This window comes from Janthinobacterium sp. LM6 (assembly GCF_002002885.1).
In the GTDB taxonomy this organism is placed as follows: domain Bacteria; phylum Pseudomonadota; class Gammaproteobacteria; order Burkholderiales; family Burkholderiaceae_D; genus Janthinobacterium; species Janthinobacterium kumbetense.
The window spans coordinates 5719865-5950550 of sequence record NZ_CP019510.1 but is presented as its reverse complement, the minus strand read 5'-3'; the positions used below and the strand labels follow the sequence as shown (position 1 = coordinate 5950550).

The 230686-nt window shown below is 63.7% G+C and carries 202 protein-coding genes, 1 tRNA gene and 2 pseudogenes (1 of these 205 only partly in view); 112 read left to right on the top strand and 93 right to left on the bottom strand.

The genetic code is table 11. From position 1 onward, the window contains the following. The 3 genes from BZG29_RS26115 to BZG29_RS26105 form a co-directional block, all read right to left on the bottom strand. Positions 1-2053, bottom strand: the 5' portion of a protein-coding gene (locus BZG29_RS26115; RefSeq protein WP_077408659.1) for a pitrilysin family protein. The gene continues 767 nt to the left of window position 1, outside the view; the window shows 2053 of its 2820 coding nt (coding positions 1-2053); its start codon is at positions 2051-2053; the stop codon falls past the left edge of the window. Positions 2054-2130: 77 nt separating this feature from the next. After that, complete coding sequence (locus tag BZG29_RS26110; protein WP_216350332.1) at positions 2131-2487, bottom strand: hypothetical protein; 357 nt, start codon at positions 2485-2487, stop codon at positions 2131-2133. After that, the gene (locus tag BZG29_RS26105) at positions 2488-3216 is read right to left on the bottom strand and encodes a hypothetical protein (protein WP_077408658.1); all 729 of its coding nucleotides are present in this window, start codon (positions 3214-3216) and stop codon (positions 2488-2490) included. A 212-nt stretch (positions 3217-3428) separates the two neighbouring features. Here BZG29_RS26105 and BZG29_RS26100 point away from each other — a divergent pair, with 212 nt between their 5' ends. Continuing rightward, positions 3429-5201 carry a diguanylate cyclase gene (locus tag BZG29_RS26100; RefSeq protein WP_253192707.1) on the top strand — a complete coding sequence of 591 codons (1773 nt, stop codon included), beginning with the start codon at positions 3429-3431 and terminating at the stop codon, positions 5199-5201. Here BZG29_RS26100 and BZG29_RS26095 read toward each other — a convergent pair. After that, complete coding sequence (locus BZG29_RS26095) at positions 5191-5673, bottom strand: CinA family protein (protein ID WP_077408657.1); 483 nt, start codon at positions 5671-5673, stop codon at positions 5191-5193. The genes BZG29_RS26100 and BZG29_RS26095 overlap by 11 nt on opposite strands. 223 nt (positions 5674-5896) lie before the next feature. Between BZG29_RS26095 and BZG29_RS26090 the strand changes: the two genes are divergently transcribed. The 3 genes from BZG29_RS26090 to BZG29_RS26080 are packed head-to-tail and all read left to right on the top strand — an operon-like array spanning position 5897 to position 11130. Next, entirely contained in the window at positions 5897-6514 is a 618-nt protein-coding gene (locus BZG29_RS26090; RefSeq protein ID WP_171985109.1) for a YfiR family protein, read from the top strand. Next, on the top strand, positions 6515-8545 hold the full coding sequence (locus BZG29_RS26085) for an ATP-binding protein (RefSeq protein ID WP_077408655.1): 2031 nt from the start codon (positions 6515-6517) through the stop codon (positions 8543-8545). Further along, on the top strand, positions 8542-11130 hold the full coding sequence (locus tag BZG29_RS26080; RefSeq protein ID WP_077408654.1) for an EAL domain-containing protein: 2589 nt from the start codon (positions 8542-8544) through the stop codon (positions 11128-11130). The genes BZG29_RS26085 and BZG29_RS26080 overlap by 4 nt, the downstream gene beginning before the upstream one ends. 3 nt (positions 11131-11133) lie before the next feature. Here the strand turns inward: BZG29_RS26080 and thiL are convergent, their stop codons facing one another. Beyond that, positions 11134-12114: a thiamine-phosphate kinase gene (gene thiL / locus BZG29_RS26075; protein WP_077408653.1), complete on the bottom strand. Its 981-nt coding sequence runs from the start codon at positions 12112-12114 to the stop codon at positions 11134-11136. Positions 12115-12203: 89 nt separating this feature from the next. On the opposite strand from thiL, the gene BZG29_RS26070 reads away from it, so the two are divergent. Continuing rightward, positions 12204-12809 (top strand): hypothetical protein, encoded by a 606-nt coding sequence (locus tag BZG29_RS26070; protein WP_077408652.1) that lies wholly within the window; start codon positions 12204-12206, stop codon positions 12807-12809. A 6-nt stretch (positions 12810-12815) separates the two neighbouring features. Here the strand turns inward: BZG29_RS26070 and BZG29_RS26065 are convergent, their stop codons facing one another. Further along, positions 12816-13337: a MarR family transcriptional regulator gene (locus tag BZG29_RS26065; protein ID WP_077408651.1), complete on the bottom strand. Its 522-nt coding sequence runs from the start codon at positions 13335-13337 to the stop codon at positions 12816-12818. A gap of 121 nt (positions 13338-13458) precedes the next feature. On the opposite strand from BZG29_RS26065, the gene BZG29_RS26060 reads away from it, so the two are divergent. From BZG29_RS26060 to BZG29_RS26045, 4 genes are all read left to right on the top strand, one after another. After that, entirely contained in the window at positions 13459-14652 is a 1194-nt protein-coding gene (locus tag BZG29_RS26060; protein WP_077408650.1) for an MFS transporter, read from the top strand. 40 nt (positions 14653-14692) lie between these two features. Beyond that, positions 14693-15286, top strand: coding sequence for an SMI1/KNR4 family protein (locus BZG29_RS26055; RefSeq protein WP_077408649.1), 594 nt, complete (start codon positions 14693-14695; stop codon positions 15284-15286). Then, positions 15279-15638 carry a hypothetical protein gene (locus BZG29_RS26050; RefSeq protein ID WP_216350331.1) on the top strand — a complete coding sequence of 120 codons (360 nt, stop codon included), beginning with the start codon at positions 15279-15281 and terminating at the stop codon, positions 15636-15638. Before BZG29_RS26055 ends, BZG29_RS26050 begins: the two co-directional genes overlap by 8 nt. Before the next feature lie 192 nt (positions 15639-15830). Next, positions 15831-18149, top strand: a complete 2319-nt coding sequence (locus BZG29_RS26045; protein ID WP_077408648.1) for an NADP-dependent malic enzyme — start codon at positions 15831-15833, stop codon at positions 18147-18149. A gap of 53 nt (positions 18150-18202) precedes the next feature. Here the strand turns inward: BZG29_RS26045 and BZG29_RS26040 are convergent, their stop codons facing one another. The 4 genes from BZG29_RS26040 to BZG29_RS26025 all read right to left on the bottom strand — a co-directional run bounded on the left by BZG29_RS26040 (position 18203) and on the right by BZG29_RS26025 (position 24663). Next, positions 18203-19072: a hypothetical protein gene (locus tag BZG29_RS26040; RefSeq protein ID WP_150131065.1), complete on the bottom strand. Its 870-nt coding sequence runs from the start codon at positions 19070-19072 to the stop codon at positions 18203-18205. 69 nt (positions 19073-19141) lie between these two features. Next, on the bottom strand, positions 19142-19978 hold the full coding sequence (locus BZG29_RS26035) for a universal stress protein (RefSeq protein WP_077408646.1): 837 nt from the start codon (positions 19976-19978) through the stop codon (positions 19142-19144). Positions 19979-20290: 312 nt separating this feature from the next. Continuing rightward, positions 20291-21304, bottom strand: a complete 1014-nt coding sequence (locus BZG29_RS26030) for an HD domain-containing phosphohydrolase (RefSeq protein ID WP_077408645.1) — start codon at positions 21302-21304, stop codon at positions 20291-20293. After that, positions 21301-24663 carry an MHYT domain-containing protein gene (locus tag BZG29_RS26025; protein ID WP_077408644.1) on the bottom strand — a complete coding sequence of 1121 codons (3363 nt, stop codon included), beginning with the start codon at positions 24661-24663 and terminating at the stop codon, positions 21301-21303. Before BZG29_RS26025 ends, BZG29_RS26030 begins: the two co-directional genes overlap by 4 nt. Before the next feature lie 295 nt (positions 24664-24958). On the opposite strand from BZG29_RS26025, the gene BZG29_RS26020 reads away from it, so the two are divergent. After that, positions 24959-25765 carry a class I SAM-dependent methyltransferase gene (locus tag BZG29_RS26020; protein WP_216350330.1) on the top strand — a complete coding sequence of 269 codons (807 nt, stop codon included), beginning with the start codon at positions 24959-24961 and terminating at the stop codon, positions 25763-25765. Between the two features lie 3 nt (positions 25766-25768). On the opposite strand, the gene BZG29_RS26015 is transcribed toward BZG29_RS26020, so the two are convergent. The 3 genes from BZG29_RS26015 to BZG29_RS26005 form a co-directional block, all read right to left on the bottom strand. Further along, positions 25769-26269 (bottom strand): hypothetical protein, encoded by a 501-nt coding sequence (locus tag BZG29_RS26015; protein ID WP_077408643.1) that lies wholly within the window; start codon positions 26267-26269, stop codon positions 25769-25771. A gap of 64 nt (positions 26270-26333) precedes the next feature. Beyond that, the gene (locus BZG29_RS26010; RefSeq protein ID WP_077408642.1) at positions 26334-27080 is read right to left on the bottom strand and encodes a M56 family metallopeptidase; all 747 of its coding nucleotides are present in this window, start codon (positions 27078-27080) and stop codon (positions 26334-26336) included. Between the two features lie 7 nt (positions 27081-27087). Then, on the bottom strand, positions 27088-27504 hold the full coding sequence (locus BZG29_RS26005) for a GNAT family N-acetyltransferase (protein ID WP_253192706.1): 417 nt from the start codon (positions 27502-27504) through the stop codon (positions 27088-27090). A 147-nt stretch (positions 27505-27651) separates the two neighbouring features. On the opposite strand from BZG29_RS26005, the gene BZG29_RS26000 reads away from it, so the two are divergent. The 3 genes and pseudogenes from BZG29_RS26000 to BZG29_RS28620 all read left to right on the top strand — a co-directional run. After that, positions 27652-28044, top strand: a complete 393-nt coding sequence (locus BZG29_RS26000; RefSeq protein ID WP_077408640.1) for an Imm10 family immunity protein — start codon at positions 27652-27654, stop codon at positions 28042-28044. Between the two features lie 68 nt (positions 28045-28112). Next, positions 28113-28691: an NnrU family protein gene (locus BZG29_RS25995; RefSeq protein WP_077408639.1), complete on the top strand. Its 579-nt coding sequence runs from the start codon at positions 28113-28115 to the stop codon at positions 28689-28691. 3 nt (positions 28692-28694) lie between these two features. Next, positions 28695-28787: pseudogene (locus BZG29_RS28620) on the top strand (GNAT family N-acetyltransferase); the annotation flags it as partial. On the opposite strand, the gene BZG29_RS25990 reads toward BZG29_RS28620, so the two are convergent. From BZG29_RS25990 to BZG29_RS25965, 6 genes are all read right to left on the bottom strand, one after another. Further along, the gene (locus tag BZG29_RS25990; protein WP_077408638.1) at positions 28784-29839 is read right to left on the bottom strand and encodes a hypothetical protein; all 1056 of its coding nucleotides are present in this window, start codon (positions 29837-29839) and stop codon (positions 28784-28786) included. The pseudogene BZG29_RS28620 and the gene BZG29_RS25990 overlap by 4 nt on opposite strands. Beyond that, the gene (locus BZG29_RS25985; RefSeq protein ID WP_077408637.1) at positions 29826-31253 is read right to left on the bottom strand and encodes an MBOAT family O-acyltransferase; all 1428 of its coding nucleotides are present in this window, start codon (positions 31251-31253) and stop codon (positions 29826-29828) included. The genes BZG29_RS25990 and BZG29_RS25985 overlap by 14 nt, the downstream gene beginning before the upstream one ends. A 4-nt stretch (positions 31254-31257) precedes the next feature. After that, positions 31258-32319, bottom strand: coding sequence for a radical SAM protein (locus tag BZG29_RS25980; protein ID WP_077408636.1), 1062 nt, complete (start codon positions 32317-32319; stop codon positions 31258-31260). 401 nt (positions 32320-32720) lie between these two features. Beyond that, positions 32721-32807, bottom strand: a tRNA-Leu gene (locus tag BZG29_RS25975). 154 nt (positions 32808-32961) lie between these two features. Then, a complete protein-coding gene (locus BZG29_RS25970) occupies positions 32962-34278 on the bottom strand; it encodes a hypothetical protein (RefSeq protein ID WP_077408635.1) in 1317 nt (438 codons plus the stop codon). A gap of 273 nt (positions 34279-34551) precedes the next feature. Continuing rightward, positions 34552-36915, bottom strand: a complete 2364-nt coding sequence (locus tag BZG29_RS25965; RefSeq protein ID WP_077408634.1) for a DNA polymerase II — start codon at positions 36913-36915, stop codon at positions 34552-34554. Positions 36916-37047: 132 nt separating this feature from the next. On the opposite strand from BZG29_RS25965, the gene BZG29_RS25960 reads away from it, so the two are divergent. After that, complete coding sequence (locus tag BZG29_RS25960) at positions 37048-38727, top strand: AMP-binding protein (protein ID WP_077408633.1); 1680 nt, start codon at positions 37048-37050, stop codon at positions 38725-38727. A 74-nt stretch (positions 38728-38801) separates the two neighbouring features. Here BZG29_RS25960 and BZG29_RS25955 read toward each other — a convergent pair whose 3' ends face one another. From BZG29_RS25955 to hutC, 8 genes are all read right to left on the bottom strand, one after another. Then, the gene (locus BZG29_RS25955) at positions 38802-39782 is read right to left on the bottom strand and encodes a choice-of-anchor A family protein (protein WP_253192705.1); all 981 of its coding nucleotides are present in this window, start codon (positions 39780-39782) and stop codon (positions 38802-38804) included. Positions 39783-39981: 199 nt separating this feature from the next. Next, the gene (locus tag BZG29_RS25950; protein ID WP_077408632.1) at positions 39982-41706 is read right to left on the bottom strand and encodes a glycosyltransferase family 39 protein; all 1725 of its coding nucleotides are present in this window, start codon (positions 41704-41706) and stop codon (positions 39982-39984) included. A gap of 152 nt (positions 41707-41858) precedes the next feature. Then, positions 41859-42128: a type B 50S ribosomal protein L31 gene (locus BZG29_RS25945; RefSeq protein WP_034746247.1), complete on the bottom strand. Its 270-nt coding sequence runs from the start codon at positions 42126-42128 to the stop codon at positions 41859-41861. A gap of 282 nt (positions 42129-42410) precedes the next feature. Further along, complete coding sequence (gene rho, locus BZG29_RS25940; RefSeq protein WP_034746249.1) at positions 42411-43673, bottom strand: transcription termination factor Rho; 1263 nt, start codon at positions 43671-43673, stop codon at positions 42411-42413. A 155-nt stretch (positions 43674-43828) separates the two neighbouring features. Beyond that, positions 43829-44155, bottom strand: coding sequence for a thioredoxin TrxA (gene trxA / locus BZG29_RS25935; RefSeq protein ID WP_077408631.1), 327 nt, complete (start codon positions 44153-44155; stop codon positions 43829-43831). Between the two features lie 302 nt (positions 44156-44457). Then, positions 44458-44916, bottom strand: coding sequence for a response regulator (locus BZG29_RS25930; RefSeq protein WP_077409296.1), 459 nt, complete (start codon positions 44914-44916; stop codon positions 44458-44460). A gap of 70 nt (positions 44917-44986) precedes the next feature. Then, entirely contained in the window at positions 44987-48310 is a 3324-nt protein-coding gene (locus BZG29_RS25925; protein WP_077409295.1) for a PAS domain-containing hybrid sensor histidine kinase/response regulator, read from the bottom strand. A 330-nt stretch (positions 48311-48640) separates the two neighbouring features. Continuing rightward, on the bottom strand, positions 48641-49360 hold the full coding sequence (hutC, locus tag BZG29_RS25920) for a histidine utilization repressor (RefSeq protein WP_077408630.1): 720 nt from the start codon (positions 49358-49360) through the stop codon (positions 48641-48643). 182 nt (positions 49361-49542) lie between these two features. Between hutC and ada the strand changes: the two genes are divergently transcribed. From ada to BZG29_RS25905, 3 genes are all read left to right on the top strand, one after another. Further along, a complete protein-coding gene (gene ada / locus BZG29_RS25915; RefSeq protein WP_077408629.1) occupies positions 49543-50598 on the top strand; it encodes a bifunctional DNA-binding transcriptional regulator/O6-methylguanine-DNA methyltransferase Ada in 1056 nt (351 codons plus the stop codon). Continuing rightward, entirely contained in the window at positions 50595-51284 is a 690-nt protein-coding gene (locus BZG29_RS25910; RefSeq protein WP_077408628.1) for a 2OG-Fe(II) oxygenase, read from the top strand. Before ada ends, BZG29_RS25910 begins: the two co-directional genes overlap by 4 nt. Before the next feature lie 75 nt (positions 51285-51359). After that, complete coding sequence (locus BZG29_RS25905; RefSeq protein ID WP_077408627.1) at positions 51360-53009, top strand: mechanosensitive ion channel domain-containing protein; 1650 nt, start codon at positions 51360-51362, stop codon at positions 53007-53009. Positions 53010-53024: 15 nt separating this feature from the next. Here BZG29_RS25905 and BZG29_RS25900 read toward each other — a convergent pair whose 3' ends face one another. The 7 genes from BZG29_RS25900 to BZG29_RS27995 form a co-directional block, all read right to left on the bottom strand. Then, positions 53025-53450 carry an STY0301 family protein gene (locus BZG29_RS25900; protein WP_077408626.1) on the bottom strand — a complete coding sequence of 142 codons (426 nt, stop codon included), beginning with the start codon at positions 53448-53450 and terminating at the stop codon, positions 53025-53027. A gap of 1 nt (position 53451) precedes the next feature. Then, complete coding sequence (locus tag BZG29_RS25895) at positions 53452-53838, bottom strand: BPSL0067 family protein (RefSeq protein ID WP_171985108.1); 387 nt, start codon at positions 53836-53838, stop codon at positions 53452-53454. Positions 53839-54004: 166 nt separating this feature from the next. Further along, positions 54005-54616 carry a hypothetical protein gene (locus BZG29_RS28005; RefSeq protein ID WP_150131064.1) on the bottom strand — a complete coding sequence of 204 codons (612 nt, stop codon included), beginning with the start codon at positions 54614-54616 and terminating at the stop codon, positions 54005-54007. A gap of 47 nt (positions 54617-54663) precedes the next feature. Further along, positions 54664-55179 (bottom strand): hypothetical protein, encoded by a 516-nt coding sequence (locus BZG29_RS25890; RefSeq protein WP_150131063.1) that lies wholly within the window; start codon positions 55177-55179, stop codon positions 54664-54666. A gap of 13 nt (positions 55180-55192) precedes the next feature. Further along, the gene (locus BZG29_RS25885) at positions 55193-55717 is read right to left on the bottom strand and encodes a hypothetical protein (RefSeq protein WP_150131062.1); all 525 of its coding nucleotides are present in this window, start codon (positions 55715-55717) and stop codon (positions 55193-55195) included. Next, entirely contained in the window at positions 55692-56189 is a 498-nt protein-coding gene (locus BZG29_RS28000; protein ID WP_150131061.1) for a hypothetical protein, read from the bottom strand. The genes BZG29_RS25885 and BZG29_RS28000 overlap by 26 nt, the downstream gene beginning before the upstream one ends. Positions 56190-56656: 467 nt before the next feature. Continuing rightward, a complete protein-coding gene (locus BZG29_RS27995) occupies positions 56657-57724 on the bottom strand; it encodes a hypothetical protein (protein ID WP_150131060.1) in 1068 nt (355 codons plus the stop codon). A 128-nt stretch (positions 57725-57852) separates the two neighbouring features. Here BZG29_RS27995 and BZG29_RS25875 point away from each other — a divergent pair, with 128 nt between their 5' ends. The 9 genes from BZG29_RS25875 to BZG29_RS25835 all read left to right on the top strand — a co-directional run bounded on the left by BZG29_RS25875 (position 57853) and on the right by BZG29_RS25835 (position 69139). After that, positions 57853-58467: a GNAT family N-acetyltransferase gene (locus tag BZG29_RS25875; protein ID WP_077408622.1), complete on the top strand. Its 615-nt coding sequence runs from the start codon at positions 57853-57855 to the stop codon at positions 58465-58467. A 73-nt stretch (positions 58468-58540) separates the two neighbouring features. Further along, positions 58541-60214 (top strand): amidohydrolase, encoded by a 1674-nt coding sequence (locus BZG29_RS25870; protein ID WP_077408621.1) that lies wholly within the window; start codon positions 58541-58543, stop codon positions 60212-60214. A gap of 118 nt (positions 60215-60332) precedes the next feature. Next, complete coding sequence (gene hutU, locus BZG29_RS25865; protein WP_077408620.1) at positions 60333-62036, top strand: urocanate hydratase; 1704 nt, start codon at positions 60333-60335, stop codon at positions 62034-62036. A 19-nt stretch (positions 62037-62055) separates the two neighbouring features. Further along, positions 62056-63615, top strand: coding sequence for a histidine ammonia-lyase (gene hutH, locus BZG29_RS25860; RefSeq protein ID WP_077408619.1), 1560 nt, complete (start codon positions 62056-62058; stop codon positions 63613-63615). Positions 63616-63635: 20 nt separating this feature from the next. Continuing rightward, a complete protein-coding gene (gene hutG, locus BZG29_RS25855) occupies positions 63636-64424 on the top strand; it encodes an N-formylglutamate deformylase (RefSeq protein ID WP_077408618.1) in 789 nt (262 codons plus the stop codon). Continuing rightward, positions 64409-65797 (top strand): formimidoylglutamate deiminase, encoded by a 1389-nt coding sequence (locus tag BZG29_RS25850; protein ID WP_077408617.1) that lies wholly within the window; start codon positions 64409-64411, stop codon positions 65795-65797. The genes hutG and BZG29_RS25850 overlap by 16 nt, the downstream gene beginning before the upstream one ends. After that, positions 65797-66372, top strand: coding sequence for a HutD family protein (locus tag BZG29_RS25845; RefSeq protein WP_077408616.1), 576 nt, complete (start codon positions 65797-65799; stop codon positions 66370-66372). Before BZG29_RS25850 ends, BZG29_RS25845 begins: the two co-directional genes overlap by 1 nt. Positions 66373-66385: 13 nt before the next feature. Next, positions 66386-67612 carry an imidazolonepropionase gene (hutI, locus tag BZG29_RS25840; protein WP_077408615.1) on the top strand — a complete coding sequence of 409 codons (1227 nt, stop codon included), beginning with the start codon at positions 66386-66388 and terminating at the stop codon, positions 67610-67612. Between the two features lie 81 nt (positions 67613-67693). Continuing rightward, positions 67694-69139, top strand: coding sequence for a glycine betaine ABC transporter substrate-binding protein (locus BZG29_RS25835; protein WP_077409293.1), 1446 nt, complete (start codon positions 67694-67696; stop codon positions 69137-69139). Between the two features lie 11 nt (positions 69140-69150). Here BZG29_RS25835 and BZG29_RS25830 read toward each other — a convergent pair whose 3' ends face one another. Beyond that, a complete protein-coding gene (locus tag BZG29_RS25830; protein WP_034746290.1) occupies positions 69151-69330 on the bottom strand; it encodes a hypothetical protein in 180 nt (59 codons plus the stop codon). A 218-nt stretch (positions 69331-69548) separates the two neighbouring features. On the opposite strand from BZG29_RS25830, the gene BZG29_RS28285 reads away from it, so the two are divergent. Beyond that, positions 69549-69686, top strand: coding sequence for a hypothetical protein (locus BZG29_RS28285; protein WP_171985107.1), 138 nt, complete (start codon positions 69549-69551; stop codon positions 69684-69686). Between the two features lie 223 nt (positions 69687-69909). Here the strand turns inward: BZG29_RS28285 and BZG29_RS25825 are convergent, their stop codons facing one another. Together BZG29_RS25825 and BZG29_RS25820 are read right to left on the bottom strand one after the other, a co-directional pair. Further along, the gene (locus tag BZG29_RS25825; protein WP_077408614.1) at positions 69910-70416 is read right to left on the bottom strand and encodes a GNAT family N-acetyltransferase; all 507 of its coding nucleotides are present in this window, start codon (positions 70414-70416) and stop codon (positions 69910-69912) included. After that, positions 70413-71357, bottom strand: coding sequence for an EamA family transporter (locus tag BZG29_RS25820; RefSeq protein ID WP_077408613.1), 945 nt, complete (start codon positions 71355-71357; stop codon positions 70413-70415). Before BZG29_RS25820 ends, BZG29_RS25825 begins: the two co-directional genes overlap by 4 nt. Positions 71358-71540: 183 nt before the next feature. Between BZG29_RS25820 and BZG29_RS28705 the strand changes: the two genes are divergently transcribed. After that, positions 71541-71672, top strand: a complete 132-nt coding sequence (locus BZG29_RS28705; RefSeq protein WP_290440883.1) for a hypothetical protein — start codon at positions 71541-71543, stop codon at positions 71670-71672. 21 nt (positions 71673-71693) lie between these two features. Here the strand turns inward: BZG29_RS28705 and BZG29_RS25815 are convergent, their stop codons facing one another. Beyond that, a complete protein-coding gene (locus BZG29_RS25815; protein ID WP_034780449.1) occupies positions 71694-72143 on the bottom strand; it encodes a glycine zipper 2TM domain-containing protein in 450 nt (149 codons plus the stop codon). A 145-nt stretch (positions 72144-72288) separates the two neighbouring features. Beyond that, complete coding sequence (locus BZG29_RS25810; RefSeq protein ID WP_077408612.1) at positions 72289-72717, bottom strand: Mpo1-like protein; 429 nt, start codon at positions 72715-72717, stop codon at positions 72289-72291. A 95-nt stretch (positions 72718-72812) separates the two neighbouring features. Between BZG29_RS25810 and BZG29_RS25805 the strand changes: the two genes are divergently transcribed. From BZG29_RS25805 to BZG29_RS27985, 3 genes are all read left to right on the top strand, one after another. Then, complete coding sequence (locus BZG29_RS25805) at positions 72813-73334, top strand: DNA-deoxyinosine glycosylase (protein ID WP_150131059.1); 522 nt, start codon at positions 72813-72815, stop codon at positions 73332-73334. Positions 73335-73431: 97 nt separating this feature from the next. Further along, on the top strand, positions 73432-73722 hold the full coding sequence (locus BZG29_RS27990; RefSeq protein WP_150131058.1) for a hypothetical protein: 291 nt from the start codon (positions 73432-73434) through the stop codon (positions 73720-73722). Then, complete coding sequence (locus BZG29_RS27985) at positions 73722-74195, top strand: hypothetical protein (protein WP_150131057.1); 474 nt, start codon at positions 73722-73724, stop codon at positions 74193-74195. Before BZG29_RS27990 ends, BZG29_RS27985 begins: the two co-directional genes overlap by 1 nt. A 163-nt stretch (positions 74196-74358) precedes the next feature. Here the strand turns inward: BZG29_RS27985 and BZG29_RS25800 are convergent, their stop codons facing one another. Together BZG29_RS25800 and BZG29_RS25795 are read right to left on the bottom strand one after the other, a co-directional pair. Next, complete coding sequence (locus BZG29_RS25800) at positions 74359-75567, bottom strand: hypothetical protein (protein ID WP_077409292.1); 1209 nt, start codon at positions 75565-75567, stop codon at positions 74359-74361. Positions 75568-75674: 107 nt separating this feature from the next. After that, on the bottom strand, positions 75675-76541 hold the full coding sequence (locus tag BZG29_RS25795) for an HDOD domain-containing protein (RefSeq protein ID WP_077408610.1): 867 nt from the start codon (positions 76539-76541) through the stop codon (positions 75675-75677). Positions 76542-76829: 288 nt separating this feature from the next. Between BZG29_RS25795 and BZG29_RS25790 the strand changes: the two genes are divergently transcribed. Next, a complete protein-coding gene (locus BZG29_RS25790; protein WP_077408609.1) occupies positions 76830-77408 on the top strand; it encodes a DNA-3-methyladenine glycosylase in 579 nt (192 codons plus the stop codon). On the opposite strand, the gene BZG29_RS25785 is transcribed toward BZG29_RS25790, so the two are convergent. After that, the gene (locus tag BZG29_RS25785; protein WP_077408608.1) at positions 77405-79111 is read right to left on the bottom strand and encodes a methyl-accepting chemotaxis protein; all 1707 of its coding nucleotides are present in this window, start codon (positions 79109-79111) and stop codon (positions 77405-77407) included. The genes BZG29_RS25790 and BZG29_RS25785 overlap by 4 nt on opposite strands. Before the next feature lie 68 nt (positions 79112-79179). Further along, positions 79180-79638: a cache domain-containing protein gene (locus BZG29_RS25780; RefSeq protein ID WP_077408607.1), complete on the bottom strand. Its 459-nt coding sequence runs from the start codon at positions 79636-79638 to the stop codon at positions 79180-79182. Positions 79639-79919: 281 nt separating this feature from the next. On the opposite strand from BZG29_RS25780, the gene BZG29_RS25775 reads away from it, so the two are divergent. The 5 genes from BZG29_RS25775 to BZG29_RS25755 all read left to right on the top strand — a co-directional run bounded on the left by BZG29_RS25775 (position 79920) and on the right by BZG29_RS25755 (position 85646). Continuing rightward, positions 79920-81284 (top strand): KamA family radical SAM protein, encoded by a 1365-nt coding sequence (locus tag BZG29_RS25775; protein WP_077408606.1) that lies wholly within the window; start codon positions 79920-79922, stop codon positions 81282-81284. 2 nt (positions 81285-81286) lie between these two features. Continuing rightward, on the top strand, positions 81287-82636 hold the full coding sequence (locus BZG29_RS25770) for an MFS transporter (RefSeq protein WP_171985106.1): 1350 nt from the start codon (positions 81287-81289) through the stop codon (positions 82634-82636). Continuing rightward, positions 82581-83429: a fumarylacetoacetate hydrolase family protein gene (locus tag BZG29_RS25765; RefSeq protein WP_077408604.1), complete on the top strand. Its 849-nt coding sequence runs from the start codon at positions 82581-82583 to the stop codon at positions 83427-83429. The genes BZG29_RS25770 and BZG29_RS25765 overlap by 56 nt, the downstream gene beginning before the upstream one ends. Further along, entirely contained in the window at positions 83429-83995 is a 567-nt protein-coding gene (locus BZG29_RS25760) for a carboxymuconolactone decarboxylase family protein (RefSeq protein WP_077408603.1), read from the top strand. Before BZG29_RS25765 ends, BZG29_RS25760 begins: the two co-directional genes overlap by 1 nt. 91 nt (positions 83996-84086) lie before the next feature. Next, positions 84087-85646: a S1C family serine protease gene (locus BZG29_RS25755; protein ID WP_253192704.1), complete on the top strand. Its 1560-nt coding sequence runs from the start codon at positions 84087-84089 to the stop codon at positions 85644-85646. A 56-nt stretch (positions 85647-85702) separates the two neighbouring features. On the opposite strand, the gene BZG29_RS25750 is transcribed toward BZG29_RS25755, so the two are convergent. The 3 genes from BZG29_RS25750 to yjgA all read right to left on the bottom strand — a co-directional run bounded on the left by BZG29_RS25750 (position 85703) and on the right by yjgA (position 87705). Continuing rightward, positions 85703-86371, bottom strand: coding sequence for an alpha/beta hydrolase (locus BZG29_RS25750; protein ID WP_077408601.1), 669 nt, complete (start codon positions 86369-86371; stop codon positions 85703-85705). Then, positions 86368-86997, bottom strand: coding sequence for a molybdopterin adenylyltransferase (mog, locus tag BZG29_RS25745; RefSeq protein ID WP_077408600.1), 630 nt, complete (start codon positions 86995-86997; stop codon positions 86368-86370). Before mog ends, BZG29_RS25750 begins: the two co-directional genes overlap by 4 nt. Before the next feature lie 111 nt (positions 86998-87108). Next, positions 87109-87705 carry a ribosome biogenesis factor YjgA gene (gene yjgA, locus BZG29_RS25740; RefSeq protein ID WP_077408599.1) on the bottom strand — a complete coding sequence of 199 codons (597 nt, stop codon included), beginning with the start codon at positions 87703-87705 and terminating at the stop codon, positions 87109-87111. Positions 87706-87797: 92 nt separating this feature from the next. Here yjgA and pmbA point away from each other — a divergent pair, with 92 nt between their 5' ends. Then, a complete protein-coding gene (gene pmbA / locus BZG29_RS25735) occupies positions 87798-89150 on the top strand; it encodes a metalloprotease PmbA (RefSeq protein ID WP_077408598.1) in 1353 nt (450 codons plus the stop codon). Positions 89151-89196: 46 nt separating this feature from the next. Here the strand turns inward: pmbA and BZG29_RS25730 are convergent, their stop codons facing one another. Both BZG29_RS25730 and BZG29_RS25725 read right to left on the bottom strand, forming a co-directional pair. Further along, positions 89197-90306, bottom strand: a complete 1110-nt coding sequence (locus BZG29_RS25730) for a cytochrome c peroxidase (RefSeq protein WP_253192703.1) — start codon at positions 90304-90306, stop codon at positions 89197-89199. A gap of 279 nt (positions 90307-90585) precedes the next feature. After that, on the bottom strand, positions 90586-91710 hold the full coding sequence (locus BZG29_RS25725; RefSeq protein WP_034746346.1) for a M14-type cytosolic carboxypeptidase: 1125 nt from the start codon (positions 91708-91710) through the stop codon (positions 90586-90588). A 141-nt stretch (positions 91711-91851) separates the two neighbouring features. On the opposite strand from BZG29_RS25725, the gene BZG29_RS25720 reads away from it, so the two are divergent. After that, positions 91852-92106: a hypothetical protein gene (locus tag BZG29_RS25720; protein ID WP_077408596.1), complete on the top strand. Its 255-nt coding sequence runs from the start codon at positions 91852-91854 to the stop codon at positions 92104-92106. A gap of 77 nt (positions 92107-92183) precedes the next feature. On the opposite strand, the gene paaX is transcribed toward BZG29_RS25720, so the two are convergent. Beyond that, positions 92184-93113 carry a phenylacetic acid degradation operon negative regulatory protein PaaX gene (paaX, locus tag BZG29_RS25715; RefSeq protein WP_077408595.1) on the bottom strand — a complete coding sequence of 310 codons (930 nt, stop codon included), beginning with the start codon at positions 93111-93113 and terminating at the stop codon, positions 92184-92186. Between the two features lie 267 nt (positions 93114-93380). Here paaX and paaA point away from each other — a divergent pair, with 267 nt between their 5' ends. The 20 genes from paaA (at position 93381) to BZG29_RS25615 (ending at position 113875) form a co-directional block, all read left to right on the top strand. Further along, complete coding sequence (paaA, locus tag BZG29_RS25710) at positions 93381-94370, top strand: 1,2-phenylacetyl-CoA epoxidase subunit PaaA (RefSeq protein ID WP_077408594.1); 990 nt, start codon at positions 93381-93383, stop codon at positions 94368-94370. Between the two features lie 26 nt (positions 94371-94396). Beyond that, entirely contained in the window at positions 94397-94681 is a 285-nt protein-coding gene (paaB, locus tag BZG29_RS25705) for a 1,2-phenylacetyl-CoA epoxidase subunit PaaB (protein ID WP_034746356.1), read from the top strand. A gap of 14 nt (positions 94682-94695) precedes the next feature. Beyond that, positions 94696-95463 carry a 1,2-phenylacetyl-CoA epoxidase subunit PaaC gene (gene paaC / locus BZG29_RS25700; protein WP_077408593.1) on the top strand — a complete coding sequence of 256 codons (768 nt, stop codon included), beginning with the start codon at positions 94696-94698 and terminating at the stop codon, positions 95461-95463. Next, positions 95463-95996 carry a 1,2-phenylacetyl-CoA epoxidase subunit PaaD gene (paaD, locus tag BZG29_RS25695; protein ID WP_077408592.1) on the top strand — a complete coding sequence of 178 codons (534 nt, stop codon included), beginning with the start codon at positions 95463-95465 and terminating at the stop codon, positions 95994-95996. The genes paaC and paaD overlap by 1 nt, the downstream gene beginning before the upstream one ends. Positions 95997-96036: 40 nt before the next feature. Further along, a complete protein-coding gene (paaE, locus tag BZG29_RS25690) occupies positions 96037-97116 on the top strand; it encodes a 1,2-phenylacetyl-CoA epoxidase subunit PaaE (RefSeq protein ID WP_077408591.1) in 1080 nt (359 codons plus the stop codon). A gap of 84 nt (positions 97117-97200) precedes the next feature. Next, positions 97201-97992, top strand: a complete 792-nt coding sequence (paaG, locus tag BZG29_RS25685) for a 2-(1,2-epoxy-1,2-dihydrophenyl)acetyl-CoA isomerase PaaG (RefSeq protein WP_077408590.1) — start codon at positions 97201-97203, stop codon at positions 97990-97992. Between the two features lies 1 nt (position 97993). After that, positions 97994-99562 carry a 3-hydroxyacyl-CoA dehydrogenase PaaH gene (gene paaH / locus BZG29_RS25680; protein WP_077408589.1) on the top strand — a complete coding sequence of 523 codons (1569 nt, stop codon included), beginning with the start codon at positions 97994-97996 and terminating at the stop codon, positions 99560-99562. Then, positions 99552-99998 (top strand): hydroxyphenylacetyl-CoA thioesterase PaaI, encoded by a 447-nt coding sequence (gene paaI, locus BZG29_RS25675; protein ID WP_077408588.1) that lies wholly within the window; start codon positions 99552-99554, stop codon positions 99996-99998. Before paaH ends, paaI begins: the two co-directional genes overlap by 11 nt. A gap of 68 nt (positions 99999-100066) precedes the next feature. Continuing rightward, a complete protein-coding gene (paaK, locus tag BZG29_RS25670; protein ID WP_077408587.1) occupies positions 100067-101395 on the top strand; it encodes a phenylacetate--CoA ligase PaaK in 1329 nt (442 codons plus the stop codon). Positions 101396-101417: 22 nt separating this feature from the next. Beyond that, complete coding sequence (pcaF, locus tag BZG29_RS25665; RefSeq protein WP_077408586.1) at positions 101418-102623, top strand: 3-oxoadipyl-CoA thiolase; 1206 nt, start codon at positions 101418-101420, stop codon at positions 102621-102623. Between the two features lie 81 nt (positions 102624-102704). Continuing rightward, complete coding sequence (locus BZG29_RS25660; RefSeq protein ID WP_077408585.1) at positions 102705-103856, top strand: ABC transporter substrate-binding protein; 1152 nt, start codon at positions 102705-102707, stop codon at positions 103854-103856. 81 nt (positions 103857-103937) lie between these two features. Further along, the gene (locus BZG29_RS25655; RefSeq protein ID WP_046684305.1) at positions 103938-104816 is read left to right on the top strand and encodes a branched-chain amino acid ABC transporter permease; all 879 of its coding nucleotides are present in this window, start codon (positions 103938-103940) and stop codon (positions 104814-104816) included. After that, positions 104813-105796 (top strand): branched-chain amino acid ABC transporter permease, encoded by a 984-nt coding sequence (locus tag BZG29_RS25650; protein WP_077408584.1) that lies wholly within the window; start codon positions 104813-104815, stop codon positions 105794-105796. Before BZG29_RS25655 ends, BZG29_RS25650 begins: the two co-directional genes overlap by 4 nt. Position 105797: 1 nt before the next feature. Continuing rightward, entirely contained in the window at positions 105798-106553 is a 756-nt protein-coding gene (locus BZG29_RS25645; RefSeq protein ID WP_077408583.1) for an ABC transporter ATP-binding protein, read from the top strand. Continuing rightward, on the top strand, positions 106553-107284 hold the full coding sequence (locus tag BZG29_RS25640; protein WP_077408582.1) for an ABC transporter ATP-binding protein: 732 nt from the start codon (positions 106553-106555) through the stop codon (positions 107282-107284). Before BZG29_RS25645 ends, BZG29_RS25640 begins: the two co-directional genes overlap by 1 nt. A 136-nt stretch (positions 107285-107420) precedes the next feature. Beyond that, entirely contained in the window at positions 107421-108035 is a 615-nt protein-coding gene (gene paaY / locus BZG29_RS25635; protein WP_077408581.1) for a phenylacetic acid degradation protein PaaY, read from the top strand. Between the two features lie 61 nt (positions 108036-108096). Next, the gene (gene paaZ / locus BZG29_RS25630; protein ID WP_077408580.1) at positions 108097-110148 is read left to right on the top strand and encodes a phenylacetic acid degradation bifunctional protein PaaZ; all 2052 of its coding nucleotides are present in this window, start codon (positions 108097-108099) and stop codon (positions 110146-110148) included. Positions 110149-110552: 404 nt separating this feature from the next. After that, positions 110553-111815 (top strand): hypothetical protein, encoded by a 1263-nt coding sequence (locus BZG29_RS25625; protein ID WP_077408579.1) that lies wholly within the window; start codon positions 110553-110555, stop codon positions 111813-111815. A 10-nt stretch (positions 111816-111825) separates the two neighbouring features. Further along, the gene (locus BZG29_RS25620) at positions 111826-112233 is read left to right on the top strand and encodes a hypothetical protein (protein WP_077408578.1); all 408 of its coding nucleotides are present in this window, start codon (positions 111826-111828) and stop codon (positions 112231-112233) included. A gap of 61 nt (positions 112234-112294) precedes the next feature. Next, on the top strand, positions 112295-113875 hold the full coding sequence (locus tag BZG29_RS25615) for a methyl-accepting chemotaxis protein (protein WP_077408577.1): 1581 nt from the start codon (positions 112295-112297) through the stop codon (positions 113873-113875). Here BZG29_RS25615 and BZG29_RS25610 read toward each other — a convergent pair. From BZG29_RS25610 to BZG29_RS25555, 12 genes are all read right to left on the bottom strand, one after another. After that, positions 113872-115095 carry a Xaa-Pro peptidase family protein gene (locus tag BZG29_RS25610; RefSeq protein ID WP_077408576.1) on the bottom strand — a complete coding sequence of 408 codons (1224 nt, stop codon included), beginning with the start codon at positions 115093-115095 and terminating at the stop codon, positions 113872-113874. The two genes, BZG29_RS25615 and BZG29_RS25610, sit on opposite strands and share 4 nt — an antisense overlap. 45 nt (positions 115096-115140) lie before the next feature. Beyond that, positions 115141-115677 (bottom strand): type II secretion system protein, encoded by a 537-nt coding sequence (locus tag BZG29_RS25605; RefSeq protein ID WP_253192702.1) that lies wholly within the window; start codon positions 115675-115677, stop codon positions 115141-115143. Continuing rightward, the gene (locus BZG29_RS25600; protein WP_253192701.1) at positions 115664-116047 is read right to left on the bottom strand and encodes a type II secretion system protein; all 384 of its coding nucleotides are present in this window, start codon (positions 116045-116047) and stop codon (positions 115664-115666) included. The genes BZG29_RS25605 and BZG29_RS25600 overlap by 14 nt, the downstream gene beginning before the upstream one ends. A 5-nt stretch (positions 116048-116052) precedes the next feature. Further along, positions 116053-116523 (bottom strand): type II secretion system protein, encoded by a 471-nt coding sequence (locus tag BZG29_RS25595; RefSeq protein ID WP_077408574.1) that lies wholly within the window; start codon positions 116521-116523, stop codon positions 116053-116055. Continuing rightward, positions 116520-118400, bottom strand: a complete 1881-nt coding sequence (locus tag BZG29_RS25590) for a secretin and TonB N-terminal domain-containing protein (RefSeq protein ID WP_077408573.1) — start codon at positions 118398-118400, stop codon at positions 116520-116522. Before BZG29_RS25590 ends, BZG29_RS25595 begins: the two co-directional genes overlap by 4 nt. A gap of 17 nt (positions 118401-118417) precedes the next feature. Further along, positions 118418-118957 (bottom strand): hypothetical protein, encoded by a 540-nt coding sequence (locus tag BZG29_RS25585; protein WP_077408572.1) that lies wholly within the window; start codon positions 118955-118957, stop codon positions 118418-118420. Next, positions 118954-119574: a type 4a pilus biogenesis protein PilO gene (pilO, locus tag BZG29_RS25580; RefSeq protein WP_077408571.1), complete on the bottom strand. Its 621-nt coding sequence runs from the start codon at positions 119572-119574 to the stop codon at positions 118954-118956. The genes BZG29_RS25585 and pilO overlap by 4 nt, the downstream gene beginning before the upstream one ends. Next, complete coding sequence (locus tag BZG29_RS25575; protein WP_077408570.1) at positions 119562-120104, bottom strand: hypothetical protein; 543 nt, start codon at positions 120102-120104, stop codon at positions 119562-119564. Before BZG29_RS25575 ends, pilO begins: the two co-directional genes overlap by 13 nt. After that, positions 120095-120883 carry a hypothetical protein gene (locus BZG29_RS25570; protein WP_077408569.1) on the bottom strand — a complete coding sequence of 263 codons (789 nt, stop codon included), beginning with the start codon at positions 120881-120883 and terminating at the stop codon, positions 120095-120097. The genes BZG29_RS25575 and BZG29_RS25570 overlap by 10 nt, the downstream gene beginning before the upstream one ends. Then, positions 120870-122567, bottom strand: a complete 1698-nt coding sequence (locus BZG29_RS25565; RefSeq protein ID WP_077408568.1) for a GspE/PulE family protein — start codon at positions 122565-122567, stop codon at positions 120870-120872. The genes BZG29_RS25570 and BZG29_RS25565 overlap by 14 nt, the downstream gene beginning before the upstream one ends. A gap of 22 nt (positions 122568-122589) precedes the next feature. Further along, a complete protein-coding gene (locus BZG29_RS25560; protein WP_077408567.1) occupies positions 122590-123783 on the bottom strand; it encodes a type II secretion system F family protein in 1194 nt (397 codons plus the stop codon). A gap of 243 nt (positions 123784-124026) precedes the next feature. Next, entirely contained in the window at positions 124027-126558 is a 2532-nt protein-coding gene (locus BZG29_RS25555; RefSeq protein ID WP_077408566.1) for a M4 family metallopeptidase, read from the bottom strand. A gap of 672 nt (positions 126559-127230) precedes the next feature. Here BZG29_RS25555 and BZG29_RS25550 point away from each other — a divergent pair. After that, positions 127231-127887, top strand: a complete 657-nt coding sequence (locus BZG29_RS25550) for a hypothetical protein (RefSeq protein ID WP_077408565.1) — start codon at positions 127231-127233, stop codon at positions 127885-127887. Positions 127888-127938: 51 nt separating this feature from the next. Here the strand turns inward: BZG29_RS25550 and argH are convergent, their stop codons facing one another. Next, positions 127939-129336, bottom strand: coding sequence for an argininosuccinate lyase (gene argH / locus BZG29_RS25545; protein WP_077408564.1), 1398 nt, complete (start codon positions 129334-129336; stop codon positions 127939-127941). A 265-nt stretch (positions 129337-129601) separates the two neighbouring features. On the opposite strand from argH, the gene BZG29_RS25540 reads away from it, so the two are divergent. Then, positions 129602-129799, top strand: a complete 198-nt coding sequence (locus BZG29_RS25540; RefSeq protein WP_077408563.1) for a hypothetical protein — start codon at positions 129602-129604, stop codon at positions 129797-129799. Between the two features lie 224 nt (positions 129800-130023). Here the strand turns inward: BZG29_RS25540 and BZG29_RS25535 are convergent, their stop codons facing one another. The 3 genes from BZG29_RS25535 to BZG29_RS25525 are packed head-to-tail and all read right to left on the bottom strand — an operon-like array spanning position 130024 to position 133153. Continuing rightward, on the bottom strand, positions 130024-131571 hold the full coding sequence (locus tag BZG29_RS25535) for a HEAT repeat domain-containing protein (protein ID WP_077408562.1): 1548 nt from the start codon (positions 131569-131571) through the stop codon (positions 130024-130026). Continuing rightward, complete coding sequence (locus BZG29_RS25530; RefSeq protein WP_077408561.1) at positions 131571-131987, bottom strand: BlaI/MecI/CopY family transcriptional regulator; 417 nt, start codon at positions 131985-131987, stop codon at positions 131571-131573. The genes BZG29_RS25535 and BZG29_RS25530 overlap by 1 nt, the downstream gene beginning before the upstream one ends. After that, positions 131984-133153 carry an alpha/beta fold hydrolase gene (locus tag BZG29_RS25525; protein WP_077408560.1) on the bottom strand — a complete coding sequence of 390 codons (1170 nt, stop codon included), beginning with the start codon at positions 133151-133153 and terminating at the stop codon, positions 131984-131986. Before BZG29_RS25525 ends, BZG29_RS25530 begins: the two co-directional genes overlap by 4 nt. Positions 133154-133481: 328 nt before the next feature. Here BZG29_RS25525 and BZG29_RS25520 point away from each other — a divergent pair, with 328 nt between their 5' ends. Together BZG29_RS25520 and BZG29_RS25515 are read left to right on the top strand one after the other, a co-directional pair. After that, entirely contained in the window at positions 133482-133679 is a 198-nt protein-coding gene (locus tag BZG29_RS25520) for a hypothetical protein (RefSeq protein ID WP_077408559.1), read from the top strand. A gap of 103 nt (positions 133680-133782) precedes the next feature. Then, entirely contained in the window at positions 133783-134988 is a 1206-nt protein-coding gene (locus tag BZG29_RS25515) for an alpha/beta hydrolase (RefSeq protein WP_171985105.1), read from the top strand. 27 nt (positions 134989-135015) lie between these two features. Here BZG29_RS25515 and BZG29_RS25510 read toward each other — a convergent pair whose 3' ends face one another. Together BZG29_RS25510 and BZG29_RS25505 are read right to left on the bottom strand one after the other, a co-directional pair. After that, positions 135016-136404: a YfcC family protein gene (locus tag BZG29_RS25510; RefSeq protein ID WP_077409290.1), complete on the bottom strand. Its 1389-nt coding sequence runs from the start codon at positions 136402-136404 to the stop codon at positions 135016-135018. Positions 136405-136422: 18 nt separating this feature from the next. Continuing rightward, positions 136423-137559 (bottom strand): succinylglutamate desuccinylase/aspartoacylase family protein, encoded by a 1137-nt coding sequence (locus BZG29_RS25505; protein WP_077409289.1) that lies wholly within the window; start codon positions 137557-137559, stop codon positions 136423-136425. A 201-nt stretch (positions 137560-137760) separates the two neighbouring features. Here BZG29_RS25505 and BZG29_RS25500 point away from each other — a divergent pair, with 201 nt between their 5' ends. The 3 genes from BZG29_RS25500 (at position 137761) to BZG29_RS25490 (ending at position 142967) form a co-directional block, all read left to right on the top strand. Further along, positions 137761-138759: a MurR/RpiR family transcriptional regulator gene (locus BZG29_RS25500; protein ID WP_077408557.1), complete on the top strand. Its 999-nt coding sequence runs from the start codon at positions 137761-137763 to the stop codon at positions 138757-138759. Positions 138760-138794: 35 nt separating this feature from the next. After that, a complete protein-coding gene (locus BZG29_RS25495; RefSeq protein ID WP_077408556.1) occupies positions 138795-141551 on the top strand; it encodes a TonB-dependent receptor in 2757 nt (918 codons plus the stop codon). Between the two features lie 162 nt (positions 141552-141713). Beyond that, positions 141714-142967, top strand: coding sequence for a cyanophycinase (locus tag BZG29_RS25490; protein WP_077409288.1), 1254 nt, complete (start codon positions 141714-141716; stop codon positions 142965-142967). Positions 142968-142975: 8 nt separating this feature from the next. Here BZG29_RS25490 and BZG29_RS25485 read toward each other — a convergent pair whose 3' ends face one another. Continuing rightward, positions 142976-144160, bottom strand: a complete 1185-nt coding sequence (locus BZG29_RS25485) for a DUF418 domain-containing protein (protein ID WP_077409287.1) — start codon at positions 144158-144160, stop codon at positions 142976-142978. Between the two features lie 8 nt (positions 144161-144168). Then, entirely contained in the window at positions 144169-144771 is a 603-nt protein-coding gene (locus BZG29_RS25480; RefSeq protein WP_077408555.1) for a TetR/AcrR family transcriptional regulator, read from the bottom strand. Positions 144772-144972: 201 nt separating this feature from the next. Between BZG29_RS25480 and BZG29_RS25475 the strand changes: the two genes are divergently transcribed. From BZG29_RS25475 to BZG29_RS25415, 13 genes are all read left to right on the top strand, one after another. After that, positions 144973-146415: an IgA Peptidase M64 gene (locus BZG29_RS25475; RefSeq protein WP_077408554.1), complete on the top strand. Its 1443-nt coding sequence runs from the start codon at positions 144973-144975 to the stop codon at positions 146413-146415. Positions 146416-146842: 427 nt separating this feature from the next. Further along, a complete protein-coding gene (locus tag BZG29_RS27980; RefSeq protein WP_150131055.1) occupies positions 146843-147028 on the top strand; it encodes a hypothetical protein in 186 nt (61 codons plus the stop codon). Continuing rightward, a complete protein-coding gene (gene fabI / locus BZG29_RS25470) occupies positions 147025-147807 on the top strand; it encodes an enoyl-ACP reductase FabI (RefSeq protein WP_077408553.1) in 783 nt (260 codons plus the stop codon). The genes BZG29_RS27980 and fabI overlap by 4 nt, the downstream gene beginning before the upstream one ends. A gap of 16 nt (positions 147808-147823) precedes the next feature. After that, positions 147824-149269, top strand: a complete 1446-nt coding sequence (locus BZG29_RS25465; protein WP_077408552.1) for an efflux transporter outer membrane subunit — start codon at positions 147824-147826, stop codon at positions 149267-149269. Between the two features lie 18 nt (positions 149270-149287). Beyond that, positions 149288-150361 (top strand): HlyD family efflux transporter periplasmic adaptor subunit, encoded by a 1074-nt coding sequence (locus tag BZG29_RS25460; protein ID WP_150131053.1) that lies wholly within the window; start codon positions 149288-149290, stop codon positions 150359-150361. Positions 150362-150363: 2 nt separating this feature from the next. Continuing rightward, complete coding sequence (gene rbbA / locus BZG29_RS25455; RefSeq protein ID WP_077408551.1) at positions 150364-153105, top strand: ribosome-associated ATPase/putative transporter RbbA; 2742 nt, start codon at positions 150364-150366, stop codon at positions 153103-153105. Between the two features lie 4 nt (positions 153106-153109). Continuing rightward, positions 153110-154234, top strand: a complete 1125-nt coding sequence (locus BZG29_RS25450; protein ID WP_077408550.1) for an ABC transporter permease — start codon at positions 153110-153112, stop codon at positions 154232-154234. 47 nt (positions 154235-154281) lie between these two features. Continuing rightward, positions 154282-156546 (top strand): DUF3141 domain-containing protein, encoded by a 2265-nt coding sequence (locus tag BZG29_RS25445; RefSeq protein WP_077408549.1) that lies wholly within the window; start codon positions 154282-154284, stop codon positions 156544-156546. Positions 156547-156555: 9 nt separating this feature from the next. Further along, complete coding sequence (locus BZG29_RS25440) at positions 156556-157971, top strand: bifunctional enoyl-CoA hydratase/phosphate acetyltransferase (RefSeq protein ID WP_077408548.1); 1416 nt, start codon at positions 156556-156558, stop codon at positions 157969-157971. After that, positions 157968-159185 (top strand): acetate/propionate family kinase, encoded by a 1218-nt coding sequence (locus tag BZG29_RS25435; RefSeq protein ID WP_077408547.1) that lies wholly within the window; start codon positions 157968-157970, stop codon positions 159183-159185. Before BZG29_RS25440 ends, BZG29_RS25435 begins: the two co-directional genes overlap by 4 nt. Positions 159186-159399: 214 nt before the next feature. Then, positions 159400-159876, top strand: a complete 477-nt coding sequence (locus BZG29_RS25430) for a hypothetical protein (RefSeq protein WP_077408546.1) — start codon at positions 159400-159402, stop codon at positions 159874-159876. A 165-nt stretch (positions 159877-160041) separates the two neighbouring features. Next, the gene (locus BZG29_RS27970) at positions 160042-162351 is read left to right on the top strand and encodes a M43 family zinc metalloprotease (RefSeq protein ID WP_216350329.1); all 2310 of its coding nucleotides are present in this window, start codon (positions 160042-160044) and stop codon (positions 162349-162351) included. 26 nt (positions 162352-162377) lie between these two features. Further along, a complete protein-coding gene (locus BZG29_RS25415; RefSeq protein WP_077408544.1) occupies positions 162378-162725 on the top strand; it encodes a hypothetical protein in 348 nt (115 codons plus the stop codon). Here BZG29_RS25415 and BZG29_RS25410 read toward each other — a convergent pair. From BZG29_RS25410 to BZG29_RS25390, 5 genes are all read right to left on the bottom strand, one after another. Further along, the gene (locus BZG29_RS25410; RefSeq protein WP_171985104.1) at positions 162722-162910 is read right to left on the bottom strand and encodes a LuxR C-terminal-related transcriptional regulator; all 189 of its coding nucleotides are present in this window, start codon (positions 162908-162910) and stop codon (positions 162722-162724) included. The two genes, BZG29_RS25415 and BZG29_RS25410, sit on opposite strands and share 4 nt — an antisense overlap. Before the next feature lie 199 nt (positions 162911-163109). Then, entirely contained in the window at positions 163110-165464 is a 2355-nt protein-coding gene (gene parC, locus BZG29_RS25405) for a DNA topoisomerase IV subunit A (protein WP_077408542.1), read from the bottom strand. 48 nt (positions 165465-165512) lie between these two features. Then, positions 165513-167324 (bottom strand): J domain-containing protein, encoded by a 1812-nt coding sequence (locus tag BZG29_RS25400; RefSeq protein WP_150131052.1) that lies wholly within the window; start codon positions 167322-167324, stop codon positions 165513-165515. A 12-nt stretch (positions 167325-167336) separates the two neighbouring features. Beyond that, the gene (locus tag BZG29_RS25395) at positions 167337-169046 is read right to left on the bottom strand and encodes a molecular chaperone HscC (protein WP_077408540.1); all 1710 of its coding nucleotides are present in this window, start codon (positions 169044-169046) and stop codon (positions 167337-167339) included. Beyond that, positions 169046-171043, bottom strand: a complete 1998-nt coding sequence (locus tag BZG29_RS25390; RefSeq protein ID WP_077408539.1) for a DNA topoisomerase IV subunit B — start codon at positions 171041-171043, stop codon at positions 169046-169048. Before BZG29_RS25390 ends, BZG29_RS25395 begins: the two co-directional genes overlap by 1 nt. A gap of 463 nt (positions 171044-171506) precedes the next feature. Between BZG29_RS25390 and kdpF the strand changes: the two genes are divergently transcribed. From kdpF to BZG29_RS25355, 7 genes are all read left to right on the top strand, one after another. Further along, a complete protein-coding gene (kdpF, locus tag BZG29_RS25385) occupies positions 171507-171596 on the top strand; it encodes a K(+)-transporting ATPase subunit F (protein WP_034746483.1) in 90 nt (29 codons plus the stop codon). Then, positions 171596-173401 (top strand): potassium-transporting ATPase subunit KdpA, encoded by a 1806-nt coding sequence (gene kdpA / locus BZG29_RS25380; protein WP_077408538.1) that lies wholly within the window; start codon positions 171596-171598, stop codon positions 173399-173401. Before kdpF ends, kdpA begins: the two co-directional genes overlap by 1 nt. 9 nt (positions 173402-173410) lie before the next feature. Next, the gene (gene kdpB, locus BZG29_RS25375) at positions 173411-175489 is read left to right on the top strand and encodes a potassium-transporting ATPase subunit KdpB (protein WP_077408537.1); all 2079 of its coding nucleotides are present in this window, start codon (positions 173411-173413) and stop codon (positions 175487-175489) included. Positions 175490-175499: 10 nt separating this feature from the next. Continuing rightward, entirely contained in the window at positions 175500-176075 is a 576-nt protein-coding gene (gene kdpC / locus BZG29_RS25370; protein WP_077408536.1) for a potassium-transporting ATPase subunit KdpC, read from the top strand. A 58-nt stretch (positions 176076-176133) separates the two neighbouring features. After that, complete coding sequence (locus BZG29_RS25365) at positions 176134-178875, top strand: DUF4118 domain-containing protein (protein ID WP_077408535.1); 2742 nt, start codon at positions 176134-176136, stop codon at positions 178873-178875. Continuing rightward, a complete protein-coding gene (kdpE, locus tag BZG29_RS25360) occupies positions 178872-179570 on the top strand; it encodes a two-component system response regulator KdpE (RefSeq protein WP_034746496.1) in 699 nt (232 codons plus the stop codon). Before BZG29_RS25365 ends, kdpE begins: the two co-directional genes overlap by 4 nt. A 131-nt stretch (positions 179571-179701) precedes the next feature. After that, the gene (locus tag BZG29_RS25355) at positions 179702-180451 is read left to right on the top strand and encodes a TorF family putative porin (protein WP_077409285.1); all 750 of its coding nucleotides are present in this window, start codon (positions 179702-179704) and stop codon (positions 180449-180451) included. 55 nt (positions 180452-180506) lie between these two features. On the opposite strand, the gene BZG29_RS25350 is transcribed toward BZG29_RS25355, so the two are convergent. The 3 genes from BZG29_RS25350 to BZG29_RS25340 are packed head-to-tail and all read right to left on the bottom strand — an operon-like array spanning position 180507 to position 182360. Beyond that, on the bottom strand, positions 180507-181016 hold the full coding sequence (locus BZG29_RS25350; protein WP_253192700.1) for a cobyrinic acid ac-diamide synthase: 510 nt from the start codon (positions 181014-181016) through the stop codon (positions 180507-180509). A 10-nt stretch (positions 181017-181026) separates the two neighbouring features. After that, positions 181027-182064, bottom strand: coding sequence for a 4-hydroxy-tetrahydrodipicolinate synthase (dapA, locus tag BZG29_RS25345; RefSeq protein WP_077408533.1), 1038 nt, complete (start codon positions 182062-182064; stop codon positions 181027-181029). Next, on the bottom strand, positions 182061-182360 hold the full coding sequence (locus tag BZG29_RS25340; protein ID WP_253192699.1) for a hypothetical protein: 300 nt from the start codon (positions 182358-182360) through the stop codon (positions 182061-182063). The genes dapA and BZG29_RS25340 overlap by 4 nt, the downstream gene beginning before the upstream one ends. 218 nt (positions 182361-182578) lie before the next feature. Here BZG29_RS25340 and BZG29_RS25335 point away from each other — a divergent pair, with 218 nt between their 5' ends. Beyond that, the gene (locus BZG29_RS25335) at positions 182579-183580 is read left to right on the top strand and encodes a gamma-glutamyl-gamma-aminobutyrate hydrolase family protein (protein ID WP_077408532.1); all 1002 of its coding nucleotides are present in this window, start codon (positions 182579-182581) and stop codon (positions 183578-183580) included. After that, on the top strand, positions 183577-184656 hold the full coding sequence (locus tag BZG29_RS25330) for an alginate lyase family protein (RefSeq protein ID WP_150131051.1): 1080 nt from the start codon (positions 183577-183579) through the stop codon (positions 184654-184656). Before BZG29_RS25335 ends, BZG29_RS25330 begins: the two co-directional genes overlap by 4 nt. A gap of 13 nt (positions 184657-184669) precedes the next feature. Here BZG29_RS25330 and BZG29_RS25325 read toward each other — a convergent pair whose 3' ends face one another. The 8 genes and pseudogenes from BZG29_RS25325 to BZG29_RS25295 form a co-directional block, all read right to left on the bottom strand. Further along, positions 184670-187138, bottom strand: coding sequence for a TonB-dependent receptor (locus BZG29_RS25325; RefSeq protein ID WP_077409284.1), 2469 nt, complete (start codon positions 187136-187138; stop codon positions 184670-184672). 95 nt (positions 187139-187233) lie between these two features. Further along, the gene (locus BZG29_RS28615; protein WP_253192916.1) at positions 187234-188040 is read right to left on the bottom strand and encodes a FecR family protein; all 807 of its coding nucleotides are present in this window, start codon (positions 188038-188040) and stop codon (positions 187234-187236) included. 27 nt (positions 188041-188067) lie between these two features. Next, positions 188068-188550, bottom strand: a pseudogene (locus BZG29_RS28610) (sigma-70 family RNA polymerase sigma factor); the annotation flags it as partial. Positions 188551-188747: 197 nt separating this feature from the next. After that, positions 188748-189878 (bottom strand): YbdK family carboxylate-amine ligase, encoded by a 1131-nt coding sequence (locus BZG29_RS25315; RefSeq protein WP_034780287.1) that lies wholly within the window; start codon positions 189876-189878, stop codon positions 188748-188750. Then, a complete protein-coding gene (locus tag BZG29_RS25310; protein WP_034780723.1) occupies positions 189879-191066 on the bottom strand; it encodes a cation:proton antiporter in 1188 nt (395 codons plus the stop codon). It lies immediately after the preceding gene. Between the two features lie 313 nt (positions 191067-191379). Continuing rightward, positions 191380-192549: a VWA domain-containing protein gene (locus BZG29_RS25305; RefSeq protein ID WP_077408529.1), complete on the bottom strand. Its 1170-nt coding sequence runs from the start codon at positions 192547-192549 to the stop codon at positions 191380-191382. Continuing rightward, the gene (locus BZG29_RS25300) at positions 192543-193193 is read right to left on the bottom strand and encodes a GNAT family protein (protein WP_077408528.1); all 651 of its coding nucleotides are present in this window, start codon (positions 193191-193193) and stop codon (positions 192543-192545) included. Before BZG29_RS25300 ends, BZG29_RS25305 begins: the two co-directional genes overlap by 7 nt. Positions 193194-193202: 9 nt before the next feature. Further along, on the bottom strand, positions 193203-194072 hold the full coding sequence (locus BZG29_RS25295; protein WP_253192698.1) for a MoxR family ATPase: 870 nt from the start codon (positions 194070-194072) through the stop codon (positions 193203-193205). A gap of 233 nt (positions 194073-194305) precedes the next feature. Between BZG29_RS25295 and BZG29_RS25290 the strand changes: the two genes are divergently transcribed. Then, positions 194306-194635 carry a cytochrome c gene (locus tag BZG29_RS25290; RefSeq protein ID WP_077408527.1) on the top strand — a complete coding sequence of 110 codons (330 nt, stop codon included), beginning with the start codon at positions 194306-194308 and terminating at the stop codon, positions 194633-194635. An 11-nt stretch (positions 194636-194646) separates the two neighbouring features. Further along, complete coding sequence (locus BZG29_RS25285; protein ID WP_077408526.1) at positions 194647-194988, top strand: cytochrome c; 342 nt, start codon at positions 194647-194649, stop codon at positions 194986-194988. Positions 194989-195124: 136 nt separating this feature from the next. Here BZG29_RS25285 and norR read toward each other — a convergent pair whose 3' ends face one another. Continuing rightward, a complete protein-coding gene (gene norR, locus BZG29_RS25280) occupies positions 195125-196684 on the bottom strand; it encodes a nitric oxide reductase transcriptional regulator NorR (protein WP_077408525.1) in 1560 nt (519 codons plus the stop codon). A 150-nt stretch (positions 196685-196834) separates the two neighbouring features. Between norR and nirK the strand changes: the two genes are divergently transcribed. From nirK to BZG29_RS25265, 3 genes are read left to right on the top strand one after another with little or no spacing between them, the layout of a single operon-like run. After that, positions 196835-198331, top strand: coding sequence for a copper-containing nitrite reductase (gene nirK, locus BZG29_RS25275; RefSeq protein WP_077408524.1), 1497 nt, complete (start codon positions 196835-196837; stop codon positions 198329-198331). A gap of 29 nt (positions 198332-198360) precedes the next feature. After that, the gene (gene ytfE, locus BZG29_RS25270) at positions 198361-199038 is read left to right on the top strand and encodes an iron-sulfur cluster repair protein YtfE (protein ID WP_077408523.1); all 678 of its coding nucleotides are present in this window, start codon (positions 198361-198363) and stop codon (positions 199036-199038) included. Between the two features lie 14 nt (positions 199039-199052). Then, entirely contained in the window at positions 199053-201323 is a 2271-nt protein-coding gene (locus BZG29_RS25265) for a nitric-oxide reductase large subunit (protein WP_077408522.1), read from the top strand. Positions 201324-201328: 5 nt separating this feature from the next. Here BZG29_RS25265 and BZG29_RS25260 read toward each other — a convergent pair whose 3' ends face one another. Beyond that, positions 201329-201751 carry a DUF1841 family protein gene (locus BZG29_RS25260; protein ID WP_077408521.1) on the bottom strand — a complete coding sequence of 141 codons (423 nt, stop codon included), beginning with the start codon at positions 201749-201751 and terminating at the stop codon, positions 201329-201331. 214 nt (positions 201752-201965) lie between these two features. Between BZG29_RS25260 and BZG29_RS27965 the strand changes: the two genes are divergently transcribed. Both BZG29_RS27965 and mqo read left to right on the top strand, forming a co-directional pair. After that, on the top strand, positions 201966-202223 hold the full coding sequence (locus tag BZG29_RS27965) for a hypothetical protein (protein ID WP_150131050.1): 258 nt from the start codon (positions 201966-201968) through the stop codon (positions 202221-202223). Next, positions 202216-203814 carry a malate dehydrogenase (quinone) gene (gene mqo, locus BZG29_RS25255; protein ID WP_077408520.1) on the top strand — a complete coding sequence of 533 codons (1599 nt, stop codon included), beginning with the start codon at positions 202216-202218 and terminating at the stop codon, positions 203812-203814. Before BZG29_RS27965 ends, mqo begins: the two co-directional genes overlap by 8 nt. 100 nt (positions 203815-203914) lie before the next feature. Here the strand turns inward: mqo and BZG29_RS25250 are convergent, their stop codons facing one another. Then, complete coding sequence (locus tag BZG29_RS25250; RefSeq protein ID WP_076566319.1) at positions 203915-204547, bottom strand: RNA pyrophosphohydrolase; 633 nt, start codon at positions 204545-204547, stop codon at positions 203915-203917. A gap of 204 nt (positions 204548-204751) precedes the next feature. Here BZG29_RS25250 and BZG29_RS25245 point away from each other — a divergent pair, with 204 nt between their 5' ends. Both BZG29_RS25245 and BZG29_RS25240 read left to right on the top strand, forming a co-directional pair. Beyond that, complete coding sequence (locus BZG29_RS25245) at positions 204752-206491, top strand: proline--tRNA ligase (RefSeq protein ID WP_077408519.1); 1740 nt, start codon at positions 204752-204754, stop codon at positions 206489-206491. Then, positions 206488-207105, top strand: a complete 618-nt coding sequence (locus tag BZG29_RS25240) for a lytic transglycosylase domain-containing protein (RefSeq protein WP_077408518.1) — start codon at positions 206488-206490, stop codon at positions 207103-207105. The genes BZG29_RS25245 and BZG29_RS25240 overlap by 4 nt, the downstream gene beginning before the upstream one ends. Positions 207106-207282: 177 nt before the next feature. Here BZG29_RS25240 and BZG29_RS25235 read toward each other — a convergent pair whose 3' ends face one another. Together BZG29_RS25235 and ffh are read right to left on the bottom strand one after the other, a co-directional pair. After that, entirely contained in the window at positions 207283-207678 is a 396-nt protein-coding gene (locus tag BZG29_RS25235) for an SWIB/MDM2 domain-containing protein (protein WP_071650146.1), read from the bottom strand. A 436-nt stretch (positions 207679-208114) separates the two neighbouring features. Further along, positions 208115-209482, bottom strand: a complete 1368-nt coding sequence (gene ffh / locus BZG29_RS25230; protein WP_034746567.1) for a signal recognition particle protein — start codon at positions 209480-209482, stop codon at positions 208115-208117. A gap of 239 nt (positions 209483-209721) precedes the next feature. Here ffh and BZG29_RS25225 point away from each other — a divergent pair, with 239 nt between their 5' ends. From BZG29_RS25225 to BZG29_RS25185, 9 genes are all read left to right on the top strand, one after another. Next, positions 209722-210231, top strand: a complete 510-nt coding sequence (locus BZG29_RS25225) for a sigma-70 family RNA polymerase sigma factor (protein WP_077408517.1) — start codon at positions 209722-209724, stop codon at positions 210229-210231. Beyond that, on the top strand, positions 210228-211220 hold the full coding sequence (locus BZG29_RS25220) for a FecR domain-containing protein (protein ID WP_077408516.1): 993 nt from the start codon (positions 210228-210230) through the stop codon (positions 211218-211220). The genes BZG29_RS25225 and BZG29_RS25220 overlap by 4 nt, the downstream gene beginning before the upstream one ends. A 111-nt stretch (positions 211221-211331) precedes the next feature. Continuing rightward, positions 211332-213530: a TonB-dependent siderophore receptor gene (locus BZG29_RS25215; RefSeq protein ID WP_171985103.1), complete on the top strand. Its 2199-nt coding sequence runs from the start codon at positions 211332-211334 to the stop codon at positions 213528-213530. Positions 213531-213640: 110 nt separating this feature from the next. Next, positions 213641-213922 (top strand): hypothetical protein, encoded by a 282-nt coding sequence (locus tag BZG29_RS25210; protein ID WP_077408514.1) that lies wholly within the window; start codon positions 213641-213643, stop codon positions 213920-213922. Beyond that, positions 213919-215622: a PepSY domain-containing protein gene (locus BZG29_RS25205; RefSeq protein WP_253192697.1), complete on the top strand. Its 1704-nt coding sequence runs from the start codon at positions 213919-213921 to the stop codon at positions 215620-215622. Before BZG29_RS25210 ends, BZG29_RS25205 begins: the two co-directional genes overlap by 4 nt. Continuing rightward, positions 215619-215960: a DUF3325 domain-containing protein gene (locus tag BZG29_RS25200; RefSeq protein ID WP_077408513.1), complete on the top strand. Its 342-nt coding sequence runs from the start codon at positions 215619-215621 to the stop codon at positions 215958-215960. The genes BZG29_RS25205 and BZG29_RS25200 overlap by 4 nt, the downstream gene beginning before the upstream one ends. 91 nt (positions 215961-216051) lie before the next feature. Then, on the top strand, positions 216052-217239 hold the full coding sequence (locus BZG29_RS25195) for an efflux RND transporter periplasmic adaptor subunit (protein WP_077408512.1): 1188 nt from the start codon (positions 216052-216054) through the stop codon (positions 217237-217239). Positions 217240-217244: 5 nt separating this feature from the next. Then, positions 217245-219239 (top strand): MacB family efflux pump subunit, encoded by a 1995-nt coding sequence (locus BZG29_RS25190; protein WP_077408511.1) that lies wholly within the window; start codon positions 217245-217247, stop codon positions 219237-219239. A gap of 179 nt (positions 219240-219418) precedes the next feature. Then, the gene (locus tag BZG29_RS25185) at positions 219419-220363 is read left to right on the top strand and encodes an ABC transporter substrate-binding protein (protein WP_253192915.1); all 945 of its coding nucleotides are present in this window, start codon (positions 219419-219421) and stop codon (positions 220361-220363) included. Between the two features lie 67 nt (positions 220364-220430). Here BZG29_RS25185 and BZG29_RS25180 read toward each other — a convergent pair whose 3' ends face one another. Then, positions 220431-220970, bottom strand: a complete 540-nt coding sequence (locus tag BZG29_RS25180) for a hypothetical protein (protein WP_077408509.1) — start codon at positions 220968-220970, stop codon at positions 220431-220433. A gap of 326 nt (positions 220971-221296) precedes the next feature. Here BZG29_RS25180 and ccsA point away from each other — a divergent pair, with 326 nt between their 5' ends. From ccsA to BZG29_RS25150, 6 genes are all read left to right on the top strand, one after another. Beyond that, complete coding sequence (gene ccsA / locus BZG29_RS25175) at positions 221297-222100, top strand: cytochrome c biogenesis protein CcsA (protein ID WP_077408508.1); 804 nt, start codon at positions 221297-221299, stop codon at positions 222098-222100. After that, on the top strand, positions 222097-222357 hold the full coding sequence (locus tag BZG29_RS25170) for a PP0621 family protein (protein WP_077408507.1): 261 nt from the start codon (positions 222097-222099) through the stop codon (positions 222355-222357). The genes ccsA and BZG29_RS25170 overlap by 4 nt, the downstream gene beginning before the upstream one ends. A gap of 120 nt (positions 222358-222477) precedes the next feature. Next, positions 222478-223557, top strand: coding sequence for a sigma-54 dependent transcriptional regulator (locus BZG29_RS25165; protein ID WP_077408506.1), 1080 nt, complete (start codon positions 222478-222480; stop codon positions 223555-223557). Then, on the top strand, positions 223535-224146 hold the full coding sequence (gene ampD / locus BZG29_RS25160) for a 1,6-anhydro-N-acetylmuramyl-L-alanine amidase AmpD (RefSeq protein WP_077408505.1): 612 nt from the start codon (positions 223535-223537) through the stop codon (positions 224144-224146). The genes BZG29_RS25165 and ampD overlap by 23 nt, the downstream gene beginning before the upstream one ends. Positions 224147-224537: 391 nt before the next feature. Continuing rightward, positions 224538-227489: a ribonucleoside-diphosphate reductase subunit alpha gene (locus BZG29_RS25155; RefSeq protein ID WP_077408504.1), complete on the top strand. Its 2952-nt coding sequence runs from the start codon at positions 224538-224540 to the stop codon at positions 227487-227489. Positions 227490-227607: 118 nt separating this feature from the next. Continuing rightward, positions 227608-228759 carry a ribonucleotide-diphosphate reductase subunit beta gene (locus BZG29_RS25150; RefSeq protein WP_077408503.1) on the top strand — a complete coding sequence of 384 codons (1152 nt, stop codon included), beginning with the start codon at positions 227608-227610 and terminating at the stop codon, positions 228757-228759. A 720-nt stretch (positions 228760-229479) separates the two neighbouring features. On the opposite strand, the gene BZG29_RS28280 is transcribed toward BZG29_RS25150, so the two are convergent. Together BZG29_RS28280 and BZG29_RS28275 are read right to left on the bottom strand one after the other, a co-directional pair. Then, entirely contained in the window at positions 229480-230154 is a 675-nt protein-coding gene (locus BZG29_RS28280; protein WP_171985102.1) for a hypothetical protein, read from the bottom strand. Further along, a complete protein-coding gene (locus BZG29_RS28275) occupies positions 230151-230603 on the bottom strand; it encodes a hypothetical protein (protein WP_171985101.1) in 453 nt (150 codons plus the stop codon). Before BZG29_RS28275 ends, BZG29_RS28280 begins: the two co-directional genes overlap by 4 nt. Between the last annotated feature and the right edge of the window lie 83 nt (positions 230604-230686).

Below are 230686 nucleotides of genomic sequence, written 5' to 3'. Positions count from 1 at the left end.
GGTAATGCTGCTGCCAGAATGCCTGCAGGTCGGCGCGGCTGGCCGCCTTCAGCGCCGCTTCCGTGCCCAGCTGGATGTAGCCATACGGATGTTGCGGGCCATACAGGGCCGCCGCTTCCACGCGGGCGGCCACGGCACCCGCGTTTTCGCGCTGCTGCGCCAGCTGTCCGATGCGGCTGGCGCGTTGGCGTTCCACTTCTTCTTGAGGGAATTGCGGGTGCAGCACCACGTCGGCCAGCACGTCCAGCGCTTGCGGGAACGTGGCCTTGAGCGATGTCAACTGGGCAAACGAGGCATCCGTGTTGGAACCGGTGCTCAGCAGGGCGCCCAGTTGCGCCACATCGTCGGCGATCTGCGGCGCGCTGCGCGTGGCAGTGCCTTCCTGCAGCAATTGCGCCGTAAAGCTCGACAAGCCCGGCTGCGCCAGCGGATTGGCGCCCGAGCCGCTCTTGATCACCAGCTGGCTGGAAACGAGCGGCACGGCCGGATTGTAGTGGTGGATCACCGTCAGGCCGTTCGCCAGGGTGAACGATTTTCCTTGAGGTAAAACAATCTTCGGTGCGGGACCGGCCTTCGGCACGGCATTGCGCCATGGCTCGTCCGCATTGATGGCCGTGCCTGGCGCAGGCTTGACCTTGCCCGGCGCCGGCGTCGGCACTTCCGCGCCCAGGTCCGGCTTGCCCGGCACGCCGTAGACGACGACGCGCGACTGGTTTTTCAGGTACGTGTCCACCGCGCGCTGCACGCCGGCCGCCGTCACCTGGCGGTAGCGTTCGATATCCTTGGCCAGGTAGCCGGGGTCGCCCAGGTACTGGTTGTATTCGTTGAGCAAGTTGGCCACGCCGCGCCCGCCCATTTTTTCCACCTGGCTCAGCATGGTGGTTTCGATGCTGTTGCGCGCCCGTTCCAGCTCCTTCGCGGTGGGGCCCTTGGCGCGCAATTGCTCCAGCTCTACTTGCAGCGCTTGCTCGATTTCCTCGGGCTGGTGGCCGGGGCGCGCCGTTGCGTCGATGGTGAAGATGGAGGTGAGGGCGTTCGAGCCCTGGCTGGCGCCCACGTCCTGGGCGATCTGCTTGTCGTACACGAGCGATTTGTATAAACGGCTGGACTTGCCGCCGGCCAGGATGTGCGCGGCCATCGACAGTTCCGCGTCATCCCTGGTGTAGGCGGACGGCGTCAGCCAGGCCATGAAGACGCGCGGCAATTCGACCCGGTCCTGCACCACGATGCGGCGTTCCTGCGTGATGGGCGGGGTCACCACATTCGGTTTCGGCACGGCCGGGCCGCTCTTGAAGCTGCCGAAGTATTTGTTGACCAGTTCCTTGGTCTTCGCCTTGTCGATATCGCCGGCGATCACCAGGCTGGCGTTGTTGGGGCCATAGTATTTGCTGAAGAAATCCTTGATGTCGGCCAGTTTCGCGTTCTGGATGTCCGCGTGCGAACCGATGACGCTGGCGTAATACGGATGGGTCTTGGGAAACAGCTGGTGGTACAGGGCTTCCTGCACGATGCCGTAGGGCGCATTTTCCACGCTCTGGCGGCGCTCGTTGCGCACCACGTCCTGCTGGTTCGTCAGCGCCGTCTGGTCGAGCACGTCCAGCAGGTAGCCCATGCGGTCGGAATGCGTCCACAGGGCCAGTTCCAGCTGGTTCGACGGCACCGTGTCGAAATAATTGGTGCGGTCGAAATCCGTGCTGCCGTTCGAATCGGTGGCGCCCGCGCCTTCGAGCAGCTGGTCGGCCATGCCGCGCGGCACGTGCTTGGTGGCGGCAAACATCATGTGCTCGAACAAATGCGCAAAGCCCGTCAAGCCCGGCGCTTCATTGGCCGGTCCCACGTGGTACCAGATATTGACGGCCGTGACGGGCAATTTATGGTCTTCCACGAGAATCACGTCGAGGCCGTTCGGCAAGGTGTATTTTTCGTAGGCAATATTCGGCACGGACGTCGCACCCGTCGCGACGGCCGCATCGGCGGCGTGGCTGAGAGAGAGCGGGGCGCCGTACAGCGACAGCAGCAGGGCGGGGAGGGCCAGCAATTTGATCGGTTTCATGCATGCTTCCAGGGTAGGTGGAGAAGACGCTGCGGCTCGCTCGTGGCTGGCGCAGCGCGACGGTGCTACGGTCGGTGCTACAGTTTATACAGCAGGGCCGCGCCGCCCAGCACCAGCAGCGCGCTGGCGATGGAGACGATGGCCGCGGCGCCCAGCAAGCGCCATTCGCGCGGCGTGAAGCCGGTCGGCGCTGGCGCGGGTACTGCCGGCACGGGCTGGGGCATGGCTGCCGCCGGCAAGGGCGGCAAGCCGCCCGCCGCGCGCGCCTGGGCCGCCAGCGCCTGCGTGGCGGCGTCCAGCAGGGCCAGCTGGCGCTCGACGGTTTCCGCCAGCACGGCTTCGTTCAGCGCCACCAGGGCGAATATCGGGTCATCGACGTCGATCTTGATGCCCGTCTTGTCGAATACGTGGCTGCGCAGTTTTTGCTGGTCCATCTACCACTGCACCTTGTCGAGCTGTTCGAAGATGTCGCGGTAGACGACCTTGATGCGCTGCTTTTCCATGATGTTGAACTTGTCGTTCTGCAACACTTCCTGCATCGTCAGGCGCGCCGTGTTCATTTTCTTGACGTCCGCGCCAAAGGTGTCGGGATTGCGCTGGCTCAAGGTGATGCTGCCTTTGACGCGCGCGCGGTTGTCGCTGTACGACTGCGATTCGACGAATTGCTTGCCGGACGCCGATTGCAGCAGGCCGAAGTGTTCGTTTTGCCACAGCACCAGCGGCACGGTCGTCGCTTGGGCCGTCGCGACAAAACCCGTGGCCGTGTCGTGCAGGGTGTCGCCGCCGCCGACGATGGTGTGGATGTACACCTTGCGGCCCGATTCCTGCAGCAGCGAAAAACAGTCGTTTTCCAGCAGGTAGCCCATCAGCGGCGAAAACGTGTTCGCGCCATTGTCGACCACGCAGTTGCCGTCTTCTTCGAGGATATCGATCATCAGCGCGTCGAAGCGTTTCGGGTCGATGTTGCGCGCATCCGTCATCACGGGCACATGCTTGACGTTCATCGCCTTGTAGCGCGAGAACGTGGCGTTTTCCTGATCGGTGTCATAGCAGCGCAAAGGCGTGCCGTCCTTGCCGCCTATCCACTGGGCCAGCAGGGTCGAGACGAGGGTCTTGCCGATGCCGCCCTTGCCCTGCAGGATGAAATGTACCGTGTTTTGCATTGCGACTACTCCAAGTTGTTGCGTCAGTGACAATCAAAGATCCGTGACAGCGGCGCAGGCGCCCGGCCAGGCCACGACTGGCATTTTTACCACAATCCTTTGCAAATATGCCATGCGGAACAGCGAATCTGGTTATGATGTTAATCAGGATACCATTGATACAGAGCAAGTTTTGTGTGAAAAATCCACCCCAGAGTGTGAACGAGGACGCAGTGCCGATCTCCAGTCTCGATAAAGCCGACATTGACCGTCTGAATCAGCAAGCCCTGTCTTGCCTGGTCGGCAACCGCCGCCAGGCGCGCCGGCTGGCGCAGATGGCGCTGGCGGCGGCGCAACGGCAACAGTATGCGCGCGGCGGCGCGTATGCGGAACTCAATCATTGCTGGCTGGCGTATTACGCGGGCGAGGCGGAACCGTCGTGCGAACGCCTGGACGCGTATTTCCAGCACAGCGGCGACCTGGAAGGGGGCATGGAAGTGGCCGCCCTGCAGGGCGCGTATGCGAGCCGGCGCGGCGATTTTGCCGATGCAGAGCAGCATTTCCTGCAGGCGCGCAGCCAGGCCGCGCAGATACCCGACTCGCTGCACAAATTCATGCTGTACGCGCGCCTGGGCGTCGATGCCCTGAACCGTGGCGATACGCAGGACGGTCCGCGCAATTTCCTGCTGGCACTGGACATCGCCGAGCGTTTCGGCAGCCCCGCGCACCGGGTCAACAGCCTGTCGAACCTGGCGTCGTCGCAGCATGACCTGGGCAACGACGAAGACGCCATTCCCCTGCTGGTCGAGGCGCTCGAGATCATCGGCGCGCAAAAGCTCAAATACCAGCAAACCATCGTCTCGGCCAACCTGGCCATGTGTTTATTAGCCACGGGCAAGCCGGCCGAGGCGCTGGCGCTGGTGGAACCGTTTTACGAGTGGCCGGAAGAAGACCTGGCCGTGCGCGCCTTTCTGTTTTGCATCGCCGCCCACGCCGCCATCCTGCTGCAACAGCCGGCCAGTGCCCTGCAATTGCTGTTGCGGGCGGAAGAATATGCGCGCCGCGGCCAGGACCTGGAAGAGCAGATGCATGCGTGGCTGGTGCGCGGCAAGCTGGACCTGCACGCGGGCCAGACGGCGCAGGCGCTGGCGTCGCTGACGCAGGCGCACAGCCTGCTGAGCTGGACGCGCAATCCGTTTCACCAGCAGCAGATTTTGCGCGGCTTGTCCGATATCAATGCCCAGCTGGGCGAATGGCAAGCCGCGTATGGTTTCCTGCAGCAATACCAGGCCGCCTACGAGGCCAGCAGCAAGTCGGCGCGCGCCTCGCGCAGCCTGATGCGCAACCTGGAAAAGGAAATGCACAGCCTGAAAGCCGAGCGCGACAAGGCGCTGGAGCTGCAGGCGGCGCGCGAGACGGAAAACGCCAAGCTCGAGCACCTGAACCGCGAACTGGCGCACCAGATCCTGCACGTCAACTCCCTGCAGGACAGCCTGAAGGAGCAGGCCATGCGCGACCACCTGACGGGCCTGTACAACCGCCGCCATTTTGAAACTTGCCTCAATGCCATCCTGCACGAAGCCGATGCGGATGCGCCCGTGGCCATCGCCATCATCGACCTGGATTTCTTCAAGCGCGTCAACGACACCTACGGGCATAACTTTGGCGATGAAGTGCTGATCCAGTTCGCGCGCCTGGTGGAAGGCCAGTTGCGCGGCAGCGACATGCTGTGCCGCTATGGCGGCGAGGAATTCTGCCTGCTGTTGCGCGAAGCCGACAGCCTCATCGCGGCGCACAAGATCGACGATATCGCCGCGCGCTACCGCCAGCTGCTGATCCAGCAGGCGCCGCACAGCTTGTCCGGCTGCACCTTTTCGGCCGGCATCGCCGAGTATCCGCGCCACGGCGCCGGCCGCCACGAATTGCTGATGCGCGCCGACAGCGCGCTGTACGCGGCCAAGCAGGCGGGCCGCGACCGCGCCTGCATCGCCGATGCTACTGGATAAAGCGCAGCAGTTCCCGCAGGGCATGCGCCACGGCCTGCTCGCGCACGGCCTGGCGGTCGCCCGCAAACACCAGCCGCTGCGTCTGCACGCGCCCGGCCATGGCCCAGCCGAAGCAGACGGTGCCGACGGGCTTGCCCGGTACGCCGCCCGTGGGGCCGGCGATGCCCGTGGTCGAGACGGCCACCTGGGCTTCGCTGTGGAGCAGGGTGCCTTGCGCCATGGCGGCGGCCACTTCCTCGCTGACGGCGCCGTGGGCGGCGATCAGCGCGGCGGGCACGCCCAGCATGCCGGTCTTGGCCCCGTTCGAATAGGTGACGAAACCCCGTTCGAACCAGGCGCTCGAGCCCGAGATATCGGTGACGGCTTGCGCCACGCCGCCGCCCGTGCACGATTCGGCCGTGGCCAGCAGCAAGCCCTTCGCTTGCAAGGCCAGGCCGAGCGCGGTGGAAAGGGGGGCGAGTTCGTTGCTCATGGATGACTCCTGCAGGCGGTGAAAATGGTGGCAAGACTGTAGCATGGCCCACGGTAAAAGAAACTTTCCCCGGTCACAGCGAAAATGCGTACACTCTTTTATACATTTGCTACCACTTCGGTCCGGCAGGCGCTCTGTCGCTGCGCCACCCTGGTGCGCATCGCTCGAACAGGCCAGCGGCATGGTGCCGCGCCTTCGTATGCATTATCTTTACTCGGTTGTCATGGCAATTCTGAACTGGACCTGGTGGCGTCATCCTGGCCCCCTGCGCCGCCCCGCGCGCGGCGTCGGCCGCCGCGCTCACCGCTGGGGCTGGCTATTGCTGCTTTTGGGCGTGCTGTGCGCCGAGACGCGGGCACAGGTGCCGGGGGAGCTGGAGCGCCAGGTCAAGGCCGCGTATCTGTACAAGTTTGCCGGCTTTGTCGAATGGCCCGACGGCAGCTTTGCCCGGCCCGACGCGCCGCTGGTGATCGGCGTGGCGGGCGCCGATGCGCTGGCCGAGCAGCTCGAACAGAGCGTGGCCGGGCATAGCGTCAACGGCCGTGCCGTGCAGGTGAAAAAAGTGCGCCGCGGCGAAGCGCTGGCCGGGCTGCACGTGCTGTACCTGGGCGCGCTGGAGAAGGCGGCGCTGCAGGAGATGCTGGCCGCCAGCCGTGGCCTGGCGTTGTTGACGGTGTCCGATTCGGATGAGGTCTACGCGATGGGCAGCATGATCAATTTTGTGATGGCCGAGGACAAGGTGCGCTTCGACGTGGCCCTGAAACCCGTGGCGCAGGCGCATATCCGCATCAGCGCGCGCATGCTGCTGGCCGCCTACCGCGTGCAGACGGGAGGCGCCTAGATGATACGACTGCGCTCCATCCGCCACAAGCTGATGTCGGTGGTCTTGCTGACCACCCTGGTGGCCCTCGTCATTTCGCTGGGCACCATCGTCGTCTACGACTTGCGCGCCTACCACCGCAACCTGGTGGCCGATATCAGTACCCAGGCCGAGCTGCTGGGGCACATGAGCTCGGCTGCGCTGGCCTTCGACGACGAACGCCTGGCGCTGGAAAACCTCAACCTGATGCGCATCCGCCCGCGCGTGACGGCCGGCGCCCTGTACAAGGCCGACGGCAGCCTGTTCGCCAGCTATCGCGCGAACCAGAATGTGGGCGAGCTGCCGGCGAAGGTGGGCAAGGAAGGCGAAAGCATCCAGGGCACCTCGGTGGAGCTGTTCAAGCCCATCGTCGACAATGGTGAGCTGCTGGGCACCGTGTATTTGCGCGCCGACTATGAGCTGGCCGGCCGCACGGCCGATTACCTGGCCATCGCGCTGGGCGTGACGGTGCTGGCGCTGCTGGTGGCCTTGCTGCTGCTGCGCCGCCTCGATTTCGTCATCACGCAACCGATCCTCGATATCGCCGACGTGGCGCGCGAAGTGATCGAGACGGGCGACTACTCGCGCCGCGCGCGCAAGCTCAGCGTCGACGAAGTGGCGCAGCTGGTCGATTCCTTCAACAAGATGCTGGCCGAGATCGAGCTGCGCACGCAGGCGCTGGAGCGCTCGAACGGCGAGCTGGCGCGCGAAGGCGAGCAGCGCACCGAGGCGCAGCAGGAAGTCATGCGCCTGAACCAGGAGCTCGAAGTGCGCGTGCATGAACGCACGGTGCAGCTGGAAATGACGAATGGCGAACTGGCCATGGCGATGGAAGAGGCGCGCAGCGCCAACTATGCCAAGTCGGCCTTTTTGTCGTCGATGAGCCATGAATTGCGCACGCCGCTCAACGCCATCCTGGGCTTCGCGCAAATCCTCAGTTCCGACCGCCTGCCGTCGACCCTGGAGCAAAAGAAGGAGTTCGCCGGCCATATCCTGAAATCGGGGCGCCACCTGTTGACCTTGATCAATGAAATCCTCGACCTGGCGAAGGTGGAATCGGGTACGGTCAGCCTGTCGCTCGAACCGGTGGGCCTGGACGCCATCTTGCAGGAATGCCGCGACATGATCGCGCCGCTGGCCAGCCAGCGCGGCATCGGCATGGCCTTCCCCGACGCCTGCCCCCTGAACGTGCTGGCCGACCGCACGCGTCTCAAGCAGATTCTGTTGAACCTGCTGTCGAATGCGCTCAAGTACAACCGCGAGCATGGCGAAGTGAGCATCGCTTGCGCGCCGCAGGCGGGCGGGCGGGTGCGCATCAGCGTGCGCGACACGGGCGTGGGCCTCGACGGCGAACAGGTGGCGCTGCTGTTCCAGCCCTTCAACCGGCTGGGGCAGGAGGGCGGCACGGAAGAAGGCAGCGGCATCGGCCTGGTGGTCACCAAGCGCCTGGTGGAGCTGATGGATGGCAGCATCGGCGTCTCCAGCGCGCCCGGCGAGGGCAGCACGTTCTGGATCGAGCTGCGCGTGGTCGATGCCTTGCCCGCGCCCGCCACGCTGGCCTTGCCGCGACCGGACCTGGCCGGCGCGCTGCTCGAGCACAGCGCCCCCGTGACCTTGCTGTACGTGGAAGACAATCCCGCCAACCTGACCCTGGTCGAGGAAATCGTGCGCTATTGCCCGCAATTGCAGCTGCTGACGGCCACGGATGGCCGCCTGGGCGTGGAAATGGCGCGCACGCACCTGCCGCAGCTGATCTTGATGGATATCAACCTGCCGCACGTGAACGGCACGGATGCGCTGAAACTGCTGCGCGCCGATCCCCGCACGGCGCACATTCCCGTCATCGCCCTGACGGCCAACGCCATGCCGGGCGACGTGGAGCGCAGCCTGGCGCTGGGCTTTTACCGCTATCTGACGAAGCCGATCAACCTCGATGAATTTACCGAGGCGATCAACAGCACCCTGGCTTACGTGGCGCAGCAGCGCCGGCAGAAGGGAACAGGCGCGCCATGATCAGCCAGGCCGATATCTACGCGGCGAAAATTCTCATCGTCGACGACCAGGAAGTCAATTTGCGCCTGCTCGAGCATTTGCTGCAAAGCGGCGGCTACACGGCCGTCACCAGCACCCTCGACGCGCGCGCCGTGGCCGGCCTGCACCAGCGCCAGCAGTTCGACCTGATCATCCTCGACCTGGCGATGCCCGGCATGAGCGGCTACGAGGTGATGGATGCCTTGCGCCCGCTGGAACTGGAAGGCTATCTGCCCGTGCTGGTGATCGCCGCCGACCCGGACGCCAAGCTGGCGGCGCTGGAAGCGGGGGCGCGCGACTTCATCAGCAAGCCGTTCGACGCGCTCGAGGTGCTCACGCGCATCCGCAACATGCTCGAAGTGCGGCTGCTGCACCGTGCCGCGCGCCACTACAACACCTTGCTCGAACGCACGGTGGGCCAGCGCACGGCCGAACTGCAGCGCTTTCGCGGCGCCATGGACGCCACCACCGATGCCATCTTCCTCGTCGACGTGCTGGGCATGACCCTGGTCGACGTCAATGACGGCGCGTGCCGCCTGCTCGGCTATGCGCGCGCCGAACTGCTGGCGCTGGCGCCCGGCACCCTGCTGCCGTCGCCGCCGGCCCCGCCCCTGGCCGCGCTGCCGGGCGGCCCGGCGCACCTGGCCACGGAAGTGACGGAATGCGAACTGGTGCGGCGCGACCTGAGCCTGATACCCGTGGAACTGGGCTGGCACTGGTATGCGCAGGCGCCCGTGGCGGGCGGCCATCCCGGTACCCCTGGCGCGGGCGGCCTGCTGCTGATCGCCGTGGCGCGCGACATCAGCGAACGGCGCCAGGCGCAGGAGCGTCTGAAGCACCTGGCCCATTACGATGGCTTGACGGGGCTGCCGAACCGCAGCCTGTTCTACCAGACGCTGGCCCAGGCCGTCGAACTGGCGCAGGAAAAAAGCTGGCGCATCGTGGTGCTGTTCATCGCGCTCGACCGCTTCAAAAGCATCAACGACACGCTGGGCGCGGCGCTGGGCGACGAATTGCTGCGCCAGTTCAGCAACCGCCTGGTCGAATGCGTGCGCCTGCGCGATACGGTGGGACGCCTGGGCAACGACGAATTCGCGCTCATACTGACCATGAGCCGCAACCAGCAGGAAGCCGTGGCCGTGGCGAACCAGGTGCGCGAAGCCTTGCGCGCGCCATTCGACTTGCGCGGCCATGCGGCCACCCTGACGGCCAGCATCGGCATCGCCATGTATCCGGACGACGCCACCGACCCGGAAACCCTGATCAAATACGCGAATACGGCCATGGGCGGGGCCAAGCAGGCGGGCCGCGACGGCTACCGCTTTTTCACGGCCGGCATGAACGTGCAGGTGCTGGCGCGCCTGGACCTGGAACTGGCGCTGCGCCATGCGCTCGAACACGAGCAGTTCATCCTGTACTACCAGCCCAAGGTGGATTTGCGCACGGGCCGCATCAGCGGCGTGGAAGCGCTGCTGCGCTGGCGCCGTCCCGGCTACGGCCTGGTGGCGCCGGCCGAATTCGTGCCGGTGCTGGAAGACACGGGCCTGATCGTGCGGGTGGGCGCCTGGGTGATCCAGGCCGCCTGCCGCCAGATCGCCGAGTGGCGCGACAGCGAGGTGGGGCCGGTGCACGTGGCCGTGAACGTGTCGAGCCGCCAGTTTGCCGAAGGCGACCTGGAAGGCGAGGTGACGCGCGCGCTGGCGCTGCACGAGGTGGCGCCCGAACTGCTGGAGCTGGAATTGACGGAAACGGCGCTGATGTCGAACGCCGAGCGCACCATCGTCGTGCTGGGCAAATTGAAGAAAATCGGCGTGAAGGTGGCCATCGACGATTTCGGCACAGGTTACTCGAGCCTGGCCTACCTGCAGCGCTTCCCCATCGACAAGCTGAAAATCGACATCGCCTTCGTGCGCAACATCACCAGCAACCCGAACGACGCGGCCATCGCGCTGGCCATCGTCAGCATGGCGCACAGCCTGAAATTGAGCGTGGTGGCCGAGGGCGTGGAATCGCGCCCGCAGCTGGAATACCTGCGGCGCAACCGCTGCGACGAAATCCAGGGTTTCTATTTCAGCCGCGCCCTGCCGGCGCTGGAACTGGGGCAGATGATCGTCGCCGGCGCAGGCCTGCCGCCCGGCCACGACCCGGCCGCCCAGCCGGCGCAAACCCTGCTCATCGTCGACGACGACGTCAACGTGCTGTCGTCGCTGCACCGCCTGTTCCGTCCCGAAGGCTACCAGATCCTCACGGCCAGCACGCCGGCCGAAGGGTTTGAAATGCTGGCCCTGCACCGCGTGCACGTCATCGTCTGCGACCAGCGCATGCCCAGCATGAGCGGCACCGAGTTCTTGAGCAAGGTCAAGGAGCTGTACCCGGAAACCATCCGCATCATCCTGTCCGGCTACACGGGCCTGGAAGCCGTGCTCGATTCGATCAACCGCGGCGCCATCTACCGCTTTTATACGAAGCCGTGGGATGACACCCAGCTGCGCGACAACATCCGCCTGGCCTTCCAGCACTACTGGATGGTGAACCAGCCGGGGCTGGCGCGGGTGGCGGTGCGGTAGAACTTATTCGCTGAAGTGGTCGAAAGAAGATAAGCGCAGGTCGAGCGGCTGCCCCGTTGCATCCACCAGCCGCAAGCCCGCCTGCGCCTCGATGCGGCCCACGCGCGTGACGGGCGTGCCGCAGCTGGCCGCCAGGGCGGCGATGGCGTCGCGCGAGGCCGCGGGGGCCGTGAAGCACAGTTCATAGTCGTCGCCGCCGGCGGCCGTGTAGCGGCGGCGCAGGGCGGTGGCTTGCCGCGCCAGCACGGGGCCGGCCGGCAGGGCGTCGACGTCGAGGGTGGCGCCCACTTGCGACGCTTTCAAGATGTGTCCCAGGTCGCCCGCCAGGCCATCCGAGATGTCGATGGCCGCATGCGCCAGGCCCGCTTCGGCCAGGGCGCAGCCCAGCGCCACGCGCGGCGTCGGCGTGTGCATGCGCGCGGCGGCAGTGGCCAGGTCGGCGGGTGCCAGCTCCTGCTCCATGCGGTAGCCGGCCAGCGCCAGGCGCGCATCGCCCACGGTGCCGCTGACCCAGATATCGTCGCCCGCCACGGCCGCGCTGCGGCGCAAGGCCTGGCCCGGCACCAGTTCGCCAAACACGGTGATGCAGATATTTAAAGGCCCCTTGGTGGTATCGCCGCCGATCAATTCGCAATCAAAGGCGTCGGCCAGCGCGAACAGGCCTTCGGCAAAGCCGGCCAGCCAGGCGCGTTCCGCCTGCGGCAGCGCCAGCGCCAGGGTAAAGGCCACGGGGCGCGCGCCCATCGCCGCCAGGTCGGACAAATTCACGGCCAGGCTTTTGTGGCCGAGCATGCGGGCGTCGGCGCCGGCAAAGAAGTGCCGGTCCTCGACCAGCATGTCCGAGGAGATGGCGATCTGCCTGCCTGCACTTGGCGTAATCAGCGCGCAATCGTCGCCGATGCCCAGGGTGGCGCGGCCGGGGCGCTGGCGCACGAAATATTGTTTGATCAGGTCGAATTCGGAAAGCGCGTCGTGTGGGGCCATGGCGTAGTCTGTGCGTTGAGTGATGGTGTGGCCCGGCTATTATAGGCTGGCCTACAATACGGGTCTTTTCCACTGCCGAGCAACTTGCCATGCCCATTCTCGATATTCACGTCTTACTGCAATCCTGGCTGGACCATGGCTGGCTGCGCGACCCGCAAGCCGTCGGCTTGAACACCTTCGAGGCGCAGGAACTGGTGGCGCACGGCTTCGACGCCATCAGCGACGGCGGCCAGCTGTGCCTGTACGAGGACGAGCGCCTGTTCCGCAGGGGCCAGCGGCCCGTAGAGGGATCGTTCAAGGCGTATCTGCAGCGCGGCCAGCTGGGCGCGAATGGACTGGACCTCGGTTACCAGGTGCACCTGGCCGGTTTCCTGCGCGCGGCGCGGCAGCCCTTGCCGGCGTTTCGCGTGCTGCTGGAACAGGGCGGCCGCAGCGGCGCCCTGCTGTTCGACAGCGGCCTGGTGCTGCAGTTTGCCGCCAATTTGCGCGGCAAGCCCCGCCATTATTATCTGACCCTGGTCGAGGGCCACGTGGCCGACGCCGAGCTTGCGGACCGCGACAGCGATATCGACTTGCGCGCCGCCAGCGTGGGCCATGTCCAGGCCCTGTACGACAGCCGCGATCCTGCCGACCTGCAGCGCCTGGCCCGGCGCGGCAATGCGGCGCTGCGCGAGCTGGCAAACCTGCTTTCCTAAGCTTTCCTAACTTTTCTTCGCCTGCGCCATGCCGTGCAGCAGCTTGGCCAGCAACTGGTCGAGCTGGCGCTGCTCGTCCGCGCTGAGCACCGACAGCATCGCGCGCTCGTTGTCCACGTGCAACAGCACCAGCTTTTCAATCAATTCCAGTCCCCTTTGCGTCAGGGCCACCAGCACGCCGCGCCGGTCCGTCGGGTGTTTCTGGCGTTCGATCAGGCCGGCCGCTTCCAGGCGGTCGATGCGGTTGGTCATGCCGCCCGAGGACAGCATGGCCGCTTCGTACAGGGCCGTCGGCGTCAGGCTGTAGGGCGCGCCCGAGCGGCGCAATGTCGCCAGCACGTCGAACTCGCCCGGCTGCAAGCCGTGTTCGGCGAACAGCGGGTTGAGCCAGTCGCGCGCCATCAGCTGCGCTACCGTGCCCAGCTGGCCCACCAGCTGCATGGCGGCGGTATCCATCTGCGGCAGTTCGCGCTGCCATTGTGCGGCGGCAAATTGCGCGCGCGTGTGTTCTTGCGGGGTATCCGTCATGGCGTATGTATTTATCTCGACATCAAGATAGATTTCTATCTTTATGTTAAGATACTTTTCATCGAGTTATTTTATATGACGCATTAAACCATGTGCCTCCCAGCGAGGCAAGGACTATCCCATGCCATCCGCACGACCTGCCGCTTTCTCCGCTTCCTCATCATCTTCGGCCCTGCTGGTGGCCGCCATCATCCTGCTGGGCCTGAACCTGCGGCCCATCCTGGCCGCCATCGGCCCCTTGCTCGACAGCATCCAGGCCGGCACGGGCCTCAGCAATGCCGACGCGGGCTTGCTGACCACCGTGCCCGTGTTCGCCATGGGCGTGTGCGCCTTGCTGGGCGCGCAGCTGCAGCGCCGCCTGGGCGTGGCGCGCGGCATCGGCATCGGCATCGCCATCATCGCCGCCGCCTGCGCGCTGCGCTGGCCCCTGCACGGCAGCGGCGGCCTGATCGCCACGGCGGCCCTGGGCGGCCTGGGCATTGCGCTGGTGCAAGCACTGCTGCCCGCCTTCATCAAGCGCCATTTCCCCGCGCGGGCAGGGCAGCTGATGGGGTTTTATACGACGGGCATCATGGGCGGCGCGGCCATTGCCGCCGCGTCCGCTTCGCCCCTGGCGCAGTCGCTGGGTTGGCAGGCGTTGCTGGCCCTGTGGGCGCTGCCCGCCGTGGCGGCCGCGCTGCTGTGGCGCCGCGCCTCGGCTTCGCGCGTGGACGTGGCCGGCGGCGCCGGCGCCAGCCTGCCCGTGGGCAGTGGCCGCGCCTGGATGCTGATGGTGTTTTTCGGCATCGGCACGGGCGCCTACACGCTGGTGCTGGCCTGGCTGCCGCCGTTTTACACGGAACTGGGCTGGAGCGCGGCCGACAGCGGCTTGCTGCTGGGCGGCCTGACTCTGGTGGAAGTGCTGGCGGGACTGGTCATTTCCAGCGTCATCCACCGCTTTCCCGACCGTCGCATCCTGTTATTGTCGGTATTGCTGGCCGTGCTGGCCGGCCTGGCTTGCCTGATCGTGGCGCCCGCGCAACTGGCGCTGCCCGCCGTGATATTGCTCGGCTGCGGCATCGGCGCCCTGTTTCCCCTGTCGCTGATCGTCAGCATGGACCACGTGCGCGACCCGGCCGGCGCCGGCGCCCTGCTCGGTTTCGTGCAGGGCGGCGGCTACATCATCGCCAGCAGCATGCCCTTCATCGCCGGCCTGATCCGCCAGCATTCGTCCAGCCTGGCCCAGGCGTGGATGGTGATGGCCGCCGGCGTCGTGCTGTTGCTGCTGATCGCCGTGCGCTTCGCGCCCGGCGCGCGTCTGGTCCCATTGGATTAGCGTGCGCCTGCCGGGTGCCGGCAGCTGATATATTTCGCCTATGAACATCGTCGACCATTATTTGGCAGGATTGCGCCAGGCCATGCCCCCGGAGCCGCTGGCGGAGCTGGCGCTGGCCAGCGGCGCCAGCGCGGAGCAACTGGACAGCTTGCGCCAGGCGTATCCGCTGTGCCCGGACAGCCTGCTGCGCCTGCTGGGCCACTACAACGGCACCTATTACCAGGAATATGCGGGCGGCATGGTGCTGGTGTACATGCTGGGCTCGGACGTATTCGAGTACCCGTATTACCTGAGTTCCGTCGAACAGATCCTGGAAGACCGGCAAGCGAACCAGCGCAGCATCGCCGATATCTACGGCCATTACCTGGAAGACGACCCCGGCATCATCGACGCCCGCATCGACGCGGGCATCAAGCAGGGCCAGCGCCTGTGTTTTTCGCATTGCATGAACAACGGCGGCTCCTCGCGGCTGTATGTCGATTTCACGCCCACGGCATCGGGCAAGGTGGGACAGGTCGTGCGCTTCCTGCACGATCCCGACAATTACCAGGTCATCGCCGACAGTTTCGATGCCTATCTGCAAATGCTGATCGATGAGGACTACGGCTTCCTGATCGAGGACAATTTTGAATAGTCCGGCCGCGCCGCCGTCCCTGCTGCCCGCCAACCGCCGCATCGTGCTGTCCGGCGAGGATGCGCTGCGCATCCTGCGCGAGATCGAATTTTTGTTGATATCGCTCAATAACATCGGCCGCCATTATTATCCCGACGGCGACGATGACGGCGCCGATGCCCAGCGCCGCGCGCAGTATTGCGCCGAGACGACGCGCTTCATCGACGAAGAGCAAGCCACGGCGCGTTTGGCCCTGATGCGCCGCATCCTGTCCGCGCCATTCGACACCAGCCTGGGCGCGGATGACATGGACGATCTCGAGCGCGCCGTCGCCGCGCTGCCGCTGTGGCGCGCCGCCGATATTCCATCATAAAAACTAATTGAAATCTAAAATTTGATAGTTTTTCCTGTTCAGGACGTTTGTGCCGCCGGACGGCCTTACAATGCTAGGTTATGCGTTTTCGTGATATCAGACTGTGGCTAGCGGAAAATACCTAGCTAATTGAAAGAATCGGTCTGATAAAATCCGGAACACCCGATCGACCAAACAGGAAGGCAGCACAGCATGGATTCGTCATCTGATAAAAAAGAAGAATTGCGTCAACAATTGCGCTTGGCCGCACTCGAGTATCACGAGTGCCCGCGCCCCGGCAAAATCAGCGTGACGCCGACCAAACAACTGACCAACCAGCGCGACCTGGCGCTGGCCTACTCGCCAGGCGTGGCGGCACCGTGCGAAGAAATCGTCATCGATCCGGCAAATGCCTATAAATATACGGCGCGCGGCAACCTGGTGGCCGTCATCACCAACGGCACGGCCGTGCTGGGACTGGGCAATATCGGCCCGCTGGCCGCCAAGCCGGTGATGGAAGGCAAGGGCGTGCTGTTCAAGAAATTCGCCGGCATCGACGTCTTCGACATCGAAATCAACGAGATGGACCCGGACAAGCTGGTCGACATCATCGCTTCGCTGGAACCGACCTTCGGCGGCGTGAACCTGGAAGACATTAAGGCGCCCGAGTGCTTCTACATCGAGCGCCAGTTGCGCGACCGCATGAAGATTCCCGTCTTCCATGACGACCAGCACGGCACCGCCATCATCGTCGGCGCGGCCATCCTGAACGGCCTGAAAGCCGTCGGCAAGAAAATCGAGGATTGCAAGCTGGTCGTGTCGGGCGCTGGCGCCGCGGCGCTGGCCTGCCTGGACCTGATCGTCGACCTGGGCTTCCCGCTGAAAAACATCTACGTCACCGACCTGGCCGGCGTCGTCTACAAGGGCCGCACGGAACTGATGGACCCGGACAAGGAACGCTTCGCGCAAGACACGCCGCTGCGCACCCTGGCCGAGATCATCCCGGACGCCGACATCTTCCTCGGCGTGTCCGCCGGCGGCGTGCTGAAACAGGACATGGTGCGCAAGATGGCGCCCAATCCATTGATTTTGGCGCTGGCCAACCCGAATCCGGAAATCCTGCCGGAAGAAGTCAAGGCCGTGCGCAGCGACGCCATCATCGCCACGGGCCGTTCGGACTATCCGAACCAGGTCAACAACGTGCTGTGCTTCCCGTACATCTTCCGCGGCGCCCTCGATTGCGGCGCCACCACCATCACGCGCGAGATGGAAATCGCCGTCGTGCACGCGATCGCCGACCTGGCGCATGCCGAGCAGTCGGACATCGTGGCCACCACCTACGGCATCAGCAACCTGTCGTTCGGCCCTGAATACCTGATCCCGATGCCGTTCGATCCGCGCCTCCTGATCAAGATCGCACCGGCGGTCGCCAAGGCGGCCGAGGATTCGGGCGTCGCCACGCGTCCGATCAAGGACTTGCAAGCGTACGCGGACAGCCTGCAGCAATTCGTCTACCGCAGCGGCACCTTCATGAAGCCGCTGTTCCTGATGGCCAAATCCACGCCGGCCGAACTCAAACGCATCGTCTACGCCGAAGGCGAAGAAGAGCGCGTGCTGCGCGCCGTGCAAGTGGTGGTCGATGAAAAACTGGCGCGTCCCATCCTGGTGGGCCGTCCACCGGTGCTCGAAGCGCGCATCCAGAAGTTCGGCCTGCGCCTCAAGCAAGGCGTCGACTTCGACGTCATCAACCCGGACTTCGACGAGCGCTATCGCGATTACTGGAATACGTACTACGCCATGACGAGCCGCAAAGGCGTCACCGAGGAATACGCTAAACTGGAAATGCGCCGCCGCCACACCCTGATCGGTTCGATGATGATCCACAAGGGCGACGCGGACGGCATGATCTGCGGCACTTTCGGCACCACCCAGCTGCACCTGAAGTATATCGACCAGGTGCTGGGCAAGCGCGCCGGCAGCAATGTCTACGCCGCCATGAACGTGCTGATCATGCCGGAACGCCAACTGGTGATGGTCGACACGCACGTCAACGAAAACCCGGACGCCGACCAATTGGCCGAGATCACCATCATGGCGGCCGAAGAGATGACCCGTTTCGGCCTGTCGCCGCGCGCGGCCCTGCTGTCGCACTCGAACTTCGGCTCCAGCGACAGCGCCTCGGCGCAAAAGATGCGCGCCGCGCTGGCCATCATCAAGGAACGCGCGCCGGACCTGGAAATCGACGGCGAAATGCACGGCGATACGGCCCTCGACAGCAAGCTGCGTCAAAAACTCATGCCGAATTCGGCACTGAAGAACGACGCCAACCTGCTCGTCATGCCGAACATCGAATCGGCCAACATCGCCTACAACCTGGTCAAAACGGCCGCCGGCAACGGCATCGCCGTCGGTCCGATCCTGCTCGGCTGCGCCAAGCCCGTGCACATCCTGACGCCATCGGCCACCGTGCGCCGCATTGTCAACATGACGGCGCTGTGCGTCGTCGACGCCGTGGCGCAGCGCAAAGCCTAAGCTTTTAGCTGCCGCCTGAAAGCCGCGCCATCCGCAAGGAGGCGCGGCTTTTTTTACATGGGCGGCACGGGCAGGGCCGCGGCGGGCGGCTGGCGGCGCAGGTAGTAATGGCGGTACAGCAAGATCTCGCCCCATACCAGCAGCAGCGCCGCCAGCGCGAACAGGCCCAGCGTGATCTTGAGCGAATTGAAATACGCGCCGGCCTGGCGCTTGATGGCGTCGATGAAGATCATCGGCACGGATTTATCGAGTTTGCTGAAGTCGGCATGGCGCGCCACGTCGGTGGTCAGGCGCACGGCCAGATCGGTGCCCAGCGCGGCCAGTTCGCCCGTCGCCTGGCCACGGAAGTTGGCGCCCTTGAGCGCTTCGCCGAGCAGGCCGACCCTGGCGATCAGCTGTTCCTGCAGCACCTGCGTCAGCAGCACGCTGCCGCGGCGCAGGATGAATTCATTGATCCAGCGCGCCTTGCTGCGTTCCCAGTAGCTGCTGGACGTGGGCTGGTAATACATGCCTTGCACGAACGGTTCGAGCAGGCTGCGCACGCTGATGGGCTGGCCCGGGGCGATCAGCTTGACCTGCTGTTCCAGGTAGACGCGCAGCGCCGGCATCTGCGCCTCGACCACGGGCTGCAAGTCGCGCTCGAGGGCCTGGTTGACCACGCGGTGCACGCTGTGCACGGCGCCCAACCCGGCACCGAGGAGCGGCAGCGCGAGCAGGATCAGTACATAGCTGAGTTTGGCGGCCACATGCCAGGCGGGCGGACGGCGCACCAGCAGGCATTTTCTGGCCAACTGGTAGCATATGCCGAGCGCCAGCACGAAGCCGGCCGCGCTGCACAGCAGCATCCACGGCAGGGCGGTCCACAGCAGTTCGCCGCCGAACGGCGCCAGGCTATTGCCCCAATTGACGAGTTGTTGGTTCATGTACATTGCTTTGATATGGATAAACAGGCAAGTATACCCATTGTGCAACGACATGGAGCGCGCTTGGTGTCAGTGCGCCATCAGCACCGGCAAGGTCATCTGGCGCAGCACGGTTTCCGTCACGCCGCCCAGCAGGATTTCGCGGAAGCGCGCGTGGCCGTAGCCGCCCATCACCAGCAAGTCCGCATGCACTTCGGCGGCCATGGCCAGCAGCGCCGCGCCGATGTCGCCCGTGGCGACGGCCGGGCGTACTTCCACGGGCACGCCATGGCGGCTCAGGTAGGCGGCGATGTCGGCGCCCGGATGGCGCGCCGGCTGCGCGTGGCCGGCCGGCGGGTGCAGCAGGGCCAGCACCACCAGGCGCGCCGCGCGCAAGAGGGGCAAGGCGTGGCCGATGGCGCGCGTCGCTTCCATGCTGCCATCCCAGGCCACGATCACCGTGTTGTCCACCTGTGCGAACTGGCCGCTGCGCGGCACGATCAGCACGGGACGGGCCGCGTTCAGCATCACGTAGGGCACCAGGTCGCTCATGGCGCCGGGCAAGGCTTCGCCGTCGTCGTGCTGGCTCAGCACCGTCAGGTCGCTGTAGCGGGCGCTGACGGCCATGCCGCCGTCTTCATCGTCTTCGATCAGGCGCCGCTCGAGCGAGGCGGCGCCGGCCTGGCGCGCCAGCGTCTCGAACTGGTCGAGCGCCTGTTCCGCCTGGCCGTGCAGGGCATTGATCTGCGCCGCCACGGCGCCGCCGCGCATGCCGCGGTTGTTTTCCAGGGTAAAGCGCGACATGCCCGTCATGGCGGCGCCGATCAGGTGCGCCTGGTGCGCGTGCGCCAGCCGCGCCGCGATGGCGATGCGCTGCGGCGCATGGCGCGACAGGTCGGCGTGGACGAGGATGGATTTGTAAGCCATGTTGTCACTCGGTAGTCAGGATGGCAACAAGGCTAGAACGGCAACACGGGCAAGTCCAGCATTGCCGTGCTGGCCGGGGCTTTTCTTATGCTGGGCTTGATGTAAGTCAAAAAAAGAGCGGCCAGGGGCATCTGCAAGTTCGCCGCGAGGAAAGTGCGAGCTGTTTGATGTGCATCAAAATGCCTGCCCCACCGCCAGCCATAATGGCATTGAACTCCTGGCTCCTCCAGTGGTCTGCATCGGCGCCGGCGCCATCTGTCCGGCACTTGCTTGTGTGACGCAACAACGCTGGCCGTGGCGGGAGTTCACTCTTCAAGCGGACGCGTGGTGCTCCGCTTTCTCTGCCCAGCGCTGCCGGATGGCGTCGATGGCGGGCAGTTCCCCGACAAACAGGTCGACCAGCCGCGCATCGAAATGGCTGCCTTGTTGCGCTTGCAGATAGCCCACGGCGTCCGGCACCGACCAGGCGCGCTTGTACGGGCGCACCGAGGTCAGCGCATCGAAGACGTCGGCCACGGCGACGATGCGCCCCGCCAGCGGGATCGCTTCGCCTGCCAAGCCGTTCGGATAGCCGCTGCCATCCCATTTTTCATGGTGCGACACGGCGATGGCGCGCGCCAGCGCCAGCATGCCGCCTTCCGCATGTTCGCCGATGATGTCGGCGCCGATGCGCGCGTGCGTCTGCATGACGGCCCATTCGTCCGCGTCGAGCTTGCCCGGCTTTTGCAGGATGCGGTCGGGGATGCCGATCTTGCCCACGTCGTGCATGGGCGCCGCGTGCAGCAGGTCGTCAGCGGCGGCTTCGTCCATGCCGGCGGCCACGCCCAGCAGGCGCGCGTAATGGCTCATGCGGATCACGTGCAAGCCTGTTTCATTGTCCTTGTATTCGGCCGCCAGGCCCAGGCGCTGGACGATCTGCAGCCGCGTTTCCTTCAATTCATCGATGCGCACCAGCGACAGGTGCGTGCGCACGCGGGCGCGCACGATGGCGGGGCTGAGCGGCTTGGTGATGTAATCGACGGCGCCCGCTTCAAAACCGCTCAGCTCGTCGCGCATGTCGTTCAGGGCCGTGACGAAAATGACGGGGATGGCGGCCGTCTGCGGCGCGGCCTTCAGCTGGCGGCAGGCATCGTGGCCGCTCATGCCCGGCATCATCACGTCGAGCAGGATCAGGGCCGGGCGCTCCTGCTGCGCCAGTACCAAGGCCCGCGCGCCATCCTTGGCGAACAGCAGCGCATAGTCGCTCTGCAAGATCTGGCGCAGCAATTGCAAATTGGCCGCCTCATCGTCGACGATGAGAATCACGGGTCTGGCTGGTGCATTCATGGGGACTCCGGGGCGTAGGTGTGCAGCAAGTCGTGCAGCAGCGACTGTGCCTGGGGGAAATCAAAGTCGTCGATGGCATGCAGCAGCGGCGTTAGCGCGTCCGCTTGCGCGCCCATGGCGTGCTGCAACTGGGCTTGCGCCGTGTCATCGAGTTCGCCGCGCCGCAAGGCGCTTAACAGTGCATTGGCCGCTCGCCGGACGGCGGGCGCGTCGATGGCCGCCGTCGTTGCCGTCGGCAAGGCAGGCGGCGCCAGCCGGGCGATGGCGGCCAAGGCCGCCGGCCATTGCGTCAGCAGGGCGCCCAGGATTTCGTCGAGCTGCAGCGCCGTGGCGGGACCGGGGCCGGGGCCGGGACCGGCGCAGCATTGCTCCAGCGCCGCCAGGCTGGCGGCCAGTTGCTCCAGTCCCAGGTTGGCGGCCACGCCGCGCAGTTGGTGGCTGTGCGACAAGAGCGCCGCGTGGTCGCGCGCTTCGATGGCGGCCAGCAGGGCGGGCGGCAGGCGCGGATGCTCGCGTCCGAAACGGGCCAGCGCCGCGCGGTAGGCGCCGTCGTTGCCGGCCCAGCGCTGCAGGGCGCCCGCATGGTGCAGCACCCGTCCGCCAGCGGGGGGCGGGGCGTGGCTATCGTCGGCCGGGTCCGCCGCCAGGCCCAGCACGCGCGCGATTTCCTGCGCCAGCGCCTGCCATTCGACGGGTTTTGTGGCGAAACCATCCATGCCGGCCGCCCGCGCCGCCTTGCGGTGCGCCTCGAGCACGCTGGCCGTCATGGCGATCACGGGCACGCGCGGGCGTCCGTCGCGCAGGGCGGCGGCACGGATGGCTTGCGTGGCGGCCAGGCCATCCATGTGCGGCATTTGCAAGTCCAGCAGCAGCACGTCGAAGTCGTCCTGCTGCGCCAGCTGCAAGGCTTGCGCGCCATCGCCGGCCGTGACCACCGTGTGGCCACGCTTGCCCAGCAGTAAGCTCAGCAGTTCCAGGTTTTGCGGCACGTCGTCGGCGGCCAGCACGCGCAGGGGCGGCAGGCGCACGCTGCGCCGTTCGCTGGCGGGCAGCGCCGCCTGGCGCGCCGGCAGCAAGGGCAGCATGACGTGGAACACGCTGCCGTGCGGCAAGGCGGCATCGGCCCAGATGCGCCCCTGCATCAGGGTCACCAGCTGCCGGCTGATGGTGGTGCCCAGGCCCGTGCCGCCAAAGCGCCGCGTGGTCGAGGCGTCCGCTTGCACGAACGGATCGAAAATGGCGTCGCGCCGTTCCGCGGGGATGCCGATGCCGCTGTCCTGCACCAGCAGGTGCAGCTGGCCATCGTCGCGGCGCGCCGCCAGGCTGACGGCGCCGCCGGGCGTGAACTTGATGGCGTTGTCGAGCAGGTTGCCCAGCACTTGCCGCATGCGCAATTCGTCGCCATGCAGCATGGCCGGCAGTTGCGGGTCGTACTGCACCTCCATGCGCAAACCCTTGGCGCGCGCATGGATGCCATACGTGGACGCCAGTTCGTCGACCAGCGCCAGCAGGCTGTAGTCGCGCAATTCCAGCGCCACGGCGCCCTTGTCCAGCTTGGCAGTATCGAGCACTTCGTTGAGCAGGCGCAACAGCGAGCGGCCGGACTGGCGTACGGTATCGAGGTGGCGCCGCTGCTCGGGCGCCAGCGGCGAGTCGAGCAGCACATCGGTAAAACCGAGGATGGAATTCATCGGCGTGCGGATTTCATGGCTCATGTTGGCGACGAAGCTGGCCCGCGTGGCGGCCGCCAGCTCCGCTTTTTCCTTGGCCATGCGCAAGTCTTCCTCCATTTGCCGCCGTTCGCTGATGTCGAGGATGACGCCGTCGACCCAGCGCACGGCGCCTGCCGCATCGTGCACGACGGTGCCCCGCTCCCACAGCCAGCGCGCCGTGCCGTCCGCATGCCGCAGCCGGTATTCGAGCAGGTAGGGCTCGCCGCTGGCGACGCTGCGGTTGAAGACGTCGATGACGTAGGCGCGCTCTTCGCTGGCGATCAGGCCCGTGATGCTGCGGCGCGGCGCGGCGCCGAGAAAGTCGGCGGGCGGATAGCCGGTGATGGCTTCCACGCCGTCGCTGATGAACAGCATGGGTTGGTTTTCCGCCGTGGTGCAGCGAAAGGCGATGCCGGGCAGATTGCCGATCAGCGAGCGCAACTGCTGCTCGCTTTCGCGCAGGGCGGCCAGCATGGCGCGTCGTTCGCTGATGTCCGTAATGAACAGCACATATAAATCCTGGTCGGCCAGGCGCGCGCCGGCCATCGAGCGCTGCACGGCAACCGGTACCCCATCCTTGCGCAGGTAGACGATTTCCTCGCTGGCGTGGGAAGCGTCGCCTTCGCCCGTGCGCAGGTAGTGCAGCAGGCCCTGCTGTTCCGACTGGCGCACGTCGCTGACCAGCAGGCTGACGTGGCGGCCGACGATTTCCGCCGACCGCCAGCCGAGGATGCGCTCGGCGGCGCCGTTGAAGTCGACGATGCTGCCATGCCGGTCGATGGTGATGACGCCGTCGACCGTGCTCGTCAACAGCGAACGCGTCCAGTGTTCGCTCTGGTTCAGGTGGCGAAACAGTTCGCGGTAGCGCAAGATGCCCACGGCCGAGGCGACCAGGATCGTCAGGGCGATGGTCAGCAGGGTCACGCTGATCACCAGCATGGGCCGGTTGGCATCGGCATCGTTGCCTGGGGGAATCGTCCCCACGAAGCGGGCTGCCTGCATGCCCATATAATGCATCCCGGCAATCGCGCAACCCATGACGCCAGCGCTGATCAGCGTGCGCCGCGAGGCAGACACGCGGCTGCTCCAGCCGCGCAGGCCGAAGCGTATCCACAGGGCCACGGTGGCCAGCGCCACGGCAACGACGAGCGACAGCGCGAACAGCAGCGGATCGTAGCGCAGCGACAGGCCCATGCGCATGGCGTGCATGCCCGTGTAATGCATGGCGCCGATGCCCAGGCCCACCAGCAAGCCGCTCCTGAGCAGTAGCGGTGCCGTGACGGCGCGCCGGCTGATGGTGGCCAGGGCCACGAACGAGGCCGCCACGCTGGGCACGATGGACAGCAAGGTCAGGCCCGGATCGTAGGCGACGCTGGTGCCCAGCTCGAAGGCCAGCATGCCGATGAAATGCATGGCCCACACGCCGCAGCCCAGCGCCAGGCTGCCGGCCAGCAGGCACAGCAAGTGCAAGCGGCGGCTGATGCTGGCCTGCGCGCGGCTGTATGCCGTCATCTGGAACGCCATCCACGACGTGAAAATGGCGATCACGAGCGACAGCAGCACCAGGCCCGGCGCATGCTGGCCGTGGTGCAGCTGGGCCGGATCGGCGGGCAGGTGGAACAGGTGCTGGACGCTGGCAGGTATCATCGTGGGCAGGCAAATAGAGCGTCGTGGCGCAGAAAACAGGATCGGGGCCGGTCATCGCTGCGGGTGGCCGATGCAAATGACCTTACCAGATTTCTGGAAACAAATATCTTATTTGTAATTATTTTCCCTGTCGTGCAAGCCGTTCCCATGCTGGAAAGTGGGCCGCACACCTTGCCGCGCCCGTGGAATGGCGGTGCGGGCGAAGAAGTTTCCATCAGGAATTATGTGGTTTTTTTGCAAAGTGCGACGCCTTGCCGGACGTCATGCTACATTCGCGTCCTGCTTTTTTGAAAGGATGACGATGCCTTTAGGTAACAACTTCTTGCGGCATAATCAGCAAGCCTGGGATGCCCAGGCGACCCGGAACAGTCCGTGGTCGCAGCCCGTCGACAGCGCCACCATCGCGGCGGCGCGCGCCGGACAGTGGCTCATCCACCTGACGCCCGGCCCCTTGCCGGCAGGCTGGCTGGATGACGTGCGCGGCAAGCGCATCCTGTGCCTGGCCGGCGCCGGCGGGCAGCAGGCGCCCGTGCTGGCGGCCGCCGGCGCGCGCGTCACCGTCTTCGACCTGTCTGAACAGCAACTGGCGCAAGACCGCATGGTGGCCGAACGCGACGGCTTGCAACTGACCACCGTGCAGGGCGACATGCGCGACCTGGCCTGCTTTGCCGACGCCAGCTTCGATGTCATCGTCCACCCCGTGTCGAACCAGTACGTGCCCGATATCGCCCCCGTGTGGCGCGAATGCGCGCGCGTGCTGGCCGATGGCGGTGTGTTGCTGAGCAGTTTCTTCAATCCGGCCGTGTTCATCGGCGACCGCGACCCGCAATGGGCAAAACAGGGCTTGATACGGCCGCGTTTCGTGCTGCCGTACTCGGATGTGGCGGATATGGATGCCGATGCGCTGGCGGCGCGCATGGAAAGGGGCGAGGCGCTGGTCTTCGGCCACGGCCTGGACAGCCAGATCGGCGGCCAGCTGGCGGCGGGCTTCGTGCTGGCGGGTTACCACGAGGAAATGCATCCCCACCCGCGCTTTGAAATTGAAAAATACCTGCCCAGCTTTATCGCCACGCGCGCCGTCAGGCTGGCGCGCGCAGGATAGCGTTTAGTTGTAGGGCTGCAAGTCCAGCCAGACGGCGTACGACAGGCGCTTGCCATTCCACAGTCCGCCGCCGCGGATGACGGCGTCGCACGAGGTCAGCTGGCCCACCAGGTCCTGGCGGCCCAGGTTGCGGCGCAGGCGCAGCGCGTCGTTGTGCGACAGGTAGCCGACCAGCTGGCCATCGATGAAGACGGCGATGGCCTTGTCCTGGAACGGGTTGGCATCGTCGCAGACGAGCAGGGCCAGGCATTTCTCTTCCGCATTGCCGGGACCATGCTCGCCGGCCAGTTTGGCGATGGCGGGCTGGTACATCGATTCGTTTTCCACTTCCGACGCAAAGCGCCCCTCATCGGTCCAGTGATGCGCGGGTGCGCCCGCAGGAATTGCCGGCACGTACTGGCGCACCGACATGAGCGGCTTGTGCAGCGGTTTGGCGGGCGTGCGGCCGCTGAAGACGTAGTACAGCAGGGCGATGACGATCACGATGGCAAGCAGGTAAAGCATGGTATCTCTCTGATTTCTGAAGGGGAAGCCGGTGGCGCGGGCGCATTGCGCGGCGTTGCCGCTACTATAGCAAGTTCGCCGCCTGGTTCCGGGTAAATCTGGCCATCAGGCGGCGCCGCCGGCGCAGTGCGCGCGGGTCGTTCAGCACGATGGGCGAGGCGCCCGTCAAGCCCGAATAATACTGGCCGTGCTGGCGCAGGACGATGGCATAGTCGCGCCAGGCATGACCGTGCGCCAGCATGCGCGCGTCGCAATCGACTTCGATGGCAAAGCGCAGCCGGTGCAGCTGCCACCACAGGGGCACATTCCACGGCATGAGAATAATCAAGGCATACGCCACGGCCAGCAGCTGCGGGTCGCGCGCCCGGAGCCGGCATTGCTCGTGCGCCAGCAGCAGCGCCTGTTGCTGGGGCGGAATCAGTTGCAGCCAGACGGGCATGACGATGCGGGGGCGCAGCAAGCCTGCCACGCAGGGACCGATGCCGCCGCTCAAGTACACGGGCGTGCCCAGCAGCGATGTTTTCTGCCAGCGCCGCTGGTGCGACAGCAGCCAGACGCAGCGCAGCGCCAGCAGCGTCAGCATGCCTGCAGACGCCATAAACCAGCCCAGTTTCAGCTGCGCCTGTTCCACCGGCATGGCCGCCAGCACGCCGGGCAGCCATGCCAGGGGCAGGATGGCGGACGCGGCGATGGCCGCCAGCCACGGCCAGCGCGTCGCGCGCCCGCGCCGCTGCAGCGCGCGCTCGGCGCGCCAGGCGGCGGCGCTCAACAGCAGCGCCAGCGCCATGGTGCACAGCAGCCAGGCCGGCATCGGGCGCCTAGCGCTTCAGCGCCATGCCGACGGAGGCGGGCGCCGTGTGCTTGAAACCGAACTGCGCGTACAGATCTTGCGCCTGGCCATCGGCGATCAGGCTGACATACGCGCTTTCCGGCACGTCGCGGTCGATGAACTGGTGGATTTCGCGCATGATCAGCTTGCCCAATCCCTTGCCCTGGTGGGCCGGCAGCACGGCGATATCGACGACCTGGAAGAAGCAGCCGCCATCGCCGATGATGCGGCCCATGCCCACCACCTCGTCGCCATGCAGCACTTGCACGGCAAACAGGGAATTCGGCAAGCCCCTGGCCGCGGCATCCGTGGTTTTCGCGCTCAGGCCGGCGGCGACGCGCAGGTGCTGGTAGGTGGCGATGGCGGGAATGGCCAGGCGGGTGGTGTAGGGCGATGCTGCGGTCAAGGCGGTCTCCTGTAGAAATAGTTTGGAGCGGCAATTATAGGCGGCCATGGATTTTCGTGACGGCCGGCTTTTTTCGCCGCGCGCTATGTCGTCCGTGCCGCTTTTGCGCTATGGTGGCGGCATCCCTTGAATTGTTGAAAGCACGCCATGTCCGCAGGATTTACCGCCACCGAGTTGTCCGTCATCAACGAAGACGACGCCCTGATCACCACCCTGGCCGCGCCAGCCGGCAAAGGCGAGCCCGTCTACCTGATGCTGCAGCGCGCCGACGAGTATGACGAGCAGGACGTCGCCATGGGCATGGACGAGCCCTACATCGAATATGGCGGCCAGGAATTTGCCTGGTATGGCCACATGCACGCCGTCATCCTGCATCCGAACCGTTTGTCCGTGCAGATGGATGCCGAGGCCGCCATGCAGATGGACGACGACGGCCAGATCGACGTGCGTTTCAACTTGACGCCCGAGCGCTACGCCCAGCTGCAGCAGGCGCTGCGCACCACGTTCGAGGGCTGCGATTACTATCGCGAAGAACGTTGATCTGCGTGGACGGCACCGGCCATGGTGTCGCGTATGCTGGATAGAGGATATGAACTGGGGAGTGGACGATGACGGTGCTGATACTCGGTTTGCTGCTGTTCCTGGGCTTGCACTCGGTGCGCATCGTCGCCGACGGCTGGCGCAGCGCCCAGCTGGCGCGCCTTGGCGAAAAGCGCTGGAAGGGCCTGTATTCGCTCGTGGCGTTCGTGGGGCTGGGCCTGATCATCTGGGGCTACGCCCTGGCGCGCCAGCAGCCGCAAGTGCTGTGGACGCCACCCATGGGCTTGCGCCACATCAGTGCCCTGCTGATGCTGTTCTCGCTGATTTTACTGGCGGCGGCGAATGTGCCGCGCAACCATATCAAGACCCTGATGCACCACCCCATGCTGCTGGGCACGCAATTCTGGGCCGTGGCGCATCTGCTGGCCAACGGCAATGTGGCCGACGTGCTGCTGTTCGGCGGCTTCCTCGTCTGGTCGTCAGTCGATCTGTATGCCGCCGTGCAACGCGACCGCGCGGCCGGCGTGGCCTACCCGGGCGGCACCATGGCAGGCACCCTGATCGCCATAGTCGCGGGCTGTGCGTTGTGGCTGCTGCTGGCGTTCTGGCTGCACGGCGTGCTGTTTGGCGTGCGGCCGTTTGGATAGGCGGACGGGCGCAAGCGCAATTCCGTGCGTTTCAGCATTATCGATACGGAGTGGGCGGCGGTGAAGGCGGGGCTGGAGGGCAGGCTGCGGTGTTAGGGGATTTTTGGCCGGATGGAAGAGCGGCCGCTGGCGTCCAGCATATCGCGTAACAGCTGGTCGCCCAGGCGGTTTGAGAAATGCGTCTCATCCCAAAACATGGGCATGGAAGGAGGAGAGTTGTCAGAGTGATCACTTTCACCGTTACGCAGCTCATAGTCAAGCAAACGCACATGGAATTGCGATGCGAGCAAGGTGACCTCCCTTTTCCACTGCGCGGCTTGAGGCACGAGTCCGGCCTGGCGGATACGTGTTTGCCATTTTTCGCTAACAGGCAAAATCAGCAAAATAACTTCTATCTGCCTGGTTTGCGCGAGATGGAAGATGGCCGTCAAATCCCTGACATCGGCGGCATTGTTTGCATGATTTTGACAAGCGCTTGCAATCGTCTTGAATAGCTGCTTAAAGCGTGACTCATGTGCTTGCGCTCCTCCTGCACGTGTCGCCCCTTTGGCAGGATCGTCATAGTAACGCCCTTGTTTGTCAAAATAGCTGTCGAAGGAGCGCGGAGGAAACAGATTTATTTTCAGCGTTCTTAGGCTGTATATGACGGCATTCTCGGGCGACAGATAATGAAACGGCGGGTCGGGCTTATTTTTTGTCACCGCATTGTCATTTTTCGTTTCGCAGGCATTGGATGTGAGGTAATTGACTTCCAAATACAGCCTTCGAATGCGTGCCTCCTGGCTCAGGGTGAAAAACAGATCCCTGGCTGTTGATAGCGGCAGGGCATCGATGCCAGCCACTTGAACGTTGCCGCCGTATAAGCTGGAGGCGAGTGTTTCGTTGAAACCACGCCGTACCCGGGAAGAACCAAGAATCAGCACGTCAGGCGGGTTCAGCGTGCTGCGCAATACAGCCGCGCTTGTCTGGCTACTGTTAGGAATCTCCAGTCTGATGGTATTGATCTTATGGCTCGACTGGTGCCGCCAGATGGCATAGGGATCGACGATAAAAACGAGTCCGGCAACAAGGAGCGCGAATCCGAGCGCAATGAAAAAAACGCAGGCGAAAAAGCGCGCGATGGGGATGTCTTGATTAAAACCCTGCATATTTGAACTCTTTGACAGCGGACAAATTGATGAGCGCCAGGCACAGCGCGACGGCGACTGCTACCGCCCACGCCAGGCTGGGTTTCCAGGCCAGCAAGCTGGTCGTGGATTTTTTCAGCTGCACGCTCCAGGCGGGGAGTTCTTTCGCCATCAGGTCGATCAGGGAAGGGGCCGACCAGTTAAATGCAATGGCGGCGAGGATGGCGGTGATGCCGAAAAAACCTCCGGGCCAGGCGCTTGCCTGCCCCGCACCCAGCAAGCCGAGCATGACGTGCCGGGCCTCCTGCCAGTCGGGCGTGGCCCACAGGCTGACGGAAAAACCGATGGCCGCCAGCGTGAAGGCCCTGCCGGCCCAGTGCTGCAGCTTGCCGCCTTTGCGCGACACCAGATTCCAGCGCCGCAAGGCGTGGTTGCCCGTGACGAGCAGCCCTTGATAAATGCCAAAGATCAGCAGCGGAATGGTGGCGCCATGCCAGATGGCGACAGCCATCATCACCACGAACAGGGCTGCGTAATGCCGCCATACCTGGCGTTTTTTTGTCAGGGGCCGATACAGGTAGTCGCGCATGAAGGCACCCAGGGTCACATGCCAGCGGGTCCAGAATTCGACCGGGCTGGAGGACTTGAACGGGGCATGGAAATTGACGGGCAGGTGGATGCCGAACATGCGGCTGATGCCCATGGCCATTTCCGAATAGCCGCAAAAATCATAGTACGTTTCAAACAGGAAACCCAGGCAGGCGATCCAGGTCTCGACGAGGCCGATGGGGTCGCCTTGTCCCGCGCGCAGGAAAACGTCGCCCTGGGCGTGGTGAAAAATGGGTGCGACGCAGGATTTCTTGAACAGGCCCATGGCAAACAGGGTGAGGCCGACGGCATAGTCGCGCGGCGCCGGATGCAAGGCCGACGACGTGCCCGGCGCGGCCAGGAATTGCGGCAGCATGTCCTTGTGCGACAGCAGGGGGCCGGCAGGCAAGTGGGGAAACCAGGCCACGAAGAGCGCGTATTCGAGCGGATTGGTGCTGCGGGCCTGTCCCCGCGCCGTATCGACCAGGAAGGCGATTTGCGTAAACGTGAAATACGAGATGCCCAGCGGTAAGGCCGGGATCGCCATCCCGGGCACGACAAAGAATTTCGCATACTTGTACGCGGCAAGAAAACATAAATTTCCCGCGATGGCCAGTGCCAGATAGCGGGTTTTGCCGCGGTTCCTGCCAATGACGCCGGCGAGCAGCCAGTTGGCGCCCATCGATGCACAAAACAGCAGCAGGTTGTGCGCATCGTTGAGGTAATAAAAAACCAGCGAAATCCCCAGCGGCAGCAGGTGGAGCTGGCGGGTTGAAATCAGGCGGTGGTAGGCGTACGCCGATAGCGGCAAGAAGGCCAGGGCAAACCAGTACGAGGTGAAACTCATTCGATTACCGGTGGGCGGTGGCCGATTGATCGGCGTTCAGGAACAGGCTGGCCCAGATTTCCCTGACTTCAATCCATTTGGCGAGTTCTTCCGGTTTTCTGACGGCTTCGCGGATACGCGACAGATAGGTCGATTGTCCCATCGCATAAGCGCGGCAGTTGCTGCAATCGATATTCGAACTGCAGCACTTGCCCTTGCCCGGTTGATGATCGACATGCACATGCACTTGCTTGGTGACGCGAAAACCGCAGTTCCTGGCGATCTTGGTGACGGGATCAATGTCATACAGCTTGTCGCCCGTGACCCAGTCGTCGTAGTGCAGGGAGTATTGCACCGTTTCCGGATAGGCCAGCATGGCGCGCACAATTTCCGCGCGTGCATGGGCAAAATCGGCTTGCGTCAGGGCCAGGCTCTGCGTGGCACTGCTGATGCGGAAATACGCCTTGTCGTTATCGGCCTTGTTTTCCAGCTTGTCCAGATAGCGGGTAGTGGGACTGAAATAGCTGAAGGTGAGCGGCAAGCCGTGACTGTTGGCAAGCTCTGCCATGATCATGATCTGCTTGATATTCAGGGAGGTAATGGTAAACACGCAAACGGCACGCGGGTCGTCGCGGTAATTGTTCATCGCCTTGGTCAGCACGTCGCCGGCGCGCAATGAACTGCCGATTTCATCGACACCCCAGGAAGAGATATGGATGCGATAAAAGATATCGTCCGGCAAGCGTATCGTGCCATTGGTAAATACGATGCCATGCGGGATGTACTTTTGGGCCGCGCGCAGCCTGTCGGGCACCAAGCTCGGTTCCGCGCCCGCCATGTAGGCCAGCGTGACGCCACGCGCCGCATCGGCGGCAAACAGGGCATCCCATTCGGCAAGCGAACGGCTGTCTTCGTGTCCTTCGTTTTCCTCGCCTTCGAAGAACAGGCAGCCCTCGCAACGCAAATTGCATTTTGACGCCACATCATAGTTGGCCGCCTTGAGGGTTCCCAGCCGCGCATTGAGTTCACGAAAATAGGCAAAGTCATTTTGCTTCGTGGCGGACGCAAGTTCAGAGAGGGAGTTCATAGGCAGCGGAAGGTAAGATCGAAAAATTTATGGACATTGAACATCCTGTATGGCGAGGCATGACGGCAGCTTGCATGCCCAGGCGTGAGCCGTAATGTGGGCGATTGCCTGAGGCCCTAGTATGCCGCTTGCTCCGGCAAAATGAAATATTGGCTATAAATTAATTTACTTTTGAACCACATCTTTTTATTGCAATGCAAGATTTTCTTGACAGCATGAAATACTCCATTTTCACCGTTTGCAGGGCGTGCGCGGCCGGTGCTGCGGCGCATGACTAGCAAGTTGGGTGCACAGGGTGCGCATTTGACACGGAGGGGGCGGCGCAAGTGTGGAAAATCAGGCGAAAAAAAACCACCCGATCCTGAGAATGAGTGGTTGTTTTCTGGTGCTGCGATGTCTGGTGGTGCCGGGAGCCGGAATCGAACCGGCACGCTGTTTCCAGCGCGGGATTTTGAGTCCCGTGCGTCTACCTATTCCGCCATCCCGGCAACGCGAGACGCATTATCACTGATTTATCGTGATCCGGCAAGTTTTTTGCTTTGCAAACGGTTTAGCCCATTTATCGGGCGCTGTCCTTGCATGAAAAACGCCGTCCCGGGCGCGAACCGGGGACGGCGTGGTCAGACTGCGGCGATGCTGGAATCAGTTATGCACGGAGTTCAGCTGGCGCGCGATGATGTCGTGGTTGAGCCAGACGACGGGCGCTTGCGGCTCAGACATGGCGTGGAACATCAGCGGGCCCGTGCCTTCCAGGACCAGCGAGCTCAGGTGGTCGGTGATCAGTTCCTTGCGGTCCTTGTGCAGCTTGGTGATGTCGTCCGAGGTGCCGATCATGACGTCGGCCAGCTCTGGCGTGTTGTCCATCGGCCAGGCGGCGAAGTTGCGGAACTGCACGCTCGTGGCGTCGCCATTGTAGGCGGCGATACGGTCGAGCAAGTCTTGCAGCGAAACGCCGTCTTCCAGCAAGCCCTGGCAGATTTTCCATTGCTCTTCGGCCCAGGCTGCGCCGCCTTCTTTTTTCAGCGCGTCGAGCAGGGGGAACAGGGACAGTTCCACGCCGACGAAGATGTCGGACGAATTCGTGCGGATTTCCGGGCAATTGAAGACGGTCGCCTTGATGCCTTTTTCCCACGCGGCCTTGGCCACGTTTTCCAGGCGCATCTTGGCCAGGCCTTGCGTGTAGTTGCTATACGTTTGCCACTGGTACTTGCCGTCGATCAAGATCTCCGTGCCATGGTAGCCATAGGCGCTGTAGCGCACCTGGCCGCCAGCTTGCTCGATGCGGGCGCGGATGGCGGCGCTGCCGTCGATCAGGTGTTGCAGCGTGTTGGCCGTGACTTCGTCGAAGTTCATTAGGATCAGCTTGCCCAGGTCGCTGTCGAGCAGGGCGCGCGAGGACATGAAGCGCTCGCCGCGGCCCTTGTAGATGCGGTTGGCGATGGCCAGGAAGACCTTGACCTTCGGAATGCCGCCGGCCATGGTGTGGGCGAAATACACATTGCTGCCGTCAGGAATCAGGCTGTCCAGCTCGGCCATGGCTTTCGCCACGGAAGCGCTGAAGCGGGCGATGCCGGCTTCGCGGCAGCGTTCGATCTGTGCCCAGTCCAGCTTGTCTTCTTGCCAGCTTTTCAGGGTCATGTCGGCCAGCAGGGCCGTCGGGGTCGGCTCGCCGGCTGGCGCGTCCAGGTCGAAACCGGCCATCAGCGGCACATTGATGATGCGGCCGCCCAGGTTGGCTTCGGCTTCGGCCAGCTCTTCCGCGTTCAGCGGGCGCAGCGCCATGTTTTCATCGCGGCGGCCGACCGTCATGCCGACGATATTCATGCCCGCCTTGCGCGCTTCGTCCAGCAAGCCATTCACATAGCCGCGGCCGAACAGCTCGCCGAACAGCACAAAGGTGTCGCCCTTGCGGAAGATATTTTTTTGCGGGATGTCTCTTAAGGACGTGATCTCGGTCATGGTATCAATTCATTCAAAAATTAGCGGGGCAGACGGCTAAACGCGCTGTCCGCTGGTTCAACATAGTGTGAAATTATGCGCCATTTCAGCGTGGAAAATCCTGTTGCGAACGATTCTCGTCTGGAATGGCATCTTCTTCTTCGTGCAGTTCTTATTCTTTCGCCATGGCGTATTTTACGCTGCCGCAGCGTACAACGCCCGCAGACAGGGCCAGATAAGCCCGGCAGGCGCCGATATTACCCCAGCTTGGCCATGCTGGTCAGCAAAATTGATCTAAAACAAATCCTGCTGGCCCGATACGAGGCGCGAAAAATCGTCGCCCAGAAACGGCAATATCGCGTCCGCCACCGGTTGCAGCTGGCGCGTCAGGTAATGCTGGTAGTCGATGGGCGAGCGCTGCGTTTCCAGCGGTTCCGGCCCCGCCACCGTGATGACATAGCTGATCCAGCCGCCGTTCTGGTATTGCAGCGGCCGGCCCTGCGCCAGGTTGTAGGCGTCGGCCGTGCGCGCCGCGCGCACGTGGGGCGGCACGTTGCGCTGGTAATCGTCGAGCGGGCGGCGCAGGCGCTTGCGGTAGACCAATAAAGCGTCGAATTCGCCGCGCACCGTGCGCGCCACGTAGTCGCGCACGTAGTCCTGGTAGGCGTCGCGCTGGAAGATGCGCAGGTACAAGGCTTGCTGGAATTGCTGCGCCAGCGGCGTCCAGTCGCTGCGCACCGTTTCCAGGCCCTTGTAGACCATCTGCTCGCTGCCGTCGGGCTTGCCGACCAGGCCGGCATAGCGCTTCTTGCTGCCTTCTTCCGAGCCGCGGATGGTGGGCATCAGGAAGCGCCGGTAATGCGTCTCGAACTCCAGCTCCAGCGCATTGTCCAGGCCGAATTCCTCGCGCAGATGCTGGTCCCACCAGGCGTTCACATGCGCCACCAGGGCGCGGCCGATCTTGCCCGCCTCTTCATCCGTATGTGCCGTTTTCAGCCACACGAAGGTGGAATCCGTGTCGCCATAGATCACCTGATACCCCTGCCCGGTGATCAGTTCGCGCGTGCGGTGCATGATGTCGTGGCCGCGCAGGGTGATCGACGAAGCCAGGCGCGGGTCGAAAAAGCGGCAGCCGCTGGATCCCAGCACGCCGTAAAACGCGTTCATGATGATCTTTAACGCTTGCGACAGCGGTGCATTGCGCTCGCGCTTGGCCGTCTCGCGGCCCTGCCACACCTGTTCCACGATGGCCGGCAGGCAATGTTTCACACGCGAAAACTGCGCGCCCCGGTAGCCGGGCACGGTATCGGCTTCGTCGCCGCTGGTGCCCACCACCAGGCCGACGGGGTCGATGAGGAAAGTGCGGATGATGGACGGGTACAGGCTTTTGTAGTCGAGCACGAGCACGGAATCGTACAGTCCCGACTGCGAATCCATGACGAAGCCGCCGGGGCTGTTTTCACCGGAAATATCGCCCAGGTTGGGCGCCACGTAACCCTGCCGGTGCATCAGCGGCAAGTACAAATGTTCGAAGGCTGCCACGGAGCCGCCGCTGCGGTCAGCCGCCAGGCCCGTCACGCTGGCCCGTTCCAGCAGGAAGGTCAGCAGCTCGGTCTTGGCGAAGATGCGCGTGACCAGCTCGCAATCCTTGAGGTTGTAGCGGGCCAGCGCCGGCTTGTCTTCGTGGAAACGCCGGTCGATCTCGGCCATGCGCTGGTAGGGATTGTCGATGGACTTGCCTTCGCCCAATAAGGTTTGCGCCACGTTTTCCAGGCTGAACGAGGAAAAGTTCCACGTCGCCGATTTTAACGCTTCGATGCCGTCGATGATCAGCCGGCCCGCGGCGGCGGCAAAATAGTGCTCCTGCTTGCCGCCATGTTCGCGCCATTCCATCACGGCGCCGCCCCGTCCCAGCCTCAACGGTACTTGATAACGCTCGGCATGTTGCTTGAGCACGCGCAAGTCGAACTGCACCAGGTTCCAGCCGATGATGGCGTCCGGGTCGTGGCGCTCCATCCACGTGTTCAGGCGTTCGAGGATCTGTGCGCGCGAGTCGCAGTAGTCGAGGTCGAAGTCGCGTTCCCCGTCGACGCCGTTTGGCGGGCCCAGCATGTAGACCTGGCGCTGGCCGCAGCCTTCCAGGGCCAGCGAATACAGCTCGCCATGCGCCGTCGTCTCGATGTCGAGCGACACCAGTTTTAATGCGGGACGGTAGCCGGGCGCCGGTTTCAGCTGCACTTCCTGCAGTGTTTCTCCGCTGAATGTCACCGGCGCCGTAATAAAACGCTCCATCAGATAGCGCTCGGGCGGGCGGATGTCGGCTTCATACACGTCGATGCCGTGCGCGCGCAGCTGCTTTTCCAGCTTCAGCAAATGCCGGTATTGCTTGCAGTACAGTCCCAGCACGGGGCGATGGTGGAAATCGCACAGCGACAGGGGACGCAGCTCCGCGTGGCGCTCACCGCGCAACAGCTGTTGCGCCTGTTCCTGTTGCTCCATGGGAAGGAAGGCGACGGCCGTCTGCACGGGCAGGCGCACGTGGCGGGGCCCGGCGTCCGTTGCCAGCCAGAAATCGACCTCCGTGCCGGCGGGCGTGTCGCGCCAGTGGCGGGTCAGGATGAAGCCCTGTTCGGGCGGGTGCTGCGTGTTGCCTGTCATGGTGCCGTGAATGTCGGGTGTGCTGGCCTGCACATTACAGCAAGCTGGTGCAGGGCGGGGGCGGTTGCGGCTATAATTTTTGTAGTCGATGACCATAAGAAGAGCGCGCCGCGCCGTTACCCTGGAGACAGCATGCAAGCAATGAGTTATGTACATGGCGCCCACGAGACGCCGTTGATCGGCGAAACGATAGGCGCTTACCTGGACGGCATTGCCGCCCGCTACGGCCAGCACGACGCCCTGATCGTGGCGCACCAGAACGTGCGCTGGACGTATCTGGAATTCCAGCAGCGCGTGCACCGCCTGGCCGCCGGCTTGCTGAAGCTGGGCTTGCAGCCGGGCGACCGGGTCGGCATCTGGTCGCAAAACTGCGCCGAATGGGTGCTGACCCAGTTTGCCACGGCGAAAGCCGGCTTGATCATGGTCAACATCAACCCCGCCTACCGGCGTTCGGAACTCGAATACGTGCTCGACAAGGTGCAATGCAGCGCGCTGATCCTGTCACCCAGCTTCAAGTCCAGCGATTACCTGGCCATCGTGCAAGACGTGGTGCCGGAAATCGCCCGTTCGCGCGCCGGCGCCCTGCAGTCGCCGCGCCTGCCGCAATTGCGCCACGTCATCCGCCTGGGCGCGGCCGCCACGCCGGGCATGCACAACTTCGACGCGGTGATGGACGGCATTGCCGACGCCGACCTGGCGCACCTGGAAGAAGTGAGCGCTACCTTGCAGTTTGACGACGCCGTCAACATTCAGTTCACGTCCGGCACCACGGGCGCGCCGAAGGGCGCCACCTTGACGCACCACAATATCCTGAACAACGGTTTCTTCATCGGCGAAGCCATGCGCCTGACGCAGCAGGACCGCTTGTGCATTCCCGTGCCCCTGTACCACTGCTTCGGCATGGTGCTGGGCAACCTGGCCTGCGTCACGCATGGCGCGGCCATGGTGTTTCCCGGTGAAGGCTTCGACCCGAAAGCCGTGCTGGAAACGGTGCAGGCCGAGCGCTGCACGGGACTGCACGGCGTGCCGACCATGTTCATCGCCATCCTCGACCATCCTGATTTCAAGCAATACGACCTGTCGAATTTGCGCACCGGCATCATGGCCGGTTCGCCATGCCCGATGGAAGTCATGACGCGGGTCATCGAATTGATGCACATGGCGGAAATCACGATCGCGTATGGCATGACGGAAACGTCGCCCGTCAGTTTCCAGACGGCGATCGAGGATCCGCGCGAAATGCGCGTGTCGTCCATCGGCCGCGTCCATCCGCACCTGGAAGTGAAAATCGTCGATGCGGAAGGGCGGATCGTGCCGCGCGGTGAAAAGGGCGAATTGCTCACGCGCGGCTATTCCGTGATGCAGGGCTACTGGGGCGATCCTGAAAAAACCAGCGAGGCCATCGATGCGGCGCGCTGGATGCACACGGGCGACCTGGCCGTCATCGACGACTACGGTTTTTGCAGCATCGTCGGCCGCTCGAAGGACATGGTCATCCGCGGCGGCGAAAACATCTATCCGCGCGAAGTCGAGGAATTCCTGTACCGCCACCCGAGCGTGCTCGACGTGCAATGCGTGGGCGTGCCGGATGCCAAGTATGGTGAAGAGTTATGCGCCTGCATCATCTTGCGTCCGGGCACGCAGGCCACCAGCGAGGACATCCGCGCCTTTTGTGACGGGCAGATCGCCTATTACAAGATTCCCCGCTACGTGCGCTTCGTCGAGGAATTCCCCATGACGGTGACGGGCAAGATCCAGAAATACCTGCTGCGCAAGCAGGTGGCGACGGATCTGGGGCTGAGCGGGGACTAAGTCTTTCGCCCGCGCAATAAAAAACACCGGGACGCTCGCGCGGCCCGGTGTTTTTTATTGATTCAGCGTAAAGCTCAGGCCATTGCGGCTTGCGGTGCGCGCGCTGGCGTGCGGCGGCGCACGAAGGCCAGCAAGCCCAGGCCGGCCAGCAGCATGGCGTAGGTGCCTGGTTCCGGCACGGCCGAGACGCTCACCGTGTTGAAGCCGGCGCCGTTCATCGAGACGTGGCCGTAATTGATCGAGCTGACCGAATTGGCGACCAGGGTGCCGTTCATGCTGCCCGAACCGGAAAACGCGCTGTTCGGCGCCAGGATGCTGCCGTTGATGCCAACGTTGTTCAGGCTGGTGGTGGTGGCATTGGCGAAGTTCAGCAGCGTACGGTCGGTAAAGCTGCCGAAATTGTCGAAGCCGCCGCTCATGGTGATGTTGGTGGCGGTGCCGTTGATGATGATGCTGGCCGTGCTTTTCAGCGACGAAACGTCCAGGCTCAGGTTATGCAGGTCGTTTGCATTGATCGTGAAGACGTTGACGTCGGCGTTGATGTCGCCCACCAGCTTGAAGCCGCCGTATTGCGAAATCACGGTGCCGTTCGATTGCAGCTTGGCCACATCGCCCGACAGGGTCGTCAGTTGCTGCTGGGCAGCTGCAAAGTCCAGGGTGGAGGCATTGCCCTTGCTGAAGGTGCCCGTTGGGTACCACGATGGCGCCGTCACGGTGCCGTTGGCATTGCTCACGCCATACACGCCCGTACCGTTGATGCTGCCGCCGCCGATGTTCAGGTTGTTACCGGCGACCAGCGTGTTGGCGGCGCTGCCCGGCTTCTTGTTCGTGCCGACGCTGTAGCCTTCCAGATAGATATTGCCGCCGGCGGCCAGGCTGCCGCTGACGCTGGTAAAGCCGCTGGCGTTGCTGCTGCCAATGTTGCCGAAGATGAAGGCCGAGTAGCCGTTGGCGACGCCGAGGTCAATCACGGTGGCCTGGGCCGAGGCGCTGAAGGAGAAGGCGAACAGGGCGGCGCTGATGAGCGGCAAGGTACGTGTGGCAAATATTTTCATGGACAACCTTATGGTGAATTGGGGGACGAATAGGGCGGGAAAGCAAGACACCGCCATCGCGCAAGCCGTCATTATAATCTAAAAAACAATTATAGTTCAATTTAGGTAATTAACTATATTTAAAAGCAACACTTTTGCTGTCGGCAGTGATTGGCTTGCGGACATAAAAAAACCGGGCCTGGCCCGGTTTTTTTGCCGCTTACCTGACGCGCTGGTACAGGCGGAAGCGTTCCACATCATCCGTGGGGCGGCGCCCTTCCCACAGCTTGATCCAGTCCGCGCCGTGGTGCTCGGGCAATTGTTCCTTGCTGTCAGGAACCTTGATGCTGTCTTGCAACAGGAACACATCGCATTCCTGCTGCCCCACGCTGGCAAACGGCAAGTGGCCGAAGTAGGCGAACGAGGCGCGCTGGGCCGCGCCGACGTTGCTGTTGATGCAACTGCTGCCTGGCGGCAGGTGAATGGAAATCTGGTGCGCCACGCTGGCGTAGCTCTTGCTGTAGTTCAGCGGCGGCAGGAACAGGGTCATGATCAGCACCCAGATCAGGATCAGGCCGCCGGACGACAGCACCACGGCGCGCCACAGCACGGCCGGCTGGCGCGAAATGCGCCAGTGCACCAGCGCCACCCAGCCCGCGCTGACGCAGGCGGCCACGAAAAAGGCCAGCAAGTCCAGCTCGGGCTTGAAGCCTGGCATGAGTTTCAGGGCGTTATGCGCCAGTTTTGGCGGCCAGCCGGTCAGGATGGCGAACCAGAACAGCCACAGCGCGAGGGCGCAGATGGTCAGCACCATCACGGAGAACCAGTCGATGGCGTTGATGGCGCCCCGCTTCATGGTCAGCAAGCCAAACGCGGCCATGACGGCCAGCGGCGGCAGCAGGGGCAGCAACTGGCTCGGGTCGGGATCGGGATGGCACAGGCCCAATATTGCCAGCATGGCAACAAAAGTCAGCGGCACGACGATGTGCAGCACGTGGTGCTGGCGGCGCCAGGCATACACGGCCCAGGCGGCGAAAGGCCATGCGGGCCAGAAGAACCAGATGCCGACACGCAAGAAATACTGCACGCTTTTCAGGCTCGGAGCGCTGAACTGGCGGCAATTCCACTCCATCCAGGCGTGCAGCGGCGAATGGCCGTACGGCTGCAGCCATTCGCCCGGCAGCAGCCAGACGAGGGTCAGCGCGATGCCGATCAGGATGGCCAGCGCCAGGTGGCGTATGCTGCGCAGCAACGGCAGGCGCAGGAAGATAGTACACAGCAGCAAGGCGATGCTCAGTGCCGCCGGCGTGATCCAGCCGCGCGCCAGGGCCAGGCCGCCCATCGCCAGGCCCAGCAGGGCCGCATTGCGCACGGACGGGCCTTCCATGTAGCGCACGGCGCGGTACAGCAAATAGGCCATCAGGGACACGTACAGCGCTTCGGCCGTGATGTCGTGGCTGTGCTGCAGCAGGCCCAGGCAACCCAGGTAGATGAGCACGGCGGCATCGGCCAGGGTGCGGCCGAAGTCGTCCGGCTCGGGCTGGCCGCCGAAGGCCAGGCGCAGCGGCTGGGCATCGCTGCGGCGTCCCAGGTTGAAGGCGGTGTACCAGACGGACAGGGTGCTGACGACGAAGATGCCGATGGTCGACATGCGCGCGCCAAAGACGTCGCCGTCGATCCAGCCGAACAGCTTGATGAAGATGGCGCCCAGCCAGAAGGCCAGCGGGCCTTCATCGGGCAGCGACAGGCCGGCCACATTGGGCCACAGCCAGTCGTTCAGGCCGCCATGCGCCATGGTCCACATGATGCCGAAACTGGCGGCGTCATCGTTCTTCCACGGTTCGCGGCCAATCAGGCCAGGCAGGATGTACAGCAGGCCAAGCGCAAACAAGGCCCATCGTGGCAGCGCGAGTGTGGCAGCGGCGGGAAGGCGGACTGGCTTCATCGATAATCGGTATCAGAATAGTGGCAAGACGCGACGAATGGCGTCGGGTATGCGCGAGTATAAAGTAAAGCGGCCAAAGACAAAAAAGGCAGCCGTAGCTGCCTTTTCTCTGGTAGCCGAAGCTGCCCTTTTTTGCCGCAAAGCGGCAAAAATCAGCCTGCTGCGACTGCGGTTTTCGAACCAACCGAACCGAACTTCTGACGGAACTTCTCGACGCGACCGGCGGTATCGACGATTTTGTGCTTGCCCGTGAAGAATGGGTGCGATTCAGCCGAAACCTCGATCTTCACCAGTGGGTATTCTTTACCGTCGTGGGTGATTTTTTCGCGGGTTTGGATGGTCGAGCGGGTAACGAATTTGAAATCGCACGACAGATCGTGGAAAACAACTTCGCGGTATTCTGGATGGGTATCGACTTTCATGGTCTTCTCTCTAGTTTGGTAGCCAAACAGCACTTCGTCGGTCGTCCTGCTTCTTGACCCGATTGCCGATCACTTGCCAGGGTTTAAAATAATGCAACCGTCGATTATATAGCGCTTTCGGGCTGGCGGCAATAAAAAAGCCGCTCGATGAGCGGCTTGCACTACGATCCTGCACCGGGGAGGGAGAAACCGTAGCGAGCAGGCCGCAGTTGCGATCGAGTAGCGCAACCGTACAAAAGTACGGTGAGCAACGGAAATCGCAAATGCGGCCGCGCAGTAGGTTTATCCCCCCCGGCGCATCATGTCGAAGAATTCGGCGTTGTTTTTGGTCGCCTTCATCTTGTCGAGAATGAACTCCATCGCCTCGATCTCGTCCATCGAGTACAGCAACTTGCGCAAAATCCAGATTTTTTGCAGTTCGTTCGGCTTGATCAGCAATTCTTCGCGGCGGGTACCCGATTTGTTTAGGTTAATTGCCGGATAGACACGTTTTTCAGCCAGACGGCGTTCCAGATGCACTTCCATGTTGCCGGTACCCTTGAATTCTTCAAAGATCACGTCATCCATGCGCGAACCCGTTTCGATCAGCGCCGTGGCGATGATGGTCAGCGAGCCGCCTTCTTCGATATTGCGCGCGGCGCCGAAGAAGCGTTTTGGACGTTGCAGCGCGTTCGCGTCGACACCACCGGTCAGGACCTTGCCCGAGGCAGGAATCACGGTGTTGTAGGCGCGCGCCAGACGGGTGATCGAGTCGAGCAGGATGACCACGTCTTTTTTCATTTCGACCAGGCGCTTGGCTTTTTCCAGCACCATCTCGGCCACTTGCACGTGGCGCGTGGCCGGCTCGTCGAAGGTCGAGGCGACGACTTCGCCGCGTACCGAACGTTGCATTTCGGTAACTTCTTCCGGACGTTCGTCGATCAGCAGCACGATCAGGGTGATGTCCGGGTGATTTGCCGTGATCGCATGGGCGATGTGCTGCAGGATCACGGATTTACCGGATTTCGGCGACGCCACCAGCAAGCCGCGCTGGCCTTTGCCGATCGGGGCGATCAGGTCGATGATGCGGCCGGTGATGTTTTCCTGGCCATTCATTTCACGTTCCAGGCGCAGCGGCTCGTTCGGGTGCAGCGGCGTCAGGTTTTCAAACAGGATGCGGTGTTTCGACATCTCCGGCGATTCGCCGTTGACCTTGTCGACTTTGACCAATGCGAAATAGCGTTCGCCATCTTTCGGGGTCCGTACCTCGCCTTCGATCGAATCGCCGGTGTGCAGATTGAAGCGGCGGATTTGCGAAGGGGAGATGTAAATGTCGTCGGTGGACGCCATGTAGCTGGCGTCGGGCGAGCGCAGGAAGCCGAAACCGTCAGGCAGCACTTCCAGGGCGCCATCGCCAAAAATCTGTTCGCCGGACTTGGCGCGTTTTTTCAGGATAGCGAACATCAGCTCCTGTTTGCGCAAGCGGGCTGCGTTGTCAATGTCAAGACCGATCGCCATCTCAAGCAGGGCGGATACGTGTAAGGCCTTTAGTTCGGATAAATGCATATGTGTTGAGTGTCCCGAGACGGGATGTAAAGGTAGGGGAGGGGACTGCGTGGCGTTGATTAATAATTGGGGAAGGCTGTGCACGAATGAGGCAAAGCCGCTTCCCGGTCGTTCCAGTCAGGCGGCGCTGCGGGCGCAGCGCTGCCCATCATACATTAAATGTTGCTGTCGACGAAAGCGGTCAACTGGCCCTTGGCCATGGCGCCCACTTTTTGAGCAGCTGCAACACCATCCTTGAACAGGATCAGGGTCGGGATGCCGCGGATGCCGAACTTGGCAGGCACTGCCTGGTTGGCGTCCACGTCCATCTTGGCGATCTGGATGCGGCCGGCGTATTCCTTGGCCACTTCTTCCAGGATCGGGGCGATGGCCTTGCAGGGACCGCACCATTCTGCCCAGAAGTCGACGAGGACGGGCAAATCGGATTTCAGGACGTCTGCTTCAAAAGATGCATCGCTAATGTGTTTGATATTTTCGCTCATATTTTCCTCAAATGAGGGTGGGATCAATAATGCCTGGAATTAACCATACGCTGGTTCGCCATCCATGCTTCCTGGAATGCAGTTAGAAGATGGGGACAATGGGCACGACTTCAATGTCTTGGAAGGTGCGACCAGAGGTATGCAGGCGGGGATGGCTGAAATAATAACCCATTTTTTCAAAGCGTGGCGATTATTGCAGAAAAACTTGAGGCATATCGTCCCCATGCATGCCGGCAGGGCGGCAAAGCCGCATGCCTGCTGGCCCGCAGCGCCGTGTCCGCCCTCCCGGCCGGCCTGCGCGCTCAGGCTTGCACGCTGGCCAGACGCGCCGAGTGCTGCAGTTGCAAGTTCACCATCAGCTGCAATTCCGCGCTTTCCATCGGCTTGCGGAACGTGCCCAAGATATGCAGGCCGTTGGCCATGGCCAGGCGCTCGGCCGCCAGGCGCACGGCCGAATGCAGACCCGACAGCAAGACCACGCCGCCGCGGAAGCCGTTTTCCGCCGCCATGCGCAAAAATTCGATGCCGTCGATGTCGGGCATCGACAGGTCGCAGATCAGCAGGTCGGGCTGGTGCTGCTTCAGGGTGGCCAGCGCCTGTTCGCTGTGCGACTCGCAGCGGATGTCGAACTGGCCCATTTGCTCGAGCATGTCGCTGAGCACGTCGAGCATGAAAACGTCGTCGTCCAGCAGCAGCACGCGCAATGGCGCCAGGCCTGCTTCGTTGTGTTCCCGGCTCGCTTGGTTTGATACAGTGTTCATCGTCATGTCTTTCTGTTGATATGCATCGTTGTCGATGCCGATACCTTGCCGCAACCCAATTTGGCGGTAGCTAATCGTCATTGGCAAAGCTGGTGTTATTCATGATTTGTTCGGTAATCTGTTCCAGCAGGGGCCACAGGCGCGCCACGATGTGCCGTGCCCGCTCTGCCTCGTCGGCCGGTTCGCCCGGCGCCAGGGTTTCCAGGTTGTGGCACAGCTCGGCCAGCCCCAGGGCGCCCACGGTGCGTGCCGACGATTTGATGCGGTGCCCCAGTTCGCGCACCTGGTGCACGTCGCCGCGCGCCAGGGCCGCATCGATGTCGCCAAAGCCATCCTGCGTGGTCTGCAGGAACTTGAAGGCGAATTTGCGCACCTTTTCAGGGTTGTAGCCCAGCAACTTGGCCAGGATGGACAGGTCGATCACTTGCGGGTCGCCTGCCAGCGTGGTCTTGAAGGCGGGCGCGGCGCGGCTGCGCGCCGGTGGCGGCGGCGTTTCGTGCGCCGGCAGCCAGCTGGCGATGGTCTGGTACATCATGGCCGGCTGGATGGGCTTGGAAATGAAATCGTCCATGCCCGCTTCCAGGCAGCGCACGCGGTCTTCGCTGGTGGCCGTGGCCGTCATGGCCAGCACGCGCAGGTGCGCCAGCTGCGGGTCGGCGCGGATGTGGCGCGTCGCCTGCAAGCCATCCATCAGCGGCATCTGCACGTCCATCAGCACGCAGTCGAACTGCGTCTGGCGCAGCAGGTCGAGCGCTTCTTCGCCATTGTTGGCCAGGCAGACGGAGGCGCCCGCTTCCTCCAGCAATTCCAGCGCCACCTGCTGATTAAAAGTGTTGTCTTCCACCAGCAGGATGCGCGCATGCTTGAGCGTGCGCATCACCAGGGCCGCGTCGGCGCTGGCGCGCATGGCGGCCGCCGTCTGCACCATGCTGTCGAGCATGGCGGGCGCGGCCTGGTCGGAAATGCCCAGGTTGGCCGTGAACCAGAAGGTGCTGCCGGCGCCGGGACGGCTGTCGACGCCCACGTCGCCGCCCATCAGCTGCGCCAGCTGCTTGCAGATGGCCAGGCCCAGGCCCGTGCCGCCATATTCGCGCGTGGTGGAGGTGTCGGCTTGCTGGAAGGACTGGAAGAGTTTACTCATTTCATCCTGCGACAGGCCGATGCCGTGGTCGCACACTTCAAAGCGCACGAGGCAGTGTTTCGCGTCCGCCACCACCCGGCGCACTTTCACGGTAATGCTGCCCTGTTCGCTGAACTTGATGGCGTTATTGGCGTAGTTGATCAGCACTTGCCCCAGGCGCAGCGGGTCGCCCACGAGCACGGCCGGCAATTGCGGGTCGATCTCGAACAGCAGTTCCAGGTTCTTGCCGGCGGCGCGCGGCGCCACCACCGTCATCAGGGTTTGCACGACATGGTCGAAACTGAAGTTGACGTGCTCGATTTCCAGCTTGCCCGCCTCGATTTTCGAGATGTCGAGGATATCGTCGATGATGCCCAGCAAGTGTTCGCCGGCGAAGCGGATTTTTTCCAGGTAGTCGCGCTGGCGCGGTTCCAGGTCCGTTTTGAGGGCCAGGTAGGCCATGCCGATCACGCCATTCATCGGCGTGCGGATTTCATGGCTCATGTTGGCCAGGAATTGTCCCTTCGCCAGACTTGCTTCCTCGGCCACCTGCTTGGCCTGGTCCAGCTGTTCCGTGCGCTGCGCCACGCGCTCTTCCAGATGTTCATTGAGCTCGCGCAAGGCGCTCTCGCTGCGCTTGTGATACGTGATGTCCGTCAGGCTGGCCACCACCATGCCCACCTTGCCGTATTCATCGCGGATCGCCTCGGTATTCACGGACAGCCACGACAGGCTGCCGTCGGGCTGCTGCACGCCCATCAGCACGTCGCGCATGGCTTCGCCCGTCGACAGGGTGATGTGCACGGGATGGCTGCGCTGGTCGAAGGCGGACCCGTCTTCGCGGATGGCTTGCCACAGGCTGTTGCCGGCCGGACTGGCCGCCAGCATGCGTTCGGCGGCGGCATTGCTTTCCAATATGTGACCGTGGCTGTCCTGCACCACCAGGCCATTCGTCACGGCGCCGAACACGGACGCCATGCGCTGGCTCGAGTTCGACAGGGCGATCGACGCCTGGCGCCGCTCGGTGATGTCGGTGATCATCGCCAGCGTGCCGCCGGGCTCACCGTTGTCCGACTGGATGCTGGTGCTCGACAGCAAGCCCCACAGGCTGGACTGATCCTTGCGGAAGAAGCGGAAATCGACCTGGTCCGGCTGGCTGGCGAAGCTGCCGTGGCTGGCCAGGCGGCGCTGCATCAGCAACTGGCTGTCGCGGTCCATGAAGTCGAGCAGGGGGCGGCCCAGCATTTCCTGCACCGTGTAGCCCAGCATGTGCGCCATCTTCGGGTTGACGAACGTGGTCTTGCCGTTCGCATCCGTCATCCAGATGCCTTCGGCGGCCGTCTGCACGATCAGGCGGTAGCGTTCCGAACTGGCGTGCAGCGCTTCTTCGGCGCGTTGCCGCTGCGTCATGTCGCGCAGCGAGACGATGGAAAACACCTGGCCGGCCATGCGCAGCGGCGACAGGCTGACCTTGGCGGGGAAGTGCGTGCCGTCGCGGCGGCGCGCCATCATCACCCGGCCCGGCAGGCTGTGCCGCCCTTGCGGGTCGCCTGCGGAGTGGCTGGCCGTGCTTTCCGGCACCAATTGCTCAAGCGACATACCCGTCAATTCGGCCAGCGGATAGCCGAAGCAGCGCGCGCCGATCTGGTTGGCGTAATGCACCTTGCCCTCGACGTCGGCCACCAGCATGGCTTCGGGCGCCGCTTCCAGCATCGAGCGCATGCGCGATTGCTCGTCCTGCTTGCGCTCGCTGATATCGCAGACGATGCCGCTGGCCTGGGTGGCGGCGCCATCCGAGGCGCGCGACAGGACGGCGCCGCGCGCCAGCAGCCAGCGCCAGTGGCCGTCGCTGTGGCGCAAACGGAATTCGCAATTGAAGGTGCCGGGCGCCTGGCCATCCAGGTGCTGGCGGAAGGCAAGGCTCAGGCGGGCGCGGTCGTCCCGGTGGACTTCGGCCAGCCAGTCGGCCAGCGCATGCTCGAGCCGGGCATTCTTGTCGCCCAGGACGTCCTGGTACTGGGGCGCGAACTGCAGCCGGTCGGACTGGGGCCGCCAAGTCCAGCCGGCCATGGTGGCGCCGCGCAAGGCTTGCACGGCATCCTGTTCGGCCTGGGCTTGCGTCGGTTGGGGCTGTCGGTGCAGCTGCCGGCGCAGGCGCCAGGCTTGCCAGCAAGCCAGTCCCGCCAGGGCGGTGGCGCTGGCAGCCGCATACGGCCACAGCAATGCCGGCGCCATGACGGCTGCCGCCGCCTGCGCCGGCAGCGAAAGTGTCATGCCTGCCGCCAGCATCGTACGAGCGAGCCGGCGCAGCGCAGGGCGCCGTGGGCGTGGTGCGCCGAAACTCGTGTGGCTGCAATACGACAAATGCATCCCTTTCTGGGGCGTGATTGGACTAGGCTGGCAGTACATGAGGCGCGCTCAAATAAACGCCTGCGGCGCTTTCTGGCGGCAACTATAGCATCGAATATTTACTCGGAGTATTTAAGTTCAGAAACGGCCAAAACGGGATTTTTTTTGCCCCGAAATGGCCGTTTTTTTCGAGATTTGGTGAGAATTCGTGAGAAAGTTTGCGCGAAATCGTGCTACTCAATCGCGGCGATAGCCTTACGTAAAACTTCCGGCGAACTGATAGCGGTGTCCGGGATGCCACATGGTGGCGATCGAGGCGATCTTGCCGCCCGAGCGCGTCTGGCGGCGCAGCACCAGGCACGGCTGTTTGGTGTCGATGGCCAGCATTTCGGCGATGTCGCGCGGCGCCGACAGTGCTTCGATGCTGTAGGTGGCGCCTTGCAGGGGCGCGGCAGCCATCAGGTATTCGTTCGGCGTGATGCTGGAAAAATCCTGCGTCATGTAGTCGGGCGCGCACTCGGGATTGACCCAGCGGTCTTCCACCTGGATCGGCACGCCGTTTTCAAAATGCACGATCAGCGAATGAAACAGCGGATGTTCCGGCGGCAGGCCGAATTGCTTGGCCAGCAGGTCGGACGCCTTGGTGCGTTCCAGCAATTGCAAGCTGCTGCGGTGGATATGTCCGCGCGCCCGCACTTCATCGGCGATACTCTTGATTTCCAACAAGGTCGCCTGGTATTTCTGCTGCGCCACATAGGTGCCGGAACCCTGGCGCCGCGTCAGCACCTGCTCGCTGGTCAGCTCGCGCACGGCGCGGTTGACCGTCATGCGCGAGACGCCGAATTGCTTCACCAGCGCTTGCTCGGAGGGAATCACGTCGCCTTCCTTCCAGCGTCCGGCAGCGATGCCGGCCAGCAGAAAATCCTTGATGCGCTGGAAAATGGGCGTATTTTCCTGGGTAGTATGATCGTCCAATGCGGTTTCTCCGGGGCGCGGGCAGGGCGCGCCGCCGGCTGGAGGCGCGATGGCCGATTTTAGCACCGAGCGCGATGCCTGCCGCCAGCCTTTTTTTTGAATTCAAAAGCAAGCGCCGGAGTGTGGCGCGCCCTGGCGCTGGCTATGCTGGAGACTGACTATTGACTTGCACGGAGTTCGCCATGGAACACGCTTACCTGACTGACGATGAACGCTGGGATGCGCTGCAGCGGCGCGCGCCCGACGCCGACGGCGTCTTTTACTATTCTGTGCGCACGACGGGCGTGTATTGCCGCCCTTCCTGCGCGGCGCGCCCCGCCTTGCGCCGCAACGTGGCTTTCCACGCCACGTGCGAGCAGGCGGAGGCGGCCGGTTTCCGCCCCTGCCTGCGCTGCAAACCGAACTTGCCGCCGCTGGCCCAGCGCCAGGCGGCCATCGTGGCCGATATCTGCCGCCTGATCGACGCCAGCGACGAGCTGCCTGACCTGGACAGCCTTGCCAGCGCCGCCGGCATGAGCCGCTTTCACTTTCACCGCGTCTTCAAGGCGCACACGGGCATCACGCCGAAAGCCTATGCGGCGGCGCGGCGCGGCGAGCGCCTGAAGGCCGGCCTGCAGGGGGCGGGCAACGTCACCGAGACCTTGTACGCGGCCGGTTTTAATTCCAGCGGCCGCCTGTATGCCGCCACGCCGGGCTTGCTGGGCATGACGCCGGGCGCGTTTCGCGCCGGCGGCAGCGGCGCCGTGATCCGCTTCGCCATCGGCGCCTGCTCGCTGGGCGCCATCCTCGTGGCCAGCACGGACAAGGGCATCTGCGCGATTTTGATCGACGACGACCCGGAAGTGCTGCTGCGCGACTTGCAGGACCGCTTTCCGCAAGCCGAGCTGCGCGGCGCGGAAGCCGATTATGAACAGACGGTGGCGCAAGTCGTCGGTCTGGTCGAGGCGCCGGGCCTGGGTCTGGACTTGCCGCTCGACGTGCGCGGCACCGTGTTCCAGCAGCGCGTGTGGCAAGCCTTGCGCGAAATTCCCGCCGGCAGCACCGTCAGCTACGCGGAACTGGCGCGGCGCATCGGCGCGCCGAACGGGGCGCGGGCCGTGGCGGGCGCCTGCGCCGCCAATGCCCTGGCCGTCGCCATTCCCTGCCACCGGGTGGTGCGCAACGATGGCGCGCTGTCCGGCTACCGCTGGGGCGTGGAGCGCAAGCAGGCGCTGCTGGAACGCGAGGGCGAACGGTGAGGGCGCTGGACTGGCGCCAGATCGAAGATGATCTGAATCAATACGGCTGCGCTGTCGTGCCGGGCTTGCTGAATCCCGCGCAGTGCGGGGCACTGGCGGCGCAGTATGACGATGCGTCGCGCTTTCGCAGCCGTGTGGTGATGCAGCGCCACGGTTTTGGCCAGGGCGAGTACCAGTATTGGGCGCATCCGCTGCCGGACGTGGTGGCCGCCTTGCGCGAGCAGCTGTACGGGCCGCTGGCGGCGATTGCCAACCGCTGGCACGCCAGCATGGGCCTCGATAGCCGCTTTCCCGTGGCGCACGCCGATTTCCTCGCGCGCTGCCATGCGGCCGGGCAAACCCGGCCCACGCCCTTGCTCTTGCGCTACCGCAAGGGTGATTACAACTGCCTGCACCAGGACCTGTATGGCGAGCACGTGTTTCCGCTGCAGCTGGCAGTGCTGCTGTCGCGCCCGCAAGACGACTTCACGGGCGGCGAGTTCGTGCTGACGGAGCAGCGCCCGCGCATGCAGTCGCGCGCCGAGGTCGTGCCGCTGGCGCAGGGCGACGCCGTGATCTTTCCCGTGGCGCAGCGGCCCGTCAACGGCACGCGCGGCAGTTACCGCGTCAACATGCGCCATGGCGTGTCGCGCCTGCGCTCGGGCATGCGCCACACCCTGGGCATCATTTTCCATGATGCGAGCTGAAGAGTAGCTGCGGCGCTTGAGTTTCCCGGATTACATGGCATGATGACTGCTTCTTGTCACTCTTTCATTTCTGCCATGTCCGCGCTGCTCCGCCTGTTGTGCCTGTTGACCATGTTTTTGTTGCCCGCAGCCCACGCGGACGAGGGCGTGCCCGCGCTCGTTGCGGAGGCCGCGGCCGTCGTGGCGCCGTCACAGCTTGCGGCCAGGACGGCGCCGCTGATGTTTGCCAACCGCAAGGTATTCGTCTTCCGTGCCGCGCTGGCCGGCTATCCGCCCGATGAGCGGGCCGTTGGCGCGCAGCGCCGCCTGGAAGGCGTGCTGGCGAAGAACGGCCCCTTGCAGGCAAGCACGCGCATGATTCCCGAAGGCACGCAGGTGCTGCTCGACGGCGTGCAGCTGTTCGTCGTCGTGCCGGGCGACGTCAACCAGCTGGCCGGCGACACGACGGAAAGCGTGGCGAAAACCGCGGCCGGCGAGTTGAGCAAGGCCGTGTTTGACTATCGTGAACAGGGCAGCTGGCGCTACCTGGCGATCGCCGCCGCCGTGTGCGCGGCCGCCACCCTCGTGTTCTGGCTGGTGTGGCTGGGCTTGACGCGCCTGTACCGCTGGGCCAAGCGTCGCAGCGGCATCCTGCTGGCCTCGCGCCTGCGCGACGTGCGCCTGAAAAACGTGCGCGTGCTCGATGCCGAGCACTACATCGCCTTTGCGTATCAACTGCTGAGCGCCGTGCTGTGGGGCTTGCGCCTGATGGCCACGTATCTGTGGGCCGCCTTCGTGCTGGGCCGCCTGCCCTACACGCGCTCGTGGGGCGAAAGCCTGAGCGGCTATCTGTTCGACGTGGCAGCCGACGTCTTCCACGCCATCATCGGCGCCTTGCCGGGGCTGGTGCTGGTGTGCGTGATCTTCGCCATCGCGCGCCTGATCGCCGCCACTGCCGCCTCGCTGTTCAAGCGCGTGGAAAGCGGAGAATTGCAAATCGGCTGGCTGGACAAGGACACGGCCCTGCCGACGCGCCGCATCGCCAGCGTGGTGATCTGGCTGTTCGCGCTGGCCATGGCGTATCCGTATTTGCCCGGCTCGCACACGGCCGCTTTCCAGGGCCTGTCCGTGCTGGTGGGCTTGATGGTGTCGATCGGCGCGTCGAGCATCGTGGGCCAGGGCGCCAGCGGCCTGATCCTGATGTACACGCGCGCCCTGCGCAAGGGAGAATATGTGCGCGTGGGCGACAGCGAAGGCACGGTGGTCGACGTCGGCATGTTCGAGACGCGCCTGCGCACGGGCCTGGGCGAGGAAGTCGCCTTGCCGAACGCCTGGGTGATGTCGCAAACGACGAAGAACTATTCACGCGCCCAGCCGGGCGGCGGCTTCGTGCTCGACTCCACCGTCACCATCGGCTACGCCACGCCTTGGCGGCAGGTGCACGCCATGCTGGAACTGGCCGCGTCGCGCACGACGGAGCTGTCGACCACGCCGAAACCGTATGTGATGCAGCTGGCGTTGCAAGATTACTACGTGCAATACCGCCTCGTCGCCTACGCCAGCGCCGAAGTTCCTCGCCAGAGAGCCGAAGTGCTGAACCGCTTGCACCAGAACATCATCGACGTTTTCAACGAGTTCGACGTGCAGATCACCTCGCCACATTACATCGACGACCCGAAAGAATCGCACGTGGTGCCGCCCGGTGAATGGTTCAGGGCGCCGGCGAAGCGGGGGGAGGAACAATAGCCCTTACGTTTTCCTTTAGGGAACCATGTTGCAGGAAATGGCGATATCGGTGTCGTTGTATTGATTGCGAGATATTCGGATGACGCAGCGATCAGCCTGTACGGGCAAGCGGTATGCCAGCTCGATCTCTCCTCCTCGTCCATAGGTGCAGAGCAACCATTTTTCCATCGATTTCAGGTGCGGGTATGTGGTTTCGGTAACGTATTTGCCGAGGCGGCCAGTGTCGCCGCGCAACTCGGCCCGGGGTTCTACATCGGGCGGCCCGGCCACGATGCCTGCGCCGGACAGCAGCAAGCGCGCAGGCACGATACCGAGCCATCCGGATGCAGGCCGCACCTGGACCGAAGCTGGGCTCAGCTCGTGCGGACACTGCGGCACCTGCGCAATGGCGGCCGGCGCGGCCACCGTGAGGAGGATGAAGATGAGAAGGGCGTTGCTCATGTTAATGAATCACATAGAACGCGGCGGCATTATCTGAGTCCAGGATGCGCCTTGCCTTGGCAACTTCGGGACTGTAGTAGTCGATACGACGCGACTTTACCCGGCGCCCTTGCCACTGATCCATCACCACGATGTATTTGGGGCGATTCGAGGCAGGGTCTTTCGGACCCGCATACATGAACAGGGCTGCGTGGTTGCCATGCGTGGGTTGAAAAGCGGCGGTCGGACTGGAAAACGTGGCGATGGCAGTCCCCGGTGCGATATACCCGGCGTCCAGGACGTGCTGGCCTGGACGCCAATGGATGGTGCGGGGGGCTTGGGCGTACGCTTGCACGAGCGCGACGCATTCGCCTGTTCCCACCGGGTCATGACCTTGCAGATCGTTCAAGTCGCCCTTGTATCGATATTCCAAAGCGCTTCCTTATGGATCGGCTTACTTATGGATATTCTTATGCGGAATGGAAAAAGTGTATTGCGCATACGCAAATAGCCATGCTGCAGCATTCGATACGGAGCGGGATAATGATCGTAGCGATGGCTGGCCGGGGTAGAGTTCAGCAATCCATGCCGGGGCGTCCCTGCTGACAGCAGTGATCTTGGGACGACCTGAGGCGCCGGGGATCAGGAAAAACTTGCCCGCACAGGCATGCAGGCCGAGGAACATGAGCAGTATGAACAGGGGATTCCGCTGCAAGGACATCATGTTTTTCATATTTCTGAACGGGGCAGATTTCATCTATCCAGGCTTGGCTATCGCTGTCGATACGAAGAATCTTGCGCTCCCCGGAGATGCTGGTGATTAAGCAAAATTTCCCCACGTAACCGCGAGTAGGATCTGAAGGATCGGCTGGCCCACCGTTCAGGAAGACGTCATACATGCGCCCCGTTTTCAGCGGCGGAGCTTTGGGTGGCTTGACCTCTGCCGTTGCTGGAGCAAGCCCATACAAAAGGCAGGACTTGGCATGCACAGGGATAGTTGCTGTGCCCGGTAAAAGAAAAGACCATACTTTGACTGCAGGCTTGGCGGATACATCTGTCAGTACGACCGCACTAATCTGCGGAAGCCCGTTGCGTGCTTCTTCTTTTTGCGAAATGGTGAAACAGGGAATGCCATTTTTTAGCTGTACTTCCGCATATGCCATGCGGGAGGTGGCCGAGGCACTCATGCAGGTCATCAAGGCGAGTACCAATAGGCTCTTGTGGCAGATGGGCATTATTGGCCTTTTTGTGCCGGGGTGTTTGCCGGGCAAATTTCATCTATCCAGGCCTGCATATCGCGCTTGATGGGAATGACCTGTTGACCACCGTTAGCTGTCGCGATGAGACAGAATTTTCCTTTATAGCCACGGGTCGAGTCAGACGGGTCATCCGGCCTGCCATTCAAGAAGACGCTGTACATCCTGCCTGTTTTCAACATCGTCGCGGCAGTCGATTCGGCTCCTGCTGGTACTTGGCCATACAAATAGCAGATTTTTGCATGCATGGGGAGGGTCGTCGCTCCAGGGAGAATGAAGGACCAGACCTCTACAGGCGGCTTTATGGAGATATCGTAAACCATGAGTGCGCCCAGCATTGGCGTTCCATTGCGGCGTTCTTCTTTTTTTGAAATGGTAAAGCATGGTATGCCTTTGAATGAGCTAATCTCGGCTTCGGCCATGCGCGACCACGCCGAGGCATCCATGCTCGTCAAGGTCGCCAGCAGACAAAGAATAAGGTGGCGATGATTCATGGCATGCCTTGCGCTATCGGGAAGAATTTCTGGCTGGGCACGTATCATCCATCCAGGCCTGTGTATCGCTTTTGATGACGACGAGGCGTGGCTTGGCAGAGACCTGCTGTGCGAGACAGAACTTTGCCACATATCCATTGGTTGAATCGGCAGGATCGGCTGGCCTGCCATTCAGAAATACCTCGTACACGCTGCCGGTCTTCAATTCAGGCGCGGGCACGGCGTCGGCATGTGCCGGAATATTCCCATAGGGAATGCAATTTGTTGAAGACAGCGGAACTTTCTTACCGTCCGTCATGAGAAACCCCCATATTTCCGTCGTTGGCTTGACCGTCACGTCGGACACGCTCAAGGCGCCGAGGAAGGGCTGGCCGTCGCGCCTCTCTTCCTGTTTGGAAATGCTAAAGCAGGGCACGCCATTGATCGAGGTAACTTCGGCATCGGCCATGCGTGATCGCGCGTCGCTGTTCATGCTCGTGAACGCGAGCAGTATGAGCAGCGTTTGATTGATGCTAACGGGGCGTTGGGCAAACTTCATCGATCCAGGCCTGCATGTCGCTGTTAATTGGAATGATTTGCTGACCGCCATCCGCCGTAGCTCTCACGCAGAATTTTCCTTGATAGCCATAGGTTGGATCGGATGGGTCTTTGGGGCTGCCATTCAGGAACACATGATAAAAATGCCCGGGCATCAGTTTTTCAGCGCGTATGCCCGTCGCGCCGGTAGGCAGGTTTCCATAGCGGATGCATGTGCTGGCACGGATGGGTAACGCCATGTCTGGCGGTAGGGAGAATCCCCATACTTCTTTTACCGGTTGCACGGACATGTCTGAAACCATGAGTGCGCCAAGAAATGGCAGGCCATTGCGCGCCTCTTCCTTTTTTGTAATGGAGAAGCACGGTATGCCGTTGACAGAGTGAATGTGGGCATCAGCGATGCGCGACCACGCCGAGGCATTGATGCTCGTCAAGGCGGCAAGCAGGAATAACAGTGTGTGACGATATGGCATGGCGATCCTTGCACTATCTGATGAGCGAATGCTCCGGGCAACTATCCTGTTTCCACGCTGGCGTGTCGCTGCCAATGGCGATGATTTTTCGTTCACCAGTGGATGTGGCTACTATGCAAAACTTTCCCATGTAGCCATAGGTAGGGTCTGCAGGATCATTTGGTCTTCCATTGAGGAAAATGCTGTAGACCCGTCCTGTTTGCAGTTCAGGGGCGGGCATGCCGTTCGCTCCTTGGGGAAGATCACCATACCGAAGGCAGCTTTTTGACGAGAGCGGTACTTTTTTTCCACCAGTCATATAAAAACTCCACACACCAACGGCGGGCTTTTCTGACAGGTCTGAAATGCTGAGTGCTCCCAGGAGTGGCTGGCCGTTACGCTTTTCTTCCTTCTGTGAGATTGTGAAACACGGTACGCCGTCAACCGAACTTACTTCTGCGTCGGCGATGCGCGATCTTGCGGATACTTCAAGGGATATCGACGAGAGGAGTACGCTCGATATTGCCGCCAGGTAAATTTTTTTCGCTTTTTCTGTCTGTGAAAAAGTCACTGAGTACTTCTTCGTATAGTGCTTGGTCATTGGCATATTGCTCCTGTTGCATCGTTGGAGGATGCTTCAAATACTTTAACGCATAGTAGTCAGCCAGTAGATCCCCTTGTGCTTCCATGTTGTAGTCAGCTAGTCTTTTTGTGTGGCTGAGCTCATAGTTATAGTCCAACCCAATTCTGAATGCGCCCCGCATTGCCACCGGGTATCTCAGTTGATACTGCCAAACATGGACCATTTCGTGAATGAACCAACGGCGCCGGATCCTATCAGTACTAGAAAAATCGTCCAGAAATCTCGACTCATGAAAGTACATTTCCCCATTGGGTGTCATGGCAGTGTTTTTTGGTTGGAACAGCCATAGATAAGGCCTCTTGTGAATTTTGACTTTGCTATAGTCGACGGCATCCTCGAAAATCATCCATGCCATGTCTATTTCACCCTGGGTAAGCGGGCGAGCCATGCTATCGATTTTTACCTGTTTTACTGATGTATCGAGATCCTTGTCGGTCGTTTTTACGTCTTGTAGCTCCACTATGATCGCCGTCGAAGCCACTGGGTCTGGTGCAGCAGAGCAGCAGGGAAGGCTGTCTTCTTGTGGGAAAAATTCCACCGTCGTGATTTGCTCTTCCCGCTTGCTGGCCACGCGCCCCGTGCGTCCCTTCGCATCCGTCGTCCCCGTCCACGTTTCCCCATTGCTCAAGGTGAGCCGGTAGTCGGCGTGCGCCAGCGGCACCTTGTTTTGCGAGACGAATTCCAGCTGTTCGTCGTAGCCGCAGCACCAGCATTCGTCGGGCTGGCCGGCCAGGCGGTGCAGCTCGCAGCCGCTTGTCGCGTTGCGCAGGGCGGCGCCCAGCACGGGCCGGCCGTCGGCGCTGAAGGTGACGATCATGCTGTCGAAGCGCGCGCCCAGGCTTTTCTTCTGGTGGGCCACGAGCTTGAAGAACACGTCGCACGCGGTGGTGCTGATGACATGGTGCCTGGCCATGGCGCGCTCCGCCTTAAAACCTCAGCCTAAGCCAGCGGGGGCGGGATGGTATTGACTGGGCGCAAGGGGTGTGCGCTTGCGTTAAGATGCCCGGCGTTTCCACGTTACGATGAAAAGAAAGAGAATCCATGTCCAGCGCACCCCATACTCAAGCATCGCAAGCCGCCCGCAGCCTGGCCGCCGCCCTGATCGGCGACCCGTTTTACCGCGCCGTCACGGTGGCCTGCGGCGACGACGAAGCGGCGCGGCTGGCCATGCTGGAAGCGTATTTTGCGCTGGCGCTGGCCGAAGGCTGGCAGGCGGGCCGCGTCGACCTGGCTGATGACGGGTGCAATGGCGCCGCCATCTGGACGACGGATACGCCGGCAGCCGAGCGCCAGGCCGCCTATGCGCAGCGCGAGGATGCCTTGCGCGTGCTGCTGGGTGAGCGCGGCTTTGCACACTTTTCGGCCATCGTCGAAAACATGGAGCATGCGCTGGCATCGCACGACTTGAGCGCGGCCTGGTATCTGTCGATCGCCGGCATCGCCCCGGACGCGCAGGGCCGGGGATTGGGCGCATCCGTGCTGGCGCCTGGCCTGGCGGCCGTCGATGCGGCGGGTGCCGCGTGCTTCCTGGAGACCTACAACGAGCGCAGCCTGCCGTTCTACGGCCGCCTGGGCTTCGTGGTGGCGGGGCGTTACGCGGAAGCCGTCACGGGCTGCGATTACTGGCTGATGCTGCGGCAATCATCTGCTGCCTGATTGACCATTTTGCCAATTTCTATACACTCGTCTTTTCGTTCATTGACTTAAATTAAAAGACCTGGAGATGGAAATGCCGACCCTGCCCTTGCGCCGTACCCTGCTCACGCTCGCCTGCCTGGGCGCCCTTGGCCACGCTCACGCCGATACCGTCATCGACAACGCCAACGGCTACACGCTCGACGCAAACGGCAAGGTGGTGCGTTTTACGGCGCTGGCGTTTGACGACGCGGGCAAGCTGCTCGCCGTCGGCAGCGCCGCGCAGGTGAAACGCAAGGTGGCCAAGGGCGCCACGTATGTCGACGTGCAGGGCAAGACCGTGTTGCCGGGCCTGATCGACGCGCACGGCCACGTGTTTGGCCTGGGGACGATCGCCAGCGGCGTGATGCTGTACGGTTCCGCGTCGCTGCAGGCCGCCGTGCAGGCCGTGGGCGACTTCGCCCGTGCGCACCCCGAGCGCAGCTGGATCGTCGGCAATGGCTGGAACCAGGAAATCTGGAGGCTGGGGCGCTTTCCCACGGCGCTTGAGCTCGATGCGGTGGAAAGCGCGCGGCCCGTGTGGCTGCGCCGCGTCGACGGCCACGCGGGCTGGGCCAACAGCCGCGCGCTGGCGCTGGCCGGCATCACGCGCGCCACACAAGACCCGTCCGGCGGCAAGATAGAACGCGATGCGGATGGCAATGCCACCGGTGTGCTGGTCGATAATGCCATGGACTTGATGGATGCCGTGCTGCCCAAGCCCGGCGACGTGGAAAACCGCGCCGCCCTCGATGGCGCGCTGGCGCAGCTGTCGCAGGCGGGCCTGACCAGCGTGCACGATGCGGGCATCGGCCAGATGCAGGACCGGCTGTTCCGCGACTACGTGGACCACGGCAAGCTGACGGTGCGCGTGTACGGCATGATTGCCGACACGACGGACGACTTCGACGCGCTGTCGAAAAACGGCCCATTAAAAAGCTATGCGCGCGACATGTACGCCTTGCGCGCCGTCAAACTGCTGTCCGACGGCGCCCTGGGCAGCCGCGGCGCGGCCCTGCTGGCGCCGTACAGCGACGATCCGACCACCAGCGGCCTGCTGTTCTTCAAAGATGACGCCATGCGCGCGAAGATGGAAAAGGCCATGCGCGCCGGCTACCAGGTGAACGTGCACGCCATCGGCGACGCGGGCAACCATCAAATTCTCGACGGCTACCAGGCCTTGACCGCGCAATACCGCAGCGCGGGCCTGCGCCACCGCATGGAGCATGCGCAGGTGGTGCAATTGAGCGATATCCCCCGTTTCAAGGCTCTCGGCATCGTGCCGTCGATGCAGCCCACGCACGCCACGTCCGACCAGAACATGGCGGAGCAGCGCGTGGGCCATGAGCGCATCAAGGGCGCGTATGCGTGGCGCACCTTCCTCCAGCAGGGCTCGCGCATCGCCTGCGGATCGGACTTCCCCATCGAGTCGCCGAACCCGTTCGAAGGCATCCACGCGGCCGTCACGCGGCAAAACAGCGAGGGGTTCCCGGCCGGCGGCTGGTATCCGCAGCAGGCGATGACGGTGACGCAGGCGCTGCGCTGCTTCACCGTGGACGCGGCCTGGGCGGCGCACCAGGAAAAGGTCATCGGCACGCTGGAAGCGGGCAAATGGGCGGACTTCATCGTCGTCGACCAGGACCTGTTCAAGGTGTTACCAGCCGCCATCGGCAAGACGCAGGTGCTGCAGACGTGGGTGGCGGGCAAGCGCGTGTTCGAGAAAAAATAGGCGCTGGACGGCTGCAAAAACCTGTTGACTTGGTTGTATAGACAACCTATGCTGGGAGCACCAGAGCGGGCCATGTATCGGGCCAGATACGCCCGCTCGCACCCTACGAGGAGACAGCATGAACAGCACAATGGACACCGATCCACGCTTTGATGCCAGCCGTACCATCCGCGCGCCGCGCGGCACGGTCATGGCTTGCAAGAGTTGGCAGGCCGAGGCGGCCTACCGCATGTTGCAAAACAACCTGGACCCGGAAGTGGCGGAAAATCCGCAGCACCTGGTTGTCTACGGCGGCATCGGCCGCGCCGCCCGCAACTGGGCTTGCTTCGACCAGATCCTCGCCTCCTTGCGCGAGCTGGAAGACGACCAGACCTTGCTGATCCAGTCCGGCAAGCCGGTGGGCGTGTTCCAGACCCACGCGGACGCGCCGCGCGTATTGATCGCCAACTCCAACCTGGTGCCGAAATGGGCGAACTGGGAACACTTCAACGAACTCGATCGCCAGGGCCTGTTCATGTATGGCCAGATGACGGCAGGCAGCTGGATCTACATTGGCACGCAGGGCATCGTGCAGGGCACGTATGAAACCTTCGCCGAGGCGGGCCGCCAGCATTTCGGCGGCGACTGGGCCGGGCGCTGGATTTTGACGGCGGGCCTGGGCGGCATGGGCGGCGCGCAGCCGCTGGCTGCCACCATGGCGGGCGCCGTCTCGCTCAACATCGAATGCCAGCAAAGCAGCATCGACTTCCGTTTGCGCACGCGCTACCTGGACAAGCAGGCGGCCAGCCTGGATGAAGCTTTGACGCTGGTCAAATACCACACCGAGCGCAAGGAAGCCATTTCCATTGGCCTGTTGGGCAACGCGGCCGAAGTGCTGCCGGAACTGGTGCGCCGCGCCAAGGCGGGGGGGCTGGTGCCGGACCTGGTGACGGACCAGACCTCCGCGCACGACCTGGTCAACGGCTATTTGCCGCGCGGCTGGAGCGTGTCGGACTGGAAGGCGGCGCAGCAGGACCCGCAGCGCCATGCGCGCCTGACGGTGGCCGCCGCCGATTCCTGCGCCGCCCACGTGCAAGCCATGCTCGATTTCCACGCCATGGGCGTGCACACCGTCGATTACGGCAACAACATCCGCCAGGTGGCGTTCGACCAGGGCGTGCAAAATGCCTTCGCCTTCCCCGGCTTCGTGCCCGCCTACATCCGCCCGCAATTCTGCGAGGGGCGGGGGCCGTTCCGCTGGGTGGCCTTGTCGGGCGACCCGGAAGACATCTATAAAACGGATGCGAAGATCAAGGAGCTGTTCCCGCACCACGCGCAGGTGCACCACTGGCTGGACATGGCGCGCGAGCGCATCGCCTTCCAGGGCCTGCCGGCGCGCATCTGCTGGCTGGGACTGGGCGAGCGCCACATCGCCGGCCTGGCCTTCAACGAGATGGTGCGCACGGGCGAGCTGAAGGCGCCCATCGTCATCGGCCGCGACCACCTGGACACGGGTTCCGTCGCCAGCCCGAACCGCGAGACGGAAAGCATGAAGGACGGCACCGACGCCGTCTCCGACTGGCCGCTGCTCAACGCCATGCTCAATACGGCCGGCGGCGCCACCTGGGTCTCGCTGCACCATGGCGGCGGCGTGGGAATGGGGTATTCTCAGCATGCGGGCATGGTCATCGTGGCCGACGGCAGCGAAGCGGCGGCGAAACGCCTGGCGCGCGTGCTGGTCAACGACAGCGGCTCGGGCGTGATGCGCCATGCCGATGCCGGTTACGAAACAGCGGCCGCCTGCGCCAAGCGCAACGGCCTGATTCTTCCCATGATTCCTTGAGACTTAGACGCGAATGACTATGACACAGCATGCCAAAAGTTGGACCCTGAAACCGGGCGCGATGACCCTGGCCGACCTGCGCGCCGTCTGGGCAGCGCCGGCAAAATTGACCCTCGCCGCCGAGGCCTATCCCGTCATCGAGGCGTCGGCCGCCGCCGTGCAAGCCATCGTCGCCAAGGGCGATGCGGCGTACGGCATCAACACGGGCTTCGGCCTGCTCGCCAAGACGCGCATCCCCGATGAAAAGCTGGAGCAGTTGCAGCGCAACCTGATCCTGTCGCACTCCGTCGGCACGGGAGAACTGCTGTCGGACGCCGTCGTGCGTCTGATCATGCTGATGAAGATCGGCAGCCTGGCGCGCGGCTTTTCCGGCGTGCGCCCGCTGATCGTCGATACCCTGATCGCCCTGTACAACGCGGGCATCATGCCGGCCATTCCCGCCAAGGGCTCCGTCGGCGCCTCGGGCGACCTGGCGCCGCTGTCGCACATGACCCTGGCCATGCTGGGCGTGGGCGAGGTGCGCGTCAACGGAGAATTGATGGCGGCCCCCGAGGCGCTGGCGCAGGCGGGCATCGCGCCCGTGGTGCTGGCGGCGAAAGAGGGCCTGGCCCTGATCAACGGCACGCAAGTGTCGAACGCGCTGGCGCTGCATGGCTTGTTCATGGCCGAGCGCCTGCTGGAAGCGGCCATGGTCACGGGCGCGCTGTCGCTCGACGCGGCCAAGGGCAGCGACTCGCCGTTTGACGCGCGCGTGCACGCCGTGCGCGGACAGCCGGGCCAGATCCTGGCCGCGCAGATGTACCGCCAGTTGGTGGCGCACAGCGCCATTCGCGCCTCGCACCTGGAAGGCGACGAGCGCGTGCAGGACCCGTACAGCCTGCGCTGCCAGCCGCAAGTCATGGGCGCCTGCCTCGATTTGATCGGCAACGTGGGCCGCACCCTGCTGATCGAAGCCAATGCCGTCACGGACAACCCGCTGATCTTCCAGGATGGCCCAAACGGGCAGGCGGAAATCGTCTCGGGCGGCAATTTCCACGCCGAACCTGTCGCCTTTGCCGCCGACACGCTGGCGCTGGCGATCGCTGAAATCGGCGCGCTGGCCGAGCGCCGCATCGCGCTGCTGATCGACGCCACGCTCTCCGGCCTGCCGCCGTTCCTCGTGCGCGATCCGGGCGTCAATTCCGGCTTCATGATCGCCCACGTGACGGCTGCCGCGCTGGCGTCGGAAAACAAGTCGCTCGCGCATCCGGCCAGCGTCGACAGCCTGCCGACGTCCGCCAACCAGGAAGACCACGTGAGCATGGCCACGTTCGCCGGGCGCCGCCTGGACGACATGGCGCACAACACGGCCGTCATCGTCGGCATCGAGCTGCTGGCCGCCGCGCAGGGCATCGATTTCCACCGTCCGCTGAAAACCTCGCCGCACCTGGAACATGTGCATCACCAGCTGCGCCAGAAAGTGCCGTTCTTCGACGCCGACCGCTTCTTCGCGCCCGACATCGAAGCGGCCAAGCAGATGGTGCTGCAGGGTGAGTTGAGCAGCACGTGCAAGAATTTGTTCGCCCCGCTGTACGCTTGAGCTGGAGCAAGGAGACAAGCATGGATTTCCGCTTTAATAAAGGCAGCATCCCGCTGCTGGTGTCGATGCCCCACGTGGGCACCGACATACCGGACGATATCGCCGCGCGCATGACGCCGCAGGCCCTGGTCAAGGCCGACACGGACTGGCATCTGCGCGAGCTGTATGGTTTTTTGCAGGAGATGGATGCGTCCGTGCTGTCGGCGCGCTGGTCGCGCTACACCATCGACTTGAACCGCCCGCAGGAAGACACGAATCTGTATCCGGGCCAGGATACGACGGGCTTGCTGCCCAACGATACCTTTCATCGCGAGCCGCTGTACCTGGCCGGGAAGGAACCGGATGCGCAGGACGTGCGGCAGCGGCTGCAGCGCTACTGGGCGCCGTATCATGCGCAACTGCGCGCGGAACTGGAGCGGCTGCTGCGCGTGCATGGCGCCGTGGTGCTGTGGGATGCGCACTCCATCGCCTCGCGCGTGCCGCGCTTCTTTGACGGCAAGCTGCCCGACCTGAACTTCGGCACGGCCGATGGCGCCAGCTGCGACAGCGGCCTGACGTCCGCCGTGGTCGATATCGCCCGCGCGCAGGATGCATTTACCGTGGCCTTGAATGGCCGCTTCAAGGGCGGCCATATCACGCGCCACTACGGCCGGCCGGCGCAGCGCGTGCATGCGATCCAGCTGGAGATGTGCCAGTGCCTGTACATGGACGAAGCGGCGCCGTTCGGCTACCGGCCGGACCTGGCGGCCCAGGTGCAGCCGCTGCTGCGCCGGATGATGGAAGCGGCCGTGGCATGGGTGGCGCATTGAGTACCTGTCTGTTTGCGCGCCATGCGCTGCTGCCGCAAGGCTGGCGCCGCGACGTGCTGCTGGAATGGGACAAGAATGGGGATTTGACGGCGGTGGCGGAAAACGCCGCGCCGCCTGCCGGCGCCGAAGTGGCCGAATATGTCTTGCCCGGCATGGTCAACCTGCATTCGCACGCGTTTCAGCGGGCGCTGGGCGGCATGACGGAGATTGCGGGGGACGAGGTTAATCATGTAGCGGACAGCTTCTGGACCTGGCGCGACCTGATGTACCGCTTCGCGCGCCACATCACGCCGGAACAGATGGAAAGCATCGCCGCGCAGCTGTTTGCCGAATGCCTGCGCCATGGCTACACGGCCGTGTGCGAATTTCACTACCTGCAGCGCGATGCGGCCGGTGCGCTGTATGCGCGCCCCGCTGAAACGGCGGAACGGGTGCTGGCCGCGGCGCGCATCAGCGGCATCGGCCTGACCATGCTGCCCGTGCTGTACAGCCATGCGGGTTTCGGCGCACAGCCGTTGAAAGCGGAGCAGGCGCGCTTCCGCACCGGTGCGGACGATGTCTTGCGCATCGTCGAGGCGCTGGCGCCGCAGCGCGGCGGGCAGGTGGAGGTGGGCTTTGCGCCCCATTCGCTGCGTGCGGCCGGCGTGGCGCAGATCAAACAGGTGGCGGAGGCGCTGCCCGCGGGCCGCCCCATCCACATCCACATCGCCGAGCAGCAGGGCGAAGTGCGCCAGAGTCTCGATTACAGCGGCCGGCGCCCGGTGCAGTACCTGTACGAGCAGGTCGATGTCGATGCGCGCTGGTGCCTCGTGCATGCGACGCATGTGCAGCCCGACGAGGTGGCGCTGATGGCGGCCAGCGGCGCCGTGGCGGGCCTGTGTCCGACGACCGAGGCGAACCTGGGCGACGGCCTGTTCCCGCTGGCCGAATTCATCGCTGCCGGCGGGCGCTTCGGCGTCGGCAGCGACAGCCATGTATCGCAGTCGCCGGTCGAGGAATTACGCTGGCTCGAATATGGCCAGCGCTTGCAACGCCAGCAGCGCAACGTGGCCGCCACGCCGGAGGAGCGCCATGTCGGCGACTACCTGTGGCAGGCGGCCTTGCGGGGCGGGGCGCAGGCTGCCGGGCGCAAGCTCGGCGCGCTGGCGCCCGGCTGCCGCGCTGACTTGCTGGTGCTCGACGAGGCGCATGTGAACCTGTGCGGCGTGGCCATCGAAAATGTGCTGGGCAGCGTACTTTTCTGCGGCAACGACAACCTGGTGCGCGACGTGCTGTGCGGCGGCCAATGGCAGGTGCGCGATGGGCGCCACGTGGCGCAGGACGCCATCGCCGCCGCCTACAAGCGCACGCTGGCGCAACTGAGGGCGCTCTGATGGCGACCTTCATCCCGCAGGAATGCCTGCGCGCCGCGCCGTGGAAAAACGGCGGCGGTAGCACGATGGAAATCGCCATTTCTCCGCCCGGCGCCAGCTTGATGGAATTCGACTGGCGTATCAGCCTGGCGACGATCACGGCCAGCGGGCCGTTTTCCAGCTTTCCCGGCATCGACCGCAGCCTGATGCTGGTCGATGGCGACAGCGTGCAGCTGACGCTCGATGGCGCGCGCAAGGTGACCTTGAGCGCGGCGCAACCGATGCTGTGGTTTCCCGGCGAAGCGGCCGTGGAGGCGCAAGTCAGGGGAACGACGACGGATTTCAATGTGATGACGCGGCGCGACCGCTGCCGCCACCAGCTGGAAAAAATCACGGCCCCGTGCCGGCTGGTGCGGCGCAGCGCGGCGACCTTGCTGTTTGTCGCCGGCGAAGGCCACGTGCTGGCGCGCGGTGGCGAGCAGCAGTTCGCGCTGGCCCGCCATGACGCGCTGCTGCTCGATGCCGACGATGCGCAGGAATGGCGGCTCGACGCCTTGCAGCGTTCGCCCGTGCTGTGCGTCGACCTGTTCATCTAGGAAGGAAAACACCATGCACGACTGGGACCTGGTCATCCACAACGTCCACCTGGCCACCATGGAGCACGGTTATGGCGAGCTGCTCGATGCGGCCATCGCCGTCAAGGATGGCCGCATCGCCTGGTTCGGCCCCGGCGACGAGCTGCCGGCCAGCGGCGCGGTGCTGCACGACGGCCAGGGCTGCTGGCTCACGCCCGGCCTGATCGACTGCCACACGCACATCGTCCACGCGGGCAACCGCAGCGATGAATTCGAGGCGCGGCTGAATGGCGCCAGCTATGAAGACATCAGCCGCGCCGGCGGCGGCATCATGTCCACCGTGCGCGCCACGCGCGCGGCCAGCGACGACGAATTGCTGCGGCAAAGCCTGCCCCGCGTGCTGGCGCTGCTGGCCGAGGGCGTGACGACGCTGGAAATCAAGTCCGGCTATGGCCTCGACGCGGCCAGCGAAGCGAAGATGCTGCGCGTGGCGCGCAGGATAGGCCAACAGCTGCCGGTGTCCGTGCGCACCACCTTCCTCGGCGCCCACGCGCTGCCGCCCGAGTATGCGGGCCAGCCCGACGCGTATATCGACCTGCTGTGCGCGCAGATGCTGCCCCGGCTGGCCGGCGATGGCCTGGTGGACGCCGTCGACGCGTTTTGCGAGCGCATCGGCTTTACGCCGGCGCAAACGGAATTAGTGTTCGAGGCGGCGAAAGCGCTGGGGCTACCTGTGAAACTCCATGCCGAGCAGCTGTCGGACCTGGGCGGCGCGGCGCTGGTGGCGCGCTACGGCGGCCTGTCGGCCGACCACCTGGAATTTTTGTCGGCAGAGGGCGTCGCCGCCATGGCGCAACACGGCACGGTGGCCGTGCTGCTGCCGGGCGCGTATTACTTTTTGCGCGAGACGCAGCCGCCGCCCGTGGCGGCCTTGCGCGCGGCCGGCGTGCCGATGGCCGTGTCCACCGATTGCAATCCGGGCACCTCGCCCATGACGTCATTGCTGCTGGCGATGAACATGGCGTGCACCCTGTGGCGGCTGACGCCGCAGGAAGCGCTGGCCGGCTGCACGATCCATGCGGCGCGCGCGCTGGGGCTGCAGCAGGAAACGGGCAGCCTGGCGGTGGGCAAGCGCGCCGATTTCGCCCTGTGGCGCATCGCGCGTCCGGCCGACCTGGCGTATGCGCTGGGCCTGAACCCGTGCGCGGGCGTGGTGCACGGCGGTGTCTGGCGCGCGCCGGTGGTAAGCTTGCCGGACTGATCATCCGTCCTGGAGCGCCGCGTGCGTGCTGCTTATTTGCCGTTTTACTTGCTGTTGTTACTGCTCTTCGCCGCCGCGCCCATGTCCTCCCTTGCCATGGACGGCGGCACCCTGAAGGTGGGCTCGAAGCGCTTTACGGAATCGTATATTCTCGGCGAAATCGTCAAACAGAGCGCCGCGCCGCACGTGGCGGCGGAGCACCGCCAGGGCCTGGGCAACACGGCCATCGTGCTGGCCGCGCTGCAGGCGGGCAGCATCGACGTGTATGCCGAATACATGGGCACCATCGCCAGCGAAATCCTCAAGCACGACAAGGCCATTGATCTGGAACAGATGCGGCGCGAGCTGGCGTCGCTGGGCCTGGGCGTGGCCGTGCCGCTGGGTTTTAATAATACGTATGCGCTGGCCGTGCGCGGCGATGAAAAATCCATCACGAACCTGGCGCAGCTGGCGCAGCACCCGGCCCTGAAATTCGGCCTGTCGCATGAATTCATCGGCCGTGTCGACGGCTGGCCGGGCCTGGCCGCGCGCTATGGCTTGCCGCAGCGCCCGCGCGGGCTCGATCACGGCATCGCCTATGAAGCGCTGGCGCAGCGCCAGGTGGACGTGATCGACATTTATTCGACGGACGCGAAGATACGCCAGTACGGCTTGCGCGTGCTGGCCGACACGCAGCATTATTTTCCCCGCTACGACGCCATGCTCCTGTACCGGCTCGACGTGCCGAAGCGTTTCCCCGCCGCCTGGCAAGCCTTGCAGGCGCTGCAGGGGCGCATCAGCGAGACCGACATGATCGCCATGAATGCGGCCGTGGAAATCGATGGCAAGACTTTTTCCGGCGTGGCCCACCAATGGCTGGCCTCCGGCACGCAGGCGAAAAAACCGGCCGCCGCGCGCAGCAAGCTGCTCGACAAAATCATCGGCGACGATCTGTGGACCCTGACGCGCCAGCATGTGACCCTGGTGCTGCTGTCGGTCGCGCTGGCGTGCCTGGCCGGCATTCCGCTGGGCGTGCTGGCGGCGTTGTCGGCGCCGCTGCGGCAAACGGTGCTGGCGCTGGTCGGCGTGCTGCAGACGGTGCCGTCGCTGGCCCTGCTGGCGATATTGATTCCGCTGCTGGGCATGATCGGCACCGTGCCGGCGCTGGTGGCCCTATTCGTGTACGCCTTGCTGCCCATCGTGCGCAACACGTGCACGGGCATCTTGCAGGTGCCGCAAGGCTTGCGCATGGCGGCGCTGGCGCTGGGCTTGAGCAAGCGCGACCGCCTGCTGCACGTGGACTTGCCGCTGGCCTTGCCCGTCATGCTGGCGGGCATTAAAACGGCGGCCGTGATGAGCGTGGGTACGGCCACCATCGCCGCCTTCATCGGCGCAGGCGGTTACGGCGAACGCATCACCATCGGCCTGGCGCTGAATGACAACGACATGCTGCTGGCCGGCGCGATCCCCGCAGCCGTGCTGGCCCTGCTGACGCAAGGCTTGTTCGAGCTGGTGGAGCGCTGGGCCGTGGCCGGCCGGCAGCACTGACGGCATCACGGTTACAGCGAGTGCAGTTTGGAGCGCACCGAGACGACGGCCTGGTGCAGGATGCGTTCAGCCTGGAAGTCGTTCTCGCGCTGTTCGGCGATGGCTTGCAAGTCGCGCGTATAGCGCTCCAGGCGGGAGCGCAGGTAGGCGCGGTAGATTTTCATGACGAGCGGTTTGGCAGAGACATTCATGATGTGGCTCCCAGGTGCGTAACGATGCGTTCATTTTGTGTGAGCGGAATGCCGCCACTTTGCGCCATATCAAATGCCATGACCCTGTCAAATTGGCGCGTTTGAGATTGCGCAATGCCCCCCAGACCGAAGATGCCACACTGAATCTTCCCTGCTCGCCTGGTCATCATCAGGCGTCGCGGGTTCTGATTCCCTCAAGCATACTCAAGGAGCGTCGCATGGTCATTTTCGCCGTGGTTGCTGGCTGCATCGCCTGCCTGACAGTGTACCAAATCTATACAAATACGCAGGGCGGCAGTGGGCTTACACAACAACATATCGGTTTGCACGGCACATTGATTGAGCCACGGAAATAAACTGTGGTGAAGGATGCACAGTCAGCTGACAGATTTAAGGAAAATGTAAGGCCCGGTAAGCAAATGTAAAGGTCGGCGCGGTGACCAGTCGTAGCGTTTATATTGATAACCGTTGATTGCATTCTCCCCCTCCCACTTGACAATGGGTTCACCCCGCGGTGCCGCTAGCCCGCGGGGATTTTTTTTGGAACTGACGCTTGCAGTTGCCTCGATGCAGTGCCAATCAAAGTGATTTCGGCGTACCCGCCGACAATTGCGTCAAGGCATCACCAGCGACCCGGCAGATGCGCCAGTCCGGCATCACGTCCGCGCCCATGCCCTTGTAGAAGTTGATCGCGTTTTCATTCCAGTCCAGCACCGACCATTCGAAGCGGCCGCAATCGCGTGCGACGGCCAGTTGCGCCAGCGCCACCAGCATCTGCTTGCCATAGCCCTTGCCGCGCACCGATTGCTTCACGTACAGGTCTTCCAGGTACAGACCCTTGCGGCACAGGAAGGTGGAAAAGTTGTGGAAGAACAAGGCGAACGTCACCACCTCGCCGTTTTCCTCGCCGACCAGCGCTTCGCACGCGGGGTGCGGGCCGAACAGGCTGTCGTGCAGCATGGATTCCTTGGCGATCATCATGTGTTCGAGTTTTTCAAACACGGCCAGTTCATGGATCATGCCAAAGATGGCAGCCACGTCGGATGCGGTCGCGGGACGGATGGCGAGGGAGGAAGAGGTGCTCATGTTGCCTTTGCGGATGAAGTGGTGGAAATAGAGGAAACGGCAGCCGTCTTGCGCGCACCCGACGTCAGGGCCCAGGCCACGCTGGACAGGCACAGCACCATGCCTACCCATTCGATGGGGGCGGGCCGGTAGTGTTCGAACTGCACCGACAGCAGCACGGAAATGACGGGGGTGACGACGCCGATATACACGGTCTTTTGCGTGCCGATGCGGGCGATTAACGTGAAATACGCGCTGAAGGCGATCACCGAGCCGAAGATGGCCAGATAGACCAGTCCCATCCAGTAACTGGGGCGCATGGGCAACTGCCAGGACTGGCCCGTGACGATCGCCCAGGCGGCCACCATCAAGGTGCCCCACAGCATGGTCCAGGCCATGGTCAGCATCACGTTGCCGGAATGTTCGCGCACTTTCATGACGAGGGCGTTGCCTGCCGTGCTGGACACGGTGGCTACCAGGGCCAGCATGAAACCGAGCAGGAAATGACCATTGCCGCCGCCGAGGATGTCGTGCAGCGCCGCGCCGATGGACTGGTAAAACAGCAGCACGATGCCGCAGATGGCGACGAAGGCCGCGCAGCAGGTGCTCCAGGTGATCGGTGTGCCGAAGGCGATGCGGTTGAGCAATGGCGTCCAGAACACCATCAGCGCAAACAGCACGCTGACGAGGGCCGAGACCAGGTATTGCTCCGAACTATACGTGCACACATAGCTGAGGGCAAACGAGGCCAGGCCCTGCAGCAGCATCCATTTCTGCGCGCGCCAGGGCAGGCGCAAGGTGTCGCCGCGCAAGGCGCACCAGGCAAACAGGGTGGCGGACGCGAGGCCGAAGCGGTAGACCACGGAAACGGCGGGGGCGACATCGCCCAGCTGCAAGGTGATGGCCCAGAAGGTGGAGCCCCAGATCAGGCAGGCAATGATGAACAGGAGAGGAGAGGACATCGCGCAAGTATACGGGCATCGCGCGGGGATGGCGAGTCTTGGTCTAGCTTGCTCAAAGAGTGGTCCGGAGACAGCGAGGCATTGAGCCAGCGCAGTGCTTCTGGAAAATGTTGAATTTATGAAAATATTTACTTTAATATCAAGTAAATATTTTCTGAATTGCATCTTTGACCGGAGACCGCCATGCCAGCCTCACTGCAGATCAAAGTATGGAGCGTGCTTGTGTATGTCATCGTGGCAACATGGATTGCCGTCTGGCTGCATGAGGGCATGTCGCCCTCGGCCTTGCTCATCGCTGCCGGCGCCTTCGGCTGAGCGCATGCGCCGGCAAGCAGATCAGTGGGTGACGCGGGTCTTGCGGCCATCGGACAACAGGCGCACGCGTTCGCCCGGACGGAACAGTTCATCCGCGTCTTGCACGATGGCGCGCATGTCGCCATTGTCCAGGCGGACGGTGATTTCCAGGCCGGGCTTGTTGGAAGCGTTCGCTTCGATGCTCTTGCCGGCCATGCCGCCGGCGACGGCGCCCAGGATGCTGGCCGCGATGGCGCCCTTGCCGCCGCCGACGGTCGAGCCGGCCACGCCGCCCAGCGCCGCGCCAGCCAGCACGCCCGTGCCCGTTTCACCCTTGTCGATGGTTACCTGGCGCACGGATTCAACCGTGCCCATGCGAACCGATTGTTCATTCTGCGCCTGGCGCGCGTTGTACACATTTGCCGAGTTCGGTTGTACGGCGCAGCCGGCCAGGGTGGCGAGCAATGCCACTGCAATAATTGGTGCTTTCATGTGGGACTCCCTTGGACAAAAGTTAGTTGCCGATTACATTGACCGACAGATGATGACTTATCATAAGGACACTTGCCTCATATAACTAGTTGCGAATAGTAAAAATCTGTTACCGATCCCGCGTGACCAAGGGACCACCTGCCGCTCAATACGCCAGCCGCAGGCGCCGGTACAAAAATCCCAGCACGAACAGCGGTCCCACCAGCAAGAAGCGCAAATCGTCGAGGAACGACGGTTTCTTGCCTTCGATCTGGTGACCGATGAACTGGCCTATCCAGGCCAGCACGAACAGCGCCAGCGACACGGGCAGGACGGTCAGCGGGGGCATCAGCAGCAGCAGGCCCAGCATGGCGGCCAGCATCAGCAGCATACCCGCCGCAAACGGACGCGACAGCTTGTAGTAATAGTATAAGGCGAGAATACTGCCGAGCAGCGCCACGCTGGGATGCACGCTCCAAAGCAGCCCCAGCAGGCTGAAGACGATCAGCGGCACGCACACGATGTGCACCCATTCATTGACGTGGTTGCGGTGGCTTTCGCCATACTGGGCCAGCAGGGTGTCGATGGTGCGCATGGGCGGTCTCTTGTGCAGGGATGGTTGTGCGGGAATTCTACACCGTCGCGTGGCCGGGTAAAATGGCCCTTCATTTCCCCTTCCGGACCTTTCATTTGAATAGCCCAGCCTTCTTGCCAGACACTGCCGCCGATCCGCGCAAGCGCTGTTTCGATCCCGTCGTCGACGCCGGCACGCGCTTGCTGATACTGGGCAGCTTGCCCGGCGAAAAATCGCTGGCGCACAGCCAGTATTATGCGCATCCGCAAAACAAGTTCTGGCGGCTGCTGGGAGAGGTGCTGGACGTGGACTTGACGAGCTTGCCCTATGAAGCGCGCTTGAGCACCTTGCTGGCGCACGGCGTGGGCCTGTGGGATGTGGTGGCGCAGGCGCAGCGCACGGGCAGCCTCGACAGCAATATCCGCGCCCGCGACGATAACGACCTGGTGTCCCTGGCCGCCAGCCTGCCGCAATTGCACACGATCGCCTTCAACGGCGGCACGGCCGCCAAGCTGGGCATCAAGGTGCTGGGCGAGCACGCGCAGTGCTACCGCATCGTCAGCTTGCCGTCGAGCAGCCCGGCTTATACCTTGGCGTATGCGCAGAAACTAGTGGCATGGAAATTATTGTCGGAATAAATAATTTTTTATTATATGTCTGGTGCCCTTGTGCTTTTTTATGGGGCATGAGATCGTATTAAATTTAAATTCAATTATTTAGTGCGAGGAATATTTTATGTCGGAAAATGAATCGACTTCCAGTCGGCGAGCCGAACAGGCTATAACAATGTTAGATCGGGTGGTGCAATATAGATGGGCTTTGCTAGTTGTCTCAGTTGTGTTGGCAATTGATAATGCCTTGGTGATTTTTTTTAATATTGGAATTATTAATTTTGATTTGCACTTATCCAGTGATGCCGCGGGGAGTAAATTGATCACCACGGGTTCTTATATCATTTTTTTGGTTGCTATGTATTTTTCATGGGCGCTATTTCACCAGTATTCCAACATATTCTGGAATGGTTAATGAATTTGGTTCGCTACTCAAATGTTTGGCATAAAATATTTTCCCACACTGGATCGTATAGAGATTACCGTGAAAAACTAAGTTATGGTTACGTCAGTTTGCATGATGCGGAAAAGGAAGCTCTTAAGGGGAAAGATAGCTTTTGGATTGGAAGGATTGAGGCAAGGAAGGAAGAGAAACGAAAGAGTAATAGTGACGGAGCGATGCTGTCACGATTATCTTTTTCATGCACATTGCTATTATTGGTGAATTTAGTAGCAGGGGATAATTCTTTTTCGAACTTGTTGTTGGGCTGGAATATAACGCAATCAGTTATTGAGAATTGGATTGTTGATATTTGTTTTTTGATATGCTCTGGTATGTTATTTGCACCGTGGCTTATAGATTTCATGAAAAACGACGCATATTTTGATTGGGTGGCGCACCCAGAAATGGCGGAACAAAAATTGCGGGCAATGAAAGCCAGAGATTAGCGCGCATATCAAGAATGCCTGTTAATATTGTTTGTGGCGATGAGTGAAGCTCAGAAGTGAGATGGAAGTTCATATGCTGGATGATCAACCTGTAGCATTATGTCGCAGGTTGATCACTATGAATCTCCAAATCGTGGTTTACTTTGTATGAAGAAAATCTGTTTTAACTGCGTGTGTACGCCAGCACTTCCACCGGCTGTCCCTTGGCATCGAATCTCAGCGCCACGGACAGTTGCGTCACGCCGATGGTGGCCAGCGCGTCGCAGATGTCGTCGACTTCGTCCTGCAGGTCGGCGGCCAGGTCCAGCGGCTTGTCGGCGCTGTGCAGCAGCTCGCCGCCCGCCGTGCTGACATTGACGCGCAGCAGCATTTCGCCGTGTTCATCGGCCGGGCCGACGACCACCGAGACGTCGCCCGCATCAATGTTGTTTTCCGCCAATGCATGGTTGATGCCGGACATCATCTGCAGCATCGCATACTCGCTCATGCCTTGTTCCTTGCCGCCGTGGAACAGATCCTGGTAGAGGAAGCTGACTTCCAGGGCGCTGCCGGCCGGCGCCAGGCAGCGTTTCACCAGGTCGCCCACTTCCGTCGTCCACTGCTGGTAGCGGGCCATGCGCGCATCGAACCAGGCATCGAGCGCCGCTTCGTCCTTCGGTTCCGCATAGAAAGGGTCGTCCACGCGCTTCAGGGCAAAGCCCAGCAGGAAGCGCAGTTCGACGGCCGTGTCCTGCGGCCCGAAGGCCGTCTCGCTCCAGCCGACGATGCTGCTTTCCAGACCCGGCGTGGCGACGATTTTCTTGTCTGTCATCGATGCGTATGCATCGCGCACCATCTCGTGCAGGTGACTGTAGGTGATGCGGTCGATTTCATCGAGGTCGTAGGCGTGGCTCATCAGGACGACCTTGGCCTTGGCGCTTTCCAGCTCTGCCTGCTGGAAACTCTTCACCAGCGCTTCGAACGCGTCCTGGTCCTGGAAGCTGTCCGCTTCCTTCAGGCCGCCCGTGCTTTGCACCAGCAGGGGCACGACGAAGGCGTTGATTTCCATCGCCGGGGCGTTTTCGCGGCGGATCACGGAAATGGACGCCGCTTCCTCGATATGGCTGCGCAAATACTGGTAGGCGCCCACGTCTTCGTACTTGGAACGCTCGATGGCGTCGTACAGGATTTCATCCTTCTTTTGATTTAAGGCCTTGCGGATCAGGCGGCCGAACTCGACGGCTTGCTCGGCCAGCACCGTGCCCTGCGATTCGCTGTCTTCCTGCTCCGCCAGGTTGAGGGCCATCGTGCACAGCATGCGCGTGACGGATTCATCCTTGTCTTCAGGCGTGTTGGCGGATTTACGGGGGACAGGGCGCTTATTTTTGGGCATGGCGATCAACAGGTTAAGAAAGACGGGGCAGGCAAACGGAAACAGGCGCCAGGGCTTATGCCAGGCGCCGGGACGGATCATACAGGCGGACGCGGCCGCCTGATACCTCAATGGTCGGTATCGAACATCTCGTGCAGTTCGTCGAGCAGGTCGGCGGCTTCTTCCTGCGACAGGCCAAGATGCTGGCAAGCAAGTTCGCCGCCCTTGTCCCACTCCAGCGAGGTACTGTTGCCATGGTAGCGCTGAATGCCCTTTTCGGCCAGCAGCGACAGGGCGACGAGCGAGCGGATGGCGTCGTCCGTGGACGGATCCGCCAGCACCGTGTAGTCGTGGTGGTGCAAAATCGCCCAGGAGACGTCGGAAGACAGGCCCCAGTTGCGCGCCAGCAAGCAACCGATGGCCGCGTGGTTGGTCTGGTGGCGCGCGTCTTCCAGTGACGTAAAACAATTGTGCGCATCGTTGGCGGCCGCCGCGTACGTGTTGACGTAGTCGGGAAAGCGGTTCATCAGCAAGGGCACGCCGATGTCGCAGAACAGGCCGAAGGTGTGGGCGATGTCGGGCGGGGCGATGCGCAACTTGCGTGAAGTAAATACCAGGGCGCGCGCGCGCTTGGCCGACACATCCCAGAAGTTGGTCAGTTCCACGCCTTCCGCTTCCAGCGCCTGGCGCGCCAGCAAGCCCGTCATCATGGCGCTGCACTGGTTGATGCCGAGGAAATTGATGCCTTGCTCGACGGACTTGGCCTTGCGCGCGGCGCCATAGAACGGCGAATTGGCCAATTTCAGCAGGGCGCCCGACATGCCGACGTCGTCGGCGATGATACGCGCGATGCGGCGCGGCGACGGGTCCTGTTCCGCCAGTTCGCGCTGCAAGTCGACCAGCAGGCTGGGACGCGGCGGGATACGGATGGAACGCATCAAGGCGTCAACCGGATCTTCCTGCTCTACCTGCTTTTGCGCTGCAGCTCTCATCATCACGCTTTCATCATCATTTTTGTGCCCGGTGCTTATTCTGTCGTGCTGCCGCTGCCCGCCTCAGGGGCGTCTGGCGCAGTGCCCGACGATTATCGCTGTTTATGCATAGCAATAGTTCATATCTGCAATATATTCTGGAAAAAATCCCCGTTTTGGCCTGGTCCAGCCGTAATTTTCATCATTTTACGACGTTGCCCATCTTGGCATTCATGATGAAAAGACTAAGTTTTATTTGTTTTCAAGGCGGGGCAAGACATGCGGCGGGATGTGCGGCAGTACAATTGCCGGATGAAAAAAATCCTCGCGGGTATCGATTTTGCGGACGATTCCAGCAGCGTGGCGCGCCAGCTGATCGGCGTGACCGTGCTGGTCGACGGCGTGGGCGGGCGCATCGTGGAAACGGAAGCGTATGACCGGCTGGACCCTGCCTCGCACGCGTATGGGGGCATGACGCCGCGCAATGCGGCCATGTTCGGCCCGCCCGGGCACGCCTATGTCTACCGCTCGTACGGCATCCACTGGTGCCTGAACTTTGTATGCCGCGAAGCGGGGCATGGCGCAGGCGTGCTGATCCGCGCCATCGAACCCGTGGCGGGACTCGATGCGATGCGGGAACGGCGCGGCGTCGAGGGGGAGCGGCTGCTGTGCTCGGGACCGGGCAAGGTGTGCCAGGCGCTCGGCGTGAGCCATCTGCACAACCGGCTGGCGCTCGATGCGCCGCCGTTCCTGTTGCTGGCCCGCGAGAGTGATGTCACGGTGCAAACTGGGCCGCGCATCGGCATTTCCAGGGCGATGGACACGCCGTGGCGCTTCGTGCTGGCCGGCTCGCCTTACCTGAGTAAACCGCTGCGCGCGCCAGCCGTCTAGCTGCGCTGGCGTCGCGATGCATCGTTGGCGCCAGGCCGGCCGGGCATGCCGCGCAGCGGGCTGTGCAATGCGCGCCGGTCCTTGCCTTCTCCGTTGGCGGGGCTGGCCGGATGCTGGAATGCTTCCTCATCGGTGTGGCCGGCCGGCGCGGCGGGGCGCTCGTCCAGGGTGAACACGGCCACGGCCGCCGACAATTTGACGGCCTGGTCCTGCAAACTGGCCGCCGCCGCTGCCGCCTGCTCCACCAGGGCCGCATTTTGCTGGGTGACGTCATCCATTTGCGTGACGGCCTGGTTCACTTCCGTGATGCCCGACGCCTGTTCCGCGCTGGCCTGTTTCACGCGCTGGATGATCTCATTGACTTGCTGCACCGAGGCCACGATGGCGCCCATGCTGTCGCCCGCTTGCTGCACGGCCACGCTGCCGCCATCGATGGTGGTGACGGACGTGGCGATCAGGGTCTTGATTTCCTTGGCGGCCTGCGCCGAGCGCTGCGCCAGGGTACGCACTTCCGACGCCACCACGGCAAAACCGCGGCCTTGCTCCCCCGCGCGCGCCGCTTCCACCGCCGCATTCAGCGCGAGGATATTGGTCTGGAAGGAAATACCGTCGATTACGCCGATAATATCCACGATCTGGCGCGAATTGGCGCGTATCGTCGCCATCGTCGTCACGGCTTGCTGCATCGACACGCCCCCTTGCACGGCCAGGGTGGATGCCTGCCCCGCCAGCTCGCAGGCCAGCTGGGCGTTGTCGGCGTTGTCATTGACGGCTTGCGTCAGCGTTTCCATGGCGCTCGACGTTTCTTCCAGCGAACTGGCTTGCATTTCCGTGCGCGCCGACAGATCCAGATTGCCGGTGGCAATTTCGCGCGAGGCCGTGTCGATCGATTGCACGGCGCCCATGATGGTGCGCAAGGTCTGATTCAGGTGGGCGATGGTCTGGTCCAGCACGCGCGAGGTGGCGGCGATCTCGTCGTTGCCCTGCTTGGGCGCGCCGGCCATCAGCTTACCCGCCGCCAAGTCTTGCACGGCGTCGGCAATGCCGCGGATTTCCAGCAGCATGGCGCGCCGCACCAGCATGGTCACCACGATGGAGACGAGGATGGAGAGCAGGACGGTCAGCAGCAAGCTCCAGCACAGGGTGCGAAACTCGGCGCTGGCCGTCGCATGGGCCTGGCTGCTGAGCGTCGTTTCCAGCGCGGACAGTTGCGCCAGTTGGGTATTGAACTGGCCGAACTGCGTTTCCGCCTTGAGCATGGAATTGGTGGCGATCGACTGGTCCATCTGCGCCATTTCCATGGTTTCCAGCACGGCCTTGCGATAGCCGGCCAGTGCCGTGATGGCCGCATCGACCAGGGTGAGTTCGGCGCCCGTGGCCGTGGCGCGCAAGGTGGCAAGCTGGGCACCGATGGCCGCGTGGCGCGTTTTGATCTGTTGCTCCAGTGTATCGAGACGGGCCTTGGCGAAGCTGCCATTCGTCCACGACAGCAACTGGTACATATTGCCGTGCACATGCTTGGCCTCCCCTAGTACGTCGGCGGCCGCTTTCAGATGCGTGATGCGTACCCGCACCATGTTTTCCAGCGAGGTATTTTGCCGCACCATGCCATACCAGGCGCCGGTCGAGCTGAGTATCAGCAGCAGCAAGACCAGGGTGGGTGCCAGCAATAATTTTGGCCCTATGCGTAATTGATTGAGCATGCTTGACTCCTGGCGATGGCTGTTCAAACCGCAGGCGGCGCGCGGCGTGCGTGCGCGCCGCCCTTGCCTTACTTTTTGTAGATCCCCGCTTCCAGCACCACATCGTTGACGCGCAGGATGTAGGTGGTCTTCGGCTCGATCTTGCCGGTGGTGGGATTCTTGTATTGGTAATCGACCCAGCCCTTGCCCTGTTTTTGCGCCAGCTCAATGATTTCACGGCGATATTTCTTGCCATTCGCATCGGGCACATCCGTCAAATCCTTGCCGACGATGGAAGGATTGATGGGGTGGGCCAGCACGATGCCCGTCTTGATGTCGCGCATGTCCACATACAGCGAGCCCTGCACGAAGTCCGGGTCTTTCGCCGTGATTTTCTTCATCATTTCTTCCTTGCCATGCGCCTTCATGAAGGCGGCGCCCCGTTCGGCCATGGCGATGGCGTCTTTTTCCGTTGGTTCGACCGCGGCGCTGACGTTGCCACCGGCAAATGCCAGGCACAGCAGGCTACCCGTGAATAAGAATTTCATGAAAGCTCCTTGTGATATCGAGGGATATGTTGCCAAGTCGTAATTTACGTCGCCGACGCTGCCCTCAAATTGCGATGGCACAAACTAAGGTGTTGCTTGTCGGTAGCTTGCAACGTATCGACGGCTTGTTGATATGTAACAATTTGGTTCCAAGCGGCAAGAATTATGATGACTTTCACAGCATGCCAAGCTGGCTGGCATGGCAGAGGAAGAGGCTGGAATTGGCCGGGATAGGGCTGGTTTCAAGGAAGTTATCGCTGTTTACTGGCAAGGAGCCGATCGTGTCCGCACCCATTACCGAGCCGTTTTCACCCAAGTTCAAGCCGTATACGCGGCACACCATACAACAGGCGCGGCAGTGGGAATGGCTGCCGGAAGAGCAGCGCGAAGCCGTGCAAGTGGTCTCGCACGTCTTGCCGTTTCGCACCAATGCCTATGTGCTCGACCAGTTGATCGACTGGAACAACATCCCTGACGACCCCATCTATCGCCTCGTCTTTCCCCACCGCGACATGCTGGCGCCCGAGCAGTACGCGCACCTGCGCGAGCTGGTGCTGGCGCAACAGGACAAGGCCGCCATCGATGCCTATGTGCATGGCTTGCGCCTGGGCATGAATCCCCATCCGGCCGGGCAGATGACGCACAACGTGCCCCGGGTCAACGATGCGCCCGTGCGCGGCTTGCAGCATAAATATGCGCAAACGGTGCTGTTTTTCCCCAGTGCAGGACAGACCTGCCACGCGTATTGCACCTTCTGTTTCCGCTGGCCCCAGTTTGTCGGCATGGACGACATGAAGTTCGATGCGCACGAGTCGCATGAGCTGGTCGCTTACCTGAAACTGCATCCGGAAGTGACGGACGTGCTGATCACGGGCGGCGACCCGATGATCATGAATACGCGGCAACTGGCCGCCTACCTGGAGCCGCTGCTGGCGCCGGGCCTGGAACATATCCAGAACATCCGCATCGGCACCAAGGCGGTGGCGTATTGGCCGCAGCGCTTCGTCTCGGACCGCGACGCGGACGACTTGATGCGCCTGTTCGAGCGCATCGTCAAGGCGGGCAAGAACCTGGCCGTGATGGGCCATTACAGCCATGCCGTCGAGTTGCGCCAGGACATTGCCCAGCAAGCGGTGAAGCGCATCATTTCCACGGGCGCCACCTTGCGCATGCAGGGGCCGCTGATCCGCCACATCAACGAAGACCCCGCTAGCTGGGCCGAGCTGTGGCAGACGGGCACGCGCCTGGGGGCGATTCCGTATTACATGTTTGTCGAACGGGACACGGGCCCGCGCAGCTATTTCGAGTTGCCCCTGGCGAAGGCGCACGAGATTTTCCAGGCCGCCTACCAGATGGTATCGGGCTTGTCGCGCACGGTGCGCGGGCCTTCCATGAGCGCGTTTCCCGGCAAGATCGTCATCGACGGCATCGTCACCATCCATGGCGAAAAACTGTTTGCCCTGCAATTTTTGCAGGCGCGCAACCCGGACTGGGTGCGCCGGCCGTTTTATGCGAAATTCGATGCGGAAGCGACGTGGATGGACGATTTGAAGCCGGCCTTTGGCCACGATAAATTTTTCTTCGAGACGGATGACCCTGTGCCGCAGGCGCCGCACAAAATCATCCGCATGGCACAGGCCGCCTGAGCATGCACGGCCACGGCGCGCCTGCCCGCTCCGGCGTGGCCGTGTTTTGCCTGGTGTTCCTGCCGTTCGCGCTCGGGCATTACCTGTCCTGCCTGCTGCGCGGCGTGAATGCCGTGCTGACGGCGGAGTTGCTGGGCGCCATCGCCCTGACGCCAGCCCAGCTGGGCCTGCTGACCAGCGCTTTTTTTCTCGCCTTTGCGCTGGTGCAATTGCCAGTTGGCATGGCGCTCGACCGTTATGGCCCCCGCACGGTGCAACTGTGGCTGCTGGCGCTGGCGGCCCTGGGCGTGTGGCTGTTTAGCCGGGGCCACAGCTTTGCCGAACTGATGTGGGCACGCGCCATGATGGGGGCGGGCCTGGGCGGCTGCTTCATGGCCGCCGTGAAAGCGGTCTCGTGCGCCATCGCGCCATCGCACCTGCCTTCCGTGCATGGCTACCTGATCGCCGTGGGCGGCCTGGGGGCGGCCACGGCTACCATGCCCGTCAAGCTGGCCCTGCACTACACGGACTGGCGCGGCGTGTTCCTGGGTCTGGCGCTGGCGGCGCTGGCCATCGGCTTGCTGATCCGCCTGCTTTCACCGGCCCTGCCCGCGCCTGCCGCAGGCATGAACCCGGCGAGCAAGGTCAGCGTCTGGAGCGTGTATGGCGACAGGGCCTTTCGCCGCACCATTGCGCTGATCCTGCTGCCGCACACGGTGTTCTTTGGCGTGCAAGGCTTGTGGGTGGGGCGCTGGCTGGCCGACGTGGGCGGCTTGTCCGACGACAGCGTGGCGTATTTGTTGTACCTGGGCATGGCGGCCGTCATCTTCGGCGCCATCGGCATGGGCATGCTGACGGAATGGGCGGGGCGGCGCGGTATTGCACCCATACAAGTGGCGGCCGTCGGCATCGTCCTGTTTGTCGCAGTGCAAGTGGCGATGGCGTGCAATGTGGTGCCCAGCCTGCCTTTGCTATCCGTGCTGTTTACCCTGCTGGGCACGGTGACGGGCCTCGAGTATGCGATCGTTGCGCAAAGCATGCCGGCCAGTTTGACGGGCAGGGCGGCCACCTGTTTGAATTTGCTCATTTTCACGGGCGCCTTCCTGGTGCAGGCGGGCTTCGGCCTGATCCTCGGCTGCTGGCCCCTGAACAGCCAGCAGCAGTATCCGCCGCAGGCGTATCAGGCGGCGTTTGGCGTGCTGGCGGCCTTGCAATTGCCGGGACTTGCGATGTTTTTCATTCGCCGCTGCAGGCGTGCCGGGCCATCCGGTAAAATGGCAGCCTGCACAGCGGCAATGATCAACTCCAAGGAAGACTATGAAACTCGTTCGTTATGGACGTCCAGGCAAGGAAAAACCGGGCCTGATCGATGAAGAAGGCAAACTGCGCGACCTGTCCGGCGTGATTGCCGATATTGACGGCGCGCAACTGTCCGACAAGGCCCTGCGCAAGCTGGCCAAGCTGGACGAAAAGACCTTGCCTTTGGTACGCGGCAATCCACGCTTCGGCGTGCCGCTGGCGAAAGTCGGCAAGTTCATCGGCATCGGCCTCAATTACGCGGATCACGCGGCCGAGGCCGGCATGCCGATCCCGGCCGAACCCATCGTCTTCATGAAGGCCATCACTTGCCTGAATGGCCCGGATGACAATGTCGTGTTGCCAAAAGGCTCGAAAAAGACGGATTGGGAAGTGGAGCTGGGCGTGATCATCGGCACGCGCGCGCAATACGTGAGCGAAGAGGACGCCCTGAAATATGTGGCTGGTTACTGCGTCGTCAACGACATTTCCGAGCGCTCGTTCCAGCTGGAGCGGGGCGGCCAGTGGGACAAGGGCAAGGGCTGCGACACCTTCGGCCCCATCGGCCCGTGGCTGGTGACGCGCGATGAAGTCATCGATGAGCAGGATCTGGACCTGTACCTGGAAGTCAACGGCAAACGCATGCAGACCGGCAATACGCAAACCATGATCTTCACGGTGGCGCAGATCGTCAGCTATCTGTCGCAATTCATGACCCTGGAACCGGGCGACGTCATCGCCACGGGCACTCCGCCGGGCGTGGGCCAGGGCCGCAAGCCGCAGCGTTTCCTCAAAAAAGGCGACAGCATGCGCCTGGGTATCGCCGGCCTCGGTGAACAGCAGCAGGACGTGGTCGCCTGGACTGCCTGATGGCCGGTAGCGATATCGACCGTTTGCCCGCGTTGCCGCTGGACCGGCTTGATGTCCAGCAGCGCGCGGCTGCGCAAGCCATCATCGACGGGCCGCGCGGGGCGCTGTACGGCCCCTTCGTGCCGCTGATCCGCAGCCCCGAGCTGATGGAAACGGCGCAGCGCATGGGGGAATATTTGCGCTACCGTAGCGCCATCGGCACGCGGCTGTCGGAACTGGCGATCCTGGTGACGGCGCGCCAGTGGGACCAGCAAGTCGAGTGGGCCATCCACGCGCCGCTGGCCGTGCAGAACGGCATCGCGCAAGCGGCCGTGGATGCCATCGCCGCGCGGCGCGTACCGCTGGCCCTGAAAGAAGATGAGCAAGCCGTGCACGATTTTTGCATCGAGTTGCAGCAGAACAAGCGCGTCAGCGATGCCACGTATGCGCGGGCGCTGGCGCTGTTCGGCGAGCACGGCGTGGTCGACTTGATGGGCATCAATGGCTATTACACTTTCCTGGCCATGGTGATGAATGGGGCGCAGACGGCCGTGCCCGCCTTGGGCGTCACGCCTTTGCCCGATTAGAAGAGTTCTTCGGGCAAAGATGGACAAAGTGTAATGAAGTTGAAATTATTCAATATATAATTTTACTTCCCTTCCATTGCCCACTAGCTCAATGAAAACTCGTCCGTGCATCACCCTGATGGGCCGCGCCTTCCTGGCGCTGGCCCTTTCTTTTTGCCCATTGATGACGGTGCGGGTGCTGGCCGCCGAGCCCGCCGCTACGGCGACTGCCAGTGCTTCCGCCCTGGAAAATTCCGTCGTCAAGGTGTTTTCCACGCTGCGCGGGCCTGACCCGTATAAACCCTGGAGCAAGGCCGCGCCGCAGGAAGTGACGGGCTCCGGCGTCGTCATCGAGGGCCGCCGCATCCTCACCAATGCGCACGTGGTCGGCTATGCGAGCCAGGTGCAGATCCAGGCGAATGGCGCCGGCGACAAGATCCCGGCGACCGTGCTGGCCATCTCGCGCGGCATGGATTTGGCCTTGCTGAAGATCGATGACGACAGTTTTTTCGCCAGCCACAAAGCGGTGCCGCGGGCTAACGTCTTGCCCGACGTGCGTGATGCCGTGCTGGCGTATGGCTATCCGACGGGCGGCACCTCGCTGTCGATCACCAAGGGCATCGTCTCGCGCATCGAGTTTGTGCGCTACAACTTCCCCGTCTCCGGCCTGCGCATCCAGATCGATGCGGCCATCAATCCGGGCAATAGCGGCGGCCCCGTGATTGCCGGTGACAAGATGATCGGCCTGGCCTTCGCCGGCATGGCCAATGCGCAAAACATCGGCTACATCATCCCCAACGAGGAAATCGAACTGTTCCTGCGCGACCAGGACAGTGGCGCACCCAAGGGCAAGCCGGCCATGCGCGACATGACGCAAACGCTGGAAAATCCCGCGCTGCGCACGTATCTGAAGCTGGCCAAGGGCGTCGAAGGCGCCGTCGTGATGACGCCGGCCAGCAAGGATGCCGCCTATCCGCTCAAGGAGTGGGATGTCATCACGCACATTGGCGATTTTCCTATCGACAACCAAGGCATGGTCAAGCTGAATGCCAATAGCCGCGTGCGCTTCCAGTACCGGGTACAGCAGCTGGCGAAAGACGGCGAATTGCCGTTGACGGTGGTGCGCCAGGGCGCGCCCCTGAAAATCAAGGTGCCCGTCTCGGCGGCGCACCCGATGCTCATTAGCGGTCTGCAGGGCAATTACCCATCCTATTTCATCTTCGGCCCCATGGTGTTTTCGCGTGCCAGCACGGAATTCATGGCGGCGCCGAATGGCAATCCGGCGATGTTGGGCGGCATGGCGTTTGCCGGCAATCCGCTGGCCACGCGGCGCGGCGATGCGCCCGACAGCGAACGCGAGGAACTGGTGGTGATCGCCGCGCCGTTCTTCCCGCACAAGCTGATGAATGGCTACAGCACCCGTTTCTTCTCGGTCGTCGATTCCGTCAATGGCGTGCGCGTGCGCAGCCTGGCGCACCTGGTGGCCTTGCTGCGCGACCAGACGGATGAATTGCTGACGTTCCGCTTCCAGCAGCGCGACGCGGAAATGGTCGTCGTGCCGCGCAAGGACATGCTGGCCGCGACGGAATCGGTGCTGACGGACAACGGCATCCGCTCGGAAGCGTCGCCCGACATGTTGAAAATCTGGAATGCAAAAACGCCGGCGAACTGATCGTTTCCGGCGTACCGTACGACAGCAGGCGCGGCGTAGACCGCGCCTGTTTTACTTTAAGCCAATACTTTCTTCAGCCACGCGCCGATGGCGTCGATTTCTTCCTGGCACAGCGAGTGCTGCATCATGTATTCGTGCCATTCCACCTTGTAACCCATGCCGGTGAGCAAGTCGTGCGACTGCTGCGCGCGGCCGATCGGCACCACGGGGTCGGCCGTGCCGTGCGCCATGAAAATCGGCGTCTGCAGGCTCACCGGCGTGCGCTCGGCCGCCGTCTTGTCGGCCAGCGGCAGGTAGCCGGACAGGCACATCAGGCCGGCCAGCGGTTCCGCGTGGCGCAAGCCCGTTTGCAGGGTCATGGCGCAGCCTTGCGAGAAGCCGGCCAGGATGATGCGGCTGGCGGGAATGCCGCGCGCCTTTTCGCGCGCGATCAGCGCTTCGATTTGTCCCTGCGAGGCGCGCAAGCCGCTTTCATCTTCGCGGCGCACCAGGTCATTTTCGCGAATGTCGTACCAGGCGCGCATCACGTAGCCGTTGTTGATGGTGACGGGCATGGTGCCGGCGCTGGGGAAGATGAAGCGGATGGCGGGGCAGCCGCGCAAATCGAGTTCTTTGACCAGGGGCACGAAATCGTTGCCGTCGGCGCCCAGGCCATGCATCCAGATGATGGAAACGGTGGGATTCGGTGCGCTGTCGAGTTCTATGGTTTCCAGCAAGGTGCTCATGTATTTTCCTCAGGTAAAGGTTGCGCCGGACGCAGCGCCGATTTGGGACGGAAGGCCTTGCAGATGGCCGGGTCGGTTTCCATATAGGGACCTCCGATGAGGTCGATGCAATACGGCACGGCGGCAAAGATGCCGTTCACCAATTGATTTCCGTCAACGTCTTTCAGACCTTCTAATGTTTCCTTGATGGCTTTCGGCTGGCCCGGCAAGTTCATGATCAGGCAAGCGCGCTCGGGCGTCTCGCGGATCACGGCCACCTGGCGCGACAAAATGGCGGTCGGCACGAATTGCAGGCTGATCTGGCGCATCTGTTCGCCGAAACCGGGCATTTCCTTGGTCCCGACGGACAAGGTGGCGTCCGGCGTCACGTCGCGCCGCGCCGGGCCCGTGCCGCCCGTCGTCAGGATCAGATGGCAGTGGCTCAGGTCGACCATGTCGATCAGGGTGTTTTCAATTTGCGAGCGCTCGTCCGGAATCAGGCGTTTTTCCAGGCGGAAAGGCGTGCGGATGGTGGCGGACAGCCAGCTTTTCAGGGCCGGGATGCCCAGGTCTTCATACACGCCGCCGCTGGCGCGGTCCGAGATCGACACGAGGCCGATAATCAATTCGTCTTCTATCGTGGTCATGGGGCACCTGTCTATGTCGTAAAAAAACCGGGCTGATCCCGGTTTTTGCCAACCCAAGTGCAAAAGCCGGGGTCGTACCCTGAAGGTACGACCCCAGTCTTTGGCTGGGGTTTATTCTTCGTCGGCCTCTGCGCCATCTTCATCCGCATCTTTCTTGCCGCCATTTTGCTTCTTGGCGATCTCTTTCAAGATCTGGAAGATTTCACGGTAGGCCTTCGGCGGCTTGTTCTCGGCTTGCTCCTTGCGGGCATTGCGGATCAGGGTGCGCAGGTGCTGCACGTCCAGTTCCGGATTTTCCGACAGCAAGACGGTCAGGGCCTTGTCGTCCGTCAAGAGTTTGTCGCGGCGGCGTTCCATCGCGTGCATATTGGCCGTGTCGGCTTTCGACAAGCCTTTCCAGCTATCGATGGTGCGTTGGATGGCGGCAACTTCGTCCTCATCCAGGGTGCGCATCTTCTTGCCCACGTATTGCAGCTGGCGGCGGCGGCCTTCGTGATCCTTGATTTGCTGGCATTCGAGAATGGCGTCGCGCACGTCTTCCGGCATCGGGACGCGCTTGACGCGGTCGCGTGCCTCATTGACGAGTTCTTCGCCCAGCTTTTGCAGGACGGTCATCTGGCGCTTGAGTTCCGACTTCGAAGGACGTTCATATTCCTGTTCGAATTCGGTGGATTGGAAGCCGCAAGCTCCCCGGTTTGGATTTGGCATGATAAGGCGGGATTGGCCGCGTAGGCCGCACCTGTAAACTGTAAACGACTGCTATGATAACCTTTTTAGCGGCTTTCCGAAGAAAACAGCGCATGAACGACTCCGTATTTACCCATAGTCAAGAGCAATTGCAGCAACTGGCCCGTGATGTGTTGTCTTTTGCGCGGGAAGCGGGCGGCACTGACGCAGCCGTCGAAGTCAGCGAAGGCGGCGGCTTGTCCGTTTCTGTACGAAAAGGCAAGATCGAGACGATCGAGCAAAACAAGGACAAGGGCATGGGCGTGACCGTGTTTGTCGGCAAGAAGCGCGGCAATGCCAGCACCTCCGATTTCTCGCCGTCCGCCCTGCGCGCCACGGTGGATGCGGCCTACAACATCGCCCGCTTCACGGCCGAGGACGATTGCGCGGGCCTGGCCGACACGGACATGCTGGAAATGTCCCCCCGCGACTTGCAATTGTTCTATCCCTGGCGCATTTCCACCGAGGAAGCCGTCGCGCTGGCCCAGCGGGCCGAAGCGGCCGCGTTTGCCGTCGACCCGCGCATCACGAACAGCGAGGGCGCCAGCGTGCACGTGCAGCAATCGCACTTTGTTTCCGCCAATTCGCGCGGCTTCATCGGCGGCTACCCGTTCTCGCGCCACACCCTGTCCGTGGCGCCCATCGCCGGCAAAGGGGCGAAGATGCAGCGCGACGACTGGTATTCGTCCGTGCGCGACGCCTCCAAAATGTCGAGCCCGGAAGCCATCGGCCGCTATGCCGCCGAGCGCGCCCTGTCGCGCCTGAATGCGCGCAAGCTGGGCACGCGCACTTGTCCCGTGCTGTTCGAGGCGCCGCTGGCGGCCGGTTTGCTGGGTACCTATGTGCAAGCGACCTCGGGCGGCGCCCTGTACCGCAAATCCACTTTCCTGAACGATTCCCTGGGCACGCAGGTGCTGCCGTCGCATGTGCAGATCTTCGAAGACCCGCACGTGATCGGCGGCGTCGGCTCCGCGCCGTTCGACGAGGAAGGCGTGAAAACCGTCAGCCGCGACGTCGTCAAGGATGGCGTGGTGCAAGGCTATTTCCTGTCGACCTATACGGCCCGCAAGCTGGGCATGCAGACGACGGGCAATGCGGGCGGCTCGCACAATCTGTACCTGACCTCGAACCTGACGGCCGCCAGCGACGATTTTAGTGCCATGCTGAAAAAGCTGGGCACGGGCTTGCTGGTGACGGAGCTGATGGGACAAGGAACCAATTACGTGACGGGCGACTATTCGCGCGGCGCCTCCGGTTTCTGGGTGGAAAATGGCGTGATCCAGTACCCGGTGGAAGAAATCACCATCGCCGGCAACATGAAGGACATGCTGCGTAACATCGTTGCCGTGGGCGCCGACGAACTGCGCCGCGGCACCAAACAGACGGGTTCCATCCTCATCGAGAGCATGGTGGTGGCGGGCGGCTGAGCGCCTGCATGGCAAGCGGGGCAACGCCGGGCGGGCGCGCCACGCTTTACTGCTGGACTTGATAGCCATCCGTCAGGGTGGCCAGGAACTTCACCATATCCTCGATCTCGCCCGCCGTCAGCGCCGGCGCCATGCCGCGCTTGCGGTCGAACGGCGCTTCCTTGACGTTCACGTTGGCGCGGTATCTGGCGGGTATGTCATTGAATTTCTGCACTTTTCCTCGCTTATCGCGCGGATACCATTCTTGCGGATGCGTATCGCGCCGCACATAAAAACGCAGGGCATCCGTCAGGTTGTCGAACACGCCGTTATGAAAAAACACCTGGCGCGTGGCTACATTGCGCAGGCTGGGTACCTTGAAGGCGCCGCATAGCTCGCCTTTCGCCGCCAGATCCGTACGGTCGGGACCGCACAAGCCCAGGTCGAAATAGGCCGGGTCGGCCGTGGCGGGAATGCGCATATTGCGCGGCACCCCCAGATTGTCGAAACTGAAGTCCGTAAACAAGGGCGGCGCGCCATGTTCGCCCCGCACGCTGGGGTGGCAAGCGGCGCAATTGCCCTTGCGTTCATCGTTGAACAGGGCCAGGCCCCGCAATTCGGCCAGTTCCAGCGGAACCTTGTTGGCCAGGTAGAGGTCATATTTGGAATCGTAGCGGTGAAAATCCGGCTCTTCCTGCTGGAATTGTTGCAAGGCAAAGGTGATACGGCGGAATGCCTGTTGTGGTTGTGCAAAGATGGCGTCGCCAAAGACGCGCCGGAATGCGTCTGCATAGTTGCCGTTGCGCAACCGTTCCACCACTGCATCCGTGCTGGCATTGGCCATTTCGTGCGCTGCCAGGAACGGTCGTTCCGCCTGTTCCGCCAGGCTGGCGGCGCGGCCATCGCGGTTGATGCCGCCGTTGGGTGCGCCTTCTTCATCAAAGCGGAAGGGCGGATTGTGTTCCAGGTAGCGCAGCGATGGCGTGGCGCGGTAGCCGTGCGCCTGGCCATCGGCGCCGCCCAGTTGCACGGCCAGCTTGTTGCCGGGCGCGTAGGCGTGGGCCGGATCATGGCAACTGGCGCACGACTGCCTGCCCGAGGCGGACAGGCTGGCATCGTGGAAGATGTGCCGCCCCAGCTGCGCGGCAGGACTGAGTTCGGCCGCCGTGCCTGGCATGGCGTGCAAGCCAAGAAACAAGAATATGCACACGTGTGCAAATCGGATCGGTGAAAATCGCGCCTCAGCGCGTGGCTGGTCTTTGATGGTCATATGCGGGATGGTTGTCGGCAAGGGAGAGACAGGCAATGCTGCGCCCAGTATAGGCAGCAATGGCTGGCGTGGCAACGATTAGCGATGCTGCGCTGCGCAAGACGGGGAGCGGAAAACAGCCGGCGGCAGCGTAACCGCCGGCCAAGCCCGTCACGTCATGCGTGGCGGGCCAGTTTCATGTGCGGCTCAGGCGCGCAAGGTGGACAGGATAGGCTGCAGCACGGCCGCGCCCAGGGCGGCGCTGCGGGCGCCGCTCCAGCCCGTTTGCGGGTCGGGATCGTTGGCGTTGTCCTTAAACGGCAATTCCAGGGTCAGCGACAGGCAGCCGAAGGCGTGGGTGATGTGGGGCGAACCCATGGTCAGTACTTCCGGCGTGAACGGGCCGTCTTCGTAGCCGTGCTCATCCTGGAAGTCGGGGCTGGCCACCTTGAAGTCGGCGATGAAGCGGTCTTGCTCGGCTTTTTGTGCCGGCGTGAAATTTTCCAGCGCATCGCTGCCGGCCACGAAGACGTAAGGCAAGCCTTCGTCGCCATGCACGTCGAGGAACAGGTCGCAGCCGATTTCATGCATTTTCTGTTTCACCAGGAACACTTCCGGGCTGCGCTCCATCGTCGGCGTCATCCATTCGCGGTTCAGGTTGGCGCCGGCCGCATTGGTGCGCAGGTTGCCATGCACGGAACCGTCCGGGTTCATGTTCGGCACCACGTAGAAGACGGCGTCTTGCAGGCACTGGCGGGCAAATGGATTGGCCTGGTCCAGCAAGGCTTCGAGCATGCCTTCGACAAACCATTCGGCCATCGTCTCGCCCGGATGTTGGCGCGCGATGACCCAGACTTTTTTCTCGGCATCGGCGTCGCCGACCACGAGCAGATTCATGTCGCGGCCTTCCACGGTGCTGCCCAGGTCGATCAAGCGCACCAGCGGCGACGCTTGCGCGCTGTCGATCAGGGCCAGGTGACGGTCCCATGGGTACGGTTCGAAGTAGGCGTAGTACACGCTTTCTTCTTCCGGCGTGTGTTCGATGGTCATCACCGTGCCGTCAAAGCTGGTCGGAACGCGGAACCAGGTTTCGCGGTCGTAGCTGGCCACGGCCTGGTAATCTTTCCAGCCGTCCGGGTAGGCTGACTTGCCTGCGTTCATGAAGCGGATCGTGCACGCCTCGCCTTGCGCGCCTTGCAGGCGGAAGTAAAACCATTGCGTGATGTCGGCGTGGGAATCCTTGCGGATGTTCAGCTCGATGGATTGGGCATCGTCGGCGCGCAGCACCTCGATCGCGCCGGCGTCGAATTGCTGGCTGATTTTAATGGTCATGTGTGTTCCTGATAAAAACGTATGGGTTTTGCATCGTGTGCAATGGCGCGATGATACCTGTTTTGCGGTGGACTTTGTGCTGGCGCAAACGATGACGGACGCGCTTTGCTAACGTGATAGCTCCAACACGGGGAGACCATCATGGATGACAACGGCAAACACATACGCGAGCTGGAAAAGAAAATCAGCGCCCTCAGCGATGCCCTGGCGCACCTGGGCAAGGGCACGACCTTGCAGGAATTGCTGCGCATCATACGTTTCCCCGGCTATACGACGCCGGCCGAATTCACCTTCAACGTCGCCATTCTCGACACCATGCTGGTACAGGCCAATGCGCTGGAAAAGCTGGGGCAGGATTTATTGGCAGGGGCGAAACAGGTGGTAGCAAAACAGTGAGCGCAGGCACTGACTTATTCCGGAATGCCTGAAAAACGGCCAGGGCCAGGCTCTGTAATGCCGCCATGGATGTTTTATCAGGTGTTCAGGCCGCCAAAACGTTCGTAGAACCATGGTTCCACATCGGGCGCCTGCGCATCTTCGTGCCGCAAGGTGGCCAGGATATGTTCTTCGGCCGCCGCGTACGTGATGCGGTACAGGTCGCGCGCCAGCGCATACGCCTGCGTGCCGGGCCACGGTTCGGGCAACAGTTCGACGGGCAGTTGCGGGTCGTGCAACTGCACGCGGCGGTAGGCGTGCGTCAGCAGCGAGCGGATGACGAAGGCTTGCTCGGCATCGAACTCGGGCGCCTCTTGCAGCAGGGTCAGCAGCGGCTGGAAGCTGGCGATGAATTTTTCGTAACCGGCCATCACTTCCGACAAGTCCCAGCAGTCGCCCACCATGTCGCGCAGGGGGCGCGTGCTGACACCTGGCAATTCCGTGGTGTGGCAGACGTACAGTTTGCCTTGCACCTCGTTGCGCACGAGGATATCTTCCAGCGCTTCCGTATTGCTGGCCGGATGGCCAAAGATGCCGGGAGAGATCAAACCATAGCCCGCCCACAATAATTCCTTGCGCAGCGCCCCCCGCTCGGCGGCGCCGATGCTGCCGGCCGGCCCGATCACCAGGGTCCAGCTGCCATCCCAGTGCACGACCAGCGGCGCATAGATGCGACGATAGGCGCGTTCGAAGCGGGCCAGCGCCTCCGGGCGTATCGTGTAGGCGCTGCGGCGGCCGTCGCGCTGCGAGCTGAGCCAGCCTTCCTGCGCCAGGCGGAACACGCTGGTGCGCAATAAACGGTCATTGACGCCGAACGGCGCCAGCAGTTCGATCAGGCTGCCCAGCCAGATGGCACCGCCGCGCGGCACGATGGCGTCGCCAAAGATGGTCATTACCAGGGACTTCGAGCGCGGTGGGTCGCTTTCCAGGAAATCGGCTATCCATGCCGTGCAGCGGGTGTTCTTCATGTGGTTCCGGTCTGGCCGTGTTGCGGTCGGTTCAATAAAAGCAGCAGTTTACTTGGCTGCGCGGGTAGCGCGTCAATAATTTGCCGGAAGCGCTGGTGGCGCTCCGCAGTGTTTTCTCATAAGCAATATCATACGCACAAAAAAGCTGCACAAGATACGAATTTTTAAAATGATTCATATCAAGTGTATGCAAATCGTTTTTTGTATCGTATTATCTGTTCATCGCACCGCGTTGCTGCGCAAAATCAAAGACATGGGAGACAGATCATGTACGCACAAATGGTTGAAACCGGCCTTAAGAACGTCCGTTCCCTCGACGACATGGGCCAGGAAGAGCGCGCTTTCCAGGCGCGCATCGACGAAGGCATCAAGATCGAGGCCAAGGACTGGATGCCGGACGCTTACCGCAAGACCCTGATCCGCCAGATTTCGCAGCACGCGCACTCGGAAATCGTCGGCCAATTGCCTGAAGGTAACTGGGTCACGCGCGCGCCCACTCTGAAACGCAAGTCCATCCTGCTGGCCAAGATTCAGGATGAAGCGGGCCACGGCCTGTACCTGTATAGCGCCGCGGAAACCCTGGGTGTGTCGCGCGACGACTTGCTGGCCGCCTTGCACTCGGGCAAAGCCAAGTATTCCAGCATCTTTAACTATCCCACCCTGTCGTGGGCGGACATGGGCGCCATCGGCTGGCTGGTCGACGGCTCTGCCATCATCAACCAGATTCCCCTGTGCCGCTGCTCGTACGGTCCGTATGCGCGCGCCATGATCCGCGTCTGCAAGGAAGAATCGTTCCATGCGCGCCAGGGCTACGACATCATGATGTCGCTGTGCAAGGGTACGCCGGCGCAGAAAGCCATGGCGCAGGATGCGCTGAACCGCTGGTGGTGGCCGTCGCTGATGATGTTCGGCCCGTCCGACGCCGCTTCCGTCAACAGCGCCCAATCGGCGCAATGGCGCATCAAGCTGTTCTCGAACGATGAATTGCGCCAGCGCATGGTCGACCAGACCGTGCCGCAAATCGAATACCTGGGCCTGACCGTGCCCGATCCCGACCTGAAGTTCAATGCGGAAACGGGTCACTATGAATTCGGCGAGATCGACTGGTCCGAGTTCAACAATGTCCTGAAGGGTAATGGCCCCTGCAACCGCGAACGCCTGCAAACGCGCGTGAAAGCGTATGAAGACGGCGAATGGTTCCGCGATGCCTTGGTCGCCTACGCCGACAAGCAAGCCGCTAGCAAAGCGGCAGCCTGAAAACATCTATAAAAGGGGATAGCAACATGAGCAAAGAATGGCCTTTGTGGGAAGTTTTCATCCGCAGCCAGCACGGCCTGGCGCACAAGCATGTGGGCAGCCTGCACGCTTCCGACGCCACCATGGCGGTCAACCATGCACGCGACGTCTACACGCGCCGCAATGAAGGTGTGAGCATCTGGGTGGTGCGCGCGGCCGATATCGTCGCCAGCAGCCCTGGCGACAAGGGCGCCCTGTTCGAGCCGTCGAACAGCAAGGTGTACCGCCATCCCACCTTCTTCCCGATGCCGGAAGAAGTCAAGAATCTGTGATGGGAGCGCCTGCAATGGATGACAAGGTCACTCAACAAAAGTTCGATTACTTGCTGCGCCTGGGCGACAACGCCCTGATCCTCAGCCAGCAGTTGTCGCAGCTGTGCGGCAAGGGGCCGGCGCTGGAAGAAGACATGGCGCTGACCAACGTGGCGCTGGACTTGCTGGGCCAGACGCGCTTGTGGTTCAGCTACGCGGCCGAACTGGAAAACGCGGGCCGCGACGAGGACGACATCGCCTTCCTGCGCGATGCCCACGATTTCAAGAATTGCCTGCTGGTTGAGCAGCCGAACGGCAATTACGCCGACACGATGATGCGCCAGTTCTTCTTCGACAGCTGGCATTACTTCCAGCTGCTGGAACTGACGAAATCGACGGATGCGCGCATCGTCGAAGTGGCGCAAAAGTCGATCAAGGAAGTGACGTATCACCTGCGCCGCAGCGGCGATCTCGTCGTGCGCCTCGGCGACGGCACGGAAGAAAGCCACGCGAAAACGCAGGCCGCCGCCGACAAGCTGTGGATGTACACGGGCGAGATGTTCAAGTACGACGCCGTCGACCAGGCCATGGTCGCCGCCGGCATCGCACCGCCATCGGACGTGTTGCGCCAGGCCTTCCTGGAACACGTGGCCGAGATCTTCGCCGAAGCGACGCTGGTCATGCCGGCGCCCGACGCCTGGATGCAAAAGGGCGGCAAGCAGGGCACGCACACGGAACACCTGGGTTTTATTCTGGCCGAGATGCAGTTCCTGCAGCGCGCCTATCCTGGGGCGGAGTGGTAATGAACGCCGCCGCTGGTGCCGCAGCGCTGGACGCCGCCCAGGTCTGGGCCTGGCTGGGCGACGTGCCGGACCCGGAAATCCCCGTCATTTCAGTGGTGGACCTGGGCATCGTGCGCGCCGTCGAAGTCACGGATGGCGATGCGTGCATCGTGACGATCACGCCCACCTATTCGGGTTGCCCTGCCATGCAGGTGATCGCCGACGCCGTCACGGATGCCTTGCGCAGCCATGGCGTGGCCAGGGTGACGCTGGTGAACCAGCTGGCGCCCGCGTGGACGACGGACTGGATGAGCGAGACGGGCAAGGCCAAGCTGAAAGGCTATGGCATCGCGCCGCCGCAGCAGCAGGTGATCGACATCAGCGGCTTGAAAGGTGGAGTCAAGCGCCAGGCCATGCCCAAGCTGGACGTGATCTGCCCGAACTGCGGTTCGACGCATACGCAGCTGACCAGCCAGTTCGGCTCCACGCCGTGCAAGGCCCTGTACAAATGCCTGGCTTGCCGCGAACCGTTTGACTACTTCAAGTGCCACTAAAAAAATCAGGCACACGTTCCGAAGAAACTGGAGATGAAGCATGAGTAAATTTTATCCGCTGTGCGTGGCCAACGTGCGCAACGAAACGCGCGACACCATCGCCGTCACGTTCGACGTGCCAGCCGAGCTGCAGCAGCAGTTCCGTTTCCAGCAGGGCCAGCACCTGACCTTGCGCGCCCATATTAATGCGGAAGACGTGCGCCGCTCGTATTCCATCTGCTCGGCGGTGCAGGACGGCACCCTGCGCGTGGCCATCAAGCGCACGCCGGGCGGCGCCTTTTCCACCTGGGCGAACGATACCCTGAAAGCCGGCGCCACCATCGAGGTGATGCCGCCGATGGGCCACTTCAACGTGCCGCTCGACTGCGTCAACCGCAAGCACTACCTGGCATTCGCGGCCGGCAGCGGCATCACGCCCATCCTTTCCATCATCAAGACGACCCTGCTGACGGAACCCTTGAGTCGCTTCACCCTTTTCTACGGTAACCGCGCCTCGTCGTCCGTCATCTTCAAGGAAGAATTGACGGACTTGAAGGATGTGTACCTGGAGCGTTTGAACCTGGTCTACGTGATGAGCCGCGAACAGCAGGACATCGAACTGTTCAACGGCCGCATCACGCAGGAAAAATGCGAGCAGTTCCTGCAGCACTGGATCAAGGTCGAAGACTACGACAACGCGTTTATTTGCGGCCCGGAAGACATGATGCTCGGCGTGTCCGCTGCCCTGCAGGCGGCCGGCATGCCCAAGCAGAACATCAAGATCGAGCTGTTCGCCGCCAGCATCCCGAAAAACGCCCACAAGCCGCGCGCTCAGCTGGCCGCGGGCGTGGTGCAGGAAACGGAAGTGACCGTCATCATGGATGGCAACCACACCACCTTCACGATGGACAAGGACAAGGAATCCATCCTCGACGCGGGCCTGCGCCAAGGCATCGACATGCGCTACTCGTGCAAAGGCGGCGTATGTTCGACCTGCCGCTGCAAGATCCTCGACGGCAAAGTCGAAATGGATGTCAACTACGCGCTGGAAGACTACGAAGTGGCGCGCGGCTTTGTCCTCAGCTGCCAGAGTTTTCCGGTTACTGACAAAGTCGTGGTGGACTTTGACCAAGCCGAATAACCCAACTGCCACTGCCGGGGTCAGACCCGACGGGTCTGACCCCAGATTTCCGCTGTGGGTTGATAACTAAAATAGCGAGACGCCATGACCTATCAAAACATCCTCTTCACCATCGAGCAGGGTATCGCGACGCTCACCCTGAACCGTCCCGACAAGCTCAATAGTTTTACGCAAGCCATGCACGAGGAAGTGCGCGACGCCATCGCGAAAGTCAATACCGACAGTACCGTGCGCGTCTTCGTGCTGACGGGCGCCGGCCGCGGCTTTTGCGCGGGCCAGGATCTGTCCGACCGCGCCGTGGAACCTGGCTCGAAGGGCGTGGACCTGGGCGAGTCGGTGGAAAAGAACTATGCGCCGCTGGTGCTGGCCCTGAAAGCGCTGCCGATGCCCGTGATCTGCGCCGTCAACGGCGTGGCCGCCGGCGCGGGCGCCAACCTGGCGCTGGCCTGCGACATCGTCATCGCCGGCAAGTCGGCCAGTTTCGTCGAAGTATTCTGCAAGCTGGGCCTGATCCCGGACACGGGCGGCACCTTCTTCCTGCCACGCCTGATCGGTTCCGCGCGCGCCATGGGGCTGGCCATGCTCGGCGAAAAACTGACGGCGGAAAAAGCGGAAGACTGGGGCCTGATCTGGAAATGCGTGGACGATGCCGAACTGGCGCAGGAAACGCGCAAGCTGGCCGTGCACTTTTCCACAGCCCCCACCAAGGGCCTGGCCTATACCAAACAGGCGCTGGCCGCTAGCGGCGCGAATACCCTGCCGCAGCAGCTTGCGCTGGAAGCGCGCATGATGAGCGATCTCGGTAACAGCGACGATTACCGCGAAGGCGTGGCCGCCTTCATGGAAAAGCGCACACCGCAATTCAAGGGACATTGATATGGCAGCTTTGGACAATAGCAGTATCGTCGCCGTCATCGGCAGCGGCGCCATGGGCGCCGGCATCGCGCAGGTGGCCGCGGCCGCCGGCTACCGCGTGAAACTGTACGACACGCGCTTTGACGCCGTCAGCAAGGCGCTGGCCGACATCGCAAAAATGTATGCGAAGCTGGCTGAAAAGGGCCGCATGACGGCCGACGAAGCCACTGCCGCCACGGCGCGCCTGCAGGCGGCCGGCAGCCTGGCCGACGTGGCAGATGCCGCGCTGGTGGTGGAAGCCATCGTGGAAAACCTCGACGTCAAGCGGGGCCTGTTCGCCGAACTGGAAGCCTTGGTCAGCGACGCCTGCATCCTGGCGACGAATACCTCGTCGATCTCCGTCACGGCGATTGCCGCCAAGCTGCGCCGTCCGGAACGCCTGGTCGGCATGCACTTCTTTAACCCTGTGCCCCTGATGGCGCTGGTCGAAGTGATCAGCGGGCTGGCCACCAGCGAACAAGTGGCCACCACCGTCTACGACACGTCTATCGCCTGGGGCAAGAACCCCGTGCATGCGAAATCGACGCCCGGCTTCATCGTCAACCGAGTCGCCCGTCCGTTTTATGCGGAAGGCTGGCGTTTGCTCAATGAACAGGCAGGCGACGCCGCCACCATCGATGCCGTTCTGCGCGAATCGGGCGGTTTCCGCATGGGGCCATTCGAGCTGATGGATCTGATCGGCCATGACGTCAATTTTTCCGTCACGCAGTCCGTGTTCGGCGCCTATTTCAACGACCCGCGTTTCACGCCGTCCGTGCTGCAACAGGAAATGGTCAACGCCGGTTTCCTGGGCCGCAAATCGGGCCGCGGTTTTTACCAGTACGGCGAAGGCGCACCTGCCCCCGTGGCGCAGGCGGAAGGCGCGCAACCGAAGCCGGAATTCGTTGCCCTGTCGGCCGCCATCGGCGGCGATGGCCGTGGCCACAGCGGCATCATTCGCAGTCTGGTGCAGCGCCTGGAGCAGGCCGGCATCACCGTCAGCCGCCGCGTGACGCAGGAAGGCCAGACACACGACGAAGCGCCGGCCCTGCATTGCAACGGCGCCGCGATTTATCTCACCGATGGCCGCAGCGCCACCCAGCGCGCGCACGACAACCAGCATCCTGACACGGTGCTGTTCGACCTGGCGCTCGATTACGCCGGTACCAAGCGCATCGCCGTGGCCCGTGCGGATCAGTGCAGCGACGCCGCCTATGCGGCCGTCGCCGGCCTGTTCCAGGCGGCCGGTTTCATCGTCACGCGCCTGGACGACGTGCCTGGCATGGCCGTCATGCGCACGGTCGCCATGCTGGCCAACGAGGCGGCCGATGCCGTCAACCAGGGCGTATGCACGGTGGCCGCCGTCGATATCGCCATGCAGAAGGGCGTCAACTATCCGCGCGGACCGCTGGCCTGGGCCGATGCCGTCGGCGTCCAGCACATCGTCGCTGTGCTGCATCACCTGGCGCAAGGCTATGGTGAAGACCGCTACCGGGTCTCGCCGCTGCTGCGTCGCAAACTCGCCAATGGAGCCACGTTTCATGCCGAATGAAGATCACAACCTGACCGCGCAAGCCCTGGCCGAAGCGGCCGCCGCCTCCATGCTGTCGCGCGATAACGCCACCGCCGCCATGGGCATCGCCCTGGCCGACGTGGGCCCCGGCCATGCGCGCATGACGATGACGGTACGCGCCGACATGCTCAATGGCCACCAGACCTGCCACGGCGGCTTTATCTTCGCCCTGGCTGACAGCGCCTTCGCGTTTGCCTGCAACAGCTACAACATGAACACCGTGGGCGCCGGCTGCACCATCGATTACCTGGCGCCGGGCCGCGAAGGCGACGTGCTGACGGCGCACGCCGTCGAACAGGCGCTGGCCGGCAAGAGCGGCGTCTACGACGTCAAGGTCAGCAACCAGGACGGACGCGCCATCGCGCTCTTCCGTGGCAAGTCGATTCGCGTGGCGGGTGAAGTCATCAGCAATTGAAGTTACAAGAGCAGGCTTGAACTGCCGGAACGAATTACATAGTTATAGAACCGAATCAGGAGACAGAGATGGTCCAACGTACACCTTCCCCGAATGACCTCGAGCCGATCGAGCGCGCCAGCAAGGATGAACTGCAGGCGCTGCAGCTTGAACGCATGAAATGGACGCTCAAGCACGCGTATGACAACGTGCCCCATTACCGCGCCGCTTTTGACGAAGCGGGCGTGCATCCGGACGACCTGAAATCGCTGTCCGATCTGGCCAAATTCCCGTTCACCGATAAAAAGGTCTTGCGCGACAATTACCCGTTTGGCCTGTTCGCCGTGCCGCGCGAGCAAGTGGTGCGCATCCACGCGTCCAGCGGTACCACGGGCAAGGCCACGGTGGTCGGCTACACGCAGAACGATATCGATACCTGGGCCAACGTGGTGGCGCGCTCGATCCGTGCCGGCGGCGGCCGTGCAGGCGACATGGTGCATATCTCCTACGGCTACGGCCTGTTCACGGGCGGCCTGGGCGCGCACTACGGCGCCGAGCGCCTCGGTTGCACGGTCATTCCCATGTCCGGCGGGCAGACGGAAAAACAGGTGCAGCTGATCCAGGATTTCAAGCCATCGATCATCATGGTCACGCCATCGTACATGCTCAACATCATCGAGGAATTCACGCGCCAGGGTCTGGACCCGGCCGAGTCGTCGCTGAAGGTGGGCATTTTCGGCGCCGAGCCGTGGACGGACGCCATGCGCTCGGAAATCGAGGCGCGCGCCGGCATCGACGCCGTCGACATCTACGGCCTGTCCGAAGTGATGGGCCCTGGCGTGGCGTCCGAATGCATCGAGAGCAAGGACGGTCCCGTCATCTGGGAAGACCATTTTTACCCGGAGATCATCGATCCGGAAACGGGCGAAGTGCTGCCGGACGGCGCAGAGGGCGAGCTGGTGTTTACCTCGCTGTCGAAGGAAGCGCTCCCCATTATCCGCTACCGCACGCGCGACCTGACCCGCTTGCTGCCGCCCACGTCGCGTTCGATGCGCCGCATCGGCAAGATCACGGGCCGCTCGGACGACATGCTGATCATCCGCGGCGTGAACGTCTTCCCCACGCAGATCGAAGAGCTGATCCTGAAAATGCCGAAGCTGGCGCCGCAATACCAGCTGGTGGTCACGCGCGACGGCCACCTCGACAAGCTGGAAGTGGTGGCCGAGCTGCGTATCGACCTCACTGCCACCATCTCGGCCAGCGAAACGGACGCCCTGGCGCGCGAGCTGGAACACCGCATCAAGACGCACGTGGGTGTGAGCACGCGTGTACGCCTGGTGGCCGCTGCCGGCATCGAACGTACCCTGACGGGCAAGGCCCGCCGCGTGGTCGACCAGCGCCCGAAGATATTCTCCTGATAGCACGAACAAGGAACCAAACATGAATGACGCTTTTATCTGTGACGCCGTACGCACGCCCTTTGGCCGCTATGGCGGTGCGCTGTCCAGCGTGCGCGCCGACGACCTGGGCGCGCTGCCGATCGCCGCGCTGATCGCCCGCAACCCGTCCGTTGACTGGTCCGCCATTGACGACGTGTTCTACGGCTGCGCCAACCAGGCCGGCGAAGACAACCGCAACGTGGGCCGCATGGCCGCGCTGCTGGCTGGCTTGCCGGCGGCAGTGCCCGCCAATACTATCAATCGCCTGTGCGGCTCCAGCCTGGACGCCGTCGGCATGGCCGCCCGCTCCATCAAGGCGGGCGAGGCGGAACTGATCATCGCCGGCGGCGTGGAAAGCATGACGCGCGCGCCTTTCGTGATGGGCAAGGCCGACAGCGCCTTCTCGCGCGCGGCGAAGATCGAAGACACGACCCTGGGCTGGCGTTTTGTGAACGGCAAGATGAAAGCGCAGTACGGCATCGACACCATGCCGGAAACGGCGGAAAACGTGGCCGTGGAATTTGGCATCAGCCGCGCCGACCAGGATGGTCTGGCTCTGCGCAGCCAGCAGCGCTGGGCCGCTGCCCACGCGGCCGGCGTGTTCGAGCGCGAAATCGTGCCTGTCGCCGTGCCGCAAAAGAAGGGTGATCCGAAGATGGTCACCAGCGACGAACATCCGCGCCCCGACACCTCGCTGGAAATGCTGGCGAAACTCAAGGGCGTCGTGAAAGCGGACGGCAGCGTCACGGCCGGCAATGCCTCTGGCTTGAACGACGGCGCCTGCGCCATCCTGCTGGCGTCTGCCGCCGCCGTCGACAAGTACAAATTGAAGGCCCGCGCAAAAGTGCTGGGCATGGCCACGGCAGGCCTGGCGCCGCGCATCATGGGTTTCGGACCTTCGCCGGCGTCGCGCAAGGTGCTGGCGCAAACGGGTCTGACCATCGAGCAGATGGATGTGATCGAGCTCAATGAAGCGTTTGCCGCGCAGGCGCTGGCCGTCACGCGCGACCTGGGCCTGGCGGATGATGCGGCTCACGTGAATCCGAATGGCGGCGCGATCGCCATCGGCCACCCGCTGGGCGCATCGGGCGCGCGCCTGGTGATGGCGGCCCTGAATCAGCTGGAACGCACGGGCGGGCGCTATGCGCTGTGCACCATGTGCATCGGCGTGGGGCAGGGGATTGCCGTAGTAATTGAACGCGTATAAAAAAGTAAAAACAAAAGGCGCAGGCTTGTAAAAAAGCGCCAACCATACATTGACCGTAGTGCCAACCTGGTGGAGACCACAATGATTGCCAATATCTTCAAGAAAACCCTGATCGCCGGCGTGCTGGCCATGTCCGCCGCGGGCGCGTATGCGGCCGATAACATCAAGATCGGCTCCGTGCTGTCCGTCACGGGGCCGGCCGCCTTCCTGGGCGATCCGGAACTGAAAACCCTGCAGCTGTACATCGAGAAGATCAATGCGGCCGGCGGCGTGCTGGGACGCAAGCTGGAGCTGGTGCACTACGATGACGGTAGCGACGCGGCCAAGGCCAACGGTTTTACCAAGCGCCTGATCGAGTCGGACAAGGTCGACGTGCTGATCGGCGGCACCACCACCGGCGCGACGATGGCGATGGCGCCGCTGGTGGATCGCGCCAGCATGCCGTTCATTTCGCTGGCGGGCGCCGTGGTCATCATCGATCCCGTGAAAAAATGGGTGTTCAAGACGCCGCACACGGACCGCATGGCGGCCGAGAAGGTGTTCGAGGACATGAAGAAGCGCGGCATCAGCAAGGTGGGCCTGCTGTCGGAAACGAGCGGTTTCGGCGCCTCGGGCCGCAAGGAATCGCAAATCGTCGCGTCCAAATATGGCATCACCCTGGTGGCCGATGAAACCTACGGTCCGAAAGACACGGACATCACGGCGCAGCTCACGCGCATCAAGAACACCGTCGGCGTGCAAGCCGTCTTCGTCTTCGGCCTGGGCCAGGGCCCGGCCGTCGTGACCAAGAACTATGGCCAGCTGGGCATGGCCGCGCTGCCGCTGTACCAGTCGCACGGCGTGGCGTCGGACGAATACCTGAAATTGTCGGGCAAGGCCGCCGAAGGCGTGCGCCTGCCGACGCCGGCGCTGTTAATCGGCGCCATGCTGCCCGATAGTGACGCGCAAAAGGCCGTCGTCGTCGGTTACGACAAGACGTACAAGGACCGCTACAAGATCGACCCGTCGACCTTTGGCGGCTATGCGCTCGACGCCCTGAATCTGTCGGTGGACGCCATCAAGCGCGCCGGCGGCACGGACCGCGAAAAAGTGCGCACGGCGCTGGAGCAGACCAAGGGCTTTGTGGGCACCACCGGTGTCTTCAACATGTCGGTCAAGGACCACATGGGCCTGGACCTGTCGGCTTTCCGCATGGTCGAAGTGAAGAACGGCGAATGGCAATTGTCTAAATAAGTTCGAGAAGGTAAGCCAGAAGTACCCGCGTGGGCCGCCCTCGAAGGCGGTTCGCGCGTAGCCGAACATAATGGAGACACCATGGAAGTCGCTCAATTTCTACAATTTCTGTATTCCGGGATGACGGTCGGTTCCGCCTACGCGCTGGCGGCGCTGGGCTTTACCATCATCTACAACACCAGCGGCGTGATCAATTTCGCCCAGGGCGAATTCATCATGCTGGGCGGGATGCTGGCCGCCGTGATGTCGGCCGCTGGCGTGCCGCTGCCGCTGGCCATCATCCTGGCCGTCATCGCCACGGGCCTGGTGGGCCTGCTGATGGAAAAAACCGTGATCGAACCGGCGCAAAATGCGCAGGTCATCACCCTCTTGATCATCACCATCGGCGCCTCGCTGGTGTTGCGCGGCCTGGTGCAAATCTGGCTGGGCAAGGATACGCACTCGCTGCCAGCCTTTTCCGGAGATGCGCCGATCGAATTCCTGGGCGCCAGCCTGCTGCCGCAAAGCCTGTGGGTACTCGGCGTGACGGTCGTCATCGTGCTGGTGCTGGGCTGGTTCTTTGGCCGCACCCTGATGGGCAAGGCCATGCTGGCCACCTCGCACAACAAGCTGGCCGCGCAACTGGTGGGCATCAACACGCGCAAGGTGCTGCTGTTCTCGTTCGGCCTGTCGGCCCTGCTGGGCGCGGCGGGCGGCATCCTCGTCGCCCCGATCACCTACACGTCCTACGACGCGGGCATCATGCTGGGCCTGAAAGGCTTTGTCGCCGCCGTCCTCGGCGGCCTCGGTGGCGGCGCGGGCGCGATTGCCGGTGGCCTGATCCTCGGTATCGCCGAAGCCATGACGGCCGGCTATATCTCCTCGGCCTACAAGGACGCGGTACCGTTCGTGCTGATTCTGTTGATCCTGTTCTTCCTGCCGCAAGGCTTGTTTGGCGCTAAAAATTCGGAGCGTGTATGACCAACTTTTTCACACGCTCGCGCCACGGCGGCTTGCTGGTGCTGGCCCTCGTGCTGGCCATCCTGCCGCTGTTCCTGAGCAACGCGTTCTATTATGACGTGGCGATCCGCATCGCCCTGAACGCCATCGTCGTCATCGGCCTGAACCTCCTGATGGGCTACACGGGCCAGATCAGCCTGGGCCACGCGGGTTTCTATGGCCTGGGCGCGTATGCGTCGGCCGTGCTGACCACGCACTACAACTGGCCGCCGTTGGCCGCGCTGGCGGCGGGCGCCATCGCCACGGGTCTGCTGGCGCTGCTGCTGGCGCGTCCCGTGCTGAAACTCAAGGGCCACACCCTGGCCATGGCCACCCTGGGCCTGGGCATCATCATTTCCATCGTCATCAACAACGAGACGCAGTGGACGGGCGGCCCGGACGGCATCGGCGTGTCCGCCTTCACCTTGGGCGGCCTGGAAATCGCCGGTGAAAAATCGTGGTACCTGGTGTGCGCCGTGCTGCTGTTGCTGGTGACGTGGCTGGCCCTGAACCTGATCGATTCGCCCGTCGGCCGCGCGCTGCAGGCGATTCACGGTTCGGAAGTGGCGGCCCGCGTGGTCGGCGTCGATACCACCCGCTTCAAGGTGCGCGTGTTCGTGCTGTCGGCCATCATCGCCAGCATCGCGGGCAGCATCAGCGCTCACTACATCGGCTTCATCACGCCCAACCTGGCCGGCTTTTTCCACTCGATCGAGCTGGTGACGATGGTCGTGGTGGGCGGCATGGCGTCGATCTTCGGTTCCATCATCGGCGCGGCCCTGCTGACGATCCTGCCGCAATTGCTGTCCAGTTTTGAAGGCTGGGAAACGGTGGTCTTCGGCGTGATCCTGATGGCCACCATGATCTTCATGCCGAAAGGCCTGGTACCGAGCCTGGCCAGCCGTTCGCGCAAGCGGGCCGCCACACCCAAGGCGCCCGTCAAATCCGCGCAGGAGGTGTGACATGCTGACGATTAACAATCTGAGCAAGAGCTTTGGCGGCGTGCACGCGGTGCAGGACGTGAGCTTTACCGTCAAGGAAGGCAATATCCATTCCGTGATCGGGCCGAATGGCGCCGGCAAGACGACGCTGTTCAACCTGATCACGGGCGTCTACACGCCGACCAAGGGCGAGATTTTGCTCAATGGCGAGAACGTGGCCGCCATGCCGCCCGATGCGTTGGCGCGGCGCGGCATGAGCCGCACCTTCCAGAATCTGCAAGTGTGCATGAACATGACGGCAATCGACAACGTGATGGTGGGGGCGCATTTGCGCCTGAACCAGAACCTGTTCGGCTCCATGCTGCGTTTGCCGTCCGTGCGCCGCGCCGATGCGGCTTGCCGCGACGAGGCGGCGGGCCTGATGGAGTTTGTCGGCGTGGGCCGGCATATCGATGACGAGGCGGGACAGATGTCGTATGGCGCATTAAAACGCCTGGAAATCGCGCGCGCGCTGGCGGCCAAGCCGAAGGTGCTGCTGCTCGATGAGCCGGCGGCGGGCCTGAACCACACGGAAACGGGCGAGATCGAAGCCCTGATCCGCAAGGTGGCGCAATCGGGCGTGACGGTGGTGCTGGTCGAGCATGACATGAAACTGGTGATGAATTTGTCGGACCATATCCTGGTGCTCGACTATGGCAAGAAGCTGGCCGAGGGAACCGCCGCCGAAGTGCGCGCGAACCCCGACGTGGTGGCCGCGTATCTGGGAGTGGCGGCATGATGAAGATGGAAAAACCTCAAACTCCGCTGGTGCTCGATATCGCCGGCCTGACCAGCCATTACGGCCGCATCCAGGCCTTGCACGGCATCGACCTGCAGGTACGCCAGGGCCAGCTCGTGGCGCTGGTGGGCGCGAATGGCGCCGGCAAGACGACCCTGTTGCGGGCCATCTCCGGCGTGCAGCCGATCAGCGCCGGCAGCATCGCCTTCGCCGGCCAGGACGTGAGCCGCATGAGCGCCGACAGGCGCGTGCGCAGCGGCATTTGCCAGGTGCCGGAGGGGCGGCAAGTGTTCGGCCCCATGACGGTGGAAGACAATCTGCGCCTGGGCGCCTTCACGCGCCCTCCGCAGGACGTGGCCGGCGACATGGAGCGCATGTACGGCCTGTTCCCGATCCTGAAGGAAAAGCGCTTGCTGCTGGCCGGAACTTTATCGGGTGGGCAGCAGCAGATGCTGGCCATGGCGCGCGCTCTGATGGGCCGCCCGCAACTGCTGCTGCTCGACGAACCGAGCATGGGCCTGGCGCCCTTGCTGATCGCGGAAATCTTCCGCATCGTGGCCGAACTGCGTGACCAGGGCATCACCATCTTCCTCGTCGAACAGAACGCGCACGCCGCCCTGTCGATCGCCGACGTGGGCTATGTGATCGAGACTGGCGCCATCACCCTGTCCGGTCCCGGTCCCGAATTGCTGCATAACGAGCAGGTACAAAGCGCGTACTTGGGTATGTAACCCGAAGGGCAAATACTGGGGTCTGGGTATGTGAAGACAGCAGCGGAGGGCCGGGGTCAGACCCGCCGGGTCTGACCCCAGTTTTCCGCTGCGTCTAGTAATAGCGTGCATGGCGCGCAGATGAATAGGAGTGTGTATGGTCAAAGTCTACGAAATCAACGGCGTTACCCCCGTCGTCCACCCCAGCGCCTATGTGCACCCGTCGGCCGTGCTGATCGGCGATGTGATCGTCGGCCCGCGCTGCTATATCGGTCCGCTGGCCTCGATCCGCGGCGACTTCGGCCGATTGATCCTGGAAGAGGGCGCGAATCTGCAGGATACCTGCGTCATGCACGGCTTCCCCGGCTGCGACACGGTGGTCGAAGTCGACGGCCATATCGGCCACGGCGCCGTGCTGCACGGCTGCCGCATCGGCCGCAATGCGCTCGTCGGCATGAACGCCGTGGTGATGGATAACGCCATCATCGGCGAGGAATCCATCGTCGCGGCCATGAGTTTTGTGAAGGCGGGCATGATCGTCGCGCCGCGCAGCATGGTGGTAGGCACGCCCGCCAAGATTATCCGCGCGCTGACCGACGATGAAATCAAATGGAAAAGCTCGGGCACGGGCCAGTACCACGAACTGGCCGTGCGCTCGATGCAGACGATGCGCGAGGTGGAAGCCCTGACGGAAGTCGAGGCAAACCGCCAGCGCCTGAATTTCGAATCGGCCTTGCCGCTGCATTTGCACAAGAACGCTGCGGCGCAATAACCTTTAACCCTTTAAATGCAGGGGTCAGACCCGACGGGTCTGACCCCTAACGGAGAATCGAATGGCTAATATATCCACCCTGCAAAGCCTGATCGCCGGCCGCTGGCTGGGCGAAAGCGCCGCCGTGCCACTGCACAGCGCCTTGAACAACCGCGTCATCTATCACACGCATGCGGAAAAGATCGACTTCGACGAAGCCGTCACGTATGCGCGCAAGACGGGTGTGCCTGGCCTGATGGCGCTGGACTTCCAGCAGCGCGCCGCGCGCCTGAAGGCATTGGCCCTGTACCTGGTCGAGCGCAAGGAAGAGCTGTACGCGATCTCGCACCTGTCGGGCGCCACGCGCGCCGACAGCTGGGTCGACATCGAAGGCGGCACGGGCACCCTGTTCGCCTACGCCAGCATGGGCAGCAACGAGCTGCCGTCGTCGAACGTGCTGCACGAAGGCCCGGCCATCGCGCTCGGTAAAAAAGGCGGTTTCGCCGGCACGCATATCCTGGTGCCGCGCGGCGGCCTGGCCGTGCATATCAACGCCTTCAATTTCCCCATCTGGGGCTTGCTGGAAAAATTCGCGCCCAGCTTCCTGGCGGCCATGCCCTGCATCGCCAAGCCGGCCACGGCGACGAGTTACCTGACGCAGGCCGTCGTGCGCATGATGCACGAATCGGGCTTGCTGCCGGCCGGCAGCCTGCAATTGGTGATTGGTTCCACGGGCGACTTGCTGGATCGCTTGAATGGCCAGGATTTCGTCACGTTTACGGGATCGGCGGCCACGGCCGCCAAGCTGCGCACCAATCCGAACCTGATCGCCCAGTCCGTGCCCTTCAACGGCGAAGCCGATTCGCTCAACTGCGCCATCCTGGCGCCGGATGTCACGCCCGACGACGTGGAATTCGACCTGTTCGTGAAGGAAGTCGTGCGCGAAATGACGGGCAAGTCTGGCCAGAAGTGCACGGCCATCCGTCGCATCATCGTGCCGCAACACTTGATGGACGCCGTCGGCACGCGCTTGCGCGAACGCCTGGCCAAGGTGGTGGTGGGTGACCCGTCCATCGAAGGCGTGCGCATGGGCGCGCTGGCGTCGAAGGAACAGCAGAACGACGTGGCCGAACGGGTCGCCACCCTGTCGCAGGGTAATGAAGTGGTGTTCGGCGCGGCCGACGGTTTTAGTCCTTTGGGCGATGGCGCCCTTGACGGCAGCTTCTTCTCGCCGACTTTGCTGCTGTGCCGCGACGCCTTCGGCAACGACGCCGTGCATGACGTGGAAGCATTCGGCCCCGTCAGCACCATGATGGGCTACAACGATATCGACGAAGCGCTGGCCCTGGCCGCGCGCGGCAAGGGCAGCCTGGTGAGTACCCTGGTGACGCGCGATCCGAAGATCGCCGCGCGCGTGGTGCCGCAAGTGGCGGCCACGCATGGCCGCGTGCACGTGCTCGAGCGCGTGGCCTCCGTCGATTCGACGGGCCATGGCTCACCGCTGCCGCAACTGAAGCACGGCGGCCCTGGCCGCGCGGGCGGCGGCGAAGAACTGGGCGGCGTGCGCGCCGTGCGCCATTACCTGCAACGGGCGGCTGTGCAAGGCTCGCCGACCATGCTGGCGGCGATCACGGGCGAATACGTGCGCGGTGCGGATGTCAACGAAAGTCCGATCCACCCGTTCCGCAAGCACTTCGAGGACCTGAAGACGGGCGATTCGCTGCTCACGCACCGCCGCACGGTCAGCGAAGCGGACATCGTCGCCTTCGGCGGCATCTCGGGCGACTTCTTCTACATGCACTTTGACGAAATCGCGGCCAAGGAATCGCAGTTCGGCAAGCGCATCGCCCACGGCTACTTCGTGCTGTCGGCCGCTGCCGGCCTGTTCGTCTCGCCCGGCGTCGGCCCCGTGCTGGCCAATTATGGCCTGGACAACCTGCGTTTCGTCGCCCCCGTCGCCATCGGCGACACCATCCGCGCGCGCCTGACGTGCAAGCGCAAGGTCGACCGCAACCGCAAGGACGTGTTTGGCGTGGGACAGGGCGTGGTCGCGTGGGACGTGCAGGTGACGAACCAGAACGAGGAACTCGTGGCCAGCTACGATATTCTGACCCTGGTGTCGAAGCGCGAGTAAGTCCGAGAGTAAGCGTCTCTGGCAGGACTGGTTTGAACGGCGCCGCCCGCGGTCTTCGCGCGGGCGGCGCTTTTTTTATCCGGATTCTTTTCGTCTTGAATTATCCATAAGTGTATGAAAAATATAGCCTAAGTGTGGTTTTGCACGGCGTGCTATTTAGATAAACCCCTCTAGAACGCGTGCTTTTTTCATGGAAATGGGCGAATTCGCTTATTGCCTTAAGAAAACTTTCCAACGTAAAACCTTTTCTCTGTAGCATGGTTTTACTCACTGGTCACGCCGCCATGGACGCCCAAGGCGATGACGGCGCGAAAAAAACGGACCCGGCCTTTTACGGCCGGTGAGCCATCGACCTCGAGTCCCATTCCACGATTAACGTTCACCGCTACGGGTATTTAATTACTATGAATAAACACGTCCTGATTTTCCTGCTGGCCATGCCCCTGGCCATCAGCCATGCCTATGCCGAAGAGGCCCCTGGTCCCGCGGTCAAGATCAGCGGTTACGGCACTGCTGCCCTGACCATGGCCGATACCGACAACGCGCAGTTTGCGCGCCCGAACCAGGCTGCCGGCGCAGGCCGCACCGCCCGCACAGGCGTCGATTCCAACCTGGGCTTGCAGGCCAATGTCACCGTCAATCCCTGGCTGTCGGCCACCGTGCAAGGGCTGGCGCGCAAGGATGGCGAGGACGATTTTGGCGCCGAACTGGCGTGGGCCTTCGCCAAGGCCAAGGTGTCGGACAGCTTCAGTGTGCGCGTTGGCCGCATGGGTCTGCCCGTCTTCATGATTTCCGATTACCGTAACGTGGGCTATGCCAACACCATGCTGCGCCCGCCCGGCGAAATGTATTCGCAGGTTCCCCTGAACAGCATCGACGGCGTCGATGGCACCTACCAGTTCAGCGCGGGCGACACCAGCATCACCACGCAGCTGGCGCTGGGCCGCACCAAGGCCACCCTGGCCACGGGTCCCGCTTCGACCGTGCAGGTGGAAGGCAAGTCCATCGTCGCCCTCAACGTGGTGGCCGAACATGGTCCCGTCACCGTGCGTTTCGGCCGGGCCGAGACCAAGCTGACGATCAACGATTCACCGAGCCTGAACACCCTGATGGGCGGCTTGCGCACGGCCGGCAACGGCTACAAGATCGCCCAGCTGGGCGCCCTGGCCGATGCGCTGGAAGTCAAGGACAAGAAGGCATCGTTTACGTCCGTGGGCCTCGGCCTGGACTGGAACAATGTGCTGCTGCAGTCCGAATATGCGAAGCGCAAGACGGACAGCTATGTCAGCGACAGCACCTCGTGGTACGTGATGGGAGGCTACCGCATCGGCGCCTTCCTGCCATACTACAGCCACGCCAGCCTGAAGGCCGATGGCCGCGTGAACAACACCGTGCCCGCATCCTGCCCTGCCGGCTATCCGGCCGCCTGCACGCCGACCCTGCGCGCCCTGTCGGCCGGCGTCGACACCCTCGCTTATATGCGCAACCAGCTGGAGCAATCGACGGACAGCATCGGCGTGCGCTGGGACTTCCACCGTTCGGCCGCGCTGAAAGTGCAGATCGACCGCATCAAGCCGAAGAATGGCCCGGGCCTGTTCGTGCAAGCCAAGCCAGGTTTCCATGGCCCTGTCACGGTGGCTGCCGCCGCCATCGATTTCGTTTTCTAAGGAGCGCCGCATGAAACCATTTATTGTGAATGTGGCTGCCTTGCTGGCGCTGTCGATTAGCGTGCCCGCCATGGCCGAAGTGGTCGTGGTGGTCAATCCCAAAAGCGCCGCCGGCGCCATGACGAACGAACAGGTGGCGCAATTTTTCCTCGGCAAATCGACGGCCATGACGCCGATCGACCAGCCGGAAAGCGCCCCCGTGCGCGCCGAGTTCTACAAGAAGGTGACGGACAAGGAACCATCGCAAGCGAAAGCCCTGTGGTCCAAGCTGGTTTTCACGGGGAAGGCGACCTTGCCGAAGGAAGCGGCCAATAGCGCCGACGTGAAGAAGGCCGTGGCGGCCGATCCGAAAGCCATCGGCTATATCGAAAAGAGTGCCGTCGACGGCACCGTCAAAGTGGTGCTGACGGCGCCATAAAGCCGGTTCGGGCCGCGCGTCATGCGGCGGCCCGATAACTCATCAACATCAGGAGACAGCAATGAGCATCAAACGCAAGATATGGGCGCTGCCTGTCGTCTCGGCCGTGATTTTCGGGCTGGGACTGGCCGTCAGTGCCTATCTGTCCACGGCCACGCTCAATTCCATCCACGCTACCGAAAGTGCCGACTATCCCGTGCTCGACATGGCCAAGTCGCTGACCCTGGACGTGGCAGCCGTCGGCGACGCCCTGCGCGATGCCGTCAGCGAAGGCGACAAGGAGCGCATCGGGCAAGTCGGCGGCCAGGCCGTCAAGCTGCGCGCCAAGCTGGACGTCTTTGCGGCGATCCCCGGCCAGCGCGAACAGGGTGCGCGGCTGGCAAAGGAATTCGATGCCTACTATGCGCCGGCGCTGAGCGCGGCGCGCATCATGCTGGAAATGGAAGAGGGCGACCCGCAAGCGACCGTGGCGCGCATGCAGGGCGCGCTGGCGGTGCTCAACACGGACCTGGCAAAGACCAACGAGCAGGCGCAAGCGCAGTTCAAGCAGGGCATCGAGCGCAGTGCGGCCAACGTGCGCAATGCGCTCAATACCAGCATCGCCGTGGCGCTGGCCGTGATCGTTTGCCTGGTGGCCGTGTCGCATTTCGTCGTGCGCGCCATCTGGCAGCAGCTGGGCGGCGAACCGGAATATGCGCGCCAGATCGCGCGCGCCGTGGCCGATGGCGACCTCTCGATGCACATCGAGACCGAAGCGGGCGACCAGGCCAGCCTGCTGGCGGCGCTGAAGGACATGCGCGCCAAGCTCGGTGGCATGGTCTCCGACATCAAGGCATCGGCTGAAACCATCCAGGTGGCCAGCGCTGAAATCGCGCAGGGCAATGCGGACCTGGCCGCGCGCACGGAATCGCAGGCGGGCAGCCTGGATCAGACGGCGCGCAGCATGGATAGCCTGACTTCCACCGTGCGCGACAACGCCGCCAACGCGGGCCAGGCGCATGCACTGGTGGTGTCGGCCTCCTCGGTTGCCGTGAAGGGCGGGCAAGTGGTCAGCCAGGTGGTCACCACCATGGGCGAGATCAACGATTCGTCCAGGCGCATCGTCGACATCATCGGCGTCATTGACGGCATCGCCTTCCAGACGAATATCCTGGCCTTGAATGCGGCCGTGGAAGCGGCGCGCGCGGGCGAGCAGGGACGCGGCTTTGCCGTGGTGGCGTCCGAAGTGCGCAACCTGGCGCAGCGCAGCGCGGCAGCGGCGCGCGAGATCAAGCAATTGATCGGCGATTCGGTGGCCAAGGTGAATGTCGGCTCGAAGCTGGTCGACGAGGCGGGGCTGACCATGGGCCAGATCGTCGATTCCGTGAAAAAGGTGGCCGACATCATGGCCGAGATCAGCGCCGCCAGCCAGGCGCAGAGCGCCGGCATCGGCGACATCGGCGTGGCCATCGGCAGCATGGACCAGATGACGCAGCAAAATTCCGCGCTGGTGGAAGAAGCGTCGGCAGCGGCCGAATCGCTGCAGGAACAGGCCGTGCAGCTGGGCACGGCGCTGGCCGTGTTCAAGCTGGCGCAGGGAAGCGCGCCGGCGATCACCACCTTGCCAGCGGGACGGCGGCTGGCGTTGACGAAGGCGGCTTAAACCTTCAGGCCGAACGGTTCGTCGATGCTGTGCGCTGGTTCAGTGAACCAGCGCGGGCCGTTTTCTGTCATGTAAAAATGGTCTTCGTGGCGGATGCCGAATTCGCCGGGGATGCAGATCATCGGCTCGTTCGAGAAGCACATGCCGATGTCCAGCGGCGTCGTGTCATTGCCCACCAGGTAGGGCCACTCGTGGATATCGAGGCCGATGCCGTGACCCGTGCGGTGCGGCAGGCCCGGCAGCTTGTAGCCGGGGCCGTAGCCGTCCGCTTCCAGCGAGACGCGCGCGGCGCGGTCCACGTCGCCGCAGGGCACGCCCAACTGTGCGGCGGCGAATGCGGCTGCCTGCGCGGCCTTTTCGCTGTTCCACACGCTGCGCTGGCGTTCGCTGACGGTGCCAAATACATAGGTGCGCGTGATGTCGGAAATGTAGTTCATCACCTGGCAGCCCGTGTCGATTAGCACCGTGTCGCCCGCCTTCAGGGTCTGCACGTAATTGACGCCATGCGGATAGGCCGTCGCTTCGCCGAACAGCACGATGCAGAAATACGAGCGGGGCGCGCCCACCTTGCGGTGCGCGCGCTGGATGAATTCTTCCACTTCCACCGTCGTGATGCCTTCATACAGCATGCTGGCCGTGGCTACGTGCACGGCCAGGGTCATGTCCATCACGCGCTGCATCAGGGCGATTTCCGCCGCTGACTTGCGGCTGCGGCAGTACGCCGTCACGGTGCGTGCGTTTTCCAGCGCGTAGCCGGGGGCCAGCGGTTTGATGCCGTCGTAGATGAAGAAGGCGGCGCTTTCGCAGATGCCCACGCGCGGCGGTTGATGCGCATCCTGGGCGATACCCATGCGCGCCAGCACGTCGACGAACAGCTGGTACGGGCTTTCATGCTCTTCCCAGCAATTGACTTTGCCTTCGATGAGCATGAAGCCCGTCAGGGTACTTTCCTCGAAGGCGGGAGCAATGTATTCGATCTCGCCGCTGGCCGGCAGGATAGCGCCCACCATGCGTTCGCTGGCATACCATTTGGTGCCCGTGAAATAGGTGAGGTTGGCGCCCGCGTTCACGTAGATCGCGGCGATGCCCTGCTTTCGCATGAAGGCCTGCGCCTTGGTGATGCGTTGTGCGTGTTCGTCCTTACCGATGGCGACCATGCCGGATGTCATGTCCGACAGCGATGCCAATGCCTGTTCGATGGAAGTGCCACCTATGCTCATGCTTGCTCCTTTGTTCGATGCTGAATATGGAATGCGGGCATGATATCAGTTCGCGCTTTTCGGCTTGAGCCCGGGCGCGCCGCCGGCGGCATCGGGCTGGGCCAGCACCAGGTCGTGCGGATACGTGAAGTGCCAGTCCGCGTAGCGTTGCTTGCGGCGCAGGCTGGCGTCTTCGTCGAGAAAATTGTCCTGCTTGATGGGGAGCTGCGGCGACAGCGAATGGATGCCGACGATACGTCCCTCCTGGCGCAGCACGCCCCATTCCGCTTTGCCCGTGACGGGGTCCGCATACAGACGGCGCAAATGCCGCCGGGCGTTGGCGAAGCGCGGGTCGCGCAGCAGTTCCTGCAGGGTCAGCGGATAGCGCGGGCGGCCATCGCCCGGCGTGCTGTTGTAGTAGCGGCCCAGCGCATTGCGAAATTCATGGCCGATGAACAGCAGCTCGCGTTCCTTGTCGCGCCGCGCAGCCGTGGCATGCAATTCGCTGGCCAGCACCAGGCCCACGCCCATGAAAGCGACCAGAATCAGGGTCCAGATATACGCGAAGCCCCGTGCGCGGCGCTGGAAACTAGAGCTGCTCAAACGGGATGCCCTCGCGCGTCTTGCCCTTGGCGCCGCTGCGCACGTCCGCCACGCCGCCAATTTCGCCATTGGGCGAAGGGATCAGCTGCCAGGTGGCGCTGGACTCCGTGACGGGGTCCAGCGGCACGCTGCGGAAGTAATGGTGGGTCACCAGGTCGGCCAGCGCGGCCGGATACTCGCCCTTGTCGGCATAGTATTTATCGAGGCCGCTCCTGAGCACCTGCAGGTTTTCCTTCAGGGCGACTTCCTTGGACTTTTCCACCGAGCCGAAATAGCGGGGAATGGCGATCGTCAGCAGCAGCGAGATGATGGCCAGCACCACCAGCAGTTCGACCAGGGTAAAGCCGCGCCGCGGGCCAGTTGTCTGCATGGCGATCACCATTCCTTGAGCGGCACGCCGTTCAGGCCCACCTTGGTCGAGCGCGAGGCGACGTCAAACACGTCTTCGCCTTCGCTGGGATTATCGGGCGGCGAAGCGTAGGCGCGCTTGCCCCAGCTGTCGGCCGCGCTGCCGTCTTCCCTGGACAGGAACGGGTCGCGCGGCAGGCGGCGCAAAAAATAGATGTTCTGCTTCGAGGGACTGCGTTGGTCGGGCACGCCCTCGACCAGTTCCTCGAGCTTTTTCGGATAGCCGGATGCGCCCAGCGACAGCTTGATGCGACCATTGTCCGAAGCGCGCTTGTAGGTATCGATCGCTTCGCGTATCTCGATCAGCGCGCTGCGCAATTGCTGTTCCTTCGCCCGTTGCAAGGCCACCTGCGCCATCGGCACGGCCACCGTGGCCAGGGTCGCCATGATGGCCAGGGTGATCATCAGTTCGATGAAGGTAAAGCCTTGTTGCTTCATTGGCCACCTTTGCCGGACTTGTCGCCTGCCGCTGGCGCCTCGTCGCCGCCCGTCATGGGCGAGCCGCTGCGTGGGGCGGCTTGCTCTGGCGCGGCGATGGCCTCGGCAGAGCCGCCGACGCTGGCACGGCCGCCCACGGATGCCTCGGTGCCGGAGTTGAATTCGGCCGTCATCAGGTCCGGGCGGCGGATGCTGCGCAGCAGGCGCGGCGTGATCGACAGCACGATTTCGCTGCGCATGGCGTCGTCCTTCTGGCTGCCGAACAGGCGGTTCAGCACGGGCAGTTCGCCCACGCCCGGCACCTTGTTGGCCGTACCCCGGTCTTCGTCGCTGATCAGGCCTGCCAGCACCTGCGTTTCGCCGTCTTTCAGGCGCAGGACCGTCGAGGCGCTGCGCGTGCCGATCTGGTAAGCCTGCGTGCCCGTCTTGCTGATCACTTCCTTGACGACGTTCGACACTTCCAGGTTGATCTTGATGGCCACTTCGTCGTCCAGGTAGACGTTCGGTTCCACGTCGAGCTTCAGGCCCACGTCGATGTAGTTGACGCTGTCGGAACTGACGCCGTTGTTCGTCGTGACGGTGATGACGGGCACGCGGTCGCCGATGAGGATCTTGGCCTTTTCCTTATTGCGCACGCGGATGCGCGGGTTGGCCAGGATATTGCTGTCGCTGTCCGTCTTGTTGGCGTTCAGGGTGACGCCGCCGATGCCCAGGTTGATATTGTCGCCATTGATGCGGTGCAGGTCCGCCACCTTCAAGCCACCGAGGCCTCCCGTGCTACCTGCGACGCCGGCCAGTGTCAGGCTAGCCTGGTCCGGCCAGCGCACGCCCAGTTCCATCAGGCGCGTGCGCTTCACCTCCAGCACTTCCACCTCCAGCATCACTTCCGGGTCGGCCAGGTCCTGCACGTTGATGATGCGTTCGGCCATGCGTACCATTTCCGGCGTATCGCGCAGCATGATGATGCCCAGGCGTTCATCGGTGACGACATCCTTGGCCTTGAGCAGGGTCTTGATGGAAAACGCCACCGTCTTGACATCCGCATTGGCGAGGAAGAAAGTGCGCACCACGAGCTGCTGGTAGTCCTTCACCTTTTGCGGCGTGTTCGGGTAGATCGTGATCGATTTATCGCTGGTGACGCTCTGTTCGAGCTGGTTGGCGCCCAGCAGCATGGCGATCGCCTCTTCGATGCTTGTGTCGCGCACGGAGATGGTGGCGCGCAGGGCGGGGTCGACTTCCTTGTCGAAGACGAAGTTCAGGCCCGACACCTTGCTGAGAAGATCGAACACGGAGCGCAGCGGCGCGTCGCGAAATTCGAGGGTCACGGGTTTGCGGTAGGCGGCCGCCAGCTTGCCGCCGGATGGCAGATTTTTTGACTGCGCCTCGCTGATGCGGCTTTTCAGGGCCAGCGCCTCGCGCTGTGCGGGCCGTTCCTGCAGCACCTGGCGCAACGCTTCCTGCGCCTGCGCGATATTCGCTTCGCCGCCGCGCTGGTAGCTGGCCTGCGCTTCCTGCACCAACTTGCGGTGACGTTCCTCCTGCGCCACGCCGGCCAGGCCCCGCTGCGCCACGTCGTTGCTGGCATCCAGCGCCAGCGCCTGCTGGTACAGCGCTTGTGCCCCGGCCAGGTTGCCCTGCTGGCGCAGCGCTTCGGCGCGGCCGTTCAGGTTATTCAGCGCGCGCATCCTGCCATTCGTGACGGCGATGCGGTACTTGGCGTTGGTCGGTTCGGCTTGCGCGGCCTGTTCCAGCAGGGCCAGGCCCTGTTCCGTGCGGCCCGCTCCCAGCATGGCCTGGCCGTCGTTGTAGGCCTGGTTGCCGGCGCAGGCGGCCAGCAGGGACAGCATCGGCAGCAGGGCGATGACAGGGCGTGACATACGTGCGGCGCGTTGTTTCAATTGAGGTCCCCTACGGCGAGTGTCTGTTTCAGGTTGAGCGGCAGATAGGTAAATTGCAGTGCGCCCTGCACCACGCCGTCGAAGCGGTAGCGCTCTTCGAGCGTGTCGCCTGGCCGCGCCACCACGTTGCGTTCGCCCGCTTGCAGGAAGTAGGCAGCCCTGCCTTCGTCGACGAAACGGCCAACGAATTGAAAGGGCAGTGGTGGCGGTGCGTTCGCGTCGACGGCGGCGACAGTGCGCGTGGCCTGCGCCGCCTGCTGGTCGAGCATGATCTTTTTCGGCGTATCGGGCTGCCAGCTTTGCTTGGAAAACAGGGTGGCCGCTTCGTCATCGTCGAGCGCGCGCCGCGGATGGATCGCCAGCGGACGGCCAGGCGCCGGCGCGGCGGCATCGGGAAGCACGGGTGCTGGCGTCACCCGTTCCACCTGGCGCGTGGTGGCCGTGGCCGGTCCCACGATGCTGCCTTCATCCTCGGGTGCGAAGAGGGCTGCCAGCAAGGTCGCCACGGCGGCGCCTCCCAGTACGACTTTCTTCATCGGCGTACCTCCGCCTTTTTCACCAGCAGGATGAACTGGATGCGCGCGTCGATCTCGCCCGCCTCGATCTGCTCTCGCTTGAACAGCACGGAGTCGAGCGTCAGGGTGGGCAGCTCCTGCAAGGCGTCGACGATGAACGTTTGCAGCTGCGCGTATTCGGCCTTCACGGGCAGGGTGATCTGGTAGCGCAAAAAGGCCGTATTGCCATCTTCCTGCGGCTTGTAGTCGGCCTTTGCCAGGGTGACGCCGCTCTTTTGCGCCACTTCCAGCAAGGTTTTCAGCTGGTCGGGAATGCTGTCGTGCGCGGGCAGGTAGGCGTGAAAGGCGGCCAGGCTGTCCGCATCGGCATCGAGCGTGATTGGTGCCGGCGGCAGCGCCGACTGTCTGGCCGCAGCGGCCAGTTGCGCCGCCAGTTGCCGCTGGCGTGCGGCCAGCGCATCGCCCTGCTGCATGGCGAAAGCGGCCAGCGCCAGGCAGGCCGCGCCGAGGGCGCTGGGCCAGCCCAGGGTACGCCACAACCGTTGCGCTTCCCACTGCAGGCGCGGCGGCATGCGCAGCTGCAGGCGTGGACGGGCCACGGGCGCGCCGGCTTTGAACACGGGTTTTATTGCCGCCATTGCGCCTCCAGCTGAAAACGGTACGGGTGTTCGGGCGCGTTGGCGTTCATCTCGTGCTTGAGCAGATACACAGAGCTGAACATGGGCTGCTGGTTCAGGAAGGCCAGGTAATTGAGCATGTCCTGCGGCGTTTCCGCTTCGGCGGCGATTTTCAGGACGCTGGCGCCATCCTGTCCTTGCTGCGCATTCAGGTCCAACCCCAGCAAGGCGATGCGCACGTCGCGCGGCGGCTGTACCGTCCTGACCAGGCGCGTGACGGGCAAGTTAAGCTGGCGCACGGCGGCAGCCACCTGTTTCAGTTCGAGGTCGCGTTCGCGCTGCTGGCTCGCCGAAAGGGGCGCGCGCACGGGGCGCGCGGGCTGCAGCTGCGCCAGTTGCGCTTCCAGGCGCCGCGTCTCCTGCGCCTGCACCAGCCAGTACACGGCGGCCGGCAGCAGCATCAAGCCGCCCGCCAGGCACAGGGCCAGGCGCCAGCCGCTGAACGCCCGCGCCGCGCCGGGAGGCACGAAGTCGATGCGGCTCAGGCCCATGCGGCCTCCCGTATCAGGTGCGCGGCGCTGGCCACGGCAACGGGCTGGAAGCGCGCCGGCAGCGCATCCTGCGGTTCGCCGCTCAGATCGAGCAGCGCCACTTGCTCGATCGCGTCCAGCTGCGGCGCGCGCAAGTTCCAGCGCCGCCACGCCCGATCCAGTTCGTCGCTCCAGGCGGCGCCGCAGGATTGGCTATGCAGGCCAGTGATGCGCCCGCCGCCCGTCGTTGCCAGCAGCAGCCGTCCCGCTTCCACCAGGGCGAAGGCGGCAGGTTTTCCAGCGGCGATGCTGCGCCAGGCCGGCCCGGCGATGGGTTCGATGGAGAGGAGGCGCCGGCCATGCGCGGCGGCCGCATCCTGCACGCCTTGCAGCAGGCCTGCATCGGTGCCGCAGGCCAGGCGCGGCTTGCCGTAGGGCGCATCGTCGGCAGCCAGGCGCCAGGCGCGCGCGCCATCGCCATAGACGGCAGCGAACTGGCTGTGCAGGAAGCGCTGTGCGCTGGCCGCGTCGAGCAGGGCGCCGCTCCACGGCACCATCAGCATGGCGCACCAGCGGCTGGCCAGGCTGACGGCCAGCGGCAGTTTTTTTTCATTGTGCTGTTCGAGCCAGCCGCGCAGGGCGGCCAGCGCCACTTCCCAGCTGGCGTCGGGGTTCGCAATGGGCAGGTGGAAGGTGCTGTCGGACACGGGACGGCCGGCGCGGCGCAGCACGCCGTGCAGTCCGTGCGGCGCCAGGTGCAGGCACAGGGTGGCGCGGGTAAGGCGTTCAATAAGTGACACGATTGAGCTCCGCTAAAGTGGTTTCGCCGCGCCGCACCAGGTCCAGGCCCGCTTCGCGCGCCAGGCGAAAGCCGTTGCGAGCCGCCTCTTCCTTCATCTGGCTCAGGGGAGCACGCGTGCAGATCATTTCGCGCATCGCGTCGTTGAGCATCAGCACTTCGGCGACGGCCTTGCGGCCCTTGTAGCCGGTGCCGCGGCAATGGCCGCAGCCCTTGCCGGCCATGAATTGCCAGTCCTGCACCTGGTGCAGGGCCAGGCCGCTGTCGCGCAGTTGCTGCGCATCGGCCAGCACCTCGGCGCTGGCGTCGACGGCGCAATGGGCGCAATTGAGGCGCAGCAGGCGCTGCGCCACGATGCCGTTCAGGGCCGCCGCGAAGCTGTAGGCATCGACGCCCATGTGCAGGAAGCGCCCGACCACGTCGAAGACGTTATTCGCGTGCACGGTGGTAAATACCAGGTGGCCCGTGAGCGCGGCCTGCACGGCGATCTGCGCCGTTTCATCGTCGCGGATTTCGCCGATCATGATCTTGTCGGGGTCATGGCGCAGGATGGAGCGCAGGCCGCGCGCGAACGTCAGGCCCTTCTTTTCATTGACGGGGATCTGCAGCACGCGCGGCAGCCGGTATTCGACGGGGTCCTCGATGGTGACGATCTTGTCGCGCCCCGTATTGATTTCCGTGATGGCCGCGTACAGGGTGGTGGTCTTGCCGGAACCGGTGGGCCCCGTCACCAGCAGCATGCCGTGCGGCTTGGCGGCCAGGCGGCGGATATGTTCGATGGCGTCCTCGTTCAGGCCCAGGCTTTCCAGGCGCAGCGCCTGCGCCGCCTCCGTCAGCGCGCGCCGGTCCAGCAGGCGCAGCACGGCGTCCTCGCCAAAGATATTGGGCATGATGGAAACGCGAAAATCGATTTCCGCCCCTTTCACGCGCACCTTGAAGCGGCCATCCTGGGGGATGCGGCGCTCGGCGATGTCGAGATCGGCCATCACCTTGATGCGCGAGATGATCTGTTCCGCCATCGCCAGTCCCTGCACCTGGCCCGCCTGTACCAGCACGCCGTCGACGCGGTATTTGATGACCAGGCTGGCCACGTCGCATTCGAGGTGGATATCGCTGGCCTGGAATTTCAGGGCGTCGTAGATGGTGGAGTTCACCAGTTTCACCACGGGGCTGCTGTCCTCGCTGATGCGTATCAGCGAGATGTCTTCGATGCTCTGGTCGAGTCCTGGCACGTCATCCCCGTGCTGCATTTCCTGCATCGCCTGCTGCACGCTTTCCTGCTGCAGCAGATAGGCGGCCAGGTCGTCCGGGTGCGCCAGCGCCACGGTGAAGGGCGTGGACAGGGCGAAGTCGGCCCACTGCAGCAAGTCTTCGGCAAATGGGTTGCCGATGACAAGCACGGGCGGCGTGCCGGGAACGCTTGGGTGCAGCAGCACGCAGTCGCGTTGGGCGCAATCCGTGTAGGGCAGCAGGGCAAAGGCGGGCAAGGCGGCTTGCAGTTCGGCCATCGTCCAGGCCGGATAGCGGAACAGGGCGGCCAGCTGGCGCAAAAAGACTTCGGGCGGCAGGGCCGCCGTTTCCTGCAGCACGGCCATTTGCGGACGACCCTGTTCCAGCGCGCTGGCGTGGGCCCGGCGCAGCATGGCGGCATCGAGCACGGCCCGTTCTTCGTCGCGTGCGTTCATGGCATGATCCTCACGATAACGTTCACGATAAGCTCCCGGCCAGTTCAAAGATCGGCATGTACATCAGCACCACCACGCCGCCGATGACGACGCCGATGATGGTCATCAAGAGCGGTTCGAGCAGGCGCGAGGCCCAGTCCACCCAGCGGGCGAATTCTTCGTCGTGGAACTTGGCCGAGCGTTCCAGCATGTCGCCCAGGCGGCCCGTGTTTTCACCCACTTTCAGCAGCGATTGCGCCACCGGCGTGGCCATGCCGGCGTATTCCAGCGCGGTGGAAAACGGCATGCCTTCCTGCACCGCGCGGCGTGCCTGCGCCAGCTGCTCCTGCTGCGCCGGCAGCAGCATGGGCGCGACCATGGCCAGCGCCTTGTGCAGCGGGATGCCGGCGTGCAGCAGCAGGCTCAGGGCCCGGTAGAAGCGCGCCAGGCGGAATTCCGCCGCCTTCCCGGCCAGCACGGGCAGGCGCAGCAGGCGCAAGATGAGGGCCTGGCGCGCACCGGCATTGGCGATGCCGAAGACCACGGCGCCGACGGCCGCGGCCAGCGCGCCGGCGCACAGCAGCGGATGCGCGGCCAGGGTCTGGCCAAAGCCCAGCAGCATCTGCGACATCCAGGGGATTTCGCGGCCCGAACTTTCGTAGACGACGCTGAACTTCGGCACCACATAGCCGAGCAGGAACAGGGTCACCAGGCCGCCGACGACGAGCAGCATGCACGGGTAGATGGCGGCGGAAATGAGTTTTTTGCGGATGGCGTCGAACTGCAGCTGGTAGCCGACGAAGCGCGCCAGCGCCTCGGGCAGGTTGCCTGAGCGTTCGGCCGCATGCACGGTGGCGATGTAGATGTCGGGGAAAATGTCGGGGAAACCGGCCAGGGTGTCGGAAAAGCTTTGCCCCTGTTGCAGGGTGAGCACGATGGCGGCCAGGGTGGCCCTGGCGCCCGCGCGCGTTTCCTTGTTGTGCAGGGTGGCCATGGCCTCGCCCAGGTTCAGGCCCGCTTCGAGCAGGGCCAGCAGCTCCTGGCTGAATTGCAGCAGGGGCAAGCCCTGCTTGCCCGGGCGCGGCGCGACGCCAGCCTCCTGCGCCGCGCCATCGTCGACGGCCAGCACGCGCCAGCCGCCGCGCACGGCCGCGCGGATCGCCTCGGCCTCGCTGGCGGCGTCGATGGCCAGCGCCTGGCTGCCCGCCGGGCCCTGCACCTGGAGGTGGAACTGCATGGTCGCGTCAGGCGAGCATGGTGGCAGGCGTAAAAATGGACAGGCTGGAATGGGGGAAAGCGCGTGCGGACAAGGTCGAAGTAGGCATCGGTCAGGAACAATCCAAAAAAAGTTCAATTCGTCGCGGGTACCGGCAGCAGGCAAGATGCAATCACTGCCTCAGGGTAGACTGTAATTGCCAGAAAATCAATCGTGCTGTGCGGGCAAGCCTTGTATCGATGGCTTGCCCGCATGTTTAGCCGCTTACTGGGTAACCAGGCTGACCTTGTCGATCACGAACGAGGTTTGCAGCGATGCGTCCTCGGTCGCGGCAAACGAGATCTGCACGGTCTGGCCCTTGTAGGCGATCAGGTCAAACGTGCGGATCTGGTAGCCGGCAGCCTTGTTCACGTTCGAGTACGAGGCCAGGGTGCCCAGCACCGTGCCGGCGCTGTTTTTCACGGTGACGACCAGCTTGTCGTACACGGTATTGCCCGTTTCAGCCGTGTCGATATGCAGCGCAAAGGTCAGGCTGGCGGACGTGGCGGCGGCCGGAATGGCCACGCTTTGCGTCAGCGATTCGCTGGCCGTGGCGCCATTGCCGCCCAGCCAGGCGTACTGCGTGCCTTCGTACGCGGTTTGCCCCGTAAACGTGCCGATGGCGCCCGTGGTGCCGCTCCAGCCCGTGGCGCCGGACTCGAAACCGCCGTTCGTCACGCGTTCGGTGGCGCTGCTCGTGCCCACCGTCAGCGTGGCGTTGTTCGATGTGGCCGTCACGGCGGGCGAGGAGGAATCCGTCACCGTGGCCTTGAAGACGGCGCCGCTGTCGGCCGCCACGGTCGTGAAGCTGTAGGCGGGCGACGTGGCGCCGCTGATCACGGCACCGTTGCGGTACCACTTGTAGGTGTACGGCGCCGTGCCGCCGCCCGCGCCCACGGCGAACGAGGCGGTGGCGCCCGGTGCGACGGTGATGCTGGCCGGCTGGCTGGTGATGGTCACCGCGCCGCCCGTGGTCGATTCATCGACGTCGGCGCCCACGTTGATGGCCGCATACGCGCGCTTGACGGCGATAGCCTCGGCGCTGCCCACGCCATACAGTTCCTCGGCTGCCTGCAGCACCTTGTTGCGCGCGTCGGCATAGTTGGTCGACGAGGTGAACTTGGTGGTGGCGGCCTTGAACCAGATGCGGTATGCCTTGTCGCTGCCGATACCGGTCATGGCCAGCGGGCTTTTGTTCAGGTACGAGCTGTAGTAGTCGCTGCTGGACGTGGAGTTCGAACCTTGCGACAGGAAGTAGAACATGCGGTTGTTCGGGCCGCTGCTGTAGTGGACGTCGAGGTTCTTGATGGTGCTGCTCCACGCATTCGGGCTGCTGCCATCCTTGCTTGGCTTGTACAGCCAGCGCAGCGGCTGGCCATTCTTGGCGATTTCCTTGCCCGTCATCCAATCGTTGCCCGTGTTGGGGATGCTGCTGCCCGTGCCGCCGGCGCGCGCATAGGCTTCCACCATCTCGCCCGCGATGTCCGAGCTCGATTCGTTCAAGCCGCCCGACTCTTGCGAGTAGATTAGGCCCGAGGTGGCGTCCGTGATGCCGTGGCCCATTTCGTGGCCGATCACGTCGATGGAACCGAGGTTGTTGAACGAGCTGCCGCCGTCGCCGATGTACATGCACTTGCAGCTGCTGTCGTAGTAGGCGTTGTCGTAGGCCGTGTTGACGTGGGCGGCGATGTGGGTAGCCGTGTTGTTGCCGTCCAGGCTGGACCAGCCCAGCACATTCTTGTGCGTGTCGTAGGTGTTCATCAGGCCCCACATCGCGTTCACGGCCGCCGTCTGGCCGTTGGCGTTGGTGGTGCTGCCGCCGTTGATGTACTGCTGGCCGTCGCCCCAGGTATTGCTGGTGCTGCTGTACACGCTGCCCGAGGTGGTGCCGTGGTTGGCATTCGTGATGGCCATGCCGCCGAAGCTGCCGCCCGTGCCGCGGCTCGGGTCCTTCATGGTGTAGGTGCTGCCCGTGAGCGTGGTGTTGAGCGGTACCTGGCCGTTGTACTGGCTGTTGCCGATGCCGGCGACGGTTTTCAGGGCTTTCCACTGGCGCAGGATGCGGCCATCCTTGGCGCTGACGACGGTGTCGTAGTAGACCGGCTTGCTGCCGCTGATCATGCGCGTCTGCACCAGATAGGCCAGCTCGTAGTGGTCGACCACGTCCTGCACGTCGAGGGCGTTCAGCGCGGCTTCCGACTTGTTCTCGGCGCCGGCCACGCGCACCGTTTTCATGACGGGGTAGATCAGCAGCTGCGCATGCGGCGGCACATGGTCGACGGCCTGCACGCCGATGCTTTTCACGGCAGCGGCGATGGCGGCGGCGGTGCTGACGGCCGGCGTGGTGTCGATGTCGGTGGTGGCGCTGCGGGTGACGGAATTGACGCCGCCGCTACCGAGGCCGGAAGCGCGGTCCGACACGGATTCGCTGACGATGTCGCCGGCGTTGTTGCTGACCACGACCGTCTCGGAACCGAAGACGGGCAAGCCCTTGTAGGTGTGCTGTACGCGGCTCACACGCGTGCCGCTGACGCCCGGATGCTGGGCGCCGACGGCAAAGCCATGCTCGGTATTCAGGCCGCGGCTGCGTGCCTGCGCGGCCAGCTTGTTGACCAGGCTGGCGTTCTCTTGTGGAGAGGCCAGGCTGACCGGGGCGGCCATCAGGGTCTGTGGCAGCGGCGTGGCGGCATCTGCCGTGGTGGCCATCAGCGGCAGGGCGGCGATGGATGCGGCAACTATCGTCAAACGTAAATTCATTTCTGCTCCATGGTATCGGTTAAGGAAATGGTGAATGAGCTGGCCGCGATGCCTGATGGCCACCCCGGCGTGCCTGGCGGCGGGCGGATAGCCTGCCGTTTTGTGGCGGCATGACGCCGGGTAGGGGGACACTAAACTTGTCGAGATCGCCATGTCAAAAAATTCAAGAAATGGGTCACTACGCGAATTTTTGTTAAGAATTGAACATTTATCGGCGCTGTATCGTTGGAAAGTTTGATCTACCACAAGCTGCAACTTTTGTTTTGGACTACTTCCCCTAATGGCGCGCTCTGTTGGAAAAACACTGTTGCATTTTCTAAATGTTGCGATCTACACTAGGTCTTCACGTGGTCCCCAGCGGATCACGCGAAGACAAAAAAAGCGCACGCGGCAATGACCGCGTCCAGATACAGCGCATCGGGAAAAAAATCGGGAGTTTCACATGACGTCAGTTCTGTTTTCTGCTGTTGGTTTCAGCCATTTCCCCTCTGGAGCGGCATTCATGCTGCATCCGCCTTCCTAGCCGCCGCTAACCGGCCCTTCCCCCGCGAGGGGGGCTTTTCAGCGAGTCCGACCGCGCCGCCCGGTGCGGCCGCTGGCGCAGTGCATCCTTTTTTCAGGAAGGGTTGCCGGCTCCTGGTGCGTGCACCGGAATCACCGGCCCGACGAACTATGCTTTCGATAGCGACCAAAGTGGAACAGATCGTGATGGAATCGGCTTTTCTCAGCGAGGGACTGGGCCGGGGCTTGCTCAACCTGTCGGAACTGGCGCGCCAGCTGCAGCCGCAATTGCAGAGCGACTTATGGAAACCGGTGGGCCAGGCCGCCGTGGTGATGGCGCTGCGCCGCCTGGCCGAACGCATGCCGCAGCAGAACAGCGGCGAGATCGTACTGGCGCACCGCGCGGGCGAACTGTCCACGCGCAGCGAACTGATGATTTTTACCTACCGTTACTCCGACCAGACGTATGCCTGCCAGCGCCAGTTGCTGGCGCTGGCCGCGCCCCAGCGGGGCACGTTCATTACCGTCACGCGCGGCGTCAACGAGGTGATGGTGATCTGCAGCCGCAGCCTGCATGCGCTGGTGGAAGAGGTTTTCGGCGAAGAGCAGGAGCTGGCGCGCCTCGAACGCGTGACGGCCGTGACCTTGCACCTGGCGCCCGAAACCTGCTACACGCCGGGCGTGTATCACGCCATTCTCAAGCGCCTGGCGTGGGAGCGCATCAATCTGATCAACATCATCTGCACCTATACGGAGCTGACCTTGCTGCTGGAGGCCTCGCAGACGGGGGCCGCCTTTGCCGTGCTGTCGAAAATCGTCGCCCAATGAAAAACGCCCCGCTGCAGCGATGCAGCGGGGCGCTGGCGGGACGCAGCCCGTTTATTTTTCCAGCTGCGTACGCACGCGGGCGATCGCGGCGCGTACCTGGCGGGGAGCGGTGCCGCCCACGTGGTCGCGCGCGGCGACGGAACCTTCCAGGGTCAGCACGGCAAACACGTCTTCGTCCGTCAGCGGGGAAAACGCGCGCAGCTGGGCCAAAGACAGGTCGGCCAGGTCGCAGCCGGCGTCGACGCAGGCGCGCACGGCCAGGGCTACCGCTTCATGGGCGTCGCGGAACGGCAAGCCCTTCTTGACCAGGTAGTCGGCCAGGTCGGTCGCCGTGGCATAACCCTGCAGGGCTGCCGCGCGCATCGCTTCCGGTTTCACCGTGATGCCGCCGGCCATGTCGGCGAAGATGCGCAGGGTGTCGATGACGGTGTCGACGGTGTCGAACAGCGGTTCCTTGTCTTCCTGGTTGTCCTTGTTGTAGGCCAGCGGCTGGCCTTTCATCAGGGTCAAGAGGCCAGTCAGGTGGCCATACACGCGACCCGTCTTGCCACGCGCCAGTTCCGGCACGTCAGGGTTTTTCTTTTGCGGCATGATCGACGAGCCGGTGCAGAAGCGGTCGGCGATGTCGATGAAGCCGATGCGTGGGCTCATCCAGATCACCAGTTCTTCGGCCATGCGCGACACGTGCATCATCAGCACGGCGGAGGCGGCGCAAAATTCGATGGCGAAATCGCGGTCCGACACGGCGTCGAGCGAGTTGTGGCAGACGTCGTCAAAGCCCAGCGTCTTGGCCACGCGCAGGCGGTCGATGGGGAAGGTGGTGCCGGCCAGGGCGGCGGCGCCCAGCGGCAGGCGGTTGACGCGCTTGCGGCAATCGGCCATGCGCTCGGCGTCGCGGCCGAACATCTCGACATACGCCAGCATGTGGTGGCCGAAGGTGATCGGCTGGGCCACCTGCATGTGGGTAAAGCCCGGCATGATGGTGTCGGCATGCTGTTCGGCCAGGTCCGTCAGCGCGCTGCGGAACGTCGCCAGCAGGGCGGTGATGTCGTCGATGGCGGAGCGCACGTACAGGCGAATGTCTGTCGCTACCTGGTCGTTGCGCGAACGGCCCGTGTGCAAGCGCTTGCCCGCATCGCCTACCAGTTCGGTCAGGCGTTTTTCAATATTCAGGTGGACATCTTCCAGGTCCAGCAGCCATTCGAACTGGCCGGCGGCGATTTCCTGCGAGATTTGCGCCATGCCGCGCTGGATTTCCGCGTAGTCGGCCGGGCTGATGATGGCTTGCGCATGCAGCATTTCCGCATGGGCCAGCGAACCTTCGATGTCGAACAGCGCCAGGCGCTTGTCAAAAAATACAGAAGCTGTGTAGCGCTTGACGAGGTCCGAGACCGGTTCGGAAAACCGGGCCGACCAGGCTTCGCCCTTTTTGGAGAATTGATCAGTCATGAAAGAAGTCCTTTAGTGTAGGGCGATTATAAACAAGGTTGGCCGGTGGTAGGGCTTTTAGGGGCTTGCAGGGCGCTGAAATGGCCAGGATTGGGGCTGGCAAGCCTCAAATGCCACGGCGCGGGCACGTTGTGCGTTCCATCCGGGCTTTTTGTATTCTGTCCCGCGAATTGTGCGTTTGGTCGCAATCCGATGGCGGTTCAGCGGGGATCGGCCTACAGTTCAATCATCGCAGCACACAACCAGCCACCCAAAGGACATCATCATGAACATCGCTAAAAACATGGAAGCCATCTTCGTCGCCATCATCGCCATCGCCGCCGCCACCAGCCTGGCGACCGCCGCCGTGCCGAAGTTCCGCGCTGCGCCGGCACCCATTGCCGCCAGTGCCGAGCAAGTCACCATGCACACCGTGTACGTCAGCGCCAAGCGCCTGAGCGCCGAAGAAAAAGCCGCCCTGTAAGCGTGGCCGTGCCATGCAGGCAGTAGCAGTACATCGCAGTATCTTGTCACAGGCAATTCGAACGGGCGGCGCCCCCGGTTCTCTCCAGCCCAGGTGACAGCAGCAATCCACAACACAGCGTAGCAACAGGCGGAACGCACGCTTCCAGCCAGGCACCCTATTTTTTTTATCAGCCAGCCATCATCAGCCATCGGCATCGCGCCGGCGGCAGCGGACAGCCACGCCTAGCGCATTTCGTCCAGCGCCCAGCGCACTTCGCTGGCCACGTCGGGAATGGGATCGTTCAAGCAGCTTTGCAGCATGGGAATGGCGGTGCCGGCTTGCAAGTCGCCCAGCGCATGCGCCACGCGGCGGCGCACCAGAGCGTCGTTGTCGCCCAGCATGGCGATCATCGGCGCCAGCCAGCGCCGCTCGCCCATGTCGCCCAGCGCAGCGGCAGCCTCGGCGCGCACCGCGGCGTCGCGATCGGCCAGCAGCGCCGCCACCGCGGGTGCCGTTTCCGTAAAACGCATTTCACCGAAGGCCCAGACGGCAAGCTGGCGTACGACAGGCTGCGGGTCGCGCAAGGCCAGCAGCAGCGCCGGTATGGCGGCGCGCTGGCGGAACGATTCCGTCTCGGCCGCATGGCGCAGCGTGTAGTCCCTGGTGCGCATCGCGCTGGCAAGCCGGGTGAAATTCGGGTTGTCGAGCGCTTGCAGCAAGGCGACCGGGTCTTGCTGCCGGCTGTCGGGACCCGGCAGCAGGCTGTCCGGCCACAGCACCCGTTCCCCTTGCAGCGTGATACTGCCGATCACGCACACCAGCGCCACGGTGGACAGCATGCCGCTCCACCATTGACGCAGCGTGACGCGCCCGCGCGGGCGATGGGCTTCCAGCAGCGCCGCGATGCGTGCGCCCAGCATGGCGCCGCGGCTGGCAATGCGATTGGCCATGCTCGCTGCCGGCTTGCCTGCCGTTCCTGCGCCGAAGGCCTGGCGCGACACCGTGAGCAGGGTGTGGGCATAACGCGATGGCGTGGCGCCGGCAGCCAGCACCGCATCATCGGCAGCGCATTCCGTATCGTGTTCGAACATGCGCAACAGCGGATACATCAGCGGGTGCCACCAGTACAGGGCAAGCAGCACGCGCGCCAGCAGCAGCATGGGCCAGTCATGGGTGCGGATATGCGCCAGTTCGTGGGCCAGCACGGCATCGGCCTGTGCGTTGCCGGTGCTGTGCCGGTCCAGCACGATGACGGGTTGACGCCAGCCCCAGCTGTATGGCGATGCGGCCGTAGCGGAGACCAGCAGGCGCACGGGGCGGCGCAGGCCCAGCGACCGATGCAGCCTTTGCAGGGCCGTTGTCCATGCCGGCGCTTCGAGCACCTGTGCGGCGATGCTCGCCTGGTGCAGGCGCACCAGGTTCAGCGCCAGGCGCAGCAGGTGGCATGCCACGCCGACGGCATACGCGGCCAGCAGCCAGCGGCCCAGCCATGCGGCACGTGCCGGGGCAGCTACGGCTGCGTCGATGTCGGGCAGTGCGGCCGTCGTCACGCCGGCGGGAATGCGCAGAGGAGGATCGAGCAGGGCCGACAGGGCCAGCGGCATGCGCATGGGCAGCTGCGGCAGCCATAGCCAGAACAAGGGCATCAACAGCAGCGCCACCAGGCCGCAGCGCGTGGCAAACACGCGGCGCGAGGCAGATGCGCGGTGCAGCAGGCGCAGCATGCAGAGCAGCAGCACGACCGTCACGCTATGCTTCAACAGCAGCTGCGCGAGGTCGGTTCCCGCCATCAGCGGCCTTCCTGGCGTGCCTTCGCGATCATCGCTTCGAGATCATCGAGCTCCTTCGCACTCAGTTCGCCGGACATGCCGAGCAAGGCCGTCGCGGCGCTGGCCTTGGAGTTGTTGAAAAAGGTGCCGACCAGTTTTTTCAGCGCCGACTCGCGCACCTGCGCCTGCGGCGCCACGGCGCTGTACAAATAGCGCTGGCCATCGACGCGATGCTGCAGTACGCCCTTCGTTTCCAGGCGCGCCAGCATGGCGCGCACCGCCGAATTGCTCAAGTCCGGGCCCAGTGCTTCCTGGATTTGCGACGCGGTGGCTTCCTGCAGCCGGTACACGCATTCGACGACCTGGCGCTCGCGCGGTGCCAGGTCTTCCAGTCCGTACATCTCGGCGGGGACAGTGGCTAAGGGTTTCTTTTTCATGGTGATTTCAATGCTTGCTCTGCTTGTGAAAGATGCTGGCGGTAGCCGGCCATTGCCTGTTCGCGTGCACCGTTGGCCTGTCCCAGCGCAAGCGCCCGCGTGAACTCGCGCTGCGCTTCCGCAGGGCGGGCGTCCGCCAGCAAGGCTTCGCCGTAGCTGTCCGCGGCATTGTCGGACTGCGCGTGAGCCTGGTTATTGTACGCCAGCACCAGCGTGGCCAGCGCCGTCTGCTTCGCTCTGGTCAGCAGGTCGAAACCCAGCGTATTGATCTCCGCTTCGCTCAGGGCGCTGTCCCGCAGCGCGAGCGCGATGCGGCTTGCGGCCGCGTCGTTCTGCTGCTCGCCCAGCAAGGCGGCGCTGTGCTCCAGTTCCCCCATCAGTTTTTGTCTGGCCTGCGCCCTGGCCACGCGTGCGGCGCCCTGCGTGGCCAGGGTCATGACCTGGCCGATGGCGGCAACGACCAGCTCCGGCTCCTGCATCTGGATGCCATGGCCACTGTTCGGCGTGAAGACGTGCGCGCCGCTGGAAAACTGGCTGAGGAAGGCGGCGTGCCGCTCGCGCTTGATCTTGACGATGGCCGGCGTCTCCTGGAAAAAGTCCGAACCGGCACGCGCCTGCACGGATGTAAGGAGCACCGCCGGCACGTCGGGCAGTGCCGGCATCGCCGGCAGCTTGCCCGCATCGAGGATGGCCTGGACCGTCTGCAGCTCGCCCTGCCACTTGGCCGGGATGCTGGCAGCGAGCATGCGCTGGTCCTGCTGCACGCGCGCCGGATCGATGCGCTTGAGAGCGGCCTCCAGTCCTTCATCCGCAGGGTCGACAAAGACCAGGCCCGCGATACGCTGCGGATGCGTGGCCGCGAAATAGCGGATCAGGAAGCCGCCATAGGAATGACCCACCAGGATCAGCGGTCCCTCCACCTTGCGCAGGCGCAGCACGTCGGCCAACTCGGCGACGCTTTGCTCCATGCTGAGCGGCTGCGGGCGCGCCGGCGACTCGCCGTAGCCGGCGCGCGAGTAGAGCAGCACCGCCGCCTTCTTCGCCACCTCCGGCGCCACCTTGCGCCATACCGACAGGTCGCTGGCGAAGCCCGCCTCGAAGACGACGGTATATGGTCCGGTGCCAGCCTGCGCCACGTGCAGCGGATGCCCGCCGACGCTGACCATGCCGTCAAAATCGGCGGCGACGGCCGGCGTTGTCAGGACGGCGGCAGACAGCAGGCCACTTCCATGCGAATGAGAGCATCGTTTTCCTTGGTGATTGAGTTGGCTACAAATGTAGCATGCCACATTTGTAGCACCCTTGCAAGCAATGCAGGCGGCGGCTTGTCCGCCGCAGGGAACGGCGTCCAGCCAGCCTTCCTGCCTTTCATCGGGCCGGTTGGCATTCTGTCCCTTCTTTTGGGCGGTTGGTCGCAAGCCGCTGGAGATGGCCGGCCGATGCGCCTACAGTTCCATCATCGCAGCAGACAACCCGCCACCCAAAGGAACCGTCATGAACATCGCTAAAAACATGGAAGCCATCTTCGTTGCCGTCATCGCCATCGCCGCTGCTACCAGCCTGGCCACCGCCGCCGTGCCGAAGTTCCGCGCCGCGCCGGCATCCATGATCGCCAGCGCCGATCAAGCCACCATGCACACCGTGCATGTCAGCGCCAAGCGCCTGAGCGCGGAAGAAAAAGCCGCTCTGTAAGGATGAAGGCAACACGACAGACTGGATATCGGACCCTGATCCCATGACCTCAAATTTTTTCTGGCCTCTGCTTGCCATATCGTTCTCGGCGACTGCTGCGCCCATGCCGGAGGCATTCAGCCCGGCACCTTGCGAGACGGGTATTTTTCGCCTGGACCAGACGGGCTTTGTCGCCCTCACCAAGGGGGCGAAAGGCTATGGCTATACCTTCAGCGACGGGACCGTTGGCAACACGCAGGATGCCGGCGCGTTGCTCGCGTGCGGAAAGGACGCCGTGCTTGTCAACGGCAAGGAACGCTGGCCGAAAGTGGCTTTGGCCGAAGCAGATACGCGCTTTGAATCGCATGGCGTCATGCTGGCAGGCCGTCTGATGGAAGCGCCGGGCGCCGGCAAGGACACGCCACTGGTCGTGTATGCCCATGGTTCCGAAAGCAGCGGCTGGATCGACCGCGCGCGCGACCCTTATCAGATGGTGGGACGGGGCGTGTCCGTTTTCGTGTATGACAAGCGCGGTACCGGGCTGTCCGAAGGCGAATATACGCAGAATTTTCCGCGCCTGGCCGATGACCTGGTGGCCGCGTCGCGCGAAGCAAAACGGCTGGCGCAAGGACGTTACGGCCGCTTCGGCCTGATGGGCGTGAGCCAGGGCGGCTGGATCGCCCCACTGGCGCAGGCGCGCGCCAAGGCGCACTTTCTCGGCATCGGCTATGGCCTGGTGACCGATATCACGGAGCAGGATGCGGCGCAGGTTGCCAGGGAACTGCAGGGCAAGGGCTATGGCGGCGACGTCATCGCCAAGGCCAGGACGGTGACGGATATCACGGCCAGAATCGTCAAGTCCGGCTACAAGGATGGCTTGGACGACCTGTCGGCATTCCAGCAGCAGTTTGGCAAGGAACCGTGGTTTGCCCTCATCAAGGGCGGCTACACGGGCGTGTTGCTGGGCATGCCGGCCGATGAGCTGCGCAAGAATGGCATACCGCGGTTCGACAAGCTCGATATCGACTGGTCGCTCGATCCCGTGCAGGTCGCGCGGCAAGTCACGGTGCCGCAGCTGTGGGCCTTGGCAGAGGATGACCGCCAGGCGCCGCCGGCCGTTACCGTCGAGCGCCTGACGGCGTTGCGCGGCCAGGGCCAGGCTATTTCTGTCTACCTTTTCCCGCAGGCCGATCACGGTATGCGCAGCTATGTTCAGGCGCCCGATGGAACGCGCAAGCCTACCGTCATCACGCCCGGGTTTTACGACCTGATGGCCGACTGGGCGAAGGGCGGCATCCATGGTGCCTACGGACAGGCGTACCGCAAATAACGCCACGGCGACGGCGCGTGGCCGTGGTTATTGCCAGTGCATCAGGCAGGGCGGAATCAAGAGCAGGAGCGCCAGCGCCAGGTAAATCAGCTGCAGCGGGATCATCCACTTGGCCCACGTAATCCAGGGCACGCGCGCCAGCGCCAGCACGCCGACGGTGATGCCGGACGTGGGAATCATCGGCGTGGTGAATTCGCCGAACTGGAAGGCCAGGATGGCCGTCTGGCGCGTCACGCCTACCAGGTCGGCCAGCGGCGCCATGATGGGCATGGTGAGAGCCGCCTGGCCGCTGCCGGAATGGATGAAGAAGTTGATCACCGACTGCATGAAGAACATCTTTTGCGCGGCGAAGACGGGACTCGACGAGGCCACCAGGGGCGTCAATGCATGCAATATGGTGTCGATGATCTGCGCGTCGCGCGCCAGGATCATGGTGCCGCGCGCCAGCGCGATGACCAGCGCCACGCTGACCATGTCACGCGCGCCCTGCACGAAAGACGCCACCAGGCTGTCCATGTCGAGCCGGCCGACCAGGCCGACGACGATGGCCATCACCAGAAACAGGGCGGCAATTTCATCGATGAACCAGTCGTATTTGACGACGCCGACGACCATCGTCAGCAAGGTCGCCATGAAAATCCACAGCACGGCGCGGTGCGTGCGCGTCATGCCGGCAAAGCTGTCGAGGTCCATCGAGTGCTCGCCGCGCTTTTCGATGTCGAGCAAGTAGGTGGGGCTTTTTTCCGGATGGCGCTTGATGCGGGCCGCGTACCACATCAAAAACACGATGCTGACGGCCGTGGCGATGGCCCACACGATCAGGCGATAGCCGATACCGGAAAAGATCGGCACGCCGGCGATGCCCTGCGCGATGCCGACGTTGAACGGATTTAAAAAGGCGGCGGAAAAGCCCACCTGCGAGCCGATGAAGGGAATCGACACGCCCGTGATGGTGTCATAGCCCAGGGCCAGCGCCAGCGGCACGAAGATCAGGATGAAGGGAATGGCTTCCTCGTTCATGCCGAAAGTGGCGCCGCCGAGCGAGAACATGGTGAAGAAGACGGGGATGATGGCGGCGCGCACGAAGCGCGAACTGGTGTGCGCCTTGGCGATGGCCTTGATCAGGGAGTCGAAGGCTTCCGTCTTTTGCAGCACGGCGAAGGCGCCGCCGACGATCAGCACGAAGCCGATGATCAGGCTGGCGTCGACGAAGCCCTTGATGGGCGCCATCATCAGGGCGGCGAGTCCCTGTGGCTTGTTGTCCACGTAGTGAAACGTGCCGGGGATGATCAGCTGCTTGCCGTTCACCAGTTGCGTGTCGAATTTCCCGCCCGGCACCAGCCACGTCGCCAGAGCGATCATGGCCAGGATGCCGCACAGCAGGACGAAGGTATTGGGGAGCTTGAATTTTCTCATGGCGCTTTTTTGTGACATTTATTGGCTCAGCAGGCTGCCGCCGCGGAAAGCGACAGCGCCTGCGACCTTGCCGACGTTCATGCCGCGCAGGACGTGGCGGTGCGCGCTGCGCGCAAAGAAGACGCCGGCGACGGTGCAGCGCAAGGTCGTCGTCTCGCCGCTGACAGGGTCGATCAGGTCGGCCACCGCGTCGCCGGCGGCCAGCACCTCGCCCATTTCGCGCAGGTAGACCAGCACGCCGTGATGCGGCGCGAGGATCGGTTCCACGCCGGCCAGCGGCGTCGGCTGGCATTGCGGCGCGGGCAGGTCGTCGCCGGCGCCGGGGATGTCCAGCACGCCCTCGATGGCGAGAAAGCGCAGCAGGGCGGCGGCGTCGCGTTCGGCCAGGGCGTAGCTCACCTCCACTTCGCCGCGCAGTTCGACGGTGGTCGACAGGCAGGCGGCGGGAATCGGATAGCGGCCCTGGAAGTGCGCGTCGAGATCCCACCACAATCGGCTGCAGGCTTCGTCGAACGGTTCTTCGCCGGCCGCCAGTTCCAGCAGCACGGCGCGCGCGCCCAGCAACGCGGACAGGGGCGCGATCTGCGCCGCCAGCGGCGTGCCCGTGTAAATGTGCAGGGCCGCTTCGTTATCGCAATGCAGGTCGAGCACGATGTCGGCGTCGATGGCCATGCCCAGCAGGGTTTTCTTCAGCGATTCCGCATCCGTGCCCGGCCGCCAGGCGGCGACGGCGGCGCGCGCATGCTCGCGTATCAGCGCCACGTTGGCTTGCGCATCCTGTCCCAGTTGGCCGTCGAGCGTGGTTTTCAGTTCATCGGCCACATGGCGGTAGGCGCGGTTGAAGTTGATGCCGGTGGTCAGGTCGAAGCGGCCGAACGGCGCGCCATGGATGGCTTGCGCCAGGCCGATCGGATTGGCGGCCGGCACCAGGATGATTTCGCCATGCACCTTGCCGGCTGCCTCCAGCGCCAGCAGTTCGCGGCGCAGGAATTGCGACACCAGCATGCCCGGCACTTCATCCGCATGCAGCGCCGCCTGGATGTACACCTTCTTGCCGCTGCGGCTAGCGGCGGCTGCACTGCCGAAGTGGAAGCTGCTCAATTGGCACGCTACGCTGGCGTGCGCGGTGGAGATGGGATGCTGTTGTACTTGCATGATGAATTCGCCCCAAAACGGGGCGCGGTTGATGGATTCCGGTCGATTATGTAGCAATATTTTCACGAAGTAAATCAATGAAAATCCTTTTACAAATATTTGTTGAGTTTTCTTTTTGATATGAGTACAGTAAGTTCCAGCGACCCGATTTCGCCTTCCGCCAGTGATCCGCAGTGTCCAAGAATACAGGCCGCCAGTGATATGAAAGCATCCGCCAGTCCTGCCAGAAGCAGCGCCCCCACGCCACTTGCCACCACGCTGGCGTCGCCCGATGCCGCGTTCGCGCAATCGCCGCTGGGGCAGGCGCTGATGCACGTGCTGGCGAGCGGCTCGGCGTCGCAGCGGCAGATCGCCGATTACCTGCTGCGCAACCAGATGCGCGTCATTGCGCTGGGCATCGAGGAATTGGCCGACAGCTGCCAGGTGTCGACGGCCACCATCAGCCGCTTCGCGCGCGACATCGGCCAGAAGAATTATTCGGCCATGCGCGGCGCCATGGCCGAAACCCTGCAATCGCTGTTGCAGCCCGTCGACAAATTGCGCCGCACGATAGAGCGGCGCGCGCGCGCCACCTCGCCCGTCACGGAAAGCCTGGAATATGCGGCCGCGAACATCGCCGCCACGTCCGGTGCCCTGTCGCCGCACGCCATGCAGGCCGTGGTGCGCCGCCTGACGCGCGCCAAAGTGGTGTATGTGATGGGCTTTGGCCTGTCGGCCAACCTGGCCGGCATGCTGGTGCAGCATCTGCAGCCGTTTTGCCCGCACGTGGTGGAAGTGGTGGGCATCGGCGGTTCGGAAGTGGCGGCTGGCCACCTGGTCAACCTGACGGCGCAGGACGTGCTGGTGGTGATCTCGTTCCCCCGTTACACGCTCGACTGCATCGGCCTGGCCAGCTTCGCGCGCGACCGCGGCGCCTGCATCGTGGCGCTCACCGACGCGCCCGCGTCGCCTCTTGCCGAACTGGCCGATCACGCGCTGTATGCGCAAAGCACGCATCCCGTCCTGCCCAGCAGCGCCAGTACGGCGCTGGCCATGATCGAGGCGCTGGCCGTGGCGCTGATGGTGTCGAACAAGAAGAATGTTGACAAAGCGGCCCGCCTGAGCGAAGTCATCGCCGCCTATCTGTACGGCGGCGAGCATGGCGTGCAGGCCACCCGGAAAACAGCGGTAAAGCAGCGCAAGGCAGTACAAAAATCATGATAAAAATCAGACATACACCATCGGGGAGAGATGCAATGCACATGAAAAGACAGGTGGGTCGTTCCGTATTGCCACGCGAGTCGGCGCTGGCGCATGCCGTGCGCCTGGCGCTGGGGGCCGTGGGCTTGTCGGCGGCGCTGGGCATGCTGGCCGGCGCCGCGCAGGCGCAGGAACAGGATGCAGAACCGACGCAGAAAAAAATGCAGCGCGTGGAAATCACTGGGTCGGCCATCAAGCGGCTGGAATCGGAGACGGCGCTGCCGGTGCAGATCATCACGCGCGCCGAGATCGACAAGGCGGGCGTGACGACGGCGGCCGAGCTGATGGCGCGCGTGTCGGCCAACGTGGGCGGCCTGACCGATGGCGTCAGCATCAACGTGGGCGGCGACCAGCGCGGCTTCAACAGCGCCAACCTGCGCGGCGTGGGCACGTCGTCGACCCTGGTGCTGCTCAATGGCCGGCGCATGGCCAACTTTGCCTCGCCCGGCGACGATGCGGGCGTGGACCTGAACAACATCCCCGCCGCCGCCCTGCAGCGCGTGGAAGTGCTGCTCGACGGCGCCTCGGCCCTGTACGGCACGGACGCCATCGGCGGCGTCATCAATTTTATTACGCGCAAGGATTACCAGGGCGTGGAGTTGAACGTCTACGGCAGCGGCACGCAGGAAGGTGGGGCCGGCAAGCGCACGGCCAGCATCACGGCCGGCACGGGCGACATGGCCACGGATGGCTACAATATCTTTGCCGTGGTCGACCTGCAAAAAACCGACCGCCTGAGCACGTCGCAGCGCAAGTTCATTCCGAATCTGCATGTGGCGGAACGCCTCGGCCATTTGTTGTCCAGCTATACCAGTCCGGCGAATATCCGCCTCTCCAGCGACCAGCGCGACTACCTGCAGGAACAGGGCTTCCTGCTCAATGGCCAGCCGATCACGAATCGTCTCGTCAACCTGTCGATTCCCGGCTGCAGCGGTCCCGCCAATGTGTACCTGCCGGCGGGCACGGGCGGCGTCGATGCGTGTACCTATAACTATATGGGCGATACCGAGCTGTATCCCAAGACGGACAAGCAGAATCTGCTGACGCGCGGCGTGCTGAAATTGAACGATGACCACCAGCTGTATGCGGAGGTGGCGTTGAGCCGTGCGCGCAGCTATTATGTGGGATCGACGGCGCGGCCGGACGGCGAAATCGACGCCAGCATGGTGCCGCAGCTGAGCGCCGCCGGGCTGACCGGCACGCTGGCCCTGCGCATCCGCCTGAACGAAGCGGGCATGCGCACCAGCGAGTTGACGAGCGAAAGCCAGCGTTACGTGGTCGGTGCCACCGGCACCGTCGGCGGCTGGGATTACGACGTGGGCTTGAATCACAGCGTCAACGTGGTCAGGGACAAGGACACGCACGGCTATCTTCTGGCCGACCAGCTACAGAAGGGCATCACGGATGGCACCATCAATCCGTTCGGCCCCTCCAGCGCGGCGGGCAAGGCGCTGCTCGAGAGCATCCAGGTCAACGACGAAGTGCGGCATGCGCGCGGCGTCATGGACTCGTTCGACTTCAAGGTGTCGCGCGCATTGATGCCCATGGGCGGCGGCGACCTGGCGCTGGCCGTGGGCGGCGAAGTGCGGCGCGAACGCACGGACTTCCGGCCATCCGCATTGCTGATGAGTAATAACATCACCAACGATGACGCGCCGGAAGGCGGCGTGGCCACCAGCGACAGCCGCAATGTAAAGGCCATCTACGGCGAACTGCTGCTGCCGTTTACCAAGCAGTGGCAGGCGCAGCTGTCGGGCCGCTACGACCATTACCAGCAGGTGGGCGGCGCCCTCAGTCCGAAGATCGGGCTGAGCTACATGCCCAGCAAGCAGGTGCTGCTGCGCGCCTCGGCCGGCAAGGGCTTTCGCGCGCCGTCGATGTCGGACCTGCACCGTCCCACCGTCTACAGCCAGACGGCGACCCTGCCCGATCCCGTCTACTGCGAAGCCGAGGACAACGACTACTCGATTTGCGCCGACAACTGGCGTACGCGCCGCTACAGCAACGACAAGCTGAAACCGGAGCGCAGCCGCCAGTTCACGGCCGGCCTGGTGCTCGAACCGAGCCAGCACTGGACCTTCAGTGCCGATTACTGGAACATCAAGCGCACGGACCTGATCAGCGAAATCGGCGACGACATCATCCTCGGCAACCTGGCCAAGTATGGCGACCTGGTGCACCGCGATGAAGACAATGAAATCCGCTATATCGAGCTGCGCAAGGAGAACCGCGGCGCGCAAAAGGCCGCGGGTATCGACTTGACGGCCGATCTGCATGGCGTGCAAACGGCCTGGGGACGCTTTGGCGGCCACCTGAGCGGCACCTATGTGCTCGATTCAAGCATCCAGACCAGTCCCGGCGACGTCTTTATCAGCAACCTGAACAAGTTCGTCACGGATGGCGTGGTGCAGCGCTGGCGCCACACGATCACCCTCGACTGGGACAATGGCCCGTATTCGGCGAGCCTGTCGAACACCTATTCGAGCAGCTACGATGACCAGAACTCGGCCATCAACACGGACGACGGCAGCGTCGTCAAGCCGAACCGGGTGAAGGCGTATACCTTGTGGGACATGTCGGGCGCGTATGCCGTCAGCAAGCAGTTCAAGCTGCGCGCGGGCATACAGAATCTGTTCAATACCAGTCCGCCGTACTCGAACCAGGCCTACTATTTCCTCTCCGGCTATGACCCGACTTACGCGGACCCGCGCGGCCGGCGCTTCTATGCCAGCGCCAATTACAGCTTCAAGTAAGCAGTTTTACATAGAAGCGTGGAGATAGCGCAACAACGTTGTCATATGCAGCAAGTAGTATCGTAGTGCGATGGCGTTGGATTGCAAGCAGCAGTTTTGGCAGCAAGGGCGCGTGCCTGTATCAACAAATATGCGCCACTTTCCTTGTATTCGAAAGGCACCATGAAATCATCTTCAAGCCTGTATCAACAATTGTGCGCCGCGCTGCTGTTCGCGCTGGCATTGTGCAGCGTCCATGCCGTGGCAGCGCCCGGCGGCAGCGCCATCGGCAGCGCGCCGCAGGGCACCCTCGTCATCATCGGGGGCGGCCTGCGCGCCGACAATGCCGAAGTCTGGCAGCGCATCGTCAAGTTGTCGGGCGGGCCAGGCGCGCGCATCGCCGTGCTGGCCTCGGCCGCGATGAATCCGGAAAAATCGGGCGAAAGCATCATCAAGAAGCTGAACCAGTATGGCGCCGACGCCTTTTTCGTGCCGCTGGCCGTCAAGCTGGCCAATCGCGATTACCGCAAGGCGGCCGAAGACCCGGCCATCGTCACGCAGATCAAGTCGGCCAGCGGCATTTATTTTGCCGGCGGCGACCAGGGGCGCATCACGCAAGCCTTGCTGCGCCCGGACGGCAGCCGCACGGCCGCGCTGGAAGCCATCTGGTCGGTCTACCGCAACGGCGGCGTGATCGCCGGTTCCAGCGCCGGCGCGGCCATCATGAGCACCACCATGTTCTACGACGCCAAGCCCGTGCTCGACATGCTCAAGATGGGCGTGACGGACGGGCGCGAGATCGCGCCGGGCCTCGGCTTCATCGGCAGCGACGTTTTCGTCGACCAGCATCTGCTGGTGCGCGGCCGCTTTGCGCGCATGATTCCCGTGATGCTGAAAAAAGGCTATCACCTGGGACTGGGCATCGATGAAAACAGCGCCATGGTGGTCGACGCCATGCGCGACGTGGAAGTCATCGGCTACAGCGGCGCCCTGCTGATCGACCTGTCGGGCGCCATCAGCGATCGTGGCGTGAAAAATTTCAATATCAGCAATGCGGCCATCAGCTACCTGGACCGGGGCGATAAATTCAACCTCGTCACGCGCGTGTTTACGCCCTCGCCGGACAAGGCTGACAACAAGCTCGATCCGAACCAGCCAGACATGCGCGAACCCGTGTTTACCAACGATATCCTCGGCAATAACGCCGTGCTCGACCTAATGGGTAATTTGATCGACAACGCGCAGCAGGAAGCCATCGGCATCGCCTTCGGCAACCCGCGCGACCCATATCCGGACCTGGGCTTCGAGTTCCGCTTCAGTAAAACGGTCAACAGCGTCGGCTACAGCTCGACCGAGGCGGAAGCGTATTCGGTGCTGAAACTGCGCCTCGACATCCGCCCCATCCAGCTGCGCCAGCCCCTGTACCGCTACAAGTAAGCGGCGCGTTACCGCCGCCAGCGCGGCCACGCGGCGATCGTCAAGGCCCTGAGCAGCCATTCGACGGGGCCATACGCGTGGCCGCGCAGCCACCAGCGGCTCAGTGGCAGCTGCAGGCCGAAGATGATGGCTGCCAGCGCCAGCGCGCCCAGCGGAGACACACTCCCCATCAACCGCGCGCCATACGCGAGGAACAGCACGGCGCAGATGGCCGACTGCAGCAGGTAGTTCGACAGGGCCATGCGGCCCGTGTCCGCCAGCAGCGCAAACAGCGTGCCGTTGCGCAGGCGCTCGAAGAGGGCCAGCGCCAGCGCCAGGTAGGCGCCCGCCAGCAGTGGCGCGCTCGCCAGGCCCACGGCCAGTCCCGCCACCTGCCATGCCTGGCTGTCGCCATACACGGAAGTCCACGCATAGAAGGCAGCACCAGGCAATCCCGCCAGCGCTCCGGCCCACAGCAGGCGGCGGCGCAGCGGCAGGTAATCGCTTGCGTGCAGCAGCATCTCGCGCTTGCCGGCGGCCAGGCCGCACAGGAACATGGCCAGCGCGCACGGTGCCTGCACCAGCAGCAGGACGATCCAGATGTCACCCAGTTCGCGCAGGTGCTGATGGATGACGGCGGCCGGCGTGGCGCGGTAGGCGGCCAGCGCGCTTGCCGCCTTTTGCGCCATCGCCACGGCGTTGTCCGTGGCGTCTCCCGCCGGCTGCAGGCTTTGCAGCCAGGCCATGCCTGCCCAGAATGCCACGCAGACGGCGACGAGTATCGACGCCAGGGACAGTGCCTGGCGCTCGCCGCAGCGGTGCAGCGCCAGCAGCACGATGCCCAGCAGAGCATAGGTCGTGAGTATGTCGCCATGAAACAGGAGCACGGCATGCAGGGCGCCGATCAGCCACAGGCCCGCTTGCCGGCGCAGCATGCGCGGCACGAACGGCGCATCGGCGCGCGCGGCCGCCTGCATCTGCAAGGTGAAGCTGTAGCCGAACAGGAAGGAAAACAGCAGGTAGAACTTGGTTTCGAACAGCAGGGCGACGATAAAGTGCGTGGCGCGGTCCACGTCGCCGTGAAAGGCGGGATCGGTCAATCCCAGGCCGAACCAGGGCGTGGCGAAGGCGCCGATATTGACGACCAAAATGCCGAACAGGGCGCAGCCGCGCAGGGCGTCGACGTCGGCGATGCGCGTGGGCCGGGTTTGCATGGCGGCGCTCATGCCAGGGCAGGGCGCAGGAAGCGCGCCAATAGCAGGTGCAGGCTGGCCCGCTGCGCCGGCGGCGCGTAATGAGGATCGACGGCGACCCGGTTGAAGATGCCGTCGATCAGCGCGGCGATCCAGCCGGCCGTTTGCGCGGGGTCGAGCGCGGCGTCGACCTGGCCTTGTGCCGCAGCGTTTTCCAGCAGCGCCTGCACGCCGGCGCGCAGCACGGCATCGTTGCGCGCCACCCTGGCCGCGATATCTGGATCGCGCATCGCTTCGGCGGAAATGTCCAGCGCCAGTCCCGCGAAATCCGCGTCGGCCGCCAGCGCCAGCACCAGGTCCATGAAATCGAGCAGGGCGCCGTACGCATCGGCGCTGCCTTGCACGCCGGCGAAATAGGCGGCCGTCTCGCTGCCTTCCTGGTCGACGATGGCGGCGATGATGGCTTGCTTGGTGGGGAAGTAATGAAACAGGTTGCCGGGACTCATGCCCGCTTGCGCGCAGATGGCGGCGGTGCTGGTCTGGTGAAAGCCCTTGCGTGCGAAGCAACTGCGCGCGGCGGCGAGAATGGCGTCGCGACGGGCCGCGTGTTTGCCGGGATCGATGGTGCGCATGGCGGTTTTCTCTCCTTTTAATTAATCGACTAGTCAGTCTAATATAAATGGATTGCGTGGCGCGGTCAAACGGGTGCTTTGCAGTGCCGATTCCTGTCGCTACAATGTGCCGCAGCGGTTTTTCCCGCGCCTGCCGGTAGGCCCGCCGATTGTTTGGAAAACCGTTCCCTTCACCTGTTTTTCTACCGTTTTAGGAATGACATGCAGCAGACCCCGATTCGATCCTTCCTCTGCGCGCTGGCGCTTGCCGCCGGCATCGTCCCAGCCGCGCAGGCTGCCGGTGCCGCCCAGCCGGCCACCATGCGCCTCGATTACCAGCACAGCGGCAATGCGCTGGGCGAGCATTATGCGGTCGAGCGCGTGCTGGTCGAGCCGCTGCCATGGCCGGGCAACCTGGCGCGCCCCATCGACGACAGCAACCGCGGCAACAATATGCTGGAAGTGGTCGACATCAAGTCGGGCAAGGTGCTGTACTCGCGCGGTTTTTCCACCATCTTCGGCGAATGGGCCAGCACCGATGAGGCGAAAACCACCACGCGCGCCTTCCAGGAATCCGTGCGCTTCCCGCAGCCCGAGCACCCCGTGCGCGTGCGCATCCTGAAACGCGACGAACGAGGCCTGTTTTCTGTTGTGTGGAGCACCGATGTCGATCCTGCCGCGCAGGACGTGATCCGCAAGCAGCCGCCGGCGACCGTCAAGCCGATCCCGATCCGCATCAGTGGGCCATCGCCCGACAAGGTCGACCTGCTGATCATGGGCGACGGCTACACGGCGGCCGAAATGGACAAGTTCGAGGCGACGGCGCGCAAGCTGGCCGAGCACCTGTTTACCGTCTCGCCATTCCGCGAGCGGGCCAATGACTTCAACGTGTGGGCCATGGCCGCGCCGACGCAGGAGTCGGGCGTGTCGCGTCCATCGACGGGCGTGCACCACGCCTCGCCGCTGGGCACGCGCTACGATATCTTCGGCAGCGAGCGCTATGTGCTGACGACGGACAACCGCGCTTTGCGCGACCTGGCGCAATACGCGCCGTATGAGTTCATCGAAATCCTCGTCAATAACGATACCTATGGCGGCGGCGGCATCTTCGGCCAGTTCAGCACGGCGGCGGCGAACAACGATTGGGCCAATTACCTGTTCGTGCATGAATTCGGCCACCATTTCGCCGGCCTGGCCGACGAGTATTACACTTCGCCCGTGGCCTATCAGTCGAATGGCGAGCGCCAGGAACCGTGGGAGCCGAACGCCACGGCGCTGCGCGATCCGTCCAAACTGAAATGGAAGAGCCACATCAAGGCCGGCACGCCGCTGCCGACGCCATGGCCGAAGGAAGCATACGACAGCCATGCGCGCGAATACCAGCAGCAGCGCGCGGCCCTGCGCGCGGCGAACCGCCCGGAAAGCGAGATGAGCGCCTTGTTCAAGGCCGACCTGGCGTACACGCAGCAGCTGTTCTCGAAGGCGCCGCAGCGCCATACGGTGGGCGCCTTCGAAGGCGCGAACTACGAGTCGTCCGGCTACTACCGGCCCGAGATGCAGTGCATTATGTTCGACCGCAGCGAGACGTTCTGCTCCGTGTGCCAGGATGGCATCAGTACCATCATCGACCTGTATTCGCGTGGCGCCGCGGCGCCGGGCAAATAATGCCGTTCCTGCCGCGTCCGTAATGCATGGGGGTCATGTTGCATCGCAATAGCATGGCCCCCTTTCTGCCTCTCCCCACCGTCTGCCTTCCGTCCCTGCCCAGCGCTGCTTGTTTTTCAGGCAATACCAATTGTCGCTCACCTGCGCGCTTTTCTTCTCGCTAGCCCAGTGATATTATCAAATCAATACGCCCGCACGCTTGCCTGAAAAATATTTCATTTAGATAATATTGAGGTAAAATTTGATTTACATCAATGTTGCATTGCCGCAATCGCACTTATAGTTGACCTAGCTCAAAGCGTCATGGAATGCGGATCGGACTCATCACGAATCACGCGTCTAAATGCTGTAGAGTAATTTCGCCCCGTACCAGTTCCCCGAAAATGCACTGGTGCGTGCCTCGAATTTCAGTGACGGAAGCCGATTCATGAAGATGCAGACCCCCGCGCCTGACGCGTGCAGTTCCTTACACCCCCACACTCCCATTGCCTTGCCGTATGCGCGTGCCGGCGGCGTGACGCTGGCCACTTGCGCCGCCGCCATGCGCGCCGGCGCGGTGCGATGCGTGCATGCGGCCACGCCGTGGCCCGCCCTGCGTCCGGTCCAGGCATGACGGCCGACTTGCGGTCCTTGCCTTTGCAGGGCAAGCGGGGCCTGGTGGTGGGTATCGCCAACACGCAAAGCATCGCCTGGGGCTGCGCCAGCGCACTGCGCGCGGCCGGCGCCGAACTGGCCGTGACCTGGCTCAATGACAAGGCCCGTCCATACGTGGAACCGCTGGCGCAGCAAGTGCAGGCGGCCATCATGGCGCCGCTCGACGTGGCCGTACCGGGTCAACTGGAGGCGCTGTTCGCGCAGATCGAACGGCAATGGGGGCGGCTCGATTTCGTCGTCCATTCCATCGCTTACGCACCGAAACAGGATTTGCATGGCCGCGTGACCGACAGTTCGGCAGACGGTTTTGCGCAGGCGATGGATATCTCCTGCCACTCCTTCATGCGCATGGCAAAACTGGCCGAACCGCTGATGCCGGACGGCGGCAGCTTGACCACCATGAGTTACCTGGGCGCCGAGGAAGTCATCGCCGACTACGGCCTGATGGGACCCGTGAAGGCGGCGCTGGAAGCGTCGGTGCGCTACCTGGCCGCCGAACTGGGCCCGCAAGGCATCCGCGTCAACGCCATTTCGCCGGGGCCACTGGAAACGCGGGCCGCTTCCGGCATCGCCCATTTCGACCGCCTGATGGCCGACGCCATCGAGCGCTCGCCTATGCGGCGCCTGGCCACCATCGAGGACGTGGGCGCGCTGTGCGCCTTCCTCGCCGGCGACGGCGCGCGCGCCATCACGGGCGGCACCCTGTATGTCGATGGCGGCTACAACATTCTGAATTGACTGGAAGAAGATAACCATGGCTGTTCCTACTTTGCCCAACCGCGCCAGGATGGCCGCGCTGGCCACCACGCTGGCCCTGGCCGGCTGCGCCTCGATGGCGCCGTTGTATGCGCCACCGCCGCTGCCCGTGGCGACGCAGTATCCGGAGACCGATTCCGCCGGCGCGCAGGCGCCCGACGTCGCCTGGCAAGCCTACTTTGCCGACGCGCGCCTGCAGGCGTTGATTGCGCAGGCGCTGGCCAGCAACCGCGATATCCGTATTGCCGCCCTGCGCGTGGAAGAGGCGCGCGCCGCGTATGGCATCCAGCGTGCGGAGCAGTTCCCCACCATCGCGCTGGGCGCCTCCGGCAGCCGTGCGCGCGTGCCGGCTGACCTGAGTCCGACGGGGCGCGCCATGACGAGCGCGCAGTACCAGGCGGGCTTGAACGTGAGCGCCTGGGAGCTCGATTTCTGGGGCCGCGTGCGCAGCTTGAAGGACAGCGCGCTGCAAACCCTGCTGGCCAGCGACGAGGCGCGTCGCGCCGTCGGCGTGGCCCTGGTGGCGCAGGTGGCCAATGGCTACCTGGGCTTGCGCGAACTCGATGAACGGGTGGCGCTGGCGCGCGCCACGGTCGACAGCCGCGCCGAATCGCTGCGCATCTTCACGCGCCGCTTCGAAGTGGGTTCGATTTCCAAGCTGGACCTGACGCAGGTGGAAACCTTGCTCAGCCAGGCCTTGTCGCTGTCGGCCCAGCTGGAACAGGCGCGCGCCGTGCAGGCGCATGCGCTGGCCCAACTGGTGGGCGGCCCCGTCGACCTGACTCCGGACACGCGCCGCTTCGACGACGCCAGCGTGCTGCAGCCGCTGCATGCGGGCTTGCCTTCGGCCTTGCTCACGCAGCGTCCCGACCTGATAGCGGCCGAGCACCAGCTGCGCGCCGCGCAAGCCAATATCGGCGCCGCGCGCGCCGCCTTCTTCCCGACGATTTCGCTGACGGCGGCCTACGGCACGGCCAGCGCGGAATTGAACGGCCTGTTCGATTCTGGCAGCGGCGCCTGGAATCTCGCGCCGCGCCTGGTGCTGCCGATCTTTGACGCAGGCCGCCTGCGCGCCAATATGGACCTGGCCGAGGTGCGCCGCGACGTGGCTGTGGCCAACTATGAAAAAAGCGTGCAGGGCGCCTTCCGCGAAGTGGCCGATGCGCTGTCGAACCGGCGCTGGCTGGCGCTGCAGGTCGACATCGGCAAGACGACGCTGGCCGCGCAGAGCGAACGGGCGCGCCTGGCCAAGCTGCGCTACGACAATGGCGCCGCGCCCTACCTGGAAGTGCTCGATGCGCAGCGCGACCTGCTGACGGTGGAGCAGCAGCTGGTGCAGACGCGCCGCGCGCTGCTCTCGAGCCAGGTCAGCCTGTATGCGGCGCTGGGCGGCGGCGTACCTGCCAATACCTCCGCCGCCTCCGCCGCCGCTTCCACCCACTAATTTGATCGCCCCGATACCATGAATGCTCAACTGAAGAAAAAACTCATCCCCGCGGCGCTGGTCGTGGCCGTTCTCGTGCTGGGCTACGTGGCCTGGCAAAAAATGCGTCCCACGGGCCCTGGCGAAGGTTTTGTCAGCGGCAATGGCCGCATCGAAGCGACGGAAATCGACGTCGCCACCAAGCTGGCAGGCCGGGTCAAGGAGATCCTCGTGCGCGAGGGCGACTTCGTCAAGGCGGGCCAGCCGCTGGCCACCATGCAGGTAGACTCGTTGTCGGCCCAGCGCGACGAGGCGCGCGCGCGCCAGCAGCAGGCGTCCGATGCCGTGGTCGGCGCGCAGGCGCAGGTGGCCGTGCGTGAGAGCGACAAGGCGGCCGCGCTGGCCATGGTGGCGCAGCGCGAAAGCGAACTCGATGCGGCCAGGCGCCGCCTGGCCCGTTCCGAAACCCTGTCGAAGGAAGGCGCTTCCTCGGTGCAGGAACTCGACGACGACCGCGCCCGCGTGCGCAGCGTGGCAGCAGCATTGAACGCGGCCAAGGCGCAGGTGACGGCGGCGCAGGCAGCCATTGACGCAGCCAGGGCGCAGGTGGTGGGTTCGCGCTCCGCCGTCGTCGCCGCCGAGGCGACGACGGCGCGCATCGATTCCGACCTGGCCGATGGCCAGCTGACGGCGCCGCGCGACGGCCGCGTGCAATACCTGGTGGCGCAGCAGGGCGAAGTACTGGCCGGCGGCGGCAAGGTGCTTAACCTCGTCGACCTGTCGGACGTCTACATGACCTTCTTCCTGCCCGAGACGGCGGCCGGCAAGGTGGCGCTGGGCGGCGAAGTGCGCATCATCCTCGACGCGGCGCCTCAGTACGTGATTCCCGCGACGATTTCGTTTGTCGCGGCCAGCGCGCAGTTCACGCCGAAGACGGTGGAAACGGCCAGCGAGCGCCAGAAGCTGATGTTCCGCGTGAAGGCGCAGATCAGCCGCGAGCTGCTGCAAAAACACCTGGCCCTGGTCAAAGTGGGTTTGCCCGGCGTGGCCTGGGTGCGCCTCGATGCGAAGCAGCCATGGCCCGCTGAACTGACGGCCAAGGTTCCGCAGTGAGCATGGACGTGAACCCCTTTGTCGTCCGCATCCAGGGCGTCAGCCAGCATTACGGCAAGACGGTGGCGCTCGACGCCATCGACCTGGACGTGCCGGCCGGCCGCATGGTGGGACTGATCGGTCCCGATGGCGTGGGCAAATCGAGCTTGCTGTCGCTGGTGGCCGGCGCGCGTGCCGTGCAGCAGGGCAGCGTGATGGCGCTGGGCGGCGACATGCGCGATGCGCGCCACCGCGACGACGTCTGCCCGCGTATCGCCTACATGCCGCAAGGCCTGGGCAAGAATCTGTATCCGACCTTGTCGGTCGAGGAAAACCTGCAGTTTTTCGCGCGCCTGTTCGGCCACGACGCGGCCGAACGCCGCCGCCGCATCGACCAGCTGACCCGCAGTACGGGCCTGCAGACGTTCCTGGCGCGCCCGGCGGGCAAGCTGTCGGGCGGCATGAAGCAGAAGCTGGGCCTGTGCTGCGCCCTGATCCACGATCCCGACCTGCTCATTCTCGATGAGCCCACCACCGGCGTCGATCCGCTGGCGCGCGCCCAGTTCTGGGACCTGATCGCCGGCATCCGCGTGCAGCGGCCGCAAATGAGCGTGATGGTGGCCACCGCCTACATGGACGAGGCGCAGCGCTTCGATTGGCTGGTGGCCATGGATGACGGCAAGGTACTGGACACGGGCACGCCGGCCGAACTGCTGGCGCGCACGCAAAGCGACAACCTGGAAGCGGCCTTCATCAAGCTGCTGCCCGAAGCCAAGCGCGCCGGTCACCAGCCCGTTGTGATCACGCCGCTGGACGCTGCCAGCGCGCAGGACGTCGCCATCGAGGCGAAGGACCTGACCATGCGCTTCGGCGACTTCACGGCCGTCGACCATGTGAATTTCCGCATCGGCCGCGGCGAGATCTTCGGCTTTCTCGGCTCGAACGGCTGCGGCAAGTCGACCACCATGAAGATGCTTACGGGCCTGCTGCCGGCGACGGAAGGCAAGGCCTGGCTGTTCGGCAAGGAAGTCGATTCCAACGATATCGACACGCGCCGCAGGGTCGGTTACATGTCGCAGGCCTTCTCTCTGTACAGCGAATTGACGGTGCGCCAGAATCTGGTGCTGCACGCGCGCCTGTTCCACGTCCCGGAAGCTGAAATCGCCGCACGCATCGACGAGATGGCGCAGCGCTTCGACTTGCGCGCCGTGATGGACGACTTACCCGACAGCCTGCCGCTGGGCATACGCCAGCGCCTGTCGCTGGCCGTGGCCATGGTGCACAAGCCGGAAATGCTGATTCTCGACGAGCCGACGTCCGGCGTCGACCCGATTGCGCGCGACAATTTCTGGCGCCTGATGATCGAGCTGGCGCGGCGCGACCGCGTCACCATTTTCATTTCCACCCACTTCATGAACGAGGCCGAGCGCTGCGACCGCATTTCGCTGATGCATGCGGGGAAAGTGCTGGTCAGCGATGCGCCGACCGAACTGGCGCGCAAGAAGGGCGCGCCGTCGCTGGAAGCGGCCTTCATCGCCTACCTGGAAGAGGCGGGCGGCGGGACGGCGCCGGCGGTGCAGGAAACACCGGTGCCGGTGCAGCAGGAGGCGGCAGCGCAGCCGCCGCAGCACCGGCGTAGCCGTTTCAGCCTGGGCCGCATGCTCAGCTACATGTGGCGCGAGACGCTGGAACTGCGTCGCGACCCCGTGCGCCTGACCCTGGCGCTGGGCGGCTCCGTGCTGCTGCTGTTCGTCATCGGCTTCGGCATCAGCCTGGATGTCGAAGACTTGAGCTACGCGGTGCTCGACCACGACCAGACGACTTTGAGCCAGAATTACACGAACAATCTGGCCGGCTCGCGCTACTTCATCGAGCGACCGCCCCTGCGCGACTATGCCGATATCGACAAGCGCATGCGCAGCGGCGAACTGTCGCTGGCCATCGAGATTCCGCCCGGCTTTGCGCGCGACGTGCAGCGCGGCGCGCCGGCCCAGGTGGGCGCGTGGATCGACGGCGCCATGCCGATGCGCGCCGAAACCGTGCAGGGCTACGTGCAGGGCATGCATCAGCTGTGGTTGGCCGACCAGGCCCTGCACCGCTATGGCATCAAGATGAACAACCCCGTTGCCATCCAGACGCGCTACCGCTACAACCCCGACGTGAAAAGCTTGCCGGCGATGGTACCGGCCGTGATTCCCTTGCTGCTGCTGATGCTGCCGGCCATGCTGGCGGCGCTGTCCGTGGTGCGAGAAAAGGAACTCGGCTCCATCATCAACCTGTACGTGACGCCCGTCACGCGCCTGGAATTCTTGCTCGGCAAGCAAGTGCCGTACGTGCTGCTGGCCATGCTCAATTTCATCCTCATGGCGCTGCTGGCAGTGACGGCGTTCGGCGTGCCGGTCAAGGGCAGCTTGCTGACGTTGATCGGCGCCACCTTCATCTTTAATATCTGCGCCACGGGCATCGGCCTGTTCGCTTCGACGTTTACGCGCAGCCAGATCGCGGCCCTGTTCGTGACCATGATCGGCACCATGATCCCGGCCATCCAGTTTTCCGGCCTGCTCAATCCCGTCTCGTCGATGGAAGGCGTGGGCAAGGCCATCGGCCTGATGTACCCCGCCACGCACATGCTCAATATCAGCCGCGGCGTGTTCAACAAGGCGCTGGGCTTTGGCGACCTGCACGCCTCGTTCTGGCCCCTGATCGTCGCCATTCCCGTGATCCTCGGCGTGACGGTGGCGCTGCTGAAGAAACAGGAGTCGTAAGCATATGCGCCACCTTGAAAATATCTACCGCCTGGGCGTGAAGGAAATCTGGAGCCTGATCCGCGACCCGATGATGCTGATCCTGATCCTCTACACGTTTACGTTGGCCATCTACGTGGCCGCCACGGCCAAGCCGGAAACCCTGCACATGGCGTCGATCGCCATCGTCGACGAGGATGGCTCGCCTCTGTCCGGGCGCATCGCCTCGGCCTTCTTCCCGCCGCAGTTCACGCCGCCGGCCATGATCAACCAGAGCCAGGTCGATGCGGGCCTCGATGCGGGCCAGTACACCTTCGTGCTGACGATACCGCCCAAGCTGCAGGCCGACGTGCTGGGCGGGCGCCAGGCGGAGCTGCAGCTGAACGTGGACGCCACGCGCATGAGCCAGGCCTTCAGCGGCAGCGGCTACATCCAGCAGATCGTCGCCGGCGAAGTGTCCGAATTCGCCAAGCGCTATCGGGGCGCGACCGTCTCGCCCGTGGAGCTGGTGATGCGCGCGCGCTTCAATCCATCGCTGAGCCAGGCATGGTTTGGCTCGCTGATGGAAATCATCAACCAGGTAACGATGTTGTCGATCATTTTGACGGGGGCGGCGCTGATCCGCGAGCGCGAACACGGCACCATCGAACACTTGCTGGTGATGCCCGTCACGCCGGCCGAGATCATGCTGGGTAAGGTCTGGTCGATGGGTCTCGTGGTGCTGCTGGCCGCCGCCCTGTCGCTTAACCTGGTGGTGCGCGGCATGCTGCACGTGCCCATCGAGGGTTCCATCGCGCTGTTCCTGTGCGGCGCGGCCCTGCACCTGTTTGCCACCACCTCGATGGGCATTTTCCTCGCCACCGTGGCGCGCAGCATGCCGCAGTTCGGCATGCTGCTGATCCTCGTGCTGCTGCCGCTGCAGATGCTGTCGGGCGGCAGCACGCCGCGTGAAAGCATGCCCCAGCTGGTGCAGAACATCATGCTGATCGCCCCGACCACGCATTTCGTCGAATTGAGCCAGGCGATTTTGTACCGGGGTGCCGGCATCGACGTGGTGTGGAAACCGTTTCTGGCCTTGCTGGCCATCGGCACGGCGCTGTTTACCTTCGCGCTGGCGCGCTTTCGCAAGACCATCAGCCAGATGGCGTAGCCCCCGCGCCGGAATGGTCCGGCGTTTTTTGCATGAAAAGGATAGCCATGAAGATCGAAGCTGCACCATTTTTCTCCACCGGCGGCTTGCCGTCGCTGGGCGTGCTGGGCGACTATGCGCGCGATTCGTGGCAGCGCATCGTGCTGTACGCGGACGTGATGCGTCGCCGCGGCAACCAGTACCAGGAGCACATGGCCGAGGAGGTGCCGAACGTGCTGGACTTCCCCGCCGAACTGGTGATGTCCGGCCTGGAGCTGGCGCGTCCCGTCAACTACGGCCTGGCGCGCATCCTCACTCCCGATGCGCCGGATCCTGATCCGTCGAAGCGGCCCTTCGTCGTCGTCGATCCGCGCGCGGGACACGGTCCCGGCATCGGCGGCTTCAAGGCGGAAAGCGAAATCGGCGTGGCCCTGCGCGCCGGCCATCCGTGCTACTTCATCGGCTTCCTGCCCGATCCCGTGCCGGGACAGACGGTGGAAGACGTGATGCACGCCGAGGCGGCCTTCCTGGAAAAAGTCATCGCCCTGCATCCGCTCAGCGAAGGCAAGCCCGTCGTCATCGGCAATTGCCAGGCGGGCTGGCAAATCCTCATGACGGCGGCGATGCGTCCGGAATTGTTCGGCCCCATCATCGTGGCCGGCGCACCCGTGTCCTACTGGGCCGGCTGGCATGGCCGCAACCCGATGCGCTACGCGGGTGGGCTGATGGGCGGAAGCTGGGCCACGGCGCTGGCCGGCGATCTGGGCAACGGCCGTTTCGACGGCGCCAGCCTGGTGCAGAATTTCGAGAAACTCAACCCGGCCAATACCCTGTGGAGCAAACAGTACAACCTGTATGCGAACATCGATACGGAAGCGCCACGCTACCTGGAATTTGAAAAATACTGGGGCGGCCATGTCTTCCTCAACGACGTCGAGATGCAGTACATCGTCGATAATCTGTTCATCGGCAACCGTCTGGCCACGGCGGAATTGATTACCTCCGACGGCGTGCGCCTGGACTTGCGCAATATCCGTTCGCCCATCGTCGTGTTCTGCTCGAACGGCGACAACATCACGCCGCCGCCGCAGGCGCTGGGCTGGATCACGGACCTGTACCGCGACGACAAGGATGTGCTGATGCACGACCAGACCATCGTGTATGCCGTGCATGACAGCATCGGCCACCTGGGTATCTTCGTCTCGGCCAAGGTGGGGCACAAGGAACACCAGAAATTCGCCAGCAATATCGACCTGATCAACCTGCTGCCAGCCGGCATCTACGAAGCGAGGATCGTCGACAAGACGCCCGACACGCCGAACGCGGACCTGGCCAGCGGCGATTATGTGCTGCAGGTCGAACACCGCGGCATCGACGACGTGCGCGCCATCGTGCAGCCAAGCGTGGAAAACGACCGCAAGTTCGCCGCTGCCGCGCGCGTGTCCGAAGTGAACCTGGCCCTGTATCGCACGTTTGCGCAGCCGTGGGTGCGCGCCATGGTCACGCCGCAGACGGCGCGCTTCCTGCAGCTCGCGCATCCGCTGCGTGTGTCGTACGAGCGCTGGACCGATCACAATCCGCTGGCCAGGCTGGTGGCCAAGGAGGCGGAAAAGGTACGCGCCCAGCGTCAGCCGGTGGCACCCGACAATCCGCTGCTGGCCATGCAGGAGGCCTTCTCCGGCGCCATCACGGCCGGCTTGAACAGCTGGCGCGACTGGCGCGATACGGTGCAGGAAACCACCTTCGACCTGGTGTACGGTTCACCGCTGGTGCAGGCGCTGACGGGACAAGCCCTTGGCGACACGACGCCGCCGCGCCCGCATCCCGGCATCTCGCCCGAGCATTGCGAGTACGTGCGCTGCGAAACGCGCAAGATGGACGAAGACATGCAGCGTGGCGGGCTGGTGGAAGCGGCCGTGCGCGCGCTGTTCTACATCTACCGCTTCCGCATGATCGCCGACGAGCGCAGGGTCAACCTGGCCCTGAAATTGATCAAGCCGCAGTACCGGCAGGATGTCAACATGGAGGAATTTCGCGGCATCGTGCGCCAGCAGGCGCGCTTGATGCTGCATGATTTCGATGCCGCCATCGCCGCCTTGCCGATCCTGCTGTCGCGTGCCAGCCCGGACGACATCGGCGCGCTGTCCGAATGGCTGCAGCAAGTGCTGCAAGTGCCCGAAGCGCCAACGCCGGACGAGGAAGCGAGTCTGCAGCAGATGCAGGGCGTCTTCGAGCGCGCGATCAAGGCGCAAGCGAAGGCGTTGCCGTCGGACGCGCGCTCATCCCCTGCCGGGCCAAAAGCCAAGCCGGCCAAACACATTACCCCTGTATAGAAGATCACGATGACTACTACCCAAGACGATGACTTGAATATCGTACGTAACCGCACCTTCGACCAGATCGCCATCGGCGACAGCGCCAGCATCACGCGCACCCTGAGCATGGACGATATCGCCCTGTTCGCGGTGATGTCGGGCGATGACAACCCGCAGCACCTCGATGCCGAATTTGCCGCCGCCAGCCGCTACCAGGGCGTGATCGCCCACGGCATGTGGGGCGCGGCCCTCATTTCCGCCGTGCTGGGCACGCGCCTGCCCGGCGCCGGCACAGTCTACACGGGCCAGACCCTGCGCTTTTTGCAGCCCGTGCGCGTGGGCGATACGCTGGCCATCAGCGTCACCGTCACGGCGCTCGATCCGCGCAGCCGCCACGTGACTCTGGCGTGCCGCTGCGTCAACCAGCATGGCGCCGTGGTGCTCGACGGCGAGGCGCAGGTGATCGCGCCGGCCGAGCAGATCGAACGCCAGCGCGCCACCCTGCCCGAGGTACGCCTGCATAACGGCGACGGCACGCGGCGCCTGCTGGAACACGCGCGCACCCTGGGGCCGATCAGGGTGGCCGTGATCCACCCTTGCGATGAACTGAGCCTGTCGGGCGCGCTCGACGCGCATGCGGCAGGCCTGATCACGCCCGTGCTGGTGGCGCCGCGCGCGCGCCTGGAAGCGGTGGCGGCCGAAGCGGGCCTGAGCTTGGCCGGCATCGCCATCGAGGACGTCGAGCATAGCCATGCGGCAGCTGCACGCGGCGCCGAACTGGCGGGCAAGGGCGAAGTGGAAGCCTTGATGAAAGGCAGCCTGCACACGGATGAATTGATGTCGGCCGTGCTGGCCGCCAGCGCCGGACTGCGCACCAAGCGCCGCATCAGCCACTGCTTCCTGATGCAGACACCCGCGTATCCGCGTCCTTTCATCATCACGGACGCGGCCATCAATATCGCGCCGAACCTGGCCATGAAGGCCGATATCGTGCGCAACGCCATCGACCTGGCGCACGTGATCGGCGTGGCCTGCCCGCGCGTGGCCATCCTGGCCGCCGTGGAAACGGTGAACGCGGACATGCCGGCCACCCTGGACGCGGCCGCCCTGTGCAAGATGGCCGACCGCGGGCAGATCACGGGCGCGATCCTCGACGGCCCGCTGGCTTTTGATAACGCCGTCTCGATCGCCGCCGCCACCGTCAAGGGCATCGTCTCCGAGGTGGCGGGCCGCGCCGATATCTTGCTGGTGCCCGACCTGGAAAGCGGAAACATGCTGGCCAAGCAGCTCGAATACATGGGCGACGCGGACAGCGCCGGCATCGTGCTGGGCGCGAAGATCCCCGTCATCCTCACCAGCCGCGCCGATTCGCGCGCCAGCCGCATCGCTTCGTGCGCCATCGCCGTGATGCTGGCCAACCATTACCGGAGCACGCCGCCATGAACGCACCAATCATCCATGCCGATGGCACCCTGATCCTGGTGCTCAATTGCGGCTCGTCGAGCATCAAGTTCGCCCTGTTCGAGCAAGCGGGCGGCGTGCTGCCGCAGCAGGCGCAATGGAGCGGCAAGGTCGAAGGCATCGGCCGCGAAAACGCCACGTACCGCGCCGGCGGACTGCCGGCAGTCGCCTTGCAGCTGGACCCGGAGCAGCCGCATCACGCGGCCCTCGAATACATCCGCGCGCAAGTGGTCGCGCAGCTGGACGGGCGTCCGCTGCGCGCCGTGGCGCACCGCGTGGTGCATGGCGGCAGCAAGTATTTCGCCCCCGTGCGCATCGATTTCACCGTATTGGCCGACCTGAAAAGCTTCGTCCCGCTGGCGCCCCTGCACCAGCCGTTCGCCCTTGAGGCGATCGAAGTGCTGCTCACATCGCGGCCCGACATCGCCCAGGTGGCGTGCTTCGACACGGCCTTCCACCACACGGTGCCGCAGGTCGAGCAGATGCTGGCACTGCCGTACGATGCGTGGGAGCGGGGCTTGCGCCGCTATGGCTTCCACGGCCTGTCGTACGAATACCAGTCGCTGGTGCTGGAGCAGCGTTTCGGCGCTGTCGCGCGCGGCAAGGTCATCGTGGCGCACCTGGGCAGCGGCGCCAGCCTGTGCGCCATGAATAATTTGCACAGCGTGGCCACCACCATGGGATTTTCCGCGCTCGACGGCCTGATGATGGGCACGCGCTGCGGTTCGCTCGATCCTGGCGCCGTGATCTATTTGATGGAAATCGAAAAACTGTCGCTGGAAAAGGTGGCGCACGTGCTGTACCACGAATCGGGCTTGCTGGGCGTGTCGGGCGTGTCGGCCGACCCGCCGGTCTTGCTGGCGCAGCAGGACCGGAAGGATGCGACGGGCGAACGCATCCGCGCCGCGCTGGCTTTATATATCCGCCGCATCGTGCGCGAGATCGGCGCCCTGACGGCCGTGCTGGGGGGGCTGGACATGCTGGTGTTTACGGCCGGTATCGGGGAGCACAGCGCCGAGCTGCGCCAGCGCATCTGCGCCGAGCTGGGTTTTATTGGTCCCGTGCTCGACGCGCAGGCCAATGCGCGCAATGCCAGCCGCATTTCCAGCGATGCCAGCCGCATCGTGGTGGGCGTGGAGCCGGCCAACGAGGAGTGGGTGGCGGCGCGCCACGCGGCCCTGGCCGTCAGCGTGTGAGTCCTGCAGCGTACGGCAGCGCTCGATGGGAAGTTTGCCGAAATGCATATATTTTCCGTTGAGTGCGCTAACGCACTGTGTGGTTTGCCCGTTATCTTTACTATGAAGTCATGCCATTGCGCTACATCAAGAAACAGCGCGATGCCTGGCAAATTTTGAACATTTTGCCCGCCTTTAGTAAGAATAAAATTAAACCATATTGAAAGGTCTCATCATGAACAAATTACTCGCCGCCCTGATCGCCACCCTGTTTGCTACCGCTGCCATCGCGCAAACGTCGCCAGTTACCCCAGCCGTTGCCAGCGCCCAGGCGTCTGCGCAGCATGACATCAACAAGGCTGCCAACAAGGAAGCCAAAGTCGATGCGAAGGCTGACGCCAATGTCGCCAAGGCAGAAATGAAGGCCGACGAAAAGAAAGCCGACGCCCAGCACAAGGCGAACAAAACCAAGGCCAAGGCTCACGATAAAGTGGTCGATGCCGATCCGGAAGACAAGATGAAGGCGCAAGCCAAGGCTGACAAGGCTGCCGCCAAGGCCGATGCGAAAGCGGGCAAAACCGCCGTGAAAGCGGATGCCAAGGTCGCCAAGGAAAAAGTGGAAGCGAACGCCGACAAGGCCATCGCCGCCACCAAGACGGAAGAAGTGAAGGCCAAGGCCGACGCTGAAGTCAAGGCCGCCGCCGCCAAGTAATGCCCTGTTTGCGGGCCTCGGCCTGCAAACCCAAAAGACAGCTTCGGCTGTCTTTTTTTTCGTCTGCCACTTTTCCTTGGCACCGCTTGCCAGTCTTGATCTGGCGCAAATGCTCCTCTTTTCGCCGTGCCATAGTGATCTGGCAAACAGACGAAGGGAGACACCATGAACACCGCTAAAACGAAAAAATCACCGGCTACCGGTTCGGCTGAAGGTGCGCCAGCCATGTCCGCCATGCAGGCGATGCCGGTCGAGGGCAACATGCAGGCCGATGCTGATGCGGTGGGCGGTGACGCCATGCCGGGGCCGCGCCTGGGCGTGTCGTACGCGGACCAGGCGGCGCTCGCCCAGGGCGCTGCCGCCGCGGATGCCGGCGCCATGCCGGGTGGCGGCATGCAGCAGGCGCCGCAAGGCATGGCGGGCACCAGCTGCATGCAGATCGGTGGCGGCGGCATGGGCGGCGATGGTGGCGGTGGCAATGGCGGAGGCGGAGGGCAGGGTGGCGGTACGCCGCAGACGCGCACCTGCGCCACGATGGACGTGCATCGCCGCTTGCTGACCGAAGATCCATCCTATGCGAATGTGCGCGCCGATATTGAAAATCTGGCCGGACTCTACGAGGGTGACAGCAGCATTGCCGGACGTTCCGGCGTGACGCAGATACCAGTGGTGGTGCACGTGGTGTGGAATACGGCCGCGCAGAATATTTCGGATGCGCAGATCGCCAGCCAGATCGATGTCCTCAATCGCGATTTCCGGCGCGTCAACCCGGATGTGAACAGCACGCCGGCGCCATTTTTGCCGCTGACGGCCGATGCGCGCGTCGAGTTTGCGCTGGCCACGACCGATCCGCATGGCGCGGCCACCAGCGGCATCGAGCGGCGCCAGACGACGGTCGCCTCGTTTGGCGCGGACGATGCCGTCAAGTCGCAGGCAACGGGCGGCATGGATGCCTGGCCGGCCGACAGCTACCTGAATATCTGGGTGTGCCAGCTCGGTGGCGGTTTGCTGGGCTACGCGCAGTTCCCCGGCGGCCCGGCCGCCACTGACGGCGTGGTGATCCTGCAATCGGCCTTCGGCACGACGGGCACGGCCGCGCCGCCGTTCCACCTGGGGCGCACGGCCACGCATGAAATCGGCCATTGGCTGAACCTGAATCATATCTGGGGCGACGACGGCACTGGGTGCTCGGGCACGGACAACGTGGCCGATACGCCGAACCAGGGCGGGCCGAACACGGGCCAGCCTTCGTTCCCCCACGTTTCCTGCAGCAACGGGCCGAATGGCGACATGTTCATGAACTACATGGATTACGTCGACGATCCCGCCATGTTCATGTTTACGGCGGGCCAGGTGGCGCGCATGCAGGCCTGTCTCGATGGCCCGCGCGCCAGCATCGGCACGGGCGGCACAGGCGCAGGCGCCACGCCGCGCCAGAGCTCTTCTCCCGTCGTGGCCTGGGGCGCGACCCGCCTCGACGTGTTCGTGCTCGGCACGGACCGCGCGCTCTACCACAAGGCCTGGAATGGCACGGCCTGGGCGCCGTCCGTCACCGGCTATGAAGGCCAGGGCGGCATCTGCACCAGTGCGCCGCAGGTGGTGTCGTGGGCGCCGAACCGGCTCGACGTGTTTGTCACGGGCACCGACAGCGGCTTGTTTCACAAATGGTGGAACGGCACGGCCTGGGGACCGTCCCTGACCGGCTATGAGGCGATGGGCGGCTTGTGCGTGGGCGACCCGCGCGCCGTGGCCTGGGGTCCGAACCGCCTCGACGTGTTTGTCGTCGGCACGGACCGGGCGCTGTACCACAAGTGGTGGAATGGCGCGGCCTGGGGGCCGTCGCTGACGGGTTACGAAGCCATGGGCGGCATCTGTCTGGGCCAGCCGGAAGCCGTGGCCTGGGGACCGAACCGCCTCGATGTCTTCGTCATCGGCACGGACCGGGCCTTGTACCACAAGTGGTGGAACGGCACGGCCTGGGGGCCGTCGCTGACGGGCTATGAGCGCTTGGGCGGTATCTGCACCTCGTCGCCGAAGGCGGTGGCGTGGGGGGCGAACCGTCTCGACGTTTTTGTGACGGGCACCGATGGCGCGCTGTACCACAAGTGGTGGGATGGCGCGAAATGGGGCCCTTCCAACGACGGCTTCGAGCGCCTGGGCGGCATCTGCGTGGGCGAAGTGGAAGCCGTGTCGTGGGCGCCCAACCGGCTCGATGTCTTTGTCATCGGCACGGACAGCGCCCTGTATCACAAGGCGTGGAATGGATCTGCCTGGTCGCCTTCCGTGACGGGGTTTGAAAACCTGGGCGGCATCTGCACCTCGCGTCCGCGCGCCACGGCATGGGCGCCGAACCGCCTCGACGTGTTTGTCACGGGCACGAATGGCGCCCTGTTCCACAAGGCGTGGAATGGCACGGCCTGGTCGCCTTCCGTGAGCGGCTATGAAAGCCTGGGCGGCGTGGTATCGTGTTTCTGATGACAATCTGTTAAACGGGAGGCGGCATGCACGGCATGACGATGGCTTTGCCCAGCGGTAGCTGGACGCATTCCTTCGAGGAGGATGCGGATGGTATCGAGGTGTACCGGCCCACGGCCACCTTCGCCTTTCCTCCCAGCCGCAAGGGCCGCAAGGTGCTGGAGTTCGGCGCGCCCGCCGGCGCCATGGCGCCAGGGGAGGCGACCTTGACGTCCATGGCGCCCGGCCCCGATGACCGGCCCCGCGCCGGCCCCGTGACCCGGTTGCTGCCCCTGGGAATGGGCCGTTATGCGCTGGGCGATGTTAGCGGGGCGCAGGAGGTGATCGACATCGTTGAAGCGACGCCCGATGTGCTGCGCTTGTCGCGACGTTAAGGCGTGTCGCGCAGTTTGCAGGCGAGCGCCGTGCGGTTGTCCACGCCCAGCTTCTGGTAAATCGCATGCAGCTGGTTGCGCACGGTGGCCGGCGACTTGCCCAGTTCCCTGGCGATGCTTTTATACGGCAATCCTTCGGCCGCCATGGCCGCCACCCGCCGTTCGGCCGGGGTCAGGCGCTGCATGGCAGCCTGCATGAAACGTTGTTTGTCATCCTTGTTCTCCTGTCCGTGTGCGGCATGCCGGTGGCATGCCTGCAGGGATAACGGTAACGCGGGACATATCTGTCAAATTATCTGTGAAATATTTTTTCCTGCGCCGCTGCGAGGTGATGGGCGAAAAAAAAGACAGGCGAACCTGTCTTTTCGTATGACCGGATGGCGATCAGCCGATGGCCGCCATGGAGACCGGTTTCAGCTTGGCCGCCAGCGCCTTGCCCTTCTTCGCGCGCTTGCCGAAGTGCTCGGCCAGGGCCGTGGCGCCCAGCGACGCATCCTGCGGTCTCGATGCTCGGCCGATGCCCGAGACCACCACGCCGCGCTGGGTGATTGGCTGCACGGCCAGCAGCTTGTCCTTGGCATCGAGGTCGATCAGCTTGACGCCCGTGCCGCCTTTGGACAGGGTTTTCATTTCATCGAGGCCGAACACGAGCAGGCGCGCGCCTTCCGTCAGGCAGGCCAGGGCGCTGGCCGCCTCGGGAATGACTTTGGGCGCCAGAGGCACGTCGCCATCGTCCAGGGTGATGAAGGCCTTGCCGCCTTTCAGACGGCTCGTCATGTCGCCTGCCTTGGCGATGAAGCCGTAGCCGGCGCTCGACGCCAGCAGTAAATTGGTGGCGCCATTGCCCGCAAAGTAATGGAGGATGCGCACGGCGTTGCCGGGAGTGCCGCCGCTCAGGTCGCACAAGGTCGTGATCGGCACGCCGTCGCCGCGCGCGTTGGGCAGCGCCGAGACGGGAACCGAGTAAATCTTGCCGTTGTTGCCAAAGCCCAGCAGGGTATCGACCGTGCGGCACTCGAAGGCGCCATGCAGGCTGTCGCCCGCCTTGAAGGTGAATTGCGCCGCATCGTGGCCGATACCGGTGCGTGCGCGCACCCAGCCTTTTTCCGAAATGATGACGGTGACGGGTTCATCGACGACCTTCTGTTCGGCCACGGCTTTCTGCGCTTCCTCGATCAGGGTGCGGCGCGCGTCGCCAAACTGCTTGGCGTCGGCCTCGATCTCGCGGATGATGGCGCGCTTCATCGAGCCCGGGTTGTCGAGCAGGTCTTGCAGCGACTTTTCTTCCTTGCGCAGCTCGGCCAGTTCCTGCTGGATCTTGATCGTTTCCAGGCGCGCCAGCTGGCGCAAGCGGATTTCCAGGATGTCGTCGGCCTGGCGTTCGGATAGCTTGAACGCCTCGATCAGGGCCGCCTTCGGTTCATCCGAATTGCGGATGATCTGGATTACCTTGTCGATATTGAGCAGGATCGCTTCGCGTCCTTCCAGGATATGGATGCGGTCCTTGACCTTGCCCAGTTTGTAGCCGGTGCGGCGCGTGACGGTCTCGAAGCGGAAGTCGATCCACTCGCGCAGGATGTCGCCCAGGCCCTTCTGGCGCGGACGGCCATCGCCGCCGATCATCACCAGGTTGATCGAGGTCGATGATTCCAGCGAGGTGTGCGCCAGCAGCATCAGCATGAATTCCGTCTGGTCCTGGTTCTTCGATTTCGGCTCGAACACGAGGCGCACGGGCGCGGCACGGCCCGATTCGTCGCGGATGGTGTCGAGCGAATTGAGGATCAGCGCCTTCAGGGCCACCTGGTCCGGCGACAGCGCCTTCTTGCCCAGCTTGATCTTCGGATTCGTCAGTTCCTCGATTTCTTCCAGTACCTTTTGCGACGAGGTACCCGGCGGCAGTTCCGTCACGACGGCTTGCCACTGGCCGCGCGCCAGTTCTTCGATCTTCCAGCGCGCGCGCACTTTCATGCTGCCACGGCCGCTCGCGTACATGTCCTGAATTTGCGACGGCGGCGTGATGATCTGGCCGCCGCCGGGGAAGTCCGGGCCAGGAATGATGGCCATCAGTTCGGCGTGCGTCATCTTCGGATCGCGGATCATGGCAACAGCCGCTTTTGCCACTTCCGCCAGGTTGTGCGACGGGATTTCCGTCGCCAGGCCCACGGCGATGCCGGAAGCGCCATTGAGCAGCACCATCGGCAGGCGGGCCGGCAGCAGCTTCGGTTCTTCCGTCGAGCCGTCGTAGTTGGGCTGGAAGTCCACGGTGCCCATGCCGATTTCATCCATCAGCAGCTTGGCGATCGGCGTCAGGCGCGCTTCCGTGTAACGCATGGCCGCGGCGCCATCGCCATCGCGCGAGCCGAAGTTGCCCTGGCCATCGATCAGCGGGTAGCGCAAGGAAAAGTCCTGCGCCATGCGCACCAGCGCGTCGTACACGGACTGGTCGCCATGCGGATGCAGTTTACCCAGCACGTCGCCGACCACGGCCGCCGATTTGCGCGGCTTCGCCGTGGAATTCAAGCCCAGCTCATTCATCGCATACAGGATGCGGCGCTGCACGGGTTTCTGGCCGTCGCACACGTCGGGCAGGGCGCGGCCCTTGACGACGGAGATGGCGTAATCGAGATAGGCGCGCTCGGCAAAGGTGGAGAGGGTCAGCGCTTCGCCGTCGAATACCGGTTCATCCGGCTCGATCGGCTCAGGCTGGGCATCGTCAAATAAATTGGTTTGTGTGGACATGGCGCTTGTTTCGGTGTGAAGTGGTTGCGGTTGAATTCTTGGAGCTGATTATGACAGCCCGGATTTGGAGAAGGATTTGCCGTAGGTCTTGTAGATGTAGCACATGGTGAAATACAGCACGGCCAGGGCCAGCTCCACGCTGTTGTGCATCATCTGCATGGCGCGGATGGCCGGGGCTTGGCCTGCCAGCACGAAAGTGGCGATGGACGGCACCAGCACCACCGGCCAGATCGTCTTCCATTTGAAATCGCTGGGGGAAAACAGCAAGCCGGCGCACGACCAGACATATAGCGCGGCGCCGACGAAGGCGGCCGGCAGCAGTTGCAAGTACAGTTGCAGCAGCAAGCCCGCGCAGCCGACCAGCCATGCCGCGCGCAGGCGGGGCAAGAGCGCCTCCGGCCAGCCGCAATCGCCATACAGGCCGGTGGCGCTGCGCAGGGCCAGCGCCGCCAGGCAAAACATCAATGGCATGGCTTCGCCGATGGCCAGCGCCGCAGGGCCTTTGCCACTCATGAACATGGCGGCGAACAGCGACAGGCCCAGACACAGGAACAGCAGCATGCCATGCAGCAGCTGGCGGTTCAGCGCATACGCGAGCAGGGCCGACGCGCACAAACCGGCCGCGGTGACGAGGCGCACGGTCTCGCCGCGTTCGGGCAGGAACAGCAGCAAGGCCAGCACGAGATAGGGCGCGATCCAGCCCAGCTGTCGCAAGCCGGGCCGCTGCCACAGCGTGGGCAGGCGTTCCTGCAGCGCTTCCTGGAGTGTATCTAGCTGCGTGAACAGCGGCGCCGGCCAGCGCAAGGCATGCATGGCCAGCAGGCCAAAGGCGAATGCCTGGAAGCCTAGCAGGCTGGCATAGGCAGCCGTGTCGCCGAGCTTGAAACCGGCCGCATCGAGCACGCCCGCGAGCATGAAGTGCAGCATGAAACCCAGGCCCCCCGAGGCCAGCGCCGTCTGCTTGAAGTAGCGCTTTGCATGAACGGCGTGTTCCCACTGCTCGAACAGGTCCGTATCGAGTTTGTAGGCCAGCATCTCGCCGTGCTGCCAGCGTATCGTATGCAGCAGCTCGCGCAGCTGCAGCGTGAATTTTTGGTCGAACAGCTGGCGCGCGTAGGCCGATGGCGACTGCTGCGACATGATGCAGTCCAGGCCCGGATAGCTGTCGCGGTTGTCGCTGAAATGGGCGAACGAGCGGTCCGCCCGGTAGCGCTGCACGGCGCTGCGCACCAGATCCGCATGGCTGCGCGCCAGGTAGGAAAAATCGTGGTCCCAGCCCAGCAGCTCGAACAGGGCCTGGCGCAGCGACAGGTCGTAGCCGGCGCTGGCGCAATAGCGCAGCGCGCACAGCTCGAATTCCTCGCGCACGTCGAGGTTAAGCATGGTGTCGTCTTGCAGCACGCGGGTCAGCACCTCGCCGGCATCCGCGTGCCGCGCCAGCGCCTGGCAGCCTTGCCAAAGGCTGGCCGCTTCCTGCGCCGGGTCGATGGCGACCACGCCCCATTGTTCCGGGGGCGGAGCCGGTTCCTGGGCAATGATGCCCCACAGTTCCGCAGGCGCTTCCTGCGCCGCCTCGTCGATGACGCCCCACAGGTCGGCCGGTTCCATGGGTGGCGCTTCTGGCGTTTCCAGGGCTTCCGCCTCGGCCCCGGCCGATTCCGCTTCCGACAGTTCCCCGGCAAAATGGGATGCATGGCGCAGCGCGTATTCATACGCTTCACGCAGCTCCTGGAAGGCGGCCGGATCGTCTTCGGGACGCGTCACCTTCAGGCGCTTCGCATACGCGCGCTTGAGGGCGCGCTCGTCGCCGGTCGGCTCCGTGCCCAGGATATCCCACAGGCTGCGCTGCCCGTTGTGCATGCCGCCGTCCATCTACAAAAAGCTCTCGCTCTCGACCTGGCGCAGCACCTCATCCAATGCCTGGCGCGCCTTGCGGATGGTGTTCGGGTCCTGCGTTTCCAGCGCGGCCTGGAAATTGGCCGTGTGCGCCGCCAGGTATTGGCGCACGTCGCCCAGCGACTGTTCATACAGGCGGTCGGCGCGCGTGACCAGGGTGCGGTTTTCTATCTGCTCGCGGGGGTGGATCTTCAGGTCGGCCAGTTCCGCAAAGCGCTGCTCGATCTGTTCCGGCGTCATCACGCCCGCATTGTCGCTGATGACCATCTTGTGCTTTTCCTGCGTGGCCAGCACCGTCACTTCCGCTTCCAGCACGCCGCTGACGTCGTAGGTGAAGCGCACGTCGATTCCGATCTCGCCCGCCTTTTTTGCGGGTATCGGGAAGCTGATCTTGCCGAGGAAGACGTTGTCGGCCACCAGGCGCGACTCGCCCTGGAAGATCGCCACGTTGATTTCCTTCTGGTTGTCGTAGATGGTGGTGATGTTTTCCGTGCGGGAGACGGGCACCACGGAGTTACGCTCGATGATGGGCAGGTAATGCCCGCCTTCATATTGGTTCGCGCCGACCTGGCGCGAAATCGAAATGCCCAGCGAGTACGGCGCCACGTCCGTCATCACCACTTCATCGAGGGCAGAGTCGCGCATCTTCAGGCCCGCCTGCACGGCGGCTCCCAGCGCCACGGCTTCGTCCGGATCCAGGTGGATGGCGGGGAAGCGGCCGAACATGCGCGAGACGAGTTTACGCACCAGCGGCATGCGCGTGGCGCCGCCGGCCAGCACCACTTCATTCAATTCCGCGGCGCGGATGGTGGCGTCGCGCAGCGCCCGCTCCACGGGCAGGCGCAAGCGCGCCAGCAGGGGCTCGCACAATTGCGCCAGTTTGTCTTCGCCGATCTCCCAGCTGTATTCCTTGTCCTGGTAGCGTGTGGCCATGCGCACGGACGGCTGCTCCGACAGCAAGCGCTTGACGCGCTCTGCCTCATCGCGCAGCAGCTGCTGCTGGCGCGGGTCGAACAGGCGGCTGCCGGCCGCATCGCGCAAGCCGCTGCCTTCCAAAAAGGCGTCGACCAGCACGGTGACGAAGTCTTCGCCGCCCAGAAAATTGTCGCCGGCCGAGGCGCGCACTTCCATCACGCCTTCGAACAGTTCCAGGATCGACACGTCAAACGTGCCGCCGCCCAGGTCGAAGACGAGGAATTTGCTTTCCTGTTCCTTGTCGCGGATGCCGTAGGCCAGCGCGGCGGCCGTCGGCTCGTTCAGCAGCCGCTCCACGCGCAAGCCCGCCAGTTGTCCCGCGATGCGCGTGGCCTTGCGCTGCGCATCGCTGAAATACGCGGGCACCGTAATGATGGCTTCCTCGACCTTGTGCCCCAAAAAGGCTTCGGCATCTTCCTTCAGCGCGCGCAGCACCATCGACGACAGTTCTTCCGGGCGGAATTGCTGCGTGCCGAGGGTGATCTTCTTTTCGCTGCCCATGTAGCGTTTGAAGACGGCCGCCGTCAGCTGCGGGTGCGTCTGCAGGCGCTCGCGCGCGGCGCGGCCCACCAGCACGGTGCCGTCGTCATCGATGCTCACGCACGACGGCGTCAGGTGTTCACCGAGCGCATTCGGGATGATGGAAGCCTTGCCGTCGCGCCAAATGGCGACCAGGCTGTTGGTGGTGCCCAGGTCGATGCCGATGATCATCAGATATCCGCCTCCGCCTCATTGCCGTGTTCTTCGATCCAGGCGCGGCGTCCGGCCGCTTCGCCCTTGCCCATCAACATATTGAAGCGGGAGGCAGAGGCCATGTGGTCTACTTCACCGAGCGTGACGGGCAGCAGGCGGCGCGTGTCCGGGTTCATCGTCGTTTCCCACAGCTGCTCGGCGTTCATCTCGCCCAGGCCCTTGAAGCGCGAGATCGACCAGGCGCCCTGTTTCACGCCTTCCTTGCGCAGCTTGTCCTCGATGGCGAGTAGTTCGCCGTCGTCGAGCGCGTAGATTTTCTGCATCGGCTTCTTGCCGCGCGCGGGCGCATCCACGCGGTACAACGGCGGACGGGCGATGCAGATATGGCCCTTGTTGATCAGCGCCGGAAAGTGCTTGAAGAAGAGCGTCAGCAGCAGTACCTGGATGTGCGAGCCGTCCACGTCTGCATCCGACAGGATGCAGATCTTGCCGTAGCGCAGGCCGGACAGGTCGGGCGAGTCGCCCACGCTGTGCGGATCGACGCCGATGGCCACGGCGATGTCGTGGATCTCGTTATTGGCGAACAGGCGGTCGCGGTCCGTTTCCCACGAATTCAAGACCTTGCCGCGCAGGGGCAGAATCGCCTGGAATTCCTTGTCGCGGCCCATCTTGGCCGAACCGCCCGCCGAGTCACCCTCGACGAGGAACAGTTCATTGCGCGTGATGTCCGACGATTCGCAGTCGGTCAGCTTGCCGGGAAGGACTGCGACGCCCGAGGATTTTTTCTTTTCCACTTTTTGCAGCGAGCGCTGGCGCGACTGCGCCTGCTTGATCACGAGCTCGGCCAGCTTCTTGCCGTAATCGACGTGCTGGTTCAGCCACAGTTCCAGCGGCGGCTTGGTGAAGGTCGAGACGAGGCGCACGGCGTCGCGCGAGTTCAGGCGTTCCTTGATCTGGCCCTGAAATTGCGGGTCCAGCACCTTGGCCGACAGCACGAACGAGGCGCGCGCGAACACGTCTTCCGGCAGAAGTTTCACGCCCTTCGGCAGCAGCGAGTGCATTTCGACGAAGTTTTTCACGGCGCCGAACAGGCCGTCGCGCAAGCCCGATTCGTGCGTGCCTCCATTCGAGGTGGGGATCAGGTTGACATACGATTCGCGCACGATGGCGCCCTCTTCCGTCCACGCCACCACCCAGGCCGCGCCTTCGCCTTCGGCAAAGCCTTCCGAGTCCGGGCCCGCGTATTGCGCGCCTTCGAACAGGGGAATCAGGGTTTCGCCATTCGATACCTGCGCCAGCGTTTCGGTCAGGTAGCCGCGCAAGCCTTCCGCGTACTGCCAGGTCTGCGTGTCGCCCGTCTTCGCGTTGGTGAGCGTGACGGTCACGCCCGGCAGCAGCACGGCTTTCGAGCGCAGCAGGCGTTGCAGCTCCGTTTGCGAGATGTTCGGCGAGTCAAAGTATTTTGCATCGGGCCAGGCCGTGACGCGCGTGCCGGATTTTTTCCCGTCGCGCGGGGCGGGGCGGGAACTCAGGGGCTCGATCACGTCGCCGTTGGCAAACACCATGTGGTGCAAGCCGTTGCCATCGCTTTCCTTGCGCCAGACGGTGATTTCCAGGCGCGTCGACAGCGCATTGGTGACGGATACGCCGACGCCGTGCAAGCCGCCCGAGAACGCGTAGGCGCCGCCCGAACCCTTGTCGAACTTGCCGCCCGCGTGCAGCCGTGTAAACACGATTTCCACCGTCGGCACGCCTTCTTCCGGGTGCAGGCCGACGGGAATGCCGCGGCCATTGTCTTCGACGGTGATGCTGCCATCCGTGTTTTGCGTCACGGCGATATGCGTGCAATGACCGCCCAGCGCCTCGTCGGAGGCATTGTCGATCACTTCCTGAATGATGTGCAGCGGATTTTCAGTGCGGGTGTACATCCCCGGGCGCTGCTTGACGGGTTCCAGTCCTTTCAGGACACGGATGGATGATTCGCTGTAGTCGGATGCTGGTTTTTTAGTGGCCATACGTGTTCAAGCTAAGTAAAGACAGTGGTTGGAACGCCAGGCCAGGGCACTGCGGGGCGCAATGACAGCGGCGGCGATAACTGTATGAATATACAGTATATCCCGTCCAGCGTCACTGGGGGAGGGCAGTGCGGCAGGCTTGGCGTCCTTGTGCGGACGCTCGCGCATTCTATCTTGTCCGGCGAGCAATAGCGCTACTCCAAGGCAACAACAGTGCGCCGCGCGCGTGGTTTGGCGCCCATTGTGAAGGATTTTATGCGGTAAAGCCCCCGTTTTTACATCTTGTTTACAAGCACCTCCCCAGTCTTTACGAATTTTTTAGACCCTTTTGGCTAATCTGCTCACTATCAAAACAAACCTGAATGAGGGTGGGAATGGATCTCGTGTATCTCGGCTTGATTGCCGTGTTTTTCGTCGTGGCGGCCGGCTTTGCCGTCGCCTGCGACAAATTAGGGAGCGTCAAATGAACGCGTTTTATGTGCTGGGCGCCGTCGTGTCGGCTGGCCTGCTCGTGTACCTGCTGGTGGCGCTGCTGAAGGCGGAGGAACTGTGATGACGACGCAATCGATACTGTTGTTGGTGGCCTTCCTGGCCGTGCTGCTGGCCGCCGGCTATCCGCTGGGCCTGTACATGGCCAGGGTGGCCGGCGATGGCCCCGTGCGCGGCCTGGGCTGGCTGCAAAAGCTGGAAAATCTGCTGTACCGCTGGTCCGGCCTTCCCGCCGACAAGGCCATGGGCTGGAAAAGCTATGCCATCGCCCTGATCGTCTTCAATACCGTGGGCGCCGTCTTCGTCTACGGCCTGCAGCGCCTGCAGGGCTTCCTGCCTTTGAATCCCCAGGGCCTGGGTGCCGTCAGCCCCGATTCCTCGTTCAATACCACCGTCAGCTTCGTCGCCAACACCAACTGGCAGGGCTACGGCGGCGAACAGACCATGAGCTATTTGACGCAGATGCTGGGCATGGCCTGCCAGAATTTCTTCTCGGCGGCCACCGGCATCGCCGTGATCTTCGCGCTGGTGCGCGGCTTCGCCTCGCGCTCGGGCAAATCGATCGGCAATTTCTGGGTCGACCTTGTGCGCTCGACCCTGTACATCCTGCTGCCGCTGTCCCTGGCCCTGTCCGTCGTCTTCATGGGCGAAGGCATGATCCAGAATTTTTCCGCCTACAAGGAAGTGACCCTGCTCGACCACGTGGCGTATGAAACGCCGAAAACGACGGCCGACGGCCAGCCCGTGCTCGATGCGGCCGGCAAGCCCGTGATGGAAGCGCAAGTGGCGACGACGCAGACGATCGCCATGGGCCCCGTCGCGTCGCAGGAATCGATCAAGCTGCTGGGCACGAATGGCGGCGGCTTCTTCAATGCCAATTCCTCGCACCCGTACGAAAATCCGACCGTGCTGTCGAACTTCCTGCAGATGCTGGCCATCTTCATCATTCCCGCCGGCCTGTGCTTCACATTCGGCCGCATGGTGGGCGACCTGCGCCAGGGCTGGGCCGTGCTGGCCGCGATGAGCCTGATCTTCGTCGTCATGACGGCTGGCGTGATGAGCGCCGAGCAGCAAGCCAATCCCGCCTTGCAAGGCCTGGGCGTGGACCAGCAGGCCAGCAGTCTGCAATCGGGCGGCAATATGGAAGGCAAGGAAACGCGCTTCGGCATCAGCTCTTCGACCCTGTTCGCAGCGGTGACGACGGCCGCATCGTGCGGTGCCGTCAATTCCATGCACGACTCCTACATGCCCCTGGGCGGCATGGTTCCGCTGCTGCTGATGCAGTTCGGCGAAGTGATTTTCGGCGGCGTGGGCACGGGCCTGTACGGCATGCTGATGTTCGCCATCCTGGCCGTCTTCATCGCCGGCCTGATGATCGGCCGCACGCCTGAATACCTGGGCAAGAAAATCCAGGCCTATGAAATGAAGATGGTGTCGCTGGCCATCCTGATTACGCCAGCCCTCGTATTGACGGGCACGGCGATCGCCGTGATGGTCGAACCGGGCAAGATCGGCGTGGCCAATCCGGGCGCGCACGGCTTCTCCGAGATACTGTATGCCTTCACGTCGGCGGCCAACAACAACGGCAGCGCGTTTGCCGGCCTGTCCGCCAACACGCCGTTCTACAACGTGATGCTGGCGATTGCCATGTGGTTCGGCCGCTTCGGCGTGATCGTGCCCGTGCTGGCGGTGGCCGGTTCGCTGGCGGCCAAGCAGCGCCTGTCGGCCAATGCCGGCACCATGCCCACGCACGGCCCCATGTTCATCGGCCTGCTGATCGGCGTTGTCGTGCTGGTCGGCGTATTGAATTACGTTCCCGCGCTGGCCCTGGGCCCGATCGTCGAACACCTGCAACTTTTCATCAAATAAGAGGCTACCATGTCACGCACAAGCCTGACTTTGTTCGATTCCGCACTGATTGGCCCCGCCGTCGTCGATGCGTTCAAAAAACTCGACCCCCGCACGCAGTGGCGCAGCCCCGTGATGTTCGTCGTCTATGTCGGCAGCATCATCACGACCCTGCTGGCCATCCAGGCCCTGAATGGCCAGGGTGAAGCGCCATTCGGCTTCATCGTCGCCGTCGCCGTGTGGCTGTGGTTTACCGTACTGTTCGCAAACTTCGCCGAAGCGCTGGCCGAAGGCCGCAGCAAGGCCCAGGCGGCCTCGCTGCGCGCCCTCAAGCAAACGGTGATGGCAAAGAAAATGCAAACGCCGAAATACGGCACGTCCTGGCTGCCCACGCCGGCCACCGACCTGCGCAAGGGCATGACGGTGCTGGTCGAGGCGGGTGACGTGATTCCCGCCGACGGCGAAGTGACGGCCGGCGTGGCCTCCGTCGACGAAAGCGCCATTACGGGCGAATCGGCGCCGGTGATCCGCGAATCGGGCGGCGACTTTTCGGCCGTCACGGGCGGCACGCGCGTGCTGTCGGATTGGCTGCTGGTGCGCGTCTCCGTCAACCCGGGCGAAGCCTTCATCGACCGCATGATCGCCATGGTCGAAGGCGCCAAGCGCCAGAAGACGCCGAACGAGATCGCCCTGACGATCCTGCTCGTGGCGCTGTCGATCGTGTTCCTGATCGTCACCGTGACCTTGCTGCCGTACTCGCTGTTTTCCGTGGCGGCGGCCGGCACTGGCACGCCGGTGACGATCACCGTGCTCATCGCGCTGCTCGTGTGCCTGATTCCGACCACCATCGGCGGTTTGCTGTCCGCCATCGGCGTGGCTGGCATGAGCCGCATGATGCAGGCCAATGTGATCGCCACCTCGGGCCGCGCCGTGGAAGCGGCCGGCGACGTGGACGTGCTGCTGCTCGACAAAACGGGCACCATCACCCTGGGCAACCGCCAGGCTTCCAGCTTCGTGCCGGCGCCCGGCGTGACGGAGCAGCAGCTGGCCGATGCGGCGCAACTGGCCTCGCTGGCCGATGAAACGCCGGAAGGTCGCAGCATCGTCGTGCTGGCCAAGCAGAAGTTCAACATCCGCGAACGCGAGATGGCCAGCCTGCACGCCACCTTCGTGCCATTCACTGCACAGACGCGCATGAGCGGCGTGGATATCCCTGGCGAGCAGCAGGTGCGCCAGCTGCGCAAGGGCGCGGCCGACTCCATGAAGAAGTACGTGGAAGCGCTGGGCCAGCCGTATCCGGCCGAGGTGGCGCGCGCCGTCGACGACATCGCGCGCCGCGGCAGCACGCCGCTGGTAGTGGTCGACGATGGCAAGGTCATGGGTGTCGTGGAACTGAAGGATATCGTCAAGGGCGGCATCAAGGAGCGCTTCGCGGAATTGCGCCGCATGGGCATCAAGACCGTCATGATCACGGGCGACAACAAGCTGACGGCCGCCGCGATTGCCGCCGAAGCGGGCGTGGACGATTTCCTCGCCGAGGCGACGCCGGAAGACAAGCTGAAACTGATTCGCAGCTACCAGTCCGAAGGCCGTCTGGTGGCGATGACGGGCGACGGCACCAACGACGCACCGGCGCTGGCGCAGGCCGACGTGGCCGTGGCCATGAATTCGGGCACGCAGGCGGCGAAGGAGGCGGGCAATATGGTCGACCTGGACTCAAACCCGACCAAGCTGCTGGAAATCGTTGAAATCGGCAAGCAGATGCTGATGACGCGCGGTTCGCTGACGACGTTCTCGATTTCGAACGACATCGCCAAGTACTTCGCCATCATCCCGGCCGCCTTCGTGGGCACCTATCCGCAGTTGAAGGCGCTCGACATCATGCATTTGGCCAGCCCCGCCTCGGCCATCATGTCGGCCGTGATCTTCAATGCCCTGATCATCGTCGTGCTGATTCCACTGGCGTTGAAAGGCGTGCAATACCGGGCCATCGGCGCGGCCAGCCTGTTGCGCCGCAACCTGCTGATCTACGGCTTGGGCGGCATCGTCCTGCCCTTCATCGGCATCAAGTTGATCGATATGCTGCTGTCCGCACTCAATTTAGTTTAAAGGAACCATCATGAGCACTATCGTACGTCCCGCCCTGGTCTTGTTTGCCGCGCTGACCGTGATCTGCGGTGTCGTCTATCCGTTTGCCACGGCCGGCATCGGCCAGCTGGCCTTCAGCGATGAAGTCAACGGCAGCATCGTCGAGCGTGGTGGCAAGCCCGTCGGCTCGACCCTGATCGGCCAGTCCTTCACCTCGCCCAAGTATTTCTGGGGCCGTCCATCGGCCACCGCGCCGATGGCCAATAACGGCGCCGGTTCGGGCGGCTCCAACCAGGGACCGAGCAACCCGGCCCTAGTGGACGCCGTCAAGGCGCGCATCGCCGCCCTGCAGGCAGCCGATCCGGGCAACCGCAACCCGATCCCTGTCGACCTGGTGACGGCGTCGAGCAGCGGCCTGGACCCGGAAATCAGCCTGGCGGCGGCCCTGTACCAGGCGCCGCGCGTGGCCCGCGTGCGCGCCGTGCCGCTGGCGCAGGTGGAAAACGCCATCGCCAAGGTGCAGAAAACCGCGTATATCGGCTTTTTCGGCGAACCGCGCGTGAATGTGCTGGAACTGAATCTGGCGCTTGATGCGGCCGCGAAGTAAGATGATGCAGGGGCAGAGCCGCCGGTTTTGCCCCTGGTTTTGACCTTAAAAGATACCCATGCTCCCCAACGACAGCCAACGCCCCGACCCTGATGCCCTGCTGGCGCAAGTGCAGGCGCAGGAAAAGAAAGCCGCGCGCGGCCGGCTGCGCATTTATTTCGGCGCCTCGGCCGGCGTCGGCAAGACCTACGCGATGCTGGCGGCCGCCCGCAAATTGCTGGCCGACGGCCAGGATTTGCTGGTGGGCGTGGTGGAGACGCATGGGCGCCAGGATACGGCTGCCCAGCTTGACGGCTTGCCCGTGCTGCCCCTGAAGGCCATCGAGTACCGGGGCAAGACCTTGTACGAGTTCGACCTGGACGAAGCGCTGCGGCGCGCGCCAGCGCTGATACTGATGGATGAACTGGCCCATTCGAACGTGGCCGGTTCGCGCCATCCGAAGCGCTGGCAGGATGTCGAGGAATTGCTGGCGGCCGGCATCGACGTGCTGTCGACCGTCAACGTGCAGCACCTGGAAAGCCTCAACGATGTGGTAGGCGGTATCACGGGCGTGCGCGTGGCCGAGACCTTGCCCGACACGGTGTTCGACCGCGCCGATGAAGTGGTGCTGGTCGATATCCCCGCCGATGAACTGCTGCGCCGCCTGAAGCAGGGCAAGGTGTATCAGCCGCTGCAGGCCGAGCGGGCGTCCCAGCATTTTTTCCGCAAGGGGAACCTGATCGCCCTGCGCGAACTGGCCTTGCGCCGCACGGCGGACCGGGTGCAGGACGACGTGCAAGCTTACCGCGTCGAGAAATCCATCAATCCCGTGTGGAAGACGGGCGCCGCGCTGCTGGCCTGCGTGGGACCGCACGCGGGGGGGGAGCACGTGATCCGCAGCACGGCGCGCCTGGCCAGTCAGCTGAACGCGGAATGGCACGCGCTGTACGTGGAAACGCCGCGTTTGCAGCGCCTGCCGGCGAGCCAGCGCGAACGCATCCTGAAAACGCTGAAACTGGCGCAGGACCTGGGCGCGCGCACCGCCATTGTGCCATCCGCCGACATCGCCGGCGCCGTGGTCGAATATGCGCGCAGCGCGAATATTTCTAAAGTCATCGTCGGGCGTGGCCACGCCGGCGCGCTGGCGCGCCTGTGGCATGCGCCGCCGGCCGCGCGCATGGCCAGCCTGGCGCCCGATATCGATTTGATCGAGGTGGGCTTGCCGCCAGCCGATGCGGCGCCGCGGCGCGCAGCCGGCGACGACGCGGAGACGCCGCGCCGGCCGTCGCGCCATTGGCGTTACATATTGGCCGGCGGCGCCAGCCTGGGCACGGCCCTCGCCTCGGTCCCATTGCAACCTTACCTGGACCTGGCCAATATCGCCATGCTGTCCTTGCTGACGGTGGTGCTGGTGGCCGTGCGCCTGGGGCGTGGGCCGGCGGCGCTGGCCAGCCTGGTGGGCGTGGCCTGCTTCGATTTCATCTTCGTACCGCCCCGTTTCTCGTTTGCTGTGGGCGATTTTCAGTACGTGATCACGTTTGGCGTGATGCTGGCCGTGGGACTGATCACGGGCCACCTGACGGCCGGCCTGCGCTTCCAGGCGCGCGTGGCCTCGCACCGCGAAGCGCGCGCCCGCGCCCTGTACGAATTCTCGCGCGAGTTGTCCGGCGTGCTGCAGACGGAGCAGATTTTCGACATCACGAAAAGTGCCATCGAACGGGCGTTCCGCGCGCGCGCCACCTTGCTGCTGCCCGATGACGAGGGCAGCTTGCAGGCCACGAACGGCGGCGAACCGCTCGATATCGGCATCGCGCAGTGGGCCTTCGACCATGCGCAGGCGGCGGGGACGGGCACGGATACCTTGCCGGCGTCGCCCATTTTCTACCTGCCGCTGATCGCGCCCATGCGCACGCGTGGCGTGCTGGCGCTGCTGCCGCTCGATGGCGCGCAGCGGGGGCGCTGGCTGCTGGTGCCGGAACAGCGGCAGCACCTCGATACCTTTGCCGCGCTGGCGGCCATCGCGCTTGAACGTGTGCATTACATCGATGTGGCCCAGGGCGCGCTGCTGCAGATGGAGTCCGAGCGGCTGCGCAATTCGCTGCTGGCGGCCCTGTCGCACGACTTGCGCACGCCATTGACGTCGCTGGTGGGCCTGGCCGAATCGCTGGCCCTGTCCCGGCCTGCGTTGTCGCCCGCGCAACTGGACATGGCGCGCTCGCTGCAGTCCGAAACCGTGCGCATGAGCGCCCTGGTGGCGAACTTGCTGGACATGGCGCGAATCGAGAGCGGCCAGGTGCGCCTGAATTTGCAATGGCAGGCGCTGGAAGAAGTGGTGGGCAGCGCGCTGCGCGCCAGCGGCCCGCAATTGCAGCAGCACGCCGTGCAGACGCAGCTGGCGCCGGACCTGCCACTGGTGCGCTACGATGCCGTGCTGATCGAGCGCGTGCTGTGCAACCTGCTGGAAAACGCGGCCAAGTACACGCCGCCCGGCAGCACCATCACGGTCGCGGCCGGGGTGCACGGCCAGTTCCTGCAGGTGACGGTGCTTGACGATGGCCCGGGCCTGCCGCCGGGCCGCGAAGAAGCCATCTTTGAAAAATTCACGCGCGGCGAGCGCGAATCGAACAAGCCGGGCGTCGGGCTGGGGCTGGCCATTTGCCGCGCCATCGTCGAAGCCCATGGCGGCACCATCCACGCGCAGCCCCACACGCCGGGGCAGGGCGCCGCCATCGTCTTCAGCCTGCCGCTGGGCACGCCGCCGGCGCCGCCGGAGATCGAGCTCGATGACGCCAACGACCATGAAACAGGAAAACCAACATGAACGAACCTTCCGCCACCGCCTTGCTGGTCGAGGATGAACCGCAAATCCGCCGCTTCGTGCGCGCCGCGCTGGAAGACGAGGGCTGGCAGATTTTCGAGTCCGCCACCATGCAGCGGGGCTTGATCGATGCCGGCACGCGGCGGCCCGACCTGATCGTGCTGGACCTGGGCCTGCCCGACGGCGACGGCATCGATTTCATCGCCGACATCCGCAAATGGTCGGCCGTGCCCATCATCGTGCTGTCGGCGCGGGTCGACGAGCAGGACAAGATCCGCGCGCTCGATGCGGGCGCCGACGACTATCTCACCAAGCCGTTCGGCGTGGGCGAACTGCTGGCCCGCGTGCGCGCCACCCTGCGCCGCCAGCGCCAGCCCGCCGCCAGCGACGATGGCGTGGTGCAGTTCGGCGACGTGCGCGTCGACCTGAAGGACCGCCTGGTGACGCGCAACAAGCAGCTGGTGCACATGACGCCGACGGAATTCCGTCTGCTGTCGGTGCTGGTGAAAAACGCGGGCAGGGTGGTCACCAATCCGCAGCTGCTGCGTGAAGTGTGGGGGCCGTCGAACAGCGAAAACGGCCACTACCTGCGCATCTACATGGGCCACCTGCGCCAGAAGCTGGAAGCCGACCCGGCCCAGCCGCAGTACCTGCTGACGGAAACGGCCGTCGGCTACCGGCTGCTGCTGCCGCTCTAACACCTGTGAATCCCCTGCTGGACAACAGGCGCCGCGCGCGCCAGGGGGACGCTTTACCCAAAATTTTGCAGCGGCGGGCCAGCTGCGCCATGTTGGCAAAGGCCCATACCACCCATGAAGAAGAAAAAACCATGAATAAAATGCTACTTGCACTTGCCGTCGCCACAGCCTTGACGGGCAGCCTGGCCCACGCGGATGAGGCCAAGCCCGACAACGAAGTCAGTTTCAACGTGGCCGGCGTGTCCGACTACCGTTATCGGGGCATCTCGCAGACGCGTTTGAAACCCGCGCTGCAGGGCGGCGTCGACTATGTCAACAATCCGACCGGCCTGTATGCGGGCGCATGGGCTTCCACCATCAAGTGGACCAAGGATGCGGGCGGCAGCGGCGACGTGGAAGTGGACCTGTATGCGGGCAAGCGCGGCCAGTTGGGCGGCGATGTCGGCTATGACGTGGGCGTGCTGGCGTATGTGTACGCGGACAACGGCTTGAAGCACGTCGGCGGCCTGGCCAACGCGGACACGCAGGAAGTCTACGGCCAGCTGTCGTACGGCCCCGCCTACGTCAAGTATTCGCACGCCGTCTCCAACCTGTTCGGCATCGTCAACAGCAAGAACAGCGCTTACCTGGACATCGGCGCGAATATCGACCTGACGAATGGCTGGACCGGCAACCTGCACGCGGGCCATCAGAAGGTCAAAAACAATGACGCGGCTAGCTACACGGACTGGAAAGTGGGCGTCACGCGCGATTTCGGTTTTGTTTCGGGCGCGCTGGCTGTGATCGGCACGAATGCGGGCAAATCGGCCTATGCCTCGCCCGTGAATGGCAAATTCATGGGCAAGACGGCGCTGCAGCTGACGGTCAGCAAGACGTTTTAATGGACTGAGTTGACTGAAAGGAGAGGCGGCGCATGCGCCGCCTTTTTTTGCGCGCTTACGCTGGCAGGTTGAAAACGGCGCAGTACAGCTGTCCCAGTCCGACCACGCGGGCGGCTGGAATCTGCGCGGCCAGCGCATGGGCGGGCGCCGCTTGCGCATCCGTTGCCAGCAGGACGCGCAGGCCCGGGTTGACGCTGCGCGCGTGCGCGATGCGGCGCGCCAGGCCCGCCTGCGCGGCGCCATCGACGACACCGTCGAGCGGCACCACCAGCACGCGCGCGGCGATCAGGGCCGAACGGCTGCCCATGGAGTCGCGGCCTTCGCTGTCGATGACGATGTCGTGGTAGCAGTGCACCAGGTGTTCCAGCTCCGGTTGCAAGCCCTTGGCGCTGATGGCGCGCGCCATCAGGCGCGGCCGGGTCAGGCTGCCGTGCATGGCGCCGTCGTGCATGTTCCTGGCTTGCGCCATGGCGCCCTGGCGCGGATCGGCATCGAGCAGCAATACCTTGCGTCCGGCCAGCGCGCGCGAGGCGGCCAGCCGCCCGGCCAGGATGGATTTCTCCATGCCCCCGCGTTCATCCGTGATGGCGATGATCATCTTGGCGCACGGCTGGCATGATGTTGGCGGGGGAGACCAGCTGGAGCAGACAGCCTTCGCGCGGCGCATCCCTGTCGCTGGCGGTCCAGACGGGCAATTCCATCAGGGGTTCGAGCGCCGCGGCCAGGGCGGCCTGGCCGGCGGCGGACATGGGCGTCATCGGCAGGCGCAATGCGTCGCGCGCCTTGCCTTGCATGGCCAGCGCCGCTTTCACGGGAGCGGGATTCGGTTCGGCAAACAGCAGGCGGATGACGGGCAGCATGGTCTTGAACAGGGCGCCGGCGGCGCCGTGGCGGCCCTGCCTGACGAGGTGGTACAACTGTGCATACAGGTCGGGGCGCACCTGCGCGGCGGCCGACATGGCGCCGTGGCCGCCCATGGACAGGCTGGCCAGCAGCAGCGCATCGTCGCCGCACAGCACGTCCAGGCGCGTGTCGAGCAGCAGTTCGCCCAGCTGCTGCAGCTTGCCGCCCGCTTCCTTGATGGCGACGAAGTGCGAGTCGCGCGCCAGCAGCGCCGCCGTCTGCGGTTCGATATTGACGCCCGTGCGGGCCGGCACGTTGTACAGCACGATGGACTGGTCGGTGGCGGCGGCGATGGCCTGGAAGTGGCGCACGATGCCGTCCTGCGAAGGGCGTACATAGGACGGCGCCGAGATCAGCAGACCGGCCAGCGGATGGTCGTGATAGCGCTGTACCGTGGCGACGACGCCGCGCGTATCGCTGCCGCCGATACCCATCACGACGGGGAAGCGGGGGCCGACGGCTTCAAGCACGCTGTCGAGCAGCATGGTTTGTTCTGCGGCGCTCAGCATGGCCGCTTCGCCCGTGGTGCCGCACACCACCAGGCCATCGATGCCGCTGGCGGCCAGCTCGCATGCCAGCTGCTGGGCCGCGTCGAAGTCGATGTCGCCATCGCCATCAAGGAAGGGCGTGACCATCGGCACCCAGATGCCCTGGAAGTGGGCGGTGATGCGCGACGAAGACATGGCGTGCTCGCAGGAGTACTGGTTCATAGCGATTTCCCCTGGCTGATGCGGCCAAATTCCGCCGCCGGCAGCAGGCGCATGACGGCATCCATGGTCAGGCGCAGGGCCGGTTCCGTCACGCACAGCCAGACTTTCATGCGCTCGGCATGGTCGACCGCCTCGACGCGCATGAACGACAGCATGCCGCCGCAGGTCCGCACGACCAGCTGGCGCAGCTCGGCCAGGCAGGACTTGTCGACCGTGATATGCATGAGGAAGGTGGGCAGGCGGGGATGACGGTGGGGCAGGGCTTGATGCGATTGCAGGCGTGAATGGGGTTCCATGGTGGCTTTGCAGCGGTGGTTGAGGTACGTTCAAGATTAGCAGCGAGGGCGTAAAGATTCTCTAAAAAGCGGGGCCGTGGGCGTAAACGGTCTGTATGCGGCGGGCGCTCGCGTGTTGCGCAGATGTCCCGCGCGTGGGCTTTTGTTACAAAATTGAATCGTGCTTTCGGGGACAGGGGTTTATATTGAAAACGTCTCCGCTTTCAGTCAGCCTTGCCATGTCAGACGAAAAAGATCCCCAGCAGCCCCTATCCACCGATCCCGCAGCGCCGGCGCCGTCGCGGCCCGACCGGGTGGGCCGCCGGGCGCCCGATGAGGAGCACCGTGCGCGCGACGCCGCCCCCCGCTATCTGAAGGATAACGACACGCCGCTGGCGCTGGCCTGGCGGGTGATCTCGTCGCGCTACCGCTCCATGCGCGACAAGGCCAGCCGCGATTTCATGCGGCGCACCCTGCGCATCGGCATCTCGGCGCGCATTTTCCACCCGGAGCCGGGCGCCACTGGCCTGCGCAGCAAGAACCTGCAATACCTGGAAGAGTCGATCGCGCAGTGGGTCATGTCGCGCGACGTGCTGGTGTTCATGATCCCGACCGTCAATACCAGTGGCCAGCTACATCCGAGCAATATCACGTTGCGCCACTATGCGCGTCACCTGGACGGCCTGGTGCTGCAGGGCGGCGCCGACGTCTCGCCGCAGACGTATTCCGAGGCGGCCACGCGGCCCGAATGGAGCGGCGACCGCGCGCGCGACCTGTACGAGCTGGAACTGCTGCACGAATTCGTCGACGCGGGCAAACCCGTGCTGGGCATTTGCCGCGGTTGTCAACTGATCAACGTGGGCTTTGGCGGCACCCTGTACCAGGACATCGCCTCGGACGTGGCAGGCGCCACCTCGCACGTCAACGACCTGTATGACCGCCACCGCCACAGCATCGTCTTCCCGAAAGGCTCGTCGCTGGCAGGCATGTTCCCGAAGGCGGGCGAGGCGCTCGTCAACTCCATCCACCACCAGTCGGTCAAGGATCTGGGGCGCGATATTACCGTGGAAGCGTATTCGCAAGGGGACAATATCGTCGAAGCCATCCGCTACCAGCGGGCACGCTTCGTCATGGGCTTGCAGTGGCATCCGGAATTCCATTCGGCGGGTGGCGTCGAACTGCTCGATTGCACGCCCATCCTAGATAACTTTTTGCGCGCGGCGCGGGAGACGCGGTTTTGAGTACCCATCTGATGCGCCGGCGCACCGTGCTGGCCGGCCTGCTGGCGTTGCCCCTGGCCGGCTTGCGCGCGGCGCCGCGCCCGCCTGAAGGCGCGCTGCCGTTTGCGCTGACGTCCGCCGCGCGCGCCCGCACGCTCAAGGCGCGGGTGGCGCCGGCCATTGCCGAGCAGGTGCTCAAGGCGGCGCGCAAGGATGCGGCGCGGCCCGTGCACCTGATGGCCGAAGTGCGCACGGGCGGCTTGCTGAAGGGAGAAGGCGGACGCGAGACCAGCCAGCAGGCGCAGGAGGACTGGCGCCAGGCGCGCCTGCAGGCGCTGGCCTGGAGATTATCGGGCGAGATGGCGCATTTCGAGGCAGCGCGCCAGCTGTTGCTGGCCTGGAGCGGTACTTATCAGCCATCGTTCAGTCCCGTCGACGAGACGGAGCTGGCCAGCCTGCTGATGGGCTTTGACCTGGTACAGGAACGCTTGAACGGCGTCGAGCGCGAGCAGGTGCAGGCGTTTTGCCGCACCCTGGCGCACGGGTATCTGAGTGATCCCGTCAAGGTGGGCGGCCCGTCCACGGCGCGCAACAACTGGCATAGCCACCGCATCAAGATCGGCACGGCCGCCGCGTATGTCACGGGCGAGGCCTTGCTGATCGCGCGCGCGAAGGAGCGCTTCCTGGCGCACGTGCCGCGCAATATCGGCGCCGGTGGCGTGCCCTTCGACTTCGAGCAGCGCGACGCCCTGCATTACACCACCTACAGCCTGGAGCCGTTGTTGACGACGGCCCTGATGGCGCAGGCGCATGGCGACGACTGGTATGGCGCGCCGGAAGCGCGGCGCCTGGCCGAGGCGCTGGCCTGGCTGGCGCCGTATGCGCAGGGCAGAAAGACGCACGAGGAATTCGCGAAAAGCGCCGTGCCCTTCGACCGCAAGCGCGTGGCGGCCGGCGAAAAGGGTTTTACGGGGAATTGGGAGCCCAGGGGCGCCGCCAATGTGTATCTGCTGGCGGCGCGCTTCGATCCCGCTTATCTGTCTCTGGCGCTGGAATTGCGCCCGCCAGCCTGGGCGCTGGCGCTGTATGGAACTTAGTTAGAACTTCGCGTTAAAATTTCGTCCGTACGGTGAACATCACATTGCGCGGTTCGCCGTAGAAGCCCGTCTGGAACAGACCCAGTCCCGTGAAGTACTTCTTGTCGAGCAGGTTGTTCACGTTGAGGCTGGCCGTGACGTTCTTGCTGATCTCGTAGCGCGCCATCAGGTTGACCAGCGCATAGCCGCCCTGCTTGATGCGGGAATAGTCCACGATGGCGGGGTTCCAGATATTGCCGTCGTAGCTGCTTTGCCAGTTGATGCCGCCACCGACGGTCAGCTTGTCCAGGCTGGCCGGCAGGCGCCACGTGCCCTGTACGCGCACCAGGTGGGCAGGCTGCGTGGTTTGCATCATGGTGGAAAACACGTCCTTGCCATCCGCGTCGCGCACATGCGCATAGGTATAGCCGGCGCTCAGCTTCACGTCCTTCATCACTTCGCCCGTCACTTCCATTTCCACGCCGCGGCTGGTGACGCCATCGATGGCCTTGAACACGGCCTCACCGTTGACTTCGCCCGCAGGGCCGGCCACGTTGCTCTGGCGGATCTGGAACAGGGCGGCGCTGGCATTGACCTTGCCGTCGAGATACTCCGCCTTCACACCCGCTTCCACACCCTTGCCGCGCACGGGCGACAGAAAATTACGGTTCACGTCGCGGCTGCTCTGCGGCGCGAAGATGGTCGTGTAGCTGCCGAACACGGAATAGGTCTTGTCGAGGTCATACACGACGCCCGCATACGGCGTGATGACGCCGCTTTCGTCCATGCGCGTATGGCTGGGCGTGGCATTGTCGAATAAGCTGCGCTTCTGATCCATCTTGTAGTTGCTGATCCGCGTGCCGACGATCACCGATAGCGCATCGCTCGGGCGCAGGCGCACGGCGCCATACAGGCCGCTCTGGCGCGTGCTGTCATCATCGTTGCCCTGGTGTTCGAACGCCGGCTCCGCATACTGGCCGCGCCAGTCGAAGTAGCTGCCGTCCAGGGGCGGATAGACCGATTTGTAGACGGGGGCGTCCTGCTTGGCCGTCGACGAAGAATAGCCCAGCATGGCTTCATGCTGGCGGCCGAACAGGGTAAACGGGCCGCTGGCGTCGACGTTGACGGTGGTCTGGCGGCGGTCGCCCTTGTATTTTCCCATGAAGAAATAGGCGCCTTCGCCCGTGACGGGGTCGGGATTGCCGTTGCTGGCCGAGCCGAGCACGCTGTCATGCTTGCTGCGCAACTGGTTGGCGCTCAATTTCACTTTCCACGCGTTGGCGAAGCTGTGTTCCAGCGACGAGAACAGCGTGGTGTTCTTCATGTCGCGGCGGCTCCAGTCGGTGGCAGGATTCCACGAAGTGGGAAAGTTCGTGCGCGTGCCGCCGGAAAACAACAGGGGAAAGCCCGTCCAGGTGGAGCCGCGCGGCTTGTAATCCTGGTGCGTGAAGCCGGCCGTCAGCAGGGTGACGGGTGTCAGGTCCGCTTCGATGATGCCGTAGGCGACGGATTTCTGCTGCGTGTAGCGGTCCAGGTAGGAGTGCTTGTCCTGGTAGGCGGCCACCAGGCGGCCGCGCAGCGTGCGGCTGTCGTTCAGGGGGCCGGAGACATCGGCTTCGCCGCGGTAGTTGTCCCACGATCCCGCGCCCAGGGTGGCCGAGCCCTCGAAGCTGGCAGTGGGGCGCTTGCGCACCATGTTGACGGTGGCCGACGGGTCGCCCGAGCCGCTCATCAAGCCCGTCGCGCCCTTCAGCACTTCGATGCGGTCATAGATGGCCATGTCGCTGTTGGTGGTGCCCCAGTCGTACACGCCGTCATAGATGGCAGACACGCCGTCGTACTGGAAATTGGTGACGGCAAAGCCGCGCGCCTGGAAGCTCCAGCGGTCGCTGTCGTAGTTTTGCACGCTCACGCCATTGACGTTTTTCATGACGTCGGAGACGGCGTTGCTGTTCTGGTCATCCATCTGCTGGCGCGTGACGATGGTCAGCGACTGCGGCGTTTCGCGCTGCGTCAACGCCAGGCCAGTGGCGCCGCTGGCGGGACCGCCCGTATAGCTGCCCGTGCCGCTGGTGGCGGCGCTGCGCTCGGCTGTCGCCACCACGGTGACGCCGCCCATGACGGCCACGCCGCGGCTGTCCGCAGTGGCAGCGTTCGTGCTGGCGGCGATCTTTTGCAGCAGATAGCCGCCGTTCGTCTGCGGCACGGCTTGCAGGCCGCTGCCGGCCAGCAGCACGCGGAAACCATCGTGCACGCCATAGCTGCCTTGCAGACCGGCGCTGCGCAAGCCTTGCGTGGCGTCGCTGGAAAACGACAATAAAATGGCGCTCTCGCTGCCGAAGCGCGTCAGCACATCGCCCAGCGCGCCGGCGGGAATGCTGTAGACGCGCACTTGCTGGCTTTGTGCCTGGGCCAGCGCCGGCAGGGTGAGAGCCATGCCGATCTGCGACAGGGCGCAGGCCAGGACGGTGCGGGTGAGGAGGGAACGCGAAGCGTGGTGCATGGAATAAAACCTTTCGTGGATGCGCAAGATGGAGACTGCCTGTCTACCAAGTCACGCGAGCACGCCGAAACAGCTCACTTTGCAGAAAATTTAATTCAGCGCGCCGCCAGTTCGATCCTGACGACTTGATGGCCCCAGAAGCGCGTGACGGTATTGCGCCGCAATTGCAAGCTGGCGCCGACGGCGTCGAGGATGGCGCCCACATCGGCCAGCGGGTAGGAGCCTGAGACGCGCAGGCCGGCGATGGCCGGCGCGCAGGCCAGCGGATACTCGCTGTAGCGCGACAGCTCGGTGAGGAAATCGGCCAGGCGCATGTCGCGCGCCACCAGCATGCCATCGAGCCAGGCGCCGCCATACGGCGCCAGCGCCTGGCGGTGGCAGCTCGTGCCGTCGAAATGCGCGCCTTCGCCGGGATGCAGCACCAGGCGCTGTGCTCCATCGCCGGCCAGCACGGTGACGGCGCCTTCGAGCACGCCGGCGCTGGCGTATTGCTGGTGCAGGCGTACGGTGAAGCGCGTGCCCAGCGCCTGCAGGCTGCCATGCGGCGTGCCGACGAAGAAGGGCCGCCGTGCCGCATCCTTGGCGGTAGCGATGAAGATTTCACCGGCCAGCAGGTCGATGCGGCGCTGCGCGCCGTCGTAAGCGATATTCACGGCGCTGCTGGTATTGAGCGTGAGCCGCGTGCCGTCATCGAGGGTCACGACGCGGCGCTGGTTGACGCCCGTGCGGTAGTCGGCCGTCCAGCCGCGCCATGGGCTGCGGCGTTCGAACGCATACAGCGAGGCGCCGCAGGCCAGCAGCAGGGCCAGCGTCTTGACGGCATGGCGGCGCGGGGCGTTGGCTTGCACGCAGGCGCGCAGCAGGCTCGCGTGCGCCGCGGGCGGCAGATGCTCGTGCTGCATTTGCAGCTGCTGCCACGCTTGCGTGGCGCTGCCGGCCCGCTGCAGATGGCGTTTGACTGTCGCCAGCGAGATGCCGAGCTGGCGCGCGATGTCTTCCTGCGGCAGCTCGTCGAGCTGCCGCAGTAAAAAAGCCCGTTTCACGGGAGGCGGCAAGCCGTCAAGCATGCGGTCGAGTTCAGACACGGTCGCCAGCAGCATTGCCCGTTCTTCGGGCGACGGCGCATGCCGGGGCGGCAGTTGCGCCAGCACGTCAAGGTAAGCCTGTTCGAGTTTCTGACGGCGGTAATGGTTGAACAGCACGCGCTGCGCGACGGTGGCGAGAAGGGCGCGCGGCTCGCGCGCGGCGACGGCGTCTTCGCGGTCGAGCAGGCGCATGAAGGTGTCGTGCGCCACATCGGCCGCGCAGGCCGTGCTGCCCAGCTTCTTGCGCAGCCATCCCTGCAGCCAGCCGTGGTGGTCGGCATACAGTGTCGCGATGTCCTGGCGTTGTAGCGGCTCTGCCAGCGGCATCGCATTCCCTTTGCATTTTTAAACAATAATAAGAATCATTCTCACTTATTGTAGCAAGCGGGAGAGGGGGCTGTAAATGACGGGGAGGCGGGGTGTGGTTTTTTTGCTTGACGTTGTTGAATGCTGGGGTCTGACCCGGCGGGACTCGGCGTCCCCGTCAGACCCCATGGACGCGACGTTGGCTGAGCCGGGCGGCGTCAGTAGTTCATGGGCTCGCCACGGAAGCAGCGGATGGCGGAATCGACCATGCCCTCGGCGCTGCCCTGCAGGCTGTGCTGCTTGCGCAGGTATTGCGCGTCGCTCCACTGCTTGGCCACGTCCGACAGGTGTTTCAGGGCCGGCGTGCTGCCCAGGGCCTCGGCGTGCGGTTCCATTTTGCGCAGGGTGGTCATGATGTCTTCGCGCAGCGACATCGTTTCGTAGGTTTTCGGATGCGTAATGGCGCCATCGAGGCCGAAGCGGCAGGCCTGGAAGCGGTTGTAGTTATACACGAGGTAATCGTCTTCCACCGGCGGCGTTTCGCGGCGTTCGAGCAGGTAGCGGCACAGGGCCTGCAGGTAGGCGGCCAGCGCGGCGGCCCGCTCCACCGTCAGCGGCGTGTCGCACACGCGCAGTTCGATGGTGCCGAATTCCGGCTTGGGACGGATATCCCAGTAAAAATCCTTCATGCTCTTGATAATGCCCGTGTTCTCCATCTTGGCGAAATACTCGTTGGAGAACTGGTCCCAGCTGAGGGTGAACGGCGCGCGCCCGCTCATGGGAAACGCGAACACAGAGTTCAGGCGGGCCGAATCGAACAGGGTGTCGCGTCCCTGCACGTAGGGCGAGGAAGCCGACAGGGCGATGAAGTGGGGGATGTAGCGGTTCAGCGAATGCAGCAGGAACATGGCGTCGTCGCCCGAGGCGCAGCCGATGTGCACGTGCTGGCCGAAGATGGTGAACTGCTTGGCCAGGTAGCCGTACAGTTCCGAGATTTCCTGGAAGCGGGGCTTGGAAAAGATCTTTTGCGACGACCATTGCTGGAACGGGTGCGTGCCGCCGCCCGCGATGCCGATATTGAGCTTGTCGCCAGCCGTGATCAAGGTGTCGCGGATTTCCTGCAACTGCTCCAGCAGGGGGCCGTGATGCGTGTGCACGCTCGAGTTAATCTCGATCATGCTCTCGGTGATTTCCGGCGTGACGTTGCCGGGGAACGGTTTCTTGTTCAGCAAATGCAGCAGGTCGGGGCTGGCGGCCGTCAAGTCATAGTCCGACAGGTTCACCAGTTGCAGTTCGAGTTCGACGCCGAAGGTCAGCGCGGCCGATTGGCCAAAGGGTTCCAGCGGCATTTAGCGCTCCTTGATTTCGTGGGTTTCTTTGGCCAGCATCAGCACGCGCTGCACCAGCACGGGGCCGACCAGTTCCAGGCCCAGGGTGATGGCGGCCAGGGCGTTCAATTCGTCGCCGAAGTTCACGCCGTGCTGGCGCGCATGTTCGAGCAGCAGGATGATGAAGACGGAGACGGGCGTCAGCGCCACGCCCGTCAGCACGCCCTTGCGCCAGGAAATGCCGCTCACATGCGAAAACGCGGCCACGCCGACGACTTTTGTCAGCAATCGCCCGCCGACGACGGCCAGGGCCAGGCCCGCGCCGGCTGCTACGCTGGCCCATTCCAGGGTCGAAGCGGCATACACGAACAGCAGCACCGTCAGCAGTTCGCCCAGCGCGCCGAAATTGCGTTGCGCCTGGCTGAAGGCGACACGGCGGTGGCGTGCCACCAGGCCGAAGGTGAGGGTGGCCAAGAGCGGCGACAGGCTGGTGGTGTAGGTGAGGGCGACGAGCAGCATCACCGACAGCGCGAAGGCGACGGTGGCGTCCTGCGCCATGTTGCCCAGCCGGCGCAGCATGGCTGGCACGACGATGCCGAAGACGGTGCCGGCGGCCACGGAGGCGGCCAGCACGGCGGCGCTGCTGCTGCTCGCCTCGATCAGGTCTGTGGAGCTCTGGAACATCCAGAAGCCGACGATGATGTTGAACGTGAAGACGGCCAGCACGCAATTGAGGGCGGTGAGGTGGACGATGCGTTCCGTCACCTGGCCCGAGCTGCGCTCCTCGTTAATGACGCGCATGATGGTGGCCGGCGAGGTGGACATGGCCAGGGACGCCAGCAGCAGCGCCGTCATCGAGGTGGAACCGAATTCGATGCCGATGAAGTAGACGACGGCAAAGGTCAGCAGGGATTCGACCAGGCCCGTGACGGCGATCCACGGATTGTTCTTCAGCCAGCGCAGGTTGATGCGGTAGCCGACTTCGAACAGGATCAGGCCGAAGGCCACGTCGGCCAGCACCAGCATGGGGCCGGCGTCCGTCTGCGGCAGGATGCCTACCTGGGTTTGCGCGAGGACGAAACCGATCACGCCGTAAAAACTGATGCGCGGCAGGCCAGTCCAGCGGTGGCCGAATTCGCCCACCACCCAGGCCAGGGTGATGGCGAACGGCCAGGACAGGTCGGCGGCGATCGAGATCAGACTTTGCATGCTCATTCCTTTGAAAATGGCGCTGGCACCGGCCGGCAGCACTGGGGCTGGCGCGGCAATGTCGTGGTGCAGCGGTGGTGCATGGTTTGCGCAGAGCGATGCGCCGATTCTACCGGAGCAGAAGGCGCGCACGATGTGCGCAATCGAACAGTGTCGCGGTCATGGCGGCCGCGCACGGGATGCAGCAGGGTAGGGCAGGGCTGGTATCGGCGTATGCTACCTGCCCGCAGCGGAGAGGCTCCGCACGGTAGTGCCGTGTCGCAGTGTACGGCATGGCGGCCCCCAGCCGCCATGGACTTTTTGTTGCGTGCTTTTATTTACTGAGCAGACGCATGCCCCGTTCCAGCCCGTCGATCGACAGGGGGAACATGCGGTTGTTCATCAACTGCCGCATCACGCCGATCGACTGACGGTACTGCCACAATCCCTCCGATTCGGGATTGAGCCAGATGAATTTCGGGAACGCCTGGGTAAAGCGCGCCAGCCACGCCGATCCCGCTTCCTCGTTGTTGTATTCGACGCTGCCGCCCGGCTGCAGGATTTCGTAGGGGCTCATGGTGGCGTCGCCGACGAAAATCAGCTTGGTGTCGGGCGGGTACTTGCGCAGCACGTCCCAGGTGGGAAAACGCTCGGCGTTGCGGCGCCGGTTGTTCTTCCACAGGTAGTCGTAGACGCAGTTGTGAAAGTAAAAGAATTCCATGTTCTTGAATTCCGTCTTCGCCGCCGAGAACAGTTCCTCGGTGCGCTCGATATGGTCGTCCATGCTGCCGCCCACGTCGAGCAGCATCAGCACCTTGATGCGGTTCTTGCGCTCGGGCCGCATCCTGATGTCGAGGTAGCCCGCATTGTTCGCCGTGGCGGCGATGGTGGCGTCGAGCGCCAGTTCATCTTCCGCGCCTTCGCGCGCGAACTTGCGCAGGCGGCGCAAGGCCACCTTGATGTTGCGCGTGCCGAGTTCGCGCTCGTCGTCGTAATCCTTGTAGCTGCGCGCTTCCCACACTTTCACTGCCGTGCGGTTGCCGCCCTTGCCGCCGATGCGGATGCCTTCCGGGTTCGTGCCGCCATTGCCGAACGGCGAGGTGCCGCCCGTGCCGATCCACTTGCTGCCGCCCTCGTGGCGCTCCTTCTGTTCCTTCAGCAGCTCGTTCAGGCGGTCCATCAGCTTGTCGTAGCCGAATTTCTCCAGCTGCGCCTTCTGCTCTTCGGACAGCTCGCGCTGCATGCGTTTCAGCAGCCAGTCGAGGGGAATCGCCGCGTTCGTGTCGAAAGCCGCGTTGACGCCCTTGAAGTACTGGGCAAAGGCGCGGTCGAACTTGTCGAAATGGGCCTCATCTTTGACCAGGGTCAGGCGCGCCAGATAGTAAAAATCGTCCATCGAGGCGCCGATGACGTTCTTTTGCAGCGCCTCAAGAAGCGTCAAAAACTCCTTGATCGAGACGGGAATTTTCGCATCCTTGAGGGTGAAGAAGAAATCGATCAGCATGGCGCTTCCTCTGTCCCGGCGTCGCCTGCGCGGGGCAGTGCGGCGATGGGGCGCTGCGCCAGCTTGTAGCGCAGATGGGCGGCGATTTCCGGCCACTCGCCGCGCGTGATGCTGTACATGACGGTGTCGCGCACGGTGCCGTCGCGGCGCAGCGCATGGTGGCGCAGCACGCCGTCCTTTTTCGCGCCCAGGCGCTCGATGGCTGTTTGCGAGGCGTGGTTGAAGTTGTCGGTGCGCAGGCCCACCAGCGCGCAGCCGAGCACGTCGAAGGCGTGCGCCAGCAGCAGCAATTTGCAGGTGGTGTTGACGTGGCTGCGCTGGCAGCGCTTCGCATACCAGGTGTAGCCGATTTCCAGGCGCCCGATGGCTGGCACCACGTCGTGGTAGCTGGTGGTGCCGAGCACCTCGCCGCTGGCCATGTCGATGACGGCAAAGGCGAAGCGCGAAGGGCGCATCTCGATGCCCTTGAAAATGTACTGGTCCACCTGGTCCGGCTCGGGCACGGAGGTGACGCGCAGATTCCACAGTTCGCCATCCATGGCCGCCGCGCGCAGGCCGGGCGCGTGGTGCGGTGCCAGTGCTTCGAGGCGGATGCCGTGCAGTTCCAGGGGGACGAAGACCTTGTCCGGGCTGATGTCGTTCACCGGCGCTCCTTAGCGGTTGGTGCGCGACATGAACATCAGGCGCTCGAACAGGTGCACGTCCTGCTCGTTTTTCAGCAGCGCGCCGTGCAGCGGTGGCACGACGGCCTTGTTGTCCTTGCTGCGCAGCGCGTCAAAGGGGATGTCCTCGGCCAGCAGGAGCTTGAGCCAGTCGAGGAATTCCGACGTCGACGGCTTTTTCTTCAGGCCCGGCACGTCGCGCACTTCATAGAAGGTTTGCAGCGCCTGCGCCAGCAATTCCTGTTTCAGGTGGGGGTAGTGGACGGCGACGATCTGCTCCATCGTGTCCTTGTCCGGGAATTTGATGTAATGGAAGAAGCAGCGGCGCAGGAAGGCGTCCGGCAGTTCCTTTTCGTTGTTCGAGGTGATGATGACGAGCGGGCGATGGCGCGCCGTGACCATTTCGCGCGTTTCGTAGACATAGAATTCCATGCGGTCCAGTTCGCGCAGCAAGTCGTTCGGGAATTCGATGTCGGCCTTGTCGATTTCATCGATCAAGAGCACCACCGGTTCGGGCGCCGTGAATGCCTGCCACAGCACGCCCTTGACGATGTAGTTCTGGATGTCGCGCACGCGCTCGTCGCCCAGCTGCGAATCGCGCAGGCGCGAGACGGCGTCGTATTCGTACAGGCCCTGCTGCGCCTTGGTGGTCGATTTGATATGCCATTGCATCAGCGGCATGTTCAGCGCGGCGGCCACTTCCTCGGCCAGCATGGTCTTGCCCGTGCCCGGTTCGCCCTTGATCAGCAGCGGGCGTTGCAGGGTCAGCGCCGCATTCACGGCCAGTTTCAGGTCGGCGGTGGCGACATAGCTGTCGGAACCTTCGAAGCGTTGGCCTTGCTGGATGTGCTGTGCTTGCATGAGCGGTCTGCCAAAGTAGGGAAATGGTGAGTATAAACAGAACTGTGGCGCACCGCCACGCGGACGGCCTGTGCCTGCCTGCCTACAATGCGGGTTTTATAGGTGGACTTGCAAGAATATCTTGGCTAGAATCGGCAAGCAGCAGATTAATTGTCAACCTTAATTGTCAACACATAAAATCAATAAAAACCAGCTCTGGCGTTTCTCCGATTACCTTTGTTCACATTGCCACTATGAAAAAAATATTTGCACTTCTCGTGCTTGCCGGCATAGCAAATGCCGTCACAGCGGCTGACATTGTAGGAAACGCCAAGGCAGCGGCTGCCAAGGTGGAAATGTGTATCGGCTGCCACGGCATTCCCGGTTACAAGGCGACCTTCCCCGAAGTGTTCCAGGTGCCGATGATCGGCGGCCAGCCGGCAAAATATATCGAGAATGCGCTGCAAGCCTACAAGAAGGGCGACCGCAAGCACCCCAGCATGAAGGGCATCGCCAGCAGCCTGTCGGACCAGGATATCGCCGATGTCGCCGCGTATTATGCGCAACAAGCCAAGCCGAACTGAGGACCAGCCAGATGAAAAAATTACTCGCCGCCCTCGTTTGCGCCACCGTCTCGCTTGGCGCCAGCGCCGCCGGCAATATCAATACAGGTAAAGCCCTGGCCGAAAAATACAGCTGCGCCACCTGCCACGGCAAGGATTACGGTTCGCCCATCGATCCGTCCTATCCGAAGCTGGCGGGCCAGCACAAGGATTATCTGGAACACGCCTTGACGGCGTATAAACGGGGCGACAAGGCCAATGGCCGCAACAACGCCATCATGACGGGCCAGGTGAAACCGCTGAGCAACCAGGACATCAAGGACCTGGCCGCCTACCTGCACAGCCTGCCGACCACCCTGGTGACCCACCGCTGAGTTTTAGCGCCGGATTGATTGTTCTGACACCTGACAAAACCGTAGCGAGCGCAAGGGAGAGGCGGCCGAGACGCGGAACTGTGCTGAAGCACAGTGAGCATCGCAGGTTGCCTATACCGACGCGCAGTAGGTTTGGTTAGGTGTTCTTCAGTCCGACGCGACGCGCCAGCTTATGCAGATTGCTGGCGTCGAGTCCCAGCTGGCGCGCCGCGGCGGCCCAGTTATCTTGATGTAGCACCAGCGCTTGCCGGATGGCCTGACGCTGGCTCGCTTCCACGATCTGATGCATGGACAGCAGCGGCGCCGTTTGCGCTCCGCACGCGGCCGGCGCAGGAAACGACGCGTCCGCGCCGGCCGGCGCGTCCAGCGCATCGAGGTCGAGCATATCCGTTTCCAGCGTTACTATCTCTTTGCGGTCCGCGCCGCGGATCACGGCTTTCAGCGCGGCCCGGCTGATCACATGTTCCAGTTCGCGCACATTGCCCGGCCAGCGGTAGTGACACAAGGCGTTTTCCGCCGCGGCGGACAGGCGCAGGCTGCGCAAGCCCAGGCGCGCGCGGTTCAGTTCCAGGAAACCACCGGCCAGCAGCAGCACGTCGTTGCCCCGCTCGCGCAACGGCGGAATCGGCACGGGATACACGGACAAGCGGTGATACAGGTCGGCGCGGAACGAACCATCGCGCACATGTTCGCGCAGGCTGCGGTTGGTGGCGGCGATCACGCGCACGTTGACCCGGCGCGGCCGGTCCGCGCCCAGGCGCTGGATTTCGCCATTTTGCAGGGTGCGCAGCAGCTTGGCCTGTATCGACAGCGGTAATTCCCCCACTTCATCGAGAAACAGGGTGCCCCCTTCGGCCGCCTCGAAGCGCCCGGGCCGGTCGCTGACGGCGCCGGAAAACGCGCCGCGTACATGGCCGAACAATTCGCTTTCGGCCAGGGACTCGGGCAAGGCCGCGCAATTGACATGGATCAAGGGCTTGCCGGCGCGGCGCGACAGCCGGTGCAGGCGGTGCGCGCACAGTTCCTTGCCCACGCCCGTCTCTCCCAGCAGCAGCACGGGCAGTTCGGAATCGGCGACCACCTGCAATTCGTGCAGCAAGTGCGTGATGGCGCTGCTCTGGCCGACGAAATCGTGTTCCTCGCGCGGCGCCTGCGCATTGGCCAGCATGGCGCCGCCCGACAGGCGCAGGGCGCGGATTTCCGTTTCCAGGCGGGTCACGCGCACGGCCGCCTCGATGGCGCAGGCCAGTTCACCGAGGTCGCGCTGCGCCTGCCCGTCGAAGGTGCCCACCTGCAGCGCGTCGAGCGTGATTACGCCCCAGCGTTCGCCTTCCAGGTCCAGCGCCATGCCCATGCAGTCGTGCACGGGCAGCGGCTCGCCGGCCCGCTCGGCGATCAGGCCATCGTAGGGATCGGGCAGGGAGCTGTCGTGATGGAAGCACAGCACGCCGCGCCGCTGCAGGATGGCGGCGAGGCGCGGATGGTCGGCGACGGCGAAGCGGCGTCCCAGCGCGTCGCTGGCCAGGCCTGCCATCGCCACGGGGCGCAAATGCTCGCCATCGAGCTTGAGCAAGGCCACGGCCTCGCAGCCGAAGTGCGCGCGCAGGCTGCCGACCAGGCGCTGCAGGCGCACGGCCACGGGCAGGTCGGCAACCAGGTCGGTGAGCAGCAGCAGGTGGATGGCAGTGGTGGTCATAAGTACCATGCAGGGTACAACGGACCATGCTTTAAAAGGGTCATACCGACCCTGCAATTTTCAAATCGTTGATTTAAAACAAGTTTTTCCTGGCACGTCGTTTGCCTAGATAAGGGGGCCGAACCGGCATACAAGACCAAGGAAAGCTTGATGAAAACGACTCCCTCCCTCCGCGCCATTGCCGCCGCCGTCTGCGTATTGGCCATGCCCCTGTCCGTGCAAGCCCAGGCGAGCCTGCCGGCCAGCGCCGCCGCCACTGCGGCCGCTGTCAGCCAACCCTCTGCCGCCGCCACGCTCAAGCGCTATGAACTGCAAACCAATATCGTCGACGGCAAGATGGTCTTCATCGATGCCAAGGGCCAGGTCAATCCCGTGCTGGCGGCCAAGGTGGGCGACACGGTCGAACTGGTGCTGAAAAGCGGCGAAGGCGCCGAGCACGATTTGCTGATCCCGGAACTCAATGTGGCCTCAAGCAAATTCAGCGCCAACAGCGGCAGCACCACCGTGCGCTTCAAGGTCACGCGCGCCGGCACGTTCACCTATTACTGCTCGATTCCCGGCCACCGCCAGATCGGCATGGAAGGCAAGCTGGAAGTCGCCGGCGCCTCGCTGGCTGAAGCCGGGGCACCGAAGGCCGCTGGCGCCGGCAGCGCAGCGGGCGAATCGAGCCAGGCAGCCGCGCTGGCCCTGTACACGCCCGCGCCGTCGCCGATGCGCGGCCCCGATCCATCGGCCGTCAGCGTGGCCGCCAATCCGGCGCAGGTGCCTTCCGCCATCGGCGCGCGCGCGCCGCAAACCCTGAAATACCGCATGGAGACGGTGGAGCTGCCGGGCAAGCTCGATGACGGCACCAGCTTTACGTACTGGACCTTCAACCGGCAAGTACCGGGCCCGATGCTGCGCGCGAAGGTGGGCGACACGGTGGAACTGACCCTGTTCAACGCCAAGGACAGCAAGATGATCCACTCGATCGACCTGCACGCCGTGACGGGCGGCCATGGCGGCGGACAGCACACGCAGGTGGCGCCGGGGCAGGAAAAGACGGTGACCTTCAAGGCGCTCAATCCGGGCCTGTTCGTCTACCACTGCGCCACGCCCCTGGTGCCGCAGCATATCGCCGCCGGCATGTACGGCATGATCCTGGTCGAACCGGAAGGCGGCTTGTCGAAGGTGGACCGCGAGTATTACGTGATGCAAGGCGAGATGTACACGGGCCGTCCACACGGCGCGCCCGTGCACCAGGAACCGAACCTGGAAAAAATGGCCAATGAGCTGCCCGACTACTACGTCTTCAACGGCGAAGTGGGCGCCCTGAGCAAGACGCACAAATTGCAGGCCAAAGTCGGCGAGACGGTGCGCATCTATTTCGGCGTCGGCGGGCCGAACAAGATTTCATCGTTCCACATCATCGGCGAGATCTTCGACAAGGTGTACAGCGAAGGCTCGATCAGCAGCCCGAAACACGACGTGCAAACCACCCTGGTGGCACCGGGCGGCGCGACCATCGTCGAACTCAAGGTACAGCATCCGGGCAGCTATCTGCTGGTCGACCATGCGCTGTCGCGCGCCGGCAAGGGCGCCGTGGGCGTGCTGGAAGTAACGGGCGAACCCGTGCCCGGCGTCTATCACGCGGGCGCGGCGCAATAAATCCACCTATTCATCCTTAAGGAACTGTTATGGAAATGATCGAGCTATCTCTGGGCCAGCTGGCCCGCCGCATCCCTGGCGCCACGCGCCTGTTCGATGCGCACCGCCTGGATTTCTGCTGCGGCGGCAACAAGACCCTGCGCGCAGCGGCCGAAGCGGCCGGTGTGGACACGGCGCCCATCGTCGAGGAACTGAAACTGCTGGCAGGACGGATTGACGCCAGCGGCGAGCGTGACTGGCAGGAAGCCTCGGCCGCCGAGCTGGTGGAACACATCCTGGCGCGCTACCACGCCGTGCACCGCGAGCAGCTGCCCGAGCTGATACGCCTGGCACGCAAGGTCGAGCAGGTGCATGGCGAGCGCGCCGACTGTCCGCACGGGCTGGCGGAACACCTGTCGGCCATGGCGCAGGAGCTGGAAAGCCATATGCGCAAGGAAGAAGACGTGCTGTTCCCGATGATCGTGCGCGGCCAGGGGCCCCGCGCCGGCGCGCCCATCAACGTGATGCGCATGGAGCACGACGACCATGGCGTGGCCTTGCGCGCCATGGAGGCGATGACGAACGATATCACCGCACCTGGCGGCGCCTGCACCACCTGGCGCGCGCTGTACACGGGCTTGCGCACCTTCCGTGCAGACCTGATGGCGCACATCCATACCGAAAACAATATCCTGTTCGAGCGCTTTGCGCCGGCCGCGGTGCACTGACAAAGGAAAGACCCATGGGTCCCTACAAAAAACTCTGGTTCACCCTGATCGGTGTGCTGATCGTGACGTTTTCGCTGCTCGGCTATTACGGCACGGAAGTGTATCGCCAGGCGCCGCCCATCCCCGCGCAAGTGCTGGCGCAGGATGGCCGGCAGCTGTTCGACCGCGAGGGCATCCTCGACGGCCAGACGGCCTGGCAATCGGTGGGCGGCATGCAGCTGGGCTCCATCTGGGGCCACGGTGCCTACCAGGCGCCCGACTGGACGGCCGACTGGCTGCACCGCGAACTGACGGCCTGGCTGGAACTGGCCGCGCAGGAGCAGCATGGCAAGGCCTACGCGGCGCTCGACGGCCCCGCGCAGGCGGCGCTGCGCGAAGCGCTCAAGCAGGAATACCGCGGCAATCGGGTCGATGAGGCACAAGTGCTGCGCCTGTCGGCGCGCCGCGTGCAAGCCATCGCCAACACGGCGCACTATTACGACCAGCTGTTCTCCGACGCGCCTGCGCTGCACGCCAGCCGCGAGCATTTCGCCATGAAGGAAAACACCCTGCCCAGCGCCGGGCGGCGTGCGCAGATGACGCAGTTCTTCTTCTGGACGGCGTGGGCCGCCGCCACCGAGCGCCCTGGCCAGAAAGTGACCTATACGAACAACTGGCCGCACGAACCGCTGATCGGCAACCAGCCCAGCGGCGAAAATCTCGTCTGGTCGGTCGCCAGCGTGGTGGTGCTGCTGGCCGGCGTGGGCTTCCTCGTCTGGGGCTGGGCCTTCTTGCGCGACCATGACGAAGCGCTGCCGGCCGCCGGTCCGCGCGACCCGCTCACCACGTTCGCGCTGACGCCTTCGCAGCGGGGACTGGGAAAATACCTGTTCCTGGTGGTGGCCCTGTTCATCTTCCAGGTCTTCATCGGCGGCTTTACGGCCCATTACACGGTGGAAGGGCAGCAGTTCTACGGCATCGACGTGTCGCGCTGGTTCCCGTATGCGCTCACGCGCACCTGGCATATCCAGGCCGCGCTGTTCTGGATCGCCACGGGCTTCCTGGCCGCCGGCCTGTTCCTGGCACCCCTGATCAATGGCGGCAAGGACCCCAGGTGGCAGCGCCTGGGCGTCGACGTGCTGTTCTGGGCGCTTGTGCTGGTCGTCGTCGGCTCGTTTATCGGCAATTACCTTGCGATTGCACAAGTCATGCCGCCGGAGTGGAACTTCTGGCTCGGTCATCAGGGTTATGAATATGTCGACCTGGGCCGTTTGTGGCAGATCGGCAAATTCGTCGGTATTCTGCTGTGGCTGGTGCTGATGCTGCGCGGCGTCATACCGGCCCTGTGCCAGAAGGGCGGCGACAAGAACCTGCTGGCGCTGCTGACCGCGTCCGTGGGCGCCATCGGGCTGTTCTATGGCGCCGGCCTGTTCTACGGCGAGCGCACGCATTTATCGGTGATGGAGTACTGGCGCTGGTGGGTGGTGCACCTGTGGGTGGAAGGCTTCTTCGAAGTGTTCGCCACCACGGCGCTGGCCTTCATCTTCTCGACCCTGGGCCTGGTGTCGGTGCGCATGGCCACGACGGCCAGCCTGGCCTCGGCCTCGCTGTTCATGCTGGGCGGCATACCCGGCACCTTCCACCACCTGTACTTTGCCGGCACCACCACGCCCGTGATGGCCATCGGCGCGAGCTTCAGCGCGCTGGAAGTGGTGCCGCTGATCGTGCTGGGTCATGAAGCGTGGGAAAACTGGCGTTTGAAGGAACGCGCGCCATGGATGGAAAACCTGCGCTGGCCCATGATGTGCTTTGTCGCCGTCGCCTTCTGGAACATGCTGGGCGCGGGCGTGCTGGGCTTCATGATCAATCCGCCCGTGGCCCTGTACTACATCCAGGGCCTGAACACGACTCCCGTGCATGCGCATGCGGCGCTGTTCGGCGTGTACGGCTTCCTGGCACTGGGCTTTACTTTGCTGGTGCTGCGTTATTTGCGGCCCGACTACCGCTTCAGCCCTGCCTTGATGAAGACGGCGTTCTGGGGCTTGAACGCGGGCCTGGTGCTGATGATCTTTACCAGCCTGTTGCCGATTGGCATTATCCAATTCCACGCCAGCGTGACGGAAGGCCTGTGGTATGCGCGCAGCGAAGGCTTCATGCAGCAGCCGCTGCTGCAGAACCTGCGCTGGATACGCACCTTTGGTGACGTGGTCTTCATCGTCGGCGCCATCGCCATGGCGCTGCAGGTGGTGCTGGGATTGCTGGGCAAGGCGCCGAAGGCAACTGTACTGCAGCCGCAGGCGGTGTAGCCAGGTTAGCGGCGGCGCACGCAGTCGATGTAGGCGTCCGTGTCCGGCGGCAAGCCCGAGCGCTGCGACGCCCAGATCATCTGGCCCAGGCATTCCATCACTTCGTGCTGGGCTGCATGGGCCGAATCGAGGCGCTGGGTGAGCTGCTGGACGGCCGGGCGGATGCCGCGCGGCTGGTCCACCTGCACCTGCTCCGTGATCGACAGATGCATGGACAGGTGCAGGAAGGGATTGGCTTGTCCGCCTTCGACGGAGTAATCGCGCGCCAGCGCCGCTTCAACGTCGGAGAGCTCGCTTTCATACTCGGGGTGTTCCAGGATCCAGTCGAGCGCGATGGCTTCCATCGGCGTGAGGATTTCATGGGCGCGGTGCTTGCGCAATGTTTCGCAAAAGAAGCGGCGCACATCGTCGGAAGAGGGGTTGAACATGGCTGAAGGACTATGGCTAAAGGGCAGCCGGCATTGTACCGCGTACATAAATAAAGGGCATCGAGGATGCCCTTTTTGCCGTCTGCCGGCCGCTTTCGTGACCCGATAGTCACCGCAATTTAATACCCTGCAGTAAGTATTATCCACTACCGCCACGGCCCGGCGGCGCCAAATAACGGTGATAAAATCGCCGCTCTTGATATTTGCACTGGACATGACGGCGATTTCATTGCCGGTTTTTCAGCCGACAACGAGGTCCGCGCTGTCCATTGCCCGCACCTTTGCCACCAGATCATGCTCTTGGGATATCCCGGAGCGCGGCAGCATGCCTATCACCATCGACATTGACCTGTCCGGCCGCCCTGGCGTTCCGGCTGGCTGGCTGTTTTTCATTCAATACGGCGATGGTGCCGCCACGGTGGCGCGCAAGAATCATCCTTCAGTATTCATAAACGGAGTTACGTATGCGTAAATCGCTATTACTTTTGATGTCGTGCCTGATCCTGGCGGCATGTGACAAGACCCCTCCGGCCTCGTCCGAAAAACCGGTCGACGTGCTGCTGATCGGCGCCGGCACCATGAGCGCCACCCTGGGCAGCATGCTCAAGGAACTCGATCCGTCGCTGACGATGGAAATGGTTGAGCGCCTCGATTCCGTGGCCGCCGAAAGCTCGGATGCGATGAACAACGCAGGCACGGGCCACTCGGCGTTTGCCGAACTGAACTACACGCCGGAAGCGGCCGATGGCAGCATCGAGACCAAGAAAGCCGTTGCCATCAACGAACAATTCGAAATCTCCAAGCAATTCTGGGCTTATCAGGTCGCCAACAAGCACCTGGGCGCGCCGCAAACCTTCATCAACAACGTGCCGCACATGGCCTTTGTCTGGGGCGACGACAATATTGCCTTCTTGAAGAAGCGCTATGCCGCGCTGCAAAAAGAAAACCTGTTCAAGGGCATGCTGTACTCGGAAGACCAGGCGCAGATCGAACAATGGGCGCCGCTGGTCATGCAAGGCCGCGACAAGGGCCAGAAAGTGGCCGCGACGCGCATGGAAATCGGTACCGACGTCAATTTCGGCAACCTCACGCGCGGCTTGGTCAAGTACCTGACGGACAGCCACGGCATGGTTCTGCACCTGCGCCACCAGGTGGAAGACATCCAGCGCGGCGCCGACGGCGTGTGGAACGTGACGGTGAAAGACTTGAACGCCGGCAAGGAAAAGACCATGCGCGCCAAGTTCGTCTTCATCGGCGCCGGCGGCGGTTCGCTGCCGCTGCTGGAAAAATCGGGCATTCCTGAAGCCAAGGGCTATGGCGGCGTGCCGGTGGGCGGCCAATGGCTGGTGACCACCAATCCGGAGCTGGTGGCGGCGCATGCGGCCAAGGTCTACGGCAAGGCGTCCGTCGGTTCGCCGCCGATGTCCGTGCCGCATCTCGATACGCGCATTATCGACGGCAAGAAAGCCCTGCTGTTTGGCCCGTTTGCCACCTTCTCGACGAAGTTCCTGAAAAATGGTTCGTGGATCGACTTGCCTGCTTCGATCGGCACGGGCAATGTGAAACCGATGCTGCAAGCCGGTTACGACAATATTCCGCTGACGAAATACCTGGTGGAACAAGTCATGAACACGCCGGAAGACCGCTTGAAGACCCTGCGCGAATACTTGCCGAACGCCAAGATGGAAGACTGGACCCTGCAAAACGCCGGCCAGCGCGTGCAGATCGTCAAGGATGACCCTGTCAAAGGCGGCTTGCTGCAGTTCGGCACGGAAGTCGTCGGCGCCGCCGATGGCAGCATCGTCGCCCTGCTGGGCGCCTCGCCAGGCGCCTCGACCGCGCCGCCGATCATGATCAAGGTGCTGCAAACGGCATTCAAGAGCCGTCTGGCCACGCCGGAATGGCAAGCGAAGATGGTGGAAATGGTGCCGTCGTACGGTCAAAAGCTGAACAATGACCCAGCCCTGGCGAACAAGATCCGCCACTACAGCAGCAATATCCTGGGCTTGAAGGCGATTACGCTCGACGTGCCAAGCGCCGCGCCAGCACCGGCAGCAAACTAAGTCAGCCTGGCCGGCAGGAAAGTTTCTTGTCGGCATGAAAAAAGGGGCAGCCTGTTCAGGCTGCCCCTTTTGCGTGGGAGAGTGCGTTCATTGCGGTGGACTACCCCTTGCCTGGCAAGATCAGTTCCGGCGTACACCCTTCGGCGGCGATGCCGTCGCAAGGCTTGGCCAGTGCCGCGCCGTCCTGTGCCCGTGGCGCATGGGGCTGGCGCAGGTAGCGCGACGTGTGGCGGTGCGCTTGCTGTGCGTTGCCATGCACGGGCCAGGTCAGGAAGCGGGACAGCTCCTGCAAGGCGCGCTGGTAGACATCGCGTTTAAATTCAATGACGACATCGAGCGGGACCCAGTACTCATGCCAGCGCCAGGCGTCGAACTCCGGATGGTCGGTCAGGCGCAGATTGACGTCGTTATCGCGCGCGCACATTCTCAGCAGAAACCAAATCTGCTTCTGGCCACGGTAATGGCCGCGAATCTCGCGCTTGATGAAGTGGTCTGGCACCTCATAGCGCAGCCAGTCGCGGGTGCGGCCGACAATTTTGACGTGTTCCTGTCTGAGTCCGATTTCCTCTTCAAGTTCGCGAAACATGGCTTGTTCCGGTGTTTCGCCATATTTGATACCGCCTTGCGGAAACTGCCATGAGTGCTCGCGCACCCGCTTGCCCCACCACACCTCGTTCTGGGCGTTTAGCAGGATGATGCCGACGTTGGGCCGAAACCCTTCACGGTCGAGCATAATGCACCTCAAACTTTCTGCGACAGTGCATCCTTTTTTACATAATTACCCACAACTTCGCAAGCCGGTGACCTTTTCGGGGTGCGAAAAGCGCCGGAATCGCACCAATTGAGCGCATTTGTGTAAAGTATGGACGCATCAGCCAGCTAATCCTTTAAAATTAGGTTGATTATAACCCTCTCTTTTTAAAAAGAATTCACCGTTATGCGCGCCTCCCGTTTTTTTATTTCCACACTTAAAGATGCACCTTCTGACGCGGAAATCGTCAGCCACCAATTGATGATGCGTGCAGGCATGATCAAACGCCTTGGTTCCGGCATCTATACCTACATGCCGATGGGCTTGCGCGTGATCCGCAAGGTGGAAGCCATCATCCGTGACGAGATGAACAAAGCCGCCGGTATCGAACTGCTGATGCCGCTCGTGCAGCCGGCCGAACTGTGGCAAGAGACGGGCCGCTGGACCAAGATGGGCGACGAACTGATGCGCGTGAAAGACCGCCACGGCCGCGAATACGCGATCCAGCCGACATCGGAAGAAGTCATCACGGACGTCGTGCGCACGGAAATCAAGTCCTACCGCCAGTTGCCGTTGAACTTTTATCACATCCAGACCAAGTTCCGCGACGAGCGCCGCCCACGCTTCGGCCTGATGCGCGGCCGCGAATTCACCATGAAGGACGCCTACTCGTTCGATCGCGACCTGGCCGGCATGCAGGCGTCGTACAAGGTCATGTTTGACGCCTACACGCGCATCTTCACGCGTTTCGGCCTGCAATTCCGCGCCGTGGCAGCCGATAACGGCGCCATCGGCGGTTCCGGTTCGCACGAATTCCACGTCATTGCCCACACAGGGGAAGACGCGCTCGTGTACTGCCCGACCTCCGATTACGCGGCCAACATGGAAGCGGCCGAAGCGCTGCCGCCAGCGGGCGAGCGCCCGGCAGCAAGCCAGGCGCTGACGAAAACGGCCACGCCGGACACCGTCAAGTGCGAAACCGTGGCCACCCTGCTGGGTCTTGATCTGTCGCAAACCGTGAAAACCATCGCCCTGACGGTGGAAACCGTTGGCAAGGATGAAAAAGTCACGAAACAGCATTTCATGCTGCTGCTGCGCGGCGACCATGAATTGAACGACATCAAGGTGGGCAAGGTTGCCGGCCTGGCCGGTCACCGTTTCTCGACGGAAGCGGAAATCCTGGAAGTCTACGGTACGATTCCTGGCTACCTGGGCCCGATCGGCACCAAAGCGCCCGTCACCGTGGTGGCGGACCGCACGGTCGCCCACATGAGCGACTTCGTCTGCGGCGCGAATGACGCCGGTTTCCACTACACGGGCGCCAACTGGGGCCGTGACGTGGCCGAGCCTGCCATCGTGGCCGACTTGCGCAATGTCGTCGCCGGCGACGCTTCGCCGGACGGCCAGGGCGCACTGGCCATCGAGCGCGGCATCGAAGTGGGCCACGTGTTCCAGCTGGGTACGGCGTATTCGGAAAGTATGAAAGCCACCTTCCTCGACGAAAACGGCAAGCCTGCGCCGTTGCAGATGGGTTGCTACGGCATCGGCGTGACGCGCATCCTGGGCGCCGCCATCGAGCAGAACTTCGACGACAAGGGCATCATCTGGCCAGCGTCCATCGCGCCGTTCGAAGTCGTGCTGTGCCCGATGGGCATGGACCGCAGCGAACTGGTCAAGGAAGAGACGGAGAAGCTGTACGCGGCCCTGCAAGGCGCTGGCGTCGATGTCATCGTCGACGACCGCGGCTTGCGTCCTGGCGCCATGTTTGCTGACTGGGAGCTGATTGGCGTGCCGCACCGCATCGTCATCGGCGAGCGCGGCCTGAAAGAAGGCAAGCTGGAATACCAGGGCCGCCGCGATGCGGAAGCCACCGGCGTGGCACCGGACGAGATCGTCGCCTTCATCCAGGGCAAAATGGCGCAGTGAAGCGCTTATCGCTAAGTAAAACGGCTGGCGCGCTCGCGCTGGCCGCCTGCCTGGCCTGCGTCTCTCCGGCGCAGGCCGGTAACCAGAAGGAGGAGGCGCTGGCCGACTCCGTCCGTCTGGCGCTGTCGCACGCGATCCGCGACGAACGCCCACCTCAACCCAAATTTGGCACTCCCACTGACTTGCAGCGCTACCAGCAATGGTTGGCGCAGATGTCGTCACGCCTGCAGCGCAAGCTGCCGGACGCGCAGCTGCGCACGGAATTCCTGGAAACCGTGTGGTACGAGTCGCGCCGCGCGGGCCTGGAACCGGCGCTGGTGCTGGGCCTGATCCAGGTCGAGTCGGCCTACCGCAAATATGCCGTCTCGCTGGCCGGCGCGCGCGGCTACATGCAGGTGATGCCGTTCTGGACGGGCGTCATCGGCGACAGCGACCGCAGCAAGCTGTTCCACATGCAGACGAATCTGCGCTATGGCTGCGCCATCCTGCGCATGTACCTGGATATGGAAAAGGGCGACCTGTACCTGGCGCTGGGCCGGTATAACGGCAGCCGGGGCAGGGCCGAGTATCCGAATGCGGTAAGGGCGGCTTGGAAGCAGTGGGAGTTCAAATGAGGGGTGGGGTCGGACCCTGTGGATCCGACCCCTGCATTTATATGGGGTTCGTGCGTTTTTAAACCCCACCGCAACGGCCGGGGGCAGACCCGACAGGGTTTGACCCCAAAAAAATGCCCCGCTCGCAGTGATGCGGCGGGGCACTCGCTCGGCTGTTGAAGCCGGCGCGTATCTGATTTATTTCAAATGATCGGAGATCAGTTTCGTCATTTCAAACATGGAGACTTGGGCTTTGCCGCCGAAAACTGCTTTCAGCTTGTCGTCCGCATTGATCATGCGGCGGTTGGCCGGATCTTGCAGATCGAGTTTTTTGATGTAATCCCATACCTTTTTGGTCACTTCCGTGCGCGGCAGCGGTGCTGCGCCAACAACGGCGGCCAGATCTTTCGATGGCGTCATTGCTTTCATGAATGCTGCGTTTGGCTTGCGTGGTGTTGCCGGTGCTGCCGCTTTCTTCGCCGCTGCTGGTTTAGCTGCTGCCTTGGCTGCGGGTGCTGCTTTCTTGGCGGCTGCAGGCTTGGCTGCTGCTGCTTTGGCTGGCGCTGCTACTGGGGTTTTTTTGGCTGTTGCCATCTTCGAGCCTCCTTAACAAACACATGGGAAATTGCGCAATTAATCGCACGGCTAATATTGGTGTGGATTTACCTTGTATGCAAGTGTTTTTCACGTTTTCACGAGGAAAAAGCAGGGAAATGGCCATGCTGTCGCCCGGGCGCACCGCTTGGGAGCGCAGAACGGCGTTTTTGCCCGTAAATGGCATGGTTGCTGGCTATGCGGGGAGGGGGACTGCGGAGAGAGGGAAGAGTGATGCCGGACACATGAAAATGCAATCCGGCATTATTTGGAACAGTGTTTTTTGATCTATCGACTTTCGATACGCGGCGTAAAAAAGGCCTTCAAAATCACAGCGAGCGGAGGTGATTTGTGGCCGAGAAGCGCAACCGTACTGAAGTACGGTGAGCATCGCCGGCCGCAAAGCGCCCCGCGCAGCGGATTTTGAAGCCTTCCACTACCTCATGCCAGGCATCATGCCCTTCATGCTGCGCATCATCTTCATCATGCCGCCGCCCGACAATTTCTTCATCATCGTCTGCATTTGCTCGAATTGCGTCAGCATGCGGTTCACTTCCTGCACTTGCACGCCGGCGCCGGCGGCGATGCGGCGCTTGCGCGTGGCCTTGATCAATTCAGGCTTGGCGCGTTCCTGCGGCGTCATCGAGTCGATGATGCCGCACATGCGGCGTACCTGCTTGTCGGCTTGATCCATGTTCTTGCCGCCTGCCGCCTGCTGGAACTGGGCCGGCAGCTTGTCCATCAGGTTGGCCATGCCGCCCATTTTCTTCATCTGGCCCAGTTGCGCCTTGAAGTCGTTCATGTCGAACTTGCCGCCGACCTTGATCTTTTGCGCCAGGTCGGCCGCCGCCTTGCTGTCGACGCCCTTGCGTGCCTCTTCGACCAGCGCGAGGATGTCGCCCATGCCCAGGATGCGGTTGGCCATGCGGGTCGGGTCAAATGCTTCCAGACCGTCGAGTTTTTCCGAGACGCCGGCAAACTTGATCGGCTTGCCCGTGATGTGGCGCACGGACAGGGCCGCACCGCCGCGCGCGTCGCCATCGAGCTTGGTCAGCACGATACCGGTCAGCGGCAGCGCATCATTGAAGGCCTTGGCCGTGTTGATGGCGTCCTGGCCCAGCATGGCGTCGACGACAAACAGGGTTTCGATCGGTTTCACGGCGCCGTGGACGGCGGCGATTTCGCGCATCATCTCTTCGTCGATACCGAGACGGCCCGCCGTATCGATGATCAGCACGTCGTGGTAATGCTTTTTCGCCCAGTCCAGCGCGGCCAGGGCGATATCGACCGGCTTGTCCGTGCTGGTGGACGGGAAGAAGTCGGCGCCTACCTGGGCGGTGACCGATTGCAGCTGGGCGATCGCGGCGGGACGGTACACGTCGGCCGAGACGGTCAGCACCTTCTTCTTCTTTTCTTCCTTCAGGTACTTCGCCAGCTTGCCGACGGTGGTGGTTTTACCCACACCTTGCAGACCGGCCATCAGGATGATGGCGGGCGGCTGCTGCGCAAAGCTGATCTGCGACGCTTCCGGTCCCAGGTCTGCGCCCATCAGGGCGGCCAGCTCGCGCTGCACCACGCCCACCAGGGCCTGGCCTGGCGTCAGCGAGGAAATGACATCCTCGCCCATGGCTTTTTCTTTGACTTTGGCGATGAATTCGCGCACGGCGGGCAGGGCGACGTCGGCTTCGAGCAACGCCAGGCGCACTTCGCGCAGCATGTCGGCGGTGTTCGCTTCGGTCAGGCGCGCCTCGCCGCGCATGGTCTTGACGACTTTGGCAAGCCGTTGGGTGAGATTATCTAGCATGATGAACCTGCAATGAAAAGCTTGGGAGTGGGCGGCGCAAGCCGGACGATGGCCGTCATTTTACCCCATCGCGGGTGGCTGGCGGTCCCGCGCTGCAGCGCCTGGCGGTTGGCCGGCTTTTGAATTAGTTGGTATTTCTGCCAACGCCACGATTGCATGAAAGTCAAAAACACGGTTAAAATGAGAATAATTCTTATTTACATTCGTGGGCGCGCCGCGCCAGACCGGAAAGGGATGCCATGTCGGCCGCCGATTTTGCCCAGCAACAGGACCTGCACGCGCTCTACAGCAGCCATCACGGCTGGCTGCAGGGCTGGCTGCGGCATAAGCTGGGCAATGCGGGCGACGCGGCGGATCTGGCGCAAGACACCTTCATCAGCGTGCTGACGGCCGCTTCCGCGCCGCAGATCCGCGAGGCGCGGCCTTTTCTCGCCACCGTCGCGCGCCGCCTGGTGGCGCACCGCTACCGCCGGCAAGTGCTGGAAGACGCCTACCTGGAAGCGCTCGCCTGCCTGCCGCCTGATGTGGCGCCCGCGCCCGAGGAACGGCTGCTGGCGCTGGAAGCCTTGCAGGAAATCGACCAGGCCCTCGACGGCTTGCCGGGTCCCGTGCGCACGGCGTTCTTGCTGGCGCAGCTCGAAGGCCTCAGCTATGCCGAGATCGCCGCGCGCCTGAACGTATCGGCCAGCTCGGTCAAGCAATACCTGACGCGCGCCAACCGCCAGGTGTTTTTCTCGCTGCCGGCATGAGCAAGCTGGCAGAGCCGGCGGCACCGCCAGCGATCCGCGAGGAGGTGCAGCAGCAGGCGGCAGAGTGGCTGACGGTGCTGATGTCGGAGCAGGCCGGCGAAGCGGAACACGCCGCCTGGCAGCGCTGGCGCGCAGCCGACCCGGAACATGAACGGGCCTGGCTGCATATCGACGCGGTGTCGCGGCGCTTCAACGGCTTGCACCGCGGTGCGGCCGCTCAGGCGCTGGCCGGCACGCAGCGCAAAGCCGTCAACGGCAAGCGGCGCCAGTTGCTGGCGTGGCTGGGCGTGGCGGCCGGCGGCGGCATGCTGGCCGCGCAGACGGATGCCTGGGATGGCATGCGCGCCCTGCGTGCCGACTACCGCACGGCCACGGGCGAGCGGCGCGAGGTGGTGCTGGACGATGGCAGCGTGCTCAGCCTGAATACGGGATCGGCCGTGAACGTGCGTTTCGACGCCAGCCGCCGCCTGATCGAACTGCTGGCCGGCGAGATCCTCGTGGCCAGCGGCCACGGCGCCGGCAGCGCCGCGCCTTTGGTGGTGGCCACGCGCGAAGGCCTGGTGCGCGCGCTGGGCACGCGCTTTGCCGTGCGCCAGCAGGATGACTACAGCACCGTGGACGTGCTTGAAAGCGCCGTTGAAATCCGTCCCCGCGACGGTGTTGGCGCGCCAATGCTGCTGGCGGCCGGGCGCGGCACGGCATTTTCCCGCCATGCGCCGGATGCGCCGCACGCCATCGATGCGCATGCGCACGCCTGGTCGCATGGGCAGTTGATCGTCGACGACGTGACCCTGGGCGATTTCCTGGCCGACCTGGCCCGTTACCGCCCCGGCGTGATCGACTGCGCGCCGGCAGTGGCCCAGCTGCGCCTGTCGGGCGTGTTCCCGCTGGCCGATACCCAGCGCATTTTGAACATGCTGCCCAACTCGCTGCCGGTGCAGGTACGCAGCCGCACGCGGTACTGGGTCAGCGTCGAACCGGCGCCGTAGCGTTCGATAAAAATATTTTTCCATCCGGCTGCCCGTTTTGCAGTCTTGCGGCACCTACAAGGTAGGGCGCCTGTTTTTCACCGTCTCATGACACCATCATCAGGAACTTTCATGTCGCACGCTTTGCCTTTTGTCAGTTTGCCATCATCTCACTCTTCACTGCGTCCGCTGGCGCAAGCGGCCGCGGCCCTGTGCCTGGCCGCCAGCCTGCCGGCGCTGGCCCAGCAGGCGCCAGCCAGTCCCGCGGCCGAGCAAACCATGCTTGGCGTGTCTGTCACGGCGGGGCGCGATGCGACGACGGAAGGTAGCGGCTCGTACACGACGGGCGTAAGCAACACGGCAACCAAGCTGAACCTGTCGCTGCGCGAGACGCCGCAGTCGGTCAGCGTGCTGACGCGCCAGCAGATCGACGACCTGGGCATCACCACCCTGGACGACGCCGTGCAGTCGATCACGGGGTTGGTCATGCAAAAGGGCAACTTCACGGGCGATTCGGGCAGTTTCAGCGCGCGGGGCTTTCCAATCGAAAACATCCTGTTCGACAGCTTGCCTACCAGCCTGGGCGCGAACGGCACTTTCAATGGCGACAATGACGACCTGGCCATCTATGACCGCATCGAGGTGGTGCGCGGTGCCACGGGCTTGATGACGGGCAGCGGCACGCCCAGCGCGGCCATCAACATGGTGCGCAAGCGCCCGACGGCCACGCCGCAGGCGTCATTCTCGGCCAGCATCGGCAGCTGGAGCAACTACCGCCTGGAAGCCGATGCGGCCAACGCGCTCAACGCAGCGAAGACCCTGCGCGGGCGCATGGTCGTCACGCTGCAGGACAAGAAGGATTTTGTCGACGTGCTGCATGGCCGCAATCACCAGCTGTACGGCATCATCGAGGCCGACCTGCGTCCCGATACCACATTGACCGTGGGCGCGCACTACCGCAAGACGGATAACGACGGCGTCGCGACGGGCGTGGTGACGGCCGCCGACGGCACCTTTTTGAACTTGCCCCGCTCGACTTACCTCGGCACCGACTTCGATGGCTGGCGCCAGACGGATAAAACCATTTTCGCCGAACTGGAACACCGCTTCGGCAACGGCTGGAAAGCCAGGCTGGCGGCCACGCGCAAGACGCCCGAGATCGACACGACGTTTTCCGGCATCAACCGCCGCGGCGGCACCCTGCGCTTCAATTCGCAAAGCTACCGCGCCGAACTGGCCAACACCAGCTATGACGCGTATGCCAGCGGCAGCTACAGCCTGTTCGGCCGCGAGCACGAGCTGACGGTCGGCGCCAGCCACCGCCGTTCGTCGAAAAACAGCTATGGCGGCTGGGCATCGTACACCCGGCAAGATAGCGCGCCGGTGATCGACCCGTTCCACTGGGATGCGGGCAGCGTGGCGCGCCCCGTCATCAACTACGCGCAGTGGGGCACGGCCAGCATCACCGAACAAAGCGGCGTGTATGCAGGGACGCGCCTGCGCCTGGCCGATCCGCTGTCGCTGGTGCTGGGCGGGCGCGTGAGCTGGTACAAGGACGATGCCGGCTACTCGGTGGCGCGCGAATTCACGCCGTACGCCGGTGTCGTGTATGACCTCGATAAGCAGCATTCCGTGTATGCCAGCTGGACCGAGATCTTCCAGCCGCAAGCGTCCACCGACGCCAAGGGGCAGCCCTTGAAGCCGGTCAGCGGCACCAACTATGAAGCGGGCGTGAAGGGCGAATACTTCGGCGGCGCCCTCAATGCCAGCGCGGCCGTGTTCCAGATCCGCCAGCAAAACCGCGGCGTGGACGACCTGGCCGGCCCGGATCCCTGCCCCGGCAGCACGTGGGGCTATTGCAAGCGCGCGTCGGGCGAAGTGCGCAGCGAAGGCGTGGAGCTGGACGTGGCGGGCGCGCTGACGCCCGACTGGCAGCTGTCTGCCGGTTTTACGTATGTGAAGGCGCAATTTACGCGCGACAGCGATCCGGCCAATATCGGCAAGGATTTTAATAGCCGCTATCCGCGCCAGCAGCTCAAGCTGGCCACCAGCTACCGCCTGTCCGGCGCGGCGCAGGGCTGGCGCGTCGGCGCCTCGGTGTACGGGCAGGGCGCGACGGAATCAACGGACGGTGATGCCCACCTGCGCCAGGGCCGCTACGCGATCCTCGGCTTGAACGCGGCGTGGCAAATCGACAGCCGCGCCGAGCTGCGCTTGAACGTCAACAATGCGCTCGACAAACGCTATTACCAGAGCATCTACTCCGATGTCCTCGGCAACCTGGTGGGCACGCCGCGCAACCTGATGCTGACCTTGAACTACAAACTGTAAACAATCACTTTTGAATGATCTATCTTGATGAAGGATGCATGGCTTATGGATGTGCAGTTGAACCTGGCCCGCGATGGCGTGACCACGCTGGCGCTGCAGGGAGCGCCGCGATGATGAAATCGGCCCACATGATGTTGTTTTCACGCGTGCTTGCCGCCGTTTTTGGCGGCTATGCGCTCACGTCCGGCGTGGCCGTGCTGCTGGCGGCCGTGCTGCCGCTGTCGCGCGCCGAAGCCGTGCTGACGGCCACCCTGAGCGCCTTCGTCGTCTACACCTGCGCCGTGATCTGGGTCTTTGCCGTGCAGGACCTGCGCCGCGCCTGGCTCGGCATGCTGCTGCCGGCCATCGCCTGCGGCGGCATCGGCCTGCTGCTGTCGCGAGGTGTGGCATGAACGCCGTCAAGGTAGACAAAATGGTCAAAACGCCGCAGCAGGGCGGCTTGCGCCAGGCCATGGCCTGGCTGCATACGTGGAGCGGCCTGTGGATTTCCTGGCTGCTGTTCGCCATCTTCCTGACCGGCACCCTGGCCGTCTTCGACGACCCGATCGGCCACTGGATGACGCCCGAACACGCGCTGGCCGAAGCGGCGCATGCGAACGATCCGCCGCTGCCGAAGGTCACGGACCGTGGCCACCGCCTGGAACTGGCGCTCGACTTCATGGCCAAGGAGCATCCGAAGGCGGACATGTGGGAAATCTGGCCCGTGCAGCGTCCTGGCCACGGCCTGTCCGCCTACTGGTTCCAGCCCAGCGGCGGTTATGGCTCGGCGGATCTCGATCCGCTGACGGGCGCCGTCATCGAGCATGCGCGCGAGGCAACGGAGCGCGAAACCATCGGCGGCCACCATTTCGTCGATTTTCACTACGAGCTGCACGCAGGACGCATCGGCGTATGGATCGTCGCCATCACCACCATGATCATGCTGGTGGCGCTGGTGAGCGGCGTCATCACGCACAAGCGCATCTTCAAGGATTTCTTCACCTTCCGCCCGGCCAAGGGCCAGCGCTCGTGGCTCGACGCGCACAACGCGGTGGCCGTGCTGACGTTGCCGTTCCAGTTCATGATCGCCTACACGGGCCTGGCATTCTTCAGCGATGACTATGTGCCGGCCCCCGTGGCGGCGCAATACGGCATGGACAATCCCAAGAAAGCCTTCCTGGCCGACTGGAACGACGCGGGCAAGCCCGTGAAAACGGGCCAGCCGCTGGCCATTCCCGCGCTGGAGTCATTTGCGCAGCGCGCCGAGCAGGCCATCGGCCAGGAAATCCGCGCCGTGGTGCTGGACAATCCGAACGATGCCTCCATGCGCGTGTGCATGTACGGCTGGAATGAGGACACGGAACTGCTCACGCGCCTCAGTGCCAATTCGGGCAGGGCTTGCTATGCGCTGGCCACGGGCGAGCAGGTCGCCGTGCGCCTGCCGGGCAAGTCGGACACGGGCGGTGCCGGCCTGACGCGCTCCGTCATGTCGAACCTGCACATGGTGGGTTTCGGCGGCACGCCCATGCGCTGGCTGTACTTCTTCTGCGGCCTGGCCGGCACGGCCATGATGGGTACGGGCGCCATTTTGTTCATGGTCAAGCGGCGCCAGAAGTCCGGCGGCGAGTTCGGCGCCTATACGCAGCGCGTGTACCGCGTCATCGCCTGCCTGAACGTGGCGGCGATTGCCGGCCTGTCCATCGCCTGCGTGGGCTTCCTGTGGGCCAACCGTTTGATCCCCGTCGGCATCGAGCACCGCGCCGGCTGGGAAGTGCGCGCTTTCTTCGGCGTCTGGTTCCTGATGCTGGTGCATGCCTGCCTGCGCGTGGAAAAGCGCGCGTGGATCGAGCAACTGTGCCTGCTGGCCGCACTGTGCCTGCTGCTGCCTGTCCTGAATGTCCTGAGCACGGGCGACAACCTGGCGGCGCAAATCGCGCGCGGCGACTGGGAAAGCGCCGGCGTGGAACTGGGCAGCATGGCCTTCGGCCTGCTGGCCGCCTGGGGCGCGTGGAAGGTCCACAAGCGCAAGGAAAAGCCGGTGAAAAAGGCTGCTGCCAAGGAAATCGCTGCGCCCTCGGCCAGCCTGCAAGTCAATGCGGAGGGACAGTCATGATCAATACCATCCTGTGTGCGCTGGGCCTGTCGTATGCGGGCATGGCCAGCCTCTCGCTGGCGATGGACCGCCACCATGGCCAGGTCTGGGGCAGGGACGCGGCGCCGAACGTGCGGCGCGCGCTGCAACTGGCCGGTACCGTCCTGCTGGCGCTTGCCATCTGGCCTTGCGTGGCTGGCTGGAGCGCCACCGTCGGTGTGGTCGCCTGGCTGGGTTTCATCGGCGCGGGAGCGCTGCTGGTGGCCCTGCTGCTGCCGTACGCCCCCCGCTTGCTGTTGCGTAGTTCCCTGCTGGCAGCCGTCGCCGCGCTGGCAGGTCTTGTGACGTTCCTGCGGTGATGTCCACCGCTATTTTCAAGGATAGACCGATGTATTTTTCACGTTTGGCGACACCGTTTTTCTTTACCTGCAACCGCAAGGCGGCTTCCTGATGGCGGCCCGCCTGCCTTCGCGCCGCGCCCGCATTCTCGGCGGCGCGGTCTTGCTGGCGCTGTTCGGCGCCGGTGCACTGTGGGCCACGCGCGGCCCGGCCACCGTATTCGACACGGTGCCCGTCAAGCGCGGCAATATCGAGGCCAGCGTCACGGCCATCGGCACCCTGCAGCCGCAAACCTATGTCGACGTGGGCGCGCAAGTGTCGGGCCAGATCACGCGATTGCACGTGCAGCCTGGCAGCGCCGTGGAAAAAGGCCAGCTGCTGGCCGAGATCGACCCCAGCGTGCAGCAGGCCACGGTTGACGCGGGCCGCGCCGCGCTGGCGGGATTGCGCGCGCAGCTGGCCGACCAGCAGGCGCAGCACCGCCTGGCGGGCCAGCAGCATGGGCGCCAGAAGCAGATGGCCAAGTTCGATTCCACGCCGCTGGCCGACCTGGAAACGGCCGAAGCCACCCTGGCCTCGGCCGGCGCCAAGATCGACCACCTGAAGGCGCAGATCGACCAGACGCAGGCCAGCCTGAAGGCGGACGAGGCGCGTCTCGGCTATACGCGCATCTATGCGCCCATGGCCGGCAAGGTGGTGGGCCTGGACGCGAAGGAAGGGCAAACCCTGAACGCCACGTACCAGACGCCGAACATCCTGCGCATCGCCGATCTGTCGGCCATGACGGTGTGGACGGAAGTGTCGGAAGCGGACGTGCGCCGCGTGCGCCCGGACATGCCCGTGTACTTCACCACCCTGGGCGGCGACCAGCGGCGCTGGAGCGGCAAGGTACGCCAAGTGCTGCCGGCGCCGCCGGTACCCGGTGGTTCTGCCGCCGGCACGGCCTTGGCGCCGTCGACCAGCAAGGTGATTTTATATACGGTGCTGTTCGACGTGGATAACGCCGACGGCGAACTGATGCCGCAAATGACGGCGCAAGTGGTGTTCGTCACGGCGGCGGCGAAGAATGTGCTGGCCGTGCCCTTGCCGGCGTTGAAACCATCGACGGAAGAAGGCGCCAAGCCGGGGCAGTTCACGGCCCGCGTGATGGATGCGGACGGCAAGGTCGATACGCGCGCCATCACCGTGGGCGTGCGCAACCGCCTCAGCGCGGAAGTGCTGCAAGGCTTGCGCGAAGGCGAGTTGCTGGTCACGGGCGAGCAGCCGGCCGGCAGCGGCAGCAGCAGGTTCCAGCTGTGAGCGCCATGAGCGAGGCCAGGTCACTGGGGCAGGCCGGAGAACCTGGCCAGCCGGCGCCGCTGATTGAACTTGCCGGCATCCGCAAGCGCTACGGCGGCCATGACGGCGCGCCGGCCGTGGAAGTGCTGCGCGGTTTGACGCTGTCCGTCGGCGCCGGCGAATTCGTCGCCATCGTCGGCGCGTCCGGTTCGGGCAAGTCGACCCTGATGCATCTGCTGGGCTGTCTGGACCGGCCCAGCGATGGCAGCTACCGCTTCGCCGGCCAGGACGTGGCCAGCCTGAATCCCGATGAACTGGCGTGGCTGCGGCGCGAAGCGTTCGGCTTCGTCTTCCAGGGCTATCACCTGATCGCCACCGAATCGGCGCGCGAAAACGTGGAAGTGCCGGCCCTGTACGCGGGCATGCCGGCCGCGGCCCGCCATGCCCGCTCGGAAGCGCTGCTTAAGCGCCTGGGCCTCGGCGAGCGGCTCGATCACCGGCCAAACCAGTTGTCCGGCGGGCAGCAGCAGCGCGTGTCGATCGCGCGCGCCCTGATGAACGGCGGGCGCATCATCCTCGCCGATGAACCGACGGGGGCGCTCGACAGCAGCAGCGGCGCCGAAGTCATGGCCCTCTTGGGCGAACTGGCCGACGCGGGCCATACCATCATCCTGATTACGCATGACCGCAAGGTGGCGGCCCAGGCGCGCCGCGTGATCGAGATCAGCGACGGCGAAATCGTCGAAGACTCGGGCGCCATCGCCATCCCCGCCACGTCGACGGCCCTGCCGCCGCTGGACATGTCGCGCGCCGCCCATGACACGGGCGCGTCGCTGGGCACGGAATTGCTCGACGCGGCGCGCGCCGCCTGGCGCGTGCTGTGGATCAACCGCTTCCGCACGGGCCTGACCCTGCTGGGCATCGTCATCGGCGTCGCCTCCGTGATCGTCATGCTGGCCATCGGCCTGGGCACGCGCCAGCAGGTGATGGCGCAGCTGGGCGCGTTCGGCTCGAATCTGCTGTACATGGCGTCGCGCGGCGAAAGCTCGCGCATCCCCGGGCGCAGCATCACCCTGGCCGACCTCGATGCGCTCAAGGACGTACCGGGCATCACCCACGTGCTGCCGAATGTCACGGGCAACAAGGTGATCCGCCATGGCAACCTCGATGTGCAGACTTATGTGCGGGGCACGGGGCCGGCCCTGCCGCAGATCCAGACCTGGCCGGTGGCCAAGGGCGGCTTCTTTACCGAGGAAGACGAGCGCGAGATGGCCACCGTGGCCGTGCTGGGTGCGCATCTGGCCGAAAAGCTGATGCCCGACGTGGCCAACCCCGTGGGGCAGAGCATCCTGATCGGCAATGTGCCGTTCCAGGTGATCGGCGTGATGAGCGCGAAGGGCGCGCTGACGGGCGAGAAGGATGAAGACGACGTGCTGCTGCTGCCGTTTTCCACGGCAGGCATCCGCGTCTTCGGCCAGCGCGAGCCGACGTACACGGTCATGGCGGTGGCTGACGTCAAGCGCGTAACGGAGGTGGAGGCGGCGGTCGACGCCACCATGTTCGAGCGCCACCGCATCCGCGACTACGGCATCAGCAACGCGGCCGCGTCGATCGCCGCGGAAGCGAAGACGCAGGACAACATGACCGTGATGCTCAGCCTGATTGCCGCAGTTTCCCTGGTGGTGGGCGGCATCGGCGTCATGAACGTGATGCTGATGACGGTGCGCGAGCGCACGCGCGAAATCGGCATCCGCATGGCGACGGGCGCGCGCCGGTACGACATCCTGCGCCAGTTCCTCACCGAAGCCGTGCTGGTATCGGTGGTGGGCGGCGTGGCCGGCATCGTGGTCGGCGTGACGGTGGCCGGCTTGCTGCTGGTATGGGACGTGCCGGTGATCTTTTCGCTCAGCGCCGTCGGCGGCGCCTTTGCCTGCGCCGTGGTGACGGGGCTGGTATTTGGCTTCATGCCGGCGCGCAAGGCGTCGGGGCTCGATCCGGTGGTGGCGCTGGCGGGGCAGTAGAGACAACGCCGGCAGCGTGGCTGCCGGCAAAAAAAATGTTGCTATGGCTCCAACACACGGTACTATCTCCTCATAATAAAAGCGCCGTGTTTTATGCCCTTGCGGGCACACACCAACCACCACAGGAGAACCCGATGCAGAAAAAATCAACCTTGAAGACCGGTATTGCCGTCGCCCTCATGCTGGCCTTCGGCATGGGCGCTGTCCAGGCCCACGCGCAGGAAGTCGTGCGCCTGGGCAATTTGAAGTTCGCCCATTACGGCGCCGTGTCGTACATCAAGGAAATCGCGCCCAAGTGCGGCATCAAGGTCGAAGAGCATGTCTTCGCCAAGGGCCTCGACGTGATGCAGGCGATTATCGCGGGCGAGCTGGACGTGGGGGCGACGGCCTCCGAAGCCGCCATTTCCGGCCGCGCCGGCGGCGCACCCATCTATGTGGTGGCAGGCTTTGCCAAGGGCGGCGCGCGCCTGGTGGCGGGCGCGGGGCAAAAGATCTCCAGCGTCAAGGAACTCAAGGGCAAGCGCGTGGGCGTGACGCGCGGCGGCATCCAGGAAGTGCTGCTGCTGGCCGAGCTGTCGCAGGCGGGCCTGACGTATTCCGAAACCAAGGGCAAGGATGTGCAGCTGGTGTTCCTCGCCTACGCCGACTTGAACCAGGCGCTGATGGGCAAGAATATCGACGCCATGATGCAGTCGGAGCCGCAATCGTCACAGGCGATCAACAAGGGTTTCGGCACCGAAGTCATCAAACCGTACGACACGCCGATCGGCGAACCCGTGCGCACCATGGTGATGACGGAAAAGTTTTACAAGGAACGCCGTCCCGTGGCGGAAAAATTCATGCGCTGCTTCGTCGAAGCCACGAAAACCTTTATCGACAACAAGGCGACGGCGGAAAAATATGTGCGCGAAGTGGTGTTCCGCGGCCAGATCACGAAGGATGACTTCGACGACGCGATCAGCAATTCGCCGTATTCGTATGACATCTCGCCCGAACACATCCAGATCACGACGGACGTGATGGTGAAAACGGGCGTGGGCCGCATGACGAAGCCGCCCGTGGCCAAGGACTGGGTCAAGACGGACTTGCTGGAGCAGGCGAAAAAGAGCCTGAATGTGAAGTAAATCAAGCAACCATTAAAAAACCTCCGTGCCAGCGATGGCGCGGAGGTTTTTTTGTGGAGGCGTGGCCTTAGCGGGCGTTAAAACCCATCCAGCCTTTTTCCGTCTGCCGGAAGCTCAAGGTGTAGATGCGCGTCAGTTCATCGCCTTTCTTGAGCTGGCGGCTGATGATGGCGCCGTAATTGTCTTGCACGATCTGGTCCGACCATTGCATGAGGTTCTCGAAACGTTCGGCCGTCATCGCCGCCTGGCGCGCCAGCAGCGGCGCGGGGATCGCCTTCTTTTCCTGCTGCTGCGCCCAGAATTCGCGGAAAACCTTGTTTTCACCGCCCATGCCGCGCGCCATCAGGCCCAGGCCCATGGTCATGCCCACGGAGCCATCCGTCTTCGCCTCTGTTTCGAGCCTGTCGGCCACGTCGGCCAGCAATTCCAGGTAGCCCACCTTGGCGCGCAGCACGGCCGAGCCCTTGATTTCGTACTGTTCGTTCTCTTTCCAGCCATTGAGCTTTTCCAGCGTCGCGATGTCGAAGTACTGTTTGTACAGGTCATAGCTTTGGATGGACGTACGGAAATATTCCTCGTACGTGGATTGGGAAGGTGCATCTTTCATGCAGCCGCCTAATATAGTACAGGCGGCCAGCAAGAGACAGGTCCAGGACAATTTCAGAAAAGACATGGCGAGGGGCGGTGGCGTCAAGGTGGATAAATATTGCTTTGTGGACATAATTATAGGACTGGCTAATCAGGATGGCAACGTGCCCGCGGCGCGGCGATAGTGCGCCGCAGGAAAGATTGCCGAAATCTTGAGGGTGCGCCACCCCGTCATGCCTCAGGCGCGATATCATGGCAGGCTTGCGGCATTGGATGGCGGCGTCGTGCCTGTCACCCGGGCTGTCGCCTGAATCGCGCTTGTCGGCTATGGTGTAAACTTAAACTATGCAGATCTATTTCTTTTTCATCGCCGCCCTGTTGTATGCGGTGTGCGCGGTGCTTCCCTCGTCCCGTGCCCGGCTCATTGCCGGCCTGACCGGCGTCGCCTGGCTGGCGCACGCCGCCACGCTGTGGTTCGACCTGATGGCGCCGGGCACCTTGCGCTTCGGTTTTTCCGCCATGCTGTCGGCCGCGCTGTGGGTCTCGGTGGGCGCCTACTGGATAGAGAACCGCAATTTCAGTTTGGACGGCTTGCGCCGCATGGTCATGCCCAGCGCCGTCCTCGCCATCGGCCTGGCCTGGGCCTTTCCCGGCAGCCAGGTCAGCATGGAAGGCAAGTCGGCCGTCTTCGGCTGGCATATTGCTGTGGCCGTGCTCGCCTACAGCACCTTGACGATTGCCGCCTTTCACGCCGTGCTGATGGCGCTGCAGGAATCGCGTTTGCACACGCGCAGCGAAAGCCGCGGCTTCATCGGCAGCGCGCTGGACCAGTTGCCAGCCTTGCTGACGATGGAAAAGCTGTTGTTCCGCATGATCGGCCTGGGTTTTATTTTGCTCAGCCTGACCGTGCTGTCGGGCATCGTGTTTTCCGAGCAATTATTTGGCAAGGCGCTCAACTGGGATCACAAATCCGTGTTCACCATGCTGTCGTGGCTGCTGTTTGCCTCGCTGCTGGCAGGCCGCCGCTTCCGCGGCTGGCGCGGCAAGACGGCCCTGAGTTTTACCCTGGCCGGTTTCGCCACCTTGCTGCTGGCCTATGTCGGCAGCCGTTTTGTACTGGAAGTGGTTTTACACCGAGGATTCGCATGACACGTGTTTTATTCTGGCTGGCGCTGGTGTTCCTGGTGCTGTTCGCTATCCGCAGCAAGATTCGTGGCATGCAGCAGCGGGCCCGCGCGCAACAGCAGCAGCGGCCGAATCCGTTTACGCCGCCGGTGCGGCCGCAGGAATTGCCGGATGCCGAACTGATGCTGTGCTGCGCCCATTGCGGCGTGTACTACCCGGCCTCGGAAAACGTGCAGGCCAAGGGCCACGACTACTGCAGCCACGCGCACGCCACGCTGTAAGGGGCGGTTTGCAGGGCCGCGTGCGTTGCTCATCCGTATCGTAACGTCCTCCGGCATCCGTCCGGCGTAGCATCTGCAGCAGGCGGTTCGCCGCCGCCATTGCAGAAAGGCGCGCTTACCATGTCCCGTCCCAGCCCCCGTTCCAGCCCGCCGACCGCCGACGGCATGCCACCGGCGCCGCAACTGAGCGGCAACTCGCTGCCCATGCAGGCGCTGCGCGCGCAGATCGGCCGCATCGCCCGCTGCGGCGCGCCGGTGGCCATCCGCGGCGAATCGGGCACAGGCAAGGAACTGGCGGCGCGCGCCATCCATGCGCAGGGCGCGCGCGCCAGTTTCCCGTTTATCGCCGTCAACTGCGGCGCCATTCCCGAAGCGCTGATGGAAGCGGAATTCTTCGGCTGCCGCCCGGGTGCCTATACGGGCGCGCTGCACGAGCGCCAGGGCTTGTTCCAGGCGGCCCACGGCGGCAGCCTGCTGCTCGACGAAGTCGACGATCTGCCGCTGGCCATGCAGGTGAAACTGTTGCGCGTGCTGCAAGAGCACCGCGTGCGCAAGCTGGGCGGCAGTACTGACGAAGCTGTCGACGTGCGCATCCTGTGCGCCAGCCAGCATGGCCTGACGCGCGGCGTGGCCGCCGGAACGTTTCGCCAGGACCTGTTTTACCGCCTGAATGTGATCGAGCTGGCGCTGCCGCCGCTGCGCGAACGGCGCGGCGATCTGCAGGTATTATGTGAGGTGATCCTCGCGCGCCTGTCGCCGCACCGGGCCGTGAGCCTGGCGCCGCCGGTGCTGGCGGCCCTGGCCGCATATGCGTTTCCCGGCAATGTGCGCGAACTGGAAAACGTGCTGGAACGGGCGCTGGCCTTTGCCGATGGCGGCGTGATCGCGCTCGACGGGCTGGCCTTGCCCTCCGCGGCGGGCAACGTGCCCTTGCGGGCGGCGCCGGCAATGCCGGCTGTGTTGGAGCGGCAACTGTGTCTGCCTGGCATGGCGGCGTATGGCGTGGCCAACGTCTTGCCGCTGGATGTGTATTTGCGCCAGGCCGAGCGCGACATGATCATGCTGGCGCTGGTGCAGGCGCGTTACCACCGCGCACGGGCGGCGCGCCAGCTGGGCTTGAGCGTGCGCCAGTTGCGTTACCGCATGCAGAAATTGACGATACAGGAAGCCCTATTTGATGAGTGCATGGACGATAGATGAAGATGGCTGGTGCGATGGCGCGCTGCGCTATGACTCGCCGTACTGCGATGCGCGTCCGGACGGTGCGCAAGTCGATTTGCTGGTGATCCATAACATCAGCTTGCCGGGTGGCCGCTTTGGCGGGCCGCATGTGTCGGACTTGTTTACGGGCCGGGTAGATTATAATGCCGATCCTTCTTTCGCCGACCTGCGTGGCTTGCAGGTGTCGGCGCACTTTTTTGTGCGGCGCGATGGTGCGTTGTTGCAATATGTTTCTGCTGATCAACGTGCCTGGCATGCGGGCGCGTCCGCCTTCGAAGGACGCCCGCAGTGCAATGGCTATTCCATCGGTATCGAAATGGAAGGCGCGGACGATGTGCCGTTCCAGCGGCGGCAATATCATGTGCTGGCGGCGCTGACGGCGGCGCTGGTGGCGCGCTACGGGCTGTCCCAGGTGCGCGGCCACGAGCATATCGCGCCGGGCAGGAAGACGGATCCGGGGCCGTTTTTTGACTGGCATTTTTATCAAGAATGCTGGCTGGAAACGCTGAACGGACAAGCTGCGTTAGCGCTTACTTCGCGGGGATTGGGCTTCCCAGCCATGCCCTGAAAAGTCAACCGAAATCGTATAGGAAAAGACAAAAAATTACGCGGACGGATGCCGGAAAACTATTGCATCGCCCTTCGATGGGTACTACAATTAGTGCAGAAGTTGGATGTAAAGACTATATGTAGTGCCATCACAGACGTTTTCAGAATTATTGTCAAAGCTACCCGGATTGCTGATAAAGCACTGGAACTGGCGGTTTATCACCCTTGATCGTGTTTTGCGCCAGCCGGGCAGTGCGGTGTGGCGAGATGGATACTGACCTGTTTTATGCACCATGAATTTACTATTTAGCAACAAATACCTGAAGAAACCCTGACCACCGGGCGTTCTATTCAACAACACACGCGGCAGCAAAACTGCAGGCTGACTTTAGCTGACAACGGGAGCTTCAATGCAATCACCACAAGATATTTCCATCCATCCAACGCCAGTATCGCCAGCGCCAGGCGCGGCCAACAGCGTGGCGAGCACGGGCGCGGCATTGGGCGACTATCGCATCATCCGCCGCAACGGCGCGGTGGTGGCATTTGAGCCTTCGAAGATCGCCATCGCCATGACCAAGGCGTTTTTGGCCGTTAACGGCGGCCAGGGCGCAGCCTCGGCACGCATCCGCGAACTGGTGGAACAATTGACCGACGGCGTCGTCGCCGCGCTGGTGCGCCGCCATCCGGGCGGCGGCACCTTCCATATCGAAGACGTGCAAGACCAGGTGGAACTGTCGCTGATGCGTTCGGGCGAGCACGACGTGGCGCGTGCCTACGTGCTGTACCGCGCCAAGCACATGGAAGAGCGCCGCCTGCAGAAGGAAGCGCAAGGCGCGTCCGCGCAAGTTTCCGCACCACAACTGAACGTGACCGATAACGGCGTGCGCCGCCTGCTGGACATGCAGGAAGTACGCGACCTGATCAACGCCGCCTGCGCCGGCCTGGAAAAGCACGTCGATGCCGACGCCATCCTGGCCGAAACCGTGAAAAACCTGTACGACGGCGTGCCCGTCGAAGAGCTGCACAAGTCGGCCATCCTGGCGGCGCGCGCGCTGATGGAAAAAGACCCGGCCTACAGCCAGGTTACGGCCCGCATCCTGCTGCACACGGTGCGCAAGGAAGTGTTCGGCAAGGAAGTGCCGCAAGCGGCCGCTGCCGCCGAATACCTGACGTATTTCCCGCAATACATTGCCAAGGGCATCGCCGCCGAACTGCTGAACCCGGTACTCGCCAGCTTCGACCTGGAACGCCTGGCCAAAGCCATCGTGGCCGACCGCGACTTGCAATTCGGCTACATCGGCCTGCAAACCCTGTACGACCGCTACTTCCTGCACATCCAGGACGTGCGCATCGAAATGCCGCAGGCGTTCTACATGCGCGTGGCCATGGGCCTGGCGCTGAACGAGGCGGACCGCGAAGCACGCGCCATCGAGTTCTACAGCCTGCTGTCCTCGTTCGACTTCATGAGCTCGACCCCGACCCTGTTCAACTCGGGCACCCTGCGCTCGCAGCTGTCGTCGTGCTACCTGAGCACCGTCTCGGATGACCTGGAAGGCATCTACGACGCCATCAAGGACAACGCGCTGCTGGCCAAGTTCGCCGGCGGTCTGGGTAACGACTGGACGCCAGTGCGCGCCCTGGGCGCCCACATCAAGGGCACCAACGGCAAGTCGCAAGGCGTCGTGCCTTTCCTGAAAGTGGTGAATGACACGGCCGTGGCAGTCAACCAGGGCGGCAAGCGCAAGGGCGCCGTCTGCGCCTACCTGGAAACCTGGCACATGGATATCGAGGAATTCCTCGACCTGCGCAAGAACACGGGCGACGACCGCCGCCGCACGCACGACATGAACACGGCGAACTGGATTCCCGACATGTTCATGAAGCGCGTCATGGAAAAAGGCGAGTGGACCCTGTTCTCGCCGTCGGACACGCCAGACCTGCACGACAAGGTCGGCAAGGCTTTCGAACAGGCTTACCTGGGCTACGAAGCGAAGGCCGCCGCCGGCGAAATCCGCGTCTTCAAGAAAATCCAGGCGCTGGACCTGTGGCGCAAGATGCTGTCGATGCTGTTTGAAACGGGCCACCCATGGATCACGTTCAAGGACCCTTGCAACATCCGCAGCCCGCAGTCGCACGTCGGCGTCGTCCACAGCTCGAACTTGTGCACGGAAATCACGCTGAACACGGGTCCGGATGAAATCGCCGTCTGCAACCTCGGTTCCGTGAACATGCCGGCGCACATGAAGGAAGGCAAGCTCGATCACGTCAAGCTGGCCAAGACCGTGCGCACCGCCATGCGCATGCTCGACAACGTCATCGACATCAATTACTACGCCGTCGATAAGGCGCGCAATTCGAACATGCGCCACCGTCCGGTCGGCATGGGCGTGATGGGCTTCCAGGATTGCCTGCACATGATGCGCATCCCGTTCGCCTCGGACGCCGCCGTGTCGTTTGCCGACACCTCGATGGAAGCCGTCTGCTACTACGCCTACCTGGCGTCGACGGAACTGGCCGAAGAGCGCGGCCGCTATGAATCGTATGCCGGCTCGCTGTGGGACCGTGGCATCCTGCCACAGGACTCGGTCAAGCTGCTGGCTGAAGAGCGCGGCGGCTACCTGGAAGTCGATTCCTCGTCGGCCATGGACTGGACACCGGTGCGCGAACGCATCGCCAAGTTCGGCATGCGCAACTCGAATTGCGTGGCGATCGCCCCGACGGCGACGATTTCGAACATCATCGGCGTCTCGGCCTGTATCGAGCCGACGTTCCAGAACCTGTACGTGAAATCGAACCTGTCGGGCGAATTCACCGAGATCAACGGCTACCTGGTGCGCGACCTGAAGGCGCGCGACCTGTGGGATGAAGTCATGATCTCCGACCTGAAGTACTTCGACGGCTCGCTGGTGAAGATCGACCGCATCCCGCAAGACCTGCGCGATATCTACGCTACCGCCTTTGAAGTGTCGCCAAGCTGGCTGGTGGAAGCGGCTTCGCGTCGCCAGAAGTGGATCGACCAGGCCCAGTCGCTGAACATTTACATGGCTGGCGCATCGGGCAAGAAACTGGACGAGACCTACAAGCTGGCATGGCTGCGTGGCCTGAAAACCACCTACTACCTGCGTACCATCGCCGCTACCCACATGGAGAAATCGACGTCCAAGACGGGCGCCCTGAACGCCGTGGCAGTCGATGGCGGTATGTCGGCCAGCGCGCAGAGCGCCCAGGCGGCGGTCGTGGCGGCAGCAGCAGTGGCCGTGGCGCCGGTAGTAGCAGCGGCAGCGGACGACGCCGATGGCGAAGCCTGCTACCTGCGTCCGGGTGACGATGGCTTTGAGGAATGCGAAGCCTGCCAGTAAGATTTTAGTTGTCAGCCCGGCACGGTCGGGCTGATTCAATGTTGTCAATGTCCGCATTGTCCGATACAACGGGCCTGTTGCGGATCGCCGGCTCGCCGGCATGGAAAGGAAGAAGAATATGTCGTTGTCATGGGATGATGAAACCACGTCGGCAGCTGCGCCGCGTCCGGCGCAGCAAGCGCCACTGGGTAATACCGAATTGAACCTGCCGGCCGGTGCCGAGCCGTCCGAAGCGAACGCCGAGCAAGTCGCACGCCGCGTGAATGCCGACGACAAGCGCATCATCAACGGCAAGACGGACGTCAACCAGCTGGTGCCGTTCAAGTACAAGTGGGCGTGGGACAAATACCTGGCCGGCTGCGCCAACCACTGGATGCCGCAGGAAGTGAACATGCAGCGCGATATCGAGCTGTGGAAAAACCCGAACGGTCTGACGGACGACGAGCGCCGCCTGGTCAAGCGCAACCTGGGCTTCTTCGTGACGGCCGACTCGCTGGCCGCCAACAACATCGTGCTGGGCACCTACCGCCACATCACGGCGCCCGAGTGCCGCCAGTACCTGCTGCGCCAGGCGTTCGAGGAAGCGATCCACACGCACGCTTACCAGTACATCGTCGAATCCCTGGGCCTGGACGAAGGCGAGATATTCAACGCCTACAACGAAGTCAAGTCGATCCGCGACAAGGATGAATTCCTGATTCCGTTCATCAACACCCTGACCGACCCGGCGTTTGTCACCGGCACGGTGGAAAACGACCAGAAGCTGCTCAAATCCCTGATCGTGTTTGCCTGCCTGATGGAAGGCCTGTTCTTCTACGTCGGCTTCACGCAGATCCTGGCGCTGGGCCGCCAGAACAAGATGATGGGCGCGGCCGAGCAGTACCAGTACATCCTGCGCGACGAATCGATGCACTGCAACTTCGGCATCGACTTGATCAACACGATCAAGATGGAAAACCCGCAGCTGTGGACGGCCTCCTTCCGCGAAGAGATCAAGGACCTGTTCATGAAGGCCGTGGAACTGGAATACGCGTACGCGGAAGACACCATGCCGCGCGGCGTGCTGGGTCTGAACGCGCCGATGTTCAAGGGCTACCTGCGCTTCATCGCCAACCGCCGCGCGCAGCAGATCGGCATCGAGCCGCTGTTCGCTCAGGAAGAAAATCCGTTCCCGTGGATGAGCGAAATGATCGACATGAAGAAGGAACGCAACTTCTTCGAGACGCGCGTGACCGAGTACCAAACCGGTGGTGCGCTGAACTGGGAGTAACCCTTTTTCAGTCAATGCCCAAAAGCGCCGTCATCGTGACGGCGCTTTTTTTTTCGCCTGCATGGCGGCGGAAAAATGCGTGCCTCATCGCGTCATGCGACGAGGCTTGCGCCAGGTTTTTCGGCCGCCGCGAATGGCCGCATCGCGGGTCCCAAAATTCATTTCCGGACACGCTGGCGGCGGCATTTGCCGCGCGATTGTGCGATAGCACGCGTAACGTGCAAAAAAGCGGGCGAAAACGTGTCGTGCCGGTTGCGCATTGACAAGGTTTTCGTGTACTTTATGAGATTGCAAATGCGAGCGTTAGAATGCGGGGTTTTTTAACCAGCGCGGTAGCGAAAAAACCTCGCAAAACAGGGATACAGATTTACACGGATATGCACAAAACCACACCGTTTTCGTCTGCCGCCGTGCCCGAATTTTTTCAGGCATGGCGGTTTTTTATTTGACGGATGGGTGTTGTGGCGAGCGCGATGCGAGGAGCGAAAAAACGCACGGCATCGAAAACGAATGACCGAATTCAGACTTTGCCACCAGCTGCGAGATAAAGCAGGGTGGCACCGACGATGGCTGAAGTGCTGCAAACGTGAGGAGTTGCAGCAGTTCAGCTGGTGCCGAATTCATTAGCGCAAACGACCGTTTGTGCCGATGAATAATTCGCCTGGCCTATCCCTGTGGTGGGTCGGACGGGTTTAAATCTTGTAGCTTAAATTTCTCATCTCAGATGAAGGAGAGACAAATGGCAACAGCCGCTAAGAAATCAGAAGTAAAGAAACCAGCCGCCAAGGCTGCTCCTGCCGCGAAGAAGCCGGCAGCCGCAGCGAAGACGGTTGCCGCTAAACCAGCTGCCAAAGCCGCAGCGAAACCAGCCGCCAAACCAGTCGCCAAAGCCGCAGCCAAGCCTGCAGCAAAAGTGGCTGCCAAGCCAGTAGCGAAAGCCGCAGCAAAACAGGCAGCCAAGCCAGCAGCGAAAGCCGCAGCGAAACCTGCAGCCAAGGCAGCAGCCAAGCCTGTCGCGAAAAAAGCCGCAGCCAAACCGGCCGCCAAGCCAGCAGCAAAAGCCGCAGCAAAACCAGCGGCCAAGGCAGCAGCCAAGCCAGCGGTGAAAAAAGCTGCAGCGAAACCTGCAGCCAAGGCAGCAGCCAAGCCAGCAGCGAAAAAAGTCGTCGCCAAGGCAGCAGCCAAGCCGGCCGCCAAAGCCGCAGCGAAACCTGCAGCAAAAGCAGCAGCCAAGCCAGCGGCAAAAGCAGCAGCGAAGCCAGCAGCAAAAGCAGCAGCCAAGCCAGCAGTGAAAAAAGCCGCAGCGAAACCTGCAGCCAAGGCAGCAGCGAAACCGGCCGCCAAGGCGGCAGCCAAGCCAGCAGCGAAAAAAGTCGTCGCCAAGGCAGCAGTCAAGCCGGCCGCCAAAGCCGCAGCCAAGCCAGCGGCCAAAGCAGTGGCCAAGCCAGCAGCCAAGGCAGTAGCGAAGCCAGCAGCAAAAGCTGCAGCCAAGCCAGCGGCCAAGGTAGCAGCGAAGCCAGCAGCGAAAGCGGCAGCCAAACCTGCGGCCAAGGTGGCAGCGAAGCCAGCAGCCAAGGTTGCAGCCAAGCCGGCAGCCAAGCCAGCAGCGAAAGTCGCAGCCAAGCCGGCAGCCAAAGCAGCAGCGAAACCTGCCGCCAAGGTCGCAGCAAAACCTGCAGCCAAACCAGCGGCCAAGGTAGCAGCGAAGCCAGCAGCAAAAGCTGCAGCCAAGCCAGCCGCCAAGCCGGCAGCGAAAGCAGCAGCGAAACCTGCCGCCAAGCCAGCCGCAGCGCCAGTCGTGGCAGCCGCACCAGCAGCAGCGCCGGCAGCAGCTCCAGCGGCACCAGCCGCCGTGGCCGCCAAGCCAGCAGCCAAGAAGGCCGCGCCTAAAAAGGCCGCACCGAAGAAGGCAGCTCCTGTCGCCAAG

Coding starts and splice junctions, on each gene's coding strand:
- BZG29_RS25355 (WP_077409285.1), top strand. CDS start 179,702: ATGAATAAAATGCTACTTGCACTTGCCGTCGCCACAGCCTTGACGGGC.
- BZG29_RS25220 (WP_077408516.1), top strand. CDS start 210,228: ATGAGCAAGCTGGCAGAGCCGGCGGCACCGCCAGCGATCCGCGAGGAG.
- mog (WP_077408600.1), bottom strand. CDS start 86,997: ATGACCACGATAGAAGACGAATTGATTATCGGCCTCGTGTCGATCTCG.
- kdpF (WP_034746483.1), top strand. CDS start 171,507: ATGAACGCGTTTTATGTGCTGGGCGCCGTCGTGTCGGCTGGCCTGCTC.
- BZG29_RS25315 (WP_034780287.1), bottom strand. CDS start 189,878: ATGCCGCTGGAACCCTTTGGCCAATCGGCCGCGCTGACCTTCGGCGTC.
- BZG29_RS25620 (WP_077408578.1), top strand. CDS start 111,826: ATGAAACCATTTATTGTGAATGTGGCTGCCTTGCTGGCGCTGTCGATT.
- paaD (WP_077408592.1), top strand. CDS start 95,463: ATGAACGCCGCCGCTGGTGCCGCAGCGCTGGACGCCGCCCAGGTCTGG.
- BZG29_RS25885 (WP_150131062.1), bottom strand. CDS start 55,717: ATGAAGTTTGCCCAACGCCCCGTTAGCATCAATCAAACGCTGCTCATA.
- BZG29_RS26045 (WP_077408648.1), top strand. CDS start 15,831: ATGGATTCGTCATCTGATAAAAAAGAAGAATTGCGTCAACAATTGCGC.
- ytfE (WP_077408523.1), top strand. CDS start 198,361: ATGGAAATGATCGAGCTATCTCTGGGCCAGCTGGCCCGCCGCATCCCT.
- BZG29_RS25325 (WP_077409284.1), bottom strand. CDS start 187,138: ATGCACCACGCTTCGCGTTCCCTCCTCACCCGCACCGTCCTGGCCTGC.
- paaH (WP_077408589.1), top strand. CDS start 97,994: ATGGCAGCTTTGGACAATAGCAGTATCGTCGCCGTCATCGGCAGCGGC.
- pilO (WP_077408571.1), bottom strand. CDS start 119,574: ATGGCGGCAATAAAACCCGTGTTCAAAGCCGGCGCGCCCGTGGCCCGT.
- BZG29_RS25485 (WP_077409287.1), bottom strand. CDS start 144,160: ATGCAAACCCGGCCCACGCGCATCGCCGACGTCGACGCCCTGCGCGGC.
- kdpE (WP_034746496.1), top strand. CDS start 178,872: ATGAACGAACCTTCCGCCACCGCCTTGCTGGTCGAGGATGAACCGCAA.
- BZG29_RS25415 (WP_077408544.1), top strand. CDS start 162,378: ATGCACGGCATGACGATGGCTTTGCCCAGCGGTAGCTGGACGCATTCC.
- BZG29_RS25535 (WP_077408562.1), bottom strand. CDS start 131,571: ATGGCGGGAACCGACCTCGCGCAGCTGCTGTTGAAGCATAGCGTGACG.
- BZG29_RS25655 (WP_046684305.1), top strand. CDS start 103,938: ATGGAAGTCGCTCAATTTCTACAATTTCTGTATTCCGGGATGACGGTC.
- BZG29_RS25850 (WP_077408617.1), top strand. CDS start 64,409: ATGGGTGGCGCATTGAGTACCTGTCTGTTTGCGCGCCATGCGCTGCTG.
- BZG29_RS25285 (WP_077408526.1), top strand. CDS start 194,647: ATGAAAAAATTACTCGCCGCCCTCGTTTGCGCCACCGTCTCGCTTGGC.
- BZG29_RS25770 (WP_171985106.1), top strand. CDS start 81,287: ATGCACGGCCACGGCGCGCCTGCCCGCTCCGGCGTGGCCGTGTTTTGC.
- BZG29_RS26030 (WP_077408645.1), bottom strand. CDS start 21,304: ATGAATGCACCAGCCAGACCCGTGATTCTCATCGTCGACGATGAGGCG.
- paaX (WP_077408595.1), bottom strand. CDS start 93,113: ATGAAGAACACCCGCTGCACGGCATGGATAGCCGATTTCCTGGAAAGC.
- BZG29_RS25905 (WP_077408627.1), top strand. CDS start 51,360: ATGTCCGCGCTGCTCCGCCTGTTGTGCCTGTTGACCATGTTTTTGTTG.
- BZG29_RS25500 (WP_077408557.1), top strand. CDS start 137,761: ATGAAAGCATCCGCCAGTCCTGCCAGAAGCAGCGCCCCCACGCCACTT.
- ada (WP_077408629.1), top strand. CDS start 49,543: ATGGAACACGCTTACCTGACTGACGATGAACGCTGGGATGCGCTGCAG.
- dapA (WP_077408533.1), bottom strand. CDS start 182,064: ATGAACCAGTACTCCTGCGAGCACGCCATGTCTTCGTCGCGCATCACC.
- BZG29_RS25800 (WP_077409292.1), bottom strand. CDS start 75,567: ATGCCCAAAAATAAGCGCCCTGTCCCCCGTAAATCCGCCAACACGCCT.
- ampD (WP_077408505.1), top strand. CDS start 223,535: ATGAGTGCATGGACGATAGATGAAGATGGCTGGTGCGATGGCGCGCTG.
- BZG29_RS25505 (WP_077409289.1), bottom strand. CDS start 137,559: ATGCAAGTACAACAGCATCCCATCTCCACCGCGCACGCCAGCGTAGCG.
- BZG29_RS25550 (WP_077408565.1), top strand. CDS start 127,231: ATGCTTTCGATAGCGACCAAAGTGGAACAGATCGTGATGGAATCGGCT.
- paaK (WP_077408587.1), top strand. CDS start 100,067: ATGGTCCAACGTACACCTTCCCCGAATGACCTCGAGCCGATCGAGCGC.
- BZG29_RS25490 (WP_077409288.1), top strand. CDS start 141,714: ATGAAATCATCTTCAAGCCTGTATCAACAATTGTGCGCCGCGCTGCTG.
- BZG29_RS25465 (WP_077408552.1), top strand. CDS start 147,824: ATGGCTGTTCCTACTTTGCCCAACCGCGCCAGGATGGCCGCGCTGGCC.
- BZG29_RS26090 (WP_171985109.1), top strand. CDS start 5,897: ATGGCAATTCTGAACTGGACCTGGTGGCGTCATCCTGGCCCCCTGCGC.
- BZG29_RS26010 (WP_077408642.1), bottom strand. CDS start 27,080: ATGCCGGCCTGGCTGCTGTGCACCATGGCGCTGGCGCTGCTGTTGAGC.
- BZG29_RS25900 (WP_077408626.1), bottom strand. CDS start 53,450: ATGAGCAACGCCCTTCTCATCTTCATCCTCCTCACGGTGGCCGCGCCG.
- paaZ (WP_077408580.1), top strand. CDS start 108,097: ATGGCTAATATATCCACCCTGCAAAGCCTGATCGCCGGCCGCTGGCTG.
- BZG29_RS25195 (WP_077408512.1), top strand. CDS start 216,052: ATGGCGGCCCGCCTGCCTTCGCGCCGCGCCCGCATTCTCGGCGGCGCG.
- norR (WP_077408525.1), bottom strand. CDS start 196,684: ATGACCACCACTGCCATCCACCTGCTGCTGCTCACCGACCTGGTTGCC.
- BZG29_RS26055 (WP_077408649.1), top strand. CDS start 14,693: ATGAACATCGTCGACCATTATTTGGCAGGATTGCGCCAGGCCATGCCC.
- ffh (WP_034746567.1), bottom strand. CDS start 209,482: ATGCTAGATAATCTCACCCAACGGCTTGCCAAAGTCGTCAAGACCATG.
- BZG29_RS25515 (WP_171985105.1), top strand. CDS start 133,783: ATGCCGGAGGCATTCAGCCCGGCACCTTGCGAGACGGGTATTTTTCGC.
- BZG29_RS26060 (WP_077408650.1), top strand. CDS start 13,459: ATGCCATCCGCACGACCTGCCGCTTTCTCCGCTTCCTCATCATCTTCG.
- BZG29_RS25245 (WP_077408519.1), top strand. CDS start 204,752: ATGCGCGCCTCCCGTTTTTTTATTTCCACACTTAAAGATGCACCTTCT.
- BZG29_RS28005 (WP_150131064.1), bottom strand. CDS start 54,616: ATGAGTGCCTCGGCCACCTCCCGCATGGCATATGCGGAAGTACAGCTA.
- BZG29_RS26000 (WP_077408640.1), top strand. CDS start 27,652: ATGTCCGCAGGATTTACCGCCACCGAGTTGTCCGTCATCAACGAAGAC.
- BZG29_RS27985 (WP_150131057.1), top strand. CDS start 73,722: ATGAATTTGGTTCGCTACTCAAATGTTTGGCATAAAATATTTTCCCAC.
- pcaF (WP_077408586.1), top strand. CDS start 101,418: ATGAATGACGCTTTTATCTGTGACGCCGTACGCACGCCCTTTGGCCGC.
- BZG29_RS26095 (WP_077408657.1), bottom strand. CDS start 5,673: ATGAGCAACGAACTCGCCCCCCTTTCCACCGCGCTCGGCCTGGCCTTG.
- BZG29_RS27970 (WP_216350329.1), top strand. CDS start 160,042: ATGAACACCGCTAAAACGAAAAAATCACCGGCTACCGGTTCGGCTGAA.
- BZG29_RS25305 (WP_077408529.1), bottom strand. CDS start 192,549: ATGCTGATCGATTTCTTCTTCACCCTCAAGGATGCGAAAATTCCCGTC.
- BZG29_RS25610 (WP_077408576.1), bottom strand. CDS start 115,095: ATGAGCATAGGTGGCACTTCCATCGAACAGGCATTGGCATCGCTGTCG.
- thiL (WP_077408653.1), bottom strand. CDS start 12,114: ATGGCCCCACACGACGCGCTTTCCGAATTCGACCTGATCAAACAATAT.
- BZG29_RS25555 (WP_077408566.1), bottom strand. CDS start 126,558: ATGAATTTACGTTTGACGATAGTTGCCGCATCCATCGCCGCCCTGCCG.
- BZG29_RS25765 (WP_077408604.1), top strand. CDS start 82,581: ATGAAACTCGTTCGTTATGGACGTCCAGGCAAGGAAAAACCGGGCCTG.
- BZG29_RS26105 (WP_077408658.1), bottom strand. CDS start 3,216: ATGCAAAACACGGTACATTTCATCCTGCAGGGCAAGGGCGGCATCGGC.
- BZG29_RS25460 (WP_150131053.1), top strand. CDS start 149,288: ATGAATGCTCAACTGAAGAAAAAACTCATCCCCGCGGCGCTGGTCGTG.
- BZG29_RS25995 (WP_077408639.1), top strand. CDS start 28,113: ATGACGGTGCTGATACTCGGTTTGCTGCTGTTCCTGGGCTTGCACTCG.
- BZG29_RS25480 (WP_077408555.1), bottom strand. CDS start 144,771: ATGCGCACCATCGATCCCGGCAAACACGCGGCCCGTCGCGACGCCATT.
- BZG29_RS25560 (WP_077408567.1), bottom strand. CDS start 123,783: ATGCAGTTCCACCTCCAGGTGCAGGGCCCGGCGGGCAGCCAGGCGCTG.
- BZG29_RS25475 (WP_077408554.1), top strand. CDS start 144,973: ATGCAGCAGACCCCGATTCGATCCTTCCTCTGCGCGCTGGCGCTTGCC.
- BZG29_RS25215 (WP_171985103.1), top strand. CDS start 211,332: ATGTCGCACGCTTTGCCTTTTGTCAGTTTGCCATCATCTCACTCTTCA.
- BZG29_RS25340 (WP_253192699.1), bottom strand. CDS start 182,360: ATGGAACCCCATTCACGCCTGCAATCGCATCAAGCCCTGCCCCACCGT.
- BZG29_RS25590 (WP_077408573.1), bottom strand. CDS start 118,400: ATGTCACGCCCTGTCATCGCCCTGCTGCCGATGCTGTCCCTGCTGGCC.
- BZG29_RS25845 (WP_077408616.1), top strand. CDS start 65,797: ATGGCGACCTTCATCCCGCAGGAATGCCTGCGCGCCGCGCCGTGGAAA.
- BZG29_RS25530 (WP_077408561.1), bottom strand. CDS start 131,987: ATGAAAAAGAAACCCTTAGCCACTGTCCCCGCCGAGATGTACGGACTG.
- BZG29_RS25450 (WP_077408550.1), top strand. CDS start 153,110: ATGCGCCACCTTGAAAATATCTACCGCCTGGGCGTGAAGGAAATCTGG.
- yjgA (WP_077408599.1), bottom strand. CDS start 87,705: ATGCCAAATCCAAACCGGGGAGCTTGCGGCTTCCAATCCACCGAATTC.
- BZG29_RS25440 (WP_077408548.1), top strand. CDS start 156,556: ATGACTACTACCCAAGACGATGACTTGAATATCGTACGTAACCGCACC.
- BZG29_RS26080 (WP_077408654.1), top strand. CDS start 8,542: ATGATCAGCCAGGCCGATATCTACGCGGCGAAAATTCTCATCGTCGAC.
- BZG29_RS25960 (WP_077408633.1), top strand. CDS start 37,048: ATGCAAGCAATGAGTTATGTACATGGCGCCCACGAGACGCCGTTGATC.
- BZG29_RS25335 (WP_077408532.1), top strand. CDS start 182,579: ATGTCAGACGAAAAAGATCCCCAGCAGCCCCTATCCACCGATCCCGCA.
- BZG29_RS28000 (WP_150131061.1), bottom strand. CDS start 56,189: ATGCCATATCGTCACACACTGTTATTCCTGCTTGCCGCCTTGACGAGC.
- BZG29_RS25720 (WP_077408596.1), top strand. CDS start 91,852: ATGGATGACAACGGCAAACACATACGCGAGCTGGAAAAGAAAATCAGC.
- BZG29_RS25310 (WP_034780723.1), bottom strand. CDS start 191,066: ATGCAAAGTCTGATCTCGATCGCCGCCGACCTGTCCTGGCCGTTCGCC.
- BZG29_RS25390 (WP_077408539.1), bottom strand. CDS start 171,043: ATGGCCACTAAAAAACCAGCATCCGACTACAGCGAATCATCCATCCGT.
- paaC (WP_077408593.1), top strand. CDS start 94,696: ATGGATGACAAGGTCACTCAACAAAAGTTCGATTACTTGCTGCGCCTG.
- BZG29_RS25575 (WP_077408570.1), bottom strand. CDS start 120,104: ATGGGCCTGAGCCGCATCGACTTCGTGCCTCCCGGCGCGGCGCGGGCG.
- BZG29_RS25950 (WP_077408632.1), bottom strand. CDS start 41,706: ATGAAGCCAGTCCGCCTTCCCGCCGCTGCCACACTCGCGCTGCCACGA.
- BZG29_RS25955 (WP_253192705.1), bottom strand. CDS start 39,782: ATGAAAATATTTGCCACACGTACCTTGCCGCTCATCAGCGCCGCCCTG.
- BZG29_RS25585 (WP_077408572.1), bottom strand. CDS start 118,957: ATGAAGAAAGTCGTACTGGGAGGCGCCGCCGTGGCGACCTTGCTGGCA.
- BZG29_RS25235 (WP_071650146.1), bottom strand. CDS start 207,678: ATGGCAACAGCCAAAAAAACCCCAGTAGCAGCGCCAGCCAAAGCAGCA.
- BZG29_RS27995 (WP_150131060.1), bottom strand. CDS start 57,724: ATGGCCAGGCACCATGTCATCAGCACCACCGCGTGCGACGTGTTCTTC.
- paaB (WP_034746356.1), top strand. CDS start 94,397: ATGAGCAAAGAATGGCCTTTGTGGGAAGTTTTCATCCGCAGCCAGCAC.
- BZG29_RS25600 (WP_253192701.1), bottom strand. CDS start 116,047: ATGCAGACAACTGGCCCGCGGCGCGGCTTTACCCTGGTCGAACTGCTG.
- BZG29_RS25930 (WP_077409296.1), bottom strand. CDS start 44,916: ATGAACACTGTATCAAACCAAGCGAGCCGGGAACACAACGAAGCAGGC.
- trxA (WP_077408631.1), bottom strand. CDS start 44,155: ATGAGCGAAAATATCAAACACATTAGCGATGCATCTTTTGAAGCAGAC.
- BZG29_RS25400 (WP_150131052.1), bottom strand. CDS start 167,324: ATGCACAACGGGCAGCGCAGCCTGTGGGATATCCTGGGCACGGAGCCG.
- mqo (WP_077408520.1), top strand. CDS start 202,216: ATGCGTAAATCGCTATTACTTTTGATGTCGTGCCTGATCCTGGCGGCA.
- BZG29_RS25435 (WP_077408547.1), top strand. CDS start 157,968: ATGAACGCACCAATCATCCATGCCGATGGCACCCTGATCCTGGTGCTC.
- BZG29_RS25185 (WP_253192915.1), top strand. CDS start 219,419: ATGCTGGCCTTCGGCATGGGCGCTGTCCAGGCCCACGCGCAGGAAGTC.
- BZG29_RS25980 (WP_077408636.1), bottom strand. CDS start 32,319: ATGAACTCCCTCTCTGAACTTGCGTCCGCCACGAAGCAAAATGACTTT.
- BZG29_RS26015 (WP_077408643.1), bottom strand. CDS start 26,269: ATGCTTTACCTGCTTGCCATCGTGATCGTCATCGCCCTGCTGTACTAC.
- BZG29_RS25155 (WP_077408504.1), top strand. CDS start 224,538: ATGCAATCACCACAAGATATTTCCATCCATCCAACGCCAGTATCGCCA.
- BZG29_RS25755 (WP_253192704.1), top strand. CDS start 84,087: ATGAAAACTCGTCCGTGCATCACCCTGATGGGCCGCGCCTTCCTGGCG.
- BZG29_RS25180 (WP_077408509.1), bottom strand. CDS start 220,970: ATGAAAGATGCACCTTCCCAATCCACGTACGAGGAATATTTCCGTACG.
- BZG29_RS25970 (WP_077408635.1), bottom strand. CDS start 34,278: ATGACCGAGATCACGTCCTTAAGAGACATCCCGCAAAAAAATATCTTC.
- hutU (WP_077408620.1), top strand. CDS start 60,333: ATGAACAGCACAATGGACACCGATCCACGCTTTGATGCCAGCCGTACC.
- BZG29_RS25730 (WP_253192703.1), bottom strand. CDS start 90,306: ATGCCAGGCACGGCGGCCGAACTCAGTCCTGCCGCGCAGCTGGGGCGG.
- BZG29_RS25780 (WP_077408607.1), bottom strand. CDS start 79,638: ATGAAATTCTTATTCACGGGTAGCCTGCTGTGCCTGGCATTTGCCGGT.
- kdpA (WP_077408538.1), top strand. CDS start 171,596: ATGACGACGCAATCGATACTGTTGTTGGTGGCCTTCCTGGCCGTGCTG.
- hutH (WP_077408619.1), top strand. CDS start 62,056: ATGACACAGCATGCCAAAAGTTGGACCCTGAAACCGGGCGCGATGACC.
- hutI (WP_077408615.1), top strand. CDS start 66,386: ATGCACGACTGGGACCTGGTCATCCACAACGTCCACCTGGCCACCATG.
- BZG29_RS25260 (WP_077408521.1), bottom strand. CDS start 201,751: ATGTTCAACCCCTCTTCCGACGATGTGCGCCGCTTCTTTTGCGAAACA.
- BZG29_RS28705 (WP_290440883.1), top strand. CDS start 71,541: ATGCCAGCCTCACTGCAGATCAAAGTATGGAGCGTGCTTGTGTATGTC.
- BZG29_RS26110 (WP_216350332.1), bottom strand. CDS start 2,487: ATGGACCAGCAAAAACTGCGCAGCCACGTATTCGACAAGACGGGCATC.
- BZG29_RS25650 (WP_077408584.1), top strand. CDS start 104,813: ATGACCAACTTTTTCACACGCTCGCGCCACGGCGGCTTGCTGGTGCTG.
- BZG29_RS25565 (WP_077408568.1), bottom strand. CDS start 122,567: ATGAACGCACGCGACGAAGAACGGGCCGTGCTCGATGCCGCCATGCTG.
- BZG29_RS25875 (WP_077408622.1), top strand. CDS start 57,853: ATGTCCAGCGCACCCCATACTCAAGCATCGCAAGCCGCCCGCAGCCTG.
- BZG29_RS27990 (WP_150131058.1), top strand. CDS start 73,432: ATGTCGGAAAATGAATCGACTTCCAGTCGGCGAGCCGAACAGGCTATA.
- BZG29_RS25290 (WP_077408527.1), top strand. CDS start 194,306: ATGAAAAAAATATTTGCACTTCTCGTGCTTGCCGGCATAGCAAATGCC.
- BZG29_RS25625 (WP_077408579.1), top strand. CDS start 110,553: ATGAATAAACACGTCCTGATTTTCCTGCTGGCCATGCCCCTGGCCATC.
- BZG29_RS25510 (WP_077409290.1), bottom strand. CDS start 136,404: ATGAGAAAATTCAAGCTCCCCAATACCTTCGTCCTGCTGTGCGGCATC.
- BZG29_RS25445 (WP_077408549.1), top strand. CDS start 154,282: ATGAAGATCGAAGCTGCACCATTTTTCTCCACCGGCGGCTTGCCGTCG.
- BZG29_RS25790 (WP_077408609.1), top strand. CDS start 76,830: ATGAAAAAAATCCTCGCGGGTATCGATTTTGCGGACGATTCCAGCAGC.
- BZG29_RS25965 (WP_077408634.1), bottom strand. CDS start 36,915: ATGACAGGCAACACGCAGCACCCGCCCGAACAGGGCTTCATCCTGACC.
- BZG29_RS25785 (WP_077408608.1), bottom strand. CDS start 79,111: ATGCTCAATCAATTACGCATAGGGCCAAAATTATTGCTGGCACCCACC.
- BZG29_RS25760 (WP_077408603.1), top strand. CDS start 83,429: ATGGCCGGTAGCGATATCGACCGTTTGCCCGCGTTGCCGCTGGACCGG.
- BZG29_RS26085 (WP_077408655.1), top strand. CDS start 6,515: ATGATACGACTGCGCTCCATCCGCCACAAGCTGATGTCGGTGGTCTTG.
- BZG29_RS25395 (WP_077408540.1), bottom strand. CDS start 169,046: ATGATCATCGGCATCGACCTGGGCACCACCAACAGCCTGGTCGCCATT.
- BZG29_RS25890 (WP_150131063.1), bottom strand. CDS start 55,179: ATGAATCATCGCCACCTTATTCTTTGTCTGCTGGCGACCTTGACGAGC.
- BZG29_RS25540 (WP_077408563.1), top strand. CDS start 129,602: ATGAACATCGCTAAAAACATGGAAGCCATCTTCGTCGCCATCATCGCC.
- BZG29_RS25200 (WP_077408513.1), top strand. CDS start 215,619: ATGATCAATACCATCCTGTGTGCGCTGGGCCTGTCGTATGCGGGCATG.
- BZG29_RS28615 (WP_253192916.1), bottom strand. CDS start 188,040: ATGCAGCACGAGCATCTGCCGCCCGCGGCGCACGCGAGCCTGCTGCGC.
- BZG29_RS25990 (WP_077408638.1), bottom strand. CDS start 29,839: ATGCAGGGTTTTAATCAAGACATCCCCATCGCGCGCTTTTTCGCCTGC.
- BZG29_RS25250 (WP_076566319.1), bottom strand. CDS start 204,547: ATGCTCGACCGTGAAGGGTTTCGGCCCAACGTCGGCATCATCCTGCTA.
- BZG29_RS26025 (WP_077408644.1), bottom strand. CDS start 24,663: ATGATACCTGCCAGCGTCCAGCACCTGTTCCACCTGCCCGCCGATCCG.
- BZG29_RS25810 (WP_077408612.1), bottom strand. CDS start 72,717: ATGCGCACCATCGACACCCTGCTGGCCCAGTATGGCGAAAGCCACCGC.
- BZG29_RS25495 (WP_077408556.1), top strand. CDS start 138,795: ATGCACATGAAAAGACAGGTGGGTCGTTCCGTATTGCCACGCGAGTCG.
- BZG29_RS25350 (WP_253192700.1), bottom strand. CDS start 181,016: ATGGAGAAATCCATCCTGGCCGGGCGGCTGGCCGCCTCGCGCGCGCTG.
- BZG29_RS27965 (WP_150131050.1), top strand. CDS start 201,966: ATGACGGCGATTTCATTGCCGGTTTTTCAGCCGACAACGAGGTCCGCG.
- BZG29_RS25835 (WP_077409293.1), top strand. CDS start 67,694: ATGTCCTCCCTTGCCATGGACGGCGGCACCCTGAAGGTGGGCTCGAAG.
- hutG (WP_077408618.1), top strand. CDS start 63,636: ATGGATTTCCGCTTTAATAAAGGCAGCATCCCGCTGCTGGTGTCGATG.
- BZG29_RS26070 (WP_077408652.1), top strand. CDS start 12,204: ATGCCCATTCTCGATATTCACGTCTTACTGCAATCCTGGCTGGACCAT.
- BZG29_RS25645 (WP_077408583.1), top strand. CDS start 105,798: ATGCTGACGATTAACAATCTGAGCAAGAGCTTTGGCGGCGTGCACGCG.
- BZG29_RS25725 (WP_034746346.1), bottom strand. CDS start 91,710: ATGACCATTAAAATCAGCCAGCAATTCGACGCCGGCGCGATCGAGGTG.
- BZG29_RS25615 (WP_077408577.1), top strand. CDS start 112,295: ATGAGCATCAAACGCAAGATATGGGCGCTGCCTGTCGTCTCGGCCGTG.
- BZG29_RS25205 (WP_253192697.1), top strand. CDS start 213,919: ATGAACGCCGTCAAGGTAGACAAAATGGTCAAAACGCCGCAGCAGGGC.
- BZG29_RS25210 (WP_077408514.1), top strand. CDS start 213,641: ATGATGAAATCGGCCCACATGATGTTGTTTTCACGCGTGCTTGCCGCC.
- BZG29_RS25640 (WP_077408582.1), top strand. CDS start 106,553: ATGAAGATGGAAAAACCTCAAACTCCGCTGGTGCTCGATATCGCCGGC.
- paaA (WP_077408594.1), top strand. CDS start 93,381: ATGTACGCACAAATGGTTGAAACCGGCCTTAAGAACGTCCGTTCCCTC.
- BZG29_RS25830 (WP_034746290.1), bottom strand. CDS start 69,330: ATGAATGTCTCTGCCAAACCGCTCGTCATGAAAATCTACCGCGCCTAC.
- BZG29_RS25410 (WP_171985104.1), bottom strand. CDS start 162,910: ATGCAGCGCCTGACCCCGGCCGAACGGCGGGTGGCGGCCATGGCGGCC.
- BZG29_RS25295 (WP_253192698.1), bottom strand. CDS start 194,072: ATGCAAGCACAGCACATCCAGCAAGGCCAACGCTTCGAAGGTTCCGAC.
- rho (WP_034746249.1), bottom strand. CDS start 43,673: ATGCATTTATCCGAACTAAAGGCCTTACACGTATCCGCCCTGCTTGAG.
- BZG29_RS27980 (WP_150131055.1), top strand. CDS start 146,843: ATGAAGATGCAGACCCCCGCGCCTGACGCGTGCAGTTCCTTACACCCC.
- BZG29_RS25430 (WP_077408546.1), top strand. CDS start 159,400: ATGAACAAATTACTCGCCGCCCTGATCGCCACCCTGTTTGCTACCGCT.
- BZG29_RS25925 (WP_077409295.1), bottom strand. CDS start 48,310: ATGACACTTTCGCTGCCGGCGCAGGCGGCGGCAGCCGTCATGGCGCCG.
- BZG29_RS26065 (WP_077408651.1), bottom strand. CDS start 13,337: ATGACGGATACCCCGCAAGAACACACGCGCGCGCAATTTGCCGCCGCA.
- BZG29_RS25945 (WP_034746247.1), bottom strand. CDS start 42,128: ATGAAAGTCGATACCCATCCAGAATACCGCGAAGTTGTTTTCCACGAT.
- BZG29_RS25820 (WP_077408613.1), bottom strand. CDS start 71,357: ATGTCCTCTCCTCTCCTGTTCATCATTGCCTGCCTGATCTGGGGCTCC.
- BZG29_RS25150 (WP_077408503.1), top strand. CDS start 227,608: ATGTCGTTGTCATGGGATGATGAAACCACGTCGGCAGCTGCGCCGCGT.
- paaE (WP_077408591.1), top strand. CDS start 96,037: ATGAGTAAATTTTATCCGCTGTGCGTGGCCAACGTGCGCAACGAAACG.
- rbbA (WP_077408551.1), top strand. CDS start 150,364: ATGGACGTGAACCCCTTTGTCGTCCGCATCCAGGGCGTCAGCCAGCAT.
- paaI (WP_077408588.1), top strand. CDS start 99,552: ATGCCGAATGAAGATCACAACCTGACCGCGCAAGCCCTGGCCGAAGCG.
- BZG29_RS25165 (WP_077408506.1), top strand. CDS start 222,478: ATGTCCCGTCCCAGCCCCCGTTCCAGCCCGCCGACCGCCGACGGCATG.
- BZG29_RS25795 (WP_077408610.1), bottom strand. CDS start 76,541: ATGATGAGAGCTGCAGCGCAAAAGCAGGTAGAGCAGGAAGATCCGGTT.
- BZG29_RS25225 (WP_077408517.1), top strand. CDS start 209,722: ATGTCGGCCGCCGATTTTGCCCAGCAACAGGACCTGCACGCGCTCTAC.
- ccsA (WP_077408508.1), top strand. CDS start 221,297: ATGCAGATCTATTTCTTTTTCATCGCCGCCCTGTTGTATGCGGTGTGC.
- BZG29_RS25595 (WP_077408574.1), bottom strand. CDS start 116,523: ATGAAGCAACAAGGCTTTACCTTCATCGAACTGATGATCACCCTGGCC.
- BZG29_RS25660 (WP_077408585.1), top strand. CDS start 102,705: ATGATTGCCAATATCTTCAAGAAAACCCTGATCGCCGGCGTGCTGGCC.
- BZG29_RS25985 (WP_077408637.1), bottom strand. CDS start 31,253: ATGAGTTTCACCTCGTACTGGTTTGCCCTGGCCTTCTTGCCGCTATCG.
- BZG29_RS26020 (WP_216350330.1), top strand. CDS start 24,959: ATGACGATGCCTTTAGGTAACAACTTCTTGCGGCATAATCAGCAAGCC.
- BZG29_RS25520 (WP_077408559.1), top strand. CDS start 133,482: ATGAACATCGCTAAAAACATGGAAGCCATCTTCGTTGCCGTCATCGCC.
- BZG29_RS25750 (WP_077408601.1), bottom strand. CDS start 86,371: ATGAGCACCTTGCTGGAAACCATAGAACTCGACAGCGCACCGAATCCC.
- pmbA (WP_077408598.1), top strand. CDS start 87,798: ATGAACGACTCCGTATTTACCCATAGTCAAGAGCAATTGCAGCAACTG.
- kdpC (WP_077408536.1), top strand. CDS start 175,500: ATGAGCACTATCGTACGTCCCGCCCTGGTCTTGTTTGCCGCGCTGACC.
- BZG29_RS25815 (WP_034780449.1), bottom strand. CDS start 72,143: ATGAAAGCACCAATTATTGCAGTGGCATTGCTCGCCACCCTGGCCGGC.
- argH (WP_077408564.1), bottom strand. CDS start 129,336: ATGACTGATCAATTCTCCAAAAAGGGCGAAGCCTGGTCGGCCCGGTTT.
- BZG29_RS25870 (WP_077408621.1), top strand. CDS start 58,541: ATGCCGACCCTGCCCTTGCGCCGTACCCTGCTCACGCTCGCCTGCCTG.
- BZG29_RS26035 (WP_077408646.1), bottom strand. CDS start 19,978: ATGGCTTACAAATCCATCCTCGTCCACGCCGACCTGTCGCGCCATGCG.
- BZG29_RS25170 (WP_077408507.1), top strand. CDS start 222,097: ATGACACGTGTTTTATTCTGGCTGGCGCTGGTGTTCCTGGTGCTGTTC.
- BZG29_RS26040 (WP_150131065.1), bottom strand. CDS start 19,072: ATGAACCAACAACTCGTCAATTGGGGCAATAGCCTGGCGCCGTTCGGC.
- BZG29_RS25365 (WP_077408535.1), top strand. CDS start 176,134: ATGCTCCCCAACGACAGCCAACGCCCCGACCCTGATGCCCTGCTGGCG.
- BZG29_RS25190 (WP_077408511.1), top strand. CDS start 217,245: ATGAGCGAGGCCAGGTCACTGGGGCAGGCCGGAGAACCTGGCCAGCCG.
- paaG (WP_077408590.1), top strand. CDS start 97,201: ATGACCTATCAAAACATCCTCTTCACCATCGAGCAGGGTATCGCGACG.
- parC (WP_077408542.1), bottom strand. CDS start 165,464: ATGTCCACACAAACCAATTTATTTGACGATGCCCAGCCTGAGCCGATC.
- paaY (WP_077408581.1), top strand. CDS start 107,421: ATGGTCAAAGTCTACGAAATCAACGGCGTTACCCCCGTCGTCCACCCC.
- BZG29_RS28285 (WP_171985107.1), top strand. CDS start 69,549: ATGGTCATTTTCGCCGTGGTTGCTGGCTGCATCGCCTGCCTGACAGTG.
- BZG29_RS25525 (WP_077408560.1), bottom strand. CDS start 133,153: ATGGTCAGCGTCGGCGGGCATCCGCTGCACGTGGCGCAGGCTGGCACC.
- kdpB (WP_077408537.1), top strand. CDS start 173,411: ATGTCACGCACAAGCCTGACTTTGTTCGATTCCGCACTGATTGGCCCC.
- BZG29_RS25825 (WP_077408614.1), bottom strand. CDS start 70,416: ATGAGCACCTCTTCCTCCCTCGCCATCCGTCCCGCGACCGCATCCGAC.
- fabI (WP_077408553.1), top strand. CDS start 147,025: ATGACGGCCGACTTGCGGTCCTTGCCTTTGCAGGGCAAGCGGGGCCTG.
- BZG29_RS25265 (WP_077408522.1), top strand. CDS start 199,053: ATGGGTCCCTACAAAAAACTCTGGTTCACCCTGATCGGTGTGCTGATC.
- nirK (WP_077408524.1), top strand. CDS start 196,835: ATGAAAACGACTCCCTCCCTCCGCGCCATTGCCGCCGCCGTCTGCGTA.